General features: G+C 50.4%; 191 protein-coding genes, 1 other RNA gene, 5 pseudogenes and 2 riboswitches. Of the genes and pseudogenes, 107 read left to right on the top strand and 90 right to left on the bottom strand.

What is annotated here, in order from left to right; genetic code table 11:
• Together IPL17_RS03935 and IPL17_RS03930 are read left to right on the top strand one after the other, a co-directional pair.
• Positions 1-353, top strand: a pseudogene (locus IPL17_RS03935) (mevalonate kinase); the annotation flags it as partial.
• 7 nt (positions 354-360) lie between these two features.
• A complete protein-coding gene (locus tag IPL17_RS03930) occupies positions 361-981 on the top strand; it encodes a CPBP family glutamic-type intramembrane protease (RefSeq protein WP_345305777.1) in 621 nt (206 codons plus the stop codon).
• An 8-nt stretch (positions 982-989) separates the two neighbouring features.
• Here the strand turns inward: IPL17_RS03930 and IPL17_RS03925 are convergent, their stop codons facing one another.
• Complete coding sequence (locus IPL17_RS03925; protein ID WP_345305776.1) at positions 990-2303, bottom strand: alpha/beta hydrolase; 1314 nt, start codon at positions 2301-2303, stop codon at positions 990-992.
• Positions 2304-2401: 98 nt separating this feature from the next.
• On the opposite strand from IPL17_RS03925, the gene IPL17_RS03920 reads away from it, so the two are divergent.
• Positions 2402-3175, top strand: a complete 774-nt coding sequence (locus IPL17_RS03920; RefSeq protein ID WP_345305775.1) for a hypothetical protein — start codon at positions 2402-2404, stop codon at positions 3173-3175.
• Positions 3176-3194: 19 nt separating this feature from the next.
• On the opposite strand, the gene IPL17_RS03915 is transcribed toward IPL17_RS03920, so the two are convergent.
• The 10 genes from IPL17_RS03915 to IPL17_RS03870 form a co-directional block, all read right to left on the bottom strand.
• Positions 3195-4409 (bottom strand): MFS transporter, encoded by a 1215-nt coding sequence (locus IPL17_RS03915; protein ID WP_345305774.1) that lies wholly within the window; start codon positions 4407-4409, stop codon positions 3195-3197.
• Positions 4410-4426: 17 nt separating this feature from the next.
• Entirely contained in the window at positions 4427-5284 is an 858-nt protein-coding gene (locus tag IPL17_RS03910; protein ID WP_345305773.1) for an RsiV family protein, read from the bottom strand.
• A gap of 68 nt (positions 5285-5352) precedes the next feature.
• Positions 5353-5787 (bottom strand): chromate resistance protein ChrB domain-containing protein, encoded by a 435-nt coding sequence (locus IPL17_RS03905; protein WP_345305772.1) that lies wholly within the window; start codon positions 5785-5787, stop codon positions 5353-5355.
• Between the two features lie 23 nt (positions 5788-5810).
• Positions 5811-6326 (bottom strand): flavodoxin domain-containing protein, encoded by a 516-nt coding sequence (locus IPL17_RS03900; protein WP_345305771.1) that lies wholly within the window; start codon positions 6324-6326, stop codon positions 5811-5813.
• Positions 6327-6366: 40 nt separating this feature from the next.
• Positions 6367-8883: a DEAD/DEAH box helicase gene (locus tag IPL17_RS03895; protein ID WP_345305770.1), complete on the bottom strand. Its 2517-nt coding sequence runs from the start codon at positions 8881-8883 to the stop codon at positions 6367-6369.
• 11 nt (positions 8884-8894) lie between these two features.
• Positions 8895-9914 (bottom strand): lysylphosphatidylglycerol synthase transmembrane domain-containing protein, encoded by a 1020-nt coding sequence (locus IPL17_RS03890; protein WP_345305769.1) that lies wholly within the window; start codon positions 9912-9914, stop codon positions 8895-8897.
• 108 nt (positions 9915-10022) lie between these two features.
• Positions 10023-10712: a zinc metallopeptidase gene (locus IPL17_RS03885; protein WP_345305768.1), complete on the bottom strand. Its 690-nt coding sequence runs from the start codon at positions 10710-10712 to the stop codon at positions 10023-10025.
• A 59-nt stretch (positions 10713-10771) separates the two neighbouring features.
• Positions 10772-12091, bottom strand: coding sequence for a S41 family peptidase (locus IPL17_RS03880; protein ID WP_345305767.1), 1320 nt, complete (start codon positions 12089-12091; stop codon positions 10772-10774).
• A gap of 116 nt (positions 12092-12207) precedes the next feature.
• The gene (locus tag IPL17_RS03875; protein ID WP_345305766.1) at positions 12208-12450 is read right to left on the bottom strand and encodes a hypothetical protein; all 243 of its coding nucleotides are present in this window, start codon (positions 12448-12450) and stop codon (positions 12208-12210) included.
• Positions 12451-12452: 2 nt separating this feature from the next.
• Entirely contained in the window at positions 12453-13088 is a 636-nt protein-coding gene (locus IPL17_RS03870) for a pyrimidine 5'-nucleotidase (protein ID WP_345305765.1), read from the bottom strand.
• Positions 13089-13175: 87 nt separating this feature from the next.
• Here IPL17_RS03870 and mutL point away from each other — a divergent pair, with 87 nt between their 5' ends.
• Complete coding sequence (gene mutL, locus IPL17_RS03865) at positions 13176-14933, top strand: DNA mismatch repair endonuclease MutL (RefSeq protein ID WP_345305764.1); 1758 nt, start codon at positions 13176-13178, stop codon at positions 14931-14933.
• Positions 14934-15007: 74 nt separating this feature from the next.
• Positions 15008-15973 (top strand): GGDEF domain-containing protein, encoded by a 966-nt coding sequence (locus IPL17_RS03860; RefSeq protein ID WP_345305763.1) that lies wholly within the window; start codon positions 15008-15010, stop codon positions 15971-15973.
• A 30-nt stretch (positions 15974-16003) separates the two neighbouring features.
• On the opposite strand, the gene lipB is transcribed toward IPL17_RS03860, so the two are convergent.
• From lipB to IPL17_RS03845, 3 genes are read right to left on the bottom strand one after another with little or no spacing between them, the layout of a single operon-like run.
• Positions 16004-16729: a lipoyl(octanoyl) transferase LipB gene (lipB, locus tag IPL17_RS03855; RefSeq protein ID WP_345305762.1), complete on the bottom strand. Its 726-nt coding sequence runs from the start codon at positions 16727-16729 to the stop codon at positions 16004-16006.
• Positions 16730-16769: 40 nt separating this feature from the next.
• Positions 16770-18170 carry an FAD-binding oxidoreductase gene (locus tag IPL17_RS03850; RefSeq protein WP_345305761.1) on the bottom strand — a complete coding sequence of 467 codons (1401 nt, stop codon included), beginning with the start codon at positions 18168-18170 and terminating at the stop codon, positions 16770-16772.
• A 43-nt stretch (positions 18171-18213) separates the two neighbouring features.
• Positions 18214-19002 carry an SDR family NAD(P)-dependent oxidoreductase gene (locus IPL17_RS03845; RefSeq protein WP_345305760.1) on the bottom strand — a complete coding sequence of 263 codons (789 nt, stop codon included), beginning with the start codon at positions 19000-19002 and terminating at the stop codon, positions 18214-18216.
• Positions 19003-19144: 142 nt separating this feature from the next.
• On the opposite strand from IPL17_RS03845, the gene IPL17_RS03840 reads away from it, so the two are divergent.
• The 15 genes from IPL17_RS03840 to IPL17_RS03770 all read left to right on the top strand — a co-directional run bounded on the left by IPL17_RS03840 (position 19145) and on the right by IPL17_RS03770 (position 40511).
• Positions 19145-20407 (top strand): sensor domain-containing diguanylate cyclase, encoded by a 1263-nt coding sequence (locus IPL17_RS03840; protein ID WP_345305759.1) that lies wholly within the window; start codon positions 19145-19147, stop codon positions 20405-20407.
• Positions 20408-20543: 136 nt separating this feature from the next.
• Positions 20544-21467, top strand: a complete 924-nt coding sequence (locus IPL17_RS03835) for a diacylglycerol kinase family protein (RefSeq protein ID WP_345305758.1) — start codon at positions 20544-20546, stop codon at positions 21465-21467.
• 210 nt (positions 21468-21677) lie between these two features.
• Positions 21678-22814: a phosphate/phosphite/phosphonate ABC transporter substrate-binding protein gene (gene phnD / locus IPL17_RS03830; protein WP_345305757.1), complete on the top strand. Its 1137-nt coding sequence runs from the start codon at positions 21678-21680 to the stop codon at positions 22812-22814.
• Positions 22815-22940: 126 nt separating this feature from the next.
• Complete coding sequence (locus IPL17_RS03825; RefSeq protein ID WP_345305756.1) at positions 22941-23354, top strand: ATP-binding cassette domain-containing protein; 414 nt, start codon at positions 22941-22943, stop codon at positions 23352-23354.
• Positions 23260-23694 carry an ATP-binding cassette domain-containing protein gene (locus tag IPL17_RS03820; RefSeq protein WP_345305755.1) on the top strand — a complete coding sequence of 145 codons (435 nt, stop codon included), beginning with the start codon at positions 23260-23262 and terminating at the stop codon, positions 23692-23694. Before IPL17_RS03825 ends, IPL17_RS03820 begins: the two co-directional genes overlap by 95 nt.
• A gap of 3 nt (positions 23695-23697) precedes the next feature.
• On the top strand, positions 23698-25524 hold the full coding sequence (locus tag IPL17_RS03815; protein WP_345305754.1) for an ABC transporter permease subunit: 1827 nt from the start codon (positions 23698-23700) through the stop codon (positions 25522-25524).
• Between the two features lie 2 nt (positions 25525-25526).
• Positions 25527-27158 carry a helicase-associated domain-containing protein gene (locus tag IPL17_RS03810; protein WP_345305753.1) on the top strand — a complete coding sequence of 544 codons (1632 nt, stop codon included), beginning with the start codon at positions 25527-25529 and terminating at the stop codon, positions 27156-27158.
• A 71-nt stretch (positions 27159-27229) separates the two neighbouring features.
• The gene (locus tag IPL17_RS03805) at positions 27230-28408 is read left to right on the top strand and encodes a glycine C-acetyltransferase (RefSeq protein ID WP_345305752.1); all 1179 of its coding nucleotides are present in this window, start codon (positions 27230-27232) and stop codon (positions 28406-28408) included.
• Positions 28409-28975: 567 nt separating this feature from the next.
• Complete coding sequence (locus tag IPL17_RS03800) at positions 28976-29692, top strand: response regulator transcription factor (RefSeq protein ID WP_345305751.1); 717 nt, start codon at positions 28976-28978, stop codon at positions 29690-29692.
• 178 nt (positions 29693-29870) lie between these two features.
• Positions 29871-30176, top strand: coding sequence for an SAM-dependent methyltransferase (locus tag IPL17_RS03795; protein WP_345305750.1), 306 nt, complete (start codon positions 29871-29873; stop codon positions 30174-30176).
• A gap of 218 nt (positions 30177-30394) precedes the next feature.
• Positions 30395-30682 (top strand): hypothetical protein, encoded by a 288-nt coding sequence (locus IPL17_RS03790; RefSeq protein ID WP_345305749.1) that lies wholly within the window; start codon positions 30395-30397, stop codon positions 30680-30682.
• A gap of 27 nt (positions 30683-30709) precedes the next feature.
• Positions 30710-33058: a PAS domain S-box protein gene (locus tag IPL17_RS03785; RefSeq protein WP_345305748.1), complete on the top strand. Its 2349-nt coding sequence runs from the start codon at positions 30710-30712 to the stop codon at positions 33056-33058.
• On the top strand, positions 33031-35088 hold the full coding sequence (gene recQ, locus IPL17_RS03780; RefSeq protein ID WP_345305747.1) for a DNA helicase RecQ: 2058 nt from the start codon (positions 33031-33033) through the stop codon (positions 35086-35088). Before IPL17_RS03785 ends, recQ begins: the two co-directional genes overlap by 28 nt.
• Before the next feature lie 309 nt (positions 35089-35397).
• Positions 35398-36729, top strand: coding sequence for a DNA polymerase III subunit alpha (gene dnaE / locus IPL17_RS03775; RefSeq protein WP_345305746.1), 1332 nt, complete (start codon positions 35398-35400; stop codon positions 36727-36729).
• Positions 36636-40511 (top strand): OB-fold nucleic acid binding domain-containing protein, encoded by a 3876-nt coding sequence (locus tag IPL17_RS03770; RefSeq protein WP_345305745.1) that lies wholly within the window; start codon positions 36636-36638, stop codon positions 40509-40511. The genes dnaE and IPL17_RS03770 overlap by 94 nt, the downstream gene beginning before the upstream one ends.
• Positions 40512-40822: 311 nt before the next feature.
• On the opposite strand, the gene IPL17_RS03765 is transcribed toward IPL17_RS03770, so the two are convergent.
• The 3 genes from IPL17_RS03765 to IPL17_RS03755 form a co-directional block, all read right to left on the bottom strand.
• A complete protein-coding gene (locus IPL17_RS03765; protein WP_345305779.1) occupies positions 40823-41095 on the bottom strand; it encodes a hypothetical protein in 273 nt (90 codons plus the stop codon).
• Complete coding sequence (cysS, locus tag IPL17_RS03760) at positions 41023-42219, bottom strand: cysteine--tRNA ligase (RefSeq protein WP_345305744.1); 1197 nt, start codon at positions 42217-42219, stop codon at positions 41023-41025. Before cysS ends, IPL17_RS03765 begins: the two co-directional genes overlap by 73 nt.
• A gap of 160 nt (positions 42220-42379) precedes the next feature.
• Positions 42380-43459, bottom strand: a complete 1080-nt coding sequence (locus IPL17_RS03755) for a PIN domain-containing protein (protein ID WP_345305743.1) — start codon at positions 43457-43459, stop codon at positions 42380-42382.
• A gap of 195 nt (positions 43460-43654) precedes the next feature.
• Here IPL17_RS03755 and moaA point away from each other — a divergent pair.
• The 3 genes and pseudogenes from moaA to IPL17_RS03740 all read left to right on the top strand — a co-directional run.
• Positions 43655-44653, top strand: a pseudogene (gene moaA, locus IPL17_RS03750) (GTP 3',8-cyclase MoaA); the annotation flags it as partial.
• Positions 44654-44688: 35 nt separating this feature from the next.
• On the top strand, positions 44689-45408 hold the full coding sequence (locus tag IPL17_RS03745) for an HAD family hydrolase (RefSeq protein WP_345305742.1): 720 nt from the start codon (positions 44689-44691) through the stop codon (positions 45406-45408).
• A 143-nt stretch (positions 45409-45551) separates the two neighbouring features.
• Positions 45552-46901, top strand: coding sequence for a malic enzyme-like NAD(P)-binding protein (locus tag IPL17_RS03740; protein ID WP_345305741.1), 1350 nt, complete (start codon positions 45552-45554; stop codon positions 46899-46901).
• Positions 46902-46982: 81 nt separating this feature from the next.
• On the opposite strand, the gene IPL17_RS03735 is transcribed toward IPL17_RS03740, so the two are convergent.
• The 19 genes and pseudogenes from IPL17_RS03735 to IPL17_RS03645 form a co-directional block, all read right to left on the bottom strand.
• The gene (locus tag IPL17_RS03735) at positions 46983-48230 is read right to left on the bottom strand and encodes a PLP-dependent aminotransferase family protein (protein WP_345305740.1); all 1248 of its coding nucleotides are present in this window, start codon (positions 48228-48230) and stop codon (positions 46983-46985) included.
• A gap of 170 nt (positions 48231-48400) precedes the next feature.
• The gene (locus IPL17_RS03730; protein WP_345305739.1) at positions 48401-48820 is read right to left on the bottom strand and encodes an NUDIX domain-containing protein; all 420 of its coding nucleotides are present in this window, start codon (positions 48818-48820) and stop codon (positions 48401-48403) included.
• Positions 48821-48927: 107 nt separating this feature from the next.
• Positions 48928-49782 carry an EamA family transporter gene (locus tag IPL17_RS03725; RefSeq protein ID WP_345305738.1) on the bottom strand — a complete coding sequence of 285 codons (855 nt, stop codon included), beginning with the start codon at positions 49780-49782 and terminating at the stop codon, positions 48928-48930.
• 2 nt (positions 49783-49784) lie between these two features.
• Positions 49785-50651 (bottom strand): alpha/beta hydrolase, encoded by an 867-nt coding sequence (locus tag IPL17_RS03720; RefSeq protein ID WP_345305737.1) that lies wholly within the window; start codon positions 50649-50651, stop codon positions 49785-49787.
• Positions 50652-50744: 93 nt separating this feature from the next.
• Positions 50745-51416: an SDR family oxidoreductase gene (locus tag IPL17_RS03715; protein WP_345305736.1), complete on the bottom strand. Its 672-nt coding sequence runs from the start codon at positions 51414-51416 to the stop codon at positions 50745-50747.
• Complete coding sequence (ribA, locus tag IPL17_RS03710; RefSeq protein WP_345305735.1) at positions 51409-52167, bottom strand: GTP cyclohydrolase II; 759 nt, start codon at positions 52165-52167, stop codon at positions 51409-51411. Before ribA ends, IPL17_RS03715 begins: the two co-directional genes overlap by 8 nt.
• A gap of 16 nt (positions 52168-52183) precedes the next feature.
• A complete protein-coding gene (locus tag IPL17_RS03705) occupies positions 52184-52861 on the bottom strand; it encodes a dihydrofolate reductase family protein (protein ID WP_345305734.1) in 678 nt (225 codons plus the stop codon).
• 18 nt (positions 52862-52879) lie between these two features.
• Positions 52880-53521 (bottom strand): 4,5-DOPA dioxygenase extradiol, encoded by a 642-nt coding sequence (gene ygiD, locus IPL17_RS03700; RefSeq protein ID WP_345305778.1) that lies wholly within the window; start codon positions 53519-53521, stop codon positions 52880-52882.
• Positions 53454-53651 (bottom strand): hypothetical protein, encoded by a 198-nt coding sequence (locus IPL17_RS03695; RefSeq protein WP_345305780.1) that lies wholly within the window; start codon positions 53649-53651, stop codon positions 53454-53456. Before IPL17_RS03695 ends, ygiD begins: the two co-directional genes overlap by 68 nt.
• 20 nt (positions 53652-53671) lie before the next feature.
• Positions 53672-55270: a M1 family metallopeptidase gene (locus tag IPL17_RS03690; RefSeq protein WP_345305733.1), complete on the bottom strand. Its 1599-nt coding sequence runs from the start codon at positions 55268-55270 to the stop codon at positions 53672-53674.
• The gene (locus tag IPL17_RS03685) at positions 55270-56748 is read right to left on the bottom strand and encodes a M1 family metallopeptidase (RefSeq protein WP_345305732.1); all 1479 of its coding nucleotides are present in this window, start codon (positions 56746-56748) and stop codon (positions 55270-55272) included. Before IPL17_RS03685 ends, IPL17_RS03690 begins: the two co-directional genes overlap by 1 nt.
• A 37-nt stretch (positions 56749-56785) precedes the next feature.
• A complete protein-coding gene (locus tag IPL17_RS03680) occupies positions 56786-58534 on the bottom strand; it encodes a metal ABC transporter permease (RefSeq protein ID WP_345305731.1) in 1749 nt (582 codons plus the stop codon).
• 54 nt (positions 58535-58588) lie between these two features.
• Positions 58589-59494 (bottom strand): metal ABC transporter substrate-binding protein, encoded by a 906-nt coding sequence (locus tag IPL17_RS03675; protein ID WP_345305730.1) that lies wholly within the window; start codon positions 59492-59494, stop codon positions 58589-58591.
• A 42-nt stretch (positions 59495-59536) separates the two neighbouring features.
• Positions 59537-59959, bottom strand: coding sequence for a Fur family transcriptional regulator (locus IPL17_RS03670; RefSeq protein ID WP_345305729.1), 423 nt, complete (start codon positions 59957-59959; stop codon positions 59537-59539).
• Between the two features lie 136 nt (positions 59960-60095).
• Entirely contained in the window at positions 60096-60272 is a 177-nt protein-coding gene (locus IPL17_RS03665) for a hypothetical protein (RefSeq protein WP_345305728.1), read from the bottom strand.
• Between the two features lie 14 nt (positions 60273-60286).
• Positions 60287-60574: pseudogene (locus tag IPL17_RS03660) on the bottom strand (rhodanese-like domain-containing protein); the annotation flags it as partial.
• Positions 60575-60588: 14 nt separating this feature from the next.
• The gene (locus IPL17_RS03655; RefSeq protein ID WP_345305727.1) at positions 60589-60756 is read right to left on the bottom strand and encodes a hypothetical protein; all 168 of its coding nucleotides are present in this window, start codon (positions 60754-60756) and stop codon (positions 60589-60591) included.
• Positions 60757-60853: 97 nt separating this feature from the next.
• Positions 60854-61270 (bottom strand): STAS domain-containing protein, encoded by a 417-nt coding sequence (locus tag IPL17_RS03650; protein ID WP_345305726.1) that lies wholly within the window; start codon positions 61268-61270, stop codon positions 60854-60856.
• A gap of 30 nt (positions 61271-61300) precedes the next feature.
• Positions 61301-62521: a ribonuclease H-like domain-containing protein gene (locus IPL17_RS03645; protein ID WP_345305725.1), complete on the bottom strand. Its 1221-nt coding sequence runs from the start codon at positions 62519-62521 to the stop codon at positions 61301-61303.
• Positions 62522-62646: 125 nt separating this feature from the next.
• Here IPL17_RS03645 and IPL17_RS03640 point away from each other — a divergent pair, with 125 nt between their 5' ends.
• Complete coding sequence (locus IPL17_RS03640; RefSeq protein WP_345305724.1) at positions 62647-64065, top strand: MFS transporter; 1419 nt, start codon at positions 62647-62649, stop codon at positions 64063-64065.
• 7 nt (positions 64066-64072) lie between these two features.
• On the opposite strand, the gene IPL17_RS03635 is transcribed toward IPL17_RS03640, so the two are convergent.
• The gene (locus IPL17_RS03635) at positions 64073-65017 is read right to left on the bottom strand and encodes a GNAT family N-acetyltransferase (RefSeq protein WP_345305723.1); all 945 of its coding nucleotides are present in this window, start codon (positions 65015-65017) and stop codon (positions 64073-64075) included.
• 40 nt (positions 65018-65057) lie between these two features.
• Positions 65058-66743: a methylmalonyl-CoA mutase family protein gene (locus IPL17_RS03630; protein ID WP_345305722.1), complete on the bottom strand. Its 1686-nt coding sequence runs from the start codon at positions 66741-66743 to the stop codon at positions 65058-65060.
• A 150-nt stretch (positions 66744-66893) separates the two neighbouring features.
• Between IPL17_RS03630 and IPL17_RS03625 the strand changes: the two genes are divergently transcribed.
• From IPL17_RS03625 to IPL17_RS03575, 11 genes are all read left to right on the top strand, one after another.
• Complete coding sequence (locus IPL17_RS03625) at positions 66894-67421, top strand: DUF3090 domain-containing protein (RefSeq protein WP_345305721.1); 528 nt, start codon at positions 66894-66896, stop codon at positions 67419-67421.
• A 57-nt stretch (positions 67422-67478) separates the two neighbouring features.
• On the top strand, positions 67479-68189 hold the full coding sequence (locus tag IPL17_RS03620) for an SCO1664 family protein (RefSeq protein WP_345305720.1): 711 nt from the start codon (positions 67479-67481) through the stop codon (positions 68187-68189).
• Between the two features lie 40 nt (positions 68190-68229).
• Positions 68230-69261, top strand: a complete 1032-nt coding sequence (locus IPL17_RS03615; protein WP_345305719.1) for a homoserine dehydrogenase — start codon at positions 68230-68232, stop codon at positions 69259-69261.
• 106 nt (positions 69262-69367) lie between these two features.
• Positions 69368-70789 carry a DNA repair protein RadA gene (gene radA, locus IPL17_RS03610; protein WP_345305718.1) on the top strand — a complete coding sequence of 474 codons (1422 nt, stop codon included), beginning with the start codon at positions 69368-69370 and terminating at the stop codon, positions 70787-70789.
• 55 nt (positions 70790-70844) lie between these two features.
• Positions 70845-71687: a toast rack family protein gene (locus IPL17_RS03605; RefSeq protein WP_345305717.1), complete on the top strand. Its 843-nt coding sequence runs from the start codon at positions 70845-70847 to the stop codon at positions 71685-71687.
• A 246-nt stretch (positions 71688-71933) separates the two neighbouring features.
• Entirely contained in the window at positions 71934-72350 is a 417-nt protein-coding gene (locus IPL17_RS03600) for an Rrf2 family transcriptional regulator (RefSeq protein WP_345305716.1), read from the top strand.
• 163 nt (positions 72351-72513) lie between these two features.
• Complete coding sequence (gene hutU / locus IPL17_RS03595; protein ID WP_345305715.1) at positions 72514-74178, top strand: urocanate hydratase; 1665 nt, start codon at positions 72514-72516, stop codon at positions 74176-74178.
• A 91-nt stretch (positions 74179-74269) separates the two neighbouring features.
• On the top strand, positions 74270-75214 hold the full coding sequence (locus IPL17_RS03590) for an alkaline phosphatase family protein (protein ID WP_345305714.1): 945 nt from the start codon (positions 74270-74272) through the stop codon (positions 75212-75214).
• 55 nt (positions 75215-75269) lie between these two features.
• Complete coding sequence (locus IPL17_RS03585; protein ID WP_345305713.1) at positions 75270-76349, top strand: alkaline phosphatase family protein; 1080 nt, start codon at positions 75270-75272, stop codon at positions 76347-76349.
• A 58-nt stretch (positions 76350-76407) separates the two neighbouring features.
• Positions 76408-77400, top strand: a complete 993-nt coding sequence (locus tag IPL17_RS03580; RefSeq protein ID WP_345305712.1) for an alkaline phosphatase family protein — start codon at positions 76408-76410, stop codon at positions 77398-77400.
• A 114-nt stretch (positions 77401-77514) separates the two neighbouring features.
• Positions 77515-78315 carry a hypothetical protein gene (locus IPL17_RS03575; protein WP_345305711.1) on the top strand — a complete coding sequence of 267 codons (801 nt, stop codon included), beginning with the start codon at positions 77515-77517 and terminating at the stop codon, positions 78313-78315.
• A 33-nt stretch (positions 78316-78348) separates the two neighbouring features.
• On the opposite strand, the gene IPL17_RS03570 is transcribed toward IPL17_RS03575, so the two are convergent.
• Positions 78349-79473: a toll/interleukin-1 receptor domain-containing protein gene (locus IPL17_RS03570; protein WP_345305710.1), complete on the bottom strand. Its 1125-nt coding sequence runs from the start codon at positions 79471-79473 to the stop codon at positions 78349-78351.
• 1136 nt (positions 79474-80609) lie between these two features.
• On the opposite strand from IPL17_RS03570, the gene IPL17_RS03565 reads away from it, so the two are divergent.
• From IPL17_RS03565 to IPL17_RS03545, 5 genes are all read left to right on the top strand, one after another.
• Complete coding sequence (locus IPL17_RS03565; RefSeq protein WP_345305709.1) at positions 80610-81068, top strand: MarR family transcriptional regulator; 459 nt, start codon at positions 80610-80612, stop codon at positions 81066-81068.
• 17 nt (positions 81069-81085) lie between these two features.
• Complete coding sequence (locus IPL17_RS03560; protein WP_345305708.1) at positions 81086-83044, top strand: ABC transporter ATP-binding protein; 1959 nt, start codon at positions 81086-81088, stop codon at positions 83042-83044.
• Positions 83041-85050 (top strand): ABC transporter ATP-binding protein, encoded by a 2010-nt coding sequence (locus tag IPL17_RS03555; protein WP_345305707.1) that lies wholly within the window; start codon positions 83041-83043, stop codon positions 85048-85050. The genes IPL17_RS03560 and IPL17_RS03555 overlap by 4 nt, the downstream gene beginning before the upstream one ends.
• A gap of 43 nt (positions 85051-85093) precedes the next feature.
• A complete protein-coding gene (locus IPL17_RS03550; RefSeq protein ID WP_345305706.1) occupies positions 85094-85504 on the top strand; it encodes a nitroreductase/quinone reductase family protein in 411 nt (136 codons plus the stop codon).
• 62 nt (positions 85505-85566) lie between these two features.
• Positions 85567-86076, top strand: coding sequence for an NUDIX domain-containing protein (locus IPL17_RS03545; protein ID WP_345305705.1), 510 nt, complete (start codon positions 85567-85569; stop codon positions 86074-86076).
• 5 nt (positions 86077-86081) lie between these two features.
• On the opposite strand, the gene IPL17_RS03540 is transcribed toward IPL17_RS03545, so the two are convergent.
• Both IPL17_RS03540 and IPL17_RS03535 read right to left on the bottom strand, forming a co-directional pair.
• Positions 86082-86417 carry an HAD-IA family hydrolase gene (locus tag IPL17_RS03540; protein ID WP_345305704.1) on the bottom strand — a complete coding sequence of 112 codons (336 nt, stop codon included), beginning with the start codon at positions 86415-86417 and terminating at the stop codon, positions 86082-86084.
• A complete protein-coding gene (locus IPL17_RS03535) occupies positions 86392-86739 on the bottom strand; it encodes a hypothetical protein (protein ID WP_345305703.1) in 348 nt (115 codons plus the stop codon). Before IPL17_RS03535 ends, IPL17_RS03540 begins: the two co-directional genes overlap by 26 nt.
• Before the next feature lie 77 nt (positions 86740-86816).
• Between IPL17_RS03535 and IPL17_RS03530 the strand changes: the two genes are divergently transcribed.
• From IPL17_RS03530 to IPL17_RS03470, 13 genes are all read left to right on the top strand, one after another.
• Positions 86817-86966, top strand: coding sequence for a hypothetical protein (locus tag IPL17_RS03530; RefSeq protein WP_345305702.1), 150 nt, complete (start codon positions 86817-86819; stop codon positions 86964-86966).
• Entirely contained in the window at positions 86936-88930 is a 1995-nt protein-coding gene (locus tag IPL17_RS03525) for a GAF domain-containing protein (RefSeq protein ID WP_345305701.1), read from the top strand. Before IPL17_RS03530 ends, IPL17_RS03525 begins: the two co-directional genes overlap by 31 nt.
• Before the next feature lie 55 nt (positions 88931-88985).
• Positions 88986-89846, top strand: a complete 861-nt coding sequence (locus IPL17_RS03520) for an MBL fold metallo-hydrolase (RefSeq protein ID WP_345305700.1) — start codon at positions 88986-88988, stop codon at positions 89844-89846.
• 5 nt (positions 89847-89851) lie between these two features.
• Entirely contained in the window at positions 89852-90901 is a 1050-nt protein-coding gene (locus IPL17_RS03515; RefSeq protein ID WP_345305699.1) for an asparaginase, read from the top strand.
• A 68-nt stretch (positions 90902-90969) separates the two neighbouring features.
• A complete protein-coding gene (nth, locus tag IPL17_RS03510; RefSeq protein WP_345305698.1) occupies positions 90970-91635 on the top strand; it encodes an endonuclease III in 666 nt (221 codons plus the stop codon).
• A gap of 34 nt (positions 91636-91669) precedes the next feature.
• Complete coding sequence (locus tag IPL17_RS03505; protein ID WP_345305697.1) at positions 91670-92140, top strand: YbaK/EbsC family protein; 471 nt, start codon at positions 91670-91672, stop codon at positions 92138-92140.
• A gap of 16 nt (positions 92141-92156) precedes the next feature.
• On the top strand, positions 92157-93011 hold the full coding sequence (locus IPL17_RS03500; protein WP_345305696.1) for a ClbS/DfsB family four-helix bundle protein: 855 nt from the start codon (positions 92157-92159) through the stop codon (positions 93009-93011).
• A gap of 8 nt (positions 93012-93019) precedes the next feature.
• Positions 93020-93505, top strand: coding sequence for a 2-amino-4-hydroxy-6-hydroxymethyldihydropteridine diphosphokinase (gene folK, locus IPL17_RS03495; RefSeq protein ID WP_345305695.1), 486 nt, complete (start codon positions 93020-93022; stop codon positions 93503-93505).
• Between the two features lie 24 nt (positions 93506-93529).
• On the top strand, positions 93530-94216 hold the full coding sequence (locus tag IPL17_RS03490) for a TIGR00266 family protein (protein ID WP_345305694.1): 687 nt from the start codon (positions 93530-93532) through the stop codon (positions 94214-94216).
• A 139-nt stretch (positions 94217-94355) separates the two neighbouring features.
• Complete coding sequence (locus tag IPL17_RS03485; RefSeq protein ID WP_345305693.1) at positions 94356-95114, top strand: fumarylacetoacetate hydrolase family protein; 759 nt, start codon at positions 94356-94358, stop codon at positions 95112-95114.
• Positions 95115-95176: 62 nt separating this feature from the next.
• A complete protein-coding gene (locus IPL17_RS03480; protein WP_345305692.1) occupies positions 95177-96571 on the top strand; it encodes an aminotransferase class V-fold PLP-dependent enzyme in 1395 nt (464 codons plus the stop codon).
• A gap of 101 nt (positions 96572-96672) precedes the next feature.
• Positions 96673-97170, top strand: coding sequence for a DinB family protein (locus tag IPL17_RS03475; protein ID WP_345305691.1), 498 nt, complete (start codon positions 96673-96675; stop codon positions 97168-97170).
• Entirely contained in the window at positions 97167-97364 is a 198-nt protein-coding gene (locus IPL17_RS03470; RefSeq protein ID WP_345305690.1) for a YwbE family protein, read from the top strand. Before IPL17_RS03475 ends, IPL17_RS03470 begins: the two co-directional genes overlap by 4 nt.
• Positions 97365-97433: 69 nt before the next feature.
• Here IPL17_RS03470 and IPL17_RS03465 read toward each other — a convergent pair whose 3' ends face one another.
• Positions 97434-98660 carry an NAD(P)-binding domain-containing protein gene (locus tag IPL17_RS03465; protein WP_345305689.1) on the bottom strand — a complete coding sequence of 409 codons (1227 nt, stop codon included), beginning with the start codon at positions 98658-98660 and terminating at the stop codon, positions 97434-97436.
• A 165-nt stretch (positions 98661-98825) separates the two neighbouring features.
• Between IPL17_RS03465 and IPL17_RS03460 the strand changes: the two genes are divergently transcribed.
• The 8 genes from IPL17_RS03460 to IPL17_RS03425 all read left to right on the top strand — a co-directional run bounded on the left by IPL17_RS03460 (position 98826) and on the right by IPL17_RS03425 (position 107815).
• Positions 98826-100082, top strand: a complete 1257-nt coding sequence (locus tag IPL17_RS03460; protein WP_345305688.1) for an MFS transporter — start codon at positions 98826-98828, stop codon at positions 100080-100082.
• A gap of 14 nt (positions 100083-100096) precedes the next feature.
• Positions 100097-100708 (top strand): hypothetical protein, encoded by a 612-nt coding sequence (locus IPL17_RS03455; protein ID WP_345305687.1) that lies wholly within the window; start codon positions 100097-100099, stop codon positions 100706-100708.
• A gap of 56 nt (positions 100709-100764) precedes the next feature.
• Entirely contained in the window at positions 100765-102831 is a 2067-nt protein-coding gene (locus IPL17_RS03450; protein WP_345305686.1) for an FAD-dependent oxidoreductase, read from the top strand.
• Complete coding sequence (locus tag IPL17_RS03445; protein WP_345305685.1) at positions 102831-104132, top strand: NAD(P)H-binding protein; 1302 nt, start codon at positions 102831-102833, stop codon at positions 104130-104132. The genes IPL17_RS03450 and IPL17_RS03445 overlap by 1 nt, the downstream gene beginning before the upstream one ends.
• Positions 104133-104136: 4 nt before the next feature.
• Positions 104137-104271: riboswitch (adenosylcobalamin (AdoCbl) riboswitch) on the top strand.
• 210 nt (positions 104272-104481) lie between these two features.
• Positions 104482-105420, top strand: coding sequence for a cobalamin-binding protein (locus IPL17_RS03440; RefSeq protein ID WP_345305684.1), 939 nt, complete (start codon positions 104482-104484; stop codon positions 105418-105420).
• 42 nt (positions 105421-105462) lie between these two features.
• Positions 105463-106458 (top strand): iron ABC transporter permease, encoded by a 996-nt coding sequence (locus IPL17_RS03435; protein ID WP_345305683.1) that lies wholly within the window; start codon positions 105463-105465, stop codon positions 106456-106458.
• A 2-nt stretch (positions 106459-106460) separates the two neighbouring features.
• Positions 106461-106988 (top strand): GNAT family N-acetyltransferase, encoded by a 528-nt coding sequence (locus tag IPL17_RS03430; protein ID WP_345305682.1) that lies wholly within the window; start codon positions 106461-106463, stop codon positions 106986-106988.
• A 53-nt stretch (positions 106989-107041) separates the two neighbouring features.
• Positions 107042-107815 carry an ABC transporter ATP-binding protein gene (locus tag IPL17_RS03425; protein ID WP_345305681.1) on the top strand — a complete coding sequence of 258 codons (774 nt, stop codon included), beginning with the start codon at positions 107042-107044 and terminating at the stop codon, positions 107813-107815.
• A 45-nt stretch (positions 107816-107860) separates the two neighbouring features.
• Here the strand turns inward: IPL17_RS03425 and IPL17_RS03420 are convergent, their stop codons facing one another.
• On the bottom strand, positions 107861-108625 hold the full coding sequence (locus IPL17_RS03420) for a sulfite exporter TauE/SafE family protein (protein WP_345305680.1): 765 nt from the start codon (positions 108623-108625) through the stop codon (positions 107861-107863).
• Positions 108626-108722: 97 nt separating this feature from the next.
• On the opposite strand from IPL17_RS03420, the gene IPL17_RS03415 reads away from it, so the two are divergent.
• The 6 genes from IPL17_RS03415 (at position 108723) to IPL17_RS03390 (ending at position 117550) form a co-directional block, all read left to right on the top strand.
• Complete coding sequence (locus tag IPL17_RS03415) at positions 108723-109694, top strand: NAD-dependent epimerase/dehydratase family protein (RefSeq protein ID WP_345305679.1); 972 nt, start codon at positions 108723-108725, stop codon at positions 109692-109694.
• 423 nt (positions 109695-110117) lie between these two features.
• A complete protein-coding gene (locus IPL17_RS03410) occupies positions 110118-112832 on the top strand; it encodes a valine--tRNA ligase (protein ID WP_345305678.1) in 2715 nt (904 codons plus the stop codon).
• A 99-nt stretch (positions 112833-112931) separates the two neighbouring features.
• A complete protein-coding gene (locus IPL17_RS03405) occupies positions 112932-114446 on the top strand; it encodes a carboxypeptidase M32 (protein ID WP_345305677.1) in 1515 nt (504 codons plus the stop codon).
• 20 nt (positions 114447-114466) lie between these two features.
• A riboswitch (FMN riboswitch) is annotated at positions 114467-114650 on the top strand.
• Positions 114651-114856: 206 nt separating this feature from the next.
• The gene (locus IPL17_RS03400) at positions 114857-115609 is read left to right on the top strand and encodes an ABC transporter permease (RefSeq protein WP_345305676.1); all 753 of its coding nucleotides are present in this window, start codon (positions 114857-114859) and stop codon (positions 115607-115609) included.
• Positions 115610-115718: 109 nt separating this feature from the next.
• On the top strand, positions 115719-116699 hold the full coding sequence (locus IPL17_RS03395) for an ABC transporter substrate-binding protein (RefSeq protein WP_345305675.1): 981 nt from the start codon (positions 115719-115721) through the stop codon (positions 116697-116699).
• Positions 116700-116803: 104 nt separating this feature from the next.
• Complete coding sequence (locus IPL17_RS03390; protein WP_345305674.1) at positions 116804-117550, top strand: ABC transporter ATP-binding protein; 747 nt, start codon at positions 116804-116806, stop codon at positions 117548-117550.
• Between the two features lie 3 nt (positions 117551-117553).
• Here IPL17_RS03390 and IPL17_RS03385 read toward each other — a convergent pair whose 3' ends face one another.
• From IPL17_RS03385 to IPL17_RS03355, 7 genes are all read right to left on the bottom strand, one after another.
• Positions 117554-117967 (bottom strand): STAS domain-containing protein, encoded by a 414-nt coding sequence (locus tag IPL17_RS03385; RefSeq protein ID WP_345305673.1) that lies wholly within the window; start codon positions 117965-117967, stop codon positions 117554-117556.
• Positions 117968-118042: 75 nt separating this feature from the next.
• Positions 118043-118525 (bottom strand): ClbS/DfsB family four-helix bundle protein, encoded by a 483-nt coding sequence (locus IPL17_RS03380; RefSeq protein WP_345305672.1) that lies wholly within the window; start codon positions 118523-118525, stop codon positions 118043-118045.
• A complete protein-coding gene (locus IPL17_RS03375; RefSeq protein WP_345305671.1) occupies positions 118518-118736 on the bottom strand; it encodes a DUF2277 domain-containing protein in 219 nt (72 codons plus the stop codon). Before IPL17_RS03375 ends, IPL17_RS03380 begins: the two co-directional genes overlap by 8 nt.
• 9 nt (positions 118737-118745) lie before the next feature.
• Positions 118746-119753, bottom strand: coding sequence for a DNA polymerase III subunit delta' C-terminal domain-containing protein (locus tag IPL17_RS03370; protein ID WP_345305670.1), 1008 nt, complete (start codon positions 119751-119753; stop codon positions 118746-118748).
• Between the two features lie 16 nt (positions 119754-119769).
• Entirely contained in the window at positions 119770-120678 is a 909-nt protein-coding gene (gene rsgA / locus IPL17_RS03365) for a ribosome small subunit-dependent GTPase A (protein ID WP_345305669.1), read from the bottom strand.
• An 18-nt stretch (positions 120679-120696) separates the two neighbouring features.
• Complete coding sequence (locus IPL17_RS03360; protein ID WP_345305668.1) at positions 120697-122940, bottom strand: penicillin-binding transpeptidase domain-containing protein; 2244 nt, start codon at positions 122938-122940, stop codon at positions 120697-120699.
• A gap of 10 nt (positions 122941-122950) precedes the next feature.
• Complete coding sequence (locus tag IPL17_RS03355; RefSeq protein ID WP_345305667.1) at positions 122951-123619, bottom strand: Maf family protein; 669 nt, start codon at positions 123617-123619, stop codon at positions 122951-122953.
• Between the two features lie 136 nt (positions 123620-123755).
• Here IPL17_RS03355 and xpt point away from each other — a divergent pair, with 136 nt between their 5' ends.
• The 6 genes from xpt to IPL17_RS03325 all read left to right on the top strand — a co-directional run bounded on the left by xpt (position 123756) and on the right by IPL17_RS03325 (position 130028).
• On the top strand, positions 123756-124328 hold the full coding sequence (xpt, locus tag IPL17_RS03350; RefSeq protein ID WP_345305666.1) for a xanthine phosphoribosyltransferase: 573 nt from the start codon (positions 123756-123758) through the stop codon (positions 124326-124328).
• Positions 124329-124398: 70 nt separating this feature from the next.
• Complete coding sequence (locus tag IPL17_RS03345) at positions 124399-124704, top strand: HIT domain-containing protein (protein ID WP_345305665.1); 306 nt, start codon at positions 124399-124401, stop codon at positions 124702-124704.
• Positions 124705-124752: 48 nt separating this feature from the next.
• Complete coding sequence (guaA, locus tag IPL17_RS03340; RefSeq protein ID WP_345305664.1) at positions 124753-126288, top strand: glutamine-hydrolyzing GMP synthase; 1536 nt, start codon at positions 124753-124755, stop codon at positions 126286-126288.
• Positions 126289-126296: 8 nt separating this feature from the next.
• A complete protein-coding gene (locus IPL17_RS03335) occupies positions 126297-127235 on the top strand; it encodes a hypothetical protein (RefSeq protein WP_345305663.1) in 939 nt (312 codons plus the stop codon).
• Positions 127228-129165 (top strand): FHA domain-containing protein, encoded by a 1938-nt coding sequence (locus IPL17_RS03330; RefSeq protein WP_345305662.1) that lies wholly within the window; start codon positions 127228-127230, stop codon positions 129163-129165. Before IPL17_RS03335 ends, IPL17_RS03330 begins: the two co-directional genes overlap by 8 nt.
• Positions 129162-130028, top strand: coding sequence for a protein phosphatase 2C domain-containing protein (locus IPL17_RS03325; RefSeq protein WP_345305661.1), 867 nt, complete (start codon positions 129162-129164; stop codon positions 130026-130028). Before IPL17_RS03330 ends, IPL17_RS03325 begins: the two co-directional genes overlap by 4 nt.
• Before the next feature lie 94 nt (positions 130029-130122).
• Here IPL17_RS03325 and IPL17_RS03320 read toward each other — a convergent pair whose 3' ends face one another.
• Positions 130123-130728 (bottom strand): glycerol-3-phosphate acyltransferase, encoded by a 606-nt coding sequence (locus tag IPL17_RS03320; RefSeq protein ID WP_345305660.1) that lies wholly within the window; start codon positions 130726-130728, stop codon positions 130123-130125.
• 2 nt (positions 130729-130730) lie between these two features.
• Positions 130731-132188, bottom strand: a complete 1458-nt coding sequence (locus IPL17_RS03315) for an SDR family oxidoreductase (protein ID WP_345305659.1) — start codon at positions 132186-132188, stop codon at positions 130731-130733.
• A 114-nt stretch (positions 132189-132302) separates the two neighbouring features.
• Between IPL17_RS03315 and IPL17_RS03310 the strand changes: the two genes are divergently transcribed.
• The 6 genes from IPL17_RS03310 to IPL17_RS03285 all read left to right on the top strand — a co-directional run bounded on the left by IPL17_RS03310 (position 132303) and on the right by IPL17_RS03285 (position 138642).
• The gene (locus tag IPL17_RS03310; RefSeq protein ID WP_345305658.1) at positions 132303-134672 is read left to right on the top strand and encodes a ComEC/Rec2 family competence protein; all 2370 of its coding nucleotides are present in this window, start codon (positions 132303-132305) and stop codon (positions 134670-134672) included.
• A 40-nt stretch (positions 134673-134712) separates the two neighbouring features.
• Positions 134713-135351 (top strand): hypothetical protein, encoded by a 639-nt coding sequence (locus IPL17_RS03305; RefSeq protein WP_345305657.1) that lies wholly within the window; start codon positions 134713-134715, stop codon positions 135349-135351.
• A gap of 286 nt (positions 135352-135637) precedes the next feature.
• On the top strand, positions 135638-136321 hold the full coding sequence (locus IPL17_RS03300; RefSeq protein WP_345305656.1) for a Type 1 glutamine amidotransferase-like domain-containing protein: 684 nt from the start codon (positions 135638-135640) through the stop codon (positions 136319-136321).
• Positions 136322-136353: 32 nt separating this feature from the next.
• Positions 136354-136728 carry an STAS domain-containing protein gene (locus IPL17_RS03295; protein ID WP_345305655.1) on the top strand — a complete coding sequence of 125 codons (375 nt, stop codon included), beginning with the start codon at positions 136354-136356 and terminating at the stop codon, positions 136726-136728.
• Positions 136729-136961: 233 nt separating this feature from the next.
• Positions 136962-137915, top strand: coding sequence for a protein-methionine-sulfoxide reductase catalytic subunit MsrP (gene msrP / locus IPL17_RS03290; protein ID WP_345305654.1), 954 nt, complete (start codon positions 136962-136964; stop codon positions 137913-137915).
• 49 nt (positions 137916-137964) lie between these two features.
• Entirely contained in the window at positions 137965-138642 is a 678-nt protein-coding gene (locus tag IPL17_RS03285) for a protein-methionine-sulfoxide reductase heme-binding subunit MsrQ (protein ID WP_345305653.1), read from the top strand.
• 45 nt (positions 138643-138687) lie between these two features.
• Here the strand turns inward: IPL17_RS03285 and IPL17_RS03280 are convergent, their stop codons facing one another.
• On the bottom strand, positions 138688-138915 hold the full coding sequence (locus IPL17_RS03280) for a hypothetical protein (protein ID WP_345305652.1): 228 nt from the start codon (positions 138913-138915) through the stop codon (positions 138688-138690).
• Positions 138916-139006: 91 nt separating this feature from the next.
• On the opposite strand from IPL17_RS03280, the gene IPL17_RS03275 reads away from it, so the two are divergent.
• Complete coding sequence (locus IPL17_RS03275; RefSeq protein WP_345305651.1) at positions 139007-139837, top strand: DsbA family protein; 831 nt, start codon at positions 139007-139009, stop codon at positions 139835-139837.
• 202 nt (positions 139838-140039) lie between these two features.
• The gene (locus tag IPL17_RS03270) at positions 140040-140705 is read left to right on the top strand and encodes a deoxynucleoside kinase (RefSeq protein WP_345305650.1); all 666 of its coding nucleotides are present in this window, start codon (positions 140040-140042) and stop codon (positions 140703-140705) included.
• 83 nt (positions 140706-140788) lie between these two features.
• Here the strand turns inward: IPL17_RS03270 and pyrB are convergent, their stop codons facing one another.
• From pyrB to IPL17_RS03245, 5 genes are all read right to left on the bottom strand, one after another.
• Entirely contained in the window at positions 140789-141769 is a 981-nt protein-coding gene (gene pyrB, locus IPL17_RS03265) for an aspartate carbamoyltransferase (RefSeq protein WP_345305649.1), read from the bottom strand.
• 586 nt (positions 141770-142355) lie between these two features.
• Entirely contained in the window at positions 142356-143408 is a 1053-nt protein-coding gene (locus IPL17_RS03260) for a DMT family transporter (RefSeq protein ID WP_345305648.1), read from the bottom strand.
• Positions 143409-144320: an alpha/beta hydrolase gene (locus IPL17_RS03255; protein WP_345305647.1), complete on the bottom strand. Its 912-nt coding sequence runs from the start codon at positions 144318-144320 to the stop codon at positions 143409-143411.
• Positions 144321-144372: 52 nt separating this feature from the next.
• Positions 144373-145392 (bottom strand): hypothetical protein, encoded by a 1020-nt coding sequence (locus IPL17_RS03250; RefSeq protein ID WP_345305646.1) that lies wholly within the window; start codon positions 145390-145392, stop codon positions 144373-144375.
• A gap of 19 nt (positions 145393-145411) precedes the next feature.
• Complete coding sequence (locus tag IPL17_RS03245) at positions 145412-146041, bottom strand: deoxynucleoside kinase (protein WP_345305645.1); 630 nt, start codon at positions 146039-146041, stop codon at positions 145412-145414.
• Between the two features lie 205 nt (positions 146042-146246).
• Here IPL17_RS03245 and IPL17_RS03240 point away from each other — a divergent pair, with 205 nt between their 5' ends.
• The 4 genes from IPL17_RS03240 to IPL17_RS03225 all read left to right on the top strand — a co-directional run bounded on the left by IPL17_RS03240 (position 146247) and on the right by IPL17_RS03225 (position 150323).
• The gene (locus tag IPL17_RS03240; RefSeq protein ID WP_345305644.1) at positions 146247-147785 is read left to right on the top strand and encodes a hypothetical protein; all 1539 of its coding nucleotides are present in this window, start codon (positions 146247-146249) and stop codon (positions 147783-147785) included.
• A complete protein-coding gene (locus IPL17_RS03235) occupies positions 147782-148804 on the top strand; it encodes a glycosyltransferase family 4 protein (RefSeq protein ID WP_345305643.1) in 1023 nt (340 codons plus the stop codon). Before IPL17_RS03240 ends, IPL17_RS03235 begins: the two co-directional genes overlap by 4 nt.
• Positions 148805-148807: 3 nt before the next feature.
• Positions 148808-149239 (top strand): nuclear transport factor 2 family protein, encoded by a 432-nt coding sequence (locus IPL17_RS03230; protein WP_345305642.1) that lies wholly within the window; start codon positions 148808-148810, stop codon positions 149237-149239.
• A gap of 157 nt (positions 149240-149396) precedes the next feature.
• On the top strand, positions 149397-150323 hold the full coding sequence (locus tag IPL17_RS03225) for a glycosyltransferase family 4 protein (protein ID WP_345305641.1): 927 nt from the start codon (positions 149397-149399) through the stop codon (positions 150321-150323).
• A gap of 1 nt (position 150324) precedes the next feature.
• Here the strand turns inward: IPL17_RS03225 and IPL17_RS03220 are convergent, their stop codons facing one another.
• Positions 150325-150981, bottom strand: coding sequence for a haloacid dehalogenase-like hydrolase (locus tag IPL17_RS03220; RefSeq protein WP_345305640.1), 657 nt, complete (start codon positions 150979-150981; stop codon positions 150325-150327).
• Between the two features lie 44 nt (positions 150982-151025).
• A complete protein-coding gene (locus IPL17_RS03215) occupies positions 151026-151799 on the bottom strand; it encodes an SDR family oxidoreductase (RefSeq protein WP_345305639.1) in 774 nt (257 codons plus the stop codon).
• A gap of 64 nt (positions 151800-151863) precedes the next feature.
• Between IPL17_RS03215 and IPL17_RS03210 the strand changes: the two genes are divergently transcribed.
• Positions 151864-154251 carry an endonuclease MutS2 gene (locus IPL17_RS03210; RefSeq protein WP_345305638.1) on the top strand — a complete coding sequence of 796 codons (2388 nt, stop codon included), beginning with the start codon at positions 151864-151866 and terminating at the stop codon, positions 154249-154251.
• Between the two features lie 41 nt (positions 154252-154292).
• Here IPL17_RS03210 and IPL17_RS03205 read toward each other — a convergent pair whose 3' ends face one another.
• The 15 genes and pseudogenes from IPL17_RS03205 to IPL17_RS03135 all read right to left on the bottom strand — a co-directional run bounded on the left by IPL17_RS03205 (position 154293) and on the right by IPL17_RS03135 (position 169769).
• Entirely contained in the window at positions 154293-155279 is a 987-nt protein-coding gene (locus IPL17_RS03205) for a hypothetical protein (RefSeq protein WP_345305637.1), read from the bottom strand.
• A 156-nt stretch (positions 155280-155435) separates the two neighbouring features.
• Positions 155436-157124, bottom strand: coding sequence for a DEAD/DEAH box helicase (locus IPL17_RS03200; RefSeq protein WP_345305636.1), 1689 nt, complete (start codon positions 157122-157124; stop codon positions 155436-155438).
• 357 nt (positions 157125-157481) lie between these two features.
• On the bottom strand, positions 157482-158327 hold the full coding sequence (locus tag IPL17_RS03195; protein WP_345305635.1) for an EamA family transporter: 846 nt from the start codon (positions 158325-158327) through the stop codon (positions 157482-157484).
• Between the two features lie 83 nt (positions 158328-158410).
• Entirely contained in the window at positions 158411-158803 is a 393-nt protein-coding gene (locus IPL17_RS03190) for an aldolase/citrate lyase family protein (protein WP_345305634.1), read from the bottom strand.
• A complete protein-coding gene (locus IPL17_RS03185) occupies positions 158772-159281 on the bottom strand; it encodes an aldolase/citrate lyase family protein (RefSeq protein WP_345305633.1) in 510 nt (169 codons plus the stop codon). Before IPL17_RS03185 ends, IPL17_RS03190 begins: the two co-directional genes overlap by 32 nt.
• A gap of 18 nt (positions 159282-159299) precedes the next feature.
• A complete protein-coding gene (locus IPL17_RS03180) occupies positions 159300-159797 on the bottom strand; it encodes a MaoC family dehydratase (protein WP_345305632.1) in 498 nt (165 codons plus the stop codon).
• Complete coding sequence (locus IPL17_RS03175) at positions 159797-159991, bottom strand: biotin/lipoyl-containing protein (RefSeq protein ID WP_345305631.1); 195 nt, start codon at positions 159989-159991, stop codon at positions 159797-159799. Before IPL17_RS03175 ends, IPL17_RS03180 begins: the two co-directional genes overlap by 1 nt.
• 8 nt (positions 159992-159999) lie before the next feature.
• Positions 160000-160275: a hypothetical protein gene (locus tag IPL17_RS03170; protein ID WP_345305630.1), complete on the bottom strand. Its 276-nt coding sequence runs from the start codon at positions 160273-160275 to the stop codon at positions 160000-160002.
• A 2-nt stretch (positions 160276-160277) separates the two neighbouring features.
• Positions 160278-161813, bottom strand: a complete 1536-nt coding sequence (gene accC / locus IPL17_RS03165) for an acetyl-CoA carboxylase biotin carboxylase subunit (protein WP_345305629.1) — start codon at positions 161811-161813, stop codon at positions 160278-160280.
• Entirely contained in the window at positions 161803-162786 is a 984-nt protein-coding gene (locus tag IPL17_RS03160; protein WP_345305628.1) for an NAD-dependent epimerase/dehydratase family protein, read from the bottom strand. Before IPL17_RS03160 ends, accC begins: the two co-directional genes overlap by 11 nt.
• 96 nt (positions 162787-162882) lie before the next feature.
• Positions 162883-163368, bottom strand: a complete 486-nt coding sequence (locus tag IPL17_RS03155) for a DUF1579 domain-containing protein (RefSeq protein WP_345305627.1) — start codon at positions 163366-163368, stop codon at positions 162883-162885.
• Between the two features lie 50 nt (positions 163369-163418).
• Positions 163419-164081 carry a hypothetical protein gene (locus IPL17_RS03150; RefSeq protein WP_345305626.1) on the bottom strand — a complete coding sequence of 221 codons (663 nt, stop codon included), beginning with the start codon at positions 164079-164081 and terminating at the stop codon, positions 163419-163421.
• Positions 164082-164107: 26 nt separating this feature from the next.
• A pseudogene (locus IPL17_RS03145) lies at positions 164108-165740 on the bottom strand (carboxyl transferase domain-containing protein).
• 244 nt (positions 165741-165984) lie between these two features.
• Positions 165985-168327 carry a tetratricopeptide repeat protein gene (locus IPL17_RS03140; RefSeq protein WP_345305625.1) on the bottom strand — a complete coding sequence of 781 codons (2343 nt, stop codon included), beginning with the start codon at positions 168325-168327 and terminating at the stop codon, positions 165985-165987.
• 1103 nt (positions 168328-169430) lie between these two features.
• The gene (locus IPL17_RS03135) at positions 169431-169769 is read right to left on the bottom strand and encodes a toll/interleukin-1 receptor domain-containing protein (RefSeq protein WP_345305624.1); all 339 of its coding nucleotides are present in this window, start codon (positions 169767-169769) and stop codon (positions 169431-169433) included.
• 81 nt (positions 169770-169850) lie between these two features.
• On the opposite strand from IPL17_RS03135, the gene IPL17_RS03130 reads away from it, so the two are divergent.
• From IPL17_RS03130 to IPL17_RS03115, 4 genes are all read left to right on the top strand, one after another.
• On the top strand, positions 169851-170414 hold the full coding sequence (locus IPL17_RS03130) for a hypothetical protein (RefSeq protein ID WP_345305623.1): 564 nt from the start codon (positions 169851-169853) through the stop codon (positions 170412-170414).
• Between the two features lie 283 nt (positions 170415-170697).
• Positions 170698-170910, top strand: a complete 213-nt coding sequence (locus tag IPL17_RS03125; RefSeq protein ID WP_345305622.1) for a cold-shock protein — start codon at positions 170698-170700, stop codon at positions 170908-170910.
• 409 nt (positions 170911-171319) lie between these two features.
• Entirely contained in the window at positions 171320-172096 is a 777-nt protein-coding gene (locus IPL17_RS03120; protein ID WP_345305621.1) for a response regulator transcription factor, read from the top strand.
• A gap of 240 nt (positions 172097-172336) precedes the next feature.
• Positions 172337-173968 (top strand): ATP-binding protein, encoded by a 1632-nt coding sequence (locus tag IPL17_RS03115; RefSeq protein ID WP_345305620.1) that lies wholly within the window; start codon positions 172337-172339, stop codon positions 173966-173968.
• Between the two features lie 16 nt (positions 173969-173984).
• Here the strand turns inward: IPL17_RS03115 and IPL17_RS03110 are convergent, their stop codons facing one another.
• The 3 genes from IPL17_RS03110 to IPL17_RS03100 are packed head-to-tail and all read right to left on the bottom strand — an operon-like array spanning position 173985 to position 177548.
• Positions 173985-174806, bottom strand: a complete 822-nt coding sequence (locus tag IPL17_RS03110) for an SUMF1/EgtB/PvdO family nonheme iron enzyme (RefSeq protein ID WP_345305619.1) — start codon at positions 174804-174806, stop codon at positions 173985-173987.
• Between the two features lie 14 nt (positions 174807-174820).
• The gene (locus tag IPL17_RS03105) at positions 174821-175894 is read right to left on the bottom strand and encodes a hypothetical protein (RefSeq protein ID WP_345305618.1); all 1074 of its coding nucleotides are present in this window, start codon (positions 175892-175894) and stop codon (positions 174821-174823) included.
• A 1-nt stretch (position 175895) separates the two neighbouring features.
• Positions 175896-177548: a hypothetical protein gene (locus tag IPL17_RS03100; protein ID WP_345305617.1), complete on the bottom strand. Its 1653-nt coding sequence runs from the start codon at positions 177546-177548 to the stop codon at positions 175896-175898.
• 290 nt (positions 177549-177838) lie between these two features.
• On the opposite strand from IPL17_RS03100, the gene IPL17_RS03095 reads away from it, so the two are divergent.
• From IPL17_RS03095 to IPL17_RS03080, 4 genes are all read left to right on the top strand, one after another.
• A complete protein-coding gene (locus IPL17_RS03095; protein ID WP_345305616.1) occupies positions 177839-178507 on the top strand; it encodes a M23 family metallopeptidase in 669 nt (222 codons plus the stop codon).
• Between the two features lie 92 nt (positions 178508-178599).
• Positions 178600-179391 (top strand): hypothetical protein, encoded by a 792-nt coding sequence (locus IPL17_RS03090; RefSeq protein ID WP_345305615.1) that lies wholly within the window; start codon positions 178600-178602, stop codon positions 179389-179391.
• A gap of 345 nt (positions 179392-179736) precedes the next feature.
• A complete protein-coding gene (locus IPL17_RS03085; protein ID WP_345305614.1) occupies positions 179737-180741 on the top strand; it encodes a hypothetical protein in 1005 nt (334 codons plus the stop codon).
• Position 180742: 1 nt separating this feature from the next.
• Positions 180743-181051: an EscU/YscU/HrcU family type III secretion system export apparatus switch protein gene (locus tag IPL17_RS03080; RefSeq protein ID WP_345305613.1), complete on the top strand. Its 309-nt coding sequence runs from the start codon at positions 180743-180745 to the stop codon at positions 181049-181051.
• Positions 181052-181200: 149 nt separating this feature from the next.
• On the opposite strand, the gene IPL17_RS03075 is transcribed toward IPL17_RS03080, so the two are convergent.
• The 7 genes from IPL17_RS03075 to IPL17_RS03045 form a co-directional block, all read right to left on the bottom strand.
• Positions 181201-182316 (bottom strand): hypothetical protein, encoded by a 1116-nt coding sequence (locus IPL17_RS03075; protein WP_345305612.1) that lies wholly within the window; start codon positions 182314-182316, stop codon positions 181201-181203.
• A gap of 587 nt (positions 182317-182903) precedes the next feature.
• Positions 182904-183086: a hypothetical protein gene (locus IPL17_RS03070; protein WP_345305611.1), complete on the bottom strand. Its 183-nt coding sequence runs from the start codon at positions 183084-183086 to the stop codon at positions 182904-182906.
• An 81-nt stretch (positions 183087-183167) separates the two neighbouring features.
• Positions 183168-184382 (bottom strand): AI-2E family transporter, encoded by a 1215-nt coding sequence (locus IPL17_RS03065; protein ID WP_345305610.1) that lies wholly within the window; start codon positions 184380-184382, stop codon positions 183168-183170.
• 110 nt (positions 184383-184492) lie between these two features.
• Positions 184493-185083 (bottom strand): FHA domain-containing protein, encoded by a 591-nt coding sequence (locus tag IPL17_RS03060; RefSeq protein ID WP_345305609.1) that lies wholly within the window; start codon positions 185081-185083, stop codon positions 184493-184495.
• A gap of 74 nt (positions 185084-185157) precedes the next feature.
• On the bottom strand, positions 185158-186387 hold the full coding sequence (locus IPL17_RS03055) for an ATP-binding protein (RefSeq protein WP_345305608.1): 1230 nt from the start codon (positions 186385-186387) through the stop codon (positions 185158-185160).
• Complete coding sequence (locus IPL17_RS03050; protein ID WP_345305607.1) at positions 186380-187156, bottom strand: NAD-dependent deacylase; 777 nt, start codon at positions 187154-187156, stop codon at positions 186380-186382. The genes IPL17_RS03055 and IPL17_RS03050 overlap by 8 nt, the downstream gene beginning before the upstream one ends.
• Complete coding sequence (locus IPL17_RS03045) at positions 187153-188316, bottom strand: response regulator (protein ID WP_345305606.1); 1164 nt, start codon at positions 188314-188316, stop codon at positions 187153-187155. Before IPL17_RS03045 ends, IPL17_RS03050 begins: the two co-directional genes overlap by 4 nt.
• A 102-nt stretch (positions 188317-188418) precedes the next feature.
• On the opposite strand from IPL17_RS03045, the gene ssrA reads away from it, so the two are divergent.
• The 5 genes from ssrA to dnaK all read left to right on the top strand — a co-directional run bounded on the left by ssrA (position 188419) and on the right by dnaK (position 193592).
• Positions 188419-188798: a transfer-messenger RNA gene (gene ssrA, locus IPL17_RS03040) on the top strand.
• A 238-nt stretch (positions 188799-189036) separates the two neighbouring features.
• Positions 189037-189819 carry a hypothetical protein gene (locus IPL17_RS03035; protein WP_345305605.1) on the top strand — a complete coding sequence of 261 codons (783 nt, stop codon included), beginning with the start codon at positions 189037-189039 and terminating at the stop codon, positions 189817-189819.
• Positions 189820-189890: 71 nt separating this feature from the next.
• A complete protein-coding gene (locus IPL17_RS03030) occupies positions 189891-190646 on the top strand; it encodes a hypothetical protein (RefSeq protein WP_345305604.1) in 756 nt (251 codons plus the stop codon).
• A gap of 89 nt (positions 190647-190735) precedes the next feature.
• Positions 190736-191554, top strand: a complete 819-nt coding sequence (locus tag IPL17_RS03025; protein WP_345305603.1) for a hypothetical protein — start codon at positions 190736-190738, stop codon at positions 191552-191554.
• 139 nt (positions 191555-191693) lie between these two features.
• On the top strand, positions 191694-193592 hold the full coding sequence (dnaK, locus tag IPL17_RS03020) for a molecular chaperone DnaK (RefSeq protein ID WP_345305602.1): 1899 nt from the start codon (positions 191694-191696) through the stop codon (positions 193590-193592).
• A 90-nt stretch (positions 193593-193682) separates the two neighbouring features.
• On the opposite strand, the gene IPL17_RS03015 is transcribed toward dnaK, so the two are convergent.
• Genes IPL17_RS03015 through IPL17_RS03000 form a run of 4 tightly spaced genes read right to left on the bottom strand, consistent with a single transcriptional unit; the run spans position 193683 to position 196420 of the window.
• Complete coding sequence (locus tag IPL17_RS03015) at positions 193683-194429, bottom strand: hypothetical protein (RefSeq protein WP_345305601.1); 747 nt, start codon at positions 194427-194429, stop codon at positions 193683-193685.
• 13 nt (positions 194430-194442) lie between these two features.
• Complete coding sequence (locus IPL17_RS03010; protein WP_345305600.1) at positions 194443-195363, bottom strand: FAD:protein FMN transferase; 921 nt, start codon at positions 195361-195363, stop codon at positions 194443-194445.
• Complete coding sequence (locus IPL17_RS03005) at positions 195363-195815, bottom strand: hypothetical protein (protein ID WP_345305599.1); 453 nt, start codon at positions 195813-195815, stop codon at positions 195363-195365. The genes IPL17_RS03010 and IPL17_RS03005 overlap by 1 nt, the downstream gene beginning before the upstream one ends.
• 29 nt (positions 195816-195844) lie before the next feature.
• The gene (locus IPL17_RS03000; protein WP_345305598.1) at positions 195845-196420 is read right to left on the bottom strand and encodes a hypothetical protein; all 576 of its coding nucleotides are present in this window, start codon (positions 196418-196420) and stop codon (positions 195845-195847) included.
• 144 nt (positions 196421-196564) lie between these two features.
• Here IPL17_RS03000 and IPL17_RS02995 point away from each other — a divergent pair, with 144 nt between their 5' ends.
• Positions 196565-197908, top strand: a complete 1344-nt coding sequence (locus IPL17_RS02995) for a C39 family peptidase (protein ID WP_345305597.1) — start codon at positions 196565-196567, stop codon at positions 197906-197908.
• A gap of 53 nt (positions 197909-197961) precedes the next feature.
• Here IPL17_RS02995 and IPL17_RS02990 read toward each other — a convergent pair whose 3' ends face one another.
• The gene (locus tag IPL17_RS02990) at positions 197962-198369 is read right to left on the bottom strand and encodes a hypothetical protein (RefSeq protein WP_345305596.1); all 408 of its coding nucleotides are present in this window, start codon (positions 198367-198369) and stop codon (positions 197962-197964) included.
• A 174-nt stretch (positions 198370-198543) separates the two neighbouring features.
• Between IPL17_RS02990 and IPL17_RS02985 the strand changes: the two genes are divergently transcribed.
• The 7 genes and pseudogenes from IPL17_RS02985 to IPL17_RS02955 form a co-directional block, all read left to right on the top strand.
• Positions 198544-200562 (top strand): MFS transporter, encoded by a 2019-nt coding sequence (locus tag IPL17_RS02985; RefSeq protein WP_345305595.1) that lies wholly within the window; start codon positions 198544-198546, stop codon positions 200560-200562.
• A complete protein-coding gene (locus IPL17_RS02980) occupies positions 200562-200942 on the top strand; it encodes a hypothetical protein (RefSeq protein ID WP_345305594.1) in 381 nt (126 codons plus the stop codon). Before IPL17_RS02985 ends, IPL17_RS02980 begins: the two co-directional genes overlap by 1 nt.
• A gap of 25 nt (positions 200943-200967) precedes the next feature.
• Entirely contained in the window at positions 200968-202110 is a 1143-nt protein-coding gene (locus IPL17_RS02975) for a hypothetical protein (RefSeq protein WP_345305593.1), read from the top strand.
• A 70-nt stretch (positions 202111-202180) separates the two neighbouring features.
• The gene (locus IPL17_RS02970; protein ID WP_345305592.1) at positions 202181-203026 is read left to right on the top strand and encodes a DegV family protein; all 846 of its coding nucleotides are present in this window, start codon (positions 202181-202183) and stop codon (positions 203024-203026) included.
• 97 nt (positions 203027-203123) lie between these two features.
• Positions 203124-203879, top strand: a complete 756-nt coding sequence (locus IPL17_RS02965; RefSeq protein WP_345305591.1) for a YebC/PmpR family DNA-binding transcriptional regulator — start codon at positions 203124-203126, stop codon at positions 203877-203879.
• Between the two features lie 68 nt (positions 203880-203947).
• On the top strand, positions 203948-204430 hold the full coding sequence (gene ruvC / locus IPL17_RS02960) for a crossover junction endodeoxyribonuclease RuvC (protein WP_345305590.1): 483 nt from the start codon (positions 203948-203950) through the stop codon (positions 204428-204430).
• Positions 204431-204468: 38 nt separating this feature from the next.
• Positions 204469-204697, top strand: a pseudogene (locus IPL17_RS02955) (exonuclease); the annotation flags it as partial.

Below are 204697 nucleotides of genomic sequence, written 5' to 3'. Positions count from 1 at the left end.
GGGATGTGCGCCGCTCATGGTTGAGAGACACGGCAGTTTTTGAGAATTATTTCGATGAGATCGCTCAGATTGCATTGATCGCGCGTCGTTCCATTGAACACGGAAAGCCTGAATTACTTGGCCAGCTGATGGATCAAAACCATGCGTTATTACAATGCATGACAGTCTCCTCTCCCGTACTGGATAAATTAGTGGATGCCGCCCGCAAAGCTGGCGCGCTTGGCGCAAAACTCAGCGGCGGCGGACGGGGCGGTAATATGATCGCTTTGGTGGAGCAGGATAAGGCGGAGGCTGTTGCTAATGCATTAATCTCCGCTGGCGCAAAACGGACGATCATCACTGAGATCAGTTAAAACTGTAATGCAGTCTTATGAACAAAAATGGCTCGCTCCCATTCCGCCTTATCTCGCCGTGTGGGCGGGATTGTTTTTGTTCAAAAGCGCATGGATGACTCTGGTCGGATTCCATATTGCGATTCTGTTGACACTTTTGTTTTTGCGCCTCAATCTTCCAGTCAACATTCTTCTCAAAAGCAAATTTCCAAAATGGATACTGGTCAGTGTGCTGATTTGCAGTACCAGCGGAATTGGATTGTATTTTCTCTGGGATCTATTTGGTATTGCCAGTGACCTGCCATCTCAGTTAAAAAATATCGGCTTGAACTCATCCTCATGGCCGATGTTCATGACTTATTTTGTGCTTGTAAATCCATTCGTCGAAGAATATTTCTGGCGCGGTATCCTTGGCAGTGATTCCAAACAGTTGTATTTCATGGATGTGATTTTTGCCGGCTATCATGTGATGATCTTGTGGGGCAGGGTCCAGCCATTCTCCATTCTGTTCGCGTTTGCAGTTCTCACATCCGCGGGCTGGCTGTGGCGTCAGATCGCACGGGAGGATAAAGGTCTTCTGGCGCCAGCGCTGGGTCACATGACTGCTGATTTCTCGATACTATTAACAGTCTATTGGCTGACAACGTGACTCATTAATCAGACCATCATGGCCAGAAATTGTTCAATATCGTTCGTTGCAGTTTGCGCAGCGGGTGCGATGCGGCGCGATACACCGATGTACTGGTCGAAAGCATGGACCGTATCTGGAAGTTCGATATACACCGAAGGGACGTTCACTGTTTGCAGGGCATGATGTAACTTCCTGCCCTGTGACGCGTCGATCACAAAATCATTGTCGCCGAAGATCTGCAGAGTTGGTGGGCAGCACGAGTCAACGTATGTGAGCGGAGAATAAAGGCGGTATTTTTTGGGTACTTCGTTCAATGTGCCACCAAACAAATTTACCAGCAGCAGCGCGCCGCCGGGAATGTTTGAATAGCGATAAGCGGGGAAAGCGCGCAAACGGGTCAAAAATTTATCCAGCCAGGTTTTATCGTGGATATACGGCAGCATGTCCTCTGTGATGGTTGAACTCGATTCTGGCTGACCTGGATTCGCTTCGCCGTATTCATGAAAATATGCATCCATGTCCGTGATGCCTGCAATCGAGATGACTCCTCGAATGGATGTATCAGCATCTACTCGCTTGGGTTGGAAGGACGGAATATTCGACGAGTATGCCGCAAGCAATGCAAGCTGCCCGCCGCCTGCGCCGCCCATCAACACAATTCGTTCGGGGTCAATATCAAGACGTGCGGCATTTGCTTTCATCCAGATGATGGAATGCTTGACATCATTCAGCATTTTTTTCATGTCTGCTTCAGGCGCGAGCGAGTAGGCCAGGTCCATGACCACGTGGCCCTGATTCACCAATCGCGAAAACAACGGGCGAGAGAGAAAATCCTTGTCTGCGGCCTGCCATAGGCCGCCGTGCAGGTAGATAATGGCAAGGCGGGTGCGCTTGACTTCGGACGGCGGCAGCCACAGGTCGCAGTAAAGAGGCGCCGCATCGCCAATGTTGATATCCCTTTGATAGAGTCCGAATGGTTTGGACGGCTGGATCAATTGATAGGGACGCGATAAACGCTTCCACAGATCGGGGTCGATCCGCTGCCCCCAATCCTTTCCGAACGCAAGCTCGAAGGCATCCTGCCGTTTCGTTACTCGGACCGTATGTTTGATGCCGGCAAACGCGCCAAACAGCCCGCTGACGGCCGCTTCGCGGTCACCGCGTATGAACCCGATCAATGCGCCGAGTCCTCCCGCGATGGCGAGGAACGGCGCCCATGCGCCCGCCCATAATTTTGGCAGCCATATGACCCCGCCCGCGCGGCCTTTGGGTGAGCGGATGAGGGTCAGTAGGCCAAAGAATGCCGAGAGAAAACTGAGGAAACGGGAAAGTTTTTTCATGGTCGGCATTATATCCCCATGTGGGCAGTTCAATTATGAGACTTCGGAAATCATCGTCGTATAATCAGCAGGCCATATCCCTGAACTCTGGAAAATACATGAACATCTTTGTTTTGAAATTAATTCTTGCCCCGATCATTATCGGCTCCGCCAGTCTTGCGGGTCGTCGCTGGGGACCGGCTGTCAGCGGCTGGATCGTCGGTATGCCGCTCACATCCGGACCGGTCATCTTTTTTGTTGCGCTAAGTCACAGCGCCGCTTTTGCGGCAAATGCCGCGCTGGGCGTGTTGAGCGGCGGACTATCGCTTGTGGCCTATGCATTAACTTATTCATGGCTGGCGACGAAGTTCCGCTGGCAGATCTCCATCACAGGAAGTTTGCTTGTTTTTGCCACGAGCACTACGATCTTGCAAAACTTTACTTTTCCTCTCCTGCCTGTCTTTTTCATGGTAGCCGCAGTGATCGTGCTTGGTTTGCGGTTTATGCCCAACGATACTGTGGTGAAAGAAAGTGAAACAAAGCCGGGTAAATGGGATATTCCAATCCGTATCTTGATCGGAACGAGTTTCATTTTGTTGTTGACCGGCGTTGCGCCGTTGATCGGTTCACGCTTGACCGGATTATTAACCACCATTCCGTTATACGTCACTATTCTGGCGATCTTTGCTCACCGGCATCAAGGTCCAGCCGCGGCGGCGCATGTCTTGCGCGGACTGCTCTATGGGATGTTCGCGTTCACGGGATTTTTTATTGTCTTGAGTCTCTTGATCGAAAAGACAAGTTTGGCCGTTTCTTTCGGAGCGGCGGTGTTGACTGCGTTGGTGATTCAAGGCTCATCTTTGTATATTTTGAATTTGTTGCACAGAAAGTAGGGGCGAGGTCACCTCGCCCCTACTTTTCTTCCGGTGGTTTGACAGAGCGAAATTCTCTGAATAATAAAAGGTCATAAATGATCTTAAGTCCGCCGGCAAGGAAGAGCGGCGCGTTGAATAAAAACGGAATGCTAAAGAAGAAGCCTGTCAGCATGGGAGAGATGGCTGCGCCAACAGAACGCGCGATGGCGGTCACACCCGAAGCGGCGGACCGTTCGTCGGGGGCAACAACAGCCATCGTGTAGGATTGACGCGTGGGGACATCCATTTGCGAGATGCTGAATCGCAGGAGCAAAATCCCAATGGCGAGAGGCAGGTTTGGCATCAACGGAACGAGCATCAATAAAATATTCGATGGGATGTGCGTGAAGACCATCGTGTTGATCAATCCGATCCTTGCAGCGAGGGGCACAGCTAGCAATGCCGAAATTCCTGCGAGCACATTTGCGCCAAAGAAGATACTGCCAAGTGTTCCAGAGTCCACACCGAACTTCACATGGAACCAGTATGCGATCATACTTTGCACAACCAATCCGCCGGCGAATGCATCCAGTGCAAAAAGAGCGCTCAATTTGAAAACAACTTTGCGCGAGCGATGCAAGCCAAGAGTCTTTTTGACATCTGTTTTTATTTCAGTCACTTCGATTGCGGATGATACTCCCATGAACAAAATCAAAAGTAAAATTCCGCCAAGCCCGTATCCCATCAACACAACGCGGTATGACTCCAGTTGAGACATGCCGTTGCCATTCAAAATCTTTGCCAGCCATCCGCCCGCGAGCGCACCTGTTGCAGTTGCGAACGAACCGACCATGTTGTACCATGCGAAGAATTTCGTGCGTTGTTTGTCGGGGATGAGTTGAGACAGTCCTGCCTGTTCCACGGACAGGAACGGCCCGATCTCATTTCCGCTTGGACTGATGACGCCGATGATGGCAGCCGCCATTAACAGAATAATATTATTTGTGATGACAAACACGGCACCCGCCCCGACCATGAGCAGGGCGCCGACCAACAGAGTTTTCCTGCGCCCGAATTGGTCTGCGTGTGTGGTAAGCCATAATGTGATGCCTGCGTCGCCGGCCAATGTCAGCGTAAAGAGCAGACCGATCATCTTTTCGTCAAAGCCTGTTTCAGCGAGATAAAGCGCGAGCACAACTGAGAGAAATCCGTAGCAGAACAAACGAATGATGCGCGTGGAGAAAAGCAGGTTGATGTCGCGTTGATGGGTCATGCTGTGTCCTATATTTTTTATTGGGAAAATACTGCCAGCGCGCCTTGCGGGTTGATAATACTTTGCAGTTCAGAGAAAGGGATCACCACAAGCTGCGGACCCGCCGCGTACGCAGCAACCTGATACGCGTCAAAGGTGATGACCAGACCTTGATCGGAAATATTCCAGCGCTGGTAGTTTTCTGCGAGCGGGTCCGCGCCGGCGGAGAACATCTCAAAACCAATATCGCGCGTAGACAATTGAGCTTTGCAGAGATCCGAGAGCGCTTGAAGGTAGTTCGAACCTGAAAGGAAAAGCTCATCCAGGGTGATCTCTCTGCCACTCGAAAGATCGTAATTCAATGTGCGGCTGTATCCGTTTGGATGCGCTGCGCCGTCTGAAAAAACATAGATTTCGAGTTTGATGCTCCAAATATCCGCGCGCTGACCGATGATCGAATACTGCAAGTCAAAACTGCTTCCTGCCCCGATGGGAGGGTTGGATGCAAAAGCAAGTACATCGTTCTTGAATTGATCTATTTCATCCTGGATAATTTGCTCTATGAGCGTATTGAAGTTCGTCACGCGCGGGTCACTTGAGCCTTGAAGAGTTGTGATCTGTGCTGTGATCGTGTACACGGGCGCAATCCCTGTTTCACTGAATGGCGAGGATTGTACGGAAACCGTCTGACTCAGCATGGGCGTTGGCGGCGGGAGCGTCGGCGCGGACGGAGTGAGGGTCGGGATCAGTGTGAAAGTTGCTTCAATGTTGACGGCTGGCGCAGTGGCCGAGATGGGCAGGTCGACCGGCGGGTTGTCCGGGGTGACTCCGGACAGGCTGCATGCCAGTGCGCTCATCAAAAGAACAACTAACAAGAATAGATTTTTCGTTTTCATAATAACTCCTGCTGACTCGGGGATTGCTTCGTCGCCGTATGGCGGCTCCTCGCAGCGACATTGAATTTTTATTTCTTCGCCACATCCAAACGACACCATGCATATAAGGCATCGTAGACTTCAAATTGATTTTCTATATTTTCGAGGTCATGCGGAAAGCGCAAACTGTATCCGCTGGCGATGGCTTCCAATCCGCGCGCGATGGGGTCGGTATCAATATCTTCATCCACATCCGCCGCATGGACGATCTTTGCCAGCCGCAAAAGTCCCGGCTCCTTGAGTCCATATTTGACGATGATCGATTCAAACGAACAGCGTCCATCCACGTGACCCAGTTCCACGCCGGGCGCGTCGTAGGGAATCGCTCCGGTCTCTTTGACAACTTTCTCAATTTGACTGGCGGGTACGAATAAAAATTCCGCTTCGCTGTCTATGAAGCGGGTGATCAGCCACGGGCATGCGACTCGGTCAACGTGTACGTGGGAACGGGTGATCCATTTCATGGAATTCTCCTCTTGCAGATTATTTACAGAATGGGTTTCAAGCTTTCCGCCCAGATACGGATGGCATTCCAGTCACGGCGATCTCCGCGCGGGAAAATACCCAGGGCGACGGTGAGGCGTAGCATGAGTGTATCCCAATTGAACGGTAGTTTGCTGAAATCCAGCATTCCTGCAAAGAGACCTTCGCTGAGCGGTTTCACTTGTTCGCGCACAGGCGCAACCCATTTTGCCACTGCTGAGCGGTATTGATCGCTGTTTGACATTGCCAATGTGATGCAGACTGTAAACTCTGCGAATCGCTTCTGTGCCAATTCCGCCCGATGAGTCTGGATAAACTGCATAGCCTCCGGAAGCCATTTTGAACCACGAATGGCGCTGCCTGCAACAACAGCTTGGTACAAGGAAAGATCTGTCACTTCATTCATTGGCAGTACATCCACTAGCGTGCCATTTTCGGCGAGAGTCTTGCCGATGGCTTCTGCTACTTCCGCAGTAGAACCTGCGCGACTGGCATACGTAACAAGAATTTTGTTCGACATTTTAGCTTCTCCTTTTATATCAATTTCAAGAACAGATAGCTCATTGCAATTGTTTCAAAATTTCCAAGGTCTCAATTTTTCCGCCGATGCCATTCTCGCCGCCGGGACCGACACAGGATGGACAGCCGTCTTCACATTCGCATTCGCTGACCAGTTCGTAGGCGCGGCGGATCAGTTCATCATGGATCTCAAATAATTTTTGACTGAATCCGATTCCCGCCGGGACATGATCATAAAGAACAACGGACGGCATGTTGTTGGCGGGCTTCCAGACCGGGTCTGTGTGAATTCCCAAGTCACGCGGATCGCACATCAGGAATAATGGCGCGAGGTTGCCGAGGACGAATCCCAGCCCGGCCAGTCCACTGCGGATGCGGACGTTTTGTTCCACTTTTTTATGACAGGTCGGGCAGAGGGTGGTGAGATTCTCCAAACGATTGGCTTGATCGCGATCCAATGCGCCTTCACGCACAAAGGCGCGGAATGGGATCTTATGATGCACATCATGCTGCCGTCCGCTTTCTACTGTGCCGCAGACCTGACATTGATATTGGTCGCGTGCGCGCACACGCTCACGGATCTTCAGCCAGTCGGGGCCGTAATTGTTTGGGTCGTTGGACCAGCTCCCAGCGTCGCGCAGATGCGAGACTGTTTCTTCGGAAAGAGAAAGCCAGTAGCCGGTTGTCTGTAATTCGGACGGGGGCATATCCAGCGGTTCTTCTCCTAAATTTTCATATGTGAACCAGCGGATTTTTTTGAAGCCGACAACTTGAGTTGTCACTTGAATTTCACCGTATGCTTTTTCGCCGCCGTTGATTGCGGAATGCTCATTGGTGGAAAGCACTTCGATCTCAGAACTTCTTTGCGCTTCAGTGTAGTAATCGAGGCCGACTGGAATGAGCTGGGCGAGCTGATGTTCGAGATTGAATTCCTGCACAAAATATTGCTGGCCTTCGTGCATATAGATCGCGCCGGGGTGAACCATCCACGCCGCGCTTTCACCATCGACTGTTCCTACTGTCCACGGTCTGCCATCTTCGGTCATGCTTTGCAGAACAATGCTTTGCGGCGATGCGGAACGCAGTGAAATATTCGCGGCGGGATATTGATCCTTCATCCAAAAATATTTTTCGTCCGAGAAATGCGCATCTTGATTTGCAACCAGGAATTCGAGATATTCATCGAGCAGCTCATCGGAGATGCTTCCGAAGCCATCACCCTTTTGAAATGGCAGCTCGAACATTGCACAGCGCAAATGCTCGAGCAAAATGAGCAAATGATTTGGGTTGAGAAGTGCCTGCTCCGGCGAACTGCCGAAAAAATATTCGGGGTGATGCGCGAGGAACTGGTCCAGCGGATTCGGCGACGCGACCAACACTGACACGGCTGGATCATCTCCGCGTCCCGCCCGGCCCGATTGCTGTCTTGTGCTTGCGATGGTGCCCGGATACCCGACAAGGATCGCTGCGCCCAATCCGCCGATGTCGATTCCCAATTCAAGTGCATTGGTGGCAACGACAGTTTTGACAGAACCGTCGCGTAATCCCTGCTCGATCTCGCGGCGTTGATGCGGAAGGTAGCCGGAGCGATAGCCGCGGATTTCAGATTGACGATTGACGATTGACGATTGCAAGTACGTCAAAATGATTTCCACACTGCGGCGCGTCCGTGCAAAGACAACAGATTGAATATTATGATTCAACAAGTCTGTTGCAAGGCGTACGCTTTCCAATAAACTGCTTTTTCTTAATCCCAGCGAATGGTCTGTAACGGGTGGATTGTAAATAATGAAATGACGTTCGCCGCGCGACGAGCCGTCGTTGTCAATGAGTTCAACATCTTCTTCAATTAAGTTTTCAGCAAGTTCCTTTGGATTGCCGATCGTTGCGGATGCGAGAATGAACTGCGGCTTTGCTCCATAAAAATTCGCCACGCGTTTGAGTCTGCGGATGACGTTGGCGACATGCGAGCCAAAGACTCCGCGGTAGGTGTGGGCTTCATCGATGACGATGAATTTCAGGTTGCTGAAAAATTCGCTCCAGTTAGAGTGATGCGGCAAAATTCCAGTATGAAGCATGTCTGGATTTGAGAGTACGATGCGGGCGTTCTTGCGAATCGCAGAGCGTTGTGATTGAGGGGTATCGCCGTCATAGATTGACGATTTCAGATTTGCGATTTTCGATTGGATGGATTGAAGATTGGAGTATTGATCCTGCGCGAGGGCTTTGGTCGGGAATAAGTAAATCGCACGCGCTTCGGGGTTTTGGATCATTGCCGCGAGGACGGGCAGGTTGTAGGCGAGAGTCTTTCCGCTGGCGGTGCTGGTCGCGAGGATGATATTTTTTCCAGCGCGGGTATTTGTCCATGCTGAAAGTTGGTGCGAGTAGAGGCTGTCAATGCTGCGGGTGGATAATGCCTCTCGTAGTGCGGCAGGCAGATCGGTCGGGAATGGATGCGTCTGTGCCGCGCGCGGCGGAGTTGTTCTCCACGCTGAAAAATTCGGCGCGGTATTTTCGTCCTGTTTCCAATGCTCAAATAATTGTTGAAGGTGATTCAATTTGTTGCCGATTATGCACTACTAGCTGACGGTTCTTCACCAAGTGTGTGCAGGGTACGGAACGCCCATGCGCCGATCCCGAATGGAACCCAAAAGGTGACGGTGCGATAGGTGAGGGTGATCACGACCGCCTGACTCCAATTGACGTTCAGGGATGTCAGCGCGAGGGGCATTAGCCCTTCCACGATGCCGATGCCTGAAGGCGTGGGAGAGACGATCAGAAAAAGATATGCGATCGAAAATCCTGCGATGATGGTGCCGGCGGAAAAGGGAACTTCAAAAGAAAGAAATGAGAATACCAGCACAAGCATCAGTAACCCTTTGTCCAAAATCCCCCACAGGATCGGCCTGACCAAACTTGACGGTTTTTCGGTTAGTCCGGCCAGCCCTTCCGAAACCTCATGCGCGAACTCATGCGCGCGAACTTCACTCAGGTAATCTTCCTTGCGAAAGAACTTTACAACACGGTTGATGCCCCGCGCGATCTTCCCCAGCAGGTTGCCTAGTTTTTCCTCAGAGCGATATCCAAGGTACAGCACAAAGGCGTATGTGACGGCGGTTCCAAGCAGGAACAAGGAAGCTGATATTTCGCCTGCCTTCAAATCATTGCGGCGAACCAGCACCATCAGTCCAAGTGACAGGACAACCAGAAACGCGGCTTGATCAAGCAGCAGGAATAATGCGGCGGCGACTGTTACTTTGCCGGGCGGATGCCCGCGCCGCCGCGCTTCGGACGCAAAGAGGGCGATTCCGCCTACGCCGGCAGTTGGTGCCACCACGTTGATGAAGTTCGCCGCTGTGGATATCCTCGCCAAAGTCTGCACAGATTCGTGTACTCCAAGCAGATGAAAAATGGATTGATACATGCGCGCCGTGGTGACGAACCAGATCAGTTGAACAAGGATGGCTAGAATAAAAAAAGTTAAGTGCGCTTTTTGCAAAGTTTGCATGATGGTTTCCAGTTCACTGAAACTGATCGCCACCACCGCAATGCCAAGAAATAATATAACTACAACAAATAATTTCTTCATTCCTGTGATTATACACACAAAAAAAGAGCAGACTTGCGCCTGCTCTTAAGTTCTGGACTGCGGACTTCAGTCCGCACGATAAAGGCAGACTTCAGTCTGCAATACGTTTTATCTACGTCTGCCGCTGCCAACCAGTGAAACATAATACAGCAATTGCAGGATGGCTGTGATTAACCCGGCCACATAGGTCAACGCAGCTGCGTTCAGTACGGCGTTGACACCGCGCTGTTCTGCTTCAGTTTGGATGATGCCGGTTTGCACGAGCAGCTGCTTCGCGCGGGCTGACGCGTTAAATTCCACGGGCAGGGTGGCGAGGGCGAAGACCGCTCCGCCGGCGAAAATAATGATTCCCAGCCAGGCGAGTTCGGTAAAGCGCAGGAATAAACCGATCATGATCAGTATCCAGCCGAGATTGGACCCGATGTTAACGACCGGCACCAGCGCCGAGCGGAATTTGAGCGGGAGATATTCTTCCGCGTCCTGCATGGCGTGACCAAGTTCGTGCGCCGCGATGGCGAGCGATGCGACCGATGCAACATTCGCAACTCCTTGTGAAAGGAAGAGGGTTTTATTGCGCGGGTCGTAGTGATCGGTCAGCTCGCCGGATGTGGTTTGAATTTGCACGCCGTATAAATTACCGGCATTCATTAATCGCTGCGCGGCTTGCGCACCGGTCAATCTGCTGGAAGCCTGTACGCGGCTCCATTTGTTGTAAGCTGATTTGACATACCAGGAGGTGAGTCCCATCAGAATGAATGCTGGGAGCATATACATTAAATAAGTTGGGCTGAAGAACATTTTTATTTTCCTTTCTATGAAAAATTGTTGACTCTAACTATATACGCAAGGCAGACAAGTTAAGGTGTATGAACCGGCGTGACTGTTGGGGTCGGGCGCGGCATGGATGTTGGAAGCGGATTTCCATTAATGGTCGCCAGCAGGGTTTGCGCGGCGGCATCAAGCTGTGGATCGCGCCCGGCGGCGAAATCTTCGTCCGTGAACTCTACAAAGATATCAGGCGAAAGCCCAACATGGTCAATGGAGCGTTCATTGGGAGTCAGCCAGAGCGCCATTGTGATGCCTACAGCTCCCTGATTATTTTGAAGTTGAATAAAACTTTGGACTGATCCCTTGCCGTAACTTTGGGTGCCGATCAATTTTGCGCGGCCGTAATCTTGAATTGCACCCGCCACAATTTCTGCCGCCGAAGCGGATCCTTCATTGATGAGCACCACCATCGGGATGTCTGTAGCCTCCCCGCCGCCGATGGATTCATAAGAGGTAAGTTTGCCATCCCCAAATTTTTCGTAGACAACGATCTTGTCTTTTGGCAGGAATTCAGAGGCAACGGAAATTCCTTGATCCAGATAACCGCCGCCGTTATTGCGCAAATCAAGGATCAAGCCTTTCGGATTTTGAGCGAGCATCTCATTGATGGCTTTCTTTAATTCCGTATCCGCCGTATCCCCAAAAGTGACCAGACGAATGTAGGCGATGCCGTCGGGACGCAGTTCATATTCAACCAGCGGGGTGACGATCTTGGCGCGCGTGATCTCGACGTCAAAGGGCGCGTCCGTGCCTTTGCGGAATATTGTTAAAACCACTTCTGTGCCGCCCGGCCCAAGTACTTTCTGGCGAGCATCTTCCGGAGAAACGCCGGTCATATCCACCCCGTCAATTGCGATGATCTGGTCGCCGGAGCGCAGTCCCGCCTTCTCGGCCGGCGAGCCTTTGATGGGACTGATGACGGTAAGATATTCCTTTTCAACGTCAACGTACGCGCCAATACCTTCATAATCCTTGCCGTTCAGGGCCGCGTCGCTTTGTTCCAGGGCTTCGGGATCGTAGTAATAGTTGCGTCCGACTTTTAGCGTATCCATCATGCCGTTGATCGCGCCGCGCATTAACGCTAGATCGTCAACAGGCTGTTCCACATAGTTCTCATGGATCAGGTTCCAGGCTTCCCAAAAAGGCGCGAAGGTATTTTGTAATTCTGACGGAGTGATTGACTGTTGCTCAGGCGCTGTGGTTGGCGGCGCATCCACTGTGGGCGCCTGCAAGCCGGGTAAACCCGAAATGGGCAGGAGATGCCCGGTGGCGAATCCGCCTGCAAATGAGCCGAGCGCGATCACAGTCACAACCAGTACGACCAATATATTCTTTAAAGTTTTATTCAAAATAGCCTCCAGTTTGGCTTTGTCTCGATAAAAAGATACCATTCGGGGATTAATGTTTGCTGAATTCTTTATACGATTTGTGTAAGAACGCAGATGCTTTGCTGAGCGAGCGGATACTATTCAGATTCCCCCGAATCCCCTTTCTTACCCTTTTCCAGTTCTTCGATCTTTTGACGAAGCTCATCCATCGAGTTATCTTTTTTTTGCGTGGATGTGTTCAGCGATTTGCTGATCGTTTCCAGAAACCCTTTTTGTTTTGAGTTGGCCGCCCCGCGCGCGATGGCGTACATGACGAAGTTTGCGCCGATCACAAGTAGAATAAAAAGCAAGGCGCCGATCACTGCTTTATTTGATTCCACGATTATTGTGCCTCCAGAATTCCAGTCAATTGATGCCAATCCGAGAAACTCGCATCGGCATCCCCGTTCATATATGTCTCTCCGTATAAAATGCTGAACATGCCGGCCTCACGCGCAGCGCGGGTTGTGCGTTTAAGGTCATCGATCATCACACAGCGCGATGGGTCCGCCTCGCCGGCCAGCTTCATGGCGATGCCAAACGACTCGGGCATGGGCTTGCAGTACGGGGTGACCGTGTTCACATCCACAATGGATTTGAAAAGGTCACGCAGGTTGAGCACGGTCAATACCCTTTCAGCATGGTGAATATCCGCGTTAGTGAAGATCAGGTTGCGGGTTGGGAGAGATGCGATGATCGAGCGCTGCAGTGGATCGGGAGTCAGGTAATCGCCGAGGGGCAGGTCGTGTACATAAGCCAGGAAGTCATCCGCGTCGAGTTGGTGATTCGCCTGCAATCCGCGCATGGTGGTTCCGTACTGCAGGTAGTATCTTTCACGCAGCTCCGGGATTTTCTCGACAGGGAGGTTCATACGGTCGCGCATGTAATCGTTCATACGTCCCTTGATGGCTTTCCATAGATTTGTGCTGGGAGGATACAGCGTGTCGTCAAGATCGAAAAAGATTGTGCTAAATTTCATTGCGCGATTATATAATACCCTGTCCGCAAATTCCGATTCAATTTGAAAAAAAGCGCAATTCGCGTGCGTCATGGGTATAATCCGCCAATGCCTATTCGTCTTTTATCCTCCGAAGTTTCTTCTCAAATTGCCGCGGGTGAAGTTGTTGAACGTCCCGCATCCGTTGTTAAAGAACTGACTGAGAACGCGTTGGATGCCGGCGCGAAAAACATTTCCATTTCCATTGTAGATGCCGGACGGACGCTGATCGAAATTGCGGACGATGGGCATGGAATTCCGTCCGATGAATTGGAATTGGCTGCCGCGCGTCACGCGACCTCAAAACTGACCCAGTCTGAAGACTTATTTCACATTACTACTTTGGGATTCCGAGGCGAAGCGCTCGCTTCGATTGGTTCCGTCTCGCGCATGAGCATTACTTCCAGAGTGGCATCCGCGAAAGAAGGTGCGCGCTTAAAAGTGGATGGCGGAGTTTCAGGAAAAGTTGAAAGGGTCGGCGCTCCTGTTGGAACTGTGCTGCGGGTGGAAAATTTGTTTTACAATGTGCCCGCCCGTTTGAAATTTTTAAAAGCAGATGTCACCGAAAGACGCGCCATTGATTCTTTGATCACGCGTTATGCGCTGGCGTATCCGAATGTGCGCTTCAAAGTGACGGACGGCAAACAATCCACTCTGCAAACCTCCGGAGACGGCGACAGGCGTTCCATTCTCGCTGCGTTGTATGGCGTTGATGTTGCCAAACAGATGCTGGAGGTGATGGCTCAGGAAGACGGCATATCACTCACTGGTTTTATCAGTCCCACTTCTTTGACCCGTTCCAATCGAAAAGAGATCACATTCTTCGTCAACGGGCGCTGGGTGCAGGAATTTTCCCTGACCACAGCGCTGCTGCAGGCTTATCACACCCTGTTGATGGTGGGCCGCTATCCGCTCACAACGTTATTTTTGGAGATCGCACCTGAAGATGTGGATGTGAACGTACACCCCACAAAAGCGGAAGTGCGCTTTAAAAGCCAGGACAAGGTCTTTAGTTTCGTGCAAAGGTCAGCGCGAAAGGCTTTGATGGCATACACACCTGTGGCATCCGTCTCGCCGCAAATGTGGGGTTCGCGCTCGGGGTCAACTGAGAGAAGGGAAGTGGGTATAGATTGGAGTATTGGGCATTCCAGTGATCAGTTGACAGTGGATGGTGGACAGTTCTCAAATGCAGAAGAAACGGTCAACGGTCAACGGTCAACCATAAACCCATCTTTCCTTCCTGTTCCCCTTTTACGCCTCATTGGACAGATCGGATCAACCTATATCGTCGCCGAGGGACCCGACGGGTTGTATCTTGTGGATCAACATGCGGCGCATGAACGCGTCCTATTCGAGAAGTTGATGGCGCAACACGATAAGAAGAATATTCCGTCCCAATCATTGCTCGCCCCGGAAATCGTGACTTTGCCCCCTCAGTCTGCAAAGATGCTGGTATCACAATTGCCTTTCCTTAATCACTTTGGTTTTGAAGTGGAGGAATTTGGCTCGAATACCTTTCAGGTGCGTGCCATGCCTGTCTTGTTTGCAGGCGGAGATCCGTCATTTGCGCTGAGGGCTTTGGTTGAGGATTTTGAAGAGGATGAAGCTCCGCTGCAGACAGAGATCGAAGCGAAACTTGCAGCACGTGTCTGCAAACGGCTGGCCGTCAAAGGCGGACAGACTCTCACAAGCGAGGAGCAACGTCAACTTTTGAATGATCTTGAAGCCTGCAATTCTCCGCGCACTTGTCCGCATGGCAGACCGACTATGATTCACCTGTCCGTGGACACGCTGGAGCGTCAATTTGGCAGAAAGGGTGCGCGATAAAGGCGCGGCCAATGGCCAGTTTTTAGAATTGAAAGGTGGACGGAAATATTCAATGAATAGGCTAAAATGATGTTATGAAAAAGTTGGAGCAATTGATCTCTCCAAACAAAGTTGGGGAATTATTTGAGAATATTCATGTCATGATCACACTGGTAGACAGCAGTGGCGCCTTGATTTCGTGGAACCATGCTTTTGGGGATTATAAAAAATCGAACTCCCCGATCAATAAGCTGGAGGATATTTTCCTCCAGCAAGACAGGCATCAGGTCAACTTCAAATTAAGCGCCGCCTCTCAAGAGCATTGGACATCCGAGATCATTTCCAATAATGGCACCCCATCTTTTTTTGATTGCGCCCTGATTCCGATGTCAAACGGGAATCTGCTATTTACCGCCGAGAAAATTGCGTCAACGCCTGATACTCAAAAGCTCATAGATCGCTTGAACAGGCAGGTTAAAATGTTTCGTCTAGAGAGTGAAGCGGCGAAAAAGATCGCCCGCAATAAACAGGTCGAAATGGAATCGGTCATGATCCAGGCCAGAGAAGTGGCGCAAATCGATCCGCTTACGTTTTTGCTGAATCGGCGCATGATCGTGAAGGAACTTCAGTCTGAAGTGATCCGCGCTGTTCGATATAACTCCCCGCTTTCGATTTCAGTCATGGATATCGATTATTTCAAGAGTGTCAATGATACCTACGGACATTTGGTGGGAGATGAGGTCTTGAGACAGGTTGCTTATCAGTTACGCGATCATACCCGCCAACCCGATATTGCCGGCCGTTATGGCGGCGAGGAATTCCTGATCCTTCTGCCTAATTCAGATCTAAAAGCGGCAGCGGAACAAGCTTCCCGCTTATGCAGGCAGATCAGTCAAGCTGTGGTGCAAGTCCAGGAACACAGTATTCATGTGACGGTCAGTATTGGGATCGCCCAGTTTCGCCACGAGGTTGATACATGGGATACCCTGCTGAACCGTTCGGATAACGCCATGTATGAAGCGAAAAGGGCAGGACGTAATCGCTGGGTGGTGGACGAATAAAAACTCGCAGAAGAGATTCTGCGAATTTTCTTAATTCGGTGAAATTATTTTATTTCCCAGAAATACTTCACGGAATGCGGCGCTGACCTTCTCTTTAACATGCGCCATCAATGGCGGGGGATAAAGCAGGTCTGCCAGTGAAACAACGGGTTCATTTAGTCCGCAGGGGATAATACCTTCCCAATATTCCATGATTGGATTCACATTCAAGGCGAAGCCGTGACGGGTGATTCCGCGCGCATCCACTTTGACGCCGATGGCGGCGATCTTGGCGGGTTTTTGTTTTTCCTCGGGCCTGCAGCGTGGACAGCGCGAATAGACATCCGCCTGTACCCAGACTCCGCTCATGCCTGACCGCTGACCTGCGCCGATCCCGAAGTGCATAAGCGCCCCAATGAGGGTTTCCTCCAACCTGCGGATATAGCCCACGTAGTCAACCTCAGGAGGTTTGTTGTCATTGTTGATCTTGCCAAGCGGGATCAACGGATAGCCCACCAGCTGACCTGGACCGTGATAGGTCACATCCCCTCCGCGATCCACCCAGTGCGTGGTGATGCCTTTTTGCCTTAGCTGCTCTTCGCTCCAAAGCAGGTTATCAGCACGGCCTTTTCTTCCAAATGTGTACACATGGGGGTGTTCAAGCAAGAGCAGGGTTGGCGGGCGTTTTCCTTCAGCGATCTCCGCAGTATATGTATCCTGCAATTTCCATGCGATTCCGTACTCAATAAGACCCAGATCAATAATGTCAAGTTGCATATCACTAATCTCACAGGGATGGGTTCCCGCCCCTGTCTTTTTATCCAAAGATTCTTTTAGAGAGGTCTGATTCCAATAATCCATGCGGATCGCAGCGCTTCTTCAGTTTCATAAATTTTGCAACGGTTTCTTTTCCATAGAAGGCAAGCGTAGTATCGGCTGTGGTCTCGCTATTTTTGGCAAAATAGAATCGCCCACCGGCTTGCAGAACGATCTTGTCGAACTCCTGGAGCATGGCACTTAACCCGGCGCGATTGCGGTCGGTCACCTTGAAGTCCATCGCCAGCGAGAATCCGTCCACGGCGTGGGTTAGCAGGAACTTATCCGGGCGGTGGCGTTTGGTCACGCCAAGGTAGGAAGGCAGGCGGCTTTTGAACGAGAGCTTGAGCATTTCGCTCCATGCGGATTCAGCGGTCTCCTTCGGGATGAAGGATTGATATTGGATCAAGCCGCCGCGTCCATAGGATAGCTCCCAGTTGGGAACATAATCCAAGAGAAAATGGAACGCCGCATGCGGCTGGCGGAAGGTGTGCGTGCGGAGCGATGCAATATACTTTGCGGTGTTCACTCCCCACCAGCCCAGGTTGTTGGCGAAAGGCCGCATGAACATGTACAAAATTGATTTTGGGAACACGCCGAATATGTACGGCGGCAGCACCTGGTTTTCCAGTTTCATTGTTTTCTGCGGATCTGGGTCTTCCCCTTCATGCAGGTAACGCGCCGCGTGGATCTGGCCGCGCCCGAGATTTTTCCCGCCATTCAGCGTATCCATCCAGCCAACGATGTAATCGTTACGCGGAGCGCCGTCGAGCAGGGCGGAGATGTGCTCGTGCAGATTATGTACTGGAAATGCGTCCACCGTTACCAGTCCGGAGTGGATGCGCTTCATCTGCAATGTGACGGAGGTGAATATGCCTAGCATTCCCAATCCGCTGATCAGTGAATAAAAAAGATCTGCGTTTTTTTTTGGTGAGCAGGTCACTTCCGCGCCGGTCGGAAGGGTGGCAGTGAATTCCACCACATGTTCGCCGATGGTGCCCATCTTGAAATTATTTTTGCCGTGGATATTCGCGCTTAAGCATCCGCCCAGCGTGGTACGCATCGTGCCTGAAACAACGGGCGGCCACCAGCCGTCTGGTTCCACCTTTTGCCAGACCTGTTCGAGCGTCACGCCTGGCTGCGCGGTGATCAGCCCTGTGGATTTATCCCAGCGGGTGATGGCATTCATGCCGCGCATATCCAGTACGATGCCGCCGCCGGAAAGGGCAGCGTCGTTATAACTACGTCCCGCGCCGCGTGCAGTGATCTTCAATCCTGTCTTTTGGGCGTGGGCAAATACTTCAGCGATCTCTTCCGGGATGTTGACCTTGATGAAATAGGCCGGCGCGCTGTGCGAGTGGCCAAAGTTTTCCAATTGGGTGAAGCTTTTTGTAATATTCATTGTGGCTTACCATGCAAATGCTTCGACTTCCCGAAGCGTTGATTTAAAAACTAAGACGGCGGAAGATGAATGAAGGAATATGGCGGATGACCAGCATGATCAACTTCCATATTCCTGAGACGTAAATGGTTTGCCTGCGTCTTTTCATTCCATCCCAGATCAGGTCTGCCGCCACATTGGGCTCGACTGCGAACATGAGCTTCTTTACATTCTCAAGCGTAGGGGCTGTTTTTACAAAGCCCGGCTTGACCGTAAGTACGCTGACGCCGTGACGGCTAAGGCGGTTGCGCAGCGCTTCGAGATAATTGGTGAAGCCGGCCTTGGACGCGTTGTACCCGGGGTTGCCCACTCGCCCGCGGTCGCCGGCCACAGAAGAGATGCCGACGATCTGTCCGCTTTTTGCGTTCTGAAAGAGCGGTGCGACCGCGCCGGTCCATGCCATGGCGCCGAGCAGATTGACCTCGACCATCTTTTGGTCTTCGGCGAAATTGTATTCATCCATTTTCGGGAAGTAAATCAGGCCGGCGATATATACCAGCGTATCCAATCCGCCGAGATCTGCAATGACGCGCTGCAGCAGGGATGGGATGGTGCTGTATTTTGTGATGTCATGTTCATATATCAGCGCGCGCGGTTCGCCTGCAGCTTGGTTAATTTCATCACATAGGATTTGTAGTGGGGTTTTGTTGCGGTCTATCAGCGCAAGGGTAAATCCCTCGCGGGCAAGTTTGCGGGAAAGCGCCGCGCCAATCCCGCCTGAAGCGCCAATGATAATTCCCCGTCGGCGTGGATTCAGCGGTGTGGCTGGAGCAGGCTTGGGTGAGTCGGACACGTAAACCTCTTTTTGAAATGATATTTTTCATTCTAACACAGTATAATCTTGTCAAAAAATAGTTGTTCTTTTAAACAAGCACGTGCTAAATAGTACAAACGGTCAATGTGCTTTCCATGGGAAGCATGATAAAAAGGTAAGTATGAAAGTTGAAAACCAAACACAGGCGGGTGTTTTCCTGCACGCGTGGCAGATCATTGAGAAAGACAGCACCATACCTCTTGATGAAAAAAAAGCAATATTAAGATTGATCAAGGTTTTGGTGGAGGCAGCTGAATCTTCGCCATACCCTCGTGAAATTAACAACCAGATTAAGACCTTTACCCAGGAGATCATCTCCAAGCATGCTTTATTGACCCTGGTCAAACAGCAGGCTGATGAACTTGATGCGCTTAAGAGCCTGAGCTTGAATTTGACATCCAGCCTGGATTTACAGACCGTGTTGGACGCTGTGGTGACTGAAGCCATGCGGCTGGTGAACAAAGCTGAAGCAGCACATATCTTTTTATACTCACATGAGAAACTGGAGTTTGGGGCATCCTTGAATGCCCAAGGCGTGAGGAACAAGCCCTTTGCACCGCCTCGCCCCGAAGGATTGACGCATTCTGTGGTGAAGTATGGCAGGCAGATCATTGTTGAAGAAATTGCCAGCCATCCTCTGTACAAAAATCTTCCTTACGATTGGATCGGTTCGATCGTGGGTTCCCCGCTCAAATTCAAGAATTCGATCGTTGGGGTAATGAACCTTTCCAGATCTGTCGCGGGAGCCTTTTCAAAGGCGGAATTGCGTCTGGTCGGTTTGCTTGCGGATCAGGCTGCTGTAGCCATCTATAATGCGAGCCTGCATAAGCAGGTGACTGACCTGGCAAATACTGATAGTGTCACCGGTCTGCCGAATCGGCGTGCATTGGATGAACGCTTGCAGGAAGAGATGCGCTACGCAAAGAAGATGAATTCCATGTTCTCGATCGTGATGATGGATGTTGACGGGTTCAAAGGTGTGAACGATGTCTACGGTCATGCCGTTGGGGATGAAGTACTTAACTCGTTGTTCAATTACCTCGCTGAAAATATGCGCACGACCGATTTCCTCGCCCGATATGGCGGGGATGAATTAACTCTGGTGATACGGGATGCGGGTCAGGAAGCGGCTGAGATAGTGACGCTCAAGATCCTTGAGTTGATGAAGGCGTATGACTTCCCTTATCCAGGCACAAAAAAGATCCAACTGGGTATTTCGGCTGGCATTGCAGTGTATCCGCTTCATTCACGTTCTGCGGGTGACCTTTTACGCGCGGCAGACATGGCTTTATATCAATCCAAAAAACACAACCGTGGATTGTTTACGGTTGCAAATGGGGTAACTGCGCCCCTTAACCCCATCTCGCTTAATCCCCAGGAATGAAGACTGGTTGTTTGAATATCGCGCGCCTGATTTTTTAAGGCGCGTTTTTTTATTGTGTCCATGATTTTTTTTTGCAAGAAAACCGAAATACCCGCCACGGGGTTATAGATAGATATTCAAGCATTAGGAGATTTCCATGCCCCGTAAAGTAAAACTCATTCTTAATCCCATGGCAGATATGGGACGCGCCTGGAAGACAGCCAATGATCTGCGTCCCATTGCGCAGGAATTCAAAGGCGAACTCTCCTGGAGCGGAACGGTATACCCGACGCACGCGATTGAACTCGCGAAACAAGCCGCGGAAGAAGGCTGCGATATGGTCATTGCCATGGGGGGCGATGGGACTGTCCATGAGGTGGTGAACGGCCTCATGCAAGTCCCTGAAGAGAAGCGGCCGGTTATGGGAATTGTGCCGATCGGCTCCGGGAATGATTTTGCCTATTCGATCGGTCTCACACAAAGACCTGCTCATGCCCTTGCGCATGCTCTTCATGGGGGGAATATTCAACCCGTGGATATTGGATTAATGACTGACGAGCATGGGCGCAGGGAATATTTTGATAACACCCTCGGGATCGGCTTCGACGCGGTTGTTACCATTCGTTCACATAGGCTGCCCATCGTCAAAGGGTTTCTTATGTACCTTACAGCGGTCATTCAAACCATCATCTTGAATCACAATCCCGCCAGAATGCGGATCGAAACAGAAGCTGAGAAATGGGAGCAGAACGTCATCATGCTTACCCTTTGCAATGGCCCGCGTGAAGGCGGCGGTTTCATGCTCTCGCCTGACTCAAAAAATAATGACGGCAAAATGGAATTCCTGACCGTCAACAAAGTCTCGCGCGGCATGATGTTTCGCCTGGTGCCGGAATTCATGAAAGGCACGCACATGCGCTTTAAACAGATCCGCATGGGTGAATTTAAAACATTTTCGATCACATCTGATCTTCCGCTTTATATCCACGCGGACGGCGAGATCTTTACGAGTTTTGGCAGCAATCTGCGTAAGGCGGGTTTTGAGATTTTGCCGCAGGCATTGAAAGTGGTAAAAGGATAGCGGAAAATAATTTCAAGACATCCCCTTCAAACAGGGGATGTCTTTTTTGTAAGCAATTTAACAAATCCTAAAATCAGTAAACCCTGATAGTGAAAAACATAACATTTTTTTAAGACAAGCGTACTTGTTCATACCTGTGTTTTAGGCTATTATCTTTAAGTCAGGGGCGACTTACGCCCCATAAACCTATATCTCTTAAGAGGAGAAGATATGAATAAACGTTTCATTTTTGTCCTGCTGACCCTCATCATTGCCGCTTCGATGATGCTGTCGGCCTGCGCCCCGGCTGCCACCGAGGCTCCTGTTGTTACTGAAGCCCCTGTTGTTGCCACCGAGGCACCCACTGAGGTTCCGACCGCCACTGAGCCTCCCGCTCCCGCGATCGGTTCAGCTGATCACCCGATCAAAGTGTTGTTTGTTCCCTCCGTGGATGCGAACATCATCGTAACCGGTGGTGAAGTAATGGCCGCCGCTTTGAACGAAGCCACTGGCTTAACCTTCGAAGTCACCGTCCCGACCTCATATGCCGCGACCATTGAAGAAATGTGCGCTTCCCCTGCCGATACGATGGCTTTCATCCCTGGCTTGGGCTACGCTCTCGCCAGCCAGTTGTGCGGTGTGGATGTTGCTTTCAAAGCTGTCCGCTTTGGCTACCCTGTTTACTGGGCTGAGTACATTGTCGCCCGCGATAGCAAATTCCAAACCCTTGCCGATCTGGAAGGCGCAACCTGGGGGTATGGCGACCAGGGTTCAACCTCTGGCTACATGGTCCCTGCCGTTGAATTTGCCGCGGCCGGCATCACTCCTGGTGAACAGAAACAAACCGGCGGTCATAACCAGACCGTCACCGCCGTATACAATGGCGAAGTTGATTTCGGCACCGTCTTCTATAGTGTTCCTTTGAACCCCGAAGGCAAACCAGTCTTTAGCTATGATGATTTTGTCGCCGGTAAAGTCACCGATGACATGTACGAAATCCCCGCCGAAGCGATCCCGAACTGCGCTCCTGATGCTGAAGGCAAGAAACTCTTCTGCGACGGCTGGCGTGTGCTCGATGCCCGCGCCAACATCCGCACGGAAGCTCCGGATGTGATGCAGAAAGTTCGCATCCTCGCCATCTCTCAGGCCATCCCGAATGATACACTTTCCTTCGGACCTGAATTCCCGGCTGATGTACGCGCCCAGATCGAAGCAGCCCTCGTTGCTTTCGCTGAGAGCGAAGCCTGGGGTTCCTCCATCGGCAGCGCTGATTTCTACGGCTGGTCTGGCATTGCCCCCGCCACCGACGCGGAGTATGACATGGTTCGCGCCATGGTCGCCGCAACAGGTTACGAGGCTCCCAAATAGTTTTGTACCCGCAATAAAAAACGGGCGGAGAGTTTTCTCTCCGCCCGTTTTTTATTCACCTTATATCTTATAATCGGGCGGCAGGCACTTTATATATCATCTTTATAAAGATCGCGAGAAACCACAATGCTTCAGGTAAAGAATTTAACCAAGATCTATGACGGCAAAGTCAAAGCGCTGAATAATGTTTCCTTTGAAGTACCGGATGGACAGTTCCTGGCCGTGATCGGTTTGAGCGGATCAGGCAAATCCACATTACTGCGCTGTATCAATCGATTGATAGATCCCACGGAAGGTCAGATCTTATGGGACGGTGAAGACATCACCGCTGCATCTCCCGAAGAAATGCGCCGCATCCGACGCAAGATCGGCATGGTCTTTCAACATTTTAATTTGGTGCACCGCTCGAAGGTCATCACCAATGTACTGGCAGGGCGGCTTGGTTATGTCAACCCCGCCTGGAGTTTACTTAACCGCTTTCCCAAAAGAGGATATCGCAAAAGCCATCAAACAATTGGAACGCGTGGGCATCGCCGATAAAGCCGATCAACGCGCGGATGAATTAAGCGGCGGACAACAGCAGCGTGTGGGCATTGCGCGCGCCCTCATGCAGGACCCGAAGATGATCCTCGCCGACGAACCCGTTGCCAGCCTTGACCCGGTCCTCGCGCACAGCATCATGAAACATCTCGAAGAGATCAATAAAACAGATGGCGTGACCGTTTTATGCAGCCTGCATTTCCTCGATCTGGTGCATCGTTATGCAGACCGCGTCATTGCGCTTAATGAAGGACAACTGGTTTTTGAAGGTTTGCCGAGTGAAATTGATGATCATAAATTCAAAGATATTTATGGCCGTGATGCCGAACGGGTGGGATAAGCCATGAAAAATAAAAAATCATCCGCATGGAAATCCATTCAGATCGGACTGGCTGTATTATTTGGGCTCTTTGTGTACGCCTACGGCTTTGATGTGACCCAGGTCAATCTTGAAGAACTGCGCAGTGAACGACGCCAGGAAAGCCTGACCCGCGTAACCCGCACTCTCGCAAAACCGGATCTCGTCACCTACGACAAACAGGAAGCGATCGTCAACGCGCCGTTGTACGTTCCATGCCCACAGCTGGTAAATCTCCCCGCAGCAGACACCTCCACCCATTATTTGGTGATCGAGCCGTCCTGTGGAAACCCCGGCGACACAGTCCAGGTGGAAGGATTTAACTTCCCGCCCAACATCGAAGGCCCCATTCGATTTGTGCCCGGCAGCGACCCGCTGAATGTCGTGGCGCTCGGCCGCGAATCGATCAAAACCGACAGCGATGGACATTTCACAACTTCATTCGTCCTGCCCGACCGCCTCAGTGACGAGCCGCAATTCCTGCGCGTGACCATCAGCGAAAATGTCGGCGCGCCGCGCTTTACCCAAAACGCAAAAGATACCTGGGACAAAATCATTGAAACAGTCTTCATGGCTTTGCTGGCCACCACGGCCGGCACCATTCTGGCATTTCCGCTGAGCTTCATCGCCGCCCGAAACTTGATGAAGTCTGTCCGCAGCCCGCTGACCAGTGTCTCGCTATCCGTGCTGGGCTGGCCGATCGGGTTGGGTATCGGTTACTTTATCGTCAATCAGGTCGGCGCTTTTAGCATCCCGCTCTCCGAAAATATATTCATCAATCTTGTCAGCGTGGCCGCTACGCCGCTTGTTTTCTGGTATTGCGTTCGCTGGGCGCTACCCCAGGAAGAAACGAAGATTCCTTCAACTCTTTTACGCGTGTCTCGTATGCTGGTCTTGTTCGTGGCGATCCTGATTGCGTTCTTTGGATTCTTTCAGCTGGCCGGCCTGGCCACCAATATCAGCCTGGGCATTGAAAAATCCCTTGGCGCTTTGGGCTTCCTTGCAACATTCCTGTTTCAAGTCAGCGACATCCTGCGGATCATCACACCTGCCCTGGGCGCTCTGGCTGCGGGCGGCGCATTGTCCAGTTTCCTTGGACGGATCGGCCAGCGCACTGCCGAGAAAAGCCCGGCAGATAAGGTCAAGCTCATCAATTTGATCCTGGCTTCTGTTGCCGGCGCCACACTCTTCGGTTTGAGCGGATGGCTGGTGGAATGGCTGTATCAGGTCGGACAAATTGAGTACACCTTCTGGGTACCGGTACTCAGCGGCGCGGTGCTTGGTTTATTACTTGCAGTCTTGACCAAACCCAAATCCACCCTTCCCACAGGCATGGTGGTCTATAGCATCACGCGTACCATCCTCAACGCTCTGCGATCCGTTGAAGCGCTTGTGATGGCGATCGTATTCGTGATCGCGGTCGGCATCGGTCCATTTGCGGGCATGATGGCGCTTGGCTTGCACACCATCGTCAGCCTCGCAAAACTGTATTCCGAACAGGTCGAAAGCATCATGCCCGGTCCGCTCGAGGCCATCACAGCCACAGGCGCCAACCGCCTGCAGACCATCATCTACGCCGTCATACCACAGGTCATTCCGCCCTATATTTCCTACACCATGTACCGCTGGGACATCAACGTGCGCATGTCCACCATCATCGGTTTCGTGGGCGGCGGCGGCATCGGATTTCTTTTGCAGCAAAATATCAACCTGCTTAACTACCGCGCCGCCAGCACCCAAATGATCGCCATCGCGATCGTCGTCGCCAGCATGGATTACATCTCTTCCGTTCTGCGCGAAAAATATGTTTGATCATGCCTGACCTGTATCACACCCTGCTCAAATATGATATTGGATACCTGCGTATCATCGCAGGTTCGTGGGGATTGGAATTGGAAACGAGCGAAGTAGATTCGGCCGCCGAAGAACTATGCGCCTCCTTCCTGGATCTGGAAGCTGTTACAGAGACGATCGAGATTCTCCCCGCTGATGCACGCTCCGCGTTGACCGTACTGCTTGAGTCAAACGGCAAAATGGAATGGGCCGCCTTCGCCCGCAAATTCGGCGAGATCCGCGAAATGGGCGAAGCCAGACGCGACCGTGAACGTCCGCATCTCAAGCCCATTTCCATCGCCGAGAATCTTTTTTATCGCGGACTGCTTGCCAGGGCTTTCTTCGATGCCGAAAAAGGCGCGCAGGAATTTGCCTATGTCCCCGAAGACCTGTTTGAGATCATTGACGAAGTAACGAAAGAGGAAAGAGGCGGGAAGTCCACAGAACCTCTCGGCCGCCCTGCGACCCCGGTTGAAAAAGCATTTGAAATCCCGGGCTCAGATCACATATTAGACGATGCCACAACATTGCTTGCGGCATTGCGAATAGGCAGGTCAGGTTACCAACCCGACCCGCAGCTCACGGCACTTTTAACAGCAGCCGAAGTGTTGAGGAAAGGCGCACCTCAGGCCGAGAAAGTGAAATCTTTTCTTGAAGCCTCGCGCGTGGATGCGTTGAGAGCGCTCGTTGAAGCATGGCAATCCTCACAGGAGTTTGATGAACTGCGCTTAATTCCAACCATCATCTGCGAAGGCGAGTGGCTTCGCCAGAACCAGCCGCTCGTCACGCGTGAGTTTTTAATGGATCTGGTCAACTCCATCCCACAGAACAAATGGTGGAGCATTCCCGCATTTGTGCGCGGGATAAAAGAAAAATTCCCTGATTATCAACGTCCTGCTGGTGACTATGATTCATGGTTCATCAAACGCACATCCGATGGACAATTTCTGCGTGGATTTGCGTATTGGGACCAAGTGGATGGCGCGCTGATCAAATATTTCATTCAGCTATTGCACTGGCTGGGCATGGCGGATTTGGCTTCGCCGGAAGAAGGGAAAGAAGCAACGGCATTTAGGATCAAGTCGAAAGTCGAAAGTCAAAAGTCAGACCTTCGACCTTCGACCTTCGATGGGAAGATTGTTGTCTCTTCAAATGGAAAAATCAATATCTCTCGTTACTTTTCAAGAGCAGTACGTTATCAAATTTCCCGCTTCTGTGAATGGCATGATGATGGTGAACGGCGTACCGAGACCAAAGAAGATGAGTATCAATATCATGTATCAGCGCGTTCGTTGACGCAAGCCAAAGAGCAGGGATTGAAAGCTGAGCAGTTATTATCTTTGCTGGTGAAGTATACAAATGGGAACGTCCCGCCTGCGCTGGTGAAGGCGCTCAAACAATGGGATGCGCACGGCACTGAAGCCCGGGTGGAAAAACTGCTTGTGCTAAGAGTCAACAGGCCCGAGATTTTGGAGGAGATGCGCAAGTCGAAGGCGAGTAAATTCCTGGGTGAGATATTAAGCCCGACCGCGGTTATCATCAAGAGCGGAGCGGAATCCAAAGTATTGGCGGCGCTCGCAGAGTTGGGATTATTATCAGAAATCGAAATTTAAATGGATGTCATGGTTAAATCATGACATCCATTTTTTTATTCCATCGCTATAATAAAAACAAGGAGTTCAAAATGTCAAAAACTGATTGGATCCAACAGGAAATTGAAGCACTGCAAAACGCAGGATTGTATAACCGCATCCGTACGATCGGCTCGCCGCAGGGCGCGTGGCTGGTGGTGGACGGCAAAAAGGTCTTGAACTTTTGCTCGAACAATTATTTGGGATTGGCGAATCATCCCGCGCTGGTGGCGGCCGCAAAAAAAGCGCTCGATGAAATGGGTGTGGGACCCGCTGCGGTGCGTTCGATTGCCGGCACGATGACCCTGCACGTTGAACTCGAAAAACGACTCGCGCAATTCAAAGGGGTGGAAGCCGCGATCACTTTTCAATCGGGCTTCACGGCAAACTTGGCAACCATCCCTGCGTTGGTTGGCAAAGAAGATGTGATCTTCTCGGATCGATTGAACCACGCTTCGATCATTGACGGAGCTCGTTTGTCTGGCGCGAAAATTATTCCGTATGAACATAACGATGTGAAATCATTGGAAGAGCAGATCAATGTACACCTCAGTCAATACCGCCGCGCGTTGATCGTGACCGACGGTGTGTTCAGCATGGATGGCGATATTGCGCCATTACCCGATATTTATGAAGTTGCGAAGAAGTACGATATTCTTTTGATGGTGGATGACGCACATGGTGAAGGCGTACTCGGCAAAGGCGGGCGCGGCATTGTGGATCATTTCGGTCTGCACGGCAAAGTGGATGTGGAAGTTGGCACGATGTCGAAAGCGTTTGGCGTGGTGGGGGGGATCGTCGCGGGCAAGGCAGTCATCATTGACTGGCTGCGTCAACGTGGACGCCCGTTCCTGTTCTCGTCCGCAGTGACTGTGCCGGATGCTGCGGCCTGTCTCGCGGCAGTGGACTTGCTCGAAGATTCCACTCAATTGGTGGATAAACTTTGGGAAAATGCCAAATACTTCAAAGCCGAAATGAAGACTCTCGGTTTTAACACTGGCGTAACTGAAACGCCCATCACTCCCGTCATGCTCGGTGAAGCTCCGCTCGCGCAGCAATTCAGCCGCGAGTTGTTTGACGCGGGTGTTTTTGCCATGGCGCTGGGCTTCCCAACCGTGCCGCAGGGCAAGGCGAGAATTAGAGTCATGATCTCCGCCGCGCATGCGAAGGATGATCTGGATCAAGGCTTGGAAGCGTTTAAGAATGTAGGAAAGAAGCTGGGCGTGATCTAATATCGTCTGATTTGAAAATTATGCGGATTGGCTGACAAGATTCAGTTGTTTTTACAACCGTTAAGCCTGCACAAGCTGCCGCCTGATTTTTGTTAAAGGTGTGGGGCAGTTTCTGGACTGCCCCACGATCATTTAATCACCGTTTTCACGCTTTGGACCTGTCACCCCAATATCCAGGCACGCTTCAACTTCATCCACTGATATTCCCGCATCCGCCCTGGAAGTTGAAGCGCACCCTATCCCCTTGTCCCCTATATAAAATGGAATCGAGAAATTGGATATTCCATTTATTCGCAAATTTGCCACTTTTTCCATTGTACGAATTCACAGCTCATGGTTCAATAGACAGAAGTCCTAACGCATAGGCATTTGTACTGATTTACTAATAGGCATTGAATTGGGTCATTCTTTTTGTTACTCTATAACCATTGATGCGGGAGCGTGAAGTATGAATAAAAAAATACGTGTGACCATACTGGATGATCATCAAAACATCATTGATGGTTACGTTTTTCGTTTAAGCGCAGATCCACAGATCGAGGTGGTGGCAACGATCGGTTTTGGGAATTGCTCGAGCCGACCCTCGCAGAACACCCAACCGATGTGCTCTTGCTGGATTTAAGCGTACCGACCTCGGTTAAAAACCAGAATCCATATCCAGTCCTATACGCCATTCCCAAACTGCTTCAGGCCTATGCGGGGCTCAACATCCTTGTCATCAGCATGTTTGCGGAACGCGGATTGATCCGCGCGGTCATGGAAGCCGGGGCAAGTGGATATATATTGAAAGACGACCAGGCCACAGCAAGGGATCTGGGAAGCGTGGTCGTGTCCGTTGCCGGGGGCAGCATCCACTTTAGCAAACAGGCGCATCAACTTTACATCAAACATTTGTCAAAAGAAAGCAATCTATTAACCACCCGCCAACAGGAAGTGTTATCCCTGTGCGCGGCTTATCCGAACCACACAACCGCCCATTTGGCAAATATCATGAACGTAAGTAATTCCACTGTACGCAACCTGCTTTCCAGCGCGTATCTAAAACTCGAAGTAAACAATCGTGCCGCGGCCATCGCCGCGGCGCAACAACAGGGATTGATCACTCCACCCCCGGCCATACATCTGAAACAGGATACTCGACCAAGGCAATCAGGGTTACTACGGCGGGGTAATCTCTTCTTTAATATTCAATCATCGAACGCCGAAATTTTTAAAGATAATTTTCCACCGTATCACGCCTTCCGCAATTCGAAGAATGGGGATGTGTTTTGTTTTACGCTATAATCGCAATGCTCCATTTTCACAACATGCTGACCAAAAAATCTTTCGAAACTGGAAATCTGTCAGCGTACTATTTATGACTCTCTGCGGGTCATGCCGCAGATTGATACTTTCAAAGTGATTCTGACAAGCCCGAGTGTGCGAAACCAAAAAAATCGAACACCCCCAAGGAGTGTAAAACATGGCCAAAGATAACAAAGAAAACATAGTTGATACCACCAAGCCTTCGTCCGGCCGCATCTATGACTATATTCTCGGCGGCAATCATAACTTTGAAGTGGACCGCCAGGCTGCCGATTACCTGATCAGTCAAATGCCCTTTCTCACTAAAATTTGCCTCCTGCAGCGTTGGACACTGCGGGATATTGCCATGGAATTGACTCAGCGGCGCGGCTATGATGTGATCATTGATTTTGCCTCGGGCCTGCCGACCAGTGATCATATTCATCCCCAATGTTCCCAAGGGTACCACCGTCATTTATTCTGATTTCGATCCAGTGGTGGTTGAATATGCACGGGACATCCTGCAGAACACACCCGATGTATATTTTTTTGAAGCCGACGCCCGGGAACCTGAAGAATTGCTCGGCCGTCCTGAAGTACTGAAGATTCTGGGTGACCGCCGCAGAGTGGGGTTTGTGCTTTGGGGAGTGCCTGTTTTTTACGCGACGAGGAAATTTCCCACTCATTGCGAGTCCTTTATGATTGGGCGGCTCCCGCAGCTGCCTGGCTATCAACGCGCAGGGCGTGGGAATTGATGCAAACAATCCACTAGTCGTGGAACTTTTTGAAACTTATGCAAAGTTTGGACAGCCAGGCTATCACCGCACGCTTGAAAAATTCATCGGGTTATGCGGTGACTGGCGGCTTGACGATACGGGGTTTATCTCTTTGCTGAACTGGCATGGTTTCGATCAATCGGAATTGGGGCAGGAGGAGGTTTCCATATGGGGACCGTTAGGCCCTGGCTTTGGCGCATACCTGACCAAGTGATTAGTACTTTCCCCTGGAATATGCTCAGTGAACGATAAAAAATTGCCGCCATTTGATGATGCTGCCTTGGAGTCTCTCGCTCGCAAGGTGGAGGGAAACCGCGCAGACCTGATCGGCCGCTATCAAAAAGCTTTGCGCGAAACCGTGTTTACCAACCGCGCTGCGATGCACCCGAGTCAATTGGCGCATATTGCCGCGAGAGAAGCGGATGCATTAATTTCTTCATTGCGCCATTCACTGTCGTCCACGAAGGAGCAAGGCGCGGCATTGAGTGAAACAGGCTTGAGCAGGCAGTCGTTTTTTGGATTGCTGCAAGCCATGCGGGAATTTTTTATCGCGCATTTTGAAAACGACTTTACCGTATTGAATATCTACACCTTGTATCGCATCAAGGCGATTGAGGGTTACTTGGAAAGTCATGAAAAAAGACTTCTCTTCGAACAGGATGACATTCACAGAGCGTTTCAGATAGCCATAAATCACTCGCTGGCAAAGACCAGGGAAAGCGAGGAACGCTATCGCTCGCTCGTGGAGATATCCCCGAATGCGGTTATGCTTCTGGACCTGAATGCCGATATCATCATGATGAACAAGGCCGGGACGGAGCTGTTCAAGCACGAGACTGCGCAGGAAGTGATCGGAAAGAATATGGCTTCTTTCATCGCCCCCGACCAACAGGCAATAGCGCAAAATTCCTTTCGGGAGATGATTGAAACATCCATAGGCTGTAACAGGGAATTCCTTCTTGTCAGGAAGGATGGTACTTTTTTCGACGCCGAACTTAACGGCGCAGTGATCGTTGACGCAAATGGAAAAGCTCAATCCATCATGCTGGTGGGTAGGGACATTACTCTTCAAAAACAGACGGAGCATTTTCTGAATGAAAGAGTGATGCAGGCGATGGCCGAACAGCGCAGGACGAGTGCGCGGCTCGATGAACTGGTCACCCGCAGTCCCACCATCATTTATGCCGCCCGGCTTGAAGGCAGTTACCCCACTACCTTCATCACAGAGAATATTTATGATCAGCTGGGCTATCCATCAGAACAGATCATCAATGACCCCGATTTTCTATTAAATCATATTCATCCGCAGGATGCTGAGCGTTTCAGTTCCGAAATGGAGGACGTATTCAAAGGCCAGCGGCTGGTCCTTGAATACCGCGTCCGCCATCGGAATGGTGAATATCGCTGGATGAGGGATGCCGTGCGCCTGATCCGCTCGCCCAATGGACAGCCGATCGAAATTATCGGTTCATGGATCGATATCACCGACCGCAAACACGCGGAGGACGCATTACTTATTGCAGAAGCGGATTACCGCGCCATCTTTGAAAAAGCTCCTCTCGGAATTTTTCGTTCCACTGTGGATGGGCGTTTCATAAAAGTTAATCAGGCGGCGGCGGAAATGTTTGGGTACGATTCCCCAGAAGAAATGATCCGTGAAATCGAATCGATTGAAACACAGATCTACGCGGATAAATCCAAGGCGGCGGAGTTGCAAACCCTGATTGCTGAAAACAGCGAAGTGCAGAATTTTATCTCCCAGGACCGGCGCAGGAATGGGAGTATTTTCTGGACTTCAACGAATGCCCGTGTCGTGAAGAACGAGAGCGGTGATATCCTGTATTATGAAGGCTTTATCCAGGATGTCACCGAGCGCAAACAAATGGAAAACGCTCTTCAACAACGGAAGAAAGAGTTGGAAATAAACAATATTCAGCAAGCAGAACGCCTGAGCAAGCTATATGAAGGAGATATCGAGCGGACCGAGAAGCGCCGACTTCAACTCGCGCTGGACCTGCACGATGTTGTCCTCAATCAACTTGCCATCCTGCGTTTGAATACCGATGAAAGCCACGTCACCCAAAACTTTCAGGATGCCTACGATGAAGTGACGAGCCGCCTGCGCGAGATCATTACAGACTTGCGCCCGCCCATGTTAAGTTATGGCTTGAAACCCGCCATTGAAGGATTGTCCGACAATATCATGGATCAAAGCAAGGATACCGTGGACGTAGTGACAGACCTGCAGCTTGAGGGTGAAGCACGATACCCAGAGGATATCGAACGGCATCTTTTTCGGATCGTGCAGGAAGCCTCTGAGAATGCACTGCATCACAGCCATGCCACGCAGATCAATATCTTGGCAAAACTGACACCAGAGCATATTCGGCTGCTGGTCAAAGACAATGGCATTGGTTTTCCGATCAGCGGGCGGATTGGAATGGATGATTTGCTGGTTAACAAACATTTTGGTCTGGTCGGAATGATGGAACGTGCAATGCTGATCGGCGCCATAGTGGAGATCACTTCCCTTCCAAACCAGGGAACGCAGATCCAAATCGAGTGGAACAACATTCGCAGGGAAAGTTGATCACCCAAACCATGCCGACCCCCGAAGCGATTCTTAAATCCACATTTGGATACGACACATTTAAACCTCTTCAGCGCGAGATCATTGCCAATGTGCAGGCGCGGCGCGATACGCTGGTCATCATGCCCACAGGCGGCGGTAAATCGCTCACCTATCAAGTCCCTGCGCTATTGTTTGACGGGCTGACCGTGGTGGTCTCGCCGCTGATCGCGTTGATGAAGGATCAGGTCGAGCAGCTGCATGCGCTGGGCGTCTCTGCTGTCTTTTTGAATAGTTCTCTGTCTCCCGAAGAATATCAGCAGAATATGGACGCTGTGAAAAGCGGACGCGCCAAACTGCTTTACGTGGCGCCTGAGACATTACTGACTCCCAGGATCTATTCGCTTCTCTCCTCGCTGAAACTTGACCTGCTTGCCATCGACGAGGCGCACTGCATCTCAGAGTGGGGACACGACTTCCGCCCCGAGTACCGCCAACTGGTGGATGTGCGCCGCAAGTTCCCTTCAGCGGTATGCATGGCGTTGACGGCCACTGCCACCCCGCGAGTCCGCGCGGATATTATGTCTTCGCTGGGGTTTACGCAATCCAATGAATTTCTCGCTTCGTTCAACAGGGAAAATCTGTTCATTGAAGTGTTGCCCAAACGCGACCCGATCGCGCAGACTTTAAAATTCCTTGAAAATTTCAAAGACCAATCGGGCATTATCTATTGCTTCTCGCGCAAACAAGTGGACGAGCTCGCCGCGACTCTTGCCCGCTACAAATATTCCGTCCGCCCGTATCACGCGGGGCTTGAAGATGGAGATCGCAAGCGAAATCAGGAGGCATTTATCCGTGATGATGTGCAAATTATCGTGGCGACGATCGCCTTCGGCATGGGCATCAACAAACCGAATGTGCGCTTCGTGATCCATTTTGACCTGCCAAAAAGTATCGAAAATTATTATCAGGAGATCGGGCGCGCCGGACGTGACGGTCTGCCTGCGCATTGTTTGTTGTTGTACAGCTATGGCGACGCAAGCAAGATCAGATATTTTATTGACCAAAAAGAAGATCCTGAGCGCAGCGCATCCTATCAACATTTGGACGCAATGACACGCTACGCAGAGGGAAGTTCATGCCGCCGCAAGCCGTTGCTTTCTTATTTTGGTGATACATACACACAGGAGAATTGCGGTAACTGCGATAACTGCGGCATGGAAGAAAGTGACCTCGCCGACATCACCATCCCGGCACAGAAGTTTCTCTCGTGCGTCAAACGCAGCGGAGAAAGATTCGGCGCGGCGCATGTGGTGGATATTTTGCTCGGCTCGGAAAATGAAAAGATTCAAAAATACAATCATCATGAACTGTCCACATATGGAATTGGAAAGGAATTGTCTAAAAGCCAGTGGATGCACATCTCGCGCCAATTGGTGGAGAAAGGCCTGCTGAGTCAAGAGCCTGCCTATCGCGTGTTGTCGGTCACTGCCAAAGGGCTGGATATGCTCAAATCACGGGAACAGGTGCGGGGTCAGATCAATGAAGCGCAGAAGAAGGAACGCGGAGCCAGGGTCAAATCTTCCGAGTTCGAATACGACAGGTCGCTGTTCAGCCTGCTTCGAAATAAAAGAAAAGAACTGGCAGACGAAGCGGGTGTTCCGCCGTATGTGATCTTCTCGGACAAGACATTGGTGGAGATGGCTGGGTATTTCCCGCAGTCACGTGAAAGCCTGCTGAACATCAGCGGCGTGGGAAAAGTGAAGAACGAAAGGTTTGGAAATGAATTTCTTGTGATCATCAAGGAATTTTGCAGGTCGAACAAGATCGATGAAAAATATAAAACGCCGATGCGCGAGAAGAGCGACTCTGGACGAAGATATATGGAAGTAGGGGAGGCGTATAACTCGGGCGAGAGCCTTGAGAATTTAATGGCGCGTTACGGCGTGTCTGCGGATACGATCTTGAATCATCTGGCGCGGTTTATTCAAGCGGGGAATCCATTGCGTTCTGCAGAGGATCTGATCTCGCTTTCGAATCTCTCACCCTGACCAGCAAATGGCTGTTTTCAAAGCCTTCGATCAAACCGGTTCGGATATGCTCAAACCCGTCTATGATAAATTCAACGGCACAGTGAACTATGACGAGCTTCGGATCTTGCGGTTGTGCTATTTGTGCGAAGAAAGATAATTTTTCCATTACAGATAAAATCCATTGACGTTTTTTAAGCCTATCGTAGAGTTCATTGTTGAACATGCGTGCTATAATATTTTTTGTCGGTTAGTCCCTTATCTTTTGTCTGAAAGTTGGGCTGGCCGATTTGCCGACTAACGACCAATTGACCAGCGGACCCCCAACCCATGTCCTTCGCCCACTTACACGTCCACACGGAATACTCGCTACTCGACGGCTTCTCGAATATCAAGAAGCTGGTTAAACGCGTTAAAGAGCTGAATATGGAACATGTTGCCATCACAGACCACGGCACGATGTTCGGGGTGATCGATTTTTACAAAGCTGCAAAAGCGGAGAATATTAAGCCGATCATCGGACTCGAAGCCTATATGGCCGCGCGCACGATGAAGGACAAGGATTCAAAGCTTGATCGTTCGTCCACGCACCTGCTTTTGCTTGCGGAGAATGAAACCGGCTACAGAAACCTTTTACAGATCGCCTCTGCGGCGCAGATGGAAGGCTTCTATTATTATCCGCGGATTGACCATGAATTCCTCGCCGCCCATGCGGAGGGGTTGATCTGCACTTCGGGTTGTATGTCGGCGGAAATTCCGCGCGCGCTGTTGAACGAAAACCCAGATGAAGCCGTCAGAAAATGGGATTGGTATTCAGAGGTCTTTGGCCGCGACCGTTTCTTTGTTGAATTGCAGCAGCACAACATCAAAGAGATCACCGATTTGAATAAAAAGTTGTTGAGCCTGGGCGCGCGCTACGAAGCGCGATATATCGCCACCAACGACGTGCATTACGTCAACCAGGCGGATGCGCGCTTGCAGGATATTCTGCTCGCGATCCAGACCAACTCCACGCTCAACGACCCCGACCGCATGAAGATGAGCGACGACTCTTATTATCTGCGCTCGCCTTTGGAAATGAGCAAGATCTTCTCGGAAGTTCCGGATGCATTAAGCAATACCCTGCTCATTGCCGAACGCTGTAATGTGAATCTGGACTTTAAAGGCTATCACCTGCCGGAGTTCAATGTCCCGGAGGGATATACGCCGGAGACGTATTTGCGCGCGCTCTGCCAGCAGGGAGCGCAGATCAAATTCAAGGATGACGCCGCCAGCCAAAAGGTTCAGGAAAGACTCGAGTATGAATTGGGCGTTGTCCACACCATGGGATTCGACGCGTACTTCCTGATCGTGTGGGACCTGTGCCGCTTCGCCCGTGAGAATGGAATCTGGTACAACGCGCGCGGTTCAGCCGCCGGCTCGATCATCGCCTACACACTCGACATCACCCGCGTCGATCCGCTTGAACACGCCCTCATCTTTGAACGCTTCTTAAATCCCGGGCGTATCTCGATGCCCGATATTGATCTCGACTTCCGCGATGACCGCCGCTCTGAAATGTTCGAATATTGCTCGAACAAATACGGCTCGACAAGGTCGCGCAGATCATCACCTTCGGCACCATGGGATCAAAAGCAGCCCTGCGTGACGTGGCGCGTGTAATGGAAATCCCCTTGCCCGAAATTGACAAGGTCGCCAAACTAGTGCCTTTCGTTTCAGGTCGTGCCACCACCATGAAGGACGCCATGGAAGTTGCCGACTTCAAAAAGATCTACGACAGCCAGCCGCACTTGCGCGAAGTAATTGATATTGCCGCGCGCATGGAAGGGACTGTCCGCAACGCGGGCACACATGCGGCGGGCGTGGTGATCTCAGATAAACCGATTATGGATTATCTGCCGCTTCATCGACCAACCTCCAATTCGGAAGAAACACCCATCAAGTCGGTGACCCAATTTGAAATGGGCATCCTCGATTCTCTGGGCATGTTGAAGGTGGACTTCCTCGGTCTGATCACATTAACCGTGATGGCGCGTGCCTGTGACATGATCGAAAAACGTCACGGCATCAAACTTGACCTGAACAATATCCCAATTGATGATCCCAGGTCATTTGAAATTATGGGTAATGGCAATACTGCCGGTGTCTTCCAGGTGGAAGGCTGCTTGAGCGGTGACAGTTATATCGGTCATCGCACTATTAAAGAGTTATATGAAGATTTCAAGGAGCGCGAAAAAGCGGGCATACTTGGCGGACGAGAACTTCTTCGCACAAATTCTTGTTATGTAGATGAGGGCCGTTTTAATCTAAATGTTATTAATAAGGTTGTTTACAGTGGTGTAAAACCTGTCTATCGCCTTAGCGCAAATAACAACTGCTGGATTAAGGCGACTGCCGATCATCATTTTTTCACACAACGAGGATGGGTCACTTTAGGTGAATTAAACCCTGAAACCGATGCCCTGCTATTCAAAAGTAATACCAGCCGTTCTGGTAGGCTTTGCATTGATTGCGAAACCCCCATGAAAAGTGTCGGAGGAAAATCACAACGATGCAAAAGCTGCTCGGCTCACATCTCCTCCAACCCAAGCCGTCCTGAAGTACAGGAACGGATTTCGCAAAGCAGGATGGGAAATATTCCTTGGAATAAAGGACTTACTGCTGAAACCGCAAAAGATACTCTTTGGATCAAGAACCTAAGCATTTATAACAAGGGTCAAAAAGGCGTGACTCTGGAATCCCGCCATGGCATAGGACGAGCCGCTGAAATTCGTGCAAAACTTTCCGCACGATTCTCAGGAACAAACAACCCAATGTATGGGCGTCTTCCGAAAGAGACAAAGACATACACAAAATCTGGCTATCGCGAAGATTTGGGGCATTATGTTCGATCTTCATGGGAAGCGGATATGGCACGCGTTTTTCTTTATTTAGAGTGGAAATATCAGTATGAGCCGCGAACCTTTGAGTTAGTGAGAAAAGATGGACGGAAACTGACTTATACCCCTGATTTCTTTGTGTCCGAACAAAATACATGGTATGAAATTAAAGGCTGGATGGATAACGCCAGCGCGGAAAAAATTGAACTCTTCCAACAGCAATATCCTGAATGCAATTTAGTTGTAATAGACAAGACTCTATTTGCCGAATTTCAAGTTAAGTACGCCAGTCTTGTCAAATGGGAATGCCCGCAATTCCCACAAAACAGCGAATGGGTAAAAATAAAGAATATTGAATACATTGGTGAAGAGGCTACCTACGATTTGCAAATGCAAGCGCCTGGCAATAATTTTGTCGCCAACGGATTTGTTGTTCATAATAGCGGCATGACCCGTTATCTTGTACAGATGAAGCCCAAGAATCTCGATAACATCATCGCGATGGTGGCGTTGTACCGCCCGGGTCCGATGGCGTTCATCCCCGATTACATCTCGCGCATGCACGGCGAATCGGAAGTGGAATATCGTCACCCCGCCATGGAGCCGATTTTCAAAGACACCTTCGGCATTCCTGTCTATCAGGAACAGCTCATGCGCGCCGCCGTGGAGCTCGCGGGCTACACACCATCTGAATCAGATGAGCTGCGCAAGGCGATCTCCAAAAAGAAAAAAGAAGATATTGACAAGCATCGCGCCAAGTTCGTAAAGGGTGCGGTTGAAAAAGGCATGGACCAATCCATCGCCGACGCGATCTACATGGATTGGGAGGAATTCGCACGTTACGGCTTCAACAAATCCCACGCGGCTGATTACGGTGTGATCGCTGTTCAAACCGCATATCTAAAATCAACATATACCGCCGAGTACATGACGGCTTTGCTTTCCGCCAACGCGGGCATCACCGAAAAGGTTGCCTTTTATGTGGCAGATGCGCGCAATATGGGCGTGCCAGTCCTGGCTCCTGATGTCGCCGCCTCAGGCTGGGATTTCCAGATCGAAGATGTGGATGGCAAACCATCCATCCGCTTTGGTTTGGGCGCGATCAAGAATGTTAATCAAGGCGCTGTGGAAGCGATCATCGAAGCCCGCAAGGAAAGCAAATTCATCGACCTCAACGATTTCGCGCGCCGCGTGGACCTGCGCACCGTCGGCAAACGTTCGCTTGAGTGCCTGATCAAAGTCGGCGCGCTCGATCAATTTGGCAACCGCCCGGCCATGCTCGCTTCGCTGGACCGCATTATCGCCATCAGCGCCAATCATTTCCGCGCGGCAGACGCAGGGCAAATGAGTCTCTTTGGCGCGGCTACCGGCATCGTGGAGGAAATCCACCTGCCCGAAGTGAAGAACGTGGACAAGCGCGAGATGCTCAACTGGGAGCGCGAGCTTATCGGCTTGTACATCACCGATCACCCGCTTAACGAATATCAATCCACCCTTGCACAGATCGTCAGCTATTTTTCAGCGCAGCTGCCCGAAGCCAACCATGAAGAGAAGGTCCGTGTCGCGGGGCTCATCACGGTTGTCCGCCCGTACACGACGAAAACGGGCAAGCCGATGGGGTTTGTCACCATCGAGGATATTCAGGGAAATATCGAACTTGTGCTTTTTCCGAAGACGTGGGAAAAGTTCCGCGACATACTCAGCATAGGTCAGATCGTGATCGTGGAAGGCAAGGTGGATAACGGCAACCCGCCGCCCAAGATCCTTGTGGATGAGATCAGGACTGAAATTAAGATCACTTCGGCGGTTGTGGATGAACTGCCGGAGATGCCGCCTGCGCCCTACGCCGAGCCCGCGCCTCTTCATTACAAATCAACTGCTCCTGCCCAAAAGACAAGCCAGCCCTCGAAACAAAATCCATCGAAGCCTGCAGCTGCGGCAGATCAGCCTGTCAACAAACTGCACGTTGCTGCTGAATCCGTTCCAGTGTACGCCCCAATACTATCCCCAAAAAATCCTGGGGAATTCGGAGATAACAAAGAGGGCGATGACATGCCTCCGCCGCCAGATAACTTCCCCGACGGCTGGGATATGGAATGGCAGCCGTCCTTTGATGAGGCAGCCATGGCGTCCAAGCCTGCGCCGAAATTCAAGAAGGACGAGCCCATCACTCCGCCGCGCGTGGTAGTTGCGCCAGTTTTGGTGGACGCTGTCCCTGAGCTTCAGCCCCAGCCGCTTGCCGAGGTGTTGGCATTTACACAAGTACCCTCGTTATATGTCCCGCTCGCAAAAGAAGAGGCTGCCCACCCACCGAAGCAGATCACGGTCATTTTGCGCCAATCAGCGGACAGGGAACGCGACAAACGCCGCATTAAAACACTGCATGGCACGTTGATCTCCTTCCACGGCAGGGATAAATTCTCGTTCCAAATATTTGAGAACGGCAAAAGTCATTTGATCGATTTTCCAAGCGAGACCACGCGCGTCAGTCCGGAGTTGTTCTCGCGCCTGCATAAATTGTTGGGCGAGGAAGCCTGGCATGTGGAAGAGATCACATTTCAGTAGCAACGAAAGTTCCCGCACTATACAAAACTCAACACTTTATTAACCGTATGCAACGGTGTTTTAGATAAAAAAACTCGCCCAAAGTTTTCCTTTGCGGGCGAGTTTTTCTGGATGGCGCACCTGGTCAAATCTCAGAAATATTGTTCTCAAATGAGAACAGAAAAGTCACTCTATGAATGACTGGAGCCGCCAGGATTTGTGACGCCATCCAAATTTATTCTACAACTTTTATATTTGAATTTCAAGTTTTTAAAGGTAACGGCCATCTCAAAGGCGCTGTCACCTTGATCTTTTTAACCCAGCACCAAAAACTATGAATATCGCCAAGTCGTGCCATCCTTGCTGTCTTCGATGGTGACGTTAAGTTCCTTCAGCTTGTCACGGATCTGGTCGGAGAGCGCCCATAGTTTTTGCTTGCGCACTTCGGCGCGGACTTCGATCAGCAGGTTGATGAAGGCGTCCGCATCACCTGAGCCTTGCTTCTCTTCGAGTTTAAGTCCAAGCACGCTGGCTAATTCACGGAAGATGCCTTGTACAGATTTGAGTTGCGCATCGGTTGCTCCGCTATCACGCGCGTTATTGATGATCTTGCTAAGTTCGAATAAGGCGGCGACAGCCCCGCAGTGTTGAAATCGCTGTCCATGGCTTCGATGAAATTCGCTTTGGCGGTCTCTGCGGCGGCGGCGATAGCCGAAATTGATTCAGGGTTGAGCCCGCTGGCGGAAGCTGACGCAGGCCGCAGGGCGGACTTGAGGCGCTCGACATTTTTCTGTGCGGCGTCCAGAGTGTCGTCATTGAAAAGCAGGGGCGAGCGATAGGTCCCGTTTAAGACCAACATGCGCATCACATCCGCTTCACGTTTGGATAGGAATTCCTTGATGCTGACAATGTTGCCAAGCGACTTGGACATCTTCTCGCCGCCGAGCTGTAACATGCCGTTATGCACCCAGTAGCGCGAGAATTCCTTGCCTGTGTAGCATTCGCTTTGGGCGATCTCGTTCTCATGATGCGGGAAGATCAGGTCGTTGCCACCGCCGTGGATGTCAATTTGTTCGCCGAGTTCGGCGAGGTTCATGGCCGAGCATTCGATGTGCCAGCCCGGGCGGCCTTTGCCCCAGGGACTGTCCCATGAGATCTCGCCTTCCTTGGCGGCTTTCCAGAGCGCGAAGTCCATCGGGTGGGTCTTGGCTTCCTCCACTTCGATGCGTGAGCCCGCCTGCATGTCGTCCAATTTGCGGCCTGAGAGACGGCCATAGTCGTCGTCACTGGTAACGCTGAAATATACATCGCCATTGGCTGCGGCGTAGGCATGTCCTTTTTGGACGAGGCCTTCGATGAACTTGATGATGTGCGGCATGGTCTTGCTAACCTGCGGATTGGATGTGGCGGGCAGGACGTTCAAACTCTTGAGGTCGGCTGCGTAGTCTGCGATGTAACGCGCTGAAAGTTTGAGAGGGTCTTCGTTAAGTTGTTTGGCGCGGTTGATGATCTTGTCGTCCACGTCGGTGTAGTTCATGACGTGTTTGACGGTGTAGCCGCGATATTCCAGATAGCGGCGGATGATGTCAAAGACCAGCGCCGACATGGCGTGGCCGACATGCGCGTCGTTGTAAACGGTGACACCGCAGACGTACATTTTGACGAGGTTCGGCTCTAGGGTTTGGAATTCTTCGGTCTTGCGGGTCAGGGTGTTGTAGATTTTTAGCATGGTCGCCTTTTTACCACTTGGGACACAAAGTGTCACAAAGGGTGTGATGTTTGTATTTAACTCAAGTTTCTATTTTAACCTGCCTTATGAACGAAGGCGATTGTAAAACGGGACGCAACTTGCGCACCCTGTTCACTGACTACTAATTACTGATCACTTCTTACTTTTTCTTCTTTGCCACAGCATCTTCATCCACGCGGCCAAAGATCATGCGGCCTGCGGCGGTCTGCAATACTTTGGTGATGTTCACATCCATGTACTCGCCGATGTATTCCTTGCCATTTTCAACGACCACCATGGTGCCGTCTTCCATATAGCCCACACCCTGACTATGTTCCTTGCCTTCCTGCATGATGTTGATGCGTAAGGCTTCACCTGGCAGAACAACCGATTTGACCGCGTTCGCCAGCTCGTTGATGTTGAGCACGGTCACACCTTGAAGCTCGGCGATGCGGTTAAGGTTATAGTCATTTGTCAATACTGGGCTTTTGAGCTGTTTGCCCAATACGATCAGTTTGTCGTCCACTTCGCGCACACCGTCCACGTTAATATCTGAGATGCGGACGAGGATGTTTGGGAGTTTTTGTAATTCGGCCAGCACTTCCATGCCGCGGCGTCCGCGCTGGCGGCGCATACCGTCAGGGGAATCTGCTATATATTGGAGCTCGTTCAGTACAAAGCGGGGAATAAGAAGCGTGCCGGGCAGAAATCCAGTTTTAGCGATATCCGCCACCCGACCGTCAATGATGACACTGGTGTCCAGCAGGATGTTTCGGTTAAGATTTGTCCATGCGGATGAGGACCCGCCTTCGCTGCGTCCGCTTAATGCGCTGAGTAATCCCATAATGTCACCCTGCCGCATTTCGAAGAGTGAAATGCCCAGATAGGAAAAAATCAGAACTCCCAGGAATGGTAATATCTCGCCCAAAGGTTTGGGCAGGAGCGACAGCGGAAAAGCCAGCAGTGCCGCTGTCAGCAGGCCCACGATCAAGCCCAGCAATCCCGCAAACAGGCCTTCGGCTGACATTCTTCCAAGCAGGGAACGCATAGCCAGTGCCGGGCGGGTAGTGACGTATGGCGTGAATAACAGTCCGCTTAATGCGCCAAGCAGGGCGAACCCTAATGAGTAGCCAACAATTTGATCTGGAATGGAATTTGCTGCAAAATCGTATCCCCAATAACCTCCGACGCCACCCATAACAAGCATACCGATAATTCGGATAATAAAATCAAAACTCATAATAACTCCTTTGTAATAAATGTGAAAAAAAATATAATAAATGATAATAGCACGGGCAGTAACGCACGTCAATTGTATCAAAGGAATTCTTATATTGTTGTTATAATGCGTGCTAGTGAACTGCCCAGTATGTTTTATCAAATACCCAGAACGGCAAATAGTGGATAATTTTAATTTAGAAGACCAACCATGCCCCTAATAGACACCCTTAACCGCCCTCTGCGCGACCTTCGGATCTCCGTCACCGACCGTTGTAATTTCCGCTGTGTATATTGCATGCCAAAGGAGATCTTCGGACCCGACCATCAATTCCTGCACCGTGACCAGATTCTGACCTTTGAAGAGATTACGCGCCTGGCTCGTCTTTTTTCAGCGCACGGCGTCCGCAAGATCAGGCTGACCGGCGGTGAACCGCTTGTCCGCAAAGACCTGCCGGACTTGATCTCGATGCTGGCGGAGATCCCTGATCTCGATCTGACCCTGACCACGAACGGGTCGCTGCTTCCCAAACATGCGCGTGCCTTGAAGGATGCCGGGCTTAAGCGGGTCACTGTCAGTTTGGACTCGCTCGATAATGCCATATTCAAATCCATGAACGATGTGGATTTTCCTGTGGAAAAAGTTCTGGAAGGGATGGATGCCGCTGCTGCTGTCGGCCTGAACCCGATCAAGGTCAACATGGTGGTCAAACGCGGGCTGAACGAATCCAGTATTTTGCCGATGGCGCGTTTCTTCCGTGAGAAGGGCTATATTCTGCGTTTCATTGAGTATATGGATGTCGGTCATACCAACGGCTGGCGAATGGACGATGTCGTCTCTGCCGCGGAAATCGTCAAATTGATCGACTCGGAAATGCCGCTCGAACCCGTCTCCCCGAACTATCAGGGAGAAGTAGCCGGGCGCTGGCGCTACAAGGACGGCAAAGGCGAAGTCGGCATGATCGCTTCGGTGACACAGGCATTTTGCCGCGACTGTAACCGTGCCCGCATCTCCGCCGAGGGAAAACTATACACATGCCTGTTCGCCGTCAAAGGACATGACTTCCGCGACCTGATCCGTAACGGTGCGACAGATGAAGATATTTCAAAATTCATTTCGAAAGTATGGAGCGGACGCGATGACCGCTATTCAGAACTGCGATCCGAGAACACCATCTCACTACCCAAAGTTGAGATGTCACACATTGGCGGTTGATCTCCTAAAAATGATCTCCAAATCCAGAGGCGCATTTGATTTCATCCAATTCCATTAAGGCAGTCCTTTTCGATCTTGACGGCACACTTCGCCATCACATCCCCGCCGGCGGGGATGTTTTTGTGGAATTCACCAGAAGCATCGGATTGCGTATTTCAGAAGAGGACCGCGTCCGCTCTGAACATTGGGTGCATCATTACTTTGCCCATTCGCTTGAAATCCAGGCGGATGGTAAATTATTCAAGGATGATCAAAAAAGTTTCTGGGTCAATTTTACAAAACGACGCCTGGTGGCAATGGGTGTTCCCACCGCGCAAGCCATTGATCTCGCATCGCAGGCATCCGCATATATGGAAGAATACTACAAGCCTACAGTCCATATTCCCGCAGATGCCTTTCCGCTTTTACAGTTCTTGAAAGACTCGGGCTATGTGCTTGGTTTGGTCTCGAACCGCGACGACCCGTATCATGATGAAATCAAAAATATGAAACTCGATTCGTATTTTAAATTCATCCTCGCGGGTGGAGAGGTAAACGCCTTCAAGCCTGACAAACTTATTTTTGACCACGCCCTGAAATTGGCGGGAACGTCCGCATCGGAGACAATGTATATCGGCGATAATTATTTCGCGGATGTTGTCGGCTCGCGCCGCGCGGGACTGATACCTGTCCTCTACGACCCGGTCAGTCTCTTCCCTGACGCAGACTGCGCGATCATCAAGTCCTTTGCTGAATTGTATGAACTATTGAAATAATCCCGCTTCTGGATTTCTTCAGCTTGCTGATGAACAGAATTATCAATACCGCGAATACTCGAACTATTCGCGGTATTGGCGTTAAAATGGATGTGTAAAATATATTCCACCCTTTTGGGTCGGAGATATAAAAAGGAGCATTCATGGCCTGGGAACGCAAGATCATTCGTACAGTTCGCGTCCGTAATTCACAGAAAAAAGGCATCCTGGGGAAACTATTGACCGCCATTGCCGAAGCGGGCGGGAACACCGGCAGCATCGTGCTTGTCACTGAAACATCGCAGAACGTGGTTCGTGATATTACGATCAATGCTGAGGATGAGGCGAGTCTAAAAGCGATTGTCAAAGCAATGCACGAAAACGAAGGCACGCGCGTGCTCGAAGTCCGCGATGAAGTGCTGGAACTTCATCATAAAGGCAAGATTGCCATCCGTTCCCGTTATCCGATCGATTCACTGACAACGCTTCGACGCGTGTACACACCTGGCGTTGCAGAGGTTTGTCTTAAGATCGCCAAAGACCCTTCCCTGGCGCGTTTGTATACCAGTATCAGCCACATGGTTGCCATTGTTACGGATGGCACAGCGGTGCTTGGGCTTGGGGATATTGGCCCGGTCGCAAGCATGCCCGTAATGGAAGGCAAAGCCATGTTAATGGAAACACTGGTCGGACTTTCGGGAATTCCCATTTTGTTGAATACAAAAAATACCGAAGAGATCATCGCGGCTGTTGCCGCCATCTCGCCGACTTTTTCAGCCATCCAATTGGAAGACATATCTGCGCCGCGCTGTTTTGAAATTGAAGAGAGGTTACAAGCCATGCTCGATATTCCCGTCCTGCATGATGACCAGCATGGAACGGCGGTGGTTTGCACTGCGGCGCTATTGGTCGCGACTCGCGAGACCGGTACGGATTTGAAGGGCTCTGTCATCGGGCAGATCGGGCTTGGGGCGGCCGGCCATGCCATCGGTCAGATGATGATGCGCTTGACCGGAAACCCAGTCTATGGCGCGGACTTGAGTCAAGATGCTTTAAGTAGGTTTGAAAAAGCCGGGGGCAGGAAATCCACCTTAAAAGAGATCATGGAAAAATGCGACATCGTGGTCGCCACCACTGGCGCGCCGAATCTGATCAAGCCTGAAATGGTTCGCAAAGGGCAGATCATTCTGGCGTTGTCAAATCCGAATCCGGAGATCGACCCTGAGGTTGCAATGGAACACGGCGCGGCTTTCGCCGCGGATGGAAAATCAGTAAATAATGTGCTGGGCTTCCCCGGCATTTTCCGCGGCGCAGTGGATGCGAACGCGCCGCGCATCACGCATGAAATGTTATTGGCCGCCGCGCATGTGATCGCTGAGATGACCCCGCCCGGTGAATTGGTACCCAGCCCGCTCGATAAAAAAGTTCATCGTGCCGTGGCACGTGCCGTCGCGGAGACTGCCATTAAGCAGGGCATCGCGCGCGCGGAATATGTCCCGTATGTGGATGAGTGAAAGGCAAGGGATGAAGGATGAAAAAGACGCCCTGTTCTGAAATAGGGCGTCTTTTTATCTTGGCATATTACTTCATACTACTCACTTTCCACTACCCACTGGGTTCCCATTCTTCAATGCTTCTTTCAAAGTTGTTCCCAATCTTGAAATTCCCTCGCGGATATTATCCGGATGGGAGAAAGAGAAATTAATTCGCATCGTATTTGCGCCGCCGCCATTTGGATGGAAGGACGCGCCGGGTACAAAAGCGACCTTGCGTTCGATCGCTACTTTAAGAACATCCGCCGCATTGACATGCTCGGGAAGTACGCCCCACAAGAACATGCCGCCCAACGGCTTGGTCCAGGTCACTTCGGACGGGAACATTTCATCCATCATCTCGAGCATCACGTCGCGTCGTTCTTTATACGTTGCGCGGATCACTTTGACGTGTTCATCCAGAAAACCATTCTTCGCCACTTCGTATGCGACATGTTGATTGAACGAGGAGGTGTGCAAATCTGCGGCTTGTTTTGTCATCACCAGCCTGCGGATCACCTCTGGCGGCGCAATGACCCATGCCAGGCGCAGCCCCGGCGCGAGTAATTTTGAGAACGTGCTTAAGTAAATAACATTCCCGGTATATTCGCCGTCATTGTCATTGCGATAACGGCTGTCGAGAGTCGCAACCGATGGGATGTGCTCACCTTCATAGCGGAGTTGTCCATAGGGGTCATCTTCCACGATCGGTACGCCATATTTATCCGCAAGCTCGACTAGTTTCATACGGCGTTCAAGGCTTAGTGTAGACCCGGATGGGTTTTGGAAATTGGGCAGGATATAAATAAACTTCGGTCCCACCCGCAGGGCGGCTTCCAGTTCATCCACCACCATGCCGTGCTCATCTGTGCGCACTGAAATATATTGCGCGCCGTAGGCATTCCATGCCTGTAATGCACCTAAATATGTTGGCGACTCCACCACAATATAATCGCCGCGATTCACGAACACCCGCCCGATAAAGTCCAGCGCCTGTTGAGAGCCGGATGTGATCATAATATTCTCAGCAGTGACCCGCACGCTGTAACGCGCGTTATGGCGCGCGATCATTTCCCGTAAAGGCAGGTAGCCTTCTGTCGTGCTGTATTGCAGGGCCTGCGCGCCGTGATCTATCAAGACCTGATTGCACGCTTCCTGAAATTCCTTCACCGGGAATACTTCCGGAGCGGGCAGCCCTCCCCCAAACGAAATGATGTCGGGTTGTTCGGTCAACTTCAACAATTCACGGATGACGGAACTTCCCATTTTTTGTGTGCGGTGTGCGTAACGATACTCCCACGGTGTTTGCATTTACTCTCCTTGTAAAAATAAAAAAACCTGACAGGTACGTGTGTACCCATCAGGCTGGCTGACTTGAGGCATAAAAATGCCCAAAAGATCAAGGCCTATCATTTGTTTCATGGTTTCCTTATCTTAACCATTTTTCCACAAGACCGCAACCTCTTTAAGTATGGATGATTTTATGACAAATTTCCTTTGATGATCTTCTCGACAGAAGTCCGCGTATACGAATCTAGAGGCAGATGAAGAGCCGCCTCCAACTTGACCCAGACATGCTCCTCCGCCTCATCATTGAGCTGCACTTCGAGAGAGTCAGCTTTACAGGCGTAATCAAAGAAGATGAAGTGGCGTTTTTTCCAAAAAGACGGATCGTAAATGAACTGTTGGAAGTTGACGAATTTCAGGTCGTAAATATCCAGTCCTGTCTCCTCCTTCGCCTCGCGGACTGCCGCCTCCTCGATACGTTCCCCTAATTCTACATGTCCGCCAGGGACAACATACTTGCCAGGAAATTTATGGCTTTTCAGCAACAGCATTTCGCCTGCCTGATTGAAGATAAAAACCCCAACTGTCGGTTCCGGGAAAATTTGATCAGCCATTTTAAATTCCTTATGTCGTTGCGAGGAACGAGCGGTAGCGAGTGATGAAGCAATCCCCTTGTAACATAAGGCTGTTTCGCAAAGTGCGCTCGCAGAGATATTTTATACTACCCAAACACCGCGATTACCATCACGCCCGTAAATACGATCACAGATCCCAGCACACGAACACCGCCCATATCCTCTTTTAAAAATCTCCAGCCGAGGAAAGCCCCGATCACCACGCTTACTTCGCGGATCGCACCCGAATAACTGAGAGGCGCAAAAGTGTAGGCAAAAAGAGCCATCATGTAAGCCACCAGGCCCAGCACACCGCCAATCAATATATATCCGCGTTTTTTCCTCCACATAGCCATGAAATGACTCCATCCATATTTTCGCGCAAGATAAGGCGTGGTTACGAAGGGGGTCATTACAAACATGAATAATCCATAAGGCAGGGCGGGACCATTTTTTACGGCTGTGCCATCAATGAGTGTGTAAATGGAAATGATCACCGCTACTGACAACGCGGTGAGGATTCCGCGCAAGTGTGGTTTCTCGCCATCGCTTTGAATTAACGTAGTCGCGCCGATAACCATCATTCCGCCCGTGATAAAAGCCAACCCAATGTACCCGCCGACTGTTAATTGCTCATGCAGAAGGATCGCAGACCATAGCACGAGTAATGCGGGAGCCGCTCCACGCGCAATGGGATAAACAAGCGAAAAGTCGTGGTCAGTGTAGGCTGTGCAAAGCAAAATAAAATAGATCGACTCCAGAATCGAACTAATGATCGCAAAGCCCCACATGGAACGCGGCGGAAGTCCCGTAAAGAAAATAAATCCCAACGAGAATATACCGCTCAAGATCACCTGCCAGCCCATTGCGATATATTTTTCGTCTGAACTTTTAAGTAAAAAATTCCACAACGCGTGCATGGAAGCAGAGAAGAACAGCAAAATAATGGCAAAGATCGGCATGGCTATCTCATGAATTCGATCAACTTTTGATTCACTTCCTCGCCGGCATCATGCTGTACCCAATGAGTGGCTTTGTCAAAAAAGATCAACTCGCCCTGGTCGCACAGATCGATGGATGGCTGTGCCATTTCGGAACTGAGCGCAACATCACGTTTGCCCCACAACATGAGCGTTGGGATTATCACACGCCGCGCGCCCGGCTTCTTTAGGCTAAACGCGTGGCGCAGTCCGCGGCGCATCACAGCGCGATACCAATTGATCATTCCCGTCAATGCGCCTTTCTGTGACCAGGCTTTTTTGTATTCGACTACATCCGCTTCGGTAAAAGTATTCTTGCGGCCTGAGCGGGTCAATATCCGTGCCAGGTATTCAAAATTATTCCTGCCCAACACCCATTCCACGAACCATGGGATTTGAAAGAAGAAAACATACCAGGACTTTTTGCGCTGTGTGGAGTTGTTCAACACAAAATCCGTCATCACATCGGGATGCGGAACATTCAAGATGGCGAGTTTTTCCAAACGTTCAGGATGATCAATGGCAACTGTCCATGCGACCACTGCGCCCCAGTCATGCCCGACAAGTTTCGCTTTTTCAATTCCGAAATGATCAAATAAGCCGACGATATCCTTTGCGAGGATGTCCACATCATAAGCGGATATGCCCTGCGGTTTATCGGAAAGGTTGTATCCGCGCTGGTCCGGAACGATAACGCGAAAACCTGCTTCGACCAATGCCGGGGTTTGCTTCTTCCAGCCGTAATTGAACTCTGGGAACCCATGCAATAAAATGACCGGCGTCCCGTTTTCAGGTCCGTCGGTCACTACATGCAGTGTGATGTTGTTTGTTCTGATAAATTGGTTTTGCATTCCGCGAGTATACCGCTTAATAGTTTTTGAATTCTATATGGTTCGGAAAATAGGAAAATCAAAATCCCGAGTTTTTAACCCGGGGTTTTGATTTTAAGCGTAGAGCGGTATCCGCGCGCCGTTCACTTTCCCGGCTTCATCTGAAAATAAATATTCCATGGTTGAGACGATCTCTGCAGGCGAAGTGCCTTTGCCCGTATATGTTGTGTCAATGGATTTGACGTGAATGATATTGGCGGTCAATCCGCTTTCTTTATATTCTTCGGCCAGAGTCAATACCAAACTTTCCTGCGCAGATTTTGCGGCGGTGTACAAAGCCGTCTTGGCGGATGGATGGATTGTCTCAGGTTTGGATACGATGATGACCCGTCCCCATTTGCTCTTTGCGATATGCGGGGTAAATGATTGCAGCAAATGAAAAGTCGTCCACACGTGCTGATTGAGCATGGTTTCAAGATCTTCCGCGCTTGATTCTGGAATTGTCCTGCCGCCTGTCCAGCCGCCGACGAGATGGATCAAAGCGTGGACACTGCCAAATTTGGAATGAACCGCTTCGGCTGAGGCATGAACCGCTTCTCCATTGAGCAGGTCAATGGCCTGGATGTAGAGTCGCTCAGCAGGCAGGTCCAGGTCACGAGCGAGGGCATCAAGTTTGGATTGATCTTTACCAAGCAATACAAGATTGTGACCGCGCTTTGCAAAAGTTTTTGCGACGAGATTGCCAAGCACGCCTGTTGCGCCGGTGATGACAATCGTTCTATTCATACAACGCTTTGATCTGACTCTCGGGCATGCCCTCAATGATCGGGCGGTCACTTTGCTCAGGCAGATGCTCCTTGCCGTGGAAATCGATCATGTGACCAGACTTGGCGGCTTTGGTCTCAAGATAGAAACGGTTGTGCTCATTGCTCGGCAAAATGTGCGGAATGCGCGCGTTGACCTTGACACCGTATTGTTCAAGCTGGGCGATCTTCTTTGGATTGTTGGTCATCAAATTGATCGACTGCACCTTCAATGAATGCAGCATGTGGGCGGCGACTGCATAATCACGTTCATCGTCGCGGAAGCCGAGCGCGATGTTCGCCTCCACGGTATCAAGCCCCTGATCCTGTAAACTATATGCGCGGATCTTGTTGGTCAGCCCGATGCCGCGGCCTTCCTGACGCAGATATAGAACAATGCCGTTGTCCATTTCGCCGATCTTCTTTAACGAAGCCTCGAGTTGGTCTCGGCAATCACAGCGCAGTGAACCGATCACGTCCCCCGTCAAACATTCCGAGTGCAAACGCACAGGCACGTCTTCCGCACCGAGCACTTCGCCCTTGATGATGGCAACGTGTTCCTTGTGGTCCTGATTGTTTGAAAACGCAACAATATGGAAATCACCAAAACGTGAAGGCAGTTCTGCAATTGCTTCAATGTGAACGCAAACCTTGTCCTTGCCGTAGCCTTCACATTCGTGACAGCAATCTTCTTCGATCAATAATTCTATTTGTTCGTGTGTAAATGTAGTCATATTTTCTCCGCATAACTTACAATTTGTAAGTTAATAATATTCCACCATCATCATGCGTTTCAACAGCATTAAGTTTTAACGCGATGGCTTCACTTCTTGCAACTCCCAAACCAGCTGCGAGCGTTGGGGCAGAATCCCCGCCGAAGATCATGGGAGCGATGTAGATCATTATTTCATCCACAAGCCTCTGCCGTAGTAATTCAAAATTGATGGTACCGCCGCCTTCCACCATCAAGCGTTTCACTCCCAATTCCGCCAGCGTGTTCATCATATTTTGCAGGTCAACACGCGCTGTATCGTGGACAAAAATTTCAACACCGTTCATCCGCAGGGCTTCAAGTTGGCTTCTAGATGTCTGTGCTGTTGTAAATATTACCACCCTCGCAGGACCTGCTTTGATAAAATCCGACTCCAGCGGAATGTCGGCATTGGTGACGACTCCCACTTTAATGGGATTTGCTGTCATCCCGCGCTTGATCCTGGCCTCGCGCAGCGCTTCGCTCTTAACGGTCAGCTTGGGCAGTTCGCCGAGCAGGGTCTTTCCCCCGACAAGCACCGCGTCTGACTCGGCGCGCAATTCATCCACACGGTCCTTGTCTTGTCGGGATGAGATCGCGGCTCCCTTGCGTTCAAAAGTATCTATCTTGCCGTCAGCCGTCGTGGCAATATTGATGAAAACGTATGGACGATTCATAAAATAAGGCGTTGCTTATTACCCAATTCGCACCGAACGCATCGATATCGAACCGCCCCAAACTTTTTCGGCAAAGAATGACACAGGCTCGTTTTCATCCTTCAATGCCAATGAATACAATAGGGGAACATAATGCTCTCCGCTGTTGATCGAAAGCTGGGCAGACTCTCCCTGCTTGTTGAAGTTGATGAGCGGATCATGATCATCGGTAAGTATCCAGTTCTTGACTTTGGCGTCAAATTCAGTCGCCCAGCCATAAGCAAAATCACGGAATTCAACCAGCGACAGGTTGTGCACAATATTTCCAGAACTGATGATCAGCACACCTTCTTCGCGCAGTTCCTTTAGCTGTTTTGCAACATCATAATGGTCTGATATCTGTAAATTCGCATTCAGACTCATTTGAATGACTGGAATGTTCGCTTCGGGAAACATTTTCTTCAAGACAGACCATGTGCCATGATCAAGCCCCCATTCCTGATCCATCTGCACGTCGGTCTTCTTTATGATACGACGAATTTGTTCCGCCAGATCGGGGGATCCGGGGGCGGGATATGTCACTTCATATAATTCTTTTGGAAAGCCGTACATATCATAGATCATGCGCGGCTGTTCCATGGCAGTTACCTGTGTGCCGCGTGTGACCCAGTGTGCTGAAATGCACAGAATTGCGCGCGGTTTTGGCAGGGCCTTTGCCCGCTTCAGCCCACGCGCGGGTGAACTCATTATCTTCAATGGCATTCATCGGACTGCCGTGTCCTACAAATAAAACGGGCATTTTTTCTGTCATGTTGATTCCTCTAAGTTAAATCAATATTGGGTTGAAAAGTATCTCGCGGTCAGATCGCTGATGTCTATATTGATCGTTTCACGTAAAAGCGCAAAGAAATTTTCCGGGGTCGCGTGTCCGCGGGAATAGCGTTCCGCGTACGTTTTTAAGAACTTGGCAAAATTTCCATATCCCACCCGTTCACGTAATTCATCGATAAAGTGCGCACCATTCAAATACACCGCATTGACATATTGACGCTGTGAGCCGGCGTTATAGACCGGCATATCCACAAAACCTGCCGGCTTGAAAAAATCCACGCGGAACTGCCACCACCACGAAATGTTTCCCGGATAGTTGTTTTCATAAAAGATGCGCTCGCTATAGGTGGAAAGCGCCTCATCCAGCCACGGCTCGATCGCCTGATCGCTGCCAACCAATCCATACCACCATTGATGCGCGATCTCGTGTACGCCGATGGTCGCCAGGTTGTTCCGCGCGCCGCCGCTGTACTGCGCGTAAAAATCTGTGGCAAGCATGACCAGCCCGTCATATTCCTGCCCGTCATGGATATCCGCTTGTACGATCGCAAGGCTTTGATATGGGTAAGGCGCAAAATTCGCCTCAAAGGTGCTGACCGCCTCTCCTGCTATGACCAGAAACCCATCATTGGCCGCTTGGTATCCATCGAAATAATACGAGCGGATCACAACCGAGCCGACAGTTGACTCTGATACAAGGAATTCATTGCTCGCTGACAGCGCGAACGTGCGCGCGCCATATAAGCGATAGCGGGTCCAGTCGCCGTTTTGTTCTGAGGGTGCGCTCGCCGCGACGACAACACCTGAATCCGTTTTTAGATTCAGTTCGACATCTGAGGCGTCATAAACAAGATGTTCACCGAAGGAGGAGGGATCGTGCAGGACCCAGCCATTGATGTATGGCACCACAAATGGATACCAGTCTACAAGGTTGATCTGGTTGAAGTCATAGCCGAATATCTCGCCGGATGATTTGGCGGGAATATTGAGGTTGAATTTTAGATTTAACGTGGTGGCTGAGTTTGGCTGGAGAGGCTGAGACAGGTTCAAGGTCAGGCGTTGACCGTCGAGTGTGTATGTTGTCAACGCGGTATTGTCCTGTGTGATCGAATTCAAGAGAAAGGCATTGCCATACAGATTCGGTTGAATCGACAGCACAATATCCGAAAGTGCGATGCCTGTATTGTTGTAGTAGCGGACCGTTTCTTCTACATCAAGTGTGTGTGCTGTGAAATCCAGGGTCGCATAGAGGATGTAATTTGTGCGCGAAGCGGTGCCCGCCGAAGGTGGCGGAGCCACGGTCGCAGCGGAAACAGTTGTCGGTGTGGACGAGGCGGGTATCGCTGTTTGCGTTAATGTCGGCGTGGCTGTTGGCGGTTCAGGAGTGAAAGAAGGAATAACACTATCGATTGCGCCGGAGGGTTGAAAAGGCGTTGGAGTAGGGGAGGCATTTGGGTCTTGCGTGACCAAAACAAAGGGCGCGAATGCGGGCGCGCTCGGTGCTGGGGACGCACAGGCTACCAGAAGAGCTATTAGCGAAGCAAAATAGGCAAATCGCAATACGCGTGTAAATGGAGTTGTGCAGCGATGGAGTGTCATTAATAAGTGTTTTTGAAATATTTCTTTACGAGGTCTGAATAATCTGTGCTTGTGTGTTGGCCTAGTACGCGAAAGAAATCATTGGCTGTCACGATCCGGCCGCGTCCCTTGGTGAAGTAATCCTGGAGGAAGGCGAAGAAGGCTTCGTCTCCCATGCGCCGCCGTAATTCTTCCATAAAGCGCGCACCCCGAAAATAGGCTGCGTTTGTGTATGGACGGAACCCGTTGCCCTCATAGATGGAAATATCAACCAGTCCCTGCGGCTTGTAAAAGTCGATGCGGTACCGCCACCACCAACTGGTCAGGTCTGGATAAATACTTTCGTAATAAATATATTCTGAATATGTGGACAGTGTTTCGTCCACCCAAGGCTGCAAGGCCTGATCGTTTGCGACTTGATCAAACCACCATTGATGGGCTGTTTCATGCGCGGCGACAAAAGTCAGATAGTTCGTGGGGGTTCCATCATAGAGGCTGTAAAAATCACGGCTGAGGTAGAAGAAACCAGAGAATTCCATGCCGTCATTGAAGTCACCCATCACGACCGCGAGCGACTTGTGGGGGTATGGACCAAAACGCTCGCCATAGACTTCGATCGACTCGGCGCTGGTTTGCAGTGCAGCTTGTCCCGCCGCTTCGCTGGGTGAAAAATAGTAACTTGAAATGGTCACATCCCCGCTTTTCAAAGTGGATACTTGAAACTCGCGGCTGGCAGACAGGGCAAAGGTCCGCGCCGAGTTGATGGTGTAGCGGGTGTAATTATCGATCTGTTCAGGGAATCCGCTCGCGGCAATTATTGGCGCAGAAGCCGGGTCTGTAAAGTTGAGATTTACTTCATAATCAGCTGCATCGTAAACGAGGTGCTCGCCATAGACCCACGGCTCATGCAGGACCCATTCGCCGTTGATGTATGGGACCACAAATGGATACCAGTTGGTGAGGTTCATCTGGCGTGTGGTGTATCCGAAAATACGCGGACGTGAAATGTTGGGATCTTCCTGTTCGGCAAAAGGCAGGTTGAGAATATATTCAATATTGATCTTCACAATAGCGCTGGGCTGCAGGGCGGCGGGCAGTGTGATCTCGAGCCTTTGCCCGTTGATTGAAAAGGTTGTGAGCGGTATATCATCAATGGAGAGACTGGTGAGGTTAAAACTCCCAGCCCACAGATTTGGAACCACCGCCAGCACAAGCCTGTCTAGTGGATCGGCTGAGTTGTTGGGGTAGTAAATATCTTCAAACACGGTAAGCGCGTGCGCATCGTAATCAATGGTTGTATTTAGAATATATTTTGCAAGTTCGATCTCGGAAAATGGATTTACTGTAGGGACGGATGTCCCAACAGGTGTGGCCAACGGCGGGACCGTCCCCACGAGAATAGGAATCCTTGGGCTGGTAAATTCAGCAACTACTTTGGCTGATGAGGAAAGTAAAAAAATGAGAAGAATTACGAGAAATGGCAAGTATTTGTTTCGCATGGGTTTAATTCTACCGCTTGTTGTAAAAAATAATAATTTATGATGACCTTGTTCTCTTCCACAGAAATGTAATTAAGAAGAATGCGGTTGCTGTTAAGACAATTGTGGAACCTGAAACGATGTTCAGGTAATAACTTAAATACAGCCCGATGACCGATGACAGCGCCCCGATCAATGCGGATACGAGCATCATCGGCAATAAACGGCGTGTGAGCAGATACGCTGTTGCGGCGGGAGTTACCAGCATGGCGGCTGCGAGGCTGACGCCCACAGTTTGCAGTGAGACAACCACCGTCAGCGCTAACAGCACCAGCATAAGATTCCGCAGCAACTCGGCCGGCAGGCGCAAGGTCGCCGCGAGAACGGGATCAAAGGAAATAACGAGAAATTGTTTGAAGAACAGGCTGACGGTCAGGAGAATAACAAAACTAAGCCCAACAATCATCCACAAGTCGGAACTGCTGACCCCCAATACATTGCCGAACAAAATATGGGACAGGTCCACTGCATAGGTCTGCATCGAACTGATCAGCGCCACGCCCAACGACAGCGCCGCCGCAAAGAGGATGCCGATGGCAGTATCCTCTTTGACCGTCCCCTCTCGTGAAAATAATCCAATGCTCAAAGCGACAATGACAGCTGCGACTCCCGCCCCGACCAGTAAATTGCCCTGCAATAAATAAGCGATTGCCACCCCAGGCAGGATCGCGTGCGCCATGGCATCTCCGAGAAAAGCCATTCCGCGCAGTACAACATAAGTTCCCATTACCGCGCACAGCACGCCAACGATCACTGAGGCGAAAAGTCCGCGCTGCATGAATTGATAGGCAAGAGGTTCAAGGAACCAGTTCATTTTCGATTTCTGGATTTTGATTTTGGATTGTCCTCCCCCCCCCCTTTTTTTTTTCGGCCCCCCCCCCCCGCCCCCCCCCCCCCCCCGGGGGGGGGGTTTTTTTTTCTTCTTTTTTTCCTTTTTTTTTTTTTTTTTTTTTTTTTTAACCTTCGTCCTCGTTTTCTTCGGCGGACAGCACTCATCCACCAGCATCATGCCGTTATCCATCACAAGCAGAGAATTTCCAAAAGCTGAAGCCAGGTTTTCCTTGGTAAACACTTGTGACGGCGCTCCAAATGCGATCAAACGGTGATTGATCAGGAGAACAAGGTCAAAACGCGAAGCCGCCAAATTTAGATCGTGTGTGGAAATAATTGTGGTTACCTGCTGTTTGCGCAGATGATCAAGCAGCCCAAAAGTGACTTCCTGCGTTGTGGCGTCAATGCCGGTGAAAGGCTCATCCATTAAGAGAATGTGCGGTTCCTGGGCTAATGCGCGCGCCAAAAATGCGCGCTGCTGCTGCCCGCCCGAGAGCTGTCCAATGGACAACTCCGCCAGATCAGCGATGCCCATTTGTTCAATGCTTTTGCGTACGATCTGCCTGTCTGTTTTTGATGGTTGACTCCACCAGCCGATCTGACCGAAGCGTCCCATCATCACCACATCACTCACCGTCACAGGAAAGCGCCAATCCACATCTTCACGTTGAGGTACATAGGCGACACAATCTTTATGCGTACCAAGCGTTTCGCCGTGGATAAGGATTCGTCCGCTCTTCAGCGGCAGGATGCCGACCAGCGCTTTGAACAGGGTGGATTTTCCAGCGCCGTTCGGGCCGACAACAGCCACGCGCGCGCCATGCGGCACCTGGAAGCTCAAGTCATGGATCACGATCTTTTCGCCATAGCCGATGCTGGCGTTTTCAATTTCAAGACGATGAGGTGTGTGTGTCATGGGATTTACGATTTTTGATTTTCGATTGAATGACAAGCATGGATCTTTCCAATCTTACTTCAAAGCCTCCACGATTTGATTAACATTGTGTTTCATCATGTCAATATAGGTCGCGGCGGGCGAGCCGACAGTGAGCGACTCAAGATGCAGGTTGTCAACAACTTTAACATTGGTCTCTTCGGCGATTTGATGCGCAAGGTCAGGGTTTTCAACTTCGCCAAGAAAGATCGCGGGTGCATCCGCGGTTTTTATCTGTTCGATCAACGCGGCCAATTCTCTGGCAGAAGTTCCTGCGTCCGTACTCAGGCTGGGGATGATCGCACCGACAACTTCAAACCCATACCGCTCGGCAAAGTATCCAACCGCCTCGTGATTGGTCACCAGTAAACGACGCTCAGTCGGGATGCTGTTCACCTGTTCGATGATCCAAGCGTCAAGTTCCTTGAGCTGTGTAATATATGCGTCCGCGTTGGCTGTGTATGTTCCCGCACCTTCTGCATCGACCTGGATCAATCCATCTCGGATATTTTCGACATAGGTGATGACAAGGATCGGGTCCAGCCACATATGCGGGTCGACTCCATGCTCGTTCCCCGCATCTTCTCTTGGACTGAGACCTGCTGTGGCCTCAATGATCAGTCTCTCCCCTCCGGCATTTTCGAGTAACGGTTCAATGAAATGCTCATACTCCAAGCCATTTAAGATGAGCAAATCACTTTCTGCGATCTTCGCCACGTCTGCGGGCGCAGCCTGATAAGCGTGCGGGTCTGCGCCAACCGGAAGCACGGAATCCACCTGCGCGCGGGAGCCTGCGATATTCTGAGTGATATCTGCCAGGAAGGTGGTTGAGGCGAGAACTCTCAAGGCGTTGTCATCACTTTTTGCGGTTGACCCGCAGGCAGTAAAGAAAAGAAGCGTTAGGATGGTTAATTCAGTAATGGAATTGAAAATCTTTTTCATTTGAAATCCTATATTTCTCCCCACCATTGGTGGGGGATTGAATTAAATAGTGCGGCAGTTTGTGCACAAGCCGAAAAGCTGCAGCCAGTGCTCGTTGATCTGATAGCCTGTCTTTTGGGCGATCGCTTTTATCAATCTGTCCAGGTCATCGCCCTCGAAGAATTCGACTTGACCGCAGTTTTGGCAAAGTAATAAATGTTGGTGTCCATGACCTGCTGAGATAAAAGCCTGACATCCCATCGGCTGATGTACGCGTTGAATGAGATGCAGCTCTTCAAGTTTTTCGAGTGTGCGATATACGGTGACCAATCCAAGGGCACGATATTTCCTGCGCGCCATATCATAGACTTCTACGGGTGTAAGTGCACGCGCGGATCTTTCGACGGTCTCAACCACTGCCCGACGCGCATCTGTCAGGCGGTATCCGTTCTCATGTAATTGGGTCAACCAAAGCTCAGCGGTCATATAGGCTCTTTTTGTAAATGAAAATCATTTTCAATAAGTATAAAGCAGGGAAGCCAGCGAGTCAATCTGCGGAATCAAAAAAGTCCATCTGATGATGAACTTTTTTTGTCAACGTTGATCCCTGCCGAGGCCAGATTTATTCGCGCCAGCGCAATGTATGATAAATCACAGACGAGATGGTTAATAATCCGATGATGATGCCTGTGATCCTGCCGATCGGTTTTCGTTTTTCTTCGGGCTGTCCAAGCTGGCTGGCACTAACTTTTGCTCCCACAGCCGCGACAGCGGGAATACTTGCGCAGATGATACACATGCTGGGTCTCCTTTTTATTGCGCGGGTGCGCCTTCAACGGGAAAGCCTTTGGAATACCAATCCTTCATGCCGCCGGCCATGCTGGTGGCGTTGAAGCCCGCCGCAAGCAGGATGTCACGTCCTTCTTGGCTGCGGTTGCCAGAGCGGCAAACCACCAGAACTTCCTTATCCTTTGGCAATTCGTTCAGGCGTGTCTGTAATTGATCCAGCGGAATAAGCGTGGCCATTGGCGCGTGATATTCGTCCCACTCCTCCTGCGTGCGCACATCCAGCATGAAGGCCCCATCCTGAACCATCTGGTAGGCAGCATCTGCGTTTACTTCGGCTGAAAGTGCTGCGGTCTTGCCGCCCCCGCCTGCCGATCAAAAAGATGACAGATGATGAATGCCACGAAAGCCAGCATTGCCAACTGCATGGACGGGCGGCGCAGCAAAGCGGAGAGTCCGCTGCGGGTGTTGATGTTTCTATTTTTTCTTCGAGACATAGTTCCTCACATTATTATATTTCCAGGATCCATCTGTGATCAACAGGTTTTCGACTGCAAGATCAATGCACCGCTGTAACCCACTGCATAAGATTTCCTAAAACGAATCAACGGCAGTCTTTTTATCTGTATACACATCAAAGAACGCCGAGAAGCCAACCATTTCCAAAACATTGACGATCTCAGGCTGGGGGTTGAGCAGTTTCAAATTGATCTGCGGCGCGTCGCCGCCCCTGCCGGAGCGGTCCATGGATTTGAGCGTGGACCAACCCTGTTCAAGGTCGGGCAGCGCTTCGCCGCGGATCATCAAAGCGATCGTGTTCAAAGAAACCAAACCTGCGCTGGAGATATATTTCAACTCGGCAAGATCCAATAATAAATGTTTTGAACCAGCCTCAAAAACCTCACGCGCTTTCTGGATCAAACTTTGATACGACTGGCCATCCAAATGGCCGGCAAGGCCGATGATCGTAACGGGCACGCGGCCTTGTTCCTGTGAAACAGTAATTTCCATTTGTATGCTCCTTTTTGAGATTGATGGCTATTATACGCCCGCTTTGCGCTCAAGGCGTGCCAGCCGATGATCGATCTCGGTCAGCCAATGTTTTCTAATGTATGCCGGCAGGTCGGCATGTTCAACTTCCATGCGCGCCGACTTCGCCCATTGGATCGCTGTCTTGGCGTTGCGCATTTTATGTTCATAATATTTTGCCAGCTCAATATGAGCATAGATATGACCTTTCTGCGCCGCCTCTTCCCACAATTTCAATGCCCGGCTCACATCCCCGCGTTTTTTTTGCAGGATGGACAAACGCTTCACCGCCACGCCGAAATCTGATTCGGTCAACCCGATCTCGAGTCCACGCTCGAAGAGACGGGCGGCTTCATCCCAGTGGCCGAGGTCTTCATATAATTTTCCGAGCGCGACGAAATCGAGTCCATGCTCCACGCGGCCGCTGTACGGGTCGGCAAGTAACTCACTGACATGGCTGAGCAGCGCGGCCATCGCGACCACATCCATCGCGTTGTGGTAGAACACGCCGCCCAGCGGACGGGCATCGCCGCTGCGCAAATAATCAAAATACAGCCAGGGGATCTCGTAGCCCGGCACTTCATCGGAGGTGCGTGTAAAACCAAGCACATGTTCTTCGAGATATTTCAACGCGCGCGAAGGGAGTCTGTCACGCCACAAACGCCGCGCAAGCGGAAGCAGGTCAATATGCGCGTAATTTTTAAATGGAACAGGGATCCGGTGCAGTGAATAGCGTGTGGCCAGCAAAGGTGCGTCGAAAGATTTTCCGTTGAATGTGACCAGTCCTTCGCATGGCGCGAGGAAGTTGATCAAGGCTTCGAGCATGGCTGGCTCTTCAGACGGGTCGCGTAAAAAGAATTGCTGCAAGGTGAATTTGCCGTCCACAAAGCGCGCCGCGCCGACCAGAAAGGCATACGTGCCTGTTCCACCGGCCATGCCGGAAGTTTCTGTATCGAGAAATGCGAATTTATGGATCGGCAGGTCCGCGATGCGCGGGTCGTTTGCCCATTGAGATATTAATGACAGCGGGAATGTAGAGAGATGCGATACCGTCCCGTGCAGGTAGCCTTCATCAAATATCTGTTCGGAGACGAACGCCTCTCCGCGCGGGGTGGAGAGAAAACTCCCAGCCACGACAGTGTCTATTGTGTGGCGAACAGGTTGAGGCGGCGCGAGATGCGAAGTGCCCGTCTTCACGCCGAGCGATTTGAGCTTATCTGATAGAGAAGGCATGAGGGTATTTTATCTCATATGAATAATTCGAGATTGCTTCGGGGAGATCGCTCTCGCAACGACTTTTTCGCAATGGCATATTCCGTGCTACACTTGCGCGAATTATTCATAGAGAAATTATCGGTATGTCAAAAAAACTTCCATTTTGGTTAAAACTTTTATACGGTTCCGGTGACTGGGGATTATCGAGCATCGGTATGATGCGTTCCATTTTTTACGCGCTATATCTCACAGACGTGGTGGGCATTGAGCCGCGCCTCGCATCCCTTGGCGCGCTGGTGGGCATCGTCTGGGATGCGATCAACGATCCCATCATCGGCGTGATCAGCGACCGAATGCAAACGCGTTGGGGACGAAGACGGCCTTTCCTTTTGTGGTTCGCATTTCCCTTTGGATTAAGTTTTGTGATTCTGTGGTCTGCGCCCAATTGGGAGAGTCAGATCGCTTTGCTGACTTATGTGACGCTGGCTTTTATGATCTCAGACACATTGACGACGCTTGTGGCTGTGCCGTATCTTTCCCTAACCCCCGAGCTGACTCAGGACTACGATGAGCGCACCTCGCTTTCCAGTTTTCGCACGGTCTTCCAATTGCTGGCCGCGATGACCGTTGTGATCACCGCGCCCATGATCGTGGACAAGGTGATCGAAATGGGCGGTTCGCAGCAGCAGGGATTCATGCTGGCGGGCGCGGTCTTTGGCGGTTTGGGGTCGCTTCCGCTTTTTCTGATCGGCTGGTTCGTGCGTGAAAGGTTTGCGCCGGAAGAACTGCCGGAGGCATTGCCATTCCGTGAGACGTTACGGGTTGCATGGCAGAATATTCCTTTTCGATACGCGGCGGGAATTTACATGTTCAACTGGTCTGCAGTGGATATGATCGCGATCACCTTCCCATACTTCCTTTTGTATTGGGTGGCAAAAGGGAATCTGCTGGCGAAGATCAATATCCTTGGCATTGACCTTGCGCTTGAGTCGGCCTTTTTTGGCGTTCTAATGTTTGTGTGTATTCTATGCGTCCCCTTCTGGTTGTGGCTGGCGCGTACACGGAATAAACGGGAAGCTTATATTCTTGGAATGATCTTCTGGATCATTATTCAAAGCCTGATATTTACCATTCCGCAGGGCAATACCACCTACCTGTTGATCCTCGCGGCTTTGGCTGGGGTGGGTGTTTCAGCCGCTTATATATTGCCCGATTCCATTTTGCCGGATGTGATCGAATGGGATGAACTGCGCACACGCCGCCGGCAGGAGGGGGTCTACTACGGCATCCGCACGCTGATCCGCAAGTTGACCGGCGCGCTGATCATTTTCCTGACCCTGCAAATGCTTGGCTGGTCCGGTTATCAAAGCCCGCCGGATGGAGTCATCCAGTTCACCCAGCCTGATTCCGCGTTGACCGCCATTCGCTTGATGGTTTCATTTTTAGGGGTCATTATCCTGGCAGGCACGATCGTGCTGGCATGGTCGTATCCGCTTTCGCGTGAGAAGTATGCGCGCATACAAAAGTTGTTGATACGGCGCAGGGAAAAAGCCGCGAAATAAATATCCGTCATTCAAGGTTCTTCTTCATGACGAAACTTCCCGAAAATTCAACGTAACCAAATTTGCGGTCAATGGCGATCATGGGATGATTCATGGTGTTGTGATCGGTATGAACTGTGGTTACCTTCAACTCATCCCGCGCGTAGCGCAGGGCCAGCACCTTCACTGCCTGCGCCAGTTTTCGCCCGCGGTAGCGCCCGTCCACGCCGGTGTGCAGGTTATAGGCGTGGTCCCCGTAACGGGTAATTGCGCTCAGCGCCGCCCAATCACCGCTGACCGAGTCAATTACGATCATCTGTCCGCCCGGTTTATACCAATCCGTTTGACATACTCTTTTCTGAAAATCGTCAAACGAATCCCAGTTATGTTCGCCGTCATGGCCGGGCGTGTCAAGATCCGTTTTATCATTCAGGGCATACAGCTTGCGCTGGGCTTCCTCCGTGTTCCCCAGTTCCTGCATGGATGTAAATATAAATCCCTCCTGCTTAAGCCTGTCTATGACCGCGTCATAAGGACCGTCATCGAAAGTATCCAGGTTTAATCTCATCTGAATGAGATGCCATTTTTCGCTGAAGCCGCAGTATTCCGAGAATGCCCGGCTGTCTAAATTTGTGTCGGGAAAACTGACTTGCAGTTTTTTTATCTGAGCCTCTCGGGCAGACCGCTCCAAATCCTCATATAAGCGGGTTCCCACACTTTGTCTGCGCTTTTCTGATTTAACGAAAAGATCAACATTCGTTAAATCTGCGCTTCTGCGCTGTGCCCAATAGAATCCAAGCAGTTCTCCTTCTGGACCTTCAGCGACTCTTTGGATGATCTGTTCCCGCCGCTTTTCATAATAGTCAATTAGGTACTGTTCCGATAACGTATTATTTTCGAGGATGGAGTACCACTCCGCGAGTTGACCGAAATCCCGTCCCGGCTCGGCCGGGCGTATTTGTATGTTTTTCATGAAATTCTTTGATCCATTAATGCCGTTGCGTAACCAGAGTTTAGATCACTGCCAGCTCTTCATACTCGCCAAAAGTTTCCTTCATCACGCCTACGATCTCGCCCAGCGTGGCATACGCATGAACACACTCCATAATGTAAGGCATGGTGTTCTCCGTGCCCAAACAGGCGATGCGCAGTCTGTCCAATGTCTGGCCGACGCGTCCGCTGTCGCGCGTCTTGCGGATATTGTTCAGTCGTGAGATCTGGCGGGTGTAGCCGTTCGGGTCCATCTTAAGGATGGGGATGGTGAAAGGCTTGTCTTCAGCATAGGCGTTGACGCCCACGATCTTGCGGATGCCCTTATCGATCTCGCGCTGGTAGCGATAGGCCGCGTCCGCGATCTCACCCTGGAAGAATCCTTTTTCGATGGACGGAATCACGCCGCCCAATTCCTCGATCCTGCGGAAGTAATCGTAAGTCTGTTTTTCTATCCGATTGGTCTGCGCTTCGACGAAGAAACTGCCGCCCAGCGGGTCAACCGTATTGGTCACGCCGGATTCCTCCGCGATGATCTGCTGCGTGCGCAGGGCGATGGTCACGGAATGTTCGGAGGGCAAAGCCAGGGCTTCATCCATGGAGTTGGTGTGCAGGGATTGGGTCCCGCCTAAAACAGCCGCGAGCGCCTGAATTGCAACTCTGACGACATTATTCTCAGGCTGCTGGGCGGTTAATGAAACTCCCGCCGTTTGGGTATGGAAACGCATCAGCCACGAGCGCGGATTCTTCGCCTTGAATGTCTCGCGCATTTCACGCGCCCAAATGCGGCGCGCGGCGCGGTACTTGGCGATCTCTTCGAAGAAATCATTGTGCGCGTTGAAGAAGAACGACAGGCGCGGCGCGAAGTCATCCACATCCATGCCGCGCGCAATGCCCCAGCGGACATATTCCAATCCATCCGCCAGAGTGAACGCCAATTCCTGCGCGGCGGTCGAGCCGGCCTCGCGGATGTGATACCCGCTGATCGAGATCGTGTTCCACTGCGGAACTTTTTGCGCGCCGAATTCCATTGTGTCCACGACCAACCGCATGGAAGGATGCGGCGGGAAGATGAATTCCTTTTGCGCGATGAACTCTTTAAGAATATCGTTCTGTGTCGTGCCGCGTAATTGATCGAGGCGCAGTCCCTGCTTTTCGGCGGCGGCGAGATACATGGCCCAGATGATCGCGGCGGGTGAGTTGATGGTCATGCTCGAAGAGACTTTTTCCAGTGGAATGCCTTCAAGCAAAATTTCCATATCCTTCAAGGATGAGATCGCCACGCCGCATTTGCCGAATTCGCCCAACGCCTCTGGCTGGTCGGTATCGTAGCCCATTAAAGTGGCCAAATCGAAGGCAATGCTCAATCCTGTTTGACCCTGCTCCAGCAAGTATTTGAAGCGCTTGTTGGTTTCCTCCGCAGTGCCGAAGCCCGCGAACATTCTCATCGTCCACAGTTTGCTGCGGTGCAGAGTCGGGTGGACTCCGCGTGTGTAGGGGTATTCGCCCGGCAGGCCGAGGTCGGATGCGTAATCCAGTTCAGCGATGTCCTGCGGGGTGTAGAGTCTGTTTATGGGTTCAGATGAAGTTGTAATGAAATCACGCGGAGCGTTGCGCTCAGGCAGCTGCGCCAGCGCTTTTTGCAAAGATGTCTTATCCCACGTATCAAGCAAGCCTTGTAATTCATCGAGCATTTTTTTATCGTACATGGCACTCTCCTTTGGTGAGGTGTACGAATTATACATGAGGGGTTGTCTGGTATACTACGAAAAATTATGTAAGGGCGACCCGCCCGGTGAAATCAAGTCTGTTTGAAAATCATGAAGGGTCGCCCCTGCGAATACAACTGCAGGATTCCTATGCCCCGTTTCGAAATTGATGTAGACCCATGTGACCACATTACCGCGGACGCCATTGGCGCTCCGGGACAGCGTGTTTTTTATCTTCAAGCCTATCAGGATGAACGTACGATCACCGTGTTGATCGAAAAGGCGCAATTACAATCGCTTGCCATCGGTATCGAACAATTCCTTTCACAGATCAGCCAGCAAAATCCCAATCTTGAAGAAGCCTCCGGAGATTTCTCCGAGGAACATATGCGCATCCACCCGCCGGTTGATCCGCTCTTCCGCGCCGGCGAGATCGGACTTGCCTACGATAAAGACCGTGACCGTGTGGTGGTCTTCACCAAGGAATTACTGACCGAAGAAGAAGATCCTGACTCCGCCGCGCAGATCCGTTTTTGGGCAAGCCGAGGCCAGGTCCGCAAAATGGCGCGCTGGGGCGCAGATGTCGCCGGCCGCGGACGACCTGTTTGTGTGCAGTGTGGTCAGCCGATGGAAGCGGATGGACATTTTTGCCCCAAGAAGAACGGGCACCTGGCTTAATAAGTCAAAGGTCGAAAGTCGAAGGTCTGACTTTTGACTTTTCCCTTTCGACTCACTATGAACTCTCCCGCTCACGACACAATTAAATCAGCACTTGCTTTAGGTACATATGATCTGAAAGGCCAGTTCATGCTCGGCAGTAATTACACATTCCTTGTGGATGTTGAGTATGAGGGCGAAACCTATCAGGCCGTTTACAAGCCTTGCAAGGGCGAACAGCCGCTTTGGGATTTCCCCGAAAATACACTCGCGCAGCGCGAGGTCGCGGCTTACCTGTTAAGCGAGCAGCTCGGTCTTCATATTGTTCCGGTCACAATTATGCGCGAGGATGGTCCGCATGGGCGCGGCTCGCTGCAACAATACATTAATTACGATATCGAATATCATTACTTTAATTTCACTGTGGAAGATAAAAACCTGCTTAAGCCTGTCATGCTTTTTGACATACTTATCAACAATGCAGACCGTAAAGGCAGCCATGTCTTTTTTGAGAATGAAACCCACAAACTGTACGCTATTGATCACGGTGTTTGTTTCCACGAAGAAAATAAATTGCGGACAGTAATATGGGATTTTGCCGGGCAGGCGATCCCCGATGAATTGCTTGCGCCTCTTTCCCAAGCCGACGGCTGGTCGGCCCTCTTTGCAAATTATCTCAGTCTGACTGAAGTGGTCGCCCTGCAGAACCGCGCGCACAGATTGCTAACATCGCGCATCTTTCCACAAGCCCCGCGTGACCGCCGCGCTTTCCCATATCCACCACTGTAAGGGCGGATCGCGATCCGCCCCAACATAAAACGGAGAACTCATGCACTACAAACTCGCACTCATTGGTTTCGGTAATGTTGCCCGTTCGCTCGCCCGATTATTGATCCGCAAACAGGATTTGCTCAAGAGTCAACACGATGTCACATTCTCATTCACGGGCATCGCCACGGGCAGTCATGGCTTTGCTGTAAATCCCGATGGACTTGATATTCAGAAAGCATTGGGTCTCGTAGAGGGTGGACAATCCATCTCATCCCTTTCATCCATGGACGTGAAGGATTCTTTGGCCGTGATCAATAACTCACAAGCCAACGTTATGTTCGAGAATTCTCCGGTTAACACGCAAACAGGCCAGCCTGCTTTGGATCACATCCGCCGGGCATTTGATTTGAACATGCACGCCATCACCGCCAACAAAGGACCCGTGGTTCACGGTTATCGTGAGTTGACTGCGCTCGCCAGATCCAAGGGCAAACGCTTTGGCTTTGAATCGACGGTTCTGGGCGGCGCGCCTGTTTTCTCTGTCTTCCGCGAGGCTTTTCCTCTTGCTGAACTGATTTCGATCAAAGGCATTTTCAACGCCACCACCAATGTCATCCTCACTCTTATGGAAAATGGCGAAGCGTATGAGGATGCGGTCAAGTACGCGCAATCCATCGGCCTGGCAGAGACCGATCCCACCAACGATGTGGACGGCTGGGATGCGGCGATCAAGGTCGCGGCGCTGGTCACTGTGTTGATGGATACGCCCATGACCCCGCAGCAGGTGAATCCCACGGGCATTCGCGGCATCACCCCGCAAATGATCGCCAAAGCCAAAGCGGAAGGCAAACGCTATAAATTGGTCTGCTCCGCTGAAAAGATTGGCGATAAAGTGACTGCCAGCGTTTCTCCTCAATTGGTCGACTCAACTTCTCCCTTATACGGCATGATGAATTCCAGCACAGGTATCACCTTTAGAACGGATGTGATTCTTGATTACTCGATCACGCTTTCAGAAAAGCCCGGCATGAAGGGCGGCCCCGTTGAAACGGCTTATGGTCTCTTTGCGGATTTTGTGAGCACGCGGTGAAATAAAAACTATCTCGTCATTGCGAGCGATAATAAAAACAGAACATAAATTCTGTTATACTTTGAGCGGCTAATCGAGCCGCTCATTTTTTTATTCCGAGAATCCTATGGCAAAAACAAAAACTCATACCCGGTATGTCTGTCAGCAATGCGGCCGCGTGTCCGCTTCCTATATGGGCAAGTGTCCGCAGTGTTCTTCGTTCAACAGCATGGTGGAAGAAGTCATCCATGAAGAACCCGTCAACAAAGGACCGTCAAATGTGCGCGGGCTGAGCGGCCGTTCGGTTCCGCGCCCCATTTCCGAGGTCGGGGGAGATGCGGAAGATCGCGTTCACCTGCCGATCGGCGAGTTTTCGCGCGTGCTCGGCGGGGGGATCGTACTCGGTTCCATTGTCTTGATCGGCGGGGACCCGGGCATTGGCAAATCCACGCTGATGCTGCAAATGGCGATGGAGATGGCGAACTCACAGCGTGTGCTGTATGTTTCCGGCGAAGAGTCTGAACGGCAGATCAAAATGCGCGCGGTGCGTTTGTTGAATGGCAAGAAGGAATTACCGAAAAATCTTTTACTGGTGACGGAAACGAATCTTGAAGTGATCCTGAACCACGTCAGCGAACTCAAACCTGATCTGCTGATCGTTGACTCGATCCAGACGGTTTATTTATCCGAATTGGATTCGTCGGCCGGCTCGGTTTCGCAGGTGCGCGAGTGCGCGTCACATTTGCGCGAGTTGGCGAAATCCTCGGGCGTATCTGTGTTCCTAATCGGGCATGTGACCAAGGAAGGCAATATTGCCGGCCCGCGTGTGCTGGAGCATATCGTGGATACGGTCTTGTATTTGGAAGGCGACAGGTTCCAGGCCTATCGTTTATTACGCTCGGTAAAGAATCGTTTTGGCGCGACCGCAGAAGTGGGCGTGTTTGAAATGCGCGAAGGCGGACTGGTGGAAGTAACCAATCCATCCGAAGCATTCCTTGCGGAGCGGCTGGTCAATGCGGCTGGCTCGACCATTGCAGTAACAATGGAAGGCACAAGGCCGATACTGGTTGAAATTCAGGGGCTGACTTCTCCAACCCAATTCGGGAATGCCCGCCGTACCCCCAATGGGATTGACTTTAATCGTTTGCTGTTGATCTCGGCGGTCTTGACCCGCCGTGTTGGATTAAAACTTTCGGAGCAGGATGTCTTTGTCAACGTGGTTGGCGGCATTCAAATTGACGAACCCGCAGCTGACCTTGCGATTGCGGCAGCGATCGCATCTTCCTGGAAGGATGTGCCTGTCCGTGCCGAAGCGGTACTCATCGGCGAGATCGGGCTGGCTGGTGAACTGCGTATGCCGGGTCAGATGGTGGCGCGTTTACGTGAGGCGCAGAAACTGGGTTTCAAAGTTGCGATCGTGCCGAAAGCCATCCGCCAGGGCGAGGCATATCCCAAAGGAATCGAGATCATCGAAGTCAGGTCACTGGATCAGGCATTACACGCGGCATTGAAATTGCCTGAACCTGTTCGAGTAAAAAAGCCTGAATAGCCTGCAACCATATCCACCTTCAGAGCGTATATTTGCCAGAAGGAGATTTCTTATTATGAACACCAAACTTATTTCAGCATTTCTTGCATTGGCATTAGCCAGTATGGCTTGTGGATTTGAATTGCCCAAAGCCCCCGCTCCCGAGCCTGAAGTTACCGAAAATATGTCTGTGCCAGCTCCCGATAGCGATCAGGTGAATCTTAAACTCGCGTTCGGCGCTGGTGAGCTTACCCTGGCTCCCGGTTCAAGTCAACTTGTGGATGGCACGGCAACCTATAATTATTCCGCGTTCAAGCCTGTTATCAAAACAGACGGAAGTAATGTTCAAGTCGGGATGAGCGAAGTGAATTTCAACGTATTCCCATCGTTTAAGGATCTCAAGAATATATGGGATCTTAAACTGGGCACTACCCCCATGGATTTGAGCATTGAAGCCGGCGCATACGAAGGGGTTTTTGAACTCGGCGGATTGGCACTCAACAACCTGTCCATCAAAGACGGCGCGGCGGATGTTGAACTCTCTTTTTCGCAACCCAATTTGGCTGAGATGTCCATCTTTGAATATGGGACGGGTGCATCCAACGTGAAGATGAGCGGCCTTGCGAATGCCAATTTCTCCCTGATGGATTTCTCATCCGGCGCAGGTGATTACACACTGGATTTTTCCGGTGAGCTTCAACGGGATGCCTCGATCACCATTTCAAGCGGATTGAGCAATATGATCATCGTCGTGCCGGAAGGTGTGAACGCCATTGTCACAGTGGACAGCGGAGCCTCGAACGTCAATGCCGGTTCGGGCTGGGAGCAGAATGGGAAGATATACAAACAAGCAGGAGAAGGCCCGATGCTGACGTTTGTGATCAACATCGGCGCTGGCAATGTGACGCTGACCAAATAGAAGTTTTATGAAAAGTCCCGCATCGAAAACCGATGCGGGACTTTTTTGAACCAGCAATAGGCAAGGATATGTTTGAGCCAGAAGCCCGAATCAGTTGCGCATGATGCGCTTTCATCGTATTTTGGCCTTTAGAATTCGGAGCAAAAGGTCATAATTTATCCATGACCTCCATCACTTGCATTGTAATGAATTGCACAATAAAATCGTTATAGTCGGTAAAGTTTACCTGTTTTAAGAGAGGTTAGTATGCAAATTACACGTCAAGCAGATTATGCTGTTCGAGCGGTGCTTCATCTGGCCCGCAATGTGGACCAGCGCACAGCTACAAGTATGATCGCGGAGGAACAACACATTCCGCCGTCCTTCCTTGCCAAGATCGTTTCTCAATTGTCCATTGCCGGGTTGTTACATACTTCCCGCGGCGCGCGTGGCGGCGTCACTCTTGCCCGCGCGGCAAAAGATATTACCTTGCTTGAAGTGGTCGAGGCGATAGATGGTCCGATCCAACTTAATGAGTGCGTTGGCGACAACGGCACCTGTTCCTTTGATGATGATTGTCCATTGCGCCCGATCTGGTGTGAAGCTCAGGAGGAATTGGTCGGCCGCTTGAAAGGCACGAACTTTGCAGATATGATATTAAAGGGACAGGCCTCTTTATCATAATCTTAATGAATTCAATGAAGCCTCTCGGCTATAATAGTCGGGAGGCTTTTTTGTTACTCACCCGATCGCTTATCTCCTGATGGGCATCGTGCAGTTGAGTCCTTATTGCAGAGTTAAAAAAATTCCTCATGATAACTCACTTAATTCATAAGGAGCGTATTCGATGTCCACATCTCGCGTAGTTCGCGCACCGCGCGGTACACAATTGACCTGCAAGAATTGGCTGTCTGAAGCCGCGTATCGAATGATCCAGAATAATCTTGATCCTGAAGTGGCAGAGAAGCCCGAAGACCTGGTTGTTTATGGCGGACGCGGAAAAGCTGCGCGCAACTGGGAATCATTTGACGCCATCCTTGAATCGCTTAAGAATCTTGAAGAAGACGAGACCTTGCTTGTGCAATCAGGCAAGCCAGTCATTGTCTTCAAGAGCCATAAGGATGCGCCAAAAGTATTGATCGCGAATTCGAACATCGTGCCGCATTGGGCGACCTGGGAGAAATTCGACGAGCTCGATAAAAAGGGACTCATCATGTACGGCCAGATGACAGCCGGCTCGTGGATCTACATCGGCACACAGGGGATTTTGCAGGGAACTTACGAGACCTTTGGCGCGCTTGCAAAACTCAAAGGCTGGGATTCGCTGAAAGGCAAATTTGTTTTAACTGCCGGCCTTGGTGGAATGGGCGGCGCACAGCCTTTGTCCATTACCATGAACGAAGGTGTGGGACTGGTCGTTGAAGTTGACCCCGAGCGAGCCGAACGCCGCCGCGCGATCGGATATATTGACATGGTCGTGGATAATCTCGAAGAAGCGATGACCCTCGTGGAAGAATTCAAGGAAAAGCAAATTCCAAAATCCATTGGCCTTATTGGGAATGCCGCAGATGTATACAGCGAACTCTTTGCGCGCGGTGTGATTCCGGACGTGGTCACAGACCAAACCTCTGCACATGAAGCGTTATTTTACGTGCCGTCTGGATTAAGTATCACGGCCGCCAATCAACTGCGCGAGTCGGACCCTGAAAAATATAAGAAAATGGCCATGGATTCCATGTCTACACACGTAAAAGCCATGCTGAATTTCCAACGCGCGGGCGCGGAAGTTTTTGATTACGGTAATAATTTGCGTCAGCAGGCTTTCAATCATGGCGTGAGCGACGCCTTTGAATTCCCCGGTTTCGTGCCTGCCTATATCCGTCCGCTGTTCTGCGAAGGCAAGGGACCGTTCCGCTGGGTGGCGCTTTCAGGCGACCCGGAAGATATTTACACCACAGATAAGGCAATTATGGAGTTATTCCCTGACGATGCACATTTGCATCGCTGGATGAAAATGGCGCGCGAGAAAGTTCCGTTCCAGGGATTGCCCTCTCGTATCTGCTGGCTGGGATATGGCGAACGCGCCAAGGCTGGATTGATGTTCAATGAATTGGTCGCAAGCGGAAAAGTTAAAGCCCCCATTGTCATCGGGCGCGATCATCTAGACTCGGGTTCCGTTGCATCGCCGAACCGTGAAACTGAAGCGATGAAAGACGGCTCGGATGCCATTTCAGACTGGGCGATACTCAACGCGCTGATCAACGCTGTCGGCGGCGCCACCTGGGTCTCGTTCCATCACGGCGGCGGCGTGGGGATGGGGTATAGTCAGCACGCAGGACAGGTGATTGTGGCGGATGGCACCCCGGAAGCAGCCCGCAGACTGGAAAGAGTCCTTACAACAGATCCTGGCATGGGCGTGGCGCGACATGCGGATGCCGGATATCAAATCGCCATTGACGCCGCAAAACGCCACGGGTTGAAAATGCCAATGCTAAAGGAATCCACCAATTGAAAAAATTTTTATTTTATTTCTATGTTTATTTTTAACAGCATCCAGCCCCTGGCAGGCGGCCTCTCCGTCGTCTCCTGCGGTAGTTGCTGTTTTGCCGCCTGCCCAAACAGCGACGCCTGTTCCTGCCTACACCAATACACCGATTCCCGCCACGGAAATCATTCCTCCAACGATAACACCCACGCCCGCGCCAAAGATCGAACGTGTGATCATCCTTAGTTTTGATGGCATGCGAACAGACGCGATCGCGGCTGCGCCAATGAATAATCTGCTTGAGTTGATGAATTCCAGCGCGTACAACCTGACGACCGCCATCACGATCGCATATCCTTCAACACTGCCCAGCCATGCTGCGATGCTTTCAGGGTTGTGTACAGCGAAGAATGGTATCTTCTATAACCGGTATTTTAAATATATGGGATATTCCCAGGGTGTGGATATTTTTGATCTTGCACACGCGGCTGGAATGAGAACGGTGATGATCGTGGGCAAGGATAAATTAAGAGAACTTGCCGAACCTGAAACAACAGATGTTTTTGAAATTCGGCATGATGAAGCTACTGTCGGCGCCGCGGCAGTTGAGCAGATTGCCCAGGGATTTGGGTTGATGTTCGTGCATTTCCCGTCTGCAGACCAGGTCGGACACAAATATGACTGGATGGGTGGATCGTATTTGATTATGCTTCGGAACGGGGACGAAGCTTTGGGAAAGATAGTAGCGGCGCTCGATGAAAGTGGTTTGCGCGAATCCACTATGATCATCGTCACTGCTGACCATGGTGGGCACGACAACAATCATGACGGCACCAAGATTGAAGATTTCCGCATCCCGTGGATCGTATCTGGACCGGAGATCGTTCCTGGCGAGATCACCGCGCGGATCCATATAATGGACACGGCCGCCACGGTAGCTTACGGATTAGGATTTCCGCAGCAAGACGATTGGGATGGCATTCCTGTATATGAAGCCTTTGGGCTGCCCAGGTTGGAAATCCATCCTGAAAGTGTGCAATGGCCCTGTCATGAGTGGAATTGAAAATCAGCAAAATGATTTTGAGTATCTGGCCTAATAATTTTTAGTAAAAATCCGAATGAAAATCTGCAAGGTGGTATTTTTTTGCCTGCTATTGGCAGGCTGCGCCCAGGCCCCCAACCTTTGGGGCGCCGCGCCTGCCGCGATTCCTGCGGCATCGTCGGCTCCGCGGCCGACTCAAACAGCGCCCTTCACCCCGTCCCCGACAGTCTTCGTTCTTCCACCATCCTCCACCGCCCCGTTCGCTGCGACGATTGAGCCCACGCCGACAATCACACCGTTGCCGGTTGGAATTGAACGCGCTCTCATTATCAGCTACGATGGTATGCGCCCTGACGCAATCGCCGCCGCGCCCATGAACAACCTTCTGGAGTTAATCAAGACCAGCGCGTATACATTGACCAGCGCGATCACGATTGCTTATCCCTCCACGTTGCCCAGTCATGCGGCAATGCTTTCAGGCTTGTGCATGGCGAAAAATGGCGTAGTCTATGACAAGTATTTTATGTATATGGGATATTCCAAAGGCGTGGATATTTTTGATCTGGCACACGCGGCCGGCATGCGGACTGTTATGGTGGTCAGCAAGGACAAATTGAGACAGCTGGCGGAGCCTGAAACAACCGATGTTTTCGAAGTCCGTTATGGTGAACCCGCTGTCGCCAGAGAGGCGGTTGCGCAGATCGACAGGGGATTTGGATTAATGTTCGTTCACTTTGCGGGCGCTGACCTGCGCGGACATAAATATGCCTGGATGTCTGACCCGCAATTCAAAGTCCTGCGCGAGGGCGATGAAGCCCTTGGGCAAATATTATCCGCGCTTGATGAGAACGGCTTGCGTGACAGCACGCTGATCATCGTCACCGCCGACCACGGCGGTCATGACAAAAACCATGTCGGCACCGTCCTTGAAGACTATCGTATTCCCTGGATCGCGTCCGGGCCGGAGATCGTTCCCGGTGAAATCACTGCGCTATTGCATACCATGGATACAGCCGCCACAGTGGCTTACGGATTAGGCTTTCCCCAACAAGCTGATTGGGATGGCATTCCTGTTTACGAAGCTTTCGGAGAACCAAGACTTAAAATCCATCCGGAAAGCGTTCAATGGCCCTGCCATCAATGGAATGACCATTGACCCGGGGTAAATTCTTTTTTGGAGAAACACCCTGAAACCTGTTTTTCGTAACTGGCTTTTGACTCTCTTTATTGTTTTTTTGCAGTCGTGCGGGTCATTCGCTTCACCTACGCCGCCGACAGTTGCTCCGCCCCTCGTTGTGACTCTTGTCCCAAGCGGTACGCCGCCGCCCGCCACCGAGACCCCTTCTCCCACATTAACATTCACGCCCACCCCGGCGATCTCGCGTGTGTTGATCGTCAGCTTTGACGGATTACGTCCAGATGCGATTGCTCAAGCCAACATGGTCAATGTGATGGCGCTCATGCAAAGCGGAGCGTATACCCTTAATGCACAGACCATCATGCCCAGTTCCACCCTGCCCGCTCATGCCTCTATGCTGACAGGGATGTGCCCCGCGAAACATATTGTGCGCTGGAATGAATATGTGCCTCAAAATGGGTATGCGCGCGGCACCGATGTTTTTGATCTGGTGCATGGAGCAGGACTTCAAACCGCGATGGTGGTCGGCAAGGAAAAACTGCGTCAGGTCACCGAGCCGCCCAGCACGGACTTTTTTGCCTTCGTGGATGAGACCGACAAGATCGACGATTTCACCAGTATTGAAAGGCTTGCCCTGGAGCAGATCAAGGTCGGTTTCAATCTCATGCTTGTGCATTTCCCAAACGGTGATCTGGCGGGGCATGAAGAAGGCTGGATGTCGCGCGAACAATTGAAGGCTTATACAAAAGATGATAAGACATTTGGCGTGCTGCTTGATGCATTAAAAGACCGCGGCATGTATGAAGATACGATCATCATTGTCACCTCAGATCATGGCGGGCACGACTCATCTCATGGAACCGATGCCCCCGAAGATATGACCATCCCGTGGATCATCAGCGGACCGCGTGTGTACCCAGGTCAATTGGGTACGCAAGTCCATACCATGGATACCGCTGCCACCGCCGCCTTCGTGCTGGGATTGCCCCTGCCGGCGGAGTGGGATGGTGTGCCCGTATTCGAAGCCTTCGGTTTGCCTATTCCTCCATTTAGGACATTTGGATGTTAAGGTTTTGATGATTTCACAAAAGCCATGATGATCCTGTCTGCGCTTCTTATTGGCCGGGAAAACCAGTACTATAATTAATCTCAATTTCTTTATCACTAACTTTGGAGTTTTAAAATGAGCGACCGTAAACGTCGAATTTATGGATTTATGATCGGTCTAGTCTTCGGCATACCCTTCGCGATCACTTCGGAATACATCAATTCGTGGATGCTGCCCGGGGTGCCGCTGTTTGAGCTGCCACTGGGACGTGTGACTACCATCGTACTGACCATGACCGCCATGAGCCTTCTGGGAATGCTCGTGGCATGGGATGAAGAATCTTTCTGGGGTTTGCTGGGTGGGTCCCTTTTCATTGTCACCCTGAGTTCCATACAGGCTTATCTTAATTCAGGCGTGTCAGAAGGTGTGACCTCGTTCTTTCTATTTTTGTTCACCTTCCTGCCGCGCCTGATCATTTACCTGCCGCTGACTTTGTTTTTGCGCTGGGTGTTGAATAATTTCGATCGGGCAGCATCCATCTCGAGCGGCAGAGCGGGGCGTCCCTTCCTCGCGTTGTTGATCCTGATTGTGCTGGCTGTCATCGGCGGCAGGTTTTCGATGCTTGCTCCGGAGGCTCGTCTGGCATTACAGGATGGGAATAGCCTGCTGCTGGAAGGAATATCCGCCGTTGAAAATGGGACAGACCTGCCCGCACCGCTCATTGACGTGGACGGTTTTTCCACCTATGCAAAAGGTCCCTACACTCTTGAATGGAGCAGTGACGTGGACAGCCTGCCTGTGACAAGGCCGTTGTCCGAGTTCGGTGTGACCGAGTCGTTGATCATTTTTCGGTTTGAGAATACGTATCAGTTCGGATGCGCATACACTCCCCCCAGCCGTGTTCCAAAATGCGTCAATATTACACGGGTAAGATAAAAAAAACGGAAGTCTCTGAGACTTCCATTTTTTTTATGGCACAGGAGCATTGGTCGGTTGTGGGGTGTCGACTGCTGTTTCAGTGGGCGATGGGGTTTCGGTTGGCCTCAATGTGGGGGATGGCGTGATGGTAGGCGTATCTGATGGCGTTGGAGTTTGGGATGGCGTGGGGGTGGCTGTCAGGGTAACGGCCGGCAGATCGATCGGGCCGACCAGTCCCAAGCCGAGCAATTCACGAAAGATCCATCCGCCTTCGTATTGCTGGTGGGATGGGACTTCCTGATCGGGGGCGATCAGAAGCCATGTTTCATTTTCGTTCACTGCGCGGAAGGACAGGCATTCTCTCAGCCGCAGGGGTTCTCCAAGGACCGCGTACGTTGTGCCAGGCCCTGAGCGTACATTAATGGCGTAGGCATACAGCGAATTGACACAATAGGTCAGGGTATCAAAAGGCAGTTTTGTGGCGGAGGGTGTGAAGGATGGTTTTATTTCGGTGGTTGTAATTGCCACTGTTATGGAGGGCGTGCTGGTAGCGCTCGCGGTTGGTGTGAAAATAGATGTGGATGTGAGAGTGGAAATGGACATGTTGGTTGTGGAAATATCGGTTGGCGTTGCAGACGGGGTGGGGGTGGAAGGTGGTGTTACAGGTTTGGGGAAAAAGATTAACGCAGCGATAAGAAGAACTATGAGTGCGAGGATCGAAGGAAGGACATATTTGCGAAATTTGGACGGCAGGATGGCGGTTGCTCTTTCAAAGGGAGTAACAACAGGCGGCTTTCCTGTATACCCCAGTGCGGACAAAAGATTTTTAAAGTTATCAGCGTATTCCCCACTTAAGAAATTAACATAGTTGATCGTGTTCAGCGCGAAGGGCACATTGCAAGCCTCTAACATAAGAGGGATGATCTTCTTGTGCAGAGTTAATGCCTGGGTATATTCCTTCTGCACCCATTCAGATTCAGTGGAGTTGGGCGTGAGTACGATAATAAAGAATTGACTCGCCTCAATGGCGGCGGGCAGGCTGCGGACCCAATCGTCGCCGCCGCGCAGGTCGGTGATATCCCACCAGACATCGTAGCCCGCCTTCTCAATATCCCCGGCGAGTTTGCGGACAAATTCCATATCCTTGCGTGAATAGCTGATGAAAACTTTTTGCATGGCGTCCCAATGGATAGTATCTTACATCCAAACGCGGGTTTTGTGGGAAATTTAGTGATAGTTCAAAGTTTGGCTATTACTTCGCGAGGTATAATCCAAAAAAAAAAGTCAAAAAAAAACCGATTCAAAATATAACTTTTAAAGCTGGCGGAGAAACATGTAAGAAGAAACGACAAAGACTTGGGAATATAAACCTTTTTCGTTCAAGAACGAAAAGATCATCAAGAATTGTTTGAACGCAAATTTGGAATGACAACGCTCGGGGCCTTTTGTGCCATCTGAGTTCAGCGGGTCAAGATTTCAAGGGACCATTGATACCTTGCAGATTGAGCCAAGATGGGACGCCTGTAATCATTGAATATAAAGGAAGTGGAAATGGATCATTTCAAGATGTTTGTTTTATTTGGACTGGTTGGTAGATCATAAAGGCGATTTTGCCCTTTCCCCACGGGACAGTGGGGAAATTCAGTGGCATTGATGCTGGGCATATCCGAGATTGATTTAGAAGTTTTGAAGATGAATGTTCTTTTAATCGCAGTGGGGCCGCAAGTTATGGCCTATTTTAAGTCGGGGAGACTTGCTAGTTTTAGATAAATATTCTCTTTGTGGATGTGGGAAATGAAATGACCGCAAAAGAAATCCGCGCCCTGAGTGAATCGGTAAACCTGAATGCATTGCTGGCTTATCGGCTGGCGGTGGGAAAGCGAAACCTCTTTTGAAGATAGCAGGAAAATCTTCTCAATGATGATAGTGATATCAAGAAAAGCCCAACCTGAACGATTAACATGCCTGTTGGAAGACGGGACGGTACGAGATCAGCAGGCGAAGTGGCTTTGATATTCCATGTGGGTTGGACATCCTAAGACGAGATTTTCAAATTGACATTGACTGGTGCCAGAAACAAACCTCCATCTGTCTGATTGGACACCGTTAATTATTTGATCGAGCAATCTTATCTGCTTTGCGAGATTTAGCCTATCAGACACACTTTCAGGAAACCAAGTGACAGTCACCTCGCGAGCGGGACTGTCACTTTTTCGTTTAATTCTCTAATACTTCTCTTATCTCATTTGGCTTGACCAATACTTAACTCGCGTATATAGTTTAGTCTGCTTAACTAAAAAGAAGGCTTAACTATGACCGACAAACTCCAGTTTTCCCAAACCCTGCGTGCCTGGATGGACGCCTTTATGCACCGCTCCATGAGCGGATGGAATCACTTTGCCAAAAGCACGGGGCTTTCCATGCCGCAATTCAGCATCCTGATGCAGCTGCATCACAAAGGCCCGTGCGGCATGTCTGAGGTCAGCGAACGGTTTGATATTTCCGCGGCTGCCGCCAGTCAACTGGTGGATAAGCTCGTGCAGTCGGGTCACCTCGAACGGGCCGAAGATCCCAGTGATCGCCGCGCCAAACTGTTGACCTTGAGCATCAAAGGTTCGGAACTCATCCAGCAGGGCATCGAAGAACGTTATCGCTGGATGGATGATCTGGCAGATACCTTGAGCGCCGAAGATCAAAAGAAGGTCAGCGAAGCGTTGACCCTGTTAACGAAAGCCGCCAAGGAAATGGAAATCGTAAATCCAAAATCGTAAGTCGAAAAAGGAACCATATGCAAGCAACCGCAACCCAAAATCCACCCCGCGCAAAGCGCCAAAAAACATCCTTTAAAGGTATTGGCCGCGCCGTCAAATACCTGACCCATTACAAGAGCCAGGCTATTTTGCCGTATATCTTTCTCGTGATCGCCACGCTCTCACAATTGGCTGTGCCGCGTATGATCCGTAATGTGATCGATGCGGTCACCAGCGGATTCCTCGCCGACCAGGTCTTGCAGGCGTTGGATAAGATCCCCGCTGCATTTGTCAGCACGGTGCTGCCGAAGATTCTCGAAGCCCTAAAGTATGATCCTGCTTTAACGCTGGACCAGCTCAAGGTCACGCTTGAAGCGGATTTGGGAAACGCACCCCGCGCCCTGATCACTGCTCTTGTCGCGATCGTCGGATTCGCCCTTCTGCGCGGACTGTTCTCCTTCCTGCAAGCGTATTGGGCGGAGAAGAATTCGCAGTCGGTCGCGTATGATCTGCGCAACGACCTGTATGCCAAGATCCAGAATTTGTCGTTCGCGTATCACGATAAGAATCAAACGGGTCAGTTGATGATCCGCGCGACGGATGATGTTGAGAAGGTGCGCTTGTTCATTGGGCAGGGTTTGCTGCAACTTGTTGGCGCAGTGATCTTGTTGTCGGGCACGGTCATCATTCTGTTCTCGTCGAATGTTTCATTGGCGTGGACTGCCATGCCGATCCTGCCAATTGCGATCGTTCTGTTCGGTGTGTTTGCCGGACTCAGCCAACCCTTGTTCGCGAAAGTGCAGATAAAACTTTCAACCCTGAACACGGTCTTGCAGGAAAACCTCGCGGGCGTAAAAGTGATCAAGGCTTTCACGCGCGAGAAGGAACAGCAGACCAAGTTCCGCACTGCCGCAGATGACACGATGAATCAAGCCATCGCGGTTAATCGTTTGTTCACGTTCCTGTTCCCGCTGGTTTTCTTAATTGCCAACCTCGGACAGGCCGCGATCCTTTATGTGGGCGGCAAGCAAATTATCCTCGGCACATTGAGCATCGGCGCATGGCAGGAATTCTCTCTTTACTTGATGTACCTGTTCTTCCCCATCATGATGTTCGGTATGATCGTCACGCAAATGGGACAGGCCGCCGCGTCCGCTGACCGCATCTTTGAAATTCTGGATGCCAAGAGTGACATCGTCGACAAGCCCAATGCATCGAAACTGCCCGCCGTGAAAGGTGATGTGAAATTCGAGAACGTCACCTTCCGCTATGTCGGCGGCGGTGACCCCGTTCTTAAGAATGTTTCATTTGAAGTTAAATCGGGTGAGACGGTCGCATTGCTCGGCGCGACAGGCTCTGGCAAGACCAGCATCATCAACTTATTGCCGCGCTTCTATGACCCAACCGAAGGCGGGATCACCATTGACGGTCATGACCTGCGCGATGTCACGCTCGACTCGCTTCGTTCGCAGATCGGCATCGTGCTTCAAGAGACAACTCTGTTCAGCGGTACGATCAGCGAGAACATCGCATTTGGTAAACCCGAAGCCACGCACGAAGAAATAGAAGCCGCCGCAAAAGCCGCAGCCGCACATGATTTCATCATGTCCTTCCCCGATGGATACAACACACACGTCGGTGAACGCGGAACAACTCTCAGCGGCGGACAAAAACAACGCGTTGCCATCGCTCGCGCGCTATTACTCGACCCGCGCATTCTGATCCTCGACGACTCAACCTCCAGTGTGGATGTCGCCACCGAGTCGCATATTCAGGAAGCGCTTGAAACTCTTATGAAAGGCCGCACATCCTTCGTCATCGCACAGCGCATCAGCACCGTGATGAACGCCGATAAAATTCTTGTGCTGGAAAAAGGTGAAGTTGTGGCACAAGGCAAACACGCTCAACTCATGGAAGAAGAACCGATCTATGCTGAAATTTATAACTCACAAATCCTTTCGCATCAAAATGATGCGGTAGCGGAGGTGGCATTATGATGCACGGCCGCGCTGGTGGTTTTCTCAATCAAGAAACAATGAAGCCGCGTAACCTGAGCGAAACGCTCGGTCGCCTCGGTAGATATTTCGGCCAATTCTGGTACATGATCGTTTTGGCGGTGGTCTTCGTTGTCATCTCCACCTGGACTCAAGTGACCTCTCCGGAATTAATGGGACAGGCCACGGATTGTTTCCTCGTACCCGCTGGAAGCAGTGCCTTCGCTCAACTCGCCCCGCCAACTGCTTCAGACCAAAAAGCAGTTTCCTCCTGTTGGCTTGGGACAACCGAAGACCCATCCACGTTATCGTATTCGAAGCAGATCGTCTACAAAGCCTATCATCTCGGCGGATACACCACTCCCGATCTTGCAACGGCCACGAATGAAGAACGCATCACAGGCATGTTCCGCCTGATCCTGATCGTGATTGCATTGTATGTAATTGGCGCGGTCCTGACTGGTATGACCTTCTTCGCCATGGCATGGACTGGGCAGCACGTTCTGCGCTCCCTGCGCGTGGAAGTGTTCGAGAAGCTACACACACTCTCGCTTAGTTACTACTCCGAGCATGAAGCTGGTGACCTGATGAGCCGTATCACGAATGATACATCCGCGATTGAACAGGCATTTTCATTTGCGCTCGTCAACGTATTCAGCGGAATTCTCCTGTTGGTATGGGTGGCCTATAACATGATCACCGCCAGCCTGCCGTTCGCTTTGCTTTCATTGGCTGTCTCGCCGTTGATGTTCATCGCCACGATCTGGTTCTCAGGGCAGGCGCGTAAAGCCTTCCGCAAGAGCCGCGAAGAGATCGGCAATGTCAACGCTGAATTACAAGAAACCATTTCCTCAGTCCGCGAAGTGCAAGCCTTCAACCGCGCAGATGAAAACATTGAGCAGTTCAAGGAAGTCAACGCTGCCAATCGTGATGCGAATGTCCGCGCTGTGGCTTACACCTCTGCGCTTGCCCCAACACTGGAAGCTTTTTCCTATATCGGCCTAGCCATCGTCACCGGCGTCGGCGGCTGGTACTTGCTGACAGGTGACCTGCTTTTCGGCACGACCGTCACACTTGGTTTGGTCATTACCTTCCTCGCTTATGTGCAGCGCTTCAACCAGCCCATTCAACAGATCGCCGTGTTATGGACGAACATCCAAAACGCGATCGCAGGCGCGGAACGTATCTTTACAATTCTCGACGAAAAGCCTGCCGTGGTTGATAAGCCCGGTGCAAAGGCGATGCCTGAGATCAAAGGCAAAGTTGAGTTCATCGAAGTCAGCCATGAATATGAAGACGGCGTGCCTGTGTTGAAGGAAGTTTCTTTCTCCGCAGAACCTGGGCAAACCATCGCCATCGTCGGCCCAACGGGTGCGGGCAAGACCACCATCATCAACTTACTACCGCGCTTCTACGATGTAACGCACGGCTCGGTCAAGATAGACGGCGTGGATGTGCGCGATGTCACCGCCGAATCGATCCGCAAGCAAGTGGGCATTGTGCTTCAGGATACATTCCTGTTCAGCGCCTCCGTCATGGACAACATCCGCTTTGGCCGCCCCGACGCAACCGACGAAGAAGTCTTCGCCGCTGCAAAACTTGCCAACGCTGATTCGTTCATCGAACGCCTGCCTGAAAAATATCAGACAGTACTCGGCGAGCGCGGCTCGGGTCTTTCTCAGGGACAGAGGCAGCTGCTTTCGATCGCGCGCGCCGCACTTGCAGACCCGAGAGTCCTCATTCTCGACGAAGCAACTTCCAGTGTGGACACACGAACCGAGCGTCTCATCCAAAAAGCATTTGACGCGCTGCTCCAAAGCCGCACATCCTTCGTCATCGCACACCGCCTATCCACCATCCGCAATGCGGATATGATTCTCGTTCTGAAAGATGGACAGATCATTGAACGCGGCAAACATGATGAATTGCTGAACAAACAAGGCTTCTATTACGACCTGTATATGAGTCAATTCAAAAAGCAGGAAGAAGTGGAAGTCGCAACCTCGTAATGTGGTTGGAGAGGTCATTTTGCCCATACCGTTGGAGAAAAACATGAACTTTGTTGTTTTTATTGGTTTCCATGTTTTCATGTATCGCCTGACTGGCGGAAAGTTCGGCGGTGAAATGCGCGGATTTAAAGTCCTGATCCTCACCACCAAAGGACGCAAGTCTGGGAAAATACTATCGGCTCCGCTTGGATATTTTGAACGCGATGGCGGATATATCATCGTCGCCTCGAATAACGGTGCGTCAAACAGCCCTTCCTGGTATCACAATATCAAGGCCAACCCTGATGATGTGAAGATCCAGGTCAAGGATAAAAAGATGAAGGTCAAGCCTGAGATCATTTTGGGCGAGGCGCGCAGACCGTTATATGACTGGATCGTTTCCATCGCCCCCAATTACGGGGAATACGAAAAAACGACCACTCGTGAAATTCCGCTGGTGTTTTTGAAACCGTAAGGATCAAAGCAGGGGCTGTCTGAAAAAGGCAGCCCTTTTTATTTAAGAGATACAATTTCGTTATGCAAATCCTCACTGAAATTCATCGCGCTGAAGGAATAAATACTCACGGCAAAACGGTCCACCGAACTGCCGTGCGCGCCGTCATTCTGCGTGGACCTGAATTGCTGATGGTGTATTCCTCGAATGTGGGTGACTATAAATTTCCCGGCGGTGGTGTGGATATAGGCGAAACTCATCAACAGGCATTGGCGCGTGAACTGCTGGAAGAATGCGGCGCATCCCTGCTCAGTGTGGATGGCGAGCTTGGCGCAATCATTGAATACAACTTCGCCAAAGAAAAGGAGTACGATGTTTTTAAAATGACATCGTATTATTATTTCTGTCAGATCAGGGAGGAGTTTGGTTCGCAGAAATTGGATGGGTATGAAAAAGAACTGGGCTTTCAACCGCTGTGGATCAGCATTGATGCGGCAATTTTAGCCAACCGATCGCGGCTTGATACAGATGAAATTCCCCAATGGTTACGCCGAGAGATTTTTATACTTGAACACCTCAAGCATTCCATGTGAAGTGATCAGTTCAGTATATCCAATAGTTTTGTTGTGTCTTTCAGGATCATATCCGCGCCCATTTTCTTTAACTCAGCCTCTTCGCCAAATCCGCATAGGACTCCGACCGTCTGTGCGCCCGCGGATCGACCGGCGCGGATATCCACCGTGGTATCGCCGATCATCAGGCAGTTTTGCGGGGCGACGTTCATCTTTTGTGCGGCAAGCAAGACAGGATCTGGATATGGTTTGGTATGTGCCGCGGATAACCCGGTAACGATCACATCGAAATATTTCACCAGATCATATTGCTCAAGGAATGCCATGGTACCGTGTTCATCCCGCGCGCTGATGACTGCCATGGGGAAACGTCCATACAATTGCGCGAGCATGGCGTCCACACCGGGGATCAGCAGGAATTTTCTCGGTATGCCTGCGGCGGCGCGACAGCCAATTGATGACTGCCACCATTTGATCGTCCATGCCAAGCGTATCGGCAAGGCCGAGCAGGGCGTTGCCGGGCGCTTCGATCCACATAATGAAGCGGCGCGCAGTATGATCGGGGTTGCGGAAGAGAATGCGGGAAAAAAACGAGATCCGCTGTGTATAAAGATCATCGGTGTCGCTCAGCGTGCCGTCCACATCGAAACAGAGGGATTTTATGCGGTTTAAAGCCAAAGGCATGGCGCAATTGTACCAAAGGGGCTATACTTTACATAAATGTTGTTCTAAAAATATTTCTAGTGTGGTTTAATAAGAATATGTTTGAAGATCGTTCCCGCTCATTACTTGAATTATTGATGAACGTCAGCCGTGAGGTGGCAACAGCCCTGACCTTCGCACGGTCTTACAGCGTTTGCTCTATGCGGCTCTTCAACATGTGGGCGGAGAACGCGGCAGCATTGTGGTAATGGATGATCTCGGCAAGCCGGTCGATGCGACGATCGTATTCGGGACGCAATTCCACGATCACACCACCCAGCAGCTGCGGGATACGGTCGAACGGGGCCTGGCGGGATGGGTGGTGCAAAATCGCAAATCCACGCTTGTCACGGATACCAGTAAAGATAACCGCTGGCTGCGCCGCACAGACGACTCGGCGGATAAGAGCGGCGCTAAATCCGCGATCTGTGTGCCGCTCTTGGCGCGCGACCGTTTGGTGGGCGTGCTGACCCTTGTGCACTCCATCCCCAATTCTTTCAATGAAGAACACCTGGCATTGATGCAGGCTATCGCTGATCAGGCGAGTGTGGCTGTTTTGAATGCGCGTTTATACACGGAAAGCCAGCGCACCGCGCGCGTTATGTCCGCGCTGGCAGAAGCGGCTGCGGCGATCAATACCTCATTGGAAATAACGGATGTATGGCGGCGTATTCTTAATCAGACCATGCAGGCTTTGCAGGTCGAGACCGTGGCATTGGCTTTGATCGATCATGATAGTAACGACCTGATCTTTCAGGCGGCGGCGGGACATAATTCCGGCAGCATCCCCGGGCGTCACATCCATAACGGGCATGGGCTGACGGGGCAGGTGATCACCAATGGGCTGGGTTTGATCGTTCCATCCGTCAAACAGGATTCTCACTATAGCGAAGTGGACAAGTTCGAGGGCATCGAGATGCGGGCTGTCGCCATCGCCCCGATCCAGTCACAGGGGAAGGTCATCGGTGTGCTTGAGGCGGTCAATCCGATCTCCGGCGCATTTGACCCGGATGCGATGGTGGTGTTGGCGGGGCTGGGAAGTCTGGCGGGCACAACCATCCAGAATGCCGAATATTTGAATCGGATCCAAAAAGCGCACCAGCGCTATCTTGAATTATTCGAAGACAGCGTGGACATGATCCTGATCACAGATTGGGAAGGTACGGTGCTTGAATCAAACCGCCAGGCTGTGCTATTGAGCGGTTACAGCAAAGAGGAACTGCGCGCTTTAAGCATCGATCAATTGCATGAAGTGAAGTGGAACCGCACCGGCTTGAACTTTGAAACGCTCAGACGTTACGACGAATGTACCTACGAATCTGGTTTGCTAAAAAAGGACGGCAGTTCAATTCCGATTGAGGTGCATGCGCGCCGTGTTGAATTCGAAGAAACCGATTCGATCCAGTGGATCGTTCAGGATGTCACCGAACGCAAGGAGTTGGATGCCCTGCGGGATGACATGATCGCCATGATCTATCACGATATCCGCTCTCCGCTTGGCAATGTTGTCTCCAGCCTCGAGATGATGGGCGAGTTGATGCCCGTTGATGAAACACTGACATCCATGCTAAATATCGCGCGTAATTCGACCGCGCGCATTCAACGCCTGGTAAACTCATTGCTCGACATTAATCGGCTTGAATCCGGTCATCAGATCATTGACCAGAATTCGATCGATCCGCAGGCGTTGATCCGTGAATCGATCCGCGATGTGATCCCCGCTGCGACCGGGCGCCAGCAAATTATCGAGAATAATATGACGGTGCTTCCGCTCATTTGGGTGGATGTGGATATGATCCATCGTGTGTTCATCAACCTGCTTGAAAACGCGATCAAATTCACTCCTGTCGCGGGCCGTATCCGCATCAGCGCGCAAACAGACGGGGTCTTTGTCAAGTTTTCGATCAATGACAACGGCCCGGGCATTCCCCCCGCAGACCGCGAGCGCATTTTTGATAAATTCATCCGCGTGCGCGGCAGGGATCGAACCGTTGGACTCGGTCTGGGATTGGCTTTTTGCCGGCTGGCGGTGCATGGGCACGGCGGCGAGATCTGGGTTGAAAGCGAACCTGGAAAAGGCTCCACCTTCTGGCTGACCCTGCCTGTTGCCCAAAAGAAGACAACCGGTCAGCTCAAACGGAAGACGGGCAGACTGACGATGAACGAAAGATGACCCACGGCTATCCGACCTTAGAAAATAACCATCCATAGGATTTTTCAGGAGTAGTATGCAGGAAATAACTAAAAATATCCAGATCGAAGATCAACTGCCCGGTGTAACCCTGGGTGTGATCATTACCCAGCGTGGATTGATCCAGATCGACGCGCCGCCTTCCCCTGAAGATGCGCGTTCCTGGCGCGCCGCGTTGATGAACCTTGGGGGCGGTATGGAGCGTGTCTTGATCAATCTTGATGCGCATCCTGACCGGACCCTTGGCGCGCGCGCCATGGACTGCACTGTGATCGCGCACGAGAAGACCGCCAACACATTCCGTACCCGTCCGAGCACGTTCAAAGCGCAGGGCGAAGAAACCGGCGCCGATTGGGAATCGATTGCCGGGCTGGGCAGTGTCCGCTGGGCGCCGCCCGAAATTTCCTTTCTCGATCAAATGACCCTGCACTGGAGCGATTCGCCCGTTGTGCTTGAGCATCACGCGGGTCCCTCTGACGGGTCGATCTGGGTGCGCCTGCCCGAGGAAAAGATCGTCTTCATTGGGGATGCCGTACTTAAGAATCAGCCGCCGTTCCTGGCGGGCGCGAATCTTAAAGCCTGGCTGACCTCATTGGAATTACTGCTGGAAGCGCCCTATAAGGGCTATACCATCATCAGCAGCCGCGGCGGAATGATGACCACGGCCGCCATAAAAACACAATATGATTTCCTTAAGCACATTTATGACAAGCTGGATAAGATCACGACAAAAAAACCGAATCCCGCCGCGATCGAGAAACTGGTTGCTTCGCTATTGACATGGTTCAAAGCCCCGGCAGCGCGTCAAAAACAATTCGCTCAGCGGCTGCGCTACGGTCTATTGCACTATAACGCGCGCCAGGACCGCGGCGCCAGCGCTCCATCTGAAGAGGAATGATCGCCATGCTCCAGCCCATCCTTGAGTTGATGCGCGGCGGCGTGGTCGAAGCCACACACTTTGGTTCCATCGCGGTTGTCGATTCGACAGGCAAACTTTTACATTCCTATGGCGACCCTGACACGGTCGCTTTTTTGCGTTCCTCCGCCAAACCTTTTCAAGCGCTGCCCTTCGTTGAACAGGGCGGCGCGGAATATTTTAATTTTACGCAAAGCGAACTTTCGATCTCCTGCGCGTCTCACGAAACCTCACAGCTGCATCTGGATACCGTGGCTGCCATGCAGACAAAGATCGGCATTCTGGAAGGCAGCCTGCAATGCGGGCCGCACCTGCCTGGAGATCCCTCCAAATTGAGGCAGGTCATTAAAGAGGATATCAAACCAACCCCTAATTTTAATAACTGTTCGGGCAAACACACCGCCATGCTGGCTTTCGCAAAAATGCGCGGACTGCCTCTTGAAACTTATCTTGCCTTCGACCACCCCATTCAGAAAGACATCCTGAAAACATTCTCTGAAATGTGCGGGATCGAAATGGATCAGGTTCAACTCGGCATTGATGGCTGCTCGGCTCCGAACTTCGCGGTCCCATTAATAAACGCCGCGCTTGGCATGGCGCGCATCTGTGACCCGCGTGACTTAAGCGAAGCGCGCGCGGCCGCCTGTAAAAAGATCACCTCCGCCATGTCCGCCCACCCGGAAATGGTCAGCAACCATGGCGAGTTCGATTGTGAACTGATGAACATCGGCGCGGGCAGGCTTGTCACCAAACGCGGCGCGGAAGGCTTCCAGATCATCGGTCTCATGCCCGGCGTGTACGGTGAAAAAGGAGTGGGGATCGCATTCAAAGTGACGGACGGCGACAAGTCTTCCATGAATGACAGCCTTGAATCCACGGCGCGCGTCAGACCCTCTGTGACGCTTGAGATCCTGCGCCAATTAAAAGTTTTGAATGAATCGGAATTGCAATCGCTGTCGAAATTCGGTCCTGAAAAAATATTGAAGAATTACGCCGGTCTCGTTACTGGAAAGTCAAAACCTGTCTTTCACATATAGTACCGTCCCGAAGGTTTGAGGAAACTTATCAGAGTTTTCACGGAAACCTTTGGGACGTTTTGGTTAATATGAAAAATTTAAAAATACGCGCTGTCAAAATTCATACCACCCTGCTTCAAGCATTCGGCGAACCCATCTGGCGTGATCCCCTGCCCGCCATTGACGAACTGGTTTCCACCATCCTCTCGCAAAATACAAATGACGTCAACCGCGACCGCGGCTTTCATGCCTTGCGCGCAAAACTGCCCACATGGGAAGCCGTGCGTGACGCGCAAGTTGAGGATGTGATCAATGCGATCCGCCCCGCTGGACTCGCGAATCAAAAAGGTCCGCGCATTCAACAAGTCCTGCGCGCCATCACAGCCGAACGCGGCTCGCTCAACCTGGACTTTTTGGCTGATCTGCCAATCGAAGAAGCACGCGCCTGGCTGACAAAGTTCAACGGCGTCGGCCCGAAGACTGCCGCCATCGTGCTGTGCTTCTCGCTCAACATGCCCGCCTTCCCCGTGGACACGCACATCTACCGCCTCAGCGGGCGGATCGGGTTGCGGCCTGAGAAGATGACCGTCGAGCAGGCGCATCCGCATCTTGAATCCGTGTTCCCGCCTGAAACATATTACGCCGCGCATTTGAATCTGATCCGCTTGGGAAGAGAGGTCTGCCATGCGCGCAAACCAAATTGCCCGAAGTGCCCGATCATTAAGTTGTGCGAGTATAAAGAGAAGACGAAATAACGTAGACACGAAAACATGGAAACAAGTAGACAAAATGGATATTCCTCCCATTAGCATTGCCTTGGAAGAACTCGGCGTTCCGCATAAAATATTTCGCCATGAGACTCCCGTTACTTCGTTTGAGCAGGCCGCCAGTGAACGCGGACAAAAGCCTGACCAGGTGGTGCGCAGTATTTTGTTTCGAGTCTCGGAAGATGAATTTGTGATGGCGTTGGTGGCTGGCCCCGCGCAGGTCTCATGGAAGATCCTGCGGAAACATCTTGGGCGTTCGCGCATTTCGATGGCGACGGAGGATGAAGTCCTCGCGGTGACGGGCTATCGCATCGGGACAGTGGGGCCGTTCGGATTGCCAAATCAACTCAAGGTGTTGATCGACGCGGGCGTGATGCTCGAAGAGGAAGTTTCCATCGGGTCGGGAATGCGAAATACGGCGGTCATCCTAAAGAGCGCGGATCTGCATCACGCTTTAAAGAACGCAGATGTTGTATCATTGGTTGAAAAATAAAATTACGGAGAATCCCATGTCCAATTTAAAACAACGCACACTTGATTTTCTTGAGATCGAATGGGCAACTTATATAAAAAGATTTAATCGCTGGCCCGCTGAAGAGGGCGGCAAGAGAGTGAAGGCTCAGGGCTACGAGCAGTTCCGCGACATGCTGGCGCATATCCTGACATGGTGGGAGGAGGCCATGCCGATCATCCTCGCCATCGCGGAGGAGCGCGACTATGAACGCAAAAAATATGACTTCAATCGGTTCAACGCCGAGGCGGTTGCAAAATATAAAAATTGGGATGAGGCCGAGTTCCTTGCTCATTTTGAGAAAACACGCAGACAGGCGGCGGCAGACCTGAGGTCCATGAACGAAGCGGCCTGGGAAAACCGTCGTGTGCGCTCATGGGTCAACGGGGTCTTTATCCATCACGCGCGCGAACATCTGGTGGCGTTGAGTCGTTTTCTGGCAGTGGATACCCTGGAAAATGAGTGGAACACATATGTTGATAATTTCAACAAGCTGGATGATGAAAAGAAAAAGGAATTCTTAAGCAAGCAGGGTGTTGAGAGTTTCCATGACATGCTTGTACATATGATCGGCTGGTGGGATGTGGGTACGCATATTGTCACTGGAATTCTGAATGATCCGAATTTCACATGGCAGGACCCTGATACGGATCTGTTTAATGAAGAACTGATCGCAAAAAACAAAAATATTCCCGACGCAGAAATTCTGGAACAGTTCGAAAGCAAGCGGCAAGTACTGCTGCGGCTTGTGAATGAAATCCCTGAACGGGCTTTTGCGGATATGAACATCGAAGGCTGGCTCGCTGCGGACGTGGTCGGGCATTATGATGAACATAACCCCGCGGATTTTTAAAGAGCAGAATGGATCATATTATTTTTCTCGCGCTTGGAAGCAATATGGGAAACCGCCTTACGAATCTCAAGGCGGCTGTCTTGAATTTCTCACCGCAGATATCGGTGAAGAAAAAATCCTCTGTTTATGAAACGCCGCCATGGGGATTTGTGGAACAGGATGCCTTCCTAAACCAAGTCATCAAGGCCGAAACTTATCTTGAACCTGAACCGCTGCTGCGCCACTTAAAACGGCTCGAAACTGCCCTGGGACGTGTTCCAAATTTTCAGAACGGTCCGCGCCTGATCGATATTGACATATTATTCTTTGACGATGCTGTCATTGATACACCGCCATTGGTCGTTCCGCATCCGCGGCTGCATGAGCGCGCTTTTGTGCTGGTTCCGCTCGCTGAGATCGAACCCGATTTTGTTCACCCCACCCTTCAAAAGCCAATACGGAATCTGCGGGATGAAGTGGATCGGAGTGAGATCAGGATATACACAGGAAAATAATTTTAACAAACAAGGAGAAACAAAATGGATATTGAGATCATTCACCGCCCGTCATACTCGCTGGCAATTGCAAAGCTGACCCCCAATGAACGCATCCGCGCGGAAGCGGGCGCGATGGTCAGCATGTCTGGTGATGTGCAGATCGAGACCAAAGCCGAGGGCGGAATTTTGAAGTCGTTGGGACGCGCCGTGCTGGGTGGAGAGTCCTTCTTTCAGAATTTCTTTGTCGCTTCTGCTGCTGGTGGAGAAGTGACGCTCGCGCCTGAACTGCCCGGCGATATTGCTGTGATCGAAATGAGCGGCAGTAAATTGATGATCCAGGCTGGCTCGTACATGGCCTCTGAATCGACCGTTGAGCTGAACGCCAAAGTGAGCATGAAAGCCTTCATGTCTGCCGAGGGCATTTCCATGCTTGAAGCGACCGGTACCGGTACCCTGCTGGTTTCATCCTACGGCGCTATTTTTGAAAAAGTGCTTGGCGCTGGCGAAAAATACATAGTGGACACTTCGCATCTGGTCGCCTTTGATGGAACGATGTCTGTCCAGCCAAAAACTGTCGGCGGGATGAAATCCACCTTGTTCAGCGGCGAAGGCCTGGTCGTGGAGTTGACCGGTCCCGGCAAGATCTACATCCAGACCCGCTCGCCGCAGGCGCTGATCAACTGGATCATCCCGCAGATTCCCAAGCCGCCATCATCCTCCAGTCATTAAATCACTGTTGGCTTGTATACCCTCATGGTCACAAATTGCATTTTTCCCCTTTGGGAAGCAATTTGTGACCGAGGGTATTATATAATAGATGCAGGGCGAAAGAGTTCGTCCTGCATTTTCTTTTGTCTATGGGAGAACCATGAGAATAGTCCGCTATCAAACCAATGAGAACAGCCTGAAACACGGCTGGATGCTGGATGACAAGGTCGGAGAGATCGTCGGGGATATCTTCGGCGAATATCGCCGCCGCGAGGCAAAGACACCCGTCGCTGATGTAAAGTTGATCACGCCCTGCGTACCGAGCAAGATCGTCTGTGTGGGGCGCAATTATGTGGAACATGCCAAGGAACTCGGCAATGAAGTTCCGAAAGTACCGCTCATCTTTTTGAAGCCGCCCTCATCGATCATATCGAACGGCGAATCCATTATCCTGCCGCCGCAGTCGCGCCAGGTCGAACATGAAGCGGAACTGGTCATCGTCATCAGCAAACGCGGACGGAACGTCACGCCTGAACAGGCGAAGGAATATATCTTCGGGTACACCATCGGCAACGATATCACCGCGCGCGACCTGCAGCAAACGGATGGTCAATGGACGCGCGCCAAAGGCTTCGATACCTTCTGTTCCTTCGGCCCGTGGATCGACACCGAGTTCGACGCGTCCGATGCCGTGGTCACCTGCCGGGTCAACGGGCAGATGCGTCAGATGGCATCCACGCGCGACATGGTTTTTAACGTCAGTACATTGATCGCATATATTTCATCCGTGATGACGCTCGAGCCCGGCGATTTGATATTTACAGGCACGCCTGCCGGCGTTGGGATGTTGAAGAACGGCGATGTGGTGGATGTTGAGATCGAGGGATTGGGTAAGTTGAGCAATCCGGTGAAAATTTAATCTGGTGGTCTCGATATAGGCGAGAAGAACACTCGCCCTACTCGACCGCCGAGGCATAGACTATGAATGAATTTCAAACTTTCCTCGAGAAATATCCATCGTACACAAAAACCGAATCTATAGATGCGCTCCGCAAAAAGGATTATGCGCGGCTTGACCGCGGCGAGCATGTCTATCTTGATTACACCGGCGGCGGCATCTATGCTGAATCGCAGATCGAAAAACATCATCAACTCCTGCAAGAGCATGTTTTCGGAAATCCGCATTCAACCAATCCAACCTCACAAGCTGCCACATGCCTCGTTGAAGGCGCGCGCGAATACATCCTGAAATTTTTCAACGCTGACCCAAATGAATATCTCGCCATCTTCACGTCCAATGCTAGCGGCGCCTTAAAACTGATCGGCGAGTCATATCCATTCTCAAACGGGCGTTATCTTTTAACATTTGACAATCACAACTCCGTAAATGGGATTCGGGAATTTGCCCATGCAAGAGGCGCGGACGTGACCTACATCCCGGTCATGCTCCCGGACATGCGCGTTGACGCTTCGCAGCTTAACCTTGAACTGTCCCAGCCTTCGAAGAGCGGACACAACCTTTTTGCATACCCCGCGCAATCGAACTTCTCATCGGTCAAACATCCGCTGGAGTGGATCGAACAGGCTCACGCGTACGGTTGGGATGTTTTGCTTGACGCGGCAGCCTATGTCCCGACCAACAAACTCGATCTCCGCCAGGTCAACCCGGATTTTGTTGCCATCTCTTTCTATAAAATATTCGGCTACCCAACCGGGCTTGGCGCATTGATCGCGCGCAAATCCGCCCTGGAAAAATTGCATCGTCCCTGGTTCGCGGGCGGAACGATCACCGTGGCATCGGTACAGGGTGATAAATATTATCTTGCCGATGGCGCCCCCGCCTTTGAAGACGGCACGCTCGATTACCTCAACATCCCCGCCATTGAGATCGGGCTGAAACATATTGAATCCATCGGCTATGATGTCATCAACGAGCGTGTCAAAACATTGACAGGCTGGCTGCTGGATAACCTGGCTCAAATGAAGCACAGCACAGGCGAGCCGCTGGTGCGCGTGTTTGGACCAGCCAAAAGCGCAGATGACCGCGGCGGCGCAGTGACAGTCAACTTCTATGACAAGAACGGTATCGCCTTCGATCATCGTTTCATCGAGAGTGAAGCCAACAAACTTAATATCTCGCTCCGCACCGGCTGTTTCTGCAACCCCGGCGCAGGCGAAGTGGCGCTCGGCATCTCGCGCGTGGAATTGGATGTGTGCTTCACGCGCCCCGACCACAAAGACGTCATGTCCATTGATGAGTTTCGTAAATGTATTGACGGTAAATCCAGCGGCGCGGTGAGGATCTCCGTGGGCATGGTCACGAACTTCAACGATGTGCAGGCGTTCCTGTCATTTGCGAGAGGGCTGTTGTCATAGTGTGCGTCATCCTGAGGGAGAGCGTTTGCGACCGAAGGAGCACTACTATGTTATGCAAGGGATTATTCGCCAATATTTAGAGTTACATAAGGAGAATCAAAATGAACGTCCAAGACATCCACCTCATTTACAACTACAACTACTGGGCTACTGGAAAAATTCTTGAAGCCAGCAATAAGGTGACAGAAAAACAGTTCCTCGAACCTGCGTCATTTCCATTCGGCGGCTTGCGCGGGACGCTTGTCCACATTCTTGATGCCGAATTTGGCTGGCGCGGATTATTTGAAAATAAATCCTTTAATGCAGATTTGAAGCCAGACGATTTCGCAACAGTAAAATCTGTAGAAGAACGCGCGCGTGAAGAAGAGAAAGCCATGCGAGCCTACCTTGCCAATTTAAGAGATGATGACATGGAAAGCCACTTGCGCTACACCACAGACACGGGGATTGAACGCGACCGCATCTTATGGCAGTGCCTGTATCATGTTGTCAATCATGGCACACAACATCGCAGTGAAGCCGCAGCCTTGCTCACAGATTTCGGTAGTTCCCCCGGTGATCTTGATTTCACTCTCTTTTTAAACGAGTTCAAAAAATGAACGGACAAACCCGTTCCGTCATAAAACCTGGTATCACCGTATTGATCGTTTTGAAGCAGGATCAACGGACTGGTAAATTAACCAAAGGCATCGTAAAAGATATTCTGACCAAATCGCCAAATCATCCGCACGGGATCAAAGTCCGTTTGATGGATGGGCAGGTGGGGCGTGTGAAGGAAATTGTGGAAGAATAAGGTAAGAGGCTATGAGTAAAATCATAGCCTCTTTTATGTAATAGCAGATCATTTCGCCTCGCAACGAGATTAGCTTGATGCGATATGTGACGCGATGTAGGCGGCATCTTCTCCCACACCCACCAGCAAACCAGATTTATATTTAGACAGCCAGGGCATCCCGACAAAATATAAGCCGGGATAATTTGTCATGCCGCGCTGTTGAATTGGATATCCATCCGCGTCGGTGACCGGCAGTTTTACAAGCGAAAAGTCAAACGAATATCCCTGCGCCCAAATGATGGTGTTGATGCCTTCGGCAGCCAGGTCGAGTTCACCAATGATCTCGACGGCGTACCCATCCCGCAGGTCAGGCAGTGATTCGGCGGGCAGGTCGATTCCGTTTTTAGCGATGAAATCATCAATTATTTTTACAACATCCGCTTCGAATTTATCCACTTTCGCGAGGCTTTCATGCAGGTCGCCTGCCAGCATTACTGTTTCATTTTCTCCGCTGGTGATTCGACCCAGCAGCTGCACGCCATCGCGCACAAATTGATGCAGATTGATCGTGTGCCCGCCATCCTTGCCTGAGAGATGCGGATTGCCAGAAAACTTGGCTTTAGGCGAGGGAAGTTTATCCACAGTGCGGTCAAAAAAGCCCGCTTGTTTAAGCCAGTCAAATACATCCCTGCCGCGATAACGACGCGGCGCCCGGCCTGCGCTGCCAACGCACAAATATACTTTGCGCCCGCTTTCGTATAATTCTTCGGTGATCTGGCAGCCCGACTGTGCCGAGCCGACCACAAGTACCGCACCATCAGGCAATGACTGTGGATTGCGGTATGCGCTTGAATGAAGCTGTGTGATCCTTGATGATAGATTTTCGGCAAACGCAGGTTTCTTTGGCCCTTGAAATAAGCCTGTTGCCACGACCACATGATCTGCCAGCCAAACATCACGCTCTGTTGTGACCTGATATTTGCCGCTGTCTGCCAGATGTTCAACTGCCGTAACTCGCACCCCATACTGAACAGGCAGGTCAAATCTTTTCACATAATCCTCGAAATAGGCGACGATCTCGCCGCGCGGAAGAAATCCATCCGGATCATCTCCCTGATATTCTGCGCCGGGCATTTGCAATGTCCAGTTGGGCGTGAGCAGTGAGAATGAATCCCAGCGGCTGTTGCGCCAGGCATTCCCAGCCTGGGCGGCCTGTTCAAAGACAACATGTTCGACCTGATGCTGTTGAAGATAATAACTGGTTGCAAGTCCCGCCTGGCCGCCGCCGATAACGATCGTATTTAAATGCCGCATTTTTCTCTCCTCAACAAAATAACGCATCAGTAATTGATACAATGGATTTATTATAGGACAATTCAAGTCCAAATACAATCACAATCAGAAAGGTGGAGAAAAATAAAATTGTCCGACTGAGTTGGACGGACAATTTTATTATCGCGTGCTATACTCGCGCCTGTTATGAATGTACTGCGCTCATTGAAGCATCGTCCGTTCGCGTTGTTGTGGTCGGGGCAGACCATCTCACGGCTTGGCGACAGCCTGTATCGCATCGCGCTTGCATGGTGGGTGCTTGAAAAGACCGGCTCAGCCGTTGCGATGGGAACTGTACTGGTGCTTTCACAGATCCCCCTGTTGATCTTCGTGCTGATCGGCGGCGTGGTCGTGGACCGCTTTCCGCGTATCCGCATCATGTTCATCTCAGATGTATTAAGCGGACTGGTTATCACCTTCGTCGCAGTTTTTTCATGGCTGGATATTTTGGAGCTATGGCATATTTATGCGGCCAGCATCATCTTCGGATTCGTGGAGGCGTTTTTCTTTCCCGCGTATCAGGCAGTCATCCCGCAGTTGACACCCAAAGACATGCTGACCAGTGCCAATTCCCTGAATGGACTTAGCCAGCGTATGACTGGTATCATCGGACCCGCGATCGGCGCGGCGCTGGTTGCTTCAGGCGGCACCAGCCTGACTTTTGGGCTGGATGCGCTTTCATTTTTTATTTCCGCCCTTTTTGTTTTCCCGCTTTTACGGGGCAATGCACTTGAAACTCAAAGTGTGAAACCTGTTGATGAAACAGCGCGCAGCCCCAAATCCGTGCGGGAAACGCTCAAACAGGGTGTGGATGATATTCGTCAGGGATTTACCGTCATCATGGCGATCCCGTGGATCTGGATCACGATCCTGATCTTTGGTTTCGTAAATATGTCCGAGGCTAGTCCGCGCGCCGTGGCCATGCCGTTCTTCATCAAGAACGATCTCGGCGCGGATGTTAACTTGCTGGGGATATTTGGCACCGTATTCTCGATCGGGTTTGTGATCGGCGCGATCGTGCTCGGACAATTCAAGCGCCTGCGCAGACGCGGAGTGATGGCATATGCGACCACGCTGACTCAAGGCGTCCTGCTATTATTCTTCGCATTAAAATTCCCCGTCCCTGTTTTGATCGGGAGCATGTTCATTTACGGATTTTCATTCTCGGTCTTCGGCATGATCTGGAATAACACCCTGCAGGAAATGGTTCCGCATGAACTGCTGGGACGCGTGTACTCGATCGACGCCCTCGGTTCATTCGTGTTAATGCCGATCGGGTTTGTCATTGCAGGCTGGGCCACCGACCTGATCGGCGCGCCGACGGTGTTCCTGATCGGCGGGTCTGCAACCATCCTGCTTGCCTTGCTGGGATTGTCTCATCCCGCGATCCGAAATCTTGACTAAACTGAGAGCTGATCATGAAAAAAATTTCCCTACTATTGGTTGTAATATTTTTAATATCTGCCTGTGGCACGCGTGATGCCGTGACGCCAACAGCTGCACCGCCGCCCACATATGTTCGGCCAACAGCCAGGGTGCTTCCAATAGTCACACCAGTTTGTGTTTCCACTGAACCGACACAGGCAGATATTAACAGCGCGCTCGCGTATACCGGCGATCTATTTAGCGAACCTGAATGGCAGAGGACGTATACCGTTTCAGACGGCAGTGTGGCTGTGACCTGGTCCAGCGACACGCTCGGTTCAGTGGCATATCTTGAAGTGTTGATCTTTCCGTGCGGATATGAAGAACCTGATCTGAATAATTTTTTTAGCATTGAGAATTGGGGGGTGATTTTCGAAAATTATGAAAGTTATGCGGTCGTGTCTGAATGTAGAACAGACACAGGCTTGAGGCTTTATCAATTCAAAGCGATGGAACAGGGATATGAATACGATATAAAGTACTGGGCTGAGAATGACAGCGACACGCGTGTGATGGCAGTCATGATCGTTTTTCCTGTTGAGGAAAGTTCATTGATGGATGAGTATTCATCGGATCTTTTTCCAGGGCTTACAAGTTGTAAATAGCCAATAGGTGACAGTCACTTTTAAAGTGACTGTCACCTTAATTTAAGGAACCCAAAATGCCTTCTCGATATGACATTCTCTTTCAACCCATCAAGATCGGTCCCGTCACTGCGCCAAACCGCTTTTATCAAGTGCCGCACTGCAATGGATTTGGCTGGCGTATGCCCAAGGGACTGGCCGCCATGCGCGGCATGAAAGCGGAGGGGGGCTGGGGCGTGGTCTGCACCGAAGAAACCGAGATCCACCATACCAGTGACCTCTCTCCTTTTTTCGAGGGGCACATCTGGAGTGATGATGATATTCCATCGTTGCTGTTGATGACCGATGCCGTTCATAAACATGGCGCGCTGGCTGGGATCGAGCTTTCCTACAACGGACGGGATGCCTCGAATTTATATTCACGCGCCGTAACCTTCGATCTGTTTTCACGCGGTCTGGTTGGCGGCAGCGGATATGAACCCGGTCAATCACGCGCCGCAACAAAAGATGACCTCAAGCAGATCCGCAAATGGCACCGTAACGCGGCGATCCGCGCGAAGAATGCGGGCTTTGATATTATTTACTGCTACGCCGCGCATAATTTGACTCTCGCCTTCCACCTTATGTCCAAAGATAATGACCGCGCCGATGAATATGGCGGCTCACTTGAAAATCGAACAAGATTCTTCCGTGAATTGATCGAGGATACAAAGGAAGCAGTCGGCGATACCTGCGCTGTTGCGGTCCGCTTTGCTGTGGATGAATTGATTGGTGCGAGCGGAATGCAGTTTGACGGTGAAGCGCGTGATATTGTCTCCATGCTTGCGGAACTTCCTGACTTGTGGGATGTGAATGTCAGCTCATGGAAAAACGACTCGACCACCTCCCGTTTTGAAAAAGAAGGCAATCAGGAAAAATATATCTCCTTTGTAAAGAAACTTACAACGAAGCCCGTCGTCGGTGTCGGCAGATACACGTCGCCTGACTCAATGGTCTCTGCCATCGAGCGCGGCATCATGGATATGATCGGCGCGGCGCGGCCGAGCATCGCCGACCCGTTCCTGCCAAATAAAATCAAAGCAGGCCGTCACGAAGATATCCGTGAGTGCATCGGCTGTAATATTTGTGTCACCGGCGATACTCGTTTTGTTCCAATCCGCTGTACGCAAAACCCGACCATGGGCGAAGAATGGCGGCGTAACTGGCATCCCGAGATCATCGCGCCGAAAAAATCCGAAGATGAAATTCTCATCGTCGGCGCTGGGCCTGCCGGGCTTGAAGCCGCGCGCGCATTAGGTCAGCGCGGATATCATGTTGTCCTCACAGATGCAAAACGCGAAGCGGGCGGGCGGGTCGCGTTGGAGTCCGCGCTTCCAAATCTCAACGAATGGCGGCGTGTCATTGATTGGCGTCTGACGCAGATTCAAAAGATCGAAAATATTTATTTTTATCCATCCAGCCCGATGACCGCCAAGGATATTCTCGAAGCCGGCGCGCCGCATGTCATTTTAGCCACTGGCGCAAAATGGCGGCGTGATGGTATCGGGCGCTATCTATCACGTCCCGTGAAAGGCGGCGCAAAAATTTTCACCCCTGATGACTTTCTGGAATCGGGCGGCTTGCCGCCCGCGTTTCAGCAGCAAGCTGCTGAACTCCAGAAAATATTGATCTACGACGACGATCATTACTACATGGGCGGCGTCCTCGCGGAACTGCTTGCAGAAAATGGCTGCGAAGTGACTCTGATGACTCCTGCCCCATCCATTTCCTATTGGACTCAATTCACCCTTGAACAGGATCGTATCCTCAAGCAATTACACAAGCTGAATGTGACTCTTCTTGCGGATCATATCATCGCATCCCACACCCCGACAAATGCCACTGTCACGAATGTCATCACCTCTGCCGAGTCGACTCTCGCCTGTGATGCCATCGTCATGGTCACAGACAGAATCCCCAACGACGCGCTCTATCACGAACTTAAACCAGCCCTTGCAGAAGGAAAATTAAAATCACTTCGCATCATCGGTGACGCTGAAGCGCCTAACATCATTGCACAAGCCATATTCAGCGGTCACCTTGCCGCGCGTGAATTTGACGAACTAATCGACCCCGATGTAACTCCCTTCAAGGTCGAACGGTGATGCCGAATTCATCAAAGCTCATCCTCGTTACCGGCGCGACCGGATACATCGCCAGTAGATTAATTCCGCAACTAATAACTCGCGGATATCGTATCCGTGCGCTTGCGCGTCAGCCCCAGCGACTCAAAAATAAAAACTGGTTCCCGCAAGTGGATGTAACACAGGGCGACGTCATGGACGCAAAGACCCTGACGCCCGCGTTCGCAGGTGTTGAGATCGCCTATTATCTGATCCATAATATGTCCAGCGGGCGCGGCTATACCGAGCGCGAATTGGAAGGTGCGCGGAATTTTGCGCTCGCTGCCGAAGCCGCCGGTGTTCGGCAAATCATCTACCTCGGCGGCCTCGCGGACGAAGAACAGCATATCGCTCCGCACATGCGCTCGCGGATCGAAACTGGCGCAACCTTAAGGCAAGGCAAAGTCCCAGTCACAGAATTTCGCGCGGGAGTGGTTGCCGGGTCTGGCAGTATTTCATTTGAAATGATCCGCTTTATGACGGAATTATTTCCCATTATTCCCGCGCCATTTTGGGTAAAGAACAAATCCCAACCCATCTCCACTCAAAACGTAATTGATTATCTTTTGGCCGCACTGGACAATCATGACGGGCAGGGACAAGTCTTTGAGATCGGCGGACCGCATGTCACGACCTATCAGGAACTGATGCTAAGTTACGCTCGCGCCCGCGGACTGAAGCGCAGTTTCCTATTGCTGCCTTATGTCCCAGTCTGGTTCATGGCGTTTGGCATCGGCCTTACAACGCCCGTGCCGAGTCCCATTGCGTACGCGCTGGTGGGCGGGCTCTCCAGCGACAGCGTGGTCATGCATGATAATGCGCTCAGAGTCTATCCCGAAGTGAATCTCATTGATTTTGAATCGGCCGCGAAGGAAGCACTGACGCGTCTGCATCCGCACAAGATCGAACGTGTTTGGGATGATGGGGAAGGTCACACGAAAACTCTAAAGCATGAAGGTTTTTTTATTGACCACCGCGAAATAAAATTAAATGCCGCGCCTGAGAAAATTTTTGATGCTGTTAAAAAAATGACCGGTAATTTTCTGGTTGAGGCCGCCGAAGAGGGTCAAATCCTTGTGCAGTTGAAAACAAAAATGCCCGGTAGCGCCTGGGTTCAATGGAAGGCAGAGCGTGTCTTCGATGCGACAAATTTAACTCAAACCTTCTTCTTCACTCCGCGCGGCCTCGCTGGATTTTTGATCTGGTATTTGCTTCGTCCGTTTTCCATCCTCGTGTTTAAAAACTGGCTAAAAAATATCGCGCGCAACTCGGTGGTAAAATAAATTCATAACCCAATAAAGATCAAATCGCGGCGAAGTCGGTGGAAATCCGACACTGTCCCGCAACTGTAATTGCTTCGGCATAAGTCAGGTCGCCCGCCTTTGGTCTGTTCATCACACTCTCGTGGAAAGGAGGTGGATGGCGGCCCCAATCGGATTGCCTCTCCAACCTCCCCAGCCTTCGCTGGGGATTTTGATTCTTGTAACAAAATGTCGCTGCGAGCCGTACTTTGGCGAAGCAGCCTCCCAATAGTGGGAGATTGCTCACCTGCACTGCAACAAACGCAGTGCGGCGCAAGTGTCGGGCTGGCGCCCTCGCAACGACATGCCAACTTATATTTCGGAGAATAACATGTTACGTAAAATTTTCTTTTTGACCGTACTCCTCGCACTGGTGATGACTGCCTGCGGCGCGCCTCAAGCTTCCCCGCTAGCTGCTCCCGTTGCGACAGAACCGTCAGCGCCGATCATGCTCACAGACGGGCTGGGCAGGCCTGTCGTCCTGAAAGAAGCGGCGAAGCGTGTCGTCTCGCTTGCCCCGTCCAATACTGAGATCCTGTTTGCAGTCGGCGCAGTGGAACAGGTCATCGGCCGCGATGAGTTTTCAGATTATCCCGAAGCAGCCAAGGCACTCCCAAGTGTGGGCGGTTCGATGGGTGAATATAGCGTTGAGACGATCGTATCGTTGAATCCTGACCTTGTGCTCGCGGCTGAGATCAACTCGCCTGAGTTGGTAAAACAGCTCGAAGACCTGGGCTTGACCGTTTATTATTTAAAGAATCCCACCACGCTTGAGGAAATGTATCTCAACCTCGAGATCGTGGCTCAATTGACTGGCGAAGACCCCACCAAGTTGACCGATTCTCTCAAGGCGCGCGTTGACGCAGTGGATGAAAAGATCATGCCGCTCAGTGCACGGCCGGCTGTGTTTTATGAGATCGATGCGACTGATGCAGCCAAGCCATACACTTACGGCCCCGGCACATTCGGTGACCTGCTTATCGCCCGCGCTGGCGGAACCAACATCGGAAATGAATTGACCGACCCATATCCGCAGATCAGCCTTGAGCAAATTGTCGTTTCGAATCCGTCCATTATTTTGCTCGGTGATTCGATGTGGGGTGTCACCACGGAAGCGGTCATCTCCCGCCCCGGTTGGGAAACCATCGAAGCCGTGAAATCAAAACAGATCTTCCCGATTGACGATAACCTGATCAGCCGCCCCGGTCCGCGTTTGGTGGATGGTCTGGAGCAATTGGCGAAATTGCTGCACCCCGGCGTATTTCCATAATTCATATGTAGGGGCGGAGCATTGCTCCGCCCCTACGAAACCATGAAATCGAAACCCTTTCTTTCCTCATTCCTTCTGCTCCTGATCGCCTTCATCCTCAGCCTCGCGATCGGCTCTGTATTTATTTCCCCGAAGGAATTATGGAATATTTTGCGCGGTGCGGGTGACGAGACTTTTGTATTCATCATCTGGCAGATCCGTTTACCGCGCACAATTCTTATCGCATTAACGGGTGCGGCACTAAGCGGAAGCGGCGCGGCGTATCAAGGCTTATTCCGCAACCCGCTGGCTGACCCGTTCTTGATCGGCGTCGCATCTGGCGCGGGTTTGGGTGCTGTGATCGCCATGTCCATCAAATGGCCGTATACATTTTGGGGTTTGATGGCAATTCCGATGGCGGCCTTCATCGCGGCCTTATTAACAGTATTCATCGTTTATTTTTTGGCGCGCGTCGGGCAGACCATTCCCACCACAAACCTCATTCTCGCGGGCGTCGCATTTTCATCCTTCGCAACATCGCTGACATCCTTCCTCATGCTGCGCTCCACCAGCGAAGTGCGCCGCGCATTGGGCTGGCTGCTTGGTGGCGCAAGCCAGGCAGGTTGGACGGCCATCCTCGCCATCCTTCCTTACCTCATCATCGGCCTCGGCATTCTCCTCATTAGCGGGCACGCACTCAACCTTCTGCAGTTCGGCGACGACCAGGCACAGCAATTGGGATTGAATGTCACGCGTATCAAAACCATTTTGTTGATCGCCGCTTCGCTGGCCACTGCCGCCGCTGTGGCATTCTCCGGCATCATCGGCTTTATCGGCCTGATCGTCCCGCATCTGATTCGGCTGTGGCTTGGTCCTGACTATCGGAGATTGCTTCCGCTGTCAGTGCTTGGCGGCGCATCTGCGTTGCTGGTTTCAGACATTCTCGCGCGCGTTGTCCTCGCTCCGCAGGAGATTCCCGTTGGCATTATCACGGCATTGGTCGGCGCACCATTCTTCCTGTGGGTCTTGCGTCGCGCAAAGAATCAAGGATATTGGTAATCATGGATGTCATCATTCATAAAGCAGACATGCAAAATGCTCCGAAGGCAAACGAGTTTTCACGCAAGTTCATTGTGAGATCAAGAGTTGTGCTTGAAATCGAAAAGGAGCAACTCAAATATTCGGTCGTTGAGGTTGATCCCTACGAAAGAGACATCCCTGCCGAAGATACAAACTACGGATTTTCAGAAACTGGTCCCACGGTATTTTTTGCAGAGTCAAATGGCAAACCTGCCGGGCGGATCAAAATGCTCGAATGGTGGAATCAATTTGCGTATGTGGATGATATTGTCGTGAATTCCGAATTCCGTGGGACGGGGCTTGGGCGCGCGTTACTTGAAAGTGGAATTCAATGGGCGCATGAAAGCAATTTTCCCGGCGTCATGCTCGAAACTCAGGATGACAATGTCCCTGCCTGTACCCTGTATCAAAAATATGGATTTGTATTAAGCGGCTTTGACCGTAATGTTTATAAAGCGGTCCGACCAAACTCAAATGAAACTGCGTTGTTTTGGTACCTGATTTTCTAAAGAATTTAAACCTTCGTGCTCTTTGTGTCATTTGTGGTTAAAGAATTTTTTCCATGCTAAAAATCCAAAAGCTCTCCGCCTCTTATAACGGACATCAAGTCCTGCACGATGTATCCTTCGACGTGAAGAACGGCGAAGTGCTCGCATTGATCGGTCCCAATGGTGCGGGCAAATCCACGATCATCCGTGCAGCGAGCGGAGTCATTCCGTCCATAGGTCATATCCGCACGAACGGTGATGACTTCCAATCGCTGACTCCGCTTCAACGCGCGCGCTATCTCTCCGTTGTGCCGCAGGCGATCTCATTGCCGCCCGCCTTCACAGTTTGGGAAACTGTCTTGATGGGGCGGACTCCATATCTTGGATTCCTAGGCCAGGCGTCTGCTCATGATGAAGAACTGGCACGCGAGGCCCTGAGCAGAGTCAACGCTCTGGCATTTTCCGACCGCCGCGTGGGGGAGTTATCCGGCGGCGAACGTCAACGTGTGTTGCTGGCGCGAGCCTTGTGCCAATCCACGCCGATCTTATTGCTCGATGAACCCACGGCGCATCTGGATCTGCAATATCAAGTTGGTTTATTGGAATTAATTCACGAACTTGCTCACAAGGAAAATTTAGCTGTCTTGATTGCATTGCACGATCTCAATCTCGCCTCCCATTACGCGGACAGAGTCGCTTTGCTCGTTGGAGGTCACCTCAAAGCGATTGGAACCCCGCGCGAAGTGCTGACCGCTAAATTGATCTCGGAGGCATATTGCCTGCCCGTTCAGGTGGTTGAGCATCCTTTTTTGAATGTTCCGCTGGTATTACCAGATTCGGGGAAATAAAAAAGCCGCCCACGCATGGACGGCTAAAATTTAATATAAGGGCGGCTATCTCACAAAATAAATGATCGAAACGATCACACCAATTGTGACCACTGTCCAACGTAAAGTGGATGGTTTGACTTTACCTGCCAATTTTCCGCCTAGCGTGCCGCCGATCAACGCTCCAACAGCCATCACTAAAGCTATTGGCCAAACCACTTTCCCAGAGAAGATGAAAAATACCGCGGCGGCCACGTTGACCGAGAACGCCACAGCCTGCTTCAGGGCGTTAAGACGCGTGAGCGTGTCTTCCAGAGTTAATCCCAAAGCAGAGAGAACGATCACGCTCAATCCCGCGCCGAAATATCCGCCATAGATTGAAGCCAGCCCAACAGGCAGCCAGGACAATTTTTCCAGTTTCGAGCCGTGACCTTCTCCCATGCGCTTGATCAACCACGCGCGGACGGGGTCTTGAATGGCGAGCAGACCGGAGGCAAGCAAAATTAAATATGGCACGAGATCCTTGAACAACTTTTCGCCTGTTTGCAGAAGAAGAAATCCGCCAAGCACGCCGCCGATAATACTGGCCGGGACAATGATCCACAGACGATGCTTTTGTCCTTGTAGATCCTTCATCTGCGCGAGCGTGCCGCCGAAATAGCCAGGGCACAGCGCCACGGTGTTGGTCACATTCGCGGCCACAGCGGGGATGCCTAAAAAGGTGAGAACGGGAAAAGTGATCAGAGTTCCGCCGCCTGCAAGTGCGTTGACCCCGCCCGCAGCAAGAGCGGCCAAGCCTGCAAATACAAAATCTAATATGCTGAGATCCATGTTGAATTCCTTAATTGGTCTGGGATGAAACAGGGGCTAGTATAGCATCAATGTTTTTTCACAAACGAGTTTGTAAAACGCCTTATAATTTCATTCCATGACCACATACTTCATCACTGGCGGACTCGGCTTCCTCGGACAATATATCGTGCAGGCGATTCACGATCACGACCCGCAGGGAGAACTGCGGGTGTTGGTCCGCACGAAACGCAAAACGATTTTGGAAATTGAAAAACTAGATCGAATAAAGTGGGTACACGGCGAGTTGACCCAGCCTGAATCCTTTGCGGAACAACTCAAAGGCGTGGACACGGTCATTCATAACGCGGCGATGGTTTCCTTCAAAAAAGCGGATGCGCAAAAGGTCTATGATGCGAACGTGATCGGCACGCATAATCTTGCTGAGGCGGCGCGTAAAGCGGGTTGTAAAAATTTTGTTTTCATCAGTTCCATTTCTGCTGTTGATTTCCGACCACCGCAAATGACGGATGAAACCATGATCCCCGATCTTGAGTTCAAACGCAAAAATGATATTTATGGATACACCAAACTGTTGAGCGAAAATGAATTGAAGGAAATGTCGGGCGAACTGCGCGTCATCATCCTTAACCCAAGCGTGATTCTCGGCCCCGGCTCGGAGCGCGTGGAAACCGTCATCAAAGCTGTCCGCAAAATGCCTTTCCTGCCGACGATGGATTATGTCAACGCTTTTGTGGATGTGCGCGACGTAGCGCATGCGGTCACTCTTGCGCTGATAAAGGGTCACAGCGGCGAGCGGTATATTGTCTCAGCCCATAATGCGCGCATGGTTGATTTCACACGCGAGATCATCAAGCATATCAAAAAGGATCTGCAAGTGGTTGTGTTGTCGCCATTCGGTCTGAGTCTCATGGATGGATTTGTGTCCCTGCTGGATCTTCTGCGCCTTAACCCTGGCATTCGCCGTCCTTCGCAAATGAACATCGATAAACCCTGTTCTTACGAAAAAATAAAACGTGAAATGAACTGGAGGCCGACTTATTCGCTTGAACAATCAATTGTCGATTCGATTACGTCGGTCAACGCTTGACTCTCCCCGCCCTCGCTCGTATAATCCCAGCCATTCAGAAGTAGTAGGTAATTGTCTCTCTGACAGAAAAGAAGGTCATAGGCTGTGAGCCTTCGCAGAAAAGAATTGCTGAAGTCATCTGAAATCACTGGCGAAGAAAGCCTGAACACTGGTTACTAGACCGCCACGGGAATGCCCGTTACAGCATGGACTGATGAATGTCAGTCACAAAGTGCAGTCGCAAGGCTGAACTGAGGTGGTACCGCGGAGCAATACTTCGTCCTCAACTTGGATGAAGTATTTTTGTTTAATATTTTATGCGTCATTGCGAGGGCGATAGCCTGACACTTGCGCTGCACGCCAGTGCAGTGAGCAATCTCCAATTAAATAGGAGATTGCTTCGTCGGGAAGAGCACCCTCCTCGCAATGACATGAGGAGACCGAATGACCAAACACGAACTGCCAAAAGCTTATGACTTCAAATCCACGGAACAGCGTATTTATTCCATGTGGGAAACAGGCGGATATTTCAAGCCGCATAACGATCCCAACAAACCCGATTTCGACCCGAACGTCAAACCGTTCGTCATTTCGATTCCCCCGCCCAATGTGACCGGCGAACTGCATATCGGTCACGCCATGTTCGTCAGCGTCGAAGATCTGATGATCCGCTATCACCGCATGAAAGGTTTCTCCACTTTATGGGTTCCAGGTTCAGATCACGCCGGCATCGCCACGCAATTAATGGTGGAACGTGACCTGCTCAAGAATGAGGAAATTACCCGCGAAGAATTGGGACGTGAAAAATTTGTCGCGCGCACCTGGGAGTGGAAGAAGAAATACGGCGGCATGATCTACAACCAGATCCGACGCCTCGGCGCATCCTGTGACTGGGACCGCGAACGCTTCACCCTTGACGAGGGGCTGAGCCGGGCAGTTCGAGAGGCATTTGTGCGCCTGTATGAAAAAGGACTGATCTATCGCGGTCCGCGTCTCATCAACTGGTCACCTGGACTTAAGACCGCAGTTTCAGATTTGGAAGTGGAATATAGCGAAGAGCAGGCCACGTTATATTATTTTAAATATATGATCGCAGGCTCAGATGAATTCATTCCTGTGGCAACCATCCGTCCCGAAACGATTCTTGGGGATACCGCTGTTGCGGTCCACCCTGAGGATGAACGCTTCAAGAAATTCATTGGCAAAAAAGCCATCGTGCCGATTCTTGGCCGCGAGATTCCCATCATTGCCGACGATTACGTCAGCATGGAATTTGGTACGGGCGCGTTGAAGATCACACCCGGTCACGACCCGAACGACTATGCCATCGCGCAGCGTCACAACCTACCGATCATATCCATGCTCGATAAAGAAGCAAAGGTCAACGAGAATGGCGGGCAGTATAAAGGTCAGGACCGGATCGTGGCCCGTAAAAACATCTGGGCGGACATGCAAGCCGCGGGACTCGTCCTCAAGACCGAGCCGTACACCACCACCATTCCACGCTCACAACGCGGCGGGGAGATCGTCGAACCGATGATCTCCGAGCAGTGGTTCGTCAAAATGGAATCGCTTGCCAATGCCGGGCTGGATGCCGTGCGCGATGGACGCATCAAGATCGTGCCCGAACGTTTTGAAAAAGTTTATTACAACTGGCTCGACAATATCAAAGATTGGTGCATCAGCCGCCAGCTTTGGTGGGGACATCGCATCCCCGTTTGGTATTGTCCCGATAACCACATGACCGTGGCGCGTGAAGACCCGACGCAATGCGCGACCTGCGGCTCGAAGGAAATTCATCAAGATGATGATGTGTTGGATACATGGTTCTCTTCGGGCTTGTGGCCGTTCTCCACGTTGGGCTGGCCCGAGCAGACTCCAGATCTGAAATATTTTTACCCGACCTCCTACATGGAAACGGGTTATGACATCTTGTTCTTCTGGGTCGCGCGTATGATCATGTCTGGTTTGGAATACACGGGACAGGTTCCGTTCCATACCGTTTACCTGCATGGACTTGTGCGCGATGAGCATGGACATAAAATGTCCAAGACCAAGGGCAATGTGCTCGACCCGCTGATTGTGATGGACGAGTTTGGCACGGATGCGCTGCGCTTCACAATGTTGGTCGGCTCCACGCCCGGCAATGATACGAACGTCGGCATTAAGAAAGTGGAAGCCAACCGCAACTTCGCCAATAAGATCTGGAATGCGGGCAGGTTCGTGATCAATGCGATTGATTCACTGGACGATGGACCGCAGACCGTGGACAGTACGGTCAACGGTCAACCGTCCATGGCCTGGTCTTTGGCTGATAGTTGGATCTGGGCCAAACTTCAAACCCTCATCCGCGATGTGGAGCGTCAATTCCAGAACTTCCAGTACGGACAGGCTGGTCAGCAAATTTATGAATTCCTCTGGTCTGACTTCGCTGATTGGTACGTGGAGATCTCGAAGGGACAGTTACAGAACGCAGAAAGCAGAAGGCAGACTGTAGAGACTCTCGTGCGCGTGTTTGATATTACGCTGCGTTTGCTGCATCCCTTCACGCCTTTCATCACCGAAGAAGTGTGGGGACATCTGCGAACCGCGCTGCTTGATTCCCCGATCTCGCATCTCGCCAAAGACTGGCCTGAAGTTTTGATCGTTGCGAAATTCCCCGATCCGCGTGAAACCGAAGGCTGGGAAGAACCCAAGATCGCGGATTTCACATTGATTCAAGAATTGGTGCGTTCGATCCGCAACCTGCGCTCGGAGAAAAACATTGCGCCATCGAAGAAACTCGCAGCGCAAATCGCGGCAGGCGACAAAACTGACCTGCTTAAAGAACAGACGCAAATGATCGCTTCACTGGCGGGCCTTGACCACTCTCTGTTAACCATTCAAACGTCTCTCAAAGACAAACCCGCAGACTCTGTCGCTATTGTGGCTGGCTCTATCGAAATATATATTCCCCTCACCGGCATGGTGGATCTGGCGAATGACAGGCCGCGTCTTGAAAAAGAATTGAAGGAGGCGCAGTCACACATAGAGCGACTTGAAAAACTACTCTCCAGTGACTTTGCCAACAAAGCGCCCGCCGCGCTGGTTGCGAAAGAAACTGAGAAATTGGCAGCGTATAAAGATACAGCTGAAAAGATCAGCGCGCAGCTGATGTAAAGTAGTTGAAATTTATGTGCAGGGGCGATGTTAAATCGCCCCTTTTTATTATCACTGATAAAATTATGGATAGTTGCAGTGATTTGATAAGGAGAATCCATGTCCACTACCGAACAGAAATTACAGGAACTCAAGACCCGCCTGCTCGAGATCGGCGATCTTAATCACATTAACGCCCTGCTTGGCTGGGATCAATCCACCTACATGCCAGCTGGCGGAGCGGAAGCCCGCGGACGTCAGTCTGCGCTGATGGCACAAATGGCGCAGGAAAAATTTATTGACAAGGAGATCGGCAATCTGCTTGATGATCTTCAGTCTTATGAAGAAAGCCTGCCTTATGATTCCGATGACGCCAGCCTGATCCGCGTCACACGCCGCGAATATGAACGCGCGCTCAAAATACCGCCAGAATTTATCGGTGAATTGAACGAACATGCAGCTGCTGCTTATCAAGCCTGGGCTGAGGCTCGTCCGGCAAATGATTTTGCCAAAGTCCGCCCGGGGTTGGAAAAGACTCTCGATCTCAGCCGTAAACTGGCGGAGTATTTTCCCGGTTACGAGCATATCGCCGACCCGCTGATCGACTTTGCTGATGTTGGTATGAAGGCTTCGAGTGTGCGCACATTGTTCGCCAGCTTGCGCGATCAGCTTGTTCCGATCGTACGCGCCATTACATCACAGCCTGCCGCGGATAATTCAGTGCTTCATAAGCATTATCCCGAAGCGGATCAACTGGCCTTTGGCGCAGAAGTGGTCAAACAGCTTGGCTATGATTTCAATCGCGGCCGTATTGATAAGACCCATCATCCTTTCATGACGAAATTCTCTTTGGGCGATGTGCGCATTACCACGCGCGTCAAAGAGGATGACTTTGGCGACTGTCTCTTCAGCAACATGCATGAGGCAGGTCACGCCATGTATGAGCAAGGCATTGATATGTCATACGAGGGAATGCCCCTCGGAGGTGGAACAAGCGCAGGCGTGCATGAATCGCAGTCCCGTTTATGGGAAAACATTGTCGGCAGGAGTCACGGTTTTTGGGAATATATGTATCCCAGCTTGCAGGCGAAATTCCCAGAACAACTTAATGGCGTTTCACTAAGCGCGTTCTATGCGGCCATTAATAAAGTGGAGAAATCGCTCATTCGCACCGATGCAGATGAGGTCACATATAACCTGCATGTGATGCTGCGATTCGATTTTGAAGTACAACTGCTCGAAGGATCACTTTCCATTCGCGACCTGCCTGAAGCCTGGCACGAGCGCTTCGAACATGACTTTGGAATTGTCCCGCCCAACGACAGTGATGGTGTCCTGCAGGATGTTCACTGGTACGCTGGCGTGATCGGCGGCTCGTTCCAGGGATATACATTGGGTAATATTCTTTCAGCGCAGTTCTATAACTCCGCGCTCAAGGCACATCCTGAAATTACGAATGAAATCGCGCAAGGTAAATTCAGCACCTTGCACGGCTGGCTGCGTGAAAATATTTATCGCCACGGAAGCAAGTTTACTGCACCTGAGATCGTTGAACGCGCCAGCGGATCAGCGCTGACCATCGAACCATACATCGACTATCTCAAAACAAAGTACGGCGCGCTGTACACGCTGTAATGTTATAATCATCACAACTTAATAACCTTCGGGGCAGGGTGACCCTTGTGTAATATTGCAAGTGAATTCCCGATCGGTGGTAAAGCCCACGAGCCTCTTTGGGCAGTGACAGTTTCTTTATTGAGAAACAGGCGCCGCATAAAGCAAGCATGACTCGGTGTAATTCCGAGGCCGACAGTATAGTCTGGATAGTAGAAGGTAGAAACAACATGACCCGCGCGGGTTGATGTGTTGATTCACGCCCCGAAAACAGTGAATGTTTTCGGGCTTTTTATTCTGACGTGATTCCGCATCTGACTCCGCGCCGGCCTGCGTCTGCGCCCCGAAACTTAAACGTTGCGAGGCGCATTTTGTTTTCCATCGCTTTCGCGGCGTTCCCGCCGCCGAGGACGGTGGCAAGAGCAAAACTTATGAAACCATCATTCTCCCGCTGGCTTGGACTTATTTCCATTCTCCTTGGCATTCTTGCCTGGGACGTGATCGTTCGCATCAGTGACCTGCCCAAATTCATCCTCCCCTCTCCAATGGATGTGTGGACGCGTATGCTCAAGTCCCTTGCAGATGGAAGTTTATTATTGCACTCGGGATATACGCTGATCGAGATCTTGCTTGGCTTGTTCTTTGGTGTATGTTTTGCAACCATTATCGGATATATGTTGGCGAAGTCACGCTCACTTGAAAAGATATTGTCCCCGTATTTGGTGGCGAGCCAGGCAATCCCCATTGTGGCAGTTGCGCCTTTGCTAGTGCTGTGGTTTGGGTCGGGCATCACATCCAAAGTTTTGATCTGCGCGCTGATCGTGTTCTTTCCCGTTTTGGTCAACACAGTTGTCGGTATCCGCGCCGTGCCGCCTGTTCTGTATGACCTGATGAATTCCGTCCGCGCGACCCGCTGGCAGATTTTGTTGAAGTTGGAATTGCCTGCCTCTCTGCCCGTTCTGCTCGGCGGATTAAGGATCGGCGCAACATTATCCGTGATCGGCGCAATCGTTGGCGAGTTGGTGGATGCGAAAAATGGATTGGGATTTTTGTTGAAGGTTGGCGATTTTCAGTACGATACGTCCATGGTTTTTGTGGCGGTGTTCATGCTGGTGTCACTGGCTTTGATGTTGTATGGCATCGTGACAGTGCTTGAAAGAAGATTTTTGAAATGGCAAAAATAGCGTCATTGCGAGGAGGGCGTTCTTCCCGACGAAGCAATCCCCGGCGCCATGAGGGAGATTGCTTCGGACAAAGAACATGCCCTCGCAATGACATATACAAGGAGATACTATGTTGAAGAAATTAGTTTTACTCATGCTCGGGCTTGGACTCATTCTTTCGGCCTGCAGTAGTTCACAGGTTAAGAATGACGCAGGCGCGTTGACCAAGATACGTCTGCCGATGGGATACATCCCCAATATTCAGTATGCACCGTTTTATGCGGCCATCGAAAAAGGATATTTTAAAGATGCGGACATCGAGATTGAGTTTGATTATTCGTTCGAGACCGATGGCGTGAAGTTGGTGGGGGTGGGCGAACTTCCGTTTGCTGTGGTTTCTGGGGAACAGGTTTTGCTGGCGCGCGCGCAGGATGTGCCCGTGACTTATGTGGCCGCGTGGTATCAGCAATATCCCATTTCCGTGGTTTCAAAGGCTGATGCAAATATTTCCAAAACGGAAGATTTGAAAGGCAGGACAATTGGGTTGCCCGGCTTGTTCGGCGCGAATTATATTGGCTTGCGCGCCTTGTTGTTTTCCGCCGGGTTAAGCGAATCAGATGTGACGTTGGAAGAGATCGGTTTCAATCAGGTGGAGTTGGTCGCTGCGGGTAATCAGAGTATCATCGTTGGATATGCGGCGAATGAACCGATCCAATTACAGGCGCAGGGAATTGATGTGACCGAATTGCGTGTGTCTGATGCCGTTCAGCTTGCGGCGAACGGAATTCTCGCCAGTGAAAAAGTGATCACTGAAAACCCTGAATTGGTGAAAGGTTTTGTTGGCGCATTCTTGAAAGGTTTGCAATATACAATTGAAAATCCTGACGATGCTTACGCAATGAGCGCGGCTTATATCCCCAATTTTGCAGATCAAGATCAAAAAGTACAGAAGGAAATTTTGACCACATCCATTGATTTGTGGAAGACGGATCGCCTCGGCTACTCAGATCCGCAGGCGTGGGAGAACATGCAGAATATTTTGCTGGAGATGAAGTTGATCCCCGCGGAGATGGATCTGAGCAAGGCCTTCACGAATGAGTTTATTCCGTAATAGATTCATGTCATTGCGAGCGAGCGGAAGCGAGCGAAGCAATCTCCAACAAATTTGAGATTGCTTCGTCAGGCTAAAGCCTTCCTCGCAATGACGAAGATGATATGTTAATCAACCCCATCCTCACTGTAAAAGATTTGAACGTTGTTTTCCCTGACAACAACGGCGGACTTCACGCGCTTGAGGATATTTCTTTTGAAGTTTGTCCGCAGGAATTTATTTGTTTTCTGGGGCCGTCCGCTTCGGGTAAAACCACCCTCTTGAAAATACTTGCGGGATTGCTCACGCCTTCTTCAGGCGAATTGAATTTTATCCACAACCAGCATCCGAAGATCGGCATGGTCTTTCAGCAGGCTAACCTCATGCCCTGGCGCACCGTGATCGACAACATCAAACTTCCGCTGGAACTGGAAGGCATGAGCAACGAAGATGCACGCTTCAAAGCGCAGGAGATGATCGAGCTGGTTGGTCTGCGCGGATTTGAAGACTCGTGGCCGCGGGATCTTTCCGGCGGAATGGCACAGCGGGTTGGGATCGCCCGCGCGCTCATCCATGACCCGGACCTGCTCCTGCTCGACGAGCCTTTTGGTGCGCTGGATGCGATCACCCGCGAGCGCATGTGGGTGGAGTTATCACGCATCTGGCAGGCCAGACAAAAGACTGTCATTATGGTGACCCATTCCATTAATGAGTCTTTGTTTTTGGCAGACAGGGTTTTGGTATTAACGCAGCGTCCCGGTAAAATAAAATTGGATGTGGAGGTTGACCTGCCACGCCCAAGAACAGACGATATTCGGTATACGCCGCACTTCGGGGAATTGGCGCGTAAACTGCGGGATGCGATCGAATAACTGTTAGTAGGAATTTACGGCTTCATCCAGTTCCTTGAAAATTTTGAAGATGGTGTTGAAACCGACCATGTCCAGAATGTTCGCCACCTCGGGCTGGGGATTGAACAACTTGAAGTGTTCCTGTCCCCCGCTGGCAAATCCGCTGCGGCCCATTTTACGGTACGCGCTCCAGCCTTGATCCGGGCTGGGCGGCTGTTCTCCGCGCATCAACAACGCGAGGTTATGAAAAGCGACCATGCCAGCGCTGCTGATATAAGATAAGTCCGTCAGATCGAGCAGAATATCGCGAACGCCGGACTTGTACAATTCATGGCCCTTGTCGATCAACTGCTGATAATTCATTCCATCCAAACGGCCGTCGAGACTGATGATCGTCACCGGCACGCGTCCCTGCTTTTGTGAAACCGAAATTGTCATATTACTCTCCTGCCATCTGGTTTTTCATAAATTATAAACTTGATTTATGGATCGCACTTTGGTTGAAGGTATCCGCTATTCCGAGCCCAACCCATCCACGATCTCCTGCCTGTGTTTCTGATAATCGCGTAAAAGCGAATCGACACAACGCGCCACGGTGGCAGGGTTATCGCGGTAATGGATGACGCCGGTATCCAATTCCCATTCGCCCGCACTGATCGTTTTCAAGTAAATGACGAGGACATCCTTGGTGGATTCGATCTCTTTTAAAAGTTCATCACGGTCTGTGGATGGGAATTGTTTTAGGAACTTCGCATTGACCTTGCGATAATCATTTGTGCCATCGTAAAAGTAAAAAGGTTCCGCGCCTTCGCGCAAGGCGCTGCAGCCCGCCAGCGTGATGCGATTCCAGCCGATAAAATGCGCGGCAATATCACGCGGAGTCCAATCGCCAAGGGATTTTAGGAAATTCTGTAAAGAAAGACCCCGCATGGTTTCCATGAAAGCGGTGTAGGAAGTTTCCAGGTCTGCGAGTTGTTTGTCCTTGGTATCAAACATGCGAACCCTCCTGTTTATTGGCTAGCAATTCCAGCATCTTCCTTGTTGCCTCTGCAACTTCATACATTGCCTTATTAAATACTTCTTCATTTGCTTTGGACGGCTTTCGATACCCGCTGACCTTCCTGACATATTGCAATGCCGCCTCTTGAATTTCCTGTTCGGTGACAGGATGATCCATGTTGCGTAAGGGTTTTATGCTTCGACACATAATTGTCTCCTATACTTTTGGCCAATCTAACAATAAGACTTCTGCCAATAAACGCGAGTTCACATTTTTGTCCATCTTTTCCAGGACACACTCGAGGTCACCAACCACGCGCCGCGCTGCGGATAGATCCAACCGACTCGCGAGGAATTCGATCTCCATATTCCTGTCCACATTGACCAACGGAGTTTCAGCGCCTGCCGCGCGTAACATTACATCGCGCCAGTATGAAAGCCAGATCAAGATGACCTGACGCATTCCTTCCTTGTCTTTTGAAAGTTTATCCGCATAAGCGAATTTTTCCACACGTGAGGCAGGCAGAAGCGTTTGAAGATCGTTCAGGCGTTCCTCCCGCTTTTCAAGCAGGGTCATGTCATCCACGAGTCTGCGGGCGTAACCGGGGCGGCCTCCGCTGATGTGGGCAAGCAGGCGGGATTGTTCTATTTCCACTCCATGCTTGAGCAAGTCCGATTCGATTGAGGAAATTGGGAGGGCGCGCAACCGCAACACTTCGCAGCGCGAGACAATGGTTGGCAAAAGTTGTTCGGGAGTGTCAGCGGTTAACAGAAGAATTGCATGAGCAGGCGCTTCTTCGAGAGTTTTTAACAAGGCGTTCGCGGCGCTGTCATTGGCTTCTTGAAAACGTAAAAACAAAGCCACGCGATATTTTGCCTGATAAGGTTTCAGCGATAGTGAATGTTGTACGGCACGCACATAATCCACCTTTAAAGTCCCGTTTTCTTTTGGTAATCCATCGTCATCCAGGGCTTGAATCACATTCAGGTCAGGATGCTGCATGGAATCTATCTGTTTGCAATCGCGGCACGTGCCACAGGGAATCCCCGCGGCAATGGGCATTGTACAGTTTAATGCTTGAGCGAGACGCAATGCTAAAGTCCGCCGGCCCAGGCCGGGCGGTCCGCAGAAAAGATACGCGTGGCGAACTTCTCCGCGCGCGACCTGCTGTTGGAGCATATCCACGGCCCATTCGTGTCCGATCAAATTCCAATTATCTGCCATAATACTTAATCGTAAATCATTCCTGTCCTGCGCGCAAACGCAAATAGGAATCATATCGTTCTGGATGAATAGTTCCAGTCTTCAGCGCAGCCAGCACTGCGCAGCCTGGTTCGTGTTTGTGAGAGCAATCGCTGAATTGGCATTGCGGCACAAGATCGCGCAAGTCGGGGAAGTACGCGTCGATCTCCTCGGCTTCAGTATCCCACAGCGCGAGGCTTTTCCAGCCGGGCGTATCCGCCACATATCCGCCGCCATCGAGTGCGAACATCTGGCGGGTCACGGTGGTGTGCCTGCCCTTGTTCATGGCGGAACTGATCTCGTTCACGGCGAGGCCAAGGCCAGCCTGCACCTCATTCAGCAGGCTGGATTTCCCCACACCGCTCGGTCCTGCCAGTGCGCTGATCTTGTTCTGCAATTGCGCCTTCAGTTCATCCAATCCAGTGCGTGTTTTTGTGGATGTATAAATGACCCGGTAACCAATGGATTCATAGACGCGAAAAAGTTCCTTTGCATTGTCCACGAGGTCTGTTTTGTTCGCGATGATCACTGCGGGTATCTTCTGCTTTTCAGTGATTACAAGGAAACGATCCAGCATTCTGAATTTCGGATTTGGATTCGCGCATGCAAAGACGAATACTGCCTGATCGGCATTTGCCAGCAATACCTGCTGATAGATTCCCTGGGGGCGCGGATCCAATCTGACTATAGCCTGTTTGCGTTCCTCAACAGTTTCTATCGCCCCGGAACCGTCTGCGAGCAGTTCGATCTGCACATAATCACCCAGCGCGGCGATATCGCCAATGGCTCTGCCTTGCTTAAGTTTGCCTCTCAAGCGGCAAATGACAAGACCCTCACCGGTCTCTACTGTAAAGAAACCGGATTGGGCCTTGATGATCAAACCGCGTTTATATATTTCGCTTGTCAAATAATTACCTGCTTGTTATCACGGAGCAACAACTCCGCCAAATGGAGTTGGCGTATACGGTGGAAAGCCAATTGGGCCAAAGGAAGGCACACTCTGAGGACTTCCGTAATAATAAGTTTCAGCCATCGCCCTGAAGATCGGAACAGCATACTCAGAGCCTTCGCCGATATTTTCAACAATAGCCACAATTGCGATATCCGGCAGCCCTGTGTTTGCTTCGTTCATTGTATACCCGGCAAACCATGCATGTGATTTTCCATTTCCAGATTCTGCCGTACCGGTCTTGCCGGCTACGTCAAACTGCTCTATAAAGCCGCGCAAATTAAATCTTGCAGTTCCACGCGGATTATTTGTGACCATAAACAACGCTTCTTGAAGTGTTGTTAAATTATCCGTGCGTAGAAGCAGAGTGCCTTGCGCCTCTGGCTTAAAGACCAATACAGGATCGCCATCTATCGGTTGGATCTTTTCAACGATCTGCGGCCTGTATAAGGTCCCGCCATTTGCGATGGCGGCGATAAATCTCGCCACCTGCAGGGGAGTGACCTGTACATCGCCCTGGCCAATGGCCTGATTCACGGCATCGATCTCACCGGCCGGTTCGAGTATTTGTCCCGTGGCTTCTTCCACTTGTTCGATGCCGGTGCGAGATCCAAGCCCAAATGCGCGCGCCATTTTTGCGATATCGCCGCCGCGATCCCAATTTCTAAACAGGTCCAATCCAATGTGCCAGAAATAAGGATTGCACGAACGCATTAATCCTTCTTGTAAAGTAAGCAAGCCGGATGGTTTTTCCGTGGAGTCGTTACAAGCTTCGCCGGCGGCAATGGCATCCTGGCAATGCTGCCATGTCCAGTCATGCAGAACAACATCTTCGAGTTCTGTGAAATCATACTGGCAATCATAGGGAGTTTCTTTCAAATATAAACCGCTTTCCAACGCGGCTGCAAATGTAATGATCTTGAAGACCGATCCAAGCGGATATTGTCCCTGCGTGGCGCGGTTGAGGAGAGGCTCGTTGAAATCATTTACACTGCTATTATTAGGGTTGGCAGGATCGAAAAAGTTGGGGTCAAAATCTGGACCGGAGGCAATCGCCAAAATACGGCCAGTATCCACTTCCATGACCACGATCGCGCCGCGGAAATATTCAATCGCCTGCTGAGCATACTTTTGCATATTCCCATCGAGCGTTAGATATACTGAGTCGGCAGGTTTGGGTTCGCTTTGTTGTCCAAGAGTGGAAATAATCTGTCCAGTGGGACCGACCACGCGCAGGATTCCGCCGTGTTGACCAGCCAGATAATCTTCCGCCCATCTTTCCACACCGGTCTGTCCGATTCTTTCGGTTCCGTTGTATCCAAGGCGGCGATAGGCGTCGTATTGTTCAGGCGAAATGGATAACGTATACCCAACGGATTGGGGCGCGATGCCCGTGCCAAAATAATATCGTGACTTATATTCTGTGGCTACCACTCCGCCGCCCATTGTAATAATACCCTGTGCTTCTTCCCGCGTGGCTTCGCACATCGGCAGATACCAACCAGGACCGTTTAAATCGATCTGATCCTCGATAAATTTTGGGTCATAGCCGCAAAGCCTGCCTATGGCAGCTGTCATACCGCTGCGGTTATTGGGGTCAATCTCTTCCGTCTGGATGCCTATGGCAAATACATCCGCCTGTGAGACGACCGGTTGTCCATCTTTATTATAAATATCACCCCGCGCAGGCACACTATATTCCATCGCGAGCTGGTTTCCGCCAATGAGCTCGGGAAGAATGAGGCCGTCTTCCCACTGTACTTTCCAGACGCTTTCTTCGTTGACCAGGTTCATCGGGATATCCCGTTGAATGTCGCCGACGAGCGTGGTGTGATAAGTAATTCGATAAGCAACCTGTGCGTTGGTCGGGCTGAGCAGAGAGGATAATATGGAAAATTCCAGACTGGCGGCGCTCATCTCGTTCAACGCGTTTTTATACCGTTTGGAGAAATCTTCCAGCGTGATCGCGTCACGGCTGGATCTGGTCAGCATATCGTACATGCCGGTGTAATCATCCTTTTGCATTGCTTCCAAATATTTTGTTACTGCCGCCTGCGCGTCCGGCGCGGGGGTAATACGCACCTGCGCTGTGGGCAAAGGCGTGGACGTGGCAAAAAGATTATTGATCGGGTTGCCTCCCGTTCCCCCAGTCTGACCCGAGCCACAGGAAGAGAGGAATGCCAGCGCTAAAATAATATTGATCCAACGTATACCTTTCATTTTTTTCCTTTTATGGTTGCGAATCGCGAAGAATCACACTCGAAACCAGACATTGATAATTCAAAAGGGTTTGACATGCTGACGGCACATCTGCCGTTGGATATAACTCCAATTGTCGTAGTGCCCGCGTGACATGGCACATCGGCAAGCCCATCACACTGGCATAGCATCCATTCATGGATGCGACCGGCTGAAAGTCGGGATGTTGGATAGCATAAGCGCCAGCCTTGTCCATTGGGTCGCCAGTATTGACATACTTCGTGATCTCTGCATCTGAATAATCACGCATGGGAACATCTGTTATGCATAACTCGGCCAGCATTTTTCCATCGTAAACCTGATAGAAAGCGACACCTGTAAACACCTGGTGGGTATGCCCGCGTAATTGTTTGAGCATTCGTTCGGCATCTGCTTTATCTGTTGGCTTGCCAAGTATGGAGCCGCCATCCACGACAGCAGTATCGGAGCCAATGATGATATTTTCAAGGGATGCTTTCGCTGCCACTGCGAGGGCTTTGGCTTGCGCAAGCCGTAAAACATAATCTCTGGGTGACTCGCCTGCGAGCTGGCTTTCATCCACATCTGAAACGATGATATCGAACTCCCAGTTCCCAAGTGCAAGTAATTGCCTGCGGCGCGGAGAATTGGACGCTAACAATAATTTTTTTTCTTCAGTCACGCAAAGAATTCTAACACAATCTTTTTTGATGTTTCTTAATGGGATATGAGCGCAAATGATCGCTGCTCGTCTCTGGCAGGTTCTTCTTTCACGTTGTACAATACTGGAAAATCTGTCTAGTCAATGCGGAGGCGAAATGAAAGAGTTAAAGGAAAGAATTAAGAAAGATGGGCAAGTTCTGGGGAATGGAATTTTGAAGGTGGATAGCTTTATCAATCATCAAGTTGACCCTTCATTGATGGATGCGTGTGGACGCGAATTTGCGAAACGCTTTGCAAACGTCGGCGCGACAAAAATACTCACAGCTGAGATTTCCGGTATTGCCCCTGCGCTTACCACCGGGCTTCATCTTGGATTGCCGGTTGTGTATGCGCGCAAGACAAAGCCCATCACGATGCCTGATCAAGTTTATCTCACCCTTGCGCCTTCACACACAAAGGGACGCATGGTCGAGTTGATCGTCTCTCCTGAATATCTCGCGAACAATGAAAAGGTACTCATCATTGACGATTTCCTCGCTTCCGGCGCGACCATTCTTGGTCTTGTTCGTCTGGCAGAAGCTGCCGGCTCGCAAATTGTCGGCATCGGCGCGCTGATCGAAAAGGATTTCGAAGGCGGGCGAGAAGCGCTTAAGCCTGTGGGCGTTCAAGTCGAATCTCTGGCTTGCATCGCTTCGCTGGATAACAACACGATCACCTTTGTAGATTAACCTCCAAACATTGAAACGCTTACTGCGGATTCCGATTATCATTCGTTTGATCGGATGGATCTTCGCCCATATGAGTTTCCTCGTCCCAGTCGCGCGTCTGCGCGAGACCTCGAACCTGATCGCGTTTCAGCATCCTTCTCCCAGCTATAAGTTTCACGTGCTGATCGTGCCGAAGCGTGAAGTCGCATCCCTGGCGCAACTTGACCCAGCGGATACCGCCTTCCTGACCGACCTATATTCCACAGTCCAAAGCCTTGTGGATGAATTCCATTTACAGGCCTATCGTCTCATTGTGAATGGCGGGGAGTATCAGGATTTTCCGCATTTGCATTTTCATTTGATTTCAGATTTTTCAGGTCAAAAGTCAAAGGTCTAAAGTCCGCCTTTGACTTTTGACTTTCAACCTTCGACCCAGGAATAATAAATGACAGAATCCATTGCCATTCTCGATTTCGGTTCGCAATACGCGCAGATCATTGCGCGGCGTGTACGTGAAGCAAATGTTTATTGTGAGTTATTCCCGTGGGATGCGCCGCAGGAAAAGATCCTCTCGATCAACCCCAAGGGATTCATCCTCTCCGGCGGACCAAAATCAGTATATGAAGAGAACGCGCCGTATATTCAAAAATTTATTTTAGAGTCAGGCCTGCCCATTCTTGGAATTTGCTATGGAATGCAGGCTTTAACACACGCGCTCGGCGGTGAAGTCAGCCCGTCTTCTGAGCGTGAATACGGCTCGGCGATTTTGGTCCCATTGATGCCTTCTATTTTGTCTGTGCTCTCGCAAGTGTGGATGTCACACGGTGACAGGATCACGCGCATGCCCGATGGATTTGTTGCATTGGCGAAATCGGGCAACAGTCCCTTCGCGGCGATGGGCGATATGCAGAGAAAATATTTTGGCGTGCAATTTCACCCTGAAGTGCATCACACGCCCAATGGAACTGAACTGCTCAAATATTTTGCAACTGACATTTGCGGAGTCAAACCTGACTGGACTCCTTCCTCCATTATTGAGGCAAGTGTCAAACGGATCCGTGAACAGGTCGGCAAGGAACGTGTGCTTGCGGCTGTCAGCGGTGGCGTGGATTCAACGGTCGCGGCGGCCTTGGTGCATAAAGCGATTGGCGATCAACTCGTCACTGTCTTTGTGGATACCGGTTTACTACGCCACAAAGAAGGCGAGCAAGTTGCATCCGCCCTGCGCGGCGGGCTTGGTGTTGAGTTGATCACAGTCGAAGCCAGCGATGATTTTCTCGGTGCGTTGAAAGGCATTACAGATCCTGAGCAAAAACGCAAGATCGTTGGTGAAAAATTTATCCGCATTTTTGAGCGGGAAGCAAAAAATGTAGGTAAACCAAAATTTTTAGTGCAGGGGACGATCTATCCTGATGTGGTCGAATCCTCCGGTCCAGACCGCAGCAAGGCAGAAAAGATCAAGTCGCATCACAACGTGGGCGGATTGCCAGAAGACATGGAATTTGAACTCGTTGAGCCATTGCGCTATTTGTTCAAGGATGAAGTTCGTCTGGTGGGCGAAGCGCTCGGGCTGAGTGAAAGCCTCGTTTGGCGGCAGCCATTCCCAGGTCCAGGCTTGACCGTGCGCTGTCTTGGGGAGTGTACGCCGCAGCGTGTGTCACGTCTGCGGGCGGCGGATTTCATCCTGCAGGAGGAATTATCCAAAGCAGGCGTTTTAGGAAAAGGCGGCTCGGCTTCTCAGGCGTTCGTGGTTTTGCTCCCCGTGAAATCTGTGGGCGTGATGGGCGACCAAAGAACATATCAGGAGGCGGCCGCCATCCGCGTGGTGACGACCGAGGATTTTATGACCGCTGATTGGGCGCGCCTGCCGCACGAATTATTGGCGAAAGTATCCAGCCGCATCGTTAATGAAGTGGACGGAATTAATCGGGTAGTGTATGATATTACGAGTAAACCTCCCGCTACGATCGAGTGGGAATAGGAGAGACCGTGAATAATTTTAATTTTGGCGAAATACTTACCCGCGCCTGGCAGATCGTCTGGAAGAATAAGGTTCTTTGGATCTTTGGCATTCTTGCCAGCTGCGCGCGCGGCGGAGGGGGCGGTTCCGGCAGCAGCGGTAATTCTGGATACCGCACCGGCTCTGAAGATTCCCCCTTCTCAACCAACCAATTCGAGCAGTTCGCAGAACAAGCCAAACAGTTTCTTGAGAATAATCTGTGGATCATCATCGCTGTTACAGTAGCAATCATTCTTTTGTCCTTGCTCGCGTATTTCCTGGGGATGATGGGCAGGATCGGCTTGATCAAAGGTGTTTCTCAGGCTGAAAAAGGAATTAACCTTCCAGCCTTTGGGGAGATATGGGCAGAGAGTATGCCTTTCTTCTGGCGCATCTTTGGTCTCAACTTTCTATTTGGCTTGGCTTTCTTTGTCCTGATATTTCCAATGGTTATTATTGGCGTGGTCACGGCTGGAGTTGGCTTTTTATGCTTTCTTCCCCTGATATGCATCCTGGTTCCAATTGGCTGGGTGCTCTCCATTGTGATCGAGCAGGCTCAAAACGCCATCGTATTAGAAGACCTTAATGTGCTTGATGGATTTAAGCGCGGCTGGCAGGTTGCCAAAGCCAACGTTGGTCCCATGCTCATCATGGCGCTCATCCTTGCCTTTGGGGGCGGAATTCTTGGTGTGATCATTGCGTTGCCCATTATTATTACAGTGATCCCGCTCGCCATCGGCGCTGCTGCCATGAAGGAAGTGCTGACGCCTGTCTACATCGCATTGGCTTGCTGTGCTGTTTATCTGCCGATTCTGATCTTCTTGAACGGCGTCCTGACCGCCTATCTTCAAAGCGTGTGGACGCTCACCTACTTGCGCCTCACACAACCCAAAGAAGAAACTCCTTTGATCATTGAGGCAAATGCGTAAGTTCCTTGCTCTGCTTTTCAGCCTGAGCCTTGTTTTCAGCGCCGTATCAAAGGTGTCCGCACAGCAGAACCTTGCCAGCGCGGATCTTTATCCTGCGGATATTTCCGCCTTCCCGGTCGTTACTGCGCTTTTGGATGTTTTTGACTCTCAAAAATTTTTCGCTTCCGGACTTAAGCCCGAAGCTGTTTCTGTCGTCGAAGACGGCGCCCAACTCCCGGTTGACTCTCTGACCGAGATGGCGATTCCCTTACAGCTCGTGGTCGCTGTCAACCAGGGCACGCCGTTGGATGCACGCGATGCAAATGGCATTTCGCGCTTTCAACGCGTCGCACAGGTGATAGCTCAGTGGGCGCAAAGCCGTCCTGCCGACCTGCCCGATGACTTCAGCCTTGTAAGTCAGGCTGGAGCGGTCATCAACCACTCGAGCGCCGCGGATTTTGTTGTTGGGCTGGGAGGGTTCCAGCCCGATTTCCGCACATCCATACCTAATCTGCAATCCCTTGCCACCGCCATGGATACCGTCAGCGCACAGACCCCGCAACTTGGAATGAAGCGCGCCATACTTTTTATTACCCCTCAAATGCCTGAAGTTGACCTTGCGGCTACGCTTGAGCCGCTGATTCAGCGAGCGATCGAGAATCGGATCCGTATTTTTATCTGGTATGTGGATGCCAATACGACCTTTGCGACAACAAGCGCGGCAACATTCAATAATCTGGCTATCCAAACGGGTGGAACGATGTTCCAGTATTCCGGGGAAGAAAGATTTCCTGACCCTGAGGCTTATTTCTCACCCCTGCGCCGAACATATAAGCTCACTTACACATCCCGAGTAAAGACCACGGGGGAACACAGCGTTCGCGCGCAGGTGACATTGCCTTCAGGGTCGATCAACTCTTTCGACCAGAAATTCAGCGTGGATGTTCAGCCTCCCAACCCGATCCCGGTAACCCCGTCTTCACAGATCACGCGGCAAGCGCCTGCAGAAGACCCGTTTAGCGAATCTCTTTTACCTGCAGCGCAGGAACTTGAGATCATCATTGAGTTCCCAGACGGCCACCAACGAGCCCTGGCTCGGACAACTTTATATGTGGATGACAAGATAGCGGACGAGAATACAGTTGAGCCATTCAATAAATTCAGCTGGGACCTCACAGCGTATATAGAAAGCGGTGAACACCAGCTCGTTGTTGAAGCCGTGGATGTTCTTGGATTAAGCAAGACCAGTATGCCAGTGCCTGTTATAGTTACAGTGATAAAACCGCCAAGCGGGCCTGCCGCTTTTCTAGCGCAATATCGCACACAGATCACCTTTGGCGCCATCATCTTTGCGGGATTGATGCTTTTTCTCATTCTCTTGAGCGGGCGCTTGCGGATCCCATCTCTCCGCGCCGCGCAGGATGCTCGCCGCGCCGAAGCAGATCCTTTGACCCAATCAGTGGGGACGATCATGGAAGCACCGCTCCCAATTGTCCCGGCGGAAAAAAACAAGAAGAAAAATCTATTCTCCAGAAAGGCTGCGCCGGCCGCAAAATCCAAAAAAGAAGTTAAAGCGGTGCGTGACGCCGCTGCGGCGTTTTTCCGGATTAATCCTGACGGCCAAATTGCTTTGGCTGCGCCAATTCCTGTCATTGAAAAAGAAATGATATTTGGTACCGATCCGGTGCAGTGTACACAGATCATGGATGATCCATCTATTTCTTCTGTTCATGCACGCTTAAGGCAGATTGATGACGGCGGCTTTCTGTTATTGGACAACAGTTCCATCGCGGGTACATGGGTAAATTATGAACCCGTTCCTCGCGAGGGGCATCGGCTCAGGCATGGGGATATGGTACACTTCGGCCAATTAATGTATCGTTTTATGCTGACAGTCCCGCCGACCGCTTCGACTCCTAAAATCACCTTTGCTCAAAACATTGAAGAATGATCCGTTCTACACTTGCCCATCTTCATGTAGCAGCTCTTAGTCATGCCGGCATGTCCGGCAAGAATAATGAAGACCGCTACGCAGTATCTTCTTTTCAGTTAAGCAGGGAGGATACACGCTCATCGGTCTTTGCAATTGTTGCAGATGGGATCGGCGGTCATCGCGCGGGCGAAGTAGCTGCGGAACTCGGGGTCAATTACATTACCATGGGTGTCGGGGAAAGCAATGCAAAAAAACCAGTCAGGATCCTTGAAAGTGCCATTCACGAAGCCAGTCAGGCCATTGCCGCGCACTCAGCCGGCAAAGATGAAGAGGAAGGCATGGGGTCCACCTGCGCGTGTGCCTGGGTGATCGAAAACAGACTATATACCGCCTATGTCGGGGATTCACGGATATATCTTCTGCGCGGCAAGCATATCCAGCGCCTGACCATTGACCATACCTGGGTGCAGGAAGCCTACGAAAAGGGCATCATCACTCTTGAGCAAATGCGTGACCATCCAAATGTGCATGTCATCCGCAGGTATTTGGGCGGCATCAAATTGCCCAATGTGGATTTCCGCATGCGGATCGACGATGAAGAAAGCAATGAAGAGTCTGAAAATAATCAGGGCTTTCACCTTGAACCCGGTGACACGATCCTGCTGTGTACTGACGGCTTGACCGACCTGGTCTGGGATGATGAGATCCTCAAGATCATCCGCTCAAAAAAAGATATGAAGCAAGCCGCAGAAGCGCTTGTCAACCTCGCCAACAACCGTGGCGGACACGACAACATCACGGTCGTGATCATGTCCATGCCAAGGTTGGAGGAAACGGATAAAAAGAAGCCCGGCTTTATTGGCTGGCTGTTGGGAGAATAAAAAGAGCTTTGGTCAACGCCAAAGTTCTTTTTACTTAACATCACCCCGCGCGTCACTCCCCGCTCAAGCCTGCCCTGCCATTTTGATCAGAATCTCAGCCCGAAGGTTTATCACGGTCCAGCCATAGTTCACGGTATTTGCGATTCCAGTCGATCAAAAAGCGGACTGCAATGACCAGCCCCGCGCCGAGCGCCACCCAAAATGCCGCATCGCGAATGTTGAAAAGCCATAACGTGGGCGCGGCGAGCATGCCGCCGAAAACACTCGCGCGGGCGGAATGGCGAACTACCAAAACAAGCAGAATCAGAAACCCCAAACAAATAAGAAACGCCAATGGATTCACAGCAAGGAAACTCCCGCCCGCAGTTGCCAATCCCATTCCGCCGCGGAAGTTTGCGAACAACGGCCAGCAGTGACCGATCACCGCGCACGCGGCAGTGACTGAAACAATTAAGGTGGAAACCCCATCTGTATGAAATGCAAGATAGGTTGGGACAAATCCCTTCGCCACATCCAATACGAATACAAGCGCGCCCCAACCAAACCCTGCCTGGCGAATGGTGTTCGTCGTTGTCGCATGACCTGACCCGGCATCGCGCACATCCACACCTTTAACAAAGCGCGTGACCCAGATAGAGAATGGGAGTGAGCCGAGAAGATAACCTAATAATGGGAAAAGGAGATAAGAAAGGGGAAACATTTTTACCTGCTTAATATTCGCGCACGTGAAGCAAGTCCGCGTGCCATGCCGTCGAAGATGAATTTATGAAAAGGCCACATTGCATACCAATATAAAAACCCGCTGACGCCGTGCGGAGCAAAATAAGCAGTGACAGTAAGCAGTGTTTTGTCTTCCTGTTGGAGCGACTCAAATTCAAGCCAGGCTTTGCCAGGCACTTTCATTTCTGCGAGCAGGCGCAGGCGTGTATTTTTCTCGACAGTTTCCACGCGCCAGAAATCAAGCGCCTCGCCGACATGAAGTTCATCGGGGTGGCGGCGTCCGCGCCGCAAGCCGACGCCGCCAATGGCTTTGTCCATCCAGCCGCGCAGCGCCCATGACCAGTTCATATAAAGCCAGCCGCGCTCGCCGCCGATCCCCATGTATGCGCGGAAAACCGCCTCTGGTTTCAGATCCAGCAGAACCTGCCTGCGCTCAATGAACATTCCTTCTTCGACAGAGAATTGATAGGGCTTGAAATCACCCATTGCAGTAACCAGTGCATCTGACCAGCTGGTTTCCACGCTATCCCTCTGGATGCGCCCCAGCGCAAGATGCGCGGCTGTTTGGAAGTCGATCGGCTTGATGTGCGGGAAGAGTTTTTTGGCTGTATCGTCGCGGACAATGAGCTTCGCGCGCAGGCCCTCTATCAGCGGGGCCACGACCCGCCAGTGGATGGGAGTCACCATGTGCACCCAATAGGCTGAAAGTCGCGGCGCATTGAATGGCGTTGGGATCAGCCAGCGTTTTAATCCGCGTTCCTTTGCATAACTCAAAAGCATATCGGCATAGGTGAGATGCGTTGGGCCGCCGATCTCGATCACGCGGCCGGTGCAGTCGGGAGTCTTTAGCGCATCCACCAGATAGGAAAGCACGTCACGAATGGCGATCGGTTGTGCCTCAGAGAAGAACCAAGCTGGACAAATGAGAAGCGGTTCTCGCTCCACCAGATAGCGGATCATTTCAAAAAGGGCGCTGCCTGAGCCGACGATCATACCGGCGCGAAATTCGGTGACAGGCACTTTGCCATAGCGCAGTAAATATCCCGTTTCGTGGCGCGCGCGCAAGTATGGCGAGAGATTTGCCGTTGGGTCAACTAATTCGCCAAAGTAGATGATGTTATCGATCCCAGCTTCTTCTGCGGCATGAGAAAAATTGCGCGCCACATTCAGATCGCGTTCGGCATTTGTCTTGCCGCCCTGCTTGCCGTGGATAAGATAGTATGCCGTGGATACACCCTTTAGCGCGTCTACAAGTTCGTCCGAAGAGAAACCATCGGCTTGCACAACGTCCACCTGCTTCAGCCAGGCGCGTCCCTGCAAACGGGAAGGGTCGCGCACAAGACAGCGCACGCGATACCCAGCTTCAAGCAGTTTAGGCACAAGCCGCCCGCCGACATAGCCTGTTGCGCCGGTGACAAGGATAAGTTTTGAGTCTTTCATGATGTTGTGATTATAACTTGTGAATAATTCTCTGTCGTTGCGAGGGTGCTCTCGCTCTTCCTTAGCCATGACATAATTTGGGAAATGGGGAAAATCTAATGTACAATTCCAGCCATGCCATTGCTGTGGATCGCGCTATCCTTTATTACAGGCATCATTATTGCCAGCCTGTTTTCCCTTTCCGCGTATATCTGGCTTGGGTTTGCAATTGCGCTTTCCCTGATCTTCATCTTTCTGCGCCTCTCAAGATTCTCAAACAATCCAATCTCCATCTTTCTCCTCCGCCTTCCGCTTTCCGCCTTTGTCTTAGTCTTTTTCTTCCTCGGCGCGTTCTGGTATCAATTCCGCCAGCCGATCATTGACGCTTTTCATGTTGCATTCTATAACGACCGCGCTTACGAGATGCTGGTCACAGGTACTTTGGCAGAGCCGCCAGATTATCGTGATACATATACAAACCTGCGCCTCAAAGTGGAGGCATTGGATTCCGGCAGCGGCGACCTGCCCGTCTCGGGGATGTTATTGGTGCGGGTTCCGCAAAACCAAACCTATGAATACGGTCAACGGGTGCGGGTGCGGGGTAGTTTAAAGACTCCGCCCGAAGATGAAGAATTTTCGTACCGTGATTATCTTGCGCGTGACGGTGTCTATTCCTACATGTCCATTGCCGAGGTGACGGATCTGCCGGGCAATGGTGGCAGCGTGATCAGGACAGCGGTATACAAATTAAAAGATAAGTTGCTTCAACACACCTATCGCCTTTTCAATGACCCTGAAGCATCATTGCTTGCGGGGATCTTGCTGGGTGTGGATACCGGTCTCACCAAAGACCTGCAAAACGCATTCAAGAACACCGGTACAGCCCATATCATCGCGATCTCTGGATTTAATATCGCCATCATCGCCGGTATTTTCTTTTCCATGTTCAAGACCATCTTCGGCGAACGACTAGGCGCTGTCTTTGCCATTCTCGCGATTGCGTTTTATACTTTCCTGGTTGGCGCGGACGCCGCTGTCGTGCGCGCCGCATTCATGGGAAGTATTTCATTACTGGCTCGTCAACTTGGCAGGCGCAATACAGGTTTGAATGCGCTCGCCGTGGTTGCATTCATTATGACGATCATTAATCCGCTGGTGCTTTGGGATGTGGGTTTTCAACTTTCATTCTTCGCAACACTTGGCCTTATCCTTTATGCTGAACCGTTTTCGAGTTTCACCAGCAACCTGATCACCAAAGTTACTAAAACCAATAACAGCACGATCACACAGATCATCAACGATAACGTAATCCTGACATTCGCCGCGCAGCTTACCACCATACCAATCATGGCCTATCATTTCAAACGCATCTCCCTGATTTCATTCATCGCCAACCCGTTCATTCTGCCAGTGCAGCCCGCAGTGATGATCCTCGGCGGACTGGCGGTTTTCGTCAGTCTCATCTTTCAGTCGCTCGGTCAACTTATTGCATGGGTGGCGTGGCCGTTCTCCGCATATACCATCCGCATGGTGGAATTATTTAACCGCGTACCGCATGGGACGATCTATCTGGGGGATTCATCCTTCTGGATCGTTTTCTCTTTTTACATCGCGCTCTTTGCTGTGACCTGGAACTGGCCGCGCATTAAAGAATGGTTCAACTCTCTGGCAGGATCGCTTCGAACTGTCGCCTTCACAGCGACTCTTGTGATCATGTTTGCCTGTACAGTTGTAGTCTGGCGTTCCACTGCAACCGCGGGGGATGGCAAACTACACATCACCTTCCTGGAAGTCGGCTCAGCCGATGCGGTTCTGATCCAAACGCCTGAGGGCAGGAACATCCTTATTAACGGCGGCGGGAGCACCTCAGAACTGTCCGACGAGCTTGGCAGAAGACTCCCGTTTTTTTCGCGTAAACTCGATTGGCTCGTGATCGCATCCACGCAGGAGAATCAACTGGCCGCGCTTCCGCGTGTGCTGGAAAGATATCCGCCCGAAAATATTTTGTGGAGTGGAAATGTGCAAGCGTCTTTCTCTGCACAAGCGTTGGAGAAATTCTTCGCAGAAGAGGGAATCCCTGTCACCCGCGCGGAAGCGGGACAAAAGCTCGAGCTGGGCGGCGGCTCCTTTATCGAGGTGCAGTCCACAGGTCCAAGAGGAAGCGTGCTCTTGATCCAGTATAAAAATTTCCGCGCATTGCTCCCGATCGGTCTCAGTGATGGCACGCTTGAAGAGTTGGAATTTGGTAATGTGGTCGGTAAGGTGGATGTGCTTTTGCTGGCTGATTCAGGCTATGAACCGTCCAATCCGCCGGATATTATTCAAAATCTAAATCCGCAATTAACAGTGTTAAGTGTTGCCGCCGGCGACCCGGATGGTCTGCCCGCGCAGTCAGTTCTAGAATCGCTGGATGGATACTCGTTATTGCGGACAGACCGCAGCGGATGGATCTCCGTTATTACAAATGGAGACACTCTGCAAGTGGAAGTGGAACGCGGCGAGTAATGAGTTGTTCAAATCCCAACTATGCAAAATGGAGGCTGTAATGAAGAAAAACAATTTGAAGATATTTGTTTTTATTGCTGTTTTGGTTCTGGCGGCTGCGGCTTGTGCGATCCCCGGACTGAATTCTTTGCCGAAAGATGATTTCTCCAACCCAGACAGCGGCTGGGGTATTGGGACGGACGCTTCAAGTTCTGTCGAATATGCCAATGATGGTTTGGAGATCATCGTGTACCAGCCTTCGTATGTAACCTGGTCAACATTTGGACTTGAAACATACGAGAATACTCATATTGAAGTAAGTGTGAAAAATACCAGTTCCGACCCTGAGGCAATGTTTGGGGTGGTCTGTAATGAGCAGGGCGATACGCAGGCTTTTTATTATGTGGGCGTATCTCCAAGTGGCTATTACGCCTTTATTAAATCTTCAGTCGCTTTGGATGATGTCTATCTTAAGGAAGGCAATTCTGATGTGATCTCTGCCTCCTCCAGTTCCATGCGCATTGGTCTGGACTGCGGTAATGGCACGCTCGCTTTGTATGTGAATGGGCAGCAGATCGATAGTGTCTCTGATGCGTCATATCCAAGCGGTGTGGTCGGTCTTTTTGCCGCCAGTGATGACCAGGAGAGCGGGGCAAGCGTGATCTTCGATGATTTTGTGATGACTAAATTAGGCGAATAGTTTTTTTGCGGTTCCAAAGAATCCCTGCGCGCAAGCGTGGGGATTCTTTATTTGATGTATAATGCGACCACTTAAGGTTGATTTTAATAATATTTATAAGGTATGTTGAAATGAAAAAATTGCAGACACCGCAAAATCAGCTTGACTGAAAAAATACATATGCGCGTACAGTTATAAATACTGGCGCGTTTTTTTGTTAATGTGATTTCAATTCCCTCGGAATCCCGGTCAGTCAGACTTGCAGGTTTGCATTCATTCAAAGAACGATCAGGTTAGGTCATTTGCTATGGGATATCTTTTGCTGGAAGGCGGCTCGGAATTCGGCGGGCGTATGTCTGACCCCGACTTGCGCGCAATTGACCTTGCGGGCGGAGTAGAGGTCCCCATTTGCATCCTCCCCACAGCGGCTGCGCCGGATAAAAATGACAAGCGCGCCGGGAAGAATGGCATCCGCTGGTTCCAAAGCCTTGGAGCAAAAAACGTTTTTAGTGTGGATGTGATCGACTCGGACTCTGCAAACGATGAATCACTGGCCGTGTCCATTCGCACCGCAAGCCTGATCTATATGCTGGGTGGTTTTCCCCGCTATCTGGCCGACACGCTTGCTCACAGCCTGGCCTGGCGGGCTGTGTTGGACGCTTACAACCAAGGCGCTGTCCTTGCAGGCAGCAGCGCCGGCGCAATGGTGTTATGTGAACACTATTACGACCCGTTTGAAAGAAGATTATTGCGCGGATTGAACTTGATTCCAAATGCCTGTGTCATCCCGCATCATAATAGTTTTGGAAAAGCCTGGACAGGCCATCTCGAAAAAGTGGTGTCTGGCGCGACATTGATCGGAATTGATGAACAGACAGGGATGATCAACAACGCCGATGGAACATGGCAGATCTACGGAGCCGGGGCTGCCACACTGTATCGTAACGGAAAGATAAACCATTACACGCGAGGCGAAACGTTTTCGCTTTGAATCAAAAAATATCAGTCATCCTCGGAGGAGTCATGGACATTACATTAAAAATCACAAAAGAACAAGTGCTGGGAAATGTGCCGGTCACTGTGTTTCACTTGCGCGGCTGGCTCGATGCTCAGGGCGAAGAGGCGCTTCTGGCAGCCGCCAGGTCTGCATACGATGAAGGCTCCCGTTTCGTTCTTCTTGACTTGGCCGAAGTGGATACCCTCACGAGTGCCGGTATGCGCGCCATGCAAAAAGTGTATAAACTTTATACAGCAGGAGCTGAATCTTCCAATGTGGCATGTGTGAAATTGTGTAAAGCGCCCCCGCAGGTTTACCATGTGCTTGGGATCACCGGCTTTTTGCAAAGCATTCCAAACTACGAAACCGCACAGGCAGCCATCGACTCTTTCACTGAGTAAGTTCATCCTTTGTTAACCCTGGAGGCTCTTTGAGAATAGCAAAAGGCCTTTATTCTTAACCCGCTGGCGGGAATGCATTCCGCGCTGCAATGGCTGGCGAGCCTGTAAACGCGTAAACTTCCTTTGAATCCATTTCTTAAGCAAACTATCATCTTCCAACAAGGAAGTTTATTTAGAATGGGGACATCATACAGACAATACTCAGCATTTATTATCTTCAGGAGATTATTATCATGACCGATCCATATAAATCCGTTCCCATCCGTTCTTCCGAGATCACACCCAGACATGTGTATCTTTCAAGGCGGGATTTTATGAAAGCCGCCGGACTAGCCACAGGCGCAGCGCTTTTAACCGCCTGCGCTCCGTCCGCAGCGGACCTGCCTGGGGATACTAAACCGGTTCCTGTTTCAAATGCGACCGATGAACTTGGTGATCCAGTCAACAGCTATGAAGATATCACCAGCTATAACAACTATTACGAATTCACAACCGATAAACAGCAAGTATCAAGAGAGGCGAGGGGCTTTACCACCACTCCGTGGACAGTGGAGGTGGGCGGCTTGGTCAACAAACCCAAAACATTCGGCATTGAGGACCTGTTGAAAGATTTCACACAGGAGGAACGCATCTATCGTTTGCGCTGCGTGGAAGCGTGGAGCATGGTCATTCCGTGGGAAGGGTTTACGCTGGCGAGTTTGTTGAAAGCGGTCGAGCCGACTTCAGACGCGAAGTATGTACGCTTTGAAACCATTTATCGCCCCGAAGAGATGCCCGGACAAAAAAGTCCATTCTATGAGTGGCCGTATCAAGAAGGGCTGCGCCTTGATGAGGCGATGAACGACCTTACGCTCCTTGCCACTGGATTGTATGGTGAGCCTAATGTGCCGCAAAATGGCGCTCCATTGCGGTTGGTCGTGCCGTGGAAATATGGTTTTAAGTCTATTAAATCCATTGTGAAGATCGAACTGGTTGCCGAACAACCTGCTACCTTGTGGAATGACATTGCCCCGAATGAATATGGCTTTTATGCAAATGTGAACCCGGACGTGGATCATCCGCGCTGGTCGCAGGCGTCTGAGCGCCGCATCGGCGAACTGAATCGCAGACCCAGCCTGCTGTTTAATGGTTATGGTGAGCAGGTCGCCGGGCTGTATGTTGACCTGGATTTGACATCAAATTATTAAAAAAGAATCCCTAAGTTTTAAAGACTTCGGAATTCTTAAAAAGCGCCTGATGAAAAGACTCCCCTACACGCCATTACAGATCGCCATGCATATTTATGCCTGGTCTGGGCTGCTATTACTTATATTCGATTTATTAACAGGCAACCTTTCCCCCAACCCCATTCAAGACATTGAACAGCGCACGGGCCGCCATGCGATCACATTGCTTGTCCTGTCGCTCTTGTGCACGCCCATTAACACCATCTTCAAATGGAGCGAGCCGATTAAACGGCGCCGTGCTCTTGGGTTGTACGCGTTCATGTACGCGACCATTCATGTAATCATTTTTATGGATCTCGATTACGGTCTTGCGTGGAGCCGTTTGATTCAGGAATTATTCCAAAAGCCACGCCTCATCGTTGGTGTGATCGCGTTTATATTAATGGCGCCGCTTGCGATGACGTCATTCGATATTTGGAAAAAACGTCTCGGTAAAAATTGGAAACGCCTGCATCAACTTATTTACTTGATCGCCCCAATCGTAGTGCTTCATTACGTGTGGAGCAAAAAAGGCGATATTCTTTCATTGCAAGGCGAGATTATCAAGCCGCTACTCTATGGCACGATCATTGCGATTATTCTGATCTTTCGGATTCCGCCTGTTCGACGGTCGCTCGCTTCTTTCTCTGCCCGCGTGCTGGCTTTGCTGCAAAAAAGGAGTCGGCAGCCGAAGGTGGAAACACCGTAAAGCATCATCTGCGTCATTGGTGAAATCTGCGGATGATGCTGTTACTTAAAATATTCCACGCAGAAGAAGCAATAATCCAATGACCGCCAGCGGAATCCCCACGATCGCGCCGATTATGGTTAAACTGACCAGGATGCCGACCACGATAAAGACAATGCCAAGCACCATCGCCACAAAGCGGCCAGTCATTTCCACAATAACTGCGAGCAATTTCCAAAGCGCCGCAAACGGCCATAAATACCAGGGGATATGAGATTTCGTTTCAGTTGTCATGAGAGCCTCCATGACTGATATACGCAGGTTTTGAAAAAACGACGCAGAATGATGTTTCCAAATTACCTTTAGAAAGGCTATAATCCCAATTATGGATAACAATACCTCCCCAACCCCAGTTGTAAGAAAACCCAGGACAAAAAAATCCGCTCCGATCATCGAAGAAGAGATCATTGAAGTGGAAGCGATCGAATCCCCCGAAGAAACTGTCACCTTTAAGCGCAGTCATTTTTACTCGGTACTAGTTGTACTTGCATTTGCGGTGGGAGTTTTGGTGGGCTATGTTGCCTGGGGACGAGACACCGTCGTTACGGTCGCCGCTCCCGCTGCGGCCGCGCAGCAGCCATCAGGTCAGGTGGCAGAAGCGCCTGTCACTCAGCAGCCGCAATATCGCCGTTATGATATCCCTATTGACGGATTCCCAAGCCTCGGCCCGGAAGATGCGAAGATCGTTCTTGTTGAATTCAGTGATTTCCAATGCCCCTTCTGCCGTAAATTTCACGATGAGACCTATCAATCTCTGCTGGATGCCTACCCCGGGCAGATCCGCTTTGTGTATCGCAACCTGCCGCTGACATCCATTCATCCGAATGCCATGCCAGCCGCGGTCGCTTCCATGTGTGCCAATGACCAGAATGCCTATTGGGATTTCCACGAAAAATTATTCAGCAGCGAAACATTGGATGAGGCGACATATATGAAATACGCGACCGATCTTGGTCTGGATGTTGATACCTTTACAACCTGTTTATCCGGCGGCAGTCACGATGCCTTCATTCAGGAAGATATGCAGTTTGCGCTTGACCTCGGTGTGCAGTCCACCCCGACATTTTTCATCAACGGGCTTGCCATCGTGGGCGCGCAGCCGCTTTCCAATTTTCAGCAGATCATAGACAAGGAACTGGCTGGAGAAATTCCGTAAAACTTAAGCCTTTCTGAGGGGCGTTGCAGGTCTGCAATCCCCAGCCGCCAACAAGGAGGTTCCTTCGAAGAGGCGCACTGTCTCGCAATTGTATAAAAGTAATATTACAGAGTCCACGAGTTCTTAAAGTTTCTGTGGACTCTGTTTCTTTTTGGTATGATGAAAGCTGTCTGAAAAATCCTTTACCCCTTGAGAGGGAGTTATGAATAAATTTGTTGCAGTTGCCGGGAACATCGGTGTGGGGAAGTCCACACTTGTAAAAATGCTGTGCAATGAAATGGGCTGGGATCCGTTCTACGAACCTGTCACAGAGAATCCGTATCTTGCGGATTTTTATCAAAACATGTCCGCGTGGGCGTTCCATTCCCAAATATTCTTCCTTACCCATCGCTTGCGTTCGCATCTAAGCCTTGCCCAACACCCCAATTCGGTCATCCAGGACCGCAGTGTGTACGAAGATGCGGAGATCTTCGCGCAGAATCTGTATCGACAGGGGAATATTCAGGATCGGGACTATCAAACCTACCGAGAGTTGTATGAAACGGCCGCGCAATTCCTGCCGCCGCCAGATCTAGTGATTTATCTGCGCGCATCTGTTCCCACCCTTTTAAATCGAATCAACTCGCGCGGACGTGATTACGAGCGAAAGATTGCACCTGAATATTTGCAGAATTTAAATGAGTTGTACGAGTCCTGGATCGAGAATTTCACACTTTGCCCTGTGTTGGCGGTCCCCGCAGACGATCTTGATTATGTGGCGCATTCCGGCCATCTCAAGTTGATCGTGGCAAAAGTGGATGATAAATTAACAGGAAAAGAAGAAGTGGTTTTTGAGCCTGAAGAAATGGCGAGAGCGGCGGAAGATTAAAGCCAGAAGTTACAAGAAATGAGAAACGAGTTGTGAGGTATATCTCACAACTCGTTTCTTTTTACTCTTTACTTATTACTGACCTACGCCTTCCCCAACACCATCGCCAACAACGCCATTCTCACATACAGACCATATTCCATCTGGCGGAAATATGCGGCGCGCGGATCGTCATCGAAGTCGGGCGAGATCTCTCCCACGCGCGGCAGCGGATGCATGACCGCCATTTCCTTCTTCGCGGCTTTCATCACTTCGGGGTCGATCACATACGCGCCTTTTACTTTTTCATAATCAGCGGGGTCTTCAAATCTTTCCTTTTGCACCCGTGTGACATATAAAATATCAGTCTCGGGTAACACTTTTTCAAGTGATGAGTATTCGGCCTGCGGAACATTCTTGGCCGCCACCTCTTCCATCACTTCTTTTGGCATCTTCAAAATATCAGGTGAGACATAATTCAATTTGATATTGCTGAAGTTCGAAAGCAGGCGCGCCAGCGAATGCACGGTGCGGCCATATTTCAGATCGCCGAGCATGGTCACGGTCAGGTTGTCGAGCCGCCCGATCTCCTCCATGATCGTGAATGTATCCAGCAAAGCCTGTGTTGGATGTTCGCCCGCGCCATCGCCCGCATTGATGACAGGCTTGCGCGCCGCCTTCGCCGCGATGGCCGCCGAACCAGTTTCAGGGTGGCGCAGCACGATCACATCCGCGTAACATTCAAGCGTGCGGATGGTATCGGGCAAGCTCTCGCCCTTCGACACCGATGAATACTTCACTTCACTGATCGGGATGACCGACCCGCCGAGGCGTTCCATCGCCGCAGTGAACGACGACGATGTTCTGGTGGAGGGTTCATAAAAAAGATTTGCCAAAATTTTTCCTTTTAGCAAATCAAATGTCCCGACACGCTCGACCATGCCGCGCATCTCATGCGCCACGCCGAACACATACTCCAGATCGTCGCGGCTGAACTGCTTGACGGACAGAATGTCCTTGCCATACCAGTCGGCATTTTTATTTTCGCCGAAAGGCAGGTGAGGGGATGATGATTGAGTTGGCATAATTTAGTCTCCTTTGGTTTCATGTCATTGCGAGGAGGTTGCTCACCTGCACTGGCGTGCGCCGCAAGTGTCGGGCTGTCGCCCTCGCAACGACATATATTTATTTGATCGGGACTCTGATTGCACGCTGACAACGAATCCCGTTTGATCACATGATTCACGCTATACATTTTCCTGCTCGGACTCTTTCTACGGGTGAGGCTGATTTTGTTTCGATAATTATTTCTTTATCTTGAAATCTCTTCGTGAAACATTCGAAAATATTTAAACATCGTTCGTTTGTTTATTTTCCGTATAAAGAAAGTATCAGAACACCCACGAACATATAAATTGATATTTTGCCTGCATAAATAAGCTTTGCCATGAAAACCCAATCACTGAATTTGTCACTTAACAAAATGAGCCCTAACGAGCCTAATCCAAATATTAAGCCCATTTTTAGCGAAACACAATCTGGTTTGTTGACTTTGTTAGTCGCAATCGAACAATTAAACGAAAAGCTAAAGCAAGCGTTAAAAAAATTCCTACGAAAATTCCAAGAACAACTGCAAATTCAAACATATCATTCATCTTTTTTTCACACTACTTACTCCTCATGCCCATGCCGGTGATGAATATCGGGCATGTGATCGTGCTCATGTTCCTCGGCGGGATGTTCATGCTCATGCGAGTGAATTCCCTTTATGTCATCATGTCCATGCGAAGGGTCATTGTGGCTGTGACTGTGCTCATGGAATAAAACTGTATGCACATGCGAATGTTCGTGTTCTTCATTGATAAGCAGCAACGCGCCGCCGATCATCAAAATCGCGGCAATGATAAACATGAACGACGGGAATTCCCCAAAGATAATAATGGATAACAGCACACCCGCCAGCGGAGCCGTGCCATACAAGGCGCTGGTGCGCGCCGCGCCCAGTCCGCGCATGGACCGGATGAATAGCATGGTGCTCAAGCCGTAGCTGACAAATCCCAAAACCAATGTGCTGAGAATAATGGTCAGTGATGGAAGTTGATTGCCAAGGAAAAATGCGAGGAAGAAAGAGAATGTACCCGCAACCAGTCCCTTCCACGCCACAATGGCAAGCGGATCCTTGCCTGAGATGTTGCGTGTGAAGTTATTATCCAATCCCCACAGCATACATGCAAGGATAATTCCCAGCGCGCCGAGAGAGAGTCCAAATCCGCTGCTGAAATTGGTGGAGAGAAAAATACTTGCCAGAGTGATCACAATGATAGCGATCCACGCACGGCGGCTAATGGCTTCTTTGAAAAATAGCAAGGCAATTACGGTGGTTCCCGCACCTTCAAAATTCAACAACAGCGAAGCCGTGGAGGCTGGTGTATTCTGTAAGCTGATCATCAAAATGATCGGGGCAAGGATTCCGCCGGAGATGATCGCGCCTGCCAGCCATTTGATATCTGGTGATTTGATGCCCGCTTCAACTTCCTTTGATCGCATCCGCTGACTCAATTTAAAAAGAGAGATCCCAGTCCCGCTCCCAAGATACAGAAATGCCGCGAGGAAGATCGGCGCGATATTATCGCCCAACAGTAATTTCGCAATGGGCGCGCTCGCTCCGAAAAATATCGCGGCCAGCAGGGCTTGAAGGATAAAAGGCAGGCTCTTGGATTTCATTTATTTTTTCTCAATTCTCCCGAATTGCCTTTGCACAAATTCACCGATCTCCTCGAATGTTTTTTTATTTTCAGGGAGCAAATCTCCCAGCGCCTGCCAGACGTGCCACATGCCATCCCAAATTTTGAGAGTCACATCCACGCCTGCGGACCTGGCTTTTTCGGCGAGTAGAATTGAATCGTCCAGCAAAATCTCTTCGCTGCCGACCTGGATCAACAGCGGCGGGAAGCCATGAAAATCTCCGTATACAGGCGAGACCAGCGGATTAGTCAGGTTGGATTCGTCGGTGTAGCATAATGCCCATTCATGCAAAACATCTTTATTCAAGATCGCTTCGGCTTTCGCTTTGGTTGTGTGTGATTGACCTGTCAGCGCCAGGTCCGCCCACGGCGACAGGCATATGACTGCCACGGGGAGTGGTGCGTTTTTTTCTTTCAAGGCCAGCACAACCGCCAAACTCAATCCACCGCCCGCAGAATCGCCTGCAATAACTATATTTTCCGGTAAATAACCGTGTGCCAGCAGCCAGTGAAAAACTTTCAACGAGTCATCCAGTGCGGCTGGAAAAGGATACTCAGGAGCAAGGCGGTACTCTGGAATAAGGACCTTCACGCCCGCGGACTCTGCCAGCAGACCGCACATCATGCGATGGTCTTCGATCGAGCCAGTGACGTATCCGCCGCCATGCAAATACAAGATCACATTAACCTGGCTTGCGCTCAAAGGTCTGAGCCATTCGGCTTGAATCCCATCAATGTCAATCCGTTCAACTTGTGTGGTTTTCGAAACCTTCCCCAACATTTTTGAGTTATTAGCGCTATTGGCTCGAAGCGCAACGATCGTAGTTTTTTGATTTTTAAACATCCCGCGTAAGACCATACGCCAGAAGCGGCTTCGTAAACTAATAGACATATTCCTTCTTTTTACAAAACTTCCGAAGCCTCGAAACTTCGGAAGTTTTGTTCTATAGACCAGTGGATGAATCCACTCCATTTTCACGGGCAACTTCATCGAGCGTGATCTCGATATCGTCAATGAAATGATCGAGACCGTCAACCCGATCGGAGAACCCTGAGCCTACTAATCCCAATTCGCCTGCGGCATTTTGCCAGAATTTCAGATGGTCGCCATCCAACACTTCTGCGGCGAGTGTCCATGTGTGGAAGAGCGGCCAGAGCGCGGCGAGAGGAATTGCCCCTTCCAGCATCGCATTAATGGCTTTCTCGTAATAGTTTGTGCGGACAGGGCTGATACGTATATCCACATTTATATTTTCCCCTGCGAGTTTGAAGGCATATTTCCAGTCTGGAAGCCAGGTTTTTAATTTCTCTGCATTGATATTGCCTGCGCCGAGCAAGCCAAAGGCTGCTGCGCTCAGATCAGGTTTTCCGGAGGCTTCGGCACGCGCGGGGAATTCGAGCAGCAATCTGCGTTCGTAAATGGGCGGACCGCTTAACTCAGCGATGGCGTTGATCGCGTGGAAGAGGGACTTCAGATACTTTCGCACTTCCTTCGGACCCGCAGAGTCTACATCGGTTAGGTCCATCCAGATCTGACGGCCGTGTGCAAGCATTTTACGGCAGCGCTGCAGCATGAGCGGCGGCTGTTCAAAATCAAAGCCTGCGCGCAAACTGGCTTGCACAAAGTCAAAAAATTTTTCCCGTTCGTACAACAGGATGGGATCGTACATTTCATAGCCAAGCCATGGGTCACTGCGTAACTCGCGCGGCGATTTGAATTCATCTTTTGTACGGCGGCTGATATCGAGGTGAAAGTCGGGGGTGAGCTTTACGAACTCGCGGGTCTTTGGAGGCTTATTCTTATAAACGAATACAATATCAATGTCGGCTGTTCCGCCTAGCATGGGGTCGATATTGAGCAGCGACCCCGTAAGGTATGCTGCGATAATATCCTGATCATTATAGGCCCGCTCCTGTGCAGTCTCTTTTGCGATACGGAGAAGTGATTCACGTGTTACGCGCATGGTGTTTATCCTTTATCAGCTAAAGCAATGTCGCTTGGAACGGGGGCAGGCTCAAGGTCTCGCGGATGCGATTCTCGATCCGTTTGAGATGTTCGGGATTGTGAATGATGTCCAATTCATTTGAATCGATCTTCAATATGGGCGTATGGTCAAACGGCTTGTTGAAAAAATCTTCATAGGCATGATTGAGCTCGTCAATATACGCACGTTCCATTTTTCTTTCATAGGGGCGGTCACGGAACGCGATGCGCGACATAAGAGTTTCGGTGGTGGCCTGCAGATAGACCAGCAGGTCTGGCTTGGGAATTTTTTCACCGAGGGCTTCGTGCACCCTGTGATACATAACCAGTTCGTCACCCTGCAAGTTGATGCCCGCGAAGAGCGCGTCTTTGGCGAAGGTGTAGTCGGCAATCAAATTCTTTTCTTCAGCGAGTATTTTGGGCACATTGTTGTTTTGTTGATGATAGCGGCTGAGTAAAAAAAAGATCTGCGTTTGAAATGCGTAACGCGCTCTGTCTGCGTAAAAATCGGAGAGAAATGGATTCTCTTCAAATATCTCAAGCAAAACTTCCGCGTCAAATGTGTTTTGGAGAAGGCGGGCAAGTGTGGTCTTGCCGACGCCGATCACCCCTTCGATAGCTATGTACATGAACGGATACTCCCTGCCGCTTGCCGCATATCTTATGGCCTTATCTTGAAACGATCGCGGAAAAAACTGGATTTTTATTTTATGATCTTGGATGTGAAGAATTTAAAGCAAGGATACCATAAAACCCATCCTCTTTTTTGTTCGCGATGAACGTTATAATTCCATGCATGATCCATACCTGTGTTGATCTTATTCAGAGGACTCCATGACATTGCGCCTCGGTTTGCTTGTGGATTCATCCTCCGTCGCGGCATGGGTCGCTCAACTGGCGGATCGCGTCTCTGCCCTGAACGGGGTGGAGATTACGTTGTTGATCGACGCTGGCAGATCGGCCGCTGACAGGCCAGCCATTCTGGATACTTATCTCAATCTCGAGCGCCGTTTTCTGCACAATATTCCCGACCTGACCTTTTCTGTGAATTTACACGAAAAGTTTCCCGCTATCCGCATTGTTTCTGTGGAAGGTGTTAAGGAAGTTGAACTTGAACAACTCGACATCGTGATTTCTTTTCAGGCTGAATCAACTTATCTTCCCGCCCGACTTGGCACATGGTCATGGAATGATATTTCTGCGACGGTTGGCTTTCGCGAAGTATTGGAGCGTACTCCTTTGACAACTTGCGCATTGTTCGCCCGCCTGCCAAACGGCAGGCGCATGCATATCCGCCGCGCGGTATTTGCCACTGACTGGTTCTCTGCGGCGCGCAATCAGAATTTGGTTTATCTAAGGGCCTCTTCTATTTTGATATGGGCATTGAAAAAACTGATATTGCAAGGAGAAGATGAATTTTTCAAGCTAACGGAACCACAAGACCCGGGTATTTTGAGGTCCGATGTAAATAATAGCTATGAAGTGAAAATTTTAGGCGTTGCCAAACTGGCATGGAAGCAGGCAGGGCGGGCATTGGAGAAGAAATTCCGCCCGCGTGAAACCTGGCTGCTCTTTGCGGGACAAAGCAGAGGCGGACTTATCCCTGCTTGGACAGCGACCAACCCCATCGTCCCGCCTCGAGGCGTGTACTGGGCCGATCCAATGGCTGTCGAGCGTGATGACCGCACCTTCCTCTTTGTTGAGGAATATGTCCGCGCAATCCGACGCGGACGAATTGTTTGTTTGACTCTCGATGAAGAAGCGCATATCGTGTCCAACAAGGTTGTTCTCGAACGGCCTTACCATCTTTCTTATCCATTTACTTTCGAGTATCACGGCGAAACCTACATGATCCCAGAAACGGCATCGAAGCGCGCCATAGAGTTATATCGCTGTACACACTGGCCCGATGCCTGGGAATTTATCGGCACGGTCATGAAGGATGTGTACGCCGTGGACACAACGTTATTACAACATGGCAGACATTGGTGGCTGTTCGCGAATTTGATGACCGAGAAGGGATCCTCATCCTGGGATGAGCTGCACCTTTTCTTTTCGGATGACCCGCTTTCATCGAACTGGACTCCGCACCCGCTCAACCCAATTGTTTCAGATGCGCGTAGCGCCAGGCCGGCTGGACCATTCTTTACTCACAATGGAATTCTCTACCGTCCCTCGCAGGATTCATCGCGGCGTTATGGGTATGCATTAAACCTGAATCGCGTTGATATTTTGACCGAGCGGGATTACGCCGAGACCCTTGTGGAAAAGATTTTGCCGCAGGCTGGGTATCTCGCCACCCACACATATAGCCGCACAAAAAATTGGGTATTCATGGATAGCGTAACGCGAAAGATGGGCGAGGCGGGATGAGAACTTCACGCATTTGCATCATTCCGCGTGTTGATGGAATCGGCGGCACGGCTTCCTTTCGTTTGAAATTTGAACAAGGGCTGCGTGCGCGCAATGTGGACGTGACCCATGATCTTTCCGCCGAGGCGGATGCGGTGCTTGTTATTGGCGGGACCCGCAGCCTGCTCCCGTTGCGGAGGGCACGTCAGCGCGGACAACGGATCGTGCAGCGCCTGGACGGGATCAACTGGGTTCATCGAAAACGAAGTACGGGTCTTAAACATTTCCTGCGCGCTGAATACGGTAATTTTATTTTGTCGTTGATCCGCCGGAATATCGCGACCAAGATCGTTTATCAAAGCGAGTTTTCACGCAACTGGTGGGAAGATTGGTACGGAAAGATTCAGGTCCCATCCACGATCATACATAATGGTGTTGATCTAAACAATTATTCAACTGTGCGGGATGGGATATTACCTCATCCGCCATATCGGTTATTGCTGGTGGAGGGCAACCTCGGCGGCGGCTATGACATGGGCCTGGATAACGCCGTTCAGCTGGCTGAGATACTAAAAGAGAAATTTGATGTGCCAGTTGAATTAATTGTCGTTGGGAAAATATCAGATGATCACCGCCTGCGTGTTAATTCCAAAAGCCATGTGCCCATTCAATGGATGGGAAGTGCGCCGCGTGAACGCATCCCTGAGATCATGCGAACTGCGCATTTGTTCTTTTCCGCAGACCTGCATCCCGCCTGCCCGAATTCGGTCATCGAGGCACTGGCCTGCGGGTTGCCTGTCATTGGATTTGACACGGGTGCGGTGAAGGAATTGGTGGCCGGCGATGCCGGCCGTGTCGTCCCATACGGCAGCAATCCCTGGGATATCGAGCCGCCGGATGTTTTCTCGCTAGCCCGGGCAGCTCATGATATTTTGAAAAGACAGGCGCTCTTTAGCCAGGCTGCGCGAGACCACGCCGAGTCTGCGCTTGGCTTGGATCAAATGGTGGATAGTTACCTAAAGTTTCTTCTGGAGAACTAAAATATGGATAATGAAATTCACGATTTTTTACTAAAACATCTGCGGTCAATCCAAGAGAATAATATACCTGTCTATTATGAAACCACAACCGGAGATCTGACTCTTTACGAGTGGTGGGTCACACCGCATCGTTTGGATGGGCTGCCCTTTCACGAATTTATGATGACATCCAACGCTTCACGCGGCTCCATCTTTGGCGCAGAAGATCAGGGAAGGAAAGCCGAGAGTCGATTGGATCTCGCAAATTTACATATTCAGCGCTATGGAGATACTGCCGTCGCCAGTTACACATTGCTGATCAGCACCGCTTTGGCTGAAGGAGTCAAAGTTGCCGCGCACAATGAAAGTCGCGTAATCGTTAAATTGAACGGGGAATGGAAAGTCGTACACGTGCATAAGTCACCGGCATATTCCGCGCCGCATATCCAGCCTTAATAGGAATATCACTGATCTATCCATGAGCCAATATTCAGGTCGTCTCGCCCTGCAGCAACGCGTACTCCCCAGTTATCGCGTTCCCTTCTTTGATTTACTGGCGCAATCGTGTAAGGGCGGAATGAGTCTGTTTGCGGGAGCCCCTCGCCGGGTGGAAATGATTCAAAGCGGCCAGACCCAAGTTGCGGATTTCAAGCAGGCAGAGAATATCCATCTGTTCAGCAATTCGTTTTATCTTTGTTATCAAAAAGGGATTGTCAACTGGCTTGAAGAATGGAATCCTAATGCGCTGATCGTGGAGGCGAGCCTGCGAAATATCTCCACACCTTCTGCCGTTAACTGGTTACATTCACGACGAAGAAAAGTCATCGGTTGGGGGTTGGGCGCGCCAAAAAGCAATGGGGCTTGGGCGCGGTTTATTAATAAATTTGACGCAATGCTTGCGTACAGCCAGCGCGGGGCTGAAGAATATGCTGCGCTTGGTTTTCCACCCGAGAAAATATTTGTGGCGCATAACTCAGTTTCACCCGCGCCGACTTTCGATCTTCGACCTTCAACATTTAACCTTCAACCAACCATATTATTTGTAGGGAGATTACAGGCTCGCAAGCGTATTGACTCATTATTACGTGCCTGTGCTGAAATGGAATCAAAACCGCGCTTGATCATCGTCGGCGATGGACCGGAGCGCGCGTCATTACAGTCGCTCGCCAGGGATGTATATCCTGCCGCAGAATTTATTGGGGCAAAGCATGGGGCTGAGATCAAACCCTATTTTGAAGAAGCAGATTTATTTGTACTGCCTGGAACCGGGGGGTTGGCTGTTCAAGAGGCTATGAGTCATGGTTTGCCAGTCATCGTGGCAAAAGGAGATGGCACGCAGGATGACCTGGTCCGCGAGAAAAATGGATGGCAGATCACACCCGAGGATTACGGCGCGCTGGTTTCTACAATGAAAAACGCGCTGTCTGATATGGCGCGTTTACGAAAAATGGGCGAGGAATCTTATCGAATTGTTTCCGAGGAGATCAATATCCAAAAGATGGCGGATGTTTTTGTACAAGCCTTGAACTCACTGGGTTGATTTATCCGATCTTCGGCGTATCGCCCATGATCTCCCAGCCTTTGCTCAACGCAAAGGCTTTTAGCTTGGCATCAGGATACACCGCTACCGGATGATCGGCATGTTCGAGAAGGGGAACATCCAAGATCGTGTCGCCGTAGGCTATGTCCACTCGGTCCACGCCGAGGCGGCTTAGTACCTGCTCGATCTTCTTTTCATTCGCCATTAATTCACCGACCATCCTCACGCGCCCGTTGACAATTTCCACAGGGGTGCCAATACTCTGTGCTCCAATACGTTTTGCAAACGGTTCGATAAAAGGTTCCACCACACTGCTTGCGATATAAACTTTTGCGCCATGTTCACGGTGTTTGATAAGCCGCGCTACGACATCTTCACGGCGCTTCTTCCAAAAATCATGCTCCACGACCCATTCAGAAACGTCCGCCAATTTTTGGGCATCTGCATTATTGATATAAGCCAGGCTGTTTACCATTAACTTTTGTCCCCAAGCCTGCCAGTCGATCAACCCGTTTTTTGCCAATAAATAAGAAGGCATGATCGCAGCCATGTAAAGATTTGCGCTGACCTTGCTTTGGTTGTGTTTTACCCAATCCACCAACCCAAGAAAAGGCGAACCTGTAGTTAATGTGCCCATAAGATCTGACGCAACGATCATGATTACTCCTTTGTCGAATTGAGATCAAAGTGATTATAACTTTATTACTGCGCGGTATTTCCGCCATCTACCAAAAGCAAGTGGCCTGTTACAAAAGTTGAATCATCAGAAGCTAAAAATAACACAGCTTTGGCGATCTCTTCTGGCTTTCCAAACCTGCCCATCGGAATATATGCGCTTGATTCCTTGATCGCTTCTTCAATAGTCACTGGATTGGAACCTTCAAAATATCCTTTCTCGATCCAGCGGTCTACAAAGGTATCGCCAGGACAAACAGCATTCACGCGGATATTCTCGCGCGCATAATCAAGCGCCATGGCCTTGGTCATCATGCCAACAGCGCCTTTGCTCATGATGTATGGGAAGGCGTTCTTTCCCGCGACCACAGACCAATCTGAGCCGTTGTTAACGATCACGCCTTGGCCTTGCTTCTTCATGTGGGGGATCACAAGCTTGCACATGTGCCAGACGGCTGTCACATTGATGTTCATTGTATCCAACCAAACCTCTTCAGAGGTCGTCTCCGCAGTCCCTTTGGTGACGATGCCCGCGTTATTGAACAAAACATCGATTTGACCAAATTCCTTAAGGGCAGCATCCACAACCATTTGACAGTCTTCCAACTTTGAGTGATTCGCTTTGATAAACACGCATCGGCATCCCTTTTGCCTGCATTCTGCTTCGACGGCTTTTCCCTTCTCGGACCTTCTGCCCGTAATGACAAGATTTGCGCCTTCTTCTGCAAATAACAATGCAGTGGCTTTTCCAATACCGCTGGTTGCACCCGTAATAATGGCAGTCTTATTTTCTAGCTTCATCTTCTTCTCCTCAACAATATGCTCAGATAGCAAGCTGTCTGACTCCAAAGTATAATCTCCTATTATGGATAGTAAGACTCTCAACGTACTTGAATACCCAAAGATTCTCGGTCAATTGGCAGGGTTCTGTGATTTCTCCGCCTCGAAGGACCTGGCGAATTCGCTCGAACCAACCCCGTCTTTTGAGTTGGCGAATGCCCGTATCGCGGAAACATCTGAGGCGCGCAAATTGCTTTCGATGGAGAGTGCGGGGGTCGGCGCGGCGCATGATATCCGTCCGCAGGCAGACCTTGCTGCGCGCGGGGGCGTGCTTGACCCGCATACTTTGCTGGATGTTAAATCCACGCTTATTTCGTGCCGCGACCTGAAAAAATCATTTGAAAAAAGGGCAGAGGAATATCCGCGCCTGACACAGATCGTGTTAGGGCTGCCAGATACGCACGGACTCGTGGATGCCATTACCCGCATCCTCTCCGACCGCGGAGAAATTCTGGATTCCGCTTCTCCAAAACTTGGAGATATTCGCCGCAACCTGCGCGTGGCACAAGACCGCCTGATGACGCGCCTGCAAAAATACGTAACCGATTCGAAAACTGTTTCGATGTTACAGGAGCCGATCATTACACAGCGTGATGGCCGTTATGTCATTCCTTTGCGGGCGGAGTTCAAGGGAAAGATAAAATCCATCGTGCATGACCAGTCCTCCAGCGGCGCGACATTATTTGTTGAACCGCTGCCTGTCGTGGAAGCCAATAATGAGATCCGCGAACTGCAATTGGCGCAGCGCGATGAAGAACGCAAGATCCTTGCGCAGGTTTCCTCGCAGATCGGCGAACACGCAACTGAGTTGAAATATGGCGTTGAGAATCTGGCTGCATTGGATCTGGCGTTTGCAAAAGCGAAATACGCGGATGAGTTGAAGGCGAGCGAGCCGATCCTTTATAAGGATGAAGTAAAACAATCATCCATTGCCAATCGTCAATCATCAATCAAGCTGTTGAATGCGCGCCACCCGCTGCTTGACCCCAACACAGTTGTCCCCGTTGATGTTGACCCTGCGCCCGGCACACGAGCCATTGTCATTACGGGTCCGAACACAGGCGGTAAAACTGTTTCATTGAAGACTGTCGGTTTGCTGGTGGTCATGGCCCAAAGCGGGCTGCATATCCCTGCCCAAAGCGGATCCGAGCTTCCGTGCTTCCATTCGGTCTGGGCGGATATTGGCGACGAACAATCCATCGAGCAGTCACTGTCCACTTTCAGCGGGCATATCACAAATATTATTCGAATCATAAAAAAAATAGATCACCGCTCGCTGGTTATCTTTGATGAACTGGGCTCAGGTACGGACCCGCAGGAAGGCGCGGCCATTGCACGCGCGATCTTGAGTCACTTGCTGGATGTCGGCGCGATGACTCTGGTTGCGACACATTATCCTGAATTGAAAACTTTCGCGCATGGCACGGATGGCGTGGTCAATGCTTCTTTGGAATTCGACATCAAAACGCTTCGCCCGACCTATAAACTGACCCTCGGTCTCCCGGGCAGGTCCAACGCCTTGTTGATCGCTCAAAAACTCGGTCTTCCGCAAGCCATCATTGACTCTGCGCGGGCGGAAATCAATCCGCTGGACCTAAGGGCGGACAAATTATTGGATGATATTCGCAAGGAGCGCAACCGCACTTCACGTGAACGCGAAAAACTGGAAAAAGCGCGCGCCAAATTGGAGGCGCAAACACGTGAACTTGAAAAACGACTTGAGAAGATTGAAGATGAACGCCGCGAGACTTTAGCAAAAGCCCGTGCTGAAGGTGAGTTGGAAGTGGCGGTGCTTAAGCAAAATATGGATTCGCTCAAACAGCAATTGAAGAAGGCAAAACAACCCCTTGAAGCTATTAAATTGATCGAATCGAAGATAGAAAAAATAGAAGAGAAGGTTGAAGCGCCGGTGGAGCGTCAACGCACGCAGGTTGAAAGTAAATCATCAATTCGACTCGGGGAACGAGTCATTGTCAGCACGTTGAATGCTGAAGGCGTGGTGACCGCCCTGGGTGAGTCGGATGCGGAAGTTCAGATCGGGACGATCCGTATGCGGGCGAGGTTATCTGACCTGTTGAAAAGATCCGGCGAGCCGGTATCTGAAGAAAAGCCAAAGCAGGTCACCGGGAGTGGGCGCGCGGTTATGGCGGCTGCTTCCAAGTCTCCGGGTATGGAAGTGGATCTGCGCGGGCTGATGGCTGAAGACGCGCTGGATAAAATGGAAAGATACTTGGAGCAGGCTTTTCTTTCAGGCCTGCCCTATGTGCGGATCATTCATGGCAAAGGGACCGGCAGGCTGCGTCAGGCCGTGCGCGGTGCGTTGCGTGGACATGAGTATGTTAAGTCGTTTGAAGAAGGCGGCAGCACCGAGGGCGGCGAAGGTGTGACCGTGGCAATGCTGAAAAGCAGCTAATGCAAGAATCAAAAGGCGGCTTCAAAGCCGCCTTTTGATTCTTAATTTCCTGTGGCTGCGCGCCAGACCGCATCCAGCATGATCAAGCCGGTCATGCGATGAAGTTCCGAAGCTTCGGTGTTTAGATAGACGGCGCCCTGTTCTTCGCGTCCTTCCATAACGTAAAGACCGCGATCGGGCAGGCCGGATAACGCCGCCCAAAAATTCCAGAGCGGAAGATCGAATTCGGTGGCAAGCAGTGCCATGTCACGGTTGATGCGGTTATCCAGTTCTCGGTTATCCGCCTTGGTGGCAAGGATGGGGACCACCCCGGCATCCAATAATTGGGTAATGATCGTGCGCAAGTATTCGGTGTTGCGCGACTCGAAATGTGTGCCGATCTGGATAATGACAAACGACGGACGATGGGTACGCAGTTCGCAATCCACTGGCGTTTCTGCGGCTGTACAGCCGTACTCGCCGCGATGCCATTCCGTCCAAAGTAAGCCGCCGGGGGTGGTGCCGTCTTGTGATGTGGAACTTTCGCGGTTAAAGGAGCCTGTGAAATTGGTTACCGTCTGCTGCAGATCGGGAGAAAGGCTGTTATACACTGTAGGGTCGGTTTCGTAAATTCCAAAAAATTCAGCGGGTCTGCTTTGACAATCACCAAAAATGGAAAAAGCACTTGGATTATTGCCGAGCGCTTGCCCGGTATTGTAGATCTCGCTAATGCTGGGATTGATGGATGGAATGACAGGCAGTTCCATCCACTCATCAGAGCCGGTAGACGGCGCGAGTGTTTCCGTCATAGTTCGTGCCGTTTCGAGTATCTGCGGAGTTGAGGTTATCAGTAATACAGATGCATCTGTGGCTGTCGGCGCCGGCGTATTTGTGGGAGTATCAATCGTATTTCTATATCTGGGCGTGGGAATCATCTGATCCAGCGTCAGTGTTGGCGTGGATGTAATTGTTGGGATAACCCGTGCTTCCGACCCGCAGGCTGTCGTCACCATGAAAACCATTAAAGTTAGAAAATAGATACGCTTCATAATGAATTATTTAACCACAAATATCCAAAGGGTACAACGTATATTCAAGGAAAGCTCATATGGAATTTAAAAAAACGCAAAGGCCGCGACCTTTGCGTTTTATGGCTTGTCTTGTTATTAAAAACTCATGCATGCCCTTCTTAAATTATCTTGGAATTATGACTTTACCAGGGTGAATTTATCTTTTCCAATTCGGTAATTGCCATTGTGCTTCAAGACCTTCTCCACCAATTCCTCGGGGACGTCCACATAAGTGAATTTATCCTCGATTCGGATCTTGCCAATGACACTGCCCGGAATATCCGCGTGATGCGCAATGGTGCCGACGATGTCATTCGGGCGGACGCCGTTCTCCTTGCCTTTGTTCAATTTCAAACGCACCATGCCTGCTTCATGAGAAGCCCGCTTGTTGCCAGAATCGTGTTCGCCGCGCCTGCCTGTTTCGCGGCCGCGTCCGCCATCCCTGCCCTGCGGTTTACCGCGATTAAATTCACGGTCGCCGCGATAGGAGGAACGGCTTTCAGATACAACCACATCCGTCACATTTGCAACGGGGCGCTGCTTTTCGTCCGCGCGCGATAACTTCAAAGCGGCAGCTGCGATCTCGAGCGGATCGTGCCCTTCTTCCACCAAACGCGCCACAAGTTCACGCTCGCGCTGATACCGTCCACGGCCAAGCCAGATCTTCATTTGTTCCAGGACCTGATCTTCGCGATGCTTGGCGATATCTGCGGCGGTGGGTAGCTTCCCAAGTGTCAGCGCCTGTTTTGTCATGTGCTCGATCTCGCGCAGGCGGCGTTTTTCGCGCGGCGCGAATAATGAAATGGCAATACCCGTCTTGCCTGCGCGGCCTGTGCGTCCAATACGATGGACATACACTTCGGCATCATCGGGCAATTGGTAATTGAAGACGTGGGAAATATTATCAATATCCAAACCGCGGGCGGCGACATCTGTCGCGACCAATACCTTGATCTGGCCGCTGCGGAATCTGCCGAGGATCTGCTCGCGGGCATTTTGTTCGAGGTCGCCATTCAATGCTTCGGCAGGAAAACCGCGCGCGGAGAGTTGACCTGCAAGCTGTCCGGTTTCGATACGCGTGCGGACGAATATTAACGCACTGGTAATGGGTTCAATTTCAAAGAGGTTTGTCAGCGCCGCCAGTTTATCGCCCTCATGGACGAGGTAGTAGCGCTGTTCGGTCCCTGACAGGGTCATGGTCGCTTTTTTAATGGTGACAGATTGCGGGTCACGCATGAAGCGATCTGCAAGGCTGCGGATACGTACGGGCATGGTGGCGCTAAAGAGTGCAGTCTGTCTAACGGAAGGAGTCGCAGAGAGGATCTCTTCCACGGGTTCGATAAATCCCATGTTGAGCATTTCATCGGCTTCATCCAGCACAACGGTCTTGATCATGCTCAGATCCAATACTTTGCGTTCGAGAAGATCAATGATACGGCCGGGGGTGCCAACGACAATATCCACACCGCGCTTGAGTTGATTGACCTGCGGGCCGTAAGGCTGCCCGCCGTAGACTGCCAGCACACGCGCCTTGAGATGCTTGCCATATTGTTCCATGGCGGCGGCAACTTGAACAGCGAGTTCGCGTGTAGGCGCAAGCACGAGGGCCTGCGGCAGTCGTTGATGTATGTAATTGTGAAGAATGGGGAGTGCGAAGGCGGCGGTTTTGCCAGTGCCTGTTTGGGCCTGACCGATCACATCCACGCCTGTGAGCATGAGGGGGATCATGCCTTCTTGAATTCCAGTTGGCGTTACATAGCCAAGTTCGACGATGGCCTGCTCCAGCTCGGGGCGCAGGTTTAAAGAAGTAAATTCGGTTGTCATCAGATTTCCTTTTTTATATGTCTTTGCGAAGACGCTTTTGTTCTTCGCCTGAAGCAATCTCCCATAAAGTTGGAGGTTGCTTCGTCCCGATAAAAGCATTCGGGATGGTATCGGGGAGAGCATCCTCCTCGCAACGACATACCTAATTATGAAATGTTCTGATAACTCCGTTCACTTCCTTCTTGCCAACAAAGTTTGCTTTTGCAAACAAACTCGCCCAACAAAAAAGCCCGAGAAAATTTCATCGGGCTTACAGTTTAGAGTGACCAAAACAATTTCCCAAAAATGCTCTCCGTTGAGAGCGGACAAGAGTTTACCACAGAAATTTTGGATTCTGTGAAATTTGGTACACGAGATTCAAATCGTCATCAACACGATGGCCGCCAGCGCGGAAGCGATCCCGATCCACTGATTGCGGGTCAATCGTTCCTTGAGGAAGATCCACGCCAGCATAACAGTTGCGCCGGGGAAGAGGGAACTTAATACCGCGGCCACATCCATGCGACCTGATTGACCGGCGAGAATAAAAAATATATTTCCAGAAATATCAAGTATTCCATTGATCGTGATCATCGGCCACGCGGATGTGTCTTCCACCTTCCAGGAAGCGCGGGTAATCAACATGTAGGCAGTGATCAGGATCGTGCCGCCGCTGCGCGAGGCAACCATCGGCCAGACGGTCGCGCCTGTGCTGGTGGCTTCATGCATGAGCACAAAGTATGAGCCGAAGCCAATGCCGGCCAGCAGGGGCAGTTTCAAGTCGGAAAGATGCGCCAGAATGTTTGTGACGCCGTTCTCACCCTGAGAGATCATCCAAACCGCAAAGAGAGCGAAGCCAAATCCGATCACGGTCAATAGCTGTGGAATTCCCTCCTTGAAGATGCCCACAAAAACCGGCAGGGACGCCGCCAGCAAAGCGGAGACCGGTGTGGCGATGCTCATCAGGCCGAGCGTCATGGCGTGGTAGAGCATCATTAAGCCAACGGTGCCGAGCGCCCCGGCCAGCATCGAAAGCAACCATACTCTTTGATTCGGCAGAGACTCACCCGAAATTTTCACGACGATCAAAAGAAAGATAATGCCGATCGCCTCACTGTAAAAAACCGCGCGATACGCGCCTGTTTTTCGCGAAGCGAGCCCGCCCGTAAAATCGCCCGCGCCCCAGCCGAGCGCGGCGCCGAGACCGAATAGTATGGATAGCAAATTTGAACTCCTGGATTTTATCCGCTGATTAGTCAGATTGAGCAGATATTAACTTTATGAATCTTTGTGCCCTTTGTGGTGGATTAATTCTTTCCCGCCGCCTTGGCTCGTTCCAAAACCTTCTGCGCATTTTTGACCAGTGGCATGTCGATCATCTTCCCATCCAGCGAATATGCGCCTTTGCCTTCTTTTTGATTGGCCTCAAATGTTTCGACGATCCGCTTTGCATAAGCAATGGCTTCATCATTTGGCGTGAACGAAGTTTGGACAGGTTCCACCTGCGCGGGGTGGATGATCTGCTTGCCGGCAAACCCCAGCCGCGCGCCGAACTCAGATTCGATCCGCAGGGATTCGATATCCTTGTAATCGATCGTGACAATATCTATCGCCTGCAGATCATTTGCCGCGCAAGCGACGATCACTGCCTGCCGCGCATATAGCAATTCAACCGCTTCCTTTGGTTCGAACCGCGCCAATGGATGCTGCGAAATCTTCCCCGCCGAAGATGATCGCATCCAAGCGCGGATGCGCTGCGATCTCTTTGAGATTTAAAATCCCCTTGGCAGTTTCAATACCAATCAGAATCCGAATCGAATTCACAGGCCAGCCATATTTCAATTCCCCGGCTTCGATAATTTTGCTCGCCCATTCCACTTGATCAAAAGATTCAACTTTGGGAATCACGATCCCATCGGGGTGATATGGAAGCACGATCTCGATATCATCCTTCTCCCAGCCCGAGCCGACTGAGTTGATCCGCGCCAGTTTTTCGCTTTTGCCAAAATCCAATTCCAGCAAAGCTTTGACAATGGTCGCACGCGCCAAATCTTTTTTATTGATCGCCGTCCCGTCTTCCATGTCCATGCAAATGGAGTCAACTCCGAGCGTGACGGATTTCGTGATCATCTTCCAATTGTCACCGGGCATGTAAAGCAGTGCACGTCGTGAATGCATGATCGTCTCCATCAAAAATTACAGGTCAAAAGTATGTCTGCTGGATTTTGGCAAGAAGTCCAGCCGCTGACCTTTCTTCAAGAACATTGCTGTTCGTTCGAACTCAACCACTACTGTTCCATCCGATTTCTTTCCCCAATGTTTGAATCTGACAATGCCCACATTCGGTCTGGACTTTGACTCGCGGCGTTCCAGAACTTCGGTCTCGGCATAGATCGTATCATTATGAAATGTCGGGTTGGGATGGGTCACTTTGTCATAACTTAAATTCGCGATGATCGTGCCTTCGCTTAATTCTGCAACCGTCAAACCGACCACCAATCCCAAGGTAAAAATCCCATTCACGATACGCTGACCAAATTCCGTGTTCGCGGCGAACTCTTCATTCACGTGTAATGGCTGAGTATTCATCGTCAACGCAGAGAACAGCACGTTGTCCATTTCGGTCACCGTGCGCCCCGCCGAATGTTTGAAGTGCATCCCAACCTGCAGATCTTCAAAATATTTTCCAGCCATTATTCCTCCATCTCGATCAGGATCTGCTCCCGCTCAACAGTCTGACCCTGTGCCGCAAAAACAGACTTCACTTTACCATCTTTCAAAGCTTGAATGCGGATTTCCATCTTCATGGCTTCCATCGTCAAAAGAGTTTGACCCTTCTTAACGACATCGCCCACGCTGACAGAAACGCTTCGCACCTGACCTGGCATTGGGGCGATCAATCCCCGGCATGATCGTGTCTGACGCCTTGCTTCGCGCCCGAAGTTTTCGTCAGCATCAACGTGTGACCATTAATCGTCACCCATCTCTTCGCCATATCCGATGAGACGTAAACGGACTTTGACCCCCCCCCTCGATCAGGTAAATCCATTCGCCCCTGCGCCGCATCTACGCGGACGATTTGAACGGAGACAGTCTTTCCGTCCACGCTGGCGACATAATTATCGCCTGATGGGTTGATCTCAAGAGTTTGTCTGTCGAAGTTTATTTTCATGGTTAATTTCTATAATTATTCGTCTGCTTCCACGGGTTGAATGGATCGGTCTCATTGGAAACAGCGGGCTGTGATTTCGAACCAACAAAGACCACATCCGCAAGCGCTGCGGCGATTAGACTCTGGAGTTGGTCAGCTTGCTGACCAATGTCAAACAGCTTGCTGTTTGACTCCAGAGTATGTTCCACCCATCTGGTGGATACTTTACCGTTTGCAAAATCTTCATGCGCCATTACAGCTTGCATAAAATCGATATTCGTCACAACACCATGCACGATAAATTCACTAAGCGCGGTCTGCATCCTTTGAATGGCTGTCTCACGATTTTCTGCATGGACAATTAACTTTGCAAGTAAGGGGTCGTAAAAATGATTGACTTCACTGCCCGTTGAAAAACCTGAATCCACGCGGATGCCCGGTCCGTGCGGCTCGATGAATTGCAGGAGACTGCCTGTGCTTGGAAGGAATCCATTGGCTGGGTCTTCGGCATAGACGCGGCACTCGATGGCATGTCCGTGCTGGTGGAAGTCACTTTGGGTGAATGGGAATTTCTCTCCCGCCGCAATGCGGATCTGCCACTGGACAAGGTCAATGCCTGCGGTGAGTTCGGTGATGGGGTGTTCGACTTGCAATCTTGTATTCATTTCAAGAAAATAATATTGCGATGTGGTCGGGTCGAAGATAAATTCAATGGTGCCAGCGTTGTAATAATTGACGGCTTTGGCGGCGGCAACTGCGGCTTCGCCCATCTTTGCGCGGAGTTCAGGCGTGAGCAATGGCGAAGGAGTTTCTTCGATTATTTTTTGATGTCTGCGCTGAACGGAACATTCCCGCTCAAAAAGATGGACCAGATTTCCGTGCTTATCGCCAAAGACTTGAAACTCGATGTGATGCGCATCCGCCAAATATTTTTCGATCAGCAATCTTTCATCGCCAAAGGAATTCAAGGCTTCACTGCGCGCGGATTCGATGGCGTCGCTCAATTCGCTTTCCGCATTGACCACGCGCATGCCTTTGCCGCCGCCGCCCGCTGATGCTTTGATGAGTACAGGATAACCAATCTCTTTTGCGGCTTTTTTGAAATCCTCGTCTGACGCCAAACCTTCAAAACCTGGGACGGTTGGCACGCCAGATTTCTTCATCAATATTTTCGCCTCGGCTTTATCTCCCATTGCGCGGATGGAGTCTGCCGAGGGGCCGATAAATGTCAAATTCGCTGATTCAACTGCGGCGGCGAAGGATGCGTTCTCTGAGAGGAATCCATAGCCGGGGTGAATGGCATCTGCTTTCGAGTCGAGAGCGGCTCGGATGAGCGCGTCCGCATTCAAATAGGATTCTTTTGGCGCGGCGCTGCCAAGCAAAACAGCCTCGTCAGCGAGTTGAACGTGTTGGGCATTCGCATCCGCTTCGGAATAAACGGCAACGGTTTTTATACCAAGCTCCTTGCAGGCGCGCATGATGCGAATGGCGATCTCGCCGCGATTGGCGACTAGTATTTTTGTGAAAGGTGGTTTTGAGTCAGCACGTTTACTCTTCACCATCAATCGGCAATTTTTCGCGTTCTGGTTTCAATCCTGCTTTCCATTCATATCCTTCGGGACGCTCAGCCGCCCACTTGATGGTGTCGCGGACAGTCTCCTCGAGCGGCAGGAACTTTAAGCCCGAATTAACGGCTTTGGATATGTTGACGCGGGAAAAACCCGCATCTTCCGCAGTATCTGGAACCCAGACAGGCATGTCGCTCCATGGGGCTACCTTGTTTTGATCAAGGAATTCCACAGACGCCCATTTGAATTTTGCGTCGCTGGCGCTGACCAGTTTGCAGGTGTCGAGCATTGCGCCTAAAGTCAGTTCGTGATCTGGTCCCGTCGCATTGAAGACGCCTGATACATTTTGCTGTATCAGTTCAATAATAAAATCGGACAGGTCACGAACATCAATGATTTGAATTGGTATCTCAGGTTTCTCAGGCGCGAGGACGCTCCCGCCGCGCGCGACACGCACAGGCCAATACGTGAAGCGATCTGTTGGGTCATGCGGACCAACGATGAGGCCCGGGCGAATGATCAACGAGTCCATGCCAAAAACATCCTGCACGGCTTTTTCACATAAGGCTTTCAAAGGGCCGTATGACCCGCCTGTGATCTCCTCGATTGTTTCATCCTCGATCTTTCCGACAGGATCGCTTTCGTTGATGCCGATCTTTTTGAAATCAGAGTACACCGAAATGCTGGAGATAAAAACATACTGTTCGACTTTGCTTTTCAATGCTTCAGCAGACATGCGGACGATGCGCGGAAAATATCCGCAGGTATCAATGACCGCATCCCACTGACCCGAAAGTAGATCCAGATCTTTTTCACGGTCTCCCTGAATCTTTTCCACCTGACCGAACAGATTTGGATTCGTTTGTCCGCGGTTGAAGAGCGTCACTTCATGCCTGCGGGCGCGCGCAGAGTTGACAAGATGCCGCCCCAGAAAACGTGTACCGCCGATGATGAGGATTTTCATTTTGTCTCCATTTGTACGTCATTGCGACGAAGCAATCTCCACTTTTCAGGAGGTTGCTTCGGGCGAAGAGCACGCCCTCGCAACGACATAACATCTTTATTTCTTCGATCTCGTAAGAACCATTTCGGTTGCTTTGGCTTCTTCCCCTTCGGGGGTGATGTTGTAGGCGGTGATGGTCAGTTGATCTCCATCCAATTCCACTTCGGTGCGCCAGCTCCAGTCTGGTCCGCCAGTGGGGTCAGGGTAACTGCCCGTGACGGCAAATCCGTTTTCTTTTTCCCTGCCGACGCAGAACATGATGCCCGTGTTGGTATGGAATGAATCCACCCACGAGGTTTCGAATTGTTCCAGTGTGGTGTTGTATCCAAAGGTGAACATGCCGTGCTGCGCTTCGCCTTCGATGGATGATTGATACAAGAAGAGGGCGTAGCGTCCTTCGAGCAGAAGTTGAATAGTTCCTACAATGGACGCTTCGTCGGCAAGTTTATCTGGTTCCATCCAAAGACTGGATGTGCCGCGCCAGTTGCCTGCCATTCGTGCGAAGAAGTGATGGGGAGTGGCGATTGAGTTTGAGAAAGTCATAGTTAATTCCTACTTTTAAGTCTTATAACCAAAACAAAATGGATAAGGTTTTATGACATTAGAATGGTTTCGATCAGCGGGAAACCTGTGGGACAATTTTTTCGGCTAATAGCTACGTTTTGCGGGCTATTCAATCGATAGACATGCTTGTAACTTCTTAATTCTTGAACGGATTCAAACCATAATTTTTCACTTCTCATAACAACCACAATAGCTTTCTGCGAAATAGCTTTTTGAACGAGATGAAAACTGTAATTCTGCGAATCTATGATCTTATTCAACCGTGCAAATTTACGGGAGTGATATGGAAACCACTCAATGCAACAAACCCTATTTGCAACTTTCTGGAGTCCAGCTGTTTTAATCGGCTCCTTAAGTTTAGTTTGCCACCACCTTGCTCCACCAATCTCCACATCCAAACTTGGATCTAAAAACCAAAAGGGATAATCCATTGGGCTATGATGGATATTTTTCTCCCAGAGTATCCGCACATGTTTTTGATTATAAAAAGCAACATCTTCATCGGCGTATCCTGGGTTGAGATTTAATAAAATAATAGGCGCATTGGGATCACCAATATAAGGCTCTGGCAAAATGTGATGTTGGATTATAGTGTCATGTGATAGTTTTCGATTTTCAAAATCTATGAGTTCATAATCCGAAGGTAATATATATGGTTGTGTTTCAGGTAAATTTTTCCAAGGATTGTTCATTAAAGTTTATCCATTGTTATCTCTAATTACATTCTGAAAACGCCGAAGCCGCCTTCTTCTTTTGGCGAATTCAAAACGATTGATAAAGCTAATCCTAAGACTTGCCTAGTTTCATCGGGAGCAATGACTCCATCATCCCATAATCTTGCGGAGGAGTGATAGGGACTGCCTTCGGTTTCGTATTTCTCCAGGAGTGGACGTTTGAACTCGTCCGCTTCTGCCTGGCTGAGAGTTGGTTTGCCTTCTCGAGCGAGTTGATCTTGTTTGATGGTTAAGAGCACATTCGCGGCTTGTTCCCCGCCCATGACGGAGATGCGCGCATTGGGCCACATCCACAGGAAGCGGGAGCCGTAGGCGCGGCCTGCCATGGCGTAGTTGCCTGCGCCGAAGGAGCCGCCGATGACGAGAGTCAATTTGGGGACGCGGGTCGTGGCAACGGCATGAACCATCTTCGCGCCGTCTTTGGCGATGCCGCCTGTTTCGTATTCCTTGCCGACCATGAAGCCTGTGATATTTTGCAGGAACAGCAATGGGATTCCGCGCTGGTCGCAGAGTTCGATGAAGTGAGTCCCTTTGAGCGCGGACTCGCTGAACAGCACGCCGTTGTTGGCGATGATGCCGACGGGGTATCCGTGGATGCGGGCGAAGCCTGTTACCAGCGTGGTACCGTAACGCGCTTTGAACTCGCGGAACTTGGAACCGTCCACGATGCGGGCGATGATCTCGCGGACGTCGTAGGACTCTTTGAAGGTGCGCGGCAGGACGCCGTACAATTCGTCAGGGTTGTATAAAGGTTCTTCGGGGGGAGCAACTTCCAGCGCGGAAAGATGCGAGCGCGCCAACGCGTGTCCTCGGGGCAGAGTCTCTACGATGCTGCGAAGAATCTCGATGGCATGATCATCATCCTCGGCGAAATGATCCGCAACACCGCTCTTGCGGGTGTGGACATCTGCGCCGCCCAATTCTTCGGCAGTGACATCCTCGCCCGTGGCGGCTTTGACGAGAGGCGGGCCGCCCAGAAAAATAGTGCCCGCGCCTTTGACAATGATGGCCTCATCGCTCATCGCAGGGACGTACGCGCCGCCCGCGGTGCAGCTGCCCATGACGGCGGCGATCTGCGGAATGCGCTTGGCAGACATGCGCGCCTGATTGTAAAAAATGCGTCCGAAGTGATGCGCGTCGGGGAAGACCTCATCCTGCAGCGGCAGATACGCGCCGCCCGAATCGACAAGATACAAACAGGGCAGATGATTTTCCTCGGCGACCTGCTGCGCGCGCAAATGCTTTTTGACGGTCATCGAAAAATACGAGCCGCCTTTGACAGTGGCGTCGTTGGCAACGATCATCACTTCGCGGTTGGAGATCCGTCCGATGCCTGTGACGATGCCCGCGCATGGCGCTTCGTTGTTATACATGTTGGTTGCATGCGGCAAGCGCGGAGAGTTCGAGGAAGGGCGCGCCAGGGTCGAGCAGACGTTCGATGCGTTCGCGCACGAAGAGCTTGCCCTGTTCTTCATGTCGCTTGCGGTATTTCTCGCCGCCGCCTTCACGGACGAGGGCAAGCCGCTTCTTCAATTCACTCGCGAGGGCGCGGTTGTGTTCTGCATTGGCTTTGAATTCGGGGGATTGCGGGTCGAGCGCGGAGGAGAGAGTTTCCATGGGATCCAGTGGGTAGTGGTCAGTGGATAGTGGATAGTTTTCAGTGGGGTGAGTCTAGCATAAAAAGGGGGGATGAGGAATGAGTGATAAGTAATGAGTAACAAGTAAAAAGGACTCGGCGAAGGGCTGAGTCCTTTTTGTCAGGTTGGGATTTAATCGCGAGGAGCAGAGGACGCGGAGAAGAAATCTCCTCGCGACCCCGTATATGTTTGTTATCAGGAGATTGCTTCGGGCTTTCACACCTTCAAACTTGTTCTAACTTTTCTAAAAACCGTTCCGCTTCTTCATACGCCACCTTGTAATAATACGGCGGACCGTCGCAATAGGCCAGCTTCAGCGCGGACTCGGCATATTCCTTTGCCTTGACTTTATCCTTCTCCTGCTCCAGCGCGTATTGGGCGAGGAAGAGATTCACATCCGCCCCCTGCAACACGTACCCGCTGCGCTCCGTGATCACCAGCGCCTCGGACGCTTTTTCCTGCGCGTCTTTGAGATCGCCCTGCTTGTAACGCAACCGCGCCAGGTCGAGCAGGATGTCGGCTTCTGCGTCAACCGCATTGATTTGCCGACAGAGATTGAGCGCTTTGGACAGGTTTTCTTCTGCCAGAGTCAAATCGTTATTGGCGCGATATGCTGCGCCGAGTAGCCAGTAGACACGAACATAATCACGGGGAACATTCATACGTGTGCGTGTTGTTTCATCTGCCAATTCAAGAGCGCGTTGGATGCATTCAATTGCCGATTTACAATTTACGATTGACGATTGGGGATTGGCACGCGCCATCAGTAGGAAACGCAGGGCGCGGTATGACCATGCTACACCTTGCATTTGAATTTTTTTATCTTTGCCAGCCATCTCAAGAAATATTGAAAGTTCTTGTTCTGCTTCATTCCACAATCCGCACGTAATAAAAACGCGCGACAGGTGAGAGTGATCACTTGCTTCCTCAAATTTATTATCTATTTCTCTGCATAAATCCATAGCGCGACGCAGGTTACGCTCCGCGTCGCTTAACGCACCGATGACCAGTTGCTGTCCCGCCACGTTCCCCAGCCCGATGGCGAGATGTTCCTTGTTTTTCGTTTTATTCTCGTAAATATCATTTGTCATTTCACGCAGTTTCACAGAGTAATACGGCTGACCACTCATTCCATAAGCAGCACCGAGGGCATTGAGAGTGAATGCTTGGGCGCTTTCATCTTTCAGACGCGGCAGTTTATCTTCACCGTCAATAAATAAAGCGCGTAAAAGTTCAATGCGTAATTGATAAGCGCCAAATTGATAATAAGTTGGTTTGTTAATTCGGTCATAAAACAACTTCACTGCCTCATCCAGATTCCCCGCCCTAAGCATGTGATGATACAGTTCGATGACGGGCGTGAGGTCTTCCAGCGTTTTCACGTTCTTGTTCGTCACGGGCATGACGTCAACAAAGTGCATGGCAAGTTGGACGTGCGCCTCTTTGCGCCGCTTTTCGTTGGTGAAGTGGTCGTAGGCATAATGCCGCACGATCGGGTGCATATCGTAGCGTCCGGTCTCGCCCGCGTATTGCAGTAGTCCGCGCTTGCGCAGGTCAAGCAGGGCTTTGTCCAGGTCGGGGCTGGGGAACACCTTTTTGAGCACGGCGTATTCCATTGAGCCGCGAAAGCAGGAAATCTTGCTCAGCAAATCCATGCGCTCGGGGGCTAAACTTTCATACGCGCGTTCCAAAACGTGATGCCGTCTGGCTCTCACGTCCTCGAAGATTTCCAGATTCTTCACCGCCGCAATATCGCCGCGCTGCGCGAAGCGATGGTCTTCGTTGATCAAACCGACCAGCAGGCTCAAACTCAACGGGTGATAGCCATACGTGGCGCACACTTCGACGATCTCCGCGCGCGTGGCTTGTATCCCTTCGTTGTGGAAGTACGTCACCGCGTCCTCGGGCGAGAAGGCGGAGAGCGACTCATCGCGGCAGCCTTTGAGCAGTTTGCCGTCGGCGCTCTCCAATGCGCGCGGACACAGGCGCGTGGTCATCAAGACTTTGGACTTCATGCCCGCGCCGCTCAAGCCGCGCAGGAAGGTTTCCGTCAGCGGGGAGGAGCAATCGCGCTGGGATGGGTCAATGTCGGCATCTTCATCATCACTTTGCAGCGCGGCATCCATCCGCCCGTATTGACGCAGCAAGCGCTCGAAGCCGTCCAGCACGATCAGGATGTTCGTCCCACGCATCGCTTCCAGCAGATCATTGACCTGCTGCCGCGCGGACTCTTTGACCTCCACGCCGAGATGTTTCAGCGTCTCCGCGAGAAAACTCTCAAAGCCCGATTCCTTTTCATAGAACGACCACCAGACCGCCGTCTGCCATTTTGTTTTATCAACGTTATTGTTGAACCATTGCCATGTCAAAATTGATTTGCCAAATCCCCCAAGTGCGCGCAGGATTAACAAATTATCTTTATCATTGCTCAACCACTCATCGAGCATTTCCAACTCTTTGACTCGACCTGTAAAATTCTCGATGTCGCCATAACGATGACCGAAGAACCAGCGTATGTCCACGGGGATTGGCGGCGGGTTGACGGGTGAACCAAGCGCCTCAAGCAATTGTTTCCAGGCGATGTCCCAATCATCTGGATTGTAGAAGTTGACGTAGGTGAGATAACTATTTGGAGAAAAAAAACAACAAAAAAAAAGGAAAAAAAAAAAAAAAAAAAAACAAACCGGAAAAAAAAAAAAAAGGGGGGGGGGGGGGGGGGGGCCCCCCCGCCGGGAAAGCCAAGCCAGGGGGGGGAACCCCCCCCCGGGGGGGGCCCCCCGCGCCCCCCCCCCCCCCCCCCCGGCCCCCGGGGGAAAAAAAGAAAAAGGGGCCCCCCCCCGGAAAAGCCGGGGGCCCCCCCCCCGCGCCAACCAACAGCGGGGGAAAAAAAAAAAGAAAAAAAAAGGGGGGGGCCCGCCCCCCCCCCAGGCCGACCCGCCGCCCCCCCCCCCCCCGGGCCCGCGCCCCCGCAAAGAAAAAAGGGGAAGGGCCCAACCCCCCCCCCGGGGGGGCGCCCGCCCCCCCCCCGGCGGGGGGGGGCCCCCCCCCCAAACCCCCAAGGCCCGGGCGGCGGCCCCCGCGGGGGGGGGGGGGCGGCCCCCCCCCCCCCCCCGGGCCGGGGGGGGGGGGGAAGGGGGCCCCCCCCCCCCCCCCCCCCCCCCCCCCGACCCCCCCCCCCCCCCCCCCCGCCCCCGCCCCCCCCCGCCCCCCCCCCCCCCGGGGGCCCCCCCCCCCCCCCCCCGGGAAAAAAAAGGGGCCCCCCGCCCCCCCCCCCCCCCCCCCCCCGCCCCCGGGGGGGAGAGCCCCCCCCCCCTTTCCGGGGGGGCCCCCCGCCCGGGGGGCGCCCCCCCCCCCCCCCCCCCCCCCCGCCCCCCCCGCCGCCCGGGGGCGGGGGGGCGGGGGCCGGCCCCCCCCCCCCCACCGGCCCCCCCCCCCCCCAAAAAAAGGGGGGGCCCGGGGGAAAAAGCGGGGGAGCGGGCCCCGCCCCCCCCCCGGCCCCGGGCGGGGGGGGGGGGGGGGGGGGGGGGGCGCCGCGAAAGGGGGCCCCCCCCCGGGGGGGAGAAAGAAAAACGCCGGGTTTGGCCCCCGGGGCCCCCCCGCCGCCCCAAAAAACCCCCGCAACGCCAAAAATCCCTCCCGCCCCGGGGCCCAGGGGGGGGGCCCGTCCCGGCTACCATGAAATTTCCAACGGCAGGTCGCATTTTTCTTTCAGCATTGGCACAACGCGAGTTTTTCGATTGGCAGGGTCAAGCGTTTGCGAGATCAGGCTCTCGAATTCCGTCCAACCGCTTTTCAAATAAGCCTCGGTCAAAACCAAAAGCGTGTGTTTGCTTTCCAGAATTCCATCGCGCATATTTTTGATGGCAGGCTTGCCGATTTGAAAATCACGAAAATCAATGCAGACTTTCAGTCCCGCTTTTTCCAAAGCAGACAGTAAATCCTTCCGCACCCAATCTTTGTTTGCGGAACTATATGAAATAAAAACGTCGTATTTGAAATCATCTGCCATAACCACCTGCCCTCGCAATGAAAAAGCGTCTTCGCTATTATACGATTAAAGAACGGACGGGATATCCCGTCCGCGTTGCAGATGCCTGTCTATTATGGCATCAAATCCACCATGCCCAAAAGCAGCCCAAACCGAATCGCCGCAATCACTCCGCGATTCTCTCCATTTTATAAAAGAGCCGCCTGTGATACCATTCCCCGCATGAACTTTTCTGAGATCACAGATGATCTGTTTATTGGTAGCATGCCTTCAAAAGGTGACTACGAACAACTGCGCGCGCTGGGCGTGCGGCTCATCATTAATATGCGTTTCTCGCTTGCGCCGAAGCTTGATCTGCATGCTGAGCCTATACAAACCTTGTGGCTGCCTTCCATTGACAGTCCGTTCTTCCCAATTTCGATAACAAAGCTGAAGCGTGGTGCGCGGTCCGCGCTGGAAACGATCCGCGGCGGCGGCAAGGTGTACACGCATTGCGCTTATGGACGTCACCGCGGGGTGGCAATGGGCGCGTGTGTTCTCATCGCCCAGGGATTTGATCCGTTCGTGGCGATGCAGTTGATCAAGCAAAAACGATCAGTGGCGGACCCGGACGCGTTCTATATCCGGCCGAGAATATTAAGATTTGCAAGTCAATGGATGGAATAACTCCGTCTGGATCTAGTCTTGTTCGTTGTCAAAGCGCCGCATTAGCTTGCAGAGCATAAAACCCTGGGGAATAGTCCCGCCCGCCTATAGAAGACCGCCTCTCGTTTTTCATTGACACATCAGATGTCACGTGATAAAGTAGTGGCCTACACGGATACCAGTAGTTCGCTTTGGAAGTATAACCATCGGCTCATGGGTAACAGTCCATGAGCCGTTTTGTTTTGTCTGTTCTGGCGAAAGAACCGGGTCCTCCAATTTTTTAAGTTGCCATAGGAGGCAAACAATGTCAGAACGTATTATCGGAACAGTCAAATGGTTTAACGGAAGCAAGGGCTACGGCTTTCTTGCTCGTGAAGGTGGCGCAGATGTATTCGTCCACTTCTCCGCTATCCAGGGTGACGGTTTCAAAAACCTTGAAGAAGGTCAGAAAGTAGAATTCACCGTTGAGAAAGGCCCCAAGGGTCCGCAGGCTACTAACGTAGTTGTCGTCAACTAATTCGCACTGAAAACTAAAAACTGCCCGAGGCCTCAAGCCTCGGGCAGTTTTTGATTCCTGCTTTGCAGGAATGGATGCTTATTGTATAAAAGCCCATTTACGTCAAACGGGCTAAATTTCACTTCCATTACAACGCTTAAAAATACGGTATACTAATTAAGATTTTATGTCTATTCAAGTTCCATTTTGAGTTCGAAACAAGGATTCCTGCAAAACGGCATAATTCAAAGCCATCAAACGCTATTTTTACAATATACTTGATATTGTTTTTGTGAAAAAACAAACTTCAAGCATTTTTAAACCCGATATTCTTATCCAAAGTGTTGGCAGCCACTCGTTGAGATTCTTTTTTGCATGTATTGCATAATTTTTGTGGTATCCGTATATCGAACTGAGGTCGTTGGAAACTATGCCCACATATAACATATTAATTATTGAAGATGATGCCATTGTCGCAAAAACAATCGAACGCTGCCTGCGCGGGAATGAATACCGCGTTCAAGTGGTCAATACCGGGATAGCCGGTCTGCGGGCTGCGCGACGCAAAGTGCCGGATTTGGTATTGCTGGATGTCATGATGCCCGGTATGGATGGTTATACCGTTTGCAAAGAGATGAGGGACGACGCGTTTCTTAAAGAAGTGCCTATCATCTTTTTAACGGCAAAGAACAAGGTGGAAGATAAGATCGTCGGTTTGAGCGTTGGCGCAGATGATTATCTGGGCAAGCCCTTTAATGTGGATGAGCTGCTCTTAAGGGTAAAGGCGATCCTCCGCAGAACCAATCCTTCAAATAAGCAGCCCGTTGAAGTTGAAACAAACACTTCTTCAAGCGCCGATCGAAAAACCCGTCCGCTCGGACAGGCAGATGTTGATCCGGTTATTCGTATTGGAGAGTATTCCCTAAACACGCGCACCTACGAGTTTTCCAGCCCAAAGAAAGGGAAGTTTCGCCTTACGCCCGTCCAATACACATTGTTATATCATTTGATGACACATCCCAATAAGATCTTTTCGCCTTCGCTTCTCCTGGATGAAGTTTGGGATTATCCCTCGGATACAGGCAGCGCGGATCTGGTCCGCGTTCACATTAAAAATATTCGCGAAAGTATTGAAGAAGACCCGAAGAATCCAGTTTTTATAAAAACTGTTCAAGGATATGGGTATACCATTCAGACGGATGAATAGGATGCCCGATCAATAGTTCTGAGAATGCTGTTCAGGCGAACTACGGGTATCCATGATCTTTTTTGCACACGAAAATTATCCGAATACGATAAGACGGAATGCCGACGGGGGAATACAGCCTTCTGTCACTATTGTGTTTCTGGTCATCCATAAAAGCTGGGTGCAGACACTGCAAAAAACAGCGACTATTTGAACATCCCATATACCCTAATACACTGACGCTATTCGTGGAGAATTGCAATGCATGAGATTTCATATGATTCAATTGAACTAATGTTTCTTGAAACTTTAATAAATGAAGAGAACAAGCATAGCGATCAAAACACGATACAAATGGATGCCGTAAGCAGCATCAGCAGATATGTTAAAGCAGATGAAGCCCTGTTTATTCTTTTTGATTTTGAAAATCCTGATATGGCGGTGAAAAAACTGCTTGGTCCTCAACATACCTGGAAATCTGAGAGTACTTTTCTGGTAAAAGACAGCCGCCTCTGCAGCGCTGTGCCAGATACCCTGGTGGTACTTGATCATAAAAACCGCTCTGTCCTCGAATCTGACCCCGTAATTTATGATAGTTTCACAAACTCAATTGATGATGTTATTCTGGCGCCATTAAGTGTTGATAAAGCCACATTGGGGTTAATGATATTTACCAATCCCGAGTTTGATTTTGAAGATGAAAGACGAAGTAAATTTTTACAGCTTATGGTTAAGGGATTGGCGAATGCGATATTTTCAGTGGAGCACAACCGTCAATTAATAGTCAGCAAGGCAGACCTGGAAGCGAGTCAGTGGGAGATCCTGAATTCCCGAAATACGCTGCGAACATTTTTTGATAATATCCCCACCTGTGTATACATTGTTGACCGGTCTTATACCATCCTGGCGATAAACAGCCGACGCAGCGACCGTATTGGCAAGGCTCCAAATGAGCTCGTGGGAAGAAAATGTTATGAGAAGTTGTTTGGGAACTCCACTCCATGCGCCCTTTGTCGTATTGGCGAGGCATTTGACGGGGTGCCGTCCGTTCGCAACTTCAGAGAATGGGGCGCAAAGGAAACATTTGTACACTGGGAAATTACAACCGTCCCAATTCGAGAAAGCACAAATGTGATCAATCGTGCGATAGTTTTTGATGAAGATATCACCGAAAAATGGGTGTTGGAAGCAGGACTGATCCAATCAGAAAAAATGGCCTCGATCGGGCAGTTGGCTGCGAATGTGGCCCACGAAATCAATAATCCGCTGGCGGCGATCATTGCCAATGCTCAGTTGCTGCTGCGCGACCTGCCTAGCGCCGATGAGGATACGATCGAGTCGCTTAAGCTGATAGAAACCGCGGGTGTTCGCGCCGCGAAAATAGTGGGTGATCTGTTGGAAAGCGCGCGCAAGGAAAAAAGAGAGGAGTACGAAGAGATCTCTTTAAACGAAACAATTCAAAATGCGCTTTCAATGGTCAGCTTTGAAATAAAAAATCGTTCCATAACAGTTAAGCTCGAATTGGACGATAAGATGCCGAATATTTTCGCCCACAAAAACAAATTGATAGGCGTTTGGATCAATTTAATAGTCAACGCTTTGGGGGCGATAGAATCAACAAAGGGTGTAATTTCGATCTCCACCCGTTACGAAAAGCAGGAATACCAAATTATTTTTTCTGATAATGGAAAAGGGATTTTGCCGGAAAATCAAGAGCAAATATTTAAACCTTTTTTCACTACAAAAAAAGTCGGCACCGGTACTGGCTTGGGGTTATTTGTGAGTCTTCAGGTGATCAAAGAACACCATGGGGATATTCATTTTGAGACGAAGCCTGACAATGGTACAAGTTTCATCATCATCATACCCAATATCAAGCGGAACGAAGCCTGATTCTATTCGGTCTTGGTCAACTACTGGATCGCGCCAGGCGGAATCCCATGGATGGCGAAAGATGATTGGGTAAAACTCCCTCCCGCACTGCACAGCGGGCAAGTTTGCGTGAGTAATACCAGGCCCCGCCTCGTACCACATAACGTCCATTGGGTTTTATTTCTTCTCTGTTTGTATTAGGGCGGTAAGGATACGGCATAAACAGCGATTGAGTCCACTCCCAAACATTACCAACCATATCCGCCGCGCCGCACACACTATCCCCGCCTGGAGAATAAGATCCAACCGGGGTGGTTCCTTTTTTGTCACTCTCGACCGTGTTACAGCGCCACGGGTCAAAAGTATTTCCCCACGGGAATATCCGTCCGTCCTCGCCGCGGGCGGCACGTTCCCATTCTGCTTCAGTTGGAAGTCTATAATTCAATTCGGTTTTTTCGTTAAACCAACGAATATATGCCTCGACATCAAGCTTGGACACTCCAACTACAGGATGATCATCAGTGCCTTCAGGGTAGGTATACCCAGGCCAATTGCGTGGAATTCGGTGACCCAGATCCCAGATGAACGTATAATATTCCGCGTTGGTCACAGGATATTGAGCAATTTCAAAGGCGGGTAAGGTGACCAGATGTTGTGGTTGTTCGGCTACAAACAGATCGTTATCTGACCATTCATAGGCCCAGTCTGATTCTTTTAACTGTAATTGTTTAATATTGTCGTCGCTCGTGCCCATTAAGAAACTCCCCTTTGGAACTTCAAGCAATACAGAGGGCTTAATCTTATGGGGAGCTCGGGGGGCTACTTCCCATCCTTCGGCGTTCAACTTTGAATCAGTCATGTGATACCTTCCTTTTACAATTGATTGATAATGGAAGCATAAATCTTGAGTACTTTATCAATGTTCGCGCTCACATCCTGGCTAATTGCAAATAAAAATGGTTCCTTGCCGGCTTTTTTTTGATAAACGTCAAGTTGCTCGATAGTGCTTAAGATGGTATTTTTCCATGCATCTGGGGTGTTTTTTACCCATTGTCCATATTGTAATAGTTCATGAAAAGTTAATTGTTCGCTGGCGATCCATGGGGTCTTGGATATCATAAATTCAAGCAGTTTCGCTGTACTCAGACGAACATCGTAATTTCCATGGATAGGCGCGAGCCCAATATCCAACTTAAGTAAAATGGTGACCCACTCTTCAAAAGAGCGGGGATAATATATCTTTATCTGTGCCGGATCAATATCAAATTTCATGTCCGGACCTTTTTCCAGGTTACATAATATTAATTTTGCCTCTGGCCGCTTTTGGCATACATATTCAATGGCGGCTAACAGCCCGCTTTTCATAAGGCTGTCGTAATTTACGCTATTACCCAATCCAATCCAGACTTCATTTTCGTGGGTCTTATCCAAGACTGGGTATTGGTAGGTATTTATGTAATCTGGTATTTGATAAATGTTTGTAAATTGCGACCAATCATCCACGAGTCGAGTAGACGATACGGTGGCTGCGTCCACCATATTAAGTCCCCACTTGAATTGTTCTAGTGGGCTTGGATCAATAGGGGTGTCATCTTTGGCTGTCCAATCTTCCAAAGGCACCCCATGAAACCAAAATGAATATTCAGGCTTGTCGGCAGTCATGAAGTTGACTGCCTGGTCAAAATCCACGATCACCTTTTTATCACGCGCCTTCCAGTATTGAAGGGCGTTAAGAATCGGTCCGTATAAATAACGATAAATGACAAGAATATCAGAACCTGCACACATCAGTTGCGCATCCACCGTGTTTTGAGCAAAAGAGTTTATGTCCAATAAGTTTGCGCTATGAGAGCCGGTTCGATTGATCGCGTCAACCAGGTTGCGGCATCTTAATTGGACTCTAAGCTGATCTGTCAGGCAATTTGAATAAATATAGGTAATTACCACTTTAATGCTCCGCCATCAGGTGTGACGCGTCTTTTTTACTTGTATTGGTTAAGCGGTCAATAGCTTCCAACCATAACCTTCCCACATAATTCATTTCCCTGGATCTGGCAGCATGTTTACCCGCCTCCCCCAGGCTGCGGCGAAATTCATCATCCATGATGAGGTGTCTTAAGTTGAGATGCCATTCGTCAAGAGTCTCAGAGATGATTCCTCCGGCCTGCCAGCGGCGAAAAGAGGAGATTGGAGACGCGATCCATGGAATTCCCTTTGCGCCGGCTTCCACCAAGATCGTATCGGCTAGAGAGGTATTGTATGGAAGGTTACGCAAGGGGACTAATAAGACATCTATCTGACTTAATAGGTAGGGGAATTCCTCATGCGCAACAACCGGCAGATACATGCGTCGATTTTCCGGCAAATTCTCAAATAAACGATAAGCCTGTGGATTGCCGATAATCACGATGCGGGTATTGGGAAACTCGCGGACAATCCGGATGATAAAACGGCGAATAAACAACAGGTCTTCCAATTGACCGCTTGTGCCCACCCACCCAATATTTATGGTGCTGCGAGGATGCGTGCTTTTATTCCAAAGCTTATTTTGATGAGACCATCCGTCCGGGATGACGCAGACATTATCAACCAACACCTTTAAAGAATCAGCTTGCGCCTCGGACGGCACAGAAACCATGCTTGCCATCGAAATTGCGGAATTATACGCATTGCTCCTTGTCTGATTCCCCAATCCTTTTGTATTGTATTCATGGTGAGAGGCCGGCTGTTTCTCAAAATCGGTGTCAAGATCCACGATGATTGGGGTATTTCCAAACGATAAAGCAGAAAGGCTTTCAAGCAGCGCCGGGTTTGTATGTGGGTTACTTGTAATGACAATGTGCGGTTTTAGGTCCCGTCCAGAAACATATTCTCCCTTTTCTAAAACCTTGCAACCGTACGATTCCAATGCCGATTTGAGCAGGGTCATCCGGTTTGACTTTTTCTCAATATCCGGCAAAAGCATCAGAATATTTCCATTAAACTGAAGAGCGGGTAAATCATTATTCTCATCTTTCAGGGATTTACCATCTTCTTTTGCGACCAACTGGTAATCAATGTTAAGTTGAAGGCTGCGTAATGATTCGGCCAACTCGGACCGTCCATCGACATGAGCCTGCCGAATGTTCAATTCGATAAGTGCCGGGAGGAGCTCGTCAATTTCATCCAAATGTTTGGAAACCAACTCTGCAGGGTTTTCACTATTAAGGATCTTTTCGAGCAAGAGCGCTGCCCGCAGAATATCATTTTCATTGATGATTTGAGTTTTTCCAGTTAAACGCTGGAGTAAACGCGCAACTGCCGGCAGGTCGGTCGGGATAGGCTCTTCAATTCCGTTTTTATCATCAATTTCTTCCGCAAGGCTGATCTGGTGCTCGATGGTCTTATTTTGCGGATCCAATTGTTGAGCGTGCAAGTAGATGCTTTTTGCAGTTTTGCCATCGCCGCTCGCTAAATAAAAATTCCCAAGTATGTGAAGAGTTTCAAGATCATCGGGATAATCCACCAATATCTTGCTGAAAACATCCAGCGCATCGGCTAGCCGGTTGTCGTTCAAATAAGTTTTACCTAATATTTTTCTTACTTTTAATTCTGGTTTCATCAGGTTCACCAATTGAGCTTAAGATCGTTTCATGACGCTGAATTTTTATCCAAATCATAGCACTTCGAAACGGGTGCATGGTTTCTGCCGCAATGTGTAGGGTGGCTTTTATAGATATAGGGTCGTGATTCATCAACTGCGTGTTTAGTATAGTTTATTAATAAAATATATCCTATAAACCCTTTCTGAATATTGCGTAAAGATGGGATAAAAGAATTTATGCACAAATAATATCGATTTTATGTGCCATTTACTTACATTTCCCGGCATTAACAATAGAATTGCACATCATGACAAATAATGTTGGTCAAATACCATCCACGTACAATCTTTCGGGAATGACTGCTCAGCCCAATGCTGCCGAATCGTCTTCGAATGACATGCTCTCCTCGTTCAAAGAAATCCTTTCCACCATGATGATGACGAGCGGTGGTTTGTCTTCAGGTCAACAAAACAGTTCCGGGCTTAGTGATTTGATGGCTCCTCTCATGATGATCACCTTGCTTGAAAAATTGGTGGAGGGATTGGTCGAGCAGGAAACGCCAGCAGGGACTGTGCAGCAAAAAGATTTATTCAACCAGGGAAGTAAAATTGAACCTTCCGGTCGCCCCGTAGGAGGAGTATTAACCCAGAACTATCACCCTGGACATAATGGATTGGACTTTGGTATTCCGGTAGGCACTCCAATAGAATCGACCATGGATGGCAAGGTTGTGCATGCAGGCTGGAATAATCAAGGATATGGGAATCTCGTTATTGTAGAGAATGGCGGCTATAGAACGTACTATGCCCATCTTTCCAGTATTCCTGTATCAGTGGGTGATACTGTGCGTGCCGGGACGACGATTGGCCTTTCAGGAAATACTGGAAACTCGACTGGACCACATTTGCATTATGAAATACGAAAAAACAATGTTCCTGTTGATCCCACTTCGACGACCTTGGGTTCCTTTGCATAAAGAAGATCAGTCCTGCATAAAATAGGTAATACAGATGTGCAGGTAATCTAATTCATGACCGCACAATTGAGAGCGCCCGATTGACATCCAACATGGACCTATTACAAGTATTAAGACAGCTTGCCCAAAAGCGATCTGAGATCAAGATGTTGAATATTTATAAGGGCCTGCCAATCTCTTATGAAACCAGCATAGATTCTATCGGGGATTCCGAGATTCAGATGCGCAGTAATAAACATCAGATCGCATGTTTATATTATCAAGGCGAATCCTATTTGCAAGTGGAGGAATTACCTTTTATTATCCGGTCGCAGGTAATGAGTTTGAATCTGGCAAAGGAAAATGCCATATTTTCGAATTTTGAAGCGGTGAAAAATAATATTGGAAGCCGTGGGCAGATTCGAGTCGAGCCTAACGAGCCGCTGATCGTTGCCATCCAATTTAATGGGTCTGCATCCGAGATTCTTGCCCCTTTGGCTGATATATCAGCAGGCGGGGCAAGTGTTTATTTTGAGACATACATGTTCCCCGCGAGATTGTCTCAACCCGGTACTGGTCTTACCATGACCATTTCGCTTCCAGATTCCGCGTCACAAAAATTGAAAAAACTTACACAGAAGCCGAGTATCGAAAATAGAAAATTAAGTATGCCCCTGCGTACAAATCCCCACGAAGGGCAGGATGGCAATATTGTTATTACTGCCCGGGGGATGGTCATTGCGGTCCATCCCGAGTTCCATTTGAAACGCTACAGGGTCAGCGCAAAATTGTTTTTCAAAGACCTGAGCCGCACGGTGATCTTGCAGTATATTTCGCAGCGCCAATCAGAGATCATTCAGGATTTGCGCGTATTATCTGATGAATTGTATAGTCTCAAAAAATAGTATGAAATGAGTTTTCCCGGTCCTCTCCCAGTTTCGCCGATCAATACTGTTGCTGACCAAGAGGTTGGGCTTCGGTCATTTCAGCGTGTAACGGCCCAGGTATTATCAGTGACGGGGACCACTGCAATCTTATCGATCGAAGGGCACCCTGTGGTGGCACAACTAACTTCCGCAGATCAGGCGGCTGCCTTGCTGTCCCAGCGCACAGCTCAATTTATAGTTACACAGTTGACTGATCAGGTGGTAACGCTAAAGTTTGTAAAGAACGATCAAACTCAATCACCATCAGCTGGAAATGTCCCGAATGGACCTGAACTCGCTTTGCGCCTGCTTGAGCAGAACAACATGCCTGTGACGGTCAATAACCTGATGATGGCGCGCTCGGTACTCAAGCAACATTTGCCGGTTACCGCCAAACTCCTCAATGAACTATCTGGCGCTCTTTCAGAATACGGCTCATGGGGTGAGGCAGATGCTGAAATGGCGGCTGCCATGAAAGCTGCGGGGTTGCCAGTGACGGCAGAGAGCCTGAAATTGGCATCGCATCAGGCTGCGAAAACTGGCGAATCAGTCTCGGGCTTGATCACAATGCTATCCCGCCTAATGCAACAGGATTTACCACCAGAACTTCTGAAACAGTTAAAGTTGAATCTACAGACCTTAAACGCAGTGATTATCAATGGGGATGGAGAACCGTCCCAATTGACCGAACAGCTCAAGGCCTCAGTGGATTTATTAGGCAGATCTTTGGAAAGTTTTTTATTGGAACAATCTCAAAATCCAAAAGGGCTATTCCCCGAAAAAAGTCTGATAACTCTGGTTCGATTACAAAAAATGCTTGAACAGTTCGGACAAAAAGAGGGGGCCGAAGCCGTCAAGGAATTTCTTGTCAATATTCGCCAAAATCAGTTTATGAATGTTAAGCCCGATCCAATTCCTGGAAGTGGTGTATGGACTGAGATTGGTTTTATGATACAGAGCGCCCGGCAAAAAACGGAAGAAAAATCCTCATCCGCACATATACGGATTGCCCATGAATCCAAAGCGGATTCTGACAAAATTAACCCAGCCTATACCCGTTTGGTCATTCAGGTGGAGTTGAGTCCGGGCGAAACGGTTGAGGTAGATCTTTCACTGGTCGGCAAGCAAATTCGAACTTCGATGATGGCGTCAGATCCTTTATGGTGCGATCATGCTCAGAGTGAACTGCCTTCCTTTACGGATGCTCTCCAATCACTTGGTTATAACCTGAAAGATGTTCAAATTGGCGTGGGCAATCCCCAGCCATTTGGCGGAATTACGAAGGCATTATCGGGTGATACTTTGATGACCGTGAACATTGAGGTGTGAGTTGGCTTATAAACGGTTCAAAATTTCCCGTCAGTTGGATAATGATGAAAAGCCTTTGATGGCAACCGCATTACAGTACGACCCCGAAAGGGGCGGCGCTCCGAGAGTGGTTGCGAGTGGGCAACGCAAAGTGGCAGAGCAAATTCTGGCTGAAGCAAAGAAACATAACATTTCGATCTATGAAGATGCGGCACTGACTGCCGCACTATCCAATGTAAATCTCGGTGAAGAAATCCCTGAGGAACTTTATCGGGTGGTGGCTGAAGTATTGGCTTACATTTATCGTGTGGCAGACAAATATAAAAAATAATCAAGACTTTTAATATTAAGTTTAGAGTCGATTGGTAAAAATACTTGTCATCTCAATATTTTTCACTAATCTGCGCGAATTATTAACCAATTCGCGTAAATTCGCAGACAAGTTTTTTTGGAATTCTAAACTCAAGTTAAGTTAAATTTTTATTTAATATGCATTGCGGCCGTGCTTAGCATGGTAAAGATCAAGCGGGAATTGTTGGCCAAAAGAAGCCCAAGAAAAATAAGCAGAACAACCTGAAACCATTTTTTATCCGCAATTTCTTTCCATGCGAGCGCGAGAAAAAGAATAATGGCGTATGTCCAATTGGCTGAGTAAAGGAAGAGGTCTTTGCCATAACGCAGATGAAGTGTGAAATTGAAAATCAGAATACAGATCAAGGCAAAAGAGAAACGGTTGTCTTCTCTTTTAATGTTTTTCAAGAAGAGAAATGCGCCGAGCAGTATCAGTCCAAGCCAGAAATACGCGAGTGATTTGCCGAACAAAGATTCGTATTTACTCAACCGCAGCGGGTCAGCTTTGAACATCCATACTTTCAGGAAGGGAATTTCCTCCTGAAGAATTAATGGGTCAGGTGCGACAATGCTGTGAAGGGACATAACGCGCAGGATCGCCGAGGCTCGTCCAAGCGAGGGAACAAAGGTATTCCCGGTTTCTGCGTTAAGGCTGGAAGGGGTGAAAAAGTATGGCTGTGAATCAGGGTAGATAAAATTATTGAGGAGAGATAATGGGACAGTCAACGCGGCGACAATCAGGCCATATCTGACCCATTGTTTGAAATTCCGCTTGACAAAAATAAAGGCGATCACAGTTTGAGCAAAGTTTGTGATCGTGATCCCAAACGAAACAGCGCCGGTAATGATCAACACGAATAATGGTCTGTCTTTGAGCAATAGCACCAGGAAGATCAGGGCGGTCGCGGAAAGAAAAATATAAGTTTCGATCAACGAACCAAAGACTAGGTGCGAGGCAGAAGCGCCAAGAAGCGTGGCGATCAATAAGGCATAAAGTGAATTCCCGATCGTATGTTTTACAAAATACCAAGTCAGAAAAACACATAGTGCGCCCGATAATGCCACCAGAACAAACGCGGCGGCGAGCTTATCCCCCTTTAGGAAAAACCCGGTCAATGTTACCAATGGTCTGATTACTAACAAGACGAAGGGATGAACTGAACGCCAGTAATAATCCTCAAATGCGGGTGTTGTGAAGCGTGTCCGCCAAAGCAAGCCGTCGGTGTCGAAGAAAATATCATCCACGTCAAAGGCGGGCCGGTTGAAAATGGATGCGAGGAGCAGGTATGTTGAAAAGAAAAAGAGACCGAAATAAGCAGGCCGGGCAGATTGTTTTTTATAAATTCAAAGACTAAAGTTTGTTTTAGTTTGTTATGACGGGCAGGGGATAAAAGCCATGTTGAAATTGGGAGGGCGGGAATAACCGCAAGAATAAAATAAATGAGTTGGGGTTTTTCAAGCAAAAAGTATGACGCGTCAAAAAGGCTGGTGAACTGTCCCGCCATTTTATACAGGGTCAGCGCGAAGATGGAACATATAATGAACAGGGTGGTGATGATTCCAAAATCAACCGGACTGTTTTGGAGTAGTCTCCTGGCCCTGCCTGATACATAATAAAAAAATATACTCATGCCTGAATGGACCAGGAGCGTGAGCAGGGTGATCTCAAAATATGTGGAATAAAAATTGCTTATGTAACCAAGTGAATAATAGCTAAAAAGAATACTCAATACCCCTGCAAGAAACAAGCGTGTATTTATAAAGCGCACGTTAAATACCAGAAACAATATTTAAACGGGACGATAAAGTAAGCTTATCGTCCCGTTTATTTTTTACTTCAATTCCTGTGCGAGTTGGAGGAATTCGTTCCATTCTTCTTCAAAGAAATGAACAGTAACACTGCTTAATTCAATGTGATAGGTGACTTCGCCGTCCGGTTCCTCGGCTTTCCAGGCAATGAAGTTTTCGGTCTCTGCTATGGTGCTGGTGCGGGGTTCATCATTTTTGTTGCTCATGGGATTCTCCTTAAGATGCTTCTGATTGTTCTGCGAATGTGGACACTATCGTAGCCACGAATTACAAATGTAACGGGGCGATCACTTTTCCTGATGCTGGAACAGGCCAAGTCGCCGTATGAATCGGCGGATTGAAACGATAAATCTCGATCCGATCGGCGGCGGCGGCTGGCGCTGTTCCTCTTCGGGCCAGGGATCTAAATCCAGCATTTTCCGCATGGTGTATTTCCATAAAAGCGCAGCAGTGGCGAGGATCGGTGCGGCGACGACCACGCCAACGATGCCGAACAAATTAGCCGCGACAATGGCGGCAACGAGTACCGCGGCCGGATGCACTTTTAGGGCGTCAGACAGAATGCGCGGCGAAATTATATTGTCAAAGATCTGGTCAATGAGCAGTGCGGTGATGAGCACGATGAGTGTGTAATAAAAGGGTGATAGTCCAAACAGTTTATATACCTGAAAGAAAGTAACCAGAACAAGCACGATCCAGTTAATAGCGGGACCAATATAAGGGACAAAGCGGGCAAGGCCGGCCAGGAATGCAAGGCTGATGGCGTAGCGCACCCCAAGGATGCTAAGTACAACGGAATAGACTGTGACTGCGAGTATGAAGATGATGATCTGCCCGCGCAAAAAGGCGTTCCATGTGCGTCCCAGTTCGCGGGAAAGGCGTTCAAAGTCGAGTTTGTAGTTTGGGACATCAATGGTAATGAATTGACCGCGTAACCCACCGCTTTCAGCGAGCACAAAATATGAAACAAGGATCACGAACAAGGTCCAGCCGAGGAAGTTGGCTGCACTCCCTGCAACTGACCCTACTAATGTGCCAGTCTGGCTTAATAGCGACTGCACTACGCCGAGTATCTGGCTGCTGATGGTGCTCAGATCCAATGCGCGGAAATCCAGTTTGAACGGGCCAAATTGATAAACCTGGCCGGAAATTTTTTCAATGAGCTGCGGCAGGGTGGTAATGGCATCCTGTATGATAGCAACGAGACTTTGAATTTGTTGTACCAATCCCACGCCGCCAAGAGTTAGCAACCCTAGCAACAGGATGATAATAACTACGTAGATCACAGCAACAGATGCGCTCCATGAAAAATGCAATTTGCGCTGAATAAAATCAGCAAGCGGTTGGAACAGGTAGGCCAATACAAGTGCGATCAACAGGGGCGTGAGGATAAATTGGAATTTAACCAATAATGCACCAATGATCACAACAATGGTGAGGGCAACAACGAGTTTTGTGTTCGTTCCCCAGGATGGAGAGGAGAGGCCTTTTGATTCGGTCATGGTAACTTTTCCATTTTTGTTTGATTCTATCAAAGATAAGTGATTTTACAACATAAAACAACAAACCCGCGAGTTTGGGCTCGCGGGTTTGTTTGAAGAGAAAAAGAAGTTTACGGACAAGCTCCAGAACCCCTTAAAATCTCAGCGATGATACTAAATGGGAATACACACCAGCGAAAAGTCGCGTCCACCCAGACAAAGGTGCTGATACAGATACAAATAAACAGAAAGACCACAATGCCAATAATAATGGGGGCCATATTTGTCTTTTTGAAAGGCGTGGATGGGGAAGCAGATGAGGCTGGAATTGGGGGAATGTATGCAGGCACGGATGCCTGTACAGGCGGCGGCTCAATCCGTGTGGCTTTGCGTGATACAGCCACTGTGGCGCCAGGATCCATATTGATCGCATCGTACATTAGTACGATATGCTCGCCCAGTGAAACTACATCGCCGGGTTTGAGCACCACTGGACCGGCAAGTCTTTGACCATTTACAAAAGTGCCGTTGGTGGAGCCAAGATCTTCAAGCACATATTTTCCACCTTGAAATGAAAGGCGGGAGTGTTTGCGTGAGATTTCCGCGTCGTTGATCGCGACTCCGTTGGAGGCGTCTCTTCCAATATGGATCTGATCTCCTTCTAGTGGGAAGATTATGCCGGGCGTTGGCCCCGATCGCATTACAAATTGAAATTGAGACATCTTTTCCTCCAGCGATAATGACAAATGATGTGTTTTTTTCTAGTTTACAAGTTTAGCAAAAAAAAGTCAAATCATTACTTTTTTTTACTCTGTTTATTATCAGCGGTTTCTGTAACGCGCCTTCCATGCGGCAGGTAAACTACAAATACTGTTCCAACACCGGTCTTGCTTTTTACTTCGATGCGTCCGTTGTGCCCCTGGATGATCTGTTTGCATATGGAAAGCCCGAGGCCCGTGCCGGCAATGCGTGATTCGTTTTCACGAACGCGGAAGAATTTTTCAAACAAGTGCGGTAAAGATTCTTCGGGGATGCCGAGCCCGGTATCTTGAATATAGAATGCAATATCCTTTTCAGTTTCCTCTGCGCGCAGCATGACCGAACCATTGGGGCGATTGTATTTAATGGCATTACTCAATAAATTCAACAACACTTGTTTGATCTTATCGCGATCAGCTTCGAGCAGAGGCAGCCTTTCAGGCGATTCCACGCGGATCTGGATGTTGTCTTCAGCAGCTTTGGTCGACATTACATCCTTGCACTCATACATCAAATCCGCGATGCTAAACGAGTTCTTGCGGAATTGCACGCGGCCCGACTCAAGCCTCGCTAGATCCAGGAAGGATGAAGCGAGCGCGTTCAGGCGGATGGTTTCGTTATGGATATTATTGATGATCTGATCGCGCTGGTCCTGGGACATTTCCGGCCGCAAAAGTAAATACGTGGCAGTGCTCAGGGAGGATAGCGGCGTGCGTAATTCATGGACAAATTCGGCGATTAGATCTGATTGTTGGAACAGGCGGGCATTTTCGATCGCGACAGCGGCTTGCGCTCCCAACACCAGCAGCATCGATTCGTCAGTGTCCGTGAATTTGCCTCTGTGTTTGTTGATCGCCTCCAGTACGCCCACGATTTTATTCTTCGTGACCAGGGGAATTCCAAGGATCGATTGCGTGGAATAACCAGTGGCCTGCTCGATATTCGAAAAAAAGCGTGCGTCATCATGCGCGTTGACAATGCGAACAGCCTGACGGTTGAGTACGATCCAGCCCGCAATACTGCCTTCCAGTGGAACGACCAGCCCGCGCTGGGTGGATGCATCCAGGTTCGTTGAGACCTGAAAATATAATTTTTGTGAAGTGTCGTCATATAACAGGATAGAGGCGGCCTCGGCCCCGCTGATCTCTGCGGCAGCATGTACGATGCGTGATAGAAGAATGTCCAGATCAAGGGTGGATGCAAGGTCGCGCGCAATATCGATCAAACGACGATAGCCATCCAGACGTTGGGTTTTTATTTCAGCCATTGAGAACTCTCTCTGTAATTGCAGGAATGATCATTGCCACGTCCTCAAGGATCGTGACATCTGCACGGACGTTTAGATAGGTTTGTGTATTATTGATAATGATAAGATGTGCGCCGCGATCCAGCGCCTGCATCGGCAGGCCGGCGACCGGCAGGACTTCCAAAGAGGAACCAGCCACCAGCATCAGGTCACATTGACGCGCTTCCCGCTGCGCTTTGAACCATGCCGCCTGGGGAAGTTGTTCACCAAACAGGATCACATCCGGCTTCAGAACCTGACCGCATTTTGGGCAATGAGGAATCTCTCCCTTTTCAACAAATGACGCGAGGTGAAATTCCGCGTCTACGCGATGATAACACTGGGTGCAGGTCAAGGTTTTCATTGTTCCGTGCATTTCAATCACGCCAATTGAGCCGGCCTTCTGGTGAAGTACGTCTATGTTTTGAGTAATGATACAAGATATGCGACCCGCTTTTTCCAGTTCAGCCAGGGCGGTGTGTGCCGGATTAGGCTGCGCGTAATAAATTTGATTGGCCAGCGGACGAAACCATTGGAAAAATTTCTCTGGATGTGTACGAAACGTATGCAGCGAAGCAACCTCCATCGGTTCATCGCTTGACCACAAGCCTGTTCCGGTGGAGCGGAAATCCGGAATACCAGATGGGGTGGAGAGTCCGGCGCCTGTCAGTACTACAGCATGTTTTGATTGACGGAATAGATCTGCCGCGAAATCAATATTTGTCTGCGTCTGAGGCGAAAACTGGATCATTGCGCCTTTTCGCGCTCTATAAGGGTGTCGGCAATTTTGAGGAATTGCTGGGATGTCATGTTTGTCGGCTGGCACATAACAGCGGGTGTCTGCATACGTTCAGCCTGCAGGAATAATTCCGGCGCGGGTGTGAGCGTACTCGCAATCGAATGTCCCAATTTTTCCTGGACCTGAGTCCATGACATTTGCGCTTCAGAGCGCTGACGATTGTTCAAAACCACGCTTATGCTCTTACGGTCAATGTGCATGTCTACGATGTTGTCGATCAACATTTTTGTGTGTTGGATTGTGCTTGGCGTGCCTTCCATGACGATAATTCGTTCCGCGCACATTGGGAGGATTTTTTGTACAAAGGTTGGCAGGCCAGTTCCCAGGTCCAGAACAATGAAGCGGGCGAGTGAAGAGAGGCGTGAAACCAGCGCTTCGTAATTTGTCACTTGTGAGGTCAGGGTTATATCACGCGGATTATCAGAGGCGAGGAAAAGTTTAATCCCGGAAGTGTGGGGCACTAGTGAAGCTTGTACTTTTTCGCGCGTCACTTCCACAACACTGCCTTGCAAAATTTCAGTCAACCCCTTTTGAGTCGGCACATCAAAATTGATGCCAAATGCACCCTGACCGGGGGTTAGCTCTGCTAGAATCACATCTGATTGGGTACGGGTAAAGATGCCTGCCGCCAGATTGGCCGCCAGTGAAGATACGCCCAACCCGCCGCGCGCAGAAAGTACTCCTATCACGTAGCCGTGTTGCTCAGGCGAAGCGGTAACAATATCTTTTGGTTCTTTGTGTACAGCGCGCGCAAGCAATGCTTTTACATGCGACTGTAATTCTGTGGGGTGGGTTGGCTTGGTCAGGTAATCATCTGCTCCGACTTCAAAGCCTGTTACCTTGTCATCCAGTTGAGTTTTTGCTGTAAACATTAAAATGGGTATCGCTACGGTTACCGGGTTTTTTCGCAGGCGGCGAGTGACTTCATACCCATCCATATCAGGCATCATTACATCCAATAGGATCAGATCCGGGCGTTCTTCCAGCGCTTTTGCCAAACCCTGTGAACCGTTCGATGCGGCGCTGATCTCATAGCCTTGTCTTTGCAACATCAAACCGACAAGTCGCAGCGTGTCTACATCGTCGTCTACGATCAGAATTTTTTCAGCCATTTTTGCCTCTTCGCTTGAATAATTTCAATATAAATGATTATAACGGATTAATAACGGTATGCTATAATAAAATTGCATTGGAAAAGGTTCTCCGTACCTATTGGGGATGACAGGCTTCGACGGGAGAGGCTGGTTCCGAAATGCGAGCCGAGCGCGCGCCGAACTCGTTAAATCAGCGCAAAATTTAAGTGCCAACCGCACTTCATACGCTGCTATGCCCCTCGCCGCCTAAGGCGAACCATAACAGTTGACATCTTAGGATGTCACGTCCGCCGGCACCGTCCTCTACCGGGTGACGGATCGGGCGAAACAAAGGTAGGGTGCTGCGCGCGATTCTGCTAAGCGTGCCCAAGACCAGCAGATGGTCACAGAGTTACCTGCCCGCCGAGATCTCTGTGATGACTAACTTCGGCAGGCTACGCTCGTAGATTTTCGAGGGTCGAGTCTTTCGGACGCGGGTTCAATTCCCGCCATCTCCACATAAATTCGTCCGGCAGTTTTTGCCGGACGAATTTTCTTATTCAAAACCAATGCTTTCAACTGTGATTTTGAATGGAGCAATATTACACAAGATAAGTTCTTAAGTACTAGTTCTCAAAAATCATGACAAAACATGGGTATCATTACCGCAAATCCAACGACTACACATACAAGTACAGCAATTCTCATTTATCAAAAAAATCAAGCATAATGCGAATTGCGGAATAATATGGAGTAAAAATGCAAATAAAAGCCATGAAACCTGTGATATTTCTTCTTGCCATTTTGACTTTGGCCAGCCTTGCATGCAGCGTTGACTTGTTTGGAACGCCCACACCCGCGCCTGCACTTGAAGTTCCCTCAACAGAGGCATCAGCCCAGCCAGAACAGCCTGCCGCAACCACGGAGCCGCAACAACCCACAACCAACGCCCAACAATTTTATACAGAGGAATTTGATTCGGAGAGCGAGTCATGGCAATACCTGGTAGTAAATGGATCGAATAAGAAAATTGTCAACGGCATCGTGGGTTTAATGTCTGTCCGCCCAATTGGAGGACTTTTGATATTTGATCTACAAGGGCCGAGCGCATGGGTGTATGCCACATACGAGCCATATACTTATACAGACGTCCGCCTCGATATCAGGACAAATAACCGCGGCTCCAATAACAACAACATCAGTCTCATCTGCCGTAAAAGTGATGCCGGCTGGTTCGAATTTGACATTGCCAATAATGGTCTTTATGAGATTCTATTCGGCAAGATCGTTGGAGACAGCGTAGAATACACCCCGATCGCAGATGGCGGATCAAGCAGGATCAAGACAGGCATGGCAGAGAACGAATATGGCATCACCTGCTTGGGCAACACACTAACCCTTTATATCAACGGAGAAGAAGCCCGCAGATTGGAAGATAAAAAATATCTTTTGCCCGAAGGCAAGGTCGGCCTCGCGGTGTCGTCCTTTAGAGATGCGCCTGTTACTGTGGATTTCTTTTGGGCCAAGATCAGCCAGCCGTAGAAATAGCCGATCCTGTTTAGGCAAGCCGCATCAAGTGATGCGGCTTGCCTTTTTTCATTTACAATTCAACCATGAACAGTAAATATATACTCATTGTGTCTTTTATTGGAATCTTATTCCTGTCAGCCTGTAGCGCCTCGACACCTGCCCCCGCACAAACGGTATTACCAACTCCGATCGCCCCGCCTCAGACTCCGCCCAAAACTGCCACGGCAACATTGACATCTACGCCTGTTCCGACAGCCAGCGAAGTACCCACAGTTATTCCAATGTATTTTAGCGAAGAGTTCAACACAGATCTCAATGCGTGGGAGTCTTTCCAAACGGGTGGAACAAATCCGCCAATTGTTAAGCTTGAAAACGAGTCGTTGCGTATTGATTTTTCCACAGCCGATACCTGGTTTTACGCTGTGCATACCGCGCATGAGTATTCAAATGTGTCAATCAGCGCAAGTGTTAATGGGTTAAGCGGTTCGGTGGGACTGGTGTGTAATTACAGTGAAGAAAACGGCTGGTATGAATTCAATATCGCAAGCGATAGAACATATAGTATTTTGTTTGGTCAAAGGCTGGCGGACGGTGTCGCTAAATATGTCCCGATCGCAAACGGCGCCGCCGATATCCTGGAATCTGGAAGTTTGAATTACGAGATCGGATTGATGTGCGACGAGAATAACTTGAAAGTATTCATTAATGGGATCCTCTTCCGCAGCCCTGATATCACCCGTTATGATCTGAGCGGCGGCAAAATTGGTGTTACAGCATCTTCATATAAAGAAATTCCCGCTATCATACTTTTTAATTGGGTAAAAGTAAGTGAACAATAAGGGTTCGTTTTTTAACGACCTGGTGTTGTATCCAATTATCCTTTTTGCTATACTTTTTATGTCAAGATCAATAAATGAGAGGAGAAAAAATGCGAACATTCCTGCGTCCGATCCTATTCCTGGTATTCATATTGCTCTCTGTCAGTCTGGCCTGTTCGGCTGTAACAGGTGGCGGCAATAATAATGATGTTCCGCCTGTAAATGATGGAGGCAACGATAATCCGCCGCTTGAACTGCCAACCACAGTACCCTCCATGGTTCAGCCCACAGTTGAACAACCTGTAATTGTTCAACCGACCCTTGAAGCGCCCACGTTGGAAGTGCCAACCGTTGGCCCTCAGAAATTCTATAAAGAAGAATTTGATGCGAATACAAATATTGAAAATTGGTCATACTTCACCACTGGCCCGGGTGGTGATGACTCAAACCTTGTTATTGAACAAAAAGGGGAAGGCTTGAATTTTGATCTCGGCGCTCTGGATCTATACGTTTATTACTTGTATGAAGGTGAAACCTACGAAGATGTAGCGCTGACCTTGGTCGCAGAGAACCAAGGGGTAAACAATAATAATGTAAGCCTGGTCTGCAGGCTGGATTATGATAATTCAGAATGGTATGAATTTAGTTTTGAAAGTGGCGGCGTCTGGTTTTTATATGCATATCAGGACGGCTATAATACCCTCGACAATGGCGGCTCCAATAAGCTTAACCAAGGGAAGGCGACCAACGAATATGGCATGACCTGTGAAGGGAATACGATTACCATGTACATTAATGGGGAGAAGATCAAGGAATATAATGATAGGAACTATAACTTTAGTGAAGGGCAGGTCGGTTTCAATATTTCTTCCTTGAATGTCCTGCCGGTTACAGTGGAAGTTCATTCTTTTGATATCGCAGAGCCATAAACAAATTTGAGGTCTATCTTGAGCCGCTCCAATAACATGAAGCGGTTTTTTTTATGTGTATCTAATATCTTGTTAACAGAATTCTTGCATACATAGCTTAATATTTATTTATTGAAAACTACAAGCAAGGAGTAACCACATGGCAAAAATCATCGGAATTGATCTCGGTACGACGAACAGTGTTGTCGCTGTTATGGAAGGCGGCACCCCCACTGTTATTACCACTGCAGAGGGCGGACGGCTGTGTCCATCCATTGTTGCGTTCAACAAGAACGGCGAGCGCATGGTTGGACAGACTGCCAAACGACAAGGTGTTATAAATTCAGATAACACGATCTATTCAATTAAACGCTTTATGGGCCGGCACTTTGAAGAAACCAGCGTTGAGCGCGGCATGGTTCCATTCAAGGTGGTTGAAGGGCCGTCCAATGACGTGCGCGTCAAGATCCCCGTGACTGGGAAGGAATATTCTCCGCAGGAGATCAGCGCGATGGTGTTGGGTAAACTCAAATCAGACGCTGAAGCGTATTTGGGTGAACCTGTTACGCAGGCGGTTATTACTGTCCCTGCATATTTTAATGACAGCCAGCGCCAGGCAACAAAAGACGCGGGCAAAATTGCCGGCCTGGAAGTCTTACGTATCATCAATGAACCCACCGCCTCTGCGTTGAGTTATGGTCTCGACAAGAAAAAGAACGAAACGATTCTGGTATTTGACCTTGGCGGTGGTACATTCGATGTGTCTGTGCTCGAAGTCGGCGAAGGTGTGATCGAAGTCAAATCCACGAATGGCGATACCCACCTTGGCGGTGATGACTGGGATCAGAAGATCACCAACTGGGCGGCAGATGAATTCAAGAAGGATCAGGGCATTGACCTGCGCAGCGACAAGCAGGCGTTACAACGCTTGCGTGAAGCTGCAGAGAAAGCCAAGATCGAGCTTTCCACAGTGATGGAAACCGAGATCAACTTGCCCTACATCACTGCCGATGCGAGCGGACCGAAGCACCTGCAGTTAAAACTCACACGCGCAAAATTTGAACAGATGACAGCCGACCTGCTCCAGCGCTGCCGTAAACCATTTGAAGCGGCACTCAAAGACGCTGGCCTCTCCGCGGACAAGCTCGATGAAGTCGTGTTGGTCGGCGGTTCATCACGCATGCCAATGGTTCAGGACCTGGTCCGCAGTTTGACGAATGGCAAGGAACCGAACAAAGGCGTCAACCCGGATGAAGTTGTGGCGATCGGTGCGGCCATTCAGGCTGGTGTGCTTGCCGGCGACGTGAAAGATATTCTACTGTTGGATGTCACCCCGCTTTCCCTCGGCGTGGAGACCATGGGGAGTGTTATGACCGTGATGATCGAACGCAACACGACCATTCCCGTGCGCAAGACCGAAACATATTCCACGGCCGCTGACAATCAGACCGCTGTTGATATTCACATCCTGCAAGGTGAACGCCCACTTGCCAATGACAACATGAGCCTCGGAAGATTCCGCCTCGACGGCATCCCGCCGGCCCCTCGTGGTGTACCTCAGGTTGAAGTGACCTTCGACATTGATGCCAACGGCATTCTGCATGTAACAGCCAAGGACAAGGCCTCTGGTAAGGAGCAGAAGATCACCATCACTGCTTCCACGAATTTGAACAAGAATGATATTGAACGCATGGTTCAGGAAGCGCGCCAGAATGAGACTGCGGATAAACAACGCCGCGAATTGATCGAGGTCAAGAACAATGCTGACAACCTCGTATATCAAACCGAAAAGGCACTGCGTGAACTTGGGGATAAGGTTCCATCGGCGGAACGCGGCTCCATCGAAACCCAGATCAACGATCTAAAGCAGGCTGCGCAAAGCGATGATGTGGCCAATATTAAGAAGCACACTGAGACCTTGCAAAACGCATTCCACGCGTTGAGCCAGCAGTTATATTCACAAGGTGATCCGCAGGCACAGGGACAGGCGCAGCCTCAAGGCGGCGGTAAGTCTGCCCCGCAGGACGGCGATGTGATAGATGGTGAAGTGAAAGAGTAAATTGCAAAGTGAATAAAAAAACGGTGACCGATTAATCGGTCACCGTTTTTTTTATTTGGCCAAGGAAAATAAACTTCGAAACTGGAGCAATTATCCCTGAGTTGGGCGCGGAGCTGCCGGGGCGACCGGCTTTTTATTTTGCGGGAAATATTTGTCGATCACACCCACAAGAATCCGATACATCAACAGGAAGATCAAGCTCCCGGCTGTGTACCAGTAATAATTTTGCGCCCAGCTCGAGCTGGTGTCTGTTCCGCTAAAGATACCGTGGAAGATCCCGAGCAGATACATTCCAAAACTGCCGTAATGCAGGAAACGCCATGATTTTTGCCCGATGATCGGGCGGATATAAAACGTGATGGCAAGGATCGCCCATGCGTAGAATCCGATCTGCCCCATGCCAACCCAAAACGGGCGGTACGCCACGGTGCTGAATGGGATGAGCAGCTGCAGCAGAGTGAATTTTATATAATGATCGCCAAGAATGACGATCGCGTGAAAAATTGCGAACGCCAGCCCCAGCAAACTGACATATTCATGAATGGCAAATGCGGCGGGCGCGCCCGGCCACAGCCGTGCCATTTTGTTGGTAATGCTAAGCCCCAATGCCATGGAGAGCCACAGCAGGGACAAAGAGACGAAAGCGGTTGCGCGTGAAAGATACCAGTATGCTTTGGGGGCATCACCACCCAGCGAAAATGCCATATTGGGCAGCCAGGCTGGCAGAAGCAATACTGCCACAAGCAAACCGGCTGTCATGGAAACCAGGAACATTACAAATGATTGCAGGTTGACCGATGATTCATTAAATTCAATTTGATCTGATGAGTTAGCCATTTCTTATATCTCCTTACAAATATCCATTTATTCCTTGACTATATAAAATCGTGCCGCTTTCAAGGATAATCAGCCCCGCCAGATTTTTGGATTCCAACCAGGCGAGACCTTCTTTACTTCCACGGATCAACACTGACTTTGCGGCTGTTTCCGCTTCGACAGCAGTCGGCGCCACGATGGTGGCAGAGACGACGTCTGACTCGGCTGGCAAACCGCTATGCGGATCGATAATATGATGGCGTAGTTGACCGCCTTGCATCCAGCGACGGCGGTCGGTGGATGAGGTCGCCACCCCGCAGCCGTGATCAAAATACATCATCCCCATGTAACCACTGCTTCGATCAAAAGGTCTGTGTACGCCGATCTCCCAGGGATTGCCATTTAGGAGGGGGCCGCTCATGAAAATATCTCCGCCGCAATTCATCAATGCAGAACCGAGATGCTTAAGGCGGTGAACCACTTGTTCAGCCGCCCAGCCTTTGGCGATACCGCCAAAATCGAGTTGTACATCTGCGGGAAGACATATGCTTCGGGTTGATTCATCCCATGTTAATGAAGCCAGTGAACGGACCATTGGCGGCTCAGATTCATACGGGGAAAGGTTCTGACCCGCCAGTAATCCGAAATCGCGGTCATATCCTGATTCGATTACAGCTGCGGCGATGGTTGGTGTTACCAGTCCGTCTGTATATTTTTCAGCGGATAGGGCGGATTGAAAGACCTGCCAGAGAGTATCAGAAACCGGAACGAGCTGATCGCTCGCCCGGTTTAACAGGGTCAACTCACTATCTATGCGGAAACGGCTCAAAACCTGTTCCCATTCCTCGAACCAACCTGGTACATCTGCCAATTCGATGGGGGACTTGTCTGAGCCGTTATCCACACAGACGAGCATTTCAGTGCCCATGGCACGGAATTGTAAGCGGTGGACCATTAGGAGCCGCCTGTGCCTCCGCCGCCACCCCCACCGCCGCCCCCACCAGTTGCAGGGGGCGGTGGTTCTGTCCCGCCGCCACCCCCGCCACCACCTGTGGCGGGGCCGGGGTCAGCTGCTGCCATGGAACTGCCGCCACCCCCGCCGCTATCATTATTTCCACCGCCTCCGCCGCCCCCGCCGCGGCGTTGTTGTTGAATTACGACAACAACCTGTTTTGGTTCAGCTCCACCAAAATATACTTTGCCAACTTGAGGTGCTGACTGGGCTGAAACGTCCGCGTTGGCTGTTGATGGGTCATTGCCGGTTTGTTGCTGTGAGCGTTCCAGAGCAGAGGCGCGATCCGGACCAGCGAACAGATTCCAGCATGCTAAAGTGGTGACCATGGATACGGTCGCGATAGCCACTTGAACATCGTTCCAGTTTTTAGGTGCGAGTTTATTACTTGCCATTGGGTCTGCTCCTACTTAATAGTTTGGCGTTAATCATCGTGCTCGTCTTCACCGCCGTTGTCATTGCCAGAGTCTTCATCATGGTCATCATCATTAGTATTGCTGCTGTTATCGTTGCTGCTGTTGTCGTTCGAGCTGCTGCTGGATGACACGCTGGTCGAAGACCCGCCGCCATTATCACCACTGTTACCGCTGCTGCCAACCCAGGTTGACTGGCCACCAGCAATATAAGTGACCGGTAATTTTGAAATGGACAGGATATTTCCATCCAGACCCACATAAACCAGATCGCCAGACGAGAATGTCACCATATACGCATCCACTCCATTAAGTTTCGCGTTCTCGGCGGCATATAGGTCAGTGCGCCCAATCACGTTGGATGCCAGATCGGCGGCCTGTTCAATTGTCATAGCGCCGCTTAAGGTGCTGGATGTTCCAGTGATCATCGTGTTGACGGGTTGCGCCTGTGATTGAGTTTGCTGCTGCGTGGCTTCTGTTGCAGCGCCGGTTTGAACGATCTTCTGATAAGCCGAGGCTACCCCAAACATTACGGCTAACATGAACGTGGTCAGTGCGGCTGAAATGAACAATGTGCTTTTTCTCATTAGATTAGTCTCCTTTTGACTGTATATGGGATAGGTCGCTCTGCCTCTAAAAAGGTTACTGTCTGGCATATTAGGATTCACTTAGAAAAACCTTTCAAATCCGTTTGGCGGGAGCCTGCAATGATTTTGTTATATAATTCTGTCATGAAAACACGCTTTAAACGTCTTTGGCTGATCCCAGCGGCCATTTTTCTGCTTATAAGTTTTTACTATTTCCCTCCTGTTCACAGTCGTCTGGCATGGCGTCTAGACAACGTAGTTGTCCAGGTAAAACATTTTTTTAACCCGCCGGACGAAGTTGTGTTCCAGCCCAGCGGGACATCGCCGCTCACCATCGAGACCGTTATCATGACGACTCGCGCCGAATACCAATTGACTCTCACGCCCCCCACTTTACTGGCGACTTCCACACTTAAGCCCGGCCCCACCGCCCGCCCAACGATCACCTCCACCCCTTTGCCCGCTTCGGTTATCCTGAAGGGAGTTAAATACGTTGACCAGCGCAACCGCTGGAATTACTGTGGACCAGCCAACCTGACCATGGCGCTCAATTTTTGGGGCTGGAAGGGAACCCGCGATGATGTTGCAAAGGTCATCAAACCTGGCGAAGACGACCCCAAAAAGGATTTCATCGAACGCGGCAAGATCGATAAAAATGTCATGCCATATGAAATGGTGGACTTCGTCAATGACACCACCGAACTCTCCGCGGTATATCGTTCTGGCGGAAATATAACTCTGCTCAAAAGTCTCATTTCCGCTGGATATCCCCCGATTGTAGAAAAAGGCTATTATGAGCGTGACTCAAACGGGTCAGTCAGTTGGATGGGACATTATCAATTCGTGACCGGTTACGATGATGTGACAAAGAAATTCACGGTACAAGATACTTATCTTGACGGACCCAATTTCAAGATAAGTTATGATGAATTCGTCGAAGGATGGCGCGATTTCAATTACCTTTTCATGGTCGTGTACCCGTCAGATAGTGAAGAGAAAATTCGCAACCTGCTCGGACCTTGGTCTGACGATCAATGGGCAAATCAGCATTCATTGGATATTGCAAATGAAGAGGTATCCACGCAGGCCGGGTTCAACGCCTTCTTTGCCTGGTTCAATAAAGGCACGAGCCACATTCAACTTCTGCAGTATGCAGATGCCGCCGCCGCTTACGATCAGGCGTTTAAAATCTATGCAACTCTTGATACGGTCAAACGTCCCTACCGCATGATGTGGTATCAGACCGGTCCCTATAAAGCCTATTATTACAGCGGACGGTATGCAGATGTGATCAACCTGGCCAAAATAACTTTGGATAGTGTCAGCGGCGGTCCGTATTTGGAGGAAAGCCTGTACTGGCGCGGCATGGCTTATTACATGGCCGGCCAGACCGAACTGGCAATTGATGATTACCGCGCTGCGTTAAAAGTCCACCCAAAATGGATACCAGCGACACAGGCATTGCAGGACCTTGGCTTTCAACCTTAAAACATACATGCGGACTTTAATGTCCGCATGTATGCATGAAAAATTTATAATCCTTATCTGTGGGAAGTAGGATGATGCACGCCGATGGGATCCTGCTTTGAAGTGGAGATCACCTTTCCGTCCATGCTTACATACACCAGATCACCGGACAGGAAAGAAACCAGATACACATCCGAGCCATTGAGCTGGGCATATTCTGTGATATATACATCTTTACGCCCGAGGACCTTGGCGGCTTCGGCAGCGGCGTCATAGATCCGTACAGTTCCAGCCGCAGGGGCATCCGCCAGGTTTGGCGTGATTTGCGGCTGTTCTTGCGGCTGAACCTGTTCCTCTGTCTGCGAATCATTGCCCGGCACAGCTGCTTCAACAACTTTACGATATGTGGAGACCAGCATAAACAAAAGCCCGATCACTACAGCGGTCAATATGATTGAAAGAATCAAAGTACTTTTTCTCATGGGGTAATTTCCTTATTGTTAATTTTGAAAAATGGATTTTATCTTTTGATGTGTTATTTTTGCAATCATCCGTAAGTCATAATGGAATTAATACAATCTGCAAATTTGTAAGTCGTGTAAGCATACACCAAAGTTACTCATGTTGCACAAGATGGTTTCGCCAGGATTTGAAAAATGAAAATTCTACACTTCGCCGACGCGCACATTGATATGGCCAACTACGGCCGCCACGACCCGGTATCTGGTCTGCCGATGCGTGTGCTGGACTTCCTCAAGTCACTGGATACGATCGTGGATGCCGCCATCTCTGAAAAAGCGGATTTGGTCATCTTTGCCGGGGACGCGTACAAAGACCGCTCACCCGCGCCAACATTTCAACGCGAGTGGGGGCGGCGCATTATGCGCTTGTCGCAGGCGCAAATCCCTACTTTGTTATTGATCGGCAACCATGATATTTCCCCAGCCGCCGGGCGCGCGCACGCGCTTCAGGAATTTAAAACCTTGCAGGTCCCTTTTGTGCGGGTATTGGATCAACCCTGTTTTCTCAAACCAGATGATCTTTGGGGATTGCCGATTCAAGTCATTGCCATGCCGTGGATCACACGCTCAGGGCTGATGGCTGTGACAGGTGAAACCGATTCAGCCGAAGCATTTTCACGCATTGAAGGAAACATCGGAGAATTAATAGAAGGCTGGCTTGAAGAAAGAGATACATCCCTGCCGGTCATTCTCACAGCGCACGCATCCATTGAAGGCGCGAAGTTTGGCGGCGAGAGTCTTGTGATGCTTGGTAATGACCTTGTGCTTTCAGGCAGTTTGGTGAAGAATAAAAAATTCAGTTACGTGGCCATGGGACATATCCACAAGCCGCAGGATGTGAACGAAGGCTTTCAGCCGCCAGTGATTTACCCTGGTTCCATCGAGCGCGTGGATTTTGGCGAAGCAAAGGAAGACCGCTACTTTGTCATTGCTCATGTAGAACAAGGAAAAGACACCGAGGTGGAGTGGATCGAACTCACAGGGGCGAGAAAGTTCATAGACCGCCGAACAGTTCTCAGGTCAAATGAGAACGTGAACGATGCGCTTAAAGACGCATTACCCAGCCCGAAGGAAATGTCTGAGGCGATCGTGCGCCTGTCGGTTGAATATCCAAGAGAGTGGGATACATTGATCGATGAATCCGCGTTAAGAAAATACACGGAAGGTACATTTGAATTTCATTTGGTGAAGCGCCCGCAAAGCGAGGCGCGTGTCCGAATAGCGGAGGGGCAGGTGATCAGCAGTTTGAGTCCGCTCGATCTGCTCGCGCAATATTTCGAAGTGGTTGCAGTGTTTTTCTTCTTTATGCTTTTGCATCAAACCGATAAATTAATGATCGGCTCTTTACAGGTACAGATCAGCGATGACTTTGACCTCAACAACAGGCAATGGGGATTGATCAATTCCGGCGCGTTATTCGTTGCCACAATTCTCTACCCGATCTGGGGCTATTTATATGACCGCTTCGCACGCACAAAATTAATTGCGCTCGCATCCTTCATTTGGGGCGCGACCACCTGGCTCAATGCCATTGTGCGCCCTTTGCCGGCTTTCATGATCACACGCGCATCCACAGGCATTGACGATTCATCCTACCCTGGCTTGTACACATTGATCGCGGATTATTTCGGCCCGAACCTGCGCGGAAAAGTGTACGGCATCTTACAGCTTGCACAGCCTCTTGGTTATTTGACAGGCATGATCCTTGCCTTGATGGTCGCGCCCATGATCGGCGGCTGGCGCTCCATTTTTTACATCACAGGTTCATTGGGATTGGTGATCGCGGTCCTGATCTATTTCGGCGTGAAGGAAATGCCGCGCGGACAGGCCGAGCCGGAATTTGAGAACATGCCTGAAATGCAGACCTTCAAATTCTCCTGGGCGGAAGCGCGGGAAATATTCAAGAAGAAGACCATGTGGTTCGTCTTTTTGCAGGGATTCGCGGGTGTTTTCCCGTGGAACGTGATCACCTTCTTCTTCTTTGGCTATCTTGAAACAGAACGCGGCTACGATGCCAACAGCATTCTCTTCACTATGGCACCTGTCATCCTCATCCTCGCCAGCGGATATTTCATCGGCGGCGCGCTTGGTGACCTTGCTTTCAAACGCAGCAACAAAGGCCGTATTATTGTTTCCAGTGTGTTGGGGTCTTAATGGGCGCGCTCTTCATGTACCTCGCCATCACCACTCCGATTGACGCAAAGAATCAATTCTTTATTTTCATGTGTCTCACGGCGGTCTTCATGCCGCTTTCCTCCGCGAACGTGATCGCCACAGTCTATGATGTGACCGTGCCGAAGTCCGCTCTACTGCGCAGGCCGTGGAATATTTCATCGAAAACGCGGGCGCGGCTTTCGGCACCGATCATTACCGGCGTTATCGCGGATGCATTTAGCTTGCAAACTGCCATCCTGCTGATCTGTTCGGTGGCATGGGGCTTGTGCTTCTTCTTCTACCTCGGCGCGATCTTCACCATCGACAAGGACTCGCACGATCTCCGCGCACAAATGGCGGCCCGCGCAAAATCCATGTAATTTCGCAGGGGTGAAGCATTCTCTTATGTACATCGCACAGATCGATCTCAACAACAAAAGGCAGGTGGAGGATTTCCTCCATTTGCCTTTTTCCATTTACAGGGATATTCCACACTGGGTGCCGACCCTGCAAATGGATGAGCGATTCAGACTTAACCCGAAGAGGTTCCCGTTTTATAAACATTCGCAAGCTACATTTTTTATCGCTTACCAGGGAAGCAGTCCTGCGGACGAATCGACGCGCGCAATAGGCCGCCTCGCTGTTTTGGACAACTGTCACTACAACGAATACAACAAAGAATCCACAGCCTTCTTCTATTTATTTGAATGTGAGAATAATCTCGAAGCCGCGAGCGGATTATTCTCCGCAGGCTTTGAGTGGGCACGTTCGCGCGGATTAAATAAAATCCTCGGTCCCAAAGGATTCACTCCGCTGGATGGATTTGGTCTGCTCGTCAAAGGCTTTGAGCATCGCCCCGCGTTTGGCTTGCCATACAACCCTGAATATTATGCACCGCTCATCGAAGCACAGGGATTCACCAAACACGGAGAATCCGTTTCTGGCTATCTCGGCACCAGCATCCAATTCCCCGAGCGTGTGCACGAACTTGCTGAACGGATCGCCAAACGCCGTGGAATGCGCATCGCGCGTTCCAATACCCGCGCTGAATTGCGTGCGCTCATTCCACACATCAAGGAACTTTACAACTCGTCACTCGAAGGAACGACAGGCAATACCCCGCTGACCGATGAGGAGATCGACACGCTTGCAAATCAGATCCTCTGGCTGGCCGACCCTAAGTTGATCAAGCTCGTAATGAAGGAGGATAAGGCTGTCGGCTTTCTCTTCGCCTACCCAGATGTTTCCGCCGCACTGCAAAAGACCAAAGGCAAATTATTCCCCTTCGGCTGGCTGACCCTGTTACAGGAATTAAAGAGAACCGACTGGCTCAACATCAACGGCGCGGGCCTGCTCCCCGAATATCGCGGCTCAGGTGGGACGGCGATTCTGTACAGCGAAATGTTCAAGTCGGTACGGGACTCGGGTCAATTTAAACATGCGGAGGTTGTCCAGATCGGTGTGGAGAACCAAGCCATGCAAAGGGAAATGGAAAACTTCGGCATTGATTTTTACAAGACGCATCGAACCTACGAACGCGATTTGTAATACAAATTTCAGTTCTTTTGACAGTTAATATCCAATACAGAAAAGGCTACAATAAAAAGCGGAGGGTCAAATGACCATCATTGTTGCCGATACCACCTGCGGTTTACCGCGTGACCTGCTCGCACAGCGAGGCATTCCTGTGATTCCGCAAGTTGTCATGTTCGGGGAGGATTCATTTCATGACGACAAGGAAATGGATACAACCACGTTCCTGCAAAAACTCAAGGCATCCAAGTCACTGCCCAAAACATCTGCGCCTGAACCACCGTTATATTTCCCTATATTCAAAGATGCGCAGGAAAAAGGCGAGAGCGTGATCGTGGTAGCGCCGACCGGCAAAGCCAGCGGAACTGTCCGCTCGGCACAGACTGCGGCGATTGAATTCCCAATGCTGGATGTGCGTGTTGTTGATACGTTGACCATTTCCTGCAATCTGGCGTCACTGGTTCTTTTGGCGGATGACATGGCCAAGGCTGGTGAATCAGCAGATGCGATCGTGGCGAAACTCGACGATATGATCCCGCGTGGACGGATTTACTTCCTCGTGGATACGCTCGAATATCTCGCCAAAGGCGGACGAATCGGCGGGGCAAAACGTCTGCTGGCTGAACTGTTGGAGATCAAACCCATTTTGCAGGTAAAGAATGGACAGGTCGAATCCTTCGAACAGCAGCGGACAAGAAAACGCGCACTGGCGCGCCTTGTGGAAGTGGTGGCGGAGCAATGCCCAGGCCCCGCTGGGGAATCCGCTCATTTGTGTGTGATCCAGGTTGAGGCGGAGAGTGAAGCGCAGTCTCTCGCTGCAGAGTTAAAGTCACGGGTCAGCGTTTCACAAATCCCCATTTACGAATTGCCTCCCGCGATTGTGGTTCATGCCGGGCCGAGGGCAATGGGAGTCGGCTTTTTTGTAAAATAGTCTGGTGACAAAGAATTGTGCTAAATACCACATGGTATAATTTTGCCGCTAATCGCAAAAATCCCCACAAATGTGGTTATTTCTGAAGGAGAACGTTATGTCTGGTCATTCAAAGTGGAAAACGATTAAACGCAAGAAAGGCGCAGCCGATGCCAAACGAGGCGCCATCTTTACACGGCTCACCCGTGAAATTGTGATCTCCGCCCGCGAAGGCGGCAGCGATATTGATTCAAATTTCCGATTGCGTCTTGCAGTGGACAAAGCCCGTGCGGAAAACATGCCCAAGGATAATATTGAGCGCGCCATTAAACGCGGCGCGGGCGAGGACAAGGACGGCACGGTCTTTGAAGAGATCACCTTTGAAGGCTACGGCCCGCACGGATCGGCGCTGATGGTTACGACCGTCACCGATAACCGCAACCGCACCGTACCCGATATGCGTCACGCCTTCAGCAAATACGGCGGCAACATGGCAGATGTCGGCGCAGTCGGCTGGCAGTTCGACCGCCAATCCTATTTCGCCTTCCCTTCAAGCCAGATGCCTTTTGACCAGGCTTTTGAACTCGGCATCAATGTCGGCGCGGATGATGTGGTGGACAGCGGCGAGACCATCGAAATTTATGCTCCCGTTGAATCCTTCAAGACGATCGCGGATGCACTGCATCAGGTCCATGTTCACCCGGATGAATCAGGCTTGCGCATGTTCCCCAAGCAGGAGATCGAACTCGATGTTGAGTCCACTTTGAAATTCATGCGCATGGTGGAAGCCATCGAAGAACTCGACGATGTGCAGGATGTTTTCCACAACGTCAAAGTTTCAGACGAAGCACTGGCTGCCCTCGAAGCTGCTTAAAGAAATCCAACCCAAGACGTCGTAGGGTCTTTTTGGACTCGCGCTCCGCCCCTACTTTCTTATTTAAAATGACACTAGCCTTAGGAATTGACCCCGGTACCGCCACCACTGGATACGGACTCGTACGCCTCACGCGTGACGGGGATCTGGTCGCTGTTTCCTATGGCATTCTCTCCACTCCAAAAGAGTCCACGCCTGCCGCGCGCCTCGAAATGTTATTTGACCAGCTCAATGATCTGCTCAAAGAGCACAAGCCTGACACAGCCGCAGTTGAAAAATTATTCTTCCAAACCAACGTCAAGACTGCCTTGGCAGTGGGACAGGCTCGCGGCGTGATCCTGCTATGCATCCAAAAAGCGGGACTTGAACCTTTTGAATACACTCCCAACGAAGTCAAACAAGCCGTCGCTGGTTATGGCGGCGCGGATAAACGTCAGGTGCAGGATATGGTGCGCGCATTATTGCAGCTTGAAAAGATCCCCAAGCCCGATGATGCCGCCGATGCGCTGGCGATCGCGATCACGCATTTGAATACAAAGCGATATGAATAACCACAAAGACACCTTAAGATATTAGATTGGAGGGAATAATGACTTATATTATGGTGGATGTTGAAACAGATGGCCCCATCCCGGCTGATTTTTCCATGATATGTTTTGGCGCGGTAATTGTAGATGATGCACTGGACAAAACGTTTTATGGTCAGCTACACCCCGTCAGCGAAAGCTGGATACCTGAAAGTCTGCAAATCAGTGGTTTTACAAGAGAACAAACTTTACAATTTGATGATCCCAAAAAAGTAATGAATAAATTTTACG

This window comes from Candidatus Villigracilis saccharophilus (assembly GCF_016711665.1).
The sequence above is the reverse complement of the archived record's forward strand: the minus strand, read 5'-3'. Positions and strand labels throughout refer to the sequence as shown.

Bases quoted from the DNA above. Each gene is read 5' to 3' on its own strand.
- folK (WP_345305695.1), top strand. From the start codon at position 93,020: ATGGATCATATTATTTTTCTCGCGCTTGGAAGCAATATGGGAAACCGC.
- IPL17_RS03890 (WP_345305769.1), bottom strand. From the start codon at position 9,914: ATGAAGAAATTATTTGTTGTAGTTATATTATTTCTTGGCATTGCGGTG.
- IPL17_RS03210 (WP_345305638.1), top strand. From the start codon at position 151,864: ATGGATAGTAAGACTCTCAACGTACTTGAATACCCAAAGATTCTCGGT.
- IPL17_RS03470 (WP_345305690.1), top strand. From the start codon at position 97,167: ATGAACGGACAAACCCGTTCCGTCATAAAACCTGGTATCACCGTATTG.
- IPL17_RS02975 (WP_345305593.1), top strand. From the start codon at position 200,968: ATGTACATCGCACAGATCGATCTCAACAACAAAAGGCAGGTGGAGGAT.
- IPL17_RS03270 (WP_345305650.1), top strand. From the start codon at position 140,040: ATGAATAAATTTGTTGCAGTTGCCGGGAACATCGGTGTGGGGAAGTCC.
- IPL17_RS03925 (WP_345305776.1), bottom strand. From the start codon at position 2,303: ATGAAAAAACTTTCCCGTTTCCTCAGTTTTCTCTCGGCATTCTTTGGC.
- IPL17_RS03515 (WP_345305699.1), top strand. From the start codon at position 89,852: ATGCTCCAGCCCATCCTTGAGTTGATGCGCGGCGGCGTGGTCGAAGCC.
- IPL17_RS03615 (WP_345305719.1), top strand. From the start codon at position 68,230: ATGCACTACAAACTCGCACTCATTGGTTTCGGTAATGTTGCCCGTTCG.
- IPL17_RS03260 (WP_345305648.1), bottom strand. From the start codon at position 143,408: ATGAAATCCAAGAGCCTGCCTTTTATCCTTCAAGCCCTGCTGGCCGCG.
- IPL17_RS03320 (WP_345305660.1), bottom strand. From the start codon at position 130,728: ATGTTTCCCCTTTCTTATCTCCTTTTCCCATTATTAGGTTATCTTCTC.
- IPL17_RS03055 (WP_345305608.1), bottom strand. From the start codon at position 186,387: ATGGCTGAAATAAAAACCCAACGTCTGGATGGCTATCGTCGTTTGATC.
- IPL17_RS03035 (WP_345305605.1), top strand. From the start codon at position 189,037: ATGCAAATAAAAGCCATGAAACCTGTGATATTTCTTCTTGCCATTTTG.
- hutU (WP_345305715.1), top strand. From the start codon at position 72,514: ATGTCCACATCTCGCGTAGTTCGCGCACCGCGCGGTACACAATTGACC.
- IPL17_RS03885 (WP_345305768.1), bottom strand. From the start codon at position 10,712: ATGTTCTTCAGCCCAACTTATTTAATGTATATGCTCCCAGCATTCATT.
- IPL17_RS03720 (WP_345305737.1), bottom strand. From the start codon at position 50,651: ATGCAAAACCAATTTATCAGAACAAACAACATCACACTGCATGTAGTG.
- IPL17_RS03600 (WP_345305716.1), top strand. From the start codon at position 71,934: ATGCAAATTACACGTCAAGCAGATTATGCTGTTCGAGCGGTGCTTCAT.
- IPL17_RS03455 (WP_345305687.1), top strand. From the start codon at position 100,097: ATGAAAAAAATTTCCCTACTATTGGTTGTAATATTTTTAATATCTGCC.
- IPL17_RS03910 (WP_345305773.1), bottom strand. From the start codon at position 5,284: ATGAAAACGAAAAATCTATTCTTGTTAGTTGTTCTTTTGATGAGCGCA.
- IPL17_RS03485 (WP_345305693.1), top strand. From the start codon at position 94,356: ATGAGAATAGTCCGCTATCAAACCAATGAGAACAGCCTGAAACACGGC.
- IPL17_RS03620 (WP_345305720.1), top strand. From the start codon at position 67,479: ATGAACTCTCCCGCTCACGACACAATTAAATCAGCACTTGCTTTAGGT.
- IPL17_RS03415 (WP_345305679.1), top strand. From the start codon at position 108,723: ATGACCACATACTTCATCACTGGCGGACTCGGCTTCCTCGGACAATAT.
- IPL17_RS03540 (WP_345305704.1), bottom strand. From the start codon at position 86,417: ATGGCAGTCATCAGCGCGCGGGATGAACACGGTACCATGGCATTCCTT.
- IPL17_RS03445 (WP_345305685.1), top strand. From the start codon at position 102,831: ATGCCGAATTCATCAAAGCTCATCCTCGTTACCGGCGCGACCGGATAC.
- IPL17_RS03605 (WP_345305717.1), top strand. From the start codon at position 70,845: ATGAACACCAAACTTATTTCAGCATTTCTTGCATTGGCATTAGCCAGT.
- IPL17_RS03370 (WP_345305670.1), bottom strand. From the start codon at position 119,753: ATGGCAGATAATTGGAATTTGATCGGACACGAATGGGCCGTGGATATG.
- radA (WP_345305718.1), top strand. From the start codon at position 69,368: ATGGCAAAAACAAAAACTCATACCCGGTATGTCTGTCAGCAATGCGGC.
- IPL17_RS03220 (WP_345305640.1), bottom strand. From the start codon at position 150,981: ATGATCGTTGCGTCAGATCTTATGGGCACATTAACTACAGGTTCGCCT.
- IPL17_RS03010 (WP_345305600.1), bottom strand. From the start codon at position 195,363: ATGGTCCACCGCTTACAATTCCGTGCCATGGGCACTGAAATGCTCGTC.
- phnD (WP_345305757.1), top strand. From the start codon at position 21,678: ATGAATAAACGTTTCATTTTTGTCCTGCTGACCCTCATCATTGCCGCT.
- pyrB (WP_345305649.1), bottom strand. From the start codon at position 141,769: ATGCCAACTCAATCATCATCCCCTCACCTGCCTTTCGGCGAAAATAAA.
- IPL17_RS03545 (WP_345305705.1), top strand. From the start codon at position 85,567: ATGCAAATCCTCACTGAAATTCATCGCGCTGAAGGAATAAATACTCAC.
- IPL17_RS03125 (WP_345305622.1), top strand. From the start codon at position 170,698: ATGTCAGAACGTATTATCGGAACAGTCAAATGGTTTAACGGAAGCAAG.
- IPL17_RS03045 (WP_345305606.1), bottom strand. From the start codon at position 188,316: ATGGCTGAAAAAATTCTGATCGTAGACGACGATGTAGACACGCTGCGA.
- IPL17_RS03115 (WP_345305620.1), top strand. From the start codon at position 172,337: ATGCATGAGATTTCATATGATTCAATTGAACTAATGTTTCTTGAAACT.
- IPL17_RS03325 (WP_345305661.1), top strand. From the start codon at position 129,162: ATGATCCGTTCTACACTTGCCCATCTTCATGTAGCAGCTCTTAGTCAT.
- IPL17_RS03230 (WP_345305642.1), top strand. From the start codon at position 148,808: ATGGATAATGAAATTCACGATTTTTTACTAAAACATCTGCGGTCAATC.
- IPL17_RS03430 (WP_345305682.1), top strand. From the start codon at position 106,461: ATGGATGTCATCATTCATAAAGCAGACATGCAAAATGCTCCGAAGGCA.
- IPL17_RS03715 (WP_345305736.1), bottom strand. From the start codon at position 51,416: ATGAATAGAACGATTGTCATCACCGGCGCAACAGGCGTGCTTGGCAAT.
- IPL17_RS03135 (WP_345305624.1), bottom strand. From the start codon at position 169,769: ATGGCAGATGATTTCAAATACGACGTTTTTATTTCATATAGTTCCGCA.
- IPL17_RS03240 (WP_345305644.1), top strand. From the start codon at position 146,247: ATGACATTGCGCCTCGGTTTGCTTGTGGATTCATCCTCCGTCGCGGCA.
- IPL17_RS03345 (WP_345305665.1), top strand. From the start codon at position 124,399: ATGAGTTTCCTCGTCCCAGTCGCGCGTCTGCGCGAGACCTCGAACCTG.
- IPL17_RS03520 (WP_345305700.1), top strand. From the start codon at position 88,986: ATGCAGGAAATAACTAAAAATATCCAGATCGAAGATCAACTGCCCGGT.
- IPL17_RS03130 (WP_345305623.1), top strand. From the start codon at position 169,851: ATGCCTGTCTATTATGGCATCAAATCCACCATGCCCAAAAGCAGCCCA.
- IPL17_RS03015 (WP_345305601.1), bottom strand. From the start codon at position 194,429: ATGGCTAACTCATCAGATCAAATTGAATTTAATGAATCATCGGTCAAC.
- IPL17_RS03025 (WP_345305603.1), top strand. From the start codon at position 190,736: ATGCGAACATTCCTGCGTCCGATCCTATTCCTGGTATTCATATTGCTC.
- dnaK (WP_345305602.1), top strand. From the start codon at position 191,694: ATGGCAAAAATCATCGGAATTGATCTCGGTACGACGAACAGTGTTGTC.
- msrP (WP_345305654.1), top strand. From the start codon at position 136,962: ATGACCGATCCATATAAATCCGTTCCCATCCGTTCTTCCGAGATCACA.
- IPL17_RS03400 (WP_345305676.1), top strand. From the start codon at position 114,857: ATGAAACCATCATTCTCCCGCTGGCTTGGACTTATTTCCATTCTCCTT.
- IPL17_RS03635 (WP_345305723.1), bottom strand. From the start codon at position 65,017: ATGAAAAACATACAAATACGCCCGGCCGAGCCGGGACGGGATTTCGGT.
- IPL17_RS03215 (WP_345305639.1), bottom strand. From the start codon at position 151,799: ATGAAGCTAGAAAATAAGACTGCCATTATTACGGGTGCAACCAGCGGT.
- IPL17_RS03725 (WP_345305738.1), bottom strand. From the start codon at position 49,782: ATGCCGATCTTTGCCATTATTTTGCTGTTCTTCTCTGCTTCCATGCAC.
- lipB (WP_345305762.1), bottom strand. From the start codon at position 16,729: ATGCAACTTGACATTATTGATCTGGGTCTTATTGAGTACGGAATCGCA.
- IPL17_RS03675 (WP_345305730.1), bottom strand. From the start codon at position 59,494: ATGAAAAAGATTTTCAATTCCATTACTGAATTAACCATCCTAACGCTT.
- IPL17_RS03305 (WP_345305657.1), top strand. From the start codon at position 134,713: ATGAAGAAAAACAATTTGAAGATATTTGTTTTTATTGCTGTTTTGGTT.
- IPL17_RS03650 (WP_345305726.1), bottom strand. From the start codon at position 61,270: ATGGAAATTACTGTTTCACAGGAACAAGGCCGCGTGCCCGTTACGATC.
- IPL17_RS03155 (WP_345305627.1), bottom strand. From the start codon at position 163,368: ATGACTTTCTCAAACTCAATCGCCACTCCCCATCACTTCTTCGCACGA.
- IPL17_RS03480 (WP_345305692.1), top strand. From the start codon at position 95,177: ATGAATGAATTTCAAACTTTCCTCGAGAAATATCCATCGTACACAAAA.
- IPL17_RS03000 (WP_345305598.1), bottom strand. From the start codon at position 196,420: ATGAGAAAAAGCACATTGTTCATTTCAGCCGCACTGACCACGTTCATG.
- IPL17_RS02990 (WP_345305596.1), bottom strand. From the start codon at position 198,369: ATGAGAAAAAGTACTTTGATTCTTTCAATCATATTGACCGCTGTAGTG.
- IPL17_RS03330 (WP_345305662.1), top strand. From the start codon at position 127,228: ATGCGTAAGTTCCTTGCTCTGCTTTTCAGCCTGAGCCTTGTTTTCAGC.
- IPL17_RS03755 (WP_345305743.1), bottom strand. From the start codon at position 43,459: ATGAGTTTTGATTTTATTATCCGAATTATCGGTATGCTTGTTATGGGT.
- IPL17_RS03825 (WP_345305756.1), top strand. From the start codon at position 22,941: ATGCTTCAGGTAAAGAATTTAACCAAGATCTATGACGGCAAAGTCAAA.
- IPL17_RS03730 (WP_345305739.1), bottom strand. From the start codon at position 48,820: ATGGCTGATCAAATTTTCCCGGAACCGACAGTTGGGGTTTTTATCTTC.
- IPL17_RS03120 (WP_345305621.1), top strand. From the start codon at position 171,320: ATGCCCACATATAACATATTAATTATTGAAGATGATGCCATTGTCGCA.
- IPL17_RS02965 (WP_345305591.1), top strand. From the start codon at position 203,124: ATGTCTGGTCATTCAAAGTGGAAAACGATTAAACGCAAGAAAGGCGCA.
- IPL17_RS03280 (WP_345305652.1), bottom strand. From the start codon at position 138,915: ATGACAACTGAAACGAAATCTCATATCCCCTGGTATTTATGGCCGTTT.
- IPL17_RS03030 (WP_345305604.1), top strand. From the start codon at position 189,891: ATGAACAGTAAATATATACTCATTGTGTCTTTTATTGGAATCTTATTC.
- IPL17_RS03425 (WP_345305681.1), top strand. From the start codon at position 107,042: ATGCTAAAAATCCAAAAGCTCTCCGCCTCTTATAACGGACATCAAGTC.
- IPL17_RS03360 (WP_345305668.1), bottom strand. From the start codon at position 122,940: ATGAAAGGTATACGTTGGATCAATATTATTTTAGCGCTGGCATTCCTC.
- IPL17_RS03850 (WP_345305761.1), bottom strand. From the start codon at position 18,170: ATGAATATTACAAAAAGCTTCACCCAATTGGAAAACTTTGGCCACTCG.
- IPL17_RS03065 (WP_345305610.1), bottom strand. From the start codon at position 184,382: ATGACCGAATCAAAAGGCCTCTCCTCTCCATCCTGGGGAACGAACACA.
- IPL17_RS03390 (WP_345305674.1), top strand. From the start codon at position 116,804: ATGTTAATCAACCCCATCCTCACTGTAAAAGATTTGAACGTTGTTTTC.
- IPL17_RS03110 (WP_345305619.1), bottom strand. From the start codon at position 174,806: ATGACTGATTCAAAGTTGAACGCCGAAGGATGGGAAGTAGCCCCCCGA.
- xpt (WP_345305666.1), top strand. From the start codon at position 123,756: ATGAAAGAGTTAAAGGAAAGAATTAAGAAAGATGGGCAAGTTCTGGGG.
- IPL17_RS03070 (WP_345305611.1), bottom strand. From the start codon at position 183,086: ATGAGCAACAAAAATGATGAACCCCGCACCAGCACCATAGCAGAGACC.
- IPL17_RS03805 (WP_345305752.1), top strand. From the start codon at position 27,230: ATGTCAAAAACTGATTGGATCCAACAGGAAATTGAAGCACTGCAAAAC.
- IPL17_RS02980 (WP_345305594.1), top strand. From the start codon at position 200,562: ATGGGCGCGCTCTTCATGTACCTCGCCATCACCACTCCGATTGACGCA.
- IPL17_RS03670 (WP_345305729.1), bottom strand. From the start codon at position 59,959: ATGACCGCTGAGCTTTGGTTGACCCAATTACATGAGAACGGATACCGC.
- IPL17_RS03235 (WP_345305643.1), top strand. From the start codon at position 147,782: ATGAGAACTTCACGCATTTGCATCATTCCGCGTGTTGATGGAATCGGC.
- IPL17_RS03575 (WP_345305711.1), top strand. From the start codon at position 77,515: ATGAGCGACCGTAAACGTCGAATTTATGGATTTATGATCGGTCTAGTC.
- IPL17_RS03250 (WP_345305646.1), bottom strand. From the start codon at position 145,392: ATGCGCGTAACACGTGAATCACTTCTCCGTATCGCAAAAGAGACTGCA.
- nth (WP_345305698.1), top strand. From the start codon at position 90,970: ATGAAAAATTTAAAAATACGCGCTGTCAAAATTCATACCACCCTGCTT.
- IPL17_RS03385 (WP_345305673.1), bottom strand. From the start codon at position 117,967: ATGACAATTTCGGTTTCACAAAAGCAGGGACGCGTGCCGGTGACGATC.
- IPL17_RS03440 (WP_345305684.1), top strand. From the start codon at position 104,482: ATGTTACGTAAAATTTTCTTTTTGACCGTACTCCTCGCACTGGTGATG.
- cysS (WP_345305744.1), bottom strand. From the start codon at position 42,219: ATGCTAAAAATCTACAACACCCTGACCCGCAAGACCGAAGAATTCCAA.
- IPL17_RS03285 (WP_345305653.1), top strand. From the start codon at position 137,965: ATGAAAAGACTCCCCTACACGCCATTACAGATCGCCATGCATATTTAT.
- IPL17_RS03645 (WP_345305725.1), bottom strand. From the start codon at position 62,521: ATGCCTTCTCTATCAGATAAGCTCAAATCGCTCGGCGTGAAGACGGGC.
- IPL17_RS02995 (WP_345305597.1), top strand. From the start codon at position 196,565: ATGAAAACACGCTTTAAACGTCTTTGGCTGATCCCAGCGGCCATTTTT.
- IPL17_RS03205 (WP_345305637.1), bottom strand. From the start codon at position 155,279: ATGAAGCGTATCTATTTTCTAACTTTAATGGTTTTCATGGTGACGACA.
- IPL17_RS02970 (WP_345305592.1), top strand. From the start codon at position 202,181: ATGACCATCATTGTTGCCGATACCACCTGCGGTTTACCGCGTGACCTG.
- IPL17_RS03420 (WP_345305680.1), bottom strand. From the start codon at position 108,625: ATGGATCTCAGCATATTAGATTTTGTATTTGCAGGCTTGGCCGCTCTT.
- IPL17_RS03795 (WP_345305750.1), top strand. From the start codon at position 29,871: ATGGCCAAAGATAACAAAGAAAACATAGTTGATACCACCAAGCCTTCG.
- IPL17_RS03300 (WP_345305656.1), top strand. From the start codon at position 135,638: ATGGGATATCTTTTGCTGGAAGGCGGCTCGGAATTCGGCGGGCGTATG.
- IPL17_RS03380 (WP_345305672.1), bottom strand. From the start codon at position 118,525: ATGTTTGATACCAAGGACAAACAACTCGCAGACCTGGAAACTTCCTAC.
- IPL17_RS03680 (WP_345305731.1), bottom strand. From the start codon at position 58,534: ATGACACACACACCTCATCGTCTTGAAATTGAAAACGCCAGCATCGGC.
- IPL17_RS03490 (WP_345305694.1), top strand. From the start codon at position 93,530: ATGGATATTGAGATCATTCACCGCCCGTCATACTCGCTGGCAATTGCA.
- IPL17_RS03840 (WP_345305759.1), top strand. From the start codon at position 19,145: ATGAAAGTTGAAAACCAAACACAGGCGGGTGTTTTCCTGCACGCGTGG.
- IPL17_RS02985 (WP_345305595.1), top strand. From the start codon at position 198,544: ATGAAAATTCTACACTTCGCCGACGCGCACATTGATATGGCCAACTAC.
- IPL17_RS03295 (WP_345305655.1), top strand. From the start codon at position 136,354: ATGGACATTACATTAAAAATCACAAAAGAACAAGTGCTGGGAAATGTG.
- IPL17_RS03450 (WP_345305686.1), top strand. From the start codon at position 100,765: ATGCCTTCTCGATATGACATTCTCTTTCAACCCATCAAGATCGGTCCC.
- IPL17_RS03060 (WP_345305609.1), bottom strand. From the start codon at position 185,083: ATGTCTCAATTTCAATTTGTAATGCGATCGGGGCCAACGCCCGGCATA.
- IPL17_RS03665 (WP_345305728.1), bottom strand. From the start codon at position 60,272: ATGTGTATCATCTGCGCAAGTATTCCCGCTGTCGCGGCTGTGGGAGCA.
- IPL17_RS03405 (WP_345305677.1), top strand. From the start codon at position 112,932: ATGTCCACTACCGAACAGAAATTACAGGAACTCAAGACCCGCCTGCTC.
- IPL17_RS03860 (WP_345305763.1), top strand. From the start codon at position 15,008: ATGAAAAAGTTGGAGCAATTGATCTCTCCAAACAAAGTTGGGGAATTA.
- IPL17_RS03625 (WP_345305721.1), top strand. From the start codon at position 66,894: ATGCCCCGTTTCGAAATTGATGTAGACCCATGTGACCACATTACCGCG.
- IPL17_RS03550 (WP_345305706.1), top strand. From the start codon at position 85,094: ATGAACTTTGTTGTTTTTATTGGTTTCCATGTTTTCATGTATCGCCTG.
- IPL17_RS03535 (WP_345305703.1), bottom strand. From the start codon at position 86,739: ATGCCTTTGGCTTTAAACCGCATAAAATCCCTCTGTTTCGATGTGGAC.
- IPL17_RS03565 (WP_345305709.1), top strand. From the start codon at position 80,610: ATGACCGACAAACTCCAGTTTTCCCAAACCCTGCGTGCCTGGATGGAC.
- IPL17_RS03585 (WP_345305713.1), top strand. From the start codon at position 75,270: ATGAAAATCTGCAAGGTGGTATTTTTTTGCCTGCTATTGGCAGGCTGC.
- IPL17_RS03395 (WP_345305675.1), top strand. From the start codon at position 115,719: ATGTTGAAGAAATTAGTTTTACTCATGCTCGGGCTTGGACTCATTCTT.
- IPL17_RS03435 (WP_345305683.1), top strand. From the start codon at position 105,463: ATGAAATCGAAACCCTTTCTTTCCTCATTCCTTCTGCTCCTGATCGCC.
- IPL17_RS03225 (WP_345305641.1), top strand. From the start codon at position 149,397: ATGATTCAAAGCGGCCAGACCCAAGTTGCGGATTTCAAGCAGGCAGAG.
- IPL17_RS03245 (WP_345305645.1), bottom strand. From the start codon at position 146,041: ATGTACATAGCTATCGAAGGGGTGATCGGCGTCGGCAAGACCACACTT.
- IPL17_RS03090 (WP_345305615.1), top strand. From the start codon at position 178,600: ATGGACCTATTACAAGTATTAAGACAGCTTGCCCAAAAGCGATCTGAG.
- IPL17_RS03915 (WP_345305774.1), bottom strand. From the start codon at position 4,409: ATGACCCATCAACGCGACATCAACCTGCTTTTCTCCACGCGCATCATT.
- IPL17_RS03740 (WP_345305741.1), top strand. From the start codon at position 45,552: ATGGCCTGGGAACGCAAGATCATTCGTACAGTTCGCGTCCGTAATTCA.
- IPL17_RS03630 (WP_345305722.1), bottom strand. From the start codon at position 66,743: ATGTACGATAAAAAAATGCTCGATGAATTACAAGGCTTGCTTGATACG.
- IPL17_RS03410 (WP_345305678.1), top strand. From the start codon at position 110,118: ATGACCAAACACGAACTGCCAAAAGCTTATGACTTCAAATCCACGGAA.
- IPL17_RS03920 (WP_345305775.1), top strand. From the start codon at position 2,402: ATGAACATCTTTGTTTTGAAATTAATTCTTGCCCCGATCATTATCGGC.
- IPL17_RS03315 (WP_345305659.1), bottom strand. From the start codon at position 132,188: ATGAAAGACTCAAAACTTATCCTTGTCACCGGCGCAACAGGCTATGTC.
- IPL17_RS03820 (WP_345305755.1), top strand. From the start codon at position 23,260: ATGTCAACCCCGCCTGGAGTTTACTTAACCGCTTTCCCAAAAGAGGAT.
- IPL17_RS03500 (WP_345305696.1), top strand. From the start codon at position 92,157: ATGTCCAATTTAAAACAACGCACACTTGATTTTCTTGAGATCGAATGG.
- IPL17_RS03160 (WP_345305628.1), bottom strand. From the start codon at position 162,786: ATGAAAATCCTCATCATCGGCGGTACACGTTTTCTGGGGCGGCATCTT.
- IPL17_RS03560 (WP_345305708.1), top strand. From the start codon at position 81,086: ATGCAAGCAACCGCAACCCAAAATCCACCCCGCGCAAAGCGCCAAAAA.
- IPL17_RS03085 (WP_345305614.1), top strand. From the start codon at position 179,737: ATGCCTGTGACGGTCAATAACCTGATGATGGCGCGCTCGGTACTCAAG.
- IPL17_RS03735 (WP_345305740.1), bottom strand. From the start codon at position 48,230: ATGCAAACACCGTGGGAGTATCGTTACGCACACCGCACACAAAAAATG.
- IPL17_RS03905 (WP_345305772.1), bottom strand. From the start codon at position 5,787: ATGAAATGGATCACCCGTTCCCACGTACACGTTGACCGAGTCGCATGC.
- IPL17_RS03505 (WP_345305697.1), top strand. From the start codon at position 91,670: ATGGATATTCCTCCCATTAGCATTGCCTTGGAAGAACTCGGCGTTCCG.
- IPL17_RS03465 (WP_345305689.1), bottom strand. From the start codon at position 98,660: ATGCGGCATTTAAATACGATCGTTATCGGCGGCGGCCAGGCGGGACTT.
- IPL17_RS03835 (WP_345305758.1), top strand. From the start codon at position 20,544: ATGCCCCGTAAAGTAAAACTCATTCTTAATCCCATGGCAGATATGGGA.
- IPL17_RS03050 (WP_345305607.1), bottom strand. From the start codon at position 187,156: ATGATCCAGTTTTCGCCTCAGACGCAGACAAATATTGATTTCGCGGCA.
- ruvC (WP_345305590.1), top strand. From the start codon at position 203,948: ATGACACTAGCCTTAGGAATTGACCCCGGTACCGCCACCACTGGATAC.
- IPL17_RS03150 (WP_345305626.1), bottom strand. From the start codon at position 164,081: ATGAACAATCCTTGGAAAAATTTACCTGAAACACAACCATATATATTA.
- IPL17_RS03475 (WP_345305691.1), top strand. From the start codon at position 96,673: ATGAACGTCCAAGACATCCACCTCATTTACAACTACAACTACTGGGCT.
- IPL17_RS03255 (WP_345305647.1), bottom strand. From the start codon at position 144,320: ATGTCTATTAGTTTACGAAGCCGCTTCTGGCGTATGGTCTTACGCGGG.
- dnaE (WP_345305746.1), top strand. From the start codon at position 35,398: ATGTCCTTCGCCCACTTACACGTCCACACGGAATACTCGCTACTCGAC.
- mutL (WP_345305764.1), top strand. From the start codon at position 13,176: ATGCCTATTCGTCTTTTATCCTCCGAAGTTTCTTCTCAAATTGCCGCG.
- IPL17_RS03930 (WP_345305777.1), top strand. From the start codon at position 361: ATGCAGTCTTATGAACAAAAATGGCTCGCTCCCATTCCGCCTTATCTC.
- ribA (WP_345305735.1), bottom strand. From the start codon at position 52,167: ATGACTACATTTACACACGAACAAATAGAATTATTGATCGAAGAAGAT.
- IPL17_RS03180 (WP_345305632.1), bottom strand. From the start codon at position 159,797: ATGGCTGGAAAATATTTTGAAGATCTGCAGGTTGGGATGCACTTCAAA.
- IPL17_RS03685 (WP_345305732.1), bottom strand. From the start codon at position 56,748: ATGCGAAACAAATACTTGCCATTTCTCGTAATTCTTCTCATTTTTTTA.
- IPL17_RS03100 (WP_345305617.1), bottom strand. From the start codon at position 177,548: ATGAAACCAGAATTAAAAGTAAGAAAAATATTAGGTAAAACTTATTTG.
- IPL17_RS03170 (WP_345305630.1), bottom strand. From the start codon at position 160,275: ATGAAAATAAACTTCGACAGACAAACTCTTGAGATCAACCCATCAGGC.
- IPL17_RS03870 (WP_345305765.1), bottom strand. From the start codon at position 13,088: ATGAAATTTAGCACAATCTTTTTCGATCTTGACGACACGCTGTATCCT.
- IPL17_RS03810 (WP_345305753.1), top strand. From the start codon at position 25,527: ATGCCTGACCTGTATCACACCCTGCTCAAATATGATATTGGATACCTG.
- IPL17_RS03570 (WP_345305710.1), bottom strand. From the start codon at position 79,473: ATGCAAAAAGTTTTCATCAGCTATTCACGCAAGGATATGGAATTTGTC.
- IPL17_RS03530 (WP_345305702.1), top strand. From the start codon at position 86,817: ATGTTTGAAGATCGTTCCCGCTCATTACTTGAATTATTGATGAACGTC.
- IPL17_RS03310 (WP_345305658.1), top strand. From the start codon at position 132,303: ATGCCATTGCTGTGGATCGCGCTATCCTTTATTACAGGCATCATTATT.
- IPL17_RS03185 (WP_345305633.1), bottom strand. From the start codon at position 159,281: ATGCATTCACGACGTGCACTGCTTTACATGCCCGGTGACAATTGGAAG.
- IPL17_RS03655 (WP_345305727.1), bottom strand. From the start codon at position 60,756: ATGTCTCGAAGAAAAAATAGAAACATCAACACCCGCAGCGGACTCTCC.
- IPL17_RS03460 (WP_345305688.1), top strand. From the start codon at position 98,826: ATGAATGTACTGCGCTCATTGAAGCATCGTCCGTTCGCGTTGTTGTGG.
- IPL17_RS03695 (WP_345305780.1), bottom strand. From the start codon at position 53,651: ATGACAGAAAAAATGCCCGTTTTATTTGTAGGACACGGCAGTCCGATG.
- IPL17_RS03175 (WP_345305631.1), bottom strand. From the start codon at position 159,991: ATGCCAGGTCAGGTGCGAAGCGTTTCTGTCAGCGTGGGCGATGTCGTT.
- IPL17_RS03900 (WP_345305771.1), bottom strand. From the start codon at position 6,326: ATGTCGAACAAAATTCTTGTTACGTATGCCAGTCGCGCAGGTTCTACT.
- IPL17_RS03640 (WP_345305724.1), top strand. From the start codon at position 62,647: ATGTCAAAAAAACTTCCATTTTGGTTAAAACTTTTATACGGTTCCGGT.
- IPL17_RS03555 (WP_345305707.1), top strand. From the start codon at position 83,041: ATGATGCACGGCCGCGCTGGTGGTTTTCTCAATCAAGAAACAATGAAG.
- IPL17_RS03690 (WP_345305733.1), bottom strand. From the start codon at position 55,270: ATGACACTCCATCGCTGCACAACTCCATTTACACGCGTATTGCGATTT.
- IPL17_RS03275 (WP_345305651.1), top strand. From the start codon at position 139,007: ATGGATAACAATACCTCCCCAACCCCAGTTGTAAGAAAACCCAGGACA.
- IPL17_RS03815 (WP_345305754.1), top strand. From the start codon at position 23,698: ATGAAAAATAAAAAATCATCCGCATGGAAATCCATTCAGATCGGACTG.
- IPL17_RS03005 (WP_345305599.1), bottom strand. From the start codon at position 195,815: ATGGCAAGTAATAAACTCGCACCTAAAAACTGGAACGATGTTCAAGTG.
- IPL17_RS03375 (WP_345305671.1), bottom strand. From the start codon at position 118,736: ATGTGTCGAAGCATAAAACCCTTACGCAACATGGATCATCCTGTCACC.
- IPL17_RS03705 (WP_345305734.1), bottom strand. From the start codon at position 52,861: ATGAATCGTCCATACGTTTTCATCAATATTGCCACGACGGCTGACGGC.
- IPL17_RS03200 (WP_345305636.1), bottom strand. From the start codon at position 157,124: ATGACAACCGAATTTACTTCTTTAAACCTGCGCCCCGAGCTGGAGCAG.
- IPL17_RS03095 (WP_345305616.1), top strand. From the start codon at position 177,839: ATGACAAATAATGTTGGTCAAATACCATCCACGTACAATCTTTCGGGA.
- guaA (WP_345305664.1), top strand. From the start codon at position 124,753: ATGACAGAATCCATTGCCATTCTCGATTTCGGTTCGCAATACGCGCAG.